The sequence below is a fragment of the Methylobacterium sp. WSM2598 genome, assembly GCF_000379105.1.
Taxonomy (GTDB): domain Bacteria; phylum Pseudomonadota; class Alphaproteobacteria; order Rhizobiales; family Beijerinckiaceae; genus Methylobacterium.
Genome location: NZ_KB900609.1, coordinates 544,165 through 768,383, shown reverse-complemented (window position 1 = coordinate 768,383; position 224,219 = coordinate 544,165). Strand labels below are relative to the sequence as shown.

Below are 224,219 nucleotides of genomic sequence, written 5' to 3'. Positions count from 1 at the left end.
TCCCCGGCGATGATCGCCGCCGGGTCGCCGGGCGCGATGTAGAGCAGGCTGAACACGAACAGGGCGACGACGACCATCACCGGGATCGTCGCCAGGACCCGCCGTCCCGCATAGGCCAGCATGCGCGTCTCCGCGGGTTCACGCCGATTTCGACACGCCCCAGAAGAAGGGCAGGGGGCCCTTGGTGACGCCGCTCAGCGATGTCCGCCACGCCTGGTAGGTGAGGAAGAAGCCGGTCGGCACGTAGACCACGTAGTCGAGGGCGGCCTTGTTGAGGCGGCGCATGGCGGCCTTCTCGTCCCCCGGCGTCGCCGCCTCGAACCAGCCGGTGATCGCGGCCTCCACCGGCGGGCTGTCGGGCCAGCCGAACCACGCCTTGTCGCCGTTGGCCCGGATCGCCGTGTAGCCGACCGGGCTCAGGCAATCCGCCCCGGCATGCCAGGTGTGGAACATGCTCCAGCCGCCGTCCTTGGGCGGCGCCTTGGAGGCGCGGCGGGCGCCGACGGTGCCCCAGTCGGTCGCCACGAAGTCGACGTTCATGCCGAGCTTCTTGAGCAGGTCGGCGGTGACGTCGCCCTGCGCCTTGGTGATCGGCTGGTCCTGCGCCACCACGCAGGTCACCGGCTCGCCCTTGTAGCCGCTCTCGGCCAGGAGCTTCCTGGCCGCCGCGAGGTCGCCGCCGGGCTTGACCACCTCGCCGCCCTCCTCGTTGTAGAGCGGCGTCCCGGGCGTGAAGTAGCCGGGCAGCGGCTTCCACAGCGCGTCGTCGTCGCCGACGATCGCCCGCATGTAGTCCTCCTGGTTCATCGCCATCAGGACCGCGCGGCGCACCAGCTGGTTGTTGAAGGGCGGGTGCAGCGTGTTCATCCGGAACGAGCCGACGTTGCCGAGCGGGTCGGCGATGTCGACCTGGATGTTGCGGTTCTTCTTGAGCAGCGGGACGAGGTCGGCGATCGGGTTCTCCCACCAATCGACCTCGCCGTTCTGCAGGGCCGCCGAGGCGCTGGCCGGGTCCGGCATGATGATCCACTCGACCCGGTCGAAGGCGATCTGCTTGCCGCCCGCGAGCCAGGAGGCCGGCTCCTGGCGCGGGACGTAATCGGCGAAGCGCGTGAACACCGCCCGCGCCCCCGGCACCCACTCGTCGCGGGCGAAGCGCATCGGCCCGGAGCCGACATACTCGGTGATCTGCTTGAACGGGTCGGTCTGGGCGATGCGCTCGGGCATCACGAAGGAGCAGGGCGCGTTGTTCTTGGCGAGCGCCAGGAGCATCTTCGGGTAGGGCTTGGTCAGCACCCAGCGGAAGCTGCGGTCGTCGACCGCCGAGAGCTCCGCCTGGATCGCCCGGATCATCAGCCCCATCGGGTCGCGGGCCGACCAGCGCACGAGGCTCGCCACCGCGTCCCGCGCCCGCACCGGCTCGCCGTCGTGGAACTTCAGGCCCGGCCGCAGGGTGAAGGTCCAGGTCAGCCCGTCCGACGAGACGGTCTCGGATTCGACCATCTGGCGCTGGGGCCGCAGCTGCGCGTCGACCCCGTAGAGCGTGTCCCAGACCAGGGCCGCGGCGTTGCGCACCACGTACTGGGTCCCCCAGATCGGGTCGAAATTGGCGAGGTTCGCCTGCGGGACGAAGCGCAGGGTCTTGGCCGCGCCCTGGGCGAGGGCCGGGGCCGGGAAGGAGGGTCCGGCGGCGAGCGCGCCCGCGCCGGCCATTGCCTTCAGCAGCGATCTGCGATCCATGCGGGTCACCTCCCCTTCGGGGCGTCGGCTCGCGCCGCGCTCCGGCTGTCTCGGGCCTCCTCGGCAAGCAGAGCGCGTGCCAAGCTCAAGCGGGATGCCACCAGCGGCCCCCGACCACCACGCCCGCCGAGGTCAGGCGCCGGTCGCCGGCGAGGTGCTCGCCCGTGGTGTCGACGTAGTCGAAGCGGCCCTCGTCGAGCCGCAGGATCGTGGCGTCGCCGACCGATCCCGGCCGCAGGGAGCCGAGTTCGGGCCGCCGCAGGGCCGTCGCGGCGTTCACGGTCGTGGCGGCGATCACGTCCGGCAGGCTCATGCCGAGGCAGAGGAACTTCGACAGGGTCGTGGTCTGGTCGAAGACCGGGCCGTCGATGCAGAGGGTGTGGATGTCCGACGAGATCGTGTCGGGCGGGAATCCGTTCGCCAGCATGGCCCGGGCGGTCTTGAAGGCGAAGGAGCCCTTGCCGTGACCGATGTCGAAGAGCACGCCGCGGCGGCGCGCCGCCACCACGGCCTCGCGCACCCGGCCCTGGCCGGAGAGGGGCGCGTTCGGGAAGGGCCGGAAGGCGTGGGTCAGCACGTCGCCGGGGCGCAGGCGCTCGACCACCTCCTCGTAGCTCGGGGGCGGGTGATCGATATGCACCATCATGGGCATGCCGACCTCCTCGGCGACCTGGAGCGCCGCCTCGAAGGGCTGCAGGCCCGAGCGGCCGGAGGCGTGCAGCCCGACCCGGACCTTGATGCCGACGACGACGTCGCGGTTCGCCTCCGCGACCGCCGCCGCCTCGGCCGGGGCCATCAGGCGGATCTCCTCGCTCTCCCCGACCATGATACTCTTCGAGAAGGCGAAGATGCCCGCGAAGGACACGTGCAGGTAGGCGAGGATGCGGACCGGCGAGGGCTCGATCACGTGCTTGCGGAAGCCGAGGAAGTTGCCCGGGCCGGCGCTGCCGGTGTCCACCGCCGTGGTGACGCCGCTGTCGCGGGCGAACTGCGCCGCGTCGATGCCGAGCGAGGTGCCGCCCCAGTAGACGTGCGTGTGCAGGTCGATCAGGCCCGGGACGACGATGAGGCCGCGCAGGTCGCGGACGTCCGGGCAGCCGGTCGTGTCGATGCCCTCGCCCAGGGCGGCCACGCGGCCGCCCGCGAAGGCGACGCGGGTGACCCGGTCGATCCCGGCGGAGGGGTCGATGACGCGCGCGCCATCCAGGATCAGCTCATGAGCCATCAGACGAACTCGGTCGAACCCGCGCTCAAGCGAGCATGGCGGACCGCTCTTGTCCAGCTTATCCCTTCGCCGCGACGCGCGCTGTCCTCGGATGACGGCCCCGGATCGGGTCCGTGATCCGCCGAACCGGCTCAGGCGGGGCGCCGGATCAGGCGCGGGCGCCAGATCCCCAGCACCACGTTGGCGGTCGCGACGGCGAGCAGCACCAGGAGCGTGCCGCGCTCCGGGCCGAGGGACTGGGCGAGGGTCGCGGGATCGATCTCGCCGGCGAGGGCGCGGGCGCTGCGCCGCGCCTCCTCCTGCATCGGCCCCTGCACGCCGACGAAGCCGTACTCGAAGAGCAGGATGCCGGTGGCGAGCTTGACCCAGGCCCAGCCGGCGGCGTGGAAGCCCCGGTGCGCCGCGATGGCGAGGAGGCCCGCGACCAGCGTCACCGCCAGCGAGGGCAGGAAGATCCAGGTCGAGACGGCCGCCATCGCCTCGCGCATCAGCGCGTAGCCGGCGAGCGAGCGCGGCGAGGGCGCGACACTCATCATCGCGACGAGGCAGGCCATCGCGCCCATCAGGCCGATCGAGCCCATCGTGTGCAGGAATTTCAGGAAGCGTCGCATCCGTCGCGTCCCCGGGACCTCGCTCGCGCGGGAGAGTATCCCACCTCGCCGCCGCCGGGGAACCGGGGCTTGCGCGCGATCCCCGCGCCGCGCCAGGGAGGAGGCCGCGCAGCGCACGACCGGAGCGGCCCGCGATGAGCATCGACACGGTGGCGGATCTCCTCCTCGCGGCCCGCGGCGGCGCGCGGGTTCCCTGGCGGGCGGTCGCCCCGGCCGATCCGGCCGGCGCCTACGCCGTCCAGGACGCGGTCGCCGCCCGGCTCGGTCCCGTCGGCGGCTGGAAGGTCGGCGCGGCGAATCCGGAGGCGGTGCCGAACGCCGCGCCGTGCCCGGCCGCTTGCCTGCGCGGGAGCGGGGCCGTGCTCGACGGGCCGGAGTGGCGCCTGCGGGGCATCGAGGCGGAGGTCGGGCTGCGGCTCGGGCGCGACCTCGACGGCGCGGCCCCGCGGGCCGAACTGGCGGCGGCGGTGGAGGCGGTCCTGCCGGTGATCGAGGTCGTGGAGACGCGCCTCGACGGCTGGGGGGAGGCCGACCCGCTCGCGCGGCTCGCCGATCTCCAGAGCCACGGCGCGCTGATCCTCGGCCCGCCCTCCCGCCTCGATCCGGCGGCGCTCGACCTGCGCACCGTCGCGGCGGACCTCAGCGTCGACGGCCGGGCGGTGGCCGCGACGCGGGGCGGCAACCCGGCGGAGGATGTCTGGCGGCTGCTGGCCTGGCTCGCCGACCACGCCGCCGCGCGCGGGCGCCCGCTGCGCGCCGGGCAGGTCGTCACCACCGGCTCCTGCACCGGGATGCTGTTCTGCGCGCAGGGGACGCGGGTGGCGGCCGAACTCGCCGGGATCGGCGCGGTGGCGATGCGCTTCTGACGCCGCGGCTCCCGGCCCCGCGGCTCACCCGGCGTCCGCCTCCCCGAGATAGCGCTGCCGCAGGTGGCCCAGGAACGGCGCGCTGGAGAGCGGCTGGCCGGTCGCCGCCACGAGGAGGTCCTGCGTGTCGAGGAGGCTCGCCCGCTCGTGCACGTGGCGGCGCAGCCAGCCGACGAGGGGCGCGAAATCCCCCCGCGCGAGGCCGGGCCGGATCCCGGGTTCCGCCGCGCAGGCCGCCGCGAAGAGCTGCGCGGCCATCATCGCCCCGAGCGTGTAGGTCGGGAAATAGCCGAAGGAGCCGCCCGGCCAGTGGATGTCCTGCAGGCAGCCGAGGGCATCGTTCGGCACCGCGAGGCCGAGGAGGTCGCGCATTCCGGCGGCGAAGGCCTCGGGCAGGTCGGCGACCGCGAGGTCGCCCGCGATCATCGCGATCTCCAGCTCCGTCCGCAGCAGGATATGGGCCGGATAGGTGACCTCGTCGGCATCGACCCGGATGAGGCCGGGCGAGACCGCGGTCGCGAGGCGGGTCAGGTTCGCGGCGCTCCAGGCGGGCCCCTCGCCGGCGAAGTGCCGGCCGAGCAGGGGGGCGAGGAAGCTCAGGAATTCGGGCGAGCGGCCGGCCTGCATCTCGATGATCAGCGACTGGCTCTCGTGCAGGCTCATGCCGCGGGCCTGCCCGGCCGGCTGGCCCCGCCACGCCGCCGGTCGGCCCTGTTCGTAGAGCGCGTGCCCGGTCTCGTGCAGCACGCCCATCAGCGCCCGCATCACGTCGCGCTCGTCGTAGCGGGTGGTGATGCGCACGTCGTCGGCGGCGCCGCCGCAGAACGGGTGCAGGCTGACGTCGAGGCGCCCGCGCCGGAAGTCGAAGCCCGCGGCCCCCATCAGCGCGAGCCCCACCGCCCGCTGGGTCTCCACCGGGAAGGGGCCCGGGAGCGGCAGCGCGGGCGGGGCCGCCGCCTGGCGCGCGCGGACGGCCTCGATCAGCCCCGGCAGGACGGCGCGCAACTCGGCGAAGAGCGGCTCGATCAGGCCGCGCCGCAGGCCCGGGTCGTAGGCGTCGAGGAGCGCGTCGTAGGGCGAGAGGCCGAGGGCCGCGCCCTTGGCCGCGCCGATCTCGCGCTGGAGCCGCAGCACCTCGGCGAGGTGGGGCGCGAGCAGGGCGAAATCCGACCGCGCCCGCGCCTCCCGCCACACCATCTCGGCCCGCATCACCGCGCGGGCATTGGCCTCCACGAGGTCGCGCGGGACCGCCGCGGCGTGCCGGCGCACCCGGCGCATCTCGCGCAGGTTGGCCCGCGCACCGGGGTCGAGGGGCTCCTCCTCGGCCCGGGCGAGCTCCTCGTCGAGGGCCGGGGCGGTCAGGAGGTCGTGGATCAGCCCCTGCAGGGCGGCGAGCTGGTCGGCGCGGCCCTCCGCGGCCCCGTCCGGCATCTGGGTGCGGGAATCCCAGTCGAGGATGCCCGCGGCGCCCTCCAGCGCCGCGATCCGCCCGAAACCCTCCGCGAGGGAGCGATATGCGTCCATGCCCCGATCGATCCCCTGGCTGCCGACCCGCCGCGGGTCCGGCTCGCCGACCCGCCCCGCCCTGGCTATCATCCCGGCGGCGGCGCGGCGACCCGGTCGGGCCCGGCCGCGACGCGGAGCGAGACCATGGAGGATCCCACCGGCCCGGCCCTCGATCTGGCGCGCCGCCTCGAGCGCGCCTGCCTCGATCACGGCCGCAAGGCCCTCGACCTGCACAAGGCCGCCGCCTCGGCCGCCCAGGCCCGGGACCTCTACGCGGCGCAGCAGGCCTACCGGACCGCCCAGGATTCCCTGAGGCTCGCCCAGGAGACCGTCGCGGAGGTGCTGGCCGCCGTCTCGGATTTCCTGAAGCCCCGGGGGAAGGACCGCGATCCGGCGCGGTGAGGCCTGCCGGATCGCCGTAACCGGCGTGCCGGTCCGGCGAAGACGGGGCGACGGGGCGGCCCCGCGGGGCGGGCGCCGTCCGAGGAGGCGTGATGGCGAGCGCGACCGAGCCGAGCGACGAGGCGCTGCTGCCGCGCCTGCGGGCGCGGGACGAGGCGGCCTTCCGGCTGCTGGTGCGGCGCCACCACGTCCGCCTCGTCGCGGTGGCGCGCGGGGCGGGGCTGCCGCCGGAGGCGGCCGAGGAAGTGGTGCAGGAATCCTGGATCGCCGCGATGCGCAACCTCGACGGCTTCGAGGAGCGCTCCGCCCTGCGCACGTGGCTCACCGGCATCGTGGTGAACCTCGCCCGCAAGGCGGCCCGGGCCCGGCGGCGCACGGCCACCTTCTCGGACCTCGCGCCCGCCGACGCGGAGGAGGACGGGTTCGACGCCGACGCCTTCCTGGCCGACGGGCACTGGCGCCAGCCGCCCTGGCACTGGTCGGAGGTCGATCTGGAGCGGGCGCTGGCGGGGCGGCAGGTCTGGGCCGCGGTCGAGGCGGCGATCGCCGCGCTGCCGCCGCTCCAGGCCTCGGTGCTGCGCCTGCGCGACGTCGAGGGCTTCGGGGCGCGGGAGACCGAGGGCCTGCTCGGCCTCAGCGAGGCGCGCCAGCGGGTGCTGCTCGACCGGGCGCGGTGGCGCGTGCGCGCCACCTTCGAGCGCCTGACCCGCGAGGCGCCCCTGCGCAGTGCCTCGTGACCGGGACAGGGGGATGCCGATGATGCGATGCCGCGAGGTGGCGGAGCGGGCCGGGGCGGTGCTCGACCGTGAGGCGGACCTGCCGACCCGGCTGCGGGTGCGGCTGCACCTCGCCGCCTGCGCGCCCTGCCGCCGCTTCCTCGCGCAGATGCGGGCCGCCCGCGCCCTGCTGCGCGGCGCCGCGCCGCCGCCCCTCGACCCGGCCCGGGAGGAGGCCCTCGTCGCGCGGGTCCTGGGTGGGGAGCCCCGCGGCGACGAGGGCGCCTGACGCCCCGGGGCCGGTCAGGGCGCCGCGCCGCGCCACGCCGCCGCCACCGCTTCCAGGCTGGTCGCGGGCAGGTCCCGGCGGATCGCCGCCGGGCTGCGCGAGAAGCGCGGCGCGGGGGCCGGCTGCATCACCCCGTCGACCTCCAGGTAGGTCCCGCGGGCCGCGAGGTGCGGGTGGGACGGCGCCTCGCTCAGGGTGAGGACGGGGGCGAGGCAGGAATCGGTGTCCTCCAGCAGGCGGCACCACGCGTCGCGGGTCCGGGTGAGGAACAGGGCCTCGAGCCGGCGGTGCAGGGCCGCGCCGTCGCGGTCGTCGAAGGCGGGATCGTCCTCCAGCCCGACCCGGCGCCGGAACTCGGCGAAGAAGTGCGGCTCCAGCGCCGCGAGGGCGACGAAGCGCCCATCCGCGCAGGCGTAGGTCCGGTAATAGGCCGCGCCGCCGTCGAGCAGGTTGGCTTCCCGCGCCTGCCTGCCGAGGCCCTGGGCCGCGAAGTCGCTCGCCATCGCCATCAGCGAGGCGGCGCCGTCGCAGATGGCGCAATCCACCACCTGCCCGTGCCCCGTCCGCCGGGCCGAGAGGATCCCGGCCAGGATCCCCATCGCGAGGTAGAGCGCGCCGCCGCCGAAATCGCCGACGAGGTTGAGGGGCGGCACCGGGTGGCTCTCCGGCCCGATCGCCGCGAGGGCCCCGGTCACCGCGATGTAGGTGAGGTCGTGCCCGGCGCGGGCCGCGAGCGGCCCCTCCTGGCCCCAGCCGGTCATCCGCCCGTAGACGAGCCGCGGGTTGCGGGCGAGGACCACCTCCGGCCCGAGGCCGAGCCGCTCCATCACGCCCGTGCGAAAGCCCTCGATCAGCGCGTCGGCCTCGTCGAGGCAGGCGAGCACGCGGGCGCGGTCGCCCGGCGCCTTGAGGTCCGCCGTGACGCAGCGGCGCGAGCGGGTCAGCACGTGGCGGGAATAGGGATCGGCCCCGCCGGGCCGGTCGACGCGCAGGATGTCGGCGCCGAGATCGGCGAGCAGCATGGCCGCGAAGGGGCCGGGGCCGATCCCGGCGAACTCGACGAGGCGCAGCCCCGCGAGGGGCCCGGTCGCGGCGGGCGGGGCGGGCGGGGTCATGGCGCGGCAAAGCTCCCTGCGGCGCTCCCCGGCGGCGCCGGGCCGGTTCGGCGGGGGAGCGGGGTGTCCGGCGGCCCGGGCCCGCCGGCCTTCCGGGCCGGCGCCCGCATGCTACAGGATCGGGCCTGAGCGAGGGCAAGGATTGGTTCGCGCCCTCGCCGCCGGGAGGCCGCCGATGCTGTCAGACGACCAGATCCTCATCCGCGACACGGCCCGCAGCTTCGCGCAGGCGCGCCTGAAACCCTTCGCGGCCGAGTGGGACCGGGACTCCCGGTTCCCGCGCGAGGCCGTCGCTTCCCTGGGCGAACTCGGCTTCCTGGGCATGCTGGTGCCGGAGGCCTACGGGGGCTCGGCCGTGGACCACGTCTCCTACGCGCTCGCGATCGAGGAGATCGCGGCGGGGGACGGGGCGGTCTCGACCATCATGAGCGTCCACAATTCGGTGGCCTGCGTGCCGATCCTGCGCTTCGGCACCGAGGCGCAGAAGGAGCGCTTCCTGGTGCCGCTGGCGCGGGGCGCGCAGCTCGGCGCCTTCTGCCTGACCGAGCCGGGGGCCGGGTCGGACGCGGGCGCCGTCACGGCGCGGGCGCGGCGCGTCGGCAACCGCTACGTCCTCTCGGGCACCAAGCAGTTCATCACCTCGGGGCGCAGCGCCGACCTCGCCATCGTCTTCGCGGTGACCGATCCGGAGGCCGGCAAGAGGGGCATCTCGGCCTTCATCGTCCCGACCGCCACCCCGGGCTACCGCGTCGCCCGGATCGAGCACAAGCTCGGGCAGCGCGCCTCGGACACCGCCCAGATCGTGTTCGAGGACATGGAGCTGACGCCCGACCTGCTGCTCGGGCAGGAGGGGGAGGGGCTGCGGATCGCCCTCTCCAACCTGGAGGGCGGGCGAATCGGCATCGCCGCCCAGGCGGTCGGCATGGCCCGGGCCGCCTTCGAGGCGGCCCTCGCCTACGCGGGCGAGCGGGAGACCTTCGGGCAGAAGCTCACCGCCCACCAGGCGGTGGCCTTCCGCCTCGCCGACATGGCCACGCGGATCGAGGCGGCGCGGCTCCTCGTGCACAATGCCGCGCGGCTGCGCGATGCCGGGCAGCCCTGCCTGAAGGAGGCCGCGATGGCCAAGCTCTTCGCCTCCGAGATGGCCGAGGCCGTGTGCTCGGACGCGATCCAGATCCACGGCGGCTACGGCTACCTGGCGGATTATCCCGTCGAGCGCATCTACCGGGACGTGCGCGTCTGCCAGATCTACGAGGGCACCAGCGACGTGCAGCGCATCGTGATCAGCCGGGCGCTGACGGGCTGAGCGGCGGCAGCACCGAGGCCGGGCGATTCGCCCCGACCGGCACCGGGATGGCGCGGTCCCGGATCCGGTTCGGGCGCGGTCCGAGGTATGGGTCCGATCCGGCGGCGTGACCCCTCCCGCGCGGCGGGCGCGGGGCCCTGCGCGACCCGAGCCACCCCGAAGAGGCGCCGCGCGCCCAGGATGATCCTGGCAGAGCGCCGCGGCCAGGGCGCTTGTGATCGACGAGAGAGTGCCGCGGAAGCGATGAGGTCGGGCTGTCCGCCCCGACTGACCCTGCTGAGAAGCAGGACCGACTGCCCGCTTCAAGGTCGATCGCCCCGCATTAATTTCATATGAACCATATTTCCGCTTTGCCGCGGGATCGCAGCGGTCATGCAAACGGGTGCGGGAACGGGACAGAACGGTCGAGCCGACCCGAAACCACTTGTTATCCTTAACGGCATTTTAACCCCGCGTGCGACAAAGATCGTCCCGCGACGACCGGGGCAGGCCGCCGCCGCCTCCCGCCGCACAGGCGGCGGCCGGCAGCAGGGCCCGGAAGACCCGACACGATTCGATCCTTCGCCAGCGCGAGCGGCCCGGAGCGGGGCGCTCCAGGAGGGCAACCTTGACGAGCCTGCTGACCAACTCCGCCGCGATGACGGCGTTGACCACGCTGAAGTCGATCAACGCGAACCTCGACACCACGAGCAACCGGGTGTCGACGGGCCAGCGCGTCTCGGCCGCGGCCGACAACGCCGCCTACTGGTCGATCGCGACCGCGGTGCGCTCCGACAACGCCTCGCTCGGCGCCGTGAAGGACTCGCTCGGCCTGGGGGCCTCCGCGGTGGGGACGGCCTATAACGGCATCAACAGCATCATCTCGGACCTGCAGAACATCCGGGCCAAGCTGCAGACCGCCCTCCAGGGCGGGACCGATCGCAGCAAGGTGCAGACCGAGATCTCCGCCATCCAGAACAAGATGAAGGCCACGGCCGACTCGTCCGTGTCGAACGGAGTGAACTGGCTGTCGGTGGATTCCTCGGCCACGAACGCGCGGTTTCGTCCGGTGGAGAGCGTGGTGGCGGGCTTCGCGCGCAATGCCGCCGGCACCGTCTCGTTCTCGACCATCGACGTCAACGTGAACGCGATCAAGCTCTACGACGTCAACGCGACCAGCATCACCTCGGCGGCGACCCAGGCGCAGTTCACGGCAGGCCAGTCGCTCACCGGGACGCCGCTCTTCACGAACGGGACGGCCGACTTCTCGGGCACGAACGAGGTCAACTTCACCCTCCAGATCGACCGGCTCGGCACCGCGGGTGGGGCGGCCGGAACGGCCGCGGGCGCCTATGGCGGCAAGGTGAACATCGTCCTGAACAATTCGACGCTGATAACGGCGGCAAACGATCGCTCGAAGGTCACGACGGACGAATTCCTGAGAGCCATCAACAACGTCATCGGCGCGAGCACGTTGCCCCAGACGGGAGCCGGCGGCTCCGCGGTGGCGATCACGACGGGCGGGCTGAAGGGCCTGATCACCGCCGCCCTCGATTCCTCGGGCCGGCTGGTCTTCCGCACCACGGATACCGGCGCGACCCTGACCGCCACCCTGACCGTCGGGACCGCCACGGCGGGCAACACGCTGAAGGATTTCGGCTTCGGCACGACGGCGGGGCTCGCCGCCACCGGCAAGGGCACGGATGCGGGAACCACCACGGCCCGCGGCATCATCGACACGAGCGTCGGCAGCTACGATGCCTCCTTCGGCGGCGGCAGCTACTCGATCGCCAATTTCGACATTTCGAAGCTGGTCGGGACGGCCGGCGACAGCAACCTCAAGGACATTATCGCGGCCGTCGACAAGGCCCTGGCGGCGGTCACCGATGCCGGCACCAAGCTCGGCGCGGGCAAGAACCAGATCGAAGGCCAGACGAGCTTCGTTGACTCGCTCATGAAGGCGAACACCGCCACGATCGGCACCCTGGTCGACGCCGACATCGAGGAGGAATCGACGAAGCTGAAGGCGCTGCAGACGCAGCAGCAACTCGCCGTCCAGGCGCTCAGCATCGCGAATTCCTCAGGGCAAGCCCTGCTCACCCTGTTCCGCTAAGCTCCATTTCGCCGGCCGGTGCCGAAGCGGTCACCGGTTCGGCCCCCGACGATGCGGAGACGGGACGCACGGGCGGACTGGTCCGAGGCCATTCCGTTCGGGACGACATCGCCCCGCAGCCCCGATCCCGCCCCGCACCGCCGGCGGTGTCCGCGCGTCGGGGCGCTCCTGCCGGGCCGCGGCCTTGCGCCGGCGCGATGGCAATCAGGGGGAGCGGGAAGCGCAGGCGGTCCGTCCGCGTCGCGCGCAGACGGCAGGATCACGGCCGTCCGTGCCGCAGCGGAGGGCGCCCCCTTCGGAGGGCCTTCGCATCGACAATCTTCAGGACAATCCGGGCGGCATTTCGGCTCGCCCTCCTCATCGACCTTGCCACCAATGCCCTACGCTTCGGTAAGGAAGTTGGTGGAGCTGAGGGGATTCGAACCCCTGACCTCCGCAGTGCGATTGCGGCGCTCTCCCATCTGAGCTACAGCCCCGGCGAGGCGGGGGCCTTGTAGGCCGGCCCGCTTCACCCTGTCAATTCCCTTCCCGCTCCGAACCGCACGCCGTGCCTTCTCGGGCGACGAGGACCTACGGACCGCGCATGCGCTCGCTTCTCTGGCTCATCGACAACGTCATCACGCTCTACGTCTATCTCCTGATCGCGAGCGCGGTCCTGAGCTGGCTCGTCGCCTTCAACGTCGTGAACGTCCGCAACCCCATCGTCTCCCAGATCGAGGATTTCCTGTTCCGGGTGACCGATCCGGCGCTGCGGCCGATCCGGCGCATCCTGCCGAATCTCGGCGGGATCGACATCTCGCCGATCATCCTCGTCCTGCTCCTGTTCTTCCTGCGCAACCTGATGTTCGAACTCTTCGCGACGCTGGCCTGACATGACCCGGCCCTGGCGCCTCCTGACGGACGGGCTCGAAGTGCGGGTGCGGGCGACCCCGCGGGGCGGCCGCGACGCCGTCGAGGGGATCGAGACCCGCGCGGACGGCCTGCCGATCCTCAAGGTCCGGGTGCGCGCAGCCCCCGAGGACGGGGCCGCCAACGCGGCGATCCGCGCCGTCCTCGCGGAGGCGCTCGGCTGCCCCGCCCGCGCCGTCACCCTGGCGGCGGGCGCCACCGCGCGGGTGAAGCTCTTCCGCGTGGCCGGCGACGGCCAGGCCCTGGCTGCCCGCATCGGCGCCCTGCTCGGGCCCTGACGAAAGGCGTATCGCACCGCGCCGCGCCGCGGTGCGACAAGGCGCCGAGCTCCGCACGCTCCTCCGAGGGACGACGATGAAGACGAATCCGGGCCGGTTCTTCGAGGATTTCCGCCTCGGCGAGACCATCCGCCACGCCACGCCCCGCACCGTGACCACCGGCGACGTGGCGCTCTACACCGCCCTCTACGGGCCGCGCTTCGCGGTGCAATCCTCGGACGCCTTCGCGCGGGCCTTCGGCTACGAGCGGGCGCCCCTCGACGACCTGCTCGTGTTCCACGTCGTCTTCGGCAAGACGGTCCCGGACATCTCCCTCAACGCGCTCGCCAATCTCGGCTACGCGGAGGGCCGCTTCCTGCGGCCGGTCTATCCGGGCGAGACCCTGTCCTCGGTCTCGGAGGTGATCGGCCTCAAGGAGAGTTCGAACCGCCAGACCGGCGTGGTCTACGTGCGCTCGACGGGCTACGACGCGGGCGGGGCGCCCGTCCTGACCTATTGCCGCTGGGTGCTGGTGCGCAAGCGCGACCCCGCCGCGGCGATCGCCGAGGAGGCGGTGCCGACGCTCGCCAAGGCGGTCGAGGCCGCCGACCTGGCCGCCTCCCTGCCGCCCTTCGATCCGGCCGCCTACGACACGGTTCTGGCGGGCAGCCCGCACCGCTTCGGCGACTACGCCCCGGGCGAGCGCATCGACCACGTCGACGGCATGACCGTCGAGGAGGCCGAGCACCAGATCGCCACCCGCCTCTACCAGAACACCGCCAAGGTCCATTTCGACGCGCACGCCGTGAAGGAGACGCGGTTCGGGCGGCGGCTGATCTATGGCGGCCACGTCATCTCGCTGGCGCGGGCGCTCAGCTTCAACGGGCTGGCCAACGCGTTCTCGATCGTGGGGATCAATGCGGGCCGCCACGTGGCGCCGCTCTTCGCGGGCGACACCGTCTACGCCTGGAGCGAGGTGCTCGCCGCCGCCGACCTGCCGGGCCGCAGCGACGTCGGGGCCCTGCGCCTGCGCACGGTCGCGGCCAAGAACCAGCCCTGCGGCGCCCATCCGGACCGCGCCGGGGACGGGTACGACCCCGCGGTCATCCTCGACCTCGACTATTGGGCGCTGATGCCGAAGTGAGCGGCGGGGGCCTCAGGCGTCGCCGCTCCCGGCCGTGAAGCGCCGGAAGGCGTCGAGGGTCTCGCGGCTGACATGGTGCTCGATGCCCTCGGCGTCGCAGCGCGCCACGTCCGGGCTCACCCCGAGGGCCAGCAGGAAGGCCTCCACGACCCGGTGGCGCTCGCGCGATTCCGTCGCGAGCGCCCGGCCCGCCTCGGTCAGGAAGACGCCCCGGTAGGGGCGCTGCTGCACCAGCCCGTCCTCGGCGAGGCGCTTGAGCATCTTGGCGACGGTCGGCTGCGCCACGCCGAGGCGCGCCGCGATGTCCACCTGCCGGGCCTCGCCCGTATCCCCGATCAGGTCGGCGATCAGCTCGACGTAATCCTCCACCAGTTCGAGCCGGCGCGCCTCGCGCACCTGCCGGAAGCCGGCCGAATGCCGCTCGGCGTCGACGAGGCCGGTCTCATCCTGGGGGTCGCGCGCCGGAGGGCCGTCCGCCGCGTCGTCGTGGGGCAGGTGCTGCATGGGTCGGGACGATCCACCTCGGGGTCGGCTGCGCGTCGCGCGCCCTTCTTAGACGAGGGGGCGGCGGGTGTGCAGGGGGACGAGTCCGCGGCCGGGAACAAGTGGAGCGCGGCCGCTCCGGCGGAGCCGCCGCATATGCAACGATTTTCCTATTGTGTGGCCGGCAGCGCCCATTGCATCAGCAGCGCAACCGGGAGATGCGCGAAGTCGATGGGCGAGACCGTTCGCGAGACGCTGGCGAAGCTGGCGGGCCTCGACCGCGAGGTCGTGGCGATCGCGTGGCTGTCCCTGCGGGTGAGCCTCTCGGCGGTGCTGATCGGGGCGGGGCTCGGCATCCCGCTCGGGGCTCTGGCGGCCGTGGCGCGGTTTCCGGGCCGGGACGCGCTCGTGAGCCTGCTCAACGCCCTCATGGGCCTGCCGCCCGTCATCATCGGACTCCTCCTCTACCTCCTGCTGTCGCGCTCGGGGCCGCTCGGCCCGCTGGGCCTGCTCTTCACCCCCGCCGCCATGATCGCGGCGCAGACCGTCCTGGTCACGCCGCTGGTCGCCGCCCTGGCGCGCCAGATCCTCGCCGACGCGGAGGCGCAGCTCGGCGAGCAGCTGCGCTCGCTCGGGCTCGGCCCGTTCCGGCGCGCGGCGGCGCTCGTGCACGACGCGCGCTTCTCCCTGGTCACCGTGGTGCTGGCGGCCTTCGGCCGCGCCATCTCGGAGGTGGGGGCCGTGCTCGTGGTCGGCGGCAACATCGCGGGTCAGACCCGCACCATGACGACGGCGATCTCCCTCGAGACGCAGAAGGGGGACCTGCCCCTCGCCCTCGCCCTCGGCCTCGTGCTGATCGGCCTCGTGGTCGCCCTCAATGCCGCCGCCGCCCTGCTGCGCGGCTACGCGGCGCGGGCCTACGGATGAGCCCGGCCCTGCCGATCCTCCTCGACGGCCTGTCGTTCCGCGCCGGGGGGCGCACCATCCTCGACCGCGTCAGCCTGCGCATCGAGGAGCCGGGCATCACCGCGCTGATCGGGCCGAACGGGGCGGGCAAGAGCGTGCTGCTGCGCCTCCTCGACGGGCTTCTGCCCCTGAGCGCCGGCGCGGTGCGGATCGGGCCGGGCGGGGCACCCGCCCGGCGCGCCTTCGTGTTCCAGCGGCCCGGCCTCGTGCGGGCGAGCGCCGGGCACAACATCCGCCTCGCCCTCGCGGCGGCCGGCTGGCGCCGGGCCGAGGCGCGGGCGCGCTGCCGCGCGGCCCTCGCCCTGGTCGGGCTCGCGGACCGGGCGCGGGATCCGGCGACGCGGCTCTCGGGGGGCGAGCAGCAGCGCCTCGCCCTGGCCCGCGCCTGGGCGGTGGCGCCGGACCTCCTGCTCCTCGACGAGCCCACCGCCAACCTCGACCCGGCCGCGGCCGAGCGGGTCGAGCAGGTGGTCGCCGGGATGGCGCGGGAGGGCGTGAAGGTGCTCCTCGTCTCGCACCATCTCGGGCAGGTGGCGCGGCTCGCCCGCGACGTCGTGGTCCTGTCGGGCGGGCGGGTGGCGGAGCACGGCCCGGTCTCGCAAGTCCTCACCCATCCCCGCGCGCCCGAGACCCGGGCCTACCTCGCCGGAGAATTGCCGTGGACCGCCTTCGCCGCCTGTTCTGCCTGACTCTTGCCGCCTGGCTCGCCGCCGCGCCGGCGCGCGCCGGGGAGAGCATCACGGTCGCCTCGACGACCTCGACCGAGCAGTCGGGCCTGTTCGACCACCTGCTGCCGCGCTTCACCGAGGCGACCGGAATCGGCGTGCGGGTGGTCGCCCTCGGCACCGGTCAGGCCCTCGACGTCGGCCGCCGCGGCGACGCGGACGTGGTCTTCGTTCACGATCAGCCCGCCGAGGAGGCCTTCGTGCGCGACGGCTTCGGCGTGGAGCGCTTCCCCGTGATGTACAACGACTTCGTGGTGATCGGGCCGAGGGACGACCCGGCGGGGATCGCCGGGCGGGACGTCGCCCAGGCCTTCCGCAAGATCGCCGCCGCGAGGGCGCCCTTCGTCTCGCGCGGGGACCGCTCGGGCACGCACGCCGCGGAGCTCAGGATGTGGCGGGAGGCCGGGCTCGACCTCGGCGCGGTGCGGGGCGAGTGGTACAAGGAGATCGGCCAGGGCATGGGCCCGGCGCTCAACGCCGCCGCCGCGACCAACGCCTACCTGCTCGCCGACCGCGGCACCTGGCTCGCCTTCAAGAACCGCCAGGACCTCAAGGTCCTGGTCGAGGGCGACCCGCGCCTGTTCAACCAGTACGGCGTGATCCTGGTCAATCCGGCCAAGCACCCGCACGTGAAGGCGCGCGCGGGTCAGGCCTTCATCGACTGGCTGGTCTCCCCCGCCGGGCAGGGCGTGATCGCGGGCTACCGGATCGGCGGCGAGCCGCTCTTCGTCCCCAATGCCGGGACGTGACGCGCCGGCTTGCTGGCGCGCGGCGCGCGGTGCATGGACGCGCTCCCGGGGATCCGCGGCGGAGACGACGTCAGTGCCTGCTTCGAGCCTGTGGCGCCGCGCGCGCGCCCTCCTCGGCCCCCGCGGTGCCGGCGAGGAGGCCTTCGACCCGGACTTCTACGCCCGCCGCTACCTCGACGCGCGGGCGCTGTCGCCCGAGGAGCGGGCGCGGCACTTCGCGGTGACCGGGCGCCGGGAGGGACGCGCGCCCAACGCGGAGGTCTTCCTGCACCGGCTCGCCGCGCATTACGGCCCGCCCGAGCCCGATTTCGACCTCGCCTTCTACCGCCGACAGCCCGACCTCGCGGAGGTCTTCGCGCGGGATTGGGAGTTCCTCGCCCATTACCTGGAGCGCGGGCGCGGGGAAGGGCGACCGCGCAACGTGGCTGACCACCTCGCGCGGCTCGAACGGGCGCACGGCCCGCTCGGGCCGCATTTCGAGATCGACGCCTACCGGCGCAACGAGGATCTGGCGCTGCTGTTCGACGACGAGTGGCAGTTCGTCGCCCATTTCCTGCAATGGGGCCGCGCGGAGGGGCGCTTCTTCCGCCACGCGCAATTCGCGCTCTGCGACGCGGCCCGCGAGGCGCGGGTGGCGGGCCGCTTCGAGGAGGCGATCGGGCACGCCCGCGCCCTGGTCGCCGAGCTGCCGCGCAACCGCGAGGCGGCGTCCCTGCTGGTCCACCTCCTCACCGTGACCGGACGCGAGCGGGAGGCGCAGGCGGCCCTCGCCGAGGCCGGGCTCGCCCCCGCGGAGGGCGCCGCGCTGCGGGCGCTCGGGGCCTATCTGCGGCGGGTCTCGCGGGAGCAGGCCCTCGCCCTCGTCGACGGGCTGCCGGGCCGCTTCACCTACCTGGAGCCCGGCGGAGTGGCGGAGCGCATCCTCGCCGCCAAGGCGGCGCGGCGCCCCTTCGCGCTGCTCCGCCTCGGCGATGGGGAGGGGTGCCTCCTGCGCGTCGACGCGGCCGACGAGGCCGCCTTCGCGCCGCTCTACGCGGCCAACCGCGAGACCTTCGCCCGGATCTGGTTCGGCGACGGGTTCGACGCGGCGGGGAGCGGCTTCTCGACCCTGGCCGCGGGCCTGTCCGAGGCGGCCGCCGAGGCCGACATCCTCGGCGTGCCCTACCGGGCCTGGATCGAGCACGAGTACCGGATCGTGACCCCGTCGGGCGTCCCGGGCGTCACCAACGTCCTGCGCTGGCTCGACGCCCGCGCCGCCGCTGGCCTGCCCGTGCCCCCGCTCTGCCAGCAGACGATCCACGTGGCCCTCGGCCAGGGCGACTTCTTCCGCGACCTCCTCGCGGGGGAGGCGGAGGTCGGGCTGATCGCCTGCTTCCCGGACCTGCCGGAGGCGATCCGGCGCCGCTTCGGGGTCGGGGCGGTCGAGTTCCACAAAATCCCGGGCGAGCAGATGTCGCGCCGCCTGATCGGCGAGCAGGCGGCCGGGGGCGCGCATTACCCCGACGTGTTCGAGGCGGTGACCGCCCGGCTCTCGCGCCCCCTCGACGGCCGGATCTTCCTGGTGGCGGGCGGGCTGCTGGGGAAGTTCTACGCCCTCACGATCCGCCGGCACGGCGGCATCGCCATCGATATCGGGTCGCTCGCGGATGTCTGGATGCAGAAGGTCACGCGGCCGGGCTACGAGCATCTCGCCGGACTCGCCCTGACCGAGACCTGATCCGGCGCGCCGTCACCGCGCCGCGGCCGCGCCGCGCGGCGGCGCGGGCCGGACCGGCCCTCAGACGGCGATTCGATCCTCGTCGTCGGTCGGCTCGCGCAGCACGTAGCCGCGGCCCCACACCGTCTCGATGTAGTTCTTGCCCTGGCTGGCATTGGCCAGCTTCTTGCGCAGCTTGCAGATGAAGACGTCGATGATCTTCAGCTCGGGCTCGTCCATGCCGCCGTAGAGGTGGTTGAGGAACATCTCCTTGGTGAGGGTCGTGCCCTTCCGCAGCGAGAGGAGTTCCAGCATCTGGTACTCCTTGCCGGTCAGGTGGACCCGGGCGCCCGAGACCTCGACGGTCTTCTGATCGAGATTGACGATCAGGTCGCCCGTGGTGATCACCGACTGGGCGTGCCCCTTCGACCGCCGCACGATCGCGTGGATCCGCGCGACGAGCTCGTCCTTGTGGAAGGGCTTCGTCAGGTAGTCGTCCGCGCCGAAGCCCAGACCCTTCACCTTGTCCTCGATCCCGGCCATGCCCGACAGGATCAGGATCGGCGTCTTCACCTTGGCGACGCGCAGCGACCGCAGCACCTCGTAGCCCGACATGTCGGGCAGGTTCAGATCGAGGAGGATGATGTCGTAGTCGTACAGCTTGCCGAGGTCGACGCCCTCCTCGCCGAGATCTGTCGTATAGGTGTTGAAGTTCTCGGACTTGAGCATCAACTCGATGCTCTGCGCCGTGGCGCTGTCATCCTCGATCAGAAGTACGCGCATCTCAGTCCCCAAGCCCTGGCCCATGAGGGTGAGGCAAACACCCGCCGCCCATCCGCCACCGGCCCGTGGCGGATGCCCGTCTGCATTCGACTCGCGACGCTATGCCCAAAGCGTTAACAAAGCCTGATTCCGTCCCGCAAGCGCCTCGAATCCGCCAAGCCCGGCAATCCGTTGCACGTTGTCGTTCCGTTCCGGCCCGCCACCGCCCGCGAGCCCTGTCGGTCCGCCCTGGGGCCGGGCTAACCGGCTCCAGGGATTCGCATTCATCCCTTTTGTGACTTCCGCGACACGCCCTCGGATTTCCGCCCTCGGGCTGCCGCTCGTCCGTTACCGCGCAGTGTTAAGGAGACGGGTAAATGGAAGGTTGATGGTGTCCCCGCGCCCGCGCCCATCCACAGAGCGTGGAACGGGTGCGGCGAGGCACGGTCGCCCCTTGTTCCACAAATTGCCGGGGGCGTCGAAAGGTTTCTGGGACGGGGCGAGGGGACGGGGCGAGGGTGCGATGGGGCAGGAAGGCGGGGGGGCGGGGCGGCTCGCGGCGGCCCGGGCGGCGCTCGACGGGGTCGAGACCCTGGAGGTGTTCGGCCGGGTCGTGGCGATCCGCGGGCTCCTCGTGGAGGTGGCCGGCCCGGTCGCGGCGATGCGGCTCGGTGGGCGGCTCGACATCGCCGTGGAGGGGCGCGGCGGCGAGGGCAGCGTGCCCTGCGAGATCATCGGCTTCTCGGGGTCCCACGCCCTGGCGATGCCGTTCGGGTCGCTCCAGGGCGTGCGCCGGGGCTGCCCGGCCCGGGTGGGCGCCGAGGAGGCGGGGGCGATCCGGCCGTCCCCGGCCTGGCTCGGGCGGGTGGTCGACGCGCTCGGGCGGCCCGTCGACGGGCGCGGGCCGCTGCCGCCGGGACCGCTCCCCTATCCGCTCCGCGCCGACCCGCCGCCCGCCCACGCGCGGGCCCGGGTCGGGCCGCCCCTCGACCTCGGGGTGCGCTGCATCAACACCTTCCTGACCATGTGCGTGGGCCAGCGGATGGGCATCTTCGCCGGCTCGGGCGTGGGCAAGTCGGTGCTGCTCTCGATGCTCGCCCGGGCCGCCGCCTGCGACGTGGCGGTGATCGGCCTCGTCGGCGAGCGCGGCCGCGAGGTGCAGGAATTCCTGCAGGACGATCTCGGCCCCGAGGGCCTCGCCCGCTCCGTGGTGGTGGTGGCGACCTCCGACGAGCCGGCGCTGATGCGCCGCAACGCCGCCTACGTCACCCTCGCGCTCGCCGAGTCTTTTCGCGACGCGGGCGCGCAGGTGCTCTGCATGATCGACTCGGTCACCCGCTTCGCCATGGCGCAGCGGGACGTGGGCCTCGCGGCCGGCGAGCCGCCCACCGCCAAGGGCTACACGCCGACCGTGTTCAGCGAGCTGCCGCGCCTGCTGGAGCGGGCGGGGCCCGGCACCGGGGCGGGCTCCATCTCCGGCCTGTTCACGGTGCTGGTCGAGGGCGACGACCACAACGAGCCCGTCGCCGACGCGGTGCGCGGCATCCTCGACGGCCACATCGTGATGGAGCGGCGGATCGCCGAGGGCGGGCGCTACCCGGCGATCAACGTGCTGCGCTCGGTCTCCCGCACCATGCCGCGCGCCTGCGACCCGGCCTTCCTGCCGACGGTGCAGCGCGCGCGCCGGCTCCTCTCCACCTACGCCGACATGGAGGAACTGATCCGCCTCGGCGCCTACCGGCCGGGCTCCTCGCCCGACGTCGACGAGGCGATCGGCCTGATGCCCGACCTGGAGGCTTTTATGAGGCAGGGTAAGGAAGAAGCAACCTCCCTGGGGGAAGGATACCAGCGCCTGGCGGCGATCGTCGGCGGGCCCTGAGCCGGACCGCCGCAGCCGACGCCCTGAGCCGGGATCGCATCCCGGGCCTCGCGGCGCGTGCGCCGCGCCGCGCTCGGGCGAGAGCGAGGGTGGGGACACCGCCCGACGGCGTGGAGTGGGAGCACGATGAAATCGCGGGATACGCTCATCCGGTTGCGACGCTTCCAGGTGGACGAGAAGCGCCGCCGCGTCACCCAGATCGAGTCGATGATCGCCGATTTCGCCCGGATGGCGGCGGAACTCGACCGTGAGGTCGCGCAGGAGGAGCAGCGCGCCGGGATCACCGACCCGGCCCATTTCGCCTACCCGACCTACGCGCGGGCGGCGGCTCAGCGGCGCGACAACATCCGGCGCTCCGCCAGCGACCTCGACGCGCAGCTCGCCGAGGCCAAGGCGGCCCTGGCGGAAGCCTTCGAGGAGCTGAAGAAGGTCGAGATCCTCGACGACCGCGAGCGCTCGGCCGAGCGGGCCGCGGACGCGGCGCGCGAGCAGTCGGATCTCGACGCGATCGGGCTCGGCCGCGCCCGGGCCTGAGCCGCGGGCGGGATGTGCCGGTCGTTGCCCGGACGGCGCCTCTGCGGAGCTGGCGTCCCCGGCAGCGACAGACGATCAGCGTGTCATCCGCTGTCCGGACGATCACGTCCGGACAGCGTCTGCCAAGCCCGCGCGGCGCTTGAGCGAAGCCCCAATCCGCCATCCCGAAGGGATCAAGCGGATTTGGTATGACGAGCCCGCGCGGCGCTTGAGCGACGCCGACATCCGCATTGCCGAAATGGGAGATGGCGAAGCGATCCGTCGAATGTCGGATCAGGCCAGCACCGGCACGTGCGGCGCTGCCTCGCGCGGGAGGTGGCCCGAGAGGCGCGGGTCCGGCACCACCTCGATCGCGCGGGCGAACGGCGTGAACCCGCTCGCTTGATAGAACCCGATCGCGGAGGGGTGGTCGAAGGTGCAGGTGTGCACCCAGACCCGGGAGACCGGTCGCGCCCAGGCGCGGCGCAGGGCCTCTCCCATCAGCTGCCGCCCGATCCCGCGCCCCACCGCCTCGGGAACCAGACCCAGGAAGGCGATCTCGACCTCGCCCTCGACCCGCGCGTCGAGTTCGACGAGGCCGATGTCGTGGCCGTCCCGCGTGAGCGCGAGCGCCTCGACCGCTGGGTCGGTCAGGATGGCGGCGAGCGCGGCGTCCGCCATCCGCCGCCGGCTGAACCAGAGCCAGGGCGTGCCGATCCGCGCGAACAGGGCGCGGTAGCGGGGGAGGTCCGCACCGAGCGCCGCCAGCGGCAGTTCCGGCGCGTCCGGCAGGGGAGGGCGGTTGCGCATCTCGAGCGAGGTCACGACCGCCGCCACGTGCGTCGCCGGGATGGGGGTGAGCCCGTCGCAGTTCAAAGGCGTCATGGCCGGCCCCCTACCGCAGGGTGAGGCGCCGCCGCAAGCCCCGCCCAAAGCCCCGCACAAGCCGCCGAGGGCACCTCATGCGGGCTGGCAGCGTTTGCAGCGGGCACGCGCCGCGTTAGATCCGCCGGCGGGCGGTGCGGGAGCGGGGCGATGACGCAGGACAACGGGACCGGGGTCCACCGCTTCCCCGTCGCGGCCGGCCCGGAGGGGCCGACCGTGTCCGACATGATGGCCCGCCCGGACGGCCCGGCCCTCGAATGGGTGGAGGCGCGCCCCCTCGGCCAGCCCCGCGGCGCGCCGCTGCTTTTCGTGCACGGGGCCTTCGGGGGCGCCTGGATCTGGCAGGAGATCTTCCTGCCGCACCTCGCCCGGCGCGGGCGGCGGGCGCTGGCCTTCAGCCTGCGCGGCCACGGCCGCAGCCAGGGCGCCCGCCAGCTGAAGAAGGCCTCCCTCGCCGACTACCTGTACGACCTGCGCGCCGCGATCGCCCGCTGCGGCGAGCCCCCGATCCTGGTCGGCCACTCCCTCGGCGCCCTGCTCGCCCAGCGCCTGATCGGGCAGGTGCCCCTGCGCGGGCTCGTGCTGCTCGCGCCCCTGCCGCCGGACGGCCTCGCCCTCGTGGGCGCCCGCATCGCCCTCACGGATCCGGGCTTCTGGGTCGAGGCCCTGGCGGGCGCCCTGCTGCCCGGCCGCGGGCCGGCGGTGGCGCTCTCCCGCCACTGGCTGTTCTCGGAGGGCCTCTCCTTCGAGCGCGCCCGCGCCTACGCGGCCCGGATGTCGGCGGAGAGCCCGGTGGCGCTGGCCGAGGCGCATTGGCCGGCCCCGACCGTCCCGGCCGCCCTGATGGGACTGCCGGCCCTGGTGGTCGGCGGCGCCCGCGACCGCATGATCTGGCCGGCGACGACCTGGCGCACGGCGCTCTACCACGGCGCGCAGCACCGGACCGTGCCGGACATCGCCCATTTCCTGCAGCTCGATTACGGCGCCGAGGGCGTCGCCCGCCTCCTCATCGACTGGGCGGACGAGCGCGGCCTGTGAGGGGTCGCGGTGGCACGAAACCGTCATGATCGCGTGAAAGGAGGGCGCCCGGCCGCGATGCGCCTCCTTGCGGCCAGGACGGCGCTCGGGCATCAAGCGCCCCGACCCGGGAGTGCGACGGACATCGCCATGAAGAAGATTCGTGAGTTCATTTGGCCGGCGATCGGCCTCGCGGCCGTCGTGGTCTCGATCTACCTGCTCTGGCACCAGTTGAAGGGGCTCTCGATCGCCGATGTCGAGGCGAGCCTCAAGGCGATCCCGCCGCACCGCTACGCGCTCGCCGCCGCCTCGACGCTGATGGCCTACATGGCCCTGGCCTGGTACGACCGGATCGCGCTGATCCACCTCGGCGTGAAGGGCATCTCCTGGCTCTTCGTCTCGCTGTGCTCCTTCACCACCTACGCGCTGTCGCACAATATCGGCGCCTCGGTCTTCTCGGGCGCCCTCGTGCGCTACCGGGCCTACACGTCGAAGGGGCTCACGGCCGCGCAGGTCGCGGTGCTGGTGGCCCTGTGCTCCTTCACCTTCGGCCTCGGCACGATGCTGCTCGGCGGCCTCGTCCTGACCCTGCAGCCGGACCTGCTGACCCGCCTCACCGGCATGCTCCCCGGGGTGATGACCAACCCCGCCACCGCCCGCATCCTCGGCGCCGGCCTGCTCGGCGTGGTCGGGCTCTACGTCGTGGGCTCGATCCTGCACCTCAAGCCGCTGACGATCCGCAGCTTCAAGCTCGAATACCCCCGCCCGAACGTGATGGTGCGCCAGCTCATCGCGGCGCCGCTGGAGCTGATCGGCGCGGCCGGCATCATCTACTTCGCCCTGCCGGAGGCCGGGAATCCGGGCTTCCTCGTCGTGCTGGCGGTGTTCCTGGCCTCGTTCTCGGCCGCCCTGGTCTCGCACGCGCCGGGCGGGCTCGGGGTGTTCGAACTCGTCTTCATCACGGCGATGCCGGACCTGCCGAAGGTCGAGGTGCTCGCCGCGGTGCTGATCTTCCGCCTGTTCTACCTGCTCCTGCCCTTCGCCATGGCGATCGTGGTGGTGCTGCTGTTCGAGCGCGGCCGCCTCGCCGCCGCGATCCGCGGCAAGGCCGAGCTGCCCCCCGGCGCCCCGGCCGCGCCGGTCGACGGTCCCGGCCTCAAGCCGGACCTCCCGGCCTCGCCGCCGATCCGCAAGGTCGGCTGACCCGCGATGGGCCGCGCGCGGCTGCGCCGGGCGCGGCTCGGCTTGGCGGCCCTGCTCGGCCTCCCGGGCGGGGGCTACTTCATCCCCTACCGGCACGCCGCGGCGCGGGCGGCGCAGGAGGGCTACCCGGCCCTGGAGCCGCTGTTCCGGGAGGCCGAGCCGGATTTCCGCGCGCACCTCGCCGAGATCGCCGCCCGGGCCGGGGATCTGCGGCGCGTCGCCGAGGGCGGCCCCGGGCTCCTCGGGCCGCGCCCGCCCCGCCTGACCCAGGACTGGTTCCCGCGCCTCGACGCCGCCGCCGCCTACGCGATGGTGCGGCGGGCGCGGCCGCGGCGGATCGTCGAGGTCGGTTCCGGGCACTCGACCCGCTTCCTCGCGCAGGCCGTGGCCGATGGCGGGATGCCGACCGCGCTCACCTGCATCGACCCGCGCCCGCGCGCGCCGCTGCCGGCCCTGCCCGGCCTGCGGCACGAGGCGCGGCTGTTCGGCCCGCGCGACGGCGAGGCCCTGGCCTCGCTCGCGCCCGGGGACCTGCTCTTCATCGATTCGAGCCACGTGGCGATGCCGGGCAGCGACGTCGACCGGCTCCTCCTCGACGCGCTGCCGCGCCTCGCCCCGGGCGTGCTCGTCCACCTGCACGACGTCTTCCTGCCCGACGCCTACCCGCCCGAATGGGCGTGGCGCGGCTACAACGAGCAGGTCGTGGTGGGCGCGCTGATCCAGGGCGGCGCCTTCGCCCTCGCCTTCGCCAGCCGCTACGTGGCGACGCGCACGGATTGGCTCGCCGGCAGCCCTCTGGCGGGCCTGCCCCTCCCGCCGGGCGCCTTCGAGACCAGCCTCTGGCTGCGCAAGCGCTGAGGCGCCCTCGGGCGGGATCCGGTCGCCTCGCCCGCGGATCCCGCTCCGGGTTCTCGATCCCGCCGCATCGTCTGCGACGGGCCGGCGGCCCCGTCGCCGGGCGATCCGCGCAGCAGAATTGCACGGGGCAATCCTGCTTGGGTCTCTTGGTGTCGCATCGCGTTTCGCTGACGCGGTGCTTCGGTTCGCCGCCGAAAAGGTGACCACGTCGGCACCGGCCGGTCCCGGCCGGAACGATGCTTAGACGACGTGGTCCGGGGCGAGCGCGCAGGCCGGGCCGCCCGCGATCTCCACCTGCAGCGTCGCGTGCGCGATGCCGAAGCGCTCCCGCAGCACCTGCCCGCACTCGGCCAGGAAATGGTTGCCCGGGTGCCCGGCCGGCATCACCAGGTGGGCGGTGAGCGCCGTCTCGGTGGTGCTCATCGACCAGACGTGCAGGTCGTGGACCTCGGCGACGCCCGGCCGCTCGGCGAGGCAGCGGCGCACGGCGACGGGGTCGATGCCCGGCGGCACCGCCGCGAGCGACATGGTCACGCTGTCGCGCAGCAGGCCCCAGGTGCCCGCGACGATCACCGCCACGATCACGAGACTCACCAGCGGGTCGATCCAGGTCCAGCCGGTGAGCACGATCGCGAGCCCCGCCAGGACGACCCCCGCCGAGACCGCCGCATCCGCCACCATGTGCAGGTAGGCGCCGCGGATGTTGAGGTCGCCCTTGCGCCCGGAGGCGAACAGCCAGGCGGTGAAGCCGTTGATGGCGATTCCGATCAGCGCGACGGTGATCACCGTGCCGCCGGCCACGGGGGGCGGGTCGGCGAAGCGCAGGATCGCCTCCCAGGCGATGGCCCCGACCGCCACCAGCAGGAACACGGCGTTGAACAGCGCGGCGAGGATCGAGCTGCCGCGCAGGCCGTAGGTGAAGCGCGCGGAGGGCGCGCGCCGCGCCAGCACCGCCGCCGCCCAGGCGATCAGGAGGCCGAGCACGTCCGAGAGATTGTGGCCCGCATCCGCCAGCAGCGCCACGGAGTCGCTCAGGACGCCGAACACCGCCTCGACCAGCACGAAGCCGGTGTTGAGGGCGACGCCGATCGCGAAGGCGCGGCCGAACTCGGCCGGGGCGTGGACGTGCCCATGGCCGTGATGATGGCCGTGATCGTGGTGGTGGTGCGCGTGGTCGTGTCCCATGGCACCGACATAGGCGATCACGCTGGGTCAGGCGAGCCTGGTCGGGCGGGCGGACAGGGTGTCGGCGCGGCCTGCGCATCGCGGCGCCGTCAGGCGGGCGGTGATTCCGCCCAGGAAGCGGGCCGCGATCCCAGCGGCCTCGCCGGCCGGTCCCAGCGCACCGGCGTTCCGGCGATCGAGACCGGGGGGCTCGCGCGCCGCGCCGGCCCCCAGCCGGTCGCCTCGACGGCCGCCTCCGCGATGTCCGTCGCGACGTCGGTCTGTGTCGCGCCCTCGGAGCCGGGCGGGGCGGCCTCGCCTTGAACCGCCGCCAGCAGCGCCGCGGTCCGGGCGAGGGAGAGCCGCGCCGAGAGGCCCCGCCCGTCCGTCAGGCGATGGCGCAGGGCCCTGAGCACGGCCGCCGCCGCCAGGTAGCCGGTGGCGTGGTCCAGGGCCTGGACGGGCAGAGGCACCGGGACGCCGGCCCCGCGCCAGCGCATCCCCGCCTCGGCGATCCCGGAGGACATCTGGACGAGGCTGTCGAAGCCGCGCCGGGCGCGCCAGGGTCCCGACCAGCCATAGGCGTCGAGCGAGACGTCGATCAGGCCCGGCCGGAGGGAGCGGCGCGCGGCCTCCCCGTAGCCGAGGGCGTCCAGCGCCCCCGGCCGGTAGCCGTGCACGAGGACGTCCGCCCCGGCGAGCAGGCGCTCGAAGGTCTCGCGGTCGCGCGGCGCCCGGAGATCCAGGCGGGCGCAGCTCTTGCCGAGGGTGACCTCCGGGGCGACCGCCTCCTCCTCCCAATCCGGCGGGTCGATGCGCAGGACATCGGCGCCGAACCCGGCCAGGAAGCGCGTCGCCACCGGCCCGGCCAGGATGCGGGTCAGGTCGAGGATCCTCAGCCCGGCCAGCGGCCGGCCGGGGCTCGGCCGCCAGGCCGAGGGGGAGGTCTCCGCGGGCGCGAACGCCACCAGCGGCTCGGCGGCGACGGCGCACCCCTGCGGATGGCGGGCCCACTCGGCGGCGGACCGCATCGCCGCCGCGCATCCGCCGGCCGCGACCACCGCCTCCTCGAGCGCGGCGGCCTCCCAGCGCGACGCCGCGGCGGCGACGGAGGGTCGGTCGGCCCCGCATCCCAGAACGGACAGCGCGGCGGCCCGGTGGCGCGGCGCGTTGGTGTGGAGCCGGATCCAGCCGTCGCGCGACGCATAATCGCCGGCGACGGGATCCCAGGCCGGCGGCAGGGTCCAGCCGATCGGCAGCAGGGATCGCGCGAACCAGAGCGCCGAGAGCGGGCGGGAGACGCGGATGGCGGGCGCTGTGGCGGTGGCGGCCAGTTCGGCGACGGCGAGCGCGGCCGTCCCGATCGCGGCCGCGGCGAGGGCCGCGACCGGGAAGGCGGAGGGCAGGAGCGCGGTCCCCTCGAAGCGGAGCGGCCCCGCGCGGCTTTCGGCGAGGCCGATGGCGGGCAGGATCCGGGCGAGGATCGGCGCCTCGCCCGACCGGCCGTCATCGCCCACGGGCGGGGCGCCGCGCATCCGCTCCGACATGGTGCAGTCTCCTTGACGTGAGAGCCGCCAGCCTCTCGGCTGTGCCGCGGAGGATCAATCTTGATCGACACGATCAACATGCGGGAATGGATCGACCGCGACGCGGCGCTGCACGCGCTCGGCATCAAGCCCCAGACGCTCTACGCCTATGTCAGCCGCGGCCGCATCGGGATGTGCCCCGATCCGGGCGATCCGCGGCGCAGCCTCTATCGGGCCGACGACGTCGCGGCCCTGAGGGCCCGGCATATCCGGGGCCGCAAGCTCGCCGACATCGCCGCCGGCGCCCTCGCCTGGGGCGAGCCCTCGCTGGCCACCAGCATCTCGACCGTGCACCAGGGCACGCTCCTCTATCGCGGCGTGGGCGCGGTCGATTGGGCGCGGGCGGCCACCCTCGAGGACACGGCCGCGCTCCTCTGGCAGGGCGATCGGGAGATCCGCTTCCCCGCGCCGCGGGTGCGGCCGCGCGAGCCGTTCTCGGCGCTGGCCGCGCTCGCGGCGTCGGGCCGGGCAACGCTCGGGCTCGGCGGGAATGGCCTGCGCGGCGACGCCGCGACCGCGATCGGCCATCTCGCCGCGAGCCTCGGCGCCGCGCGGGGCGACGCGCCGGTGCACCGCCGCCTCGCCGAGGCCTGGTCCCTCGGCGAGAGCGAGGGCGAGCGGATCAGGCTCGCGCTGATCCTCCTGGCCGAACACGAACTCAACGCCTCCACCTTCGCGGTGCGCGTCGCGGCCTCGACGGGCGCTTCCGTCGCCGCCGGGCTGCTCGCCGGCCTCTGCGCGCTCTCGGGACCCCGCCATGGCGGGGCCGGCATGGCCCTGGCGGCCCTGATGGGGGATGCCCGCCGCTGCGGCGCCGGCGAGGCGGTCGCCGCGTGGCTGGCCCGCGGCCGGGCGCTCCCCGGTTTCGGCCATCCGCTCTACCCGGCCGGCGATCCGCGCGCGAGGGCGCTGCTGGCGGAGCTCGCGCCGGACGAGACGGCGCGCGCCCTGCAGGAGGCGGCCTTCGCCGAGACGGGGGACCTGCCCAACGTCGATTTCGCGCTCGCCTGCCTGGCCGAGGCGTTGCGGCTGCCGGGCGACGCGCCTCTGTCCCTGTTCCTGCTCGGCCGCAGCGTCGGCTGGAGCGCCCACTTCATCGAGCAATCCGCCGAGGGCGGCCTCATCCGCCCGCGCGCCCGCTACCGCGGGCCGGGGCCGCGATCGGGCCCGGCCGGGCCCTGACGGTGGTCGCGGGCCGGTTCATCCGCCATCCGGTTGATGGCTTCGCCATCTCCGATTTCGGCCATGCGGATGTCGGCGTCGCTCAGGCGCCGTGCTCAGGCGCCGCGCAGGCTTGTGATCCGGGATCCGCTTCGATCAAGCGGATCCCGTCTCAGACCGACCCCACCGTCTTGAGCCTCGCCCGTGGGTGGATCTCCGCCTGGCTCATCACCGGCGTCTCGCGCCGGAAGCGCTCGATGATCGAGCGCACGAAGGGGCGGGCCTGGACCGAGGTGACCAGCACCGGCATCTCGCCCATCCGCGCCGCCTCCTCGAAGCGGTCGCGCACGGTCGTCACGAATTCCGACAGGCGCGAGGGCTGCATCGCGAGGTGACGCTCGTCGCCCTGGCCGACGATCGCGTCGAGGAAGGCGCTCTCCCAGGCCGGCGACAGGGTGATGATCGGCAGCACCCCGCCCGGGCCCTGGTACTGGGCGCAGATCTGCCGGCCGAGCCGGGCGCGGACGTGCTCGACGATGTCGCGCGGGTTCTTCACGTGGCCCGCCACCTCGGCGATCCCCTCCACGATCGTGCCGAGGTCGCGGATCGAGACCCGCTCGGCCAGGAGGTACTGGAGCACCCGCTGGATGCCGGTCGTGGCGATCTGGCTCGGGACGATCTCCTTGAGGAGTTCGGTGTGCTCCTTGGGCAATTCCCGCAGCAGCTTCTGCACCTCGACGTGGTTGAGGAGTTCGGAGACGTGGGCCTTGATCACCTCGGTGAGGTGGGTCGAGACGACCGTGGCGGCATCCACCACGGTGTAGCCGCGCAGCTGGGCCTGGTCGCGCAGCGAGGCGTCGATCCAGGTAGCCGGGAGCCCGAAGGTCGGCTCCAGCAGGTGCTGGCCGGGCAGCTGCACCTGGCCGCCCATCGGGTCCATCGCCATGAACTGGCCCGGGAAGACCTGGCCCGTGCCCGCCTCGATCTCCTTGACCCGGACGATGTAGGTGTTCGCGTCGAGCTGGACGTTGTCGAGGATGCGCACGGAGGGCATCACGAAGCCGAGCTCCGCCGCGAGCTGCCGGCGCAGGGCCTTGATCTGCTCGGTGAGCCGGTCCTGGCCGCCCGGGCCGTTGACCAGGGCGAGGAGCGCGTAGCCCATCTCGAGCTTCAGGTCGTCGAGGCGGAGCAGGTCCGCGACCGTCTCCTCCTTGGGCTGCGCCGCGCCGGCGCCGGGCGCGCCGCCCGCCGCCGGCGCCTCCGTGTCGACCGGCTTGGGCATCCGCGCGATCCGGCGCGCGAGGTAGGCGGCCCCGCCCGCGAGGAAGAGGAAGGGCAGCATCGGGATGCCGGGCAGGAGGGCGATCAGCAGCATCACCGCCGCCGACATCCCGAGCGCCTTGGGGTAATTGGCGATCTGGCGCCCGAGCGCCCGGTCCGCGGCCCCCCGCACGCCCGCCTTCGAGACCAGCAGGCCCGCCGCCGTCGAGACGATCAGGGCCGGCACCTGACTGACCAGCCCGTCCCCGACCGTCAGCAGCGTGTAGGATTGCGCCGCGGCGCCGAAGCCCATCCCCTGCTGCATCGTCCCGATGATGATGCCGCCCACCACGTTGATGAAGGTGATGAGCAGGGCCGCGACCGCGTCCCCGCGCACGAATTTCGAGGCGCCGTCCATGGCGCCGAAGAAGGCGCTCTCCTCCTCCAGCGCCTGCCGCCGGGCGCGCGCCGTCTTCTCGTCGATGAGCCCGGCCGAGAGGTCGGCGTCGATCGCCATCTGCTTGCCCGGCATGGCGTCGAGGCTGAAGCGCGCCGCCACCTCGGCGATGCGGCCCGAGCCCTTCGTGATCACCACGAAGTTCACGATGATCAGGATCGCGAAGACGATGATCCCGATCAGGAAGTTGCCCCCCATCACGAAGTGCCCGAAGGCCTCGATCACCTGGCCCGCCGCCGCCGTGCCCTCGTGCCCGTGGCCGAGGATGAGCCGGGTCGAGGCGAGGTTGAGCGCCAGCCGCAGCATCGTGGCGATCAGCAGGACGGTCGGGAAGACCGTGAATTCCAGCGGGTTCTCGATGAAGAGCCCGGTCATCAGGATCAGCACGGACAGGATGATCGACACGGCGAGGAGCAGGTCGAGCAGCAGCGCCGGCAGCGGGAAGATCAGCACCACCAGGATGCCCATCACCGCGATGGCGAGGACGAGGTCGCTGCGCCGCGTCAGGCCGACGAGGTCCGCGCGCGTCGGCAGCGCGAAGGCGCGCAGCGCATCGAGCCCCGTCGCCTTCGCGTCGCTCATCCCGGATTCCGCCCCGCCCTCACCCGGCAAGATCTGCCGGGTGCATGGTGAAGGATCCGTTAAGACACCCGCCCGGCCCGGCCGTTCCCGCGGCGCAGCGCCGTCGCTCTCATCACCGGTTGTTGGCCGGCTGCTCTTCGCGGCAGCGCAGCAAGGCAAGTGACATGCCCCGCTGTGCCGCAGCAAAAAACAAGCACAGGACCGGAACCGTGACGGTCAAGTTCGATCAATCCGGGAAGAACGACGTGGTGGCCCTGCGCCACCTCGGCGATTTTGCGGAACCAAGCGGCGGCATAACGATTGAGACGGTAACCCAAACCGACACGTCGAGGAGATCATGCGCACCACCCTGATCACCGTCGCGACCCTGAGCCTGCTCGGGGCCGGGATCGCGCAGGCCCAGACGACCGTGACCGGCGAGCCGGCGCGGGATGCCAAGCCCAGCACGCAGTCGCAGGGCCAGGAGGCCGTCACCCGGCCGAACACCGACACGGTCGACAAGGGCAATCCCGGCACCACCGGCACGCTCACCAACGCCAAGCTCGAGCCCGGTGCCAACAGCTTCACCGAGGGCCAGGCTCGCAGCCGCCTCGAGAAGTCCGGCTTCACCGAGATCAAGGACCTGAAGAAGGACGACCAGGGCATCTGGCGCGGCCACGCGATGCAGTCCGGCAAGTCCGTCCAGGTCGGGCTCGACTTCAAGGGCAACGTCGCCGCCAACCCGTGACCGCTGCCCGCGACGCACAGGATTCCTCTCACGAAGGAGCGCCCGATGGCGACCCGCACAATCTCGGCCCTGTTCGATTCCTACGATGACGCCGCCGCCGCCGTGCGGAAGGTGGAGGCGGCCGGCGTGCCGCATTCCGACGTCAGCATCGTCGCCAACAACGAGGGCGACCGCTATTCCGGCCACGCGACCGCGCACGACACCGCCCACAAGACCTCGGACGGGGCGGGGGCGGGCGCGAGCGTCGGCACGGTGCTCGGCGGCGGCGCCGGGCTCCTCGCCGGCCTCGGCCTCCTCGCCATTCCGGGCGTGGGCCCGGTCGTCGCGGCGGGCTGGCTGGTCGCGACCCTGACCGGCGCCGGCGTCGGCGCGGCGGCGGGCGGCCTCCTCGGCTCGCTCACCGGGGCCGGCCTGAGCGAGGACGAGGCCCACGCCTACGCGGAGGGCGTGCGCCGGGGCGGCACCCTGGTGACGGTGCGGGCGGACGACGCCACCGCCGACCGGGTGACGAGCCTGCTCAAGGAGCACGGCTCCGTCGACATGGACCAGCGCATGCAGGGCTGGCGCAGCGAGGGCTGGACCGGCCGCCACGACGCCACCGGCTCCTACAGCAACCCCGCCACGGTGGCGGGCGGCGAGGTCGGCAGCACGGCGATCGGGGCCGCGGGCTCGACCACGACCGGCCTCGGCACCGGCGCCCCGCTCCCGACGAGCGGCGTGCCCTACGGGGCCGGCCCGACCCCGGCCGGTCAGGCCATGGACGCGGCGGTCGAGCGCGACACCCTCGCGGGCACCACGCGCGAGCGCCACGCCGCGATCGAGGACGAGCTCCCCCCGGTCCGCCGCCCGGTCGAGACCGACCGGCGCTGACGCGATCCGGCGTCCGGACGCTCGGTCGGGACGCCGGACCACCGCGCGGCGCGACCGAGCGGATGACGGGTGATACCACCGGGCATTTCCAATGACCGGTGGTGCTGCGCTCGAATTTTCGCCAAGCCTTTGGCTTGAAATCGAAAATTCGAGATGGATCAACGGCTCGATGCGTCAGCATCCTGAGCCGTTGGTATGACGCGCAGCTTGGCTGACGGCCCGGCCGGGGGATGCCCCGGCCGGGCCTTCTTCGTGGGCGGTCGGCCGGGTCCCGGCGGCCTGCGCCGCGAAAGCTGCTCGGCCCGCGGCGCGGGCGGCCTTGCCGGACGACCCCGCACTCCCCCCGTCGAACGATCCTCCCGGGTGCCCGGTGCGCCGATCGCCCCGCGAACCGAGTCCCGGGTTGAGGCCGCCGCGTCGCTAGGCGTGGCCGAGGGCGGGGGCGTAGACTGCGCCATCGTTGGCAGTTCCGACTCCGTAGGCGCCGACGGCTGAGAGACCCTGTGTGCTCCCGCTTACGTCAGGCAGGAGCCCACCATGCGCACGCCACGCGCGGACGCCTCCAGACTCGTCCGGCAAACGGAAGCGAGCATCGCGCGGTCGCGCCAGGTGCTGGCGCAGTCCTACGCGATCCTCAGGCGCGCGAACCTGGTGCTGAACTCGCTTCGTCACGGTCGCGGCACGCGCTCCGCGCCGGGGGACGACGGGCCCGCCGAGGCGGGCGCGCGGGAAGTCACCGCCGCGAATCCCGACGATCCGGCCGGCAACGCCGGCACGTCCGGCGCGCGCAGCCCGGACGGCGGGGATGCGCGGCCGCTCGCGGGGCACCCCGTCGCGCCCCGCCGCTGAGCCGGGGCGGCCAGCGGTGCGGCGGCGGCAATTCTGCGGGACCAGGATCGTGAGAGGGATCGCTGCGGGCGATCCCGCGCGGGGCGAGGGTGTCGGCGAAGGGTGTCGGCTGCGGGCGTCCCAGGCCTCCGCGGTGAGCGCGTCGGCAGTCGGGGCGGCGGTGACGGCGGGGCTCGGGGTCGCGGCCCTCGCCCGGCCCGTGGCGCCCTCAGGCGCGCCCGAGGTCGGGGCCGAGGTCGGGCTGCCGCCACTGCCGCCCTCGGAGGTGATGCTGCACGCGCGCGACCAGGGCGCGCGCGCCGCGGGCGCCCTCAGGCTGATCGCCGGGGCCTTCCGGGCGGCGCCGGGCTGAGGGGCGCCGGAAGAGGAGGCGGCCGATCACGGTGCCGAGCCTTCGGCAGAACAGGGCCGCGGCGAGGAACCACGCGGCGGCGAGCCAGAGGGACTGGAGCAGCGTGAGCGCCGCCGCGCCGAGCACCAGGGCGCCGCGGCCGAGGAGGGCGAGGGCCCCGCGGGCGCGGGTGCCGAGCCGTTCCGAGAGCCGGCCCGCCCGGCGCAGGTCGTCCGCGCTCTCGGCGAGGGAGAGGGCCTGCAGGGTGCCGCGGGTACCGACCCGCCGCTGCAGGGCCGCCGCCTCCTCGCCGAGCCCGCGCAGGCGGCGCAGGGCGGCGGGGCGCAGGGCCCCGCCGAGCGTCGCCCGGGCGCCCGCGAGATCGAGGCGCGCGAGGGCGGCGAAACTGCCCCGGAGCGCGCCCGCATCGACCAAGCCCTCGGTGGCGCGGGCGAGGATTCCCTGCAGCGGCTTCGACAGGCGCCCGGTCCGGGTCGCGAGCTTGAGGGTGGTGGTGCCCGCATGGGCCGGCACGCCCGCCCCGGCGGCGAGCCCGAACGAGGCGACGGTGGCGCCCGTGAGGGTGAGGCCGACCGCCGAGAGGCCGAGCAGCATCGGGTCGTAGGCTTCCCGGCGCAGGAGCTTGCCGCCCTCGCTCCAGAGGTCGCGCAGGTCGCCGTAACCGACGAGGTCGCCCGCGAGCGCCCCGGCGAGGCCCGGCACGCCCTCGCCCTGGCCGGTGGCGAAGCCGCGCGCCGCCTCCGCGACGGCCCGCGCCGCCGCGCTTTCCTCAAGGGCCGCCACCGCCGCCCGGCGCGCCGGCGCCACCGCCGCGCCCTCGTGCTCCGCCACCGCGACGAGGCTGCGGGCGAGGTCCGGATCGCCCGCCGCCAGGGCGGCATCGATCTCCCGGCCGAGGCGCTCCGGCGTCGCGGCCTCGCGCAGCCGCAGGGCCGCGAGCGCCCCCGGGTCGTCGGCCGCCTCGCGCAGCTGCCAGGCCGCCCCGGCCCGCGGCAGCAGCGCCGGCGCCGCGGCCGCGAGGAGGCAGGCGGCGCCCGCGAGCAGCAGCGCGCCGGCCGCGCGGCGCGGCCGCGCCGGGCGGGGAGGCGGGGGGAGGGCGCAGGAGGGCATGCGAGCGGGATCCTTCTCGGCGAGAGATAGGAGCGCCCCCGCGCGCCCGCACGTGGCGGCCCCGCCACGCGGCCCGCTTTCCCGGGGGGCCCGGCCACGGGGCGGCCCACCTTTACCGGCGCTTAACCATGGCGCCCGCCCTATGCGGCCATGCCGCACGACGCTTCGCCCCCGCCTTCCCCCTACGATCCGCTGGCGGATGCGCGCGCGCTGCATGCCCGCATCGAGGCCCTGCGCCACGCCATGCGCCTGCAGATCCGCGCGCTGGACGGCCTGGAGCGCCGCCTGACGCCCCTGCGCCCCGAGGGACGGCAGGGCGCGGCGCGGCTTCGCGACCTCAAGGCGCTCGGGATGCTGTAGCCTCCGCGGCGGCACCCCGCCGGGCCGTGCCGAGGTCTGCGGGTTTGCCCGCCCCGATCGTGTCCCCTGGTGGGTGTCGTGCGCGACCGCCCGCGGCGGCTGCCGCGAGGGGCGAACCCCGCAGCTCCTGCTCGCGAACGGTCCTGGGGCCGCGGCGTCTCGCGCGCGCGGTCCTGTCGCGGAAGGACGGACTCCGCGGCCCTCCGGCAACGCGGTGAGGAACGGATAACCTTGGCGGGAGGACGCCCGGGACGGCCCGCGGGTCCGCGCGTTGAGCAAGGGAGCCGAAGGCGGGGAGCAGCGCATGCAGGACCGGTGCGGCCCGACCCCGGTGACGATCCGGCTCGGCGATCGGACGATCACCGCGAGCGTGCGGGCCGTGGGCGGGACCCTCGATCTGCCCCTCTGGCCCGACGGCCCGCCCCGCCGCCTGCGCCAGATCGTGCTCGATCTCGGCGCGGCGGGCGCGCCGGTGGAACTCTGGCTCGACGAAGCGGCGGCCGCCGGCCTCAGCGGGGGGCCATCACGGTCCTGAGCACCTCCAGGATATCGTCGCCGCGGCAGGGCCGGGCGACGAATTGCGCGTCCTCGGGCATCCGGTCCGGATCGGGCTTGGCGCGGCCCGACACGATCACGGTCGGCAGGCCGGGGCGCAGCTGGGAGGCCGTGCGGGCGAGGTCGAATCCGTCGGTCTTGCCCGACAATTCCACGTCCGTGATGAGGGCGACGATGTCGGGACGGCTCTCGAGCAGGGAGAGCGCCCGCTCCGCCGAGGCCGATTGGAGGGCCTCGAAACCCGCCGCCTCCAGGACGTCGCTCAGGTCCATGATGGTGAGTGCCTCGTCCTCCACCACCAGCACGACGGGCCGCTCGCCCGGCACGGTCTCGTTCTCGGTCCCCACGGTCACCATCCTCCGCGCTCGGCCCATCCGGCCGGTACGCCCGGTGGGCGATCCATGCGGAGGGCGTGTTGATCTGCGCCGACCGCCGGTCCACCGCCTGATGCGCCGACCGATGATCGAAACGAGGGACGGCACGCCCCGGTTGCAGGCCGCCCCGGGCCGGCGCCGCAGCGCCCGGCCGCGCCGCCCCGACGCGGTGGGGCGACACCCCTAAGGTTGGCCGGCTAGGCGTGGATGTCCAGCCCGGGCGGGTCCGCGGCCGGTGCGGCCGGCGCCGGGCCGTGGCCGCGCGGCCACAGCCTGCGCGGCCCGGGCAGGGGTTCGCAGGGTGCGCCCGCTTGCGCGGAGGCCCGCACCCCGCTAGAGGACGGCGTCCCGCCACCACGGCCCCGCGCCGCGGCGGCCCGGGTCGGAGAGGTGGCCGAGTGGTTGAAGGCGCACGCCTGGAACGCGTGTATACGGGCAACCGTATCGAGGGTTCGAATCCCTCTCTCTCCGCCAGTTCATCTTAAATCACTGTCGCGCATCGATTTATCCGCGCTTTCGCCGGCTCGCCTGCCGACATCATGTCGCTTTGGACTTAGCCTAGGTGAGGTCCGCAAGGCGTCCTGCGGAGTGCCTGTGCGGCGTCGAGGGCGGTGGCTGGTGGGCCCTGGGGGTTCCCCCACCTCCGGGCGGCATCCGGTCGGTCCCCTCTCGTGGGGTCGCTCGATACCATTCGTGAGGCTGCCGCGCGGGAGCGGAGCCGGGTCGCGCCGGCGCGGCTCCGGGCGGGGATCGGCTTCGGCGGCGACGTGCTCCCGCGATCGGGAGCGGTCCAGAAGGCCGCGAACCGCCGGTCGATTGTCCAGCGCCGGCCGTCGAGACCTGCCGCTTCGGGGTCGGATGCGCCACCCTCGCGCCCGCTGGCGCGGGCCAAGCAGGGACGGTCCTGATGCCGCTGCCCGATGCCGGCCCGTTGCCCTGTGGTCACGCGGGCGTCAGGATGATACTTGCAGCGCCGTATCGAGGTGGCGCCCACGGAGGACCGTCCGCGCCAAGGGCTCCCCGGATCCGAGAGGGTCGGCCCAGGCGGGTGAGGCGCAGCGCGACCGGCTGTGACGAGTTCGCTCGGTCCTGCGCGAACATGAAGGAGCGTTTTGGCCAATGTGACCGACCCGTCGATGCACGATCTCGGCACCGATCAGGTTGGGGCACCGGTGATGCCTCCCGCAACTTGGCTCAGCCGGGATCCGGCGCACGGAGCTGATCGCGCCGATGCGAATGCCGACCGAAACGTCGCGGAGATTCGTTACAGAAGTGCATTCGGCTAGTGAAAATAAGCAAGCTTGATGTCCGATCGCGGGACTGTCCTAGGTGATTGAATCAGCTCCTGCGTGATCAAGAAGCGCGAGCGAGCTGCCGTAATGCGTATTTCGAGTTCGCCGTGGTCCTGCGACCGGCAGACATCCACGTTGTGGAGTCATGATGCAAGGCTGTGCTGGAAGGTAGCAGAAAATGCTGTGGAGACGCAAAAAGAAGACTAGATCTGGTGTCATTGCCTCGATTGGCGGGTTCGATCAGACATATTACAGGCTCAAGAATCCTGATGTGGCTGCGTCCGGCGTTGATTTGCTGGATCATTTTCTCAATCACGGATGGAAGGAGGGCCGGGATCCGTCCCGCCACTTCAGCGTGAGCGGATATTTGCAGGCCAACCCGGATGTCGCTGCCGCGAACATCAATCCGCTGGTGCACTTTTGGGCATTCGGCCTGGCGGAGGGGCGGTCAGGATGGCAGGTCGCCGAGGCCGCCACGGCCTTCCAGGAGGGGAGATACAAGGACGCCCTGTCGGCCTCGAACCGCATCGCGGAAACCTCTCCGGGTTTGCCGGGAGCATATTACTGGGGCTCGTTGGCAGGGATCTACGACGGCGATTTTCGCGGTGTCTGCGATCTCGGAATGCGGGCGATCAAGAATGGCATCGCTGAACCCCTCGTGCTCACGGCGCTGGGAACCGCGTTCTGGCGCCTCGATCTTCCGGACTTTGCGCTGATCGCGCACGAACGCGCTTTCAAGCTCGACCCGGGGAGTTCTCACGTTCGCCTCGGCCTGGCGCGCGCCTGCATCCGCATGGGCGATCTCCAGCGCGCCATCGACGTGGCGGGGCCGATGGGCGACCATCTCGCGCCGGATCGGTCGACCTCCTTCGAGCTGACCACCGCAGAAGAGTTGGCATTGAGTAACCTGACTTGGCCGTTCGGTATCTACCAAGCCGGGATATCGGCTTTTCGAAGGGAGGACTGGGACACGGCCGTCCACCATTTCTCAAGAGCTTTCCACTTGTTTCTCACCCAGCAGAACGTCAATATGATTGATATCTGCGGTGAATATTATTGCAACGCTAAAATATGCTCGGAAAACAAGTCGGGGCTGCGCGCCATTTCGGATGCCGCGTCGCCTTTCCTGCCGGACGCGCGATGGCCCAAAGTGTACGCCGGCGCGCAGGATCTGCTGGAAGGGCGAACGGACGACGGGCTGCGCAAGATCGTCGAAGCCCAGCCCTTACCCCCGCGGGAACTCGGTGATCTTCTCGGCCTGAATTCGCTTCTGCTGCCCGAGGCCGTGACGCTCTCGCGCCGCGAGCGCTCGCCTCGCCTCTCGTCGGGGGCCGTCTCGGACTTTCGCGCGGCGCAAGCGCGGGTCGGATCCGGCCGCGCGATCCTCGCCGCCTGTGATGGAACCTACTTTTCCAAACTGTCCAATCTGTACGTGGGCTCACTCAACATTGTTGCGCCTGGATCGCATCTGCATTTTCACATCATGAATCCGCTGGACAGCACGGAGGCGCTGATCGGCCACTTGCGCACTCGCTATCGTGACGTCGAAATAAGTTTTTCTCGCGAAAACATAGATAAGTCAGACAAGAATTTGAAAGCGATCTACGCGACGCGGAGATTCGAAGTCGCTTTCGAGCTCATCCAAAAGCTCAGTGTGAATCTGCTCGTGACGGATGTCGATATATCTTTCGAATCTCCTGTCGCAGATTTCATTTCGAAACTGCGAGGCTCGGATGTCGGATTGATGTTCGAGGGACGTGTACTGCCTTGGTTCAGCAATCCAGCCACCATCGCATTCTTCTCGAATACGCCATCATCCTTGAAGTTCCTGTCCTACGTCAATAGCTACGTGGCCTTGGCGTTCGCATCGCTGCGTGATACGAACATCTGGTTTGTGGACCAAAATGCGCTGTATGTCTCTCGCCAGATCATGGGATCATCCCTTCAGATTGCCAATCTGAATTCGATCGAACCCGGCATTTTCGGCTGCTATACGACTGAGGGGCGCGATCTCTATACTGAGAGGCGATCGCGCGAGCTTGGCTTGTCGGATCCGGAGGGAGCTCCCGAGACCGTCACGGCCGCCGCCCGTGCCGGTGGCGGCAGGCTCTGACGGCCGCGAGGAGGGAGGCGCGAGTGTCGCCACCCGCGTGGCGAGCGGTGTCGAGGGGCGCGCTTCGCCCTCGGCCGCCCCCGTGAGCCGGTGCCGTCCGTCACCTCGCCCAGGACCTCCGCGGGCGCGTCACGCCGCGCTCTCGCCCGCCGCGGGCGGTCGCGGATCGGCCTCCGATCGCTCCAGGATCGCCACCGATGTCGGTTCGAACACGTAGAGACACGTCTCGGACCACGCGTCACGGACGCTGACCTGAGCTCCGCGACTGCGCGCGGCGCTCTCGAAGCTCTCGTCGGTATGGACGGCGACCACGCGATCGTACTGCGCGCACAGCGCGGTCACGTCCACGGGCGAGGGCGCGTCGCGCGGCACGCTCACGACGCAGAGCGATGCGGCACCGCCGAGTCCGCAACCCGGTTCCGTCGCGCGCATCGTCGCCACGACCGCGTCACCGGTTCCGGACGGGTACGTGATCTCCGCGCCGTCGCTGCGCAGAAGTTGTCTTCCGACGTGAATGCCGAGTCGTCTCGCCGCGTCGAGCTCACAGCCCGTGCAGACCACCCTCGTCCTCGTCCCGGGCGAGCCCGCGACCGCTTCCTGCTCGAGCACGAAGTCCGTCCGGCCGCCACAGCGTATGCAGTGACCGGTCAGCGCCGCCGCCCGCGCGGCTTCCGCGAGCCGCGCCTCCGCCGACGCCCTGACGGTCCTGACGGCATCGGGCAGGTTCGGCCGGTCGCCCCGCGGGGTGAGGTGAAGATGAGGGGAAGCCGCGTGCTTCGGGCGATTCTCGAAAATCTCCAGCAGCGTGTGCTCGTTGCGACCGGAAGCGCCTGACCAGTTGAACCCGTATTGCAGGGAGGAGTAGTATCGATGCCCATTCTTGTAAATGAGAGAGCGATATTGAGCCAGTAGTTCTCCAATCACTCCGAAAGAGTGAATGTTGAACTCATGGCTGTGTCGAGAAAATACGGCCTCATCCTCAATAATATTCCCGCTGAAGTGAAAAAAGCGAAGTGGGAAGCCATTGACGCTCCAAGTTCCGTCCGTCCTCGATAATCTTCTCTGGCTCAAGTTCCAGTAGGCAACATTGTATCCGACATGGCGAAGGATGAAGGTGTTGTCGATCATCGCGGGAAGAAGGTCTGCCCACTTCTGGTCCACGAAGCGGCCGCGCGGCAGGTCGATGCTGCAATCCGATTCGAGGCGGCGCGACCACCAGGAGACGACGCGTCGAACCTGCGGGGTATCGGCAAAACAGCAGAATCCGAGATTGTAGATCCCGTACAGCAGGAACATGCCGTCATTCATGTCGGCGAACTCGGCCGGTTCCGTGATGTGCGGCGTCAGAACACAGGCGGCGCCCTCGTCGAGGCATGATCGCAACTCGTCCAAGGGAGAGAGCACCATGATGTCGGGGTCGAGATAGACGACGCGACTGCCGGGATGCCTGTCAAATAAATAGAGGAACATGAAAGGTTTTAGAGAAGTATTGAGCTCCGTAATGTTGTAATTTTGTTTCATCTTCTCCAAATTCGGCACACCAAGTTGGTCGATGTATATAATTTCGAAGTCATACATGCCGGCATCGACGGAGTCCTCGCGGTCACAAAGCAGGAGGTAGAAGGTCGCATCTTTCTCGTGCGCCAGGATCGTCTCGCGCAGCGTGAGAGCGTATCCCATGAAATTGGCTGAACATACTGTGAAGAATATCATCGGCGGTCTCTCTACGCCCGAGCCCCGTGGGCGGGCAGGACTGGGTGCCGAACCGTGCCGGCGCTGACGGGGACGAGACGTGCCTCGGATCGCGGCGCTTCCGGGGAGGGGGCGGCGCATCCCTGCCCCGCGAGGACCGGTCCGGCCGCGGTCGCGCCATCGGCGGACATCCCGGCCGGTCGGGAGCGGCCGACACAGCTCGCCGCCCCGTCGCCGCGACCGCCCGCCGGCCCGGCCGTGGCCGGGCCGTGCGGACCACGCCCGCCCGTCACGGCTGCGCTCTCAAGGCCACGCCCGCGCTGCCGAGGATCCTCCCCATGATCTCCGCTCCGCGGCTCACGTCGTGAACCTCGGCCGCGCGACGGTAGCCCGAGGCGGAGATGTGCTCCCACAGGCCGCGGTCCCGGTGCAAGCGGCAGACCGCCTCGGCGAATTCCTCGGGGCTGTCCGAGACCATGACGTCCCTCCCCGCGACCAGGTCCATGCCCTCGGCGGCGACCGAGGTCGCCACGGTCGGCACCCCGTGGATCAGGCTGGACACGATCTTGCCCTTGGCCCCGGCTCCGTAGCGCAGGGGGGCCACCATCACCCGAAGTCCCTCCAGTCGCTCGCCGATGTCCTCGACGTACCCGACATACACGACGTTCCTGTCGCGCCGCAGCCTGAAGCGCGGCGGCAGATCCGATCCCAGGACGTAGAGCTTGATGGCCTCGTCGCGCCCGCTCACCAGCGGCCAGATCTCGTCGAGGAGAAACAGGAGCGCGTCCACGTTCGGCGTGTGGCCGAACCCGCCGATGAAGCCGACCCCGTCGCGGGCGTCGAAACCCGCCCGGGGCTCCGCGAGGTCGCGCAGGAGCGGAACGACGTGAACGTTGGCCCCCGGAACGTTCTCGCGCAGGAGCCTCGCCTCCAGGGAGGACACCACGATGGTGGCGTCGCACATCCGGCTCAGATAGTATTCCCGCTCCCGCGTCCACTGGCTGCGGTTGAGCGACACCCGGTCATCGTTCAGCAGCGCCTCGCGCTGCTCGCGCACGTGGTGCAGATCTACGGTATTGAAGATGATCTTCGCGCTTTGAGACGATTTCCTCGCAAACTTATAATAATTGCCGCCGCAATGAACTCTCGATAGGAAGAACACGTCAAAATTCTTGCCGCATCTAGCCAGAAAATCTTCGACCGACTTATACTTGTAGTAGTCGACGCCGTCGACGCCGATGTCCTCTATCTGGCGCCGATAGCAATTGTCGTCTTGGAATTCGGCGGAGGCAATGAACGTGATGCGAAATCCCATGTTCAAGAAAATACGAAGGAAATTGAATGCGTCCAGTGAACCGGAATCCCGATTGGGCCTGGGGTATACGCCGTCGATCACCAGCAGCTTCGGGCCGTTCCCGGCCCGGGTCGACGCAGGTCCCGGCCTTGCCGTTCGGCCGGAGAGGTTCTCATCCGTGCCCATATAGTGCTCCAACGCAGCGATGTTCGAATCCAGCGGGAGCGAATGGCTATCGATGTAAGATGCAAGGTCGAATAGAGGGTTCGGATTGTAACGGCTATCCTCGTTGCGGGTGAGAAAATGGGCGAGCGGATGGAGGCCGGCCGCGGCGGCATCGGGGTAGGACGCGTCGTACCAAGCGGTATCGAAGAGCGGATGCGGCTTCAGACCGTGCTCGACCCCGTGTCGGATGTAGTGGACGAGCGGGTTGACATCCGCGGTACGCACGTGCGGGTAGGAATCGAGGTACCAGTGCGGCCTGAACAGCGGGTTGGGCATGCGCCCTTCCCGGGAGCCGTGATCCACGTAGTGCCGGATCGGATCGGCACCCGAGGCGCTCACGTCCGGATAGGTTCTGCGATACCAATCGACGTCGAACATTCCCGGGCAGGATGCAATGGTCTCGTAATCGCTCGCGGTCGAGGCTTCGGAGCGACGCTCTTTCCTGGCGAGATGGTTGGTTAATTTAGCAATATTTCTGAGAATATTCTTGGATTTCCGCATTGTGATCGATGCTCGCGATACGTGTAGGGCGCCCGCTTCATGAACGGCGCCGATTCCCGGCAATCCCACGGGCTGCCGGGATCCGACTCGGCCGGAGCCGACACGGCATTAGCAAATTCGTGAGCTTTCGGAAGCATGCCCGGATGCTCGCGCGGTCGCCGCGGGGCGCGGCGGCAAACCGCGACCTGCCGGGGCCGGACCGGCGGCATCTCTCCGGACGCGGTGGAACGGCCCGCACTGCCGGCGGGTCCGACCCGCGGCGCGATGCCGCCCGCGCGTCCGCCTCGCGCCGCCGCGGCTCGGCGCCCGCCCGGTCCACCGCGTCCGGCGCGGCGGTCCGATCGCGATCCGGGAACTTGCATCCCGGCAGGTGGGGCATTAAGGGCATGCCGGAATCCTGTGGAAATTTCATCAATGGATCCTTACCGCGTCGGGCCTGATCGTAAGGCTCTGGAGGAGCTATTCTTTTTCAGTCCGCTTCCCCCTTCACGGAACGGCATTGCCGATTACGCGACGCGTGTCTTGGCGGAGCTTTCGTCCCACTACGACGTGACGGCGTTCAGCGACTCACTATTTTCCGAGGTCCCGCCGGGCGTGACGCTGGCCGATGAGGCTTGCGCGTTCCAGTATCTCCGGCCCGGCGCCAAGAATGTGTACCAGATCGGCAACAATCCCGGACACGTCTTCGTGTTACGTGCTGCGCTGCGCCATCCTGGCGTGGTCGTATTGCATGATCCGCGCCTTCTTTATCTGTATCAGACGGCAGGAACCTCGACTCAGGATCTCTACGATCTGATGGCCGCATCGAATCCGCGCGCCGCGGAGCTGGTTCGCGCGGCGCGCGTCGATGGTCGTGGGCCGACCCGGGCCGATCACGTCCTGTTCGACGCCCTGGCGGATGTTGTGAGGGCGTCCCGCGCCGTCGTGGTGCATTCCGACTACGCCCGCCAGCTGATCCGCAAGCAGCACGGGGACGTCGCCGACAAGGTCGTGGTCATCCCGCACTTCGCGTACCCGCCCGTGACGCTCGCGCGGGCGGCGGCGCGCGCGGCCATGAACGTCGCCGCGGACGCCTTCGTGGTGATCACGGCGGGCTTCGTCCATCGACGCAAGCGCTACGAGTGGCTGATCGAGGGCCTTGACCAAGCCTTGCAAACCATCCGGCAGCCGGTGGTCTGGATCCAGGCCGGCGAGTTGCGGGAGGAGGAGGTGCCCCTCGCGGAGCTGCTGGACCGCCACCCGGCGGTCAAGGCGGTCTCGCGGGTCACGGGCTACCTGTCCGAGAGCGACCTCGACACCGCCGTCGCTGCCGCCGACGTTCTGGTGAACCTGCGCTTTCCATCGGAGGGCGAGAGTTCGGGATCGCTGGCGCGGGCGTTCGGGAACGGCACCTGCTGCCTCGTCTCCGATACGGCCGCGTTCCGGGAGATCCCGGACGATGTCGCGATCAGGATCCCGACGGTCGATGCGCCGCGGGCGATCGCGGCGGCACTGGACGCGCTCGCGGCCGCTCCCGCCCTCCGCGACGCCTTCGGCGCACGGGCCGCGCGCTACGCCGCGACGGAGCTGTCGATGAGCCGCTACGGCGAACGGTTCCGAGGCGTCCTCGACAGGCTCGACGCGTTCCCGGTGACGGCAGCGGCCCCCGCCGGGGCGGCGCTGCCCACGCTCCGCCTGCCGCCCGATCCCGCCTCGGCGCGCGCGCGCCTCGAGGCGCAGCTCGCCGCCCACCCGGCGGGCGTGAGCGTCGAGATCGGCCCGATCCAGGCCCTCGTCGACGCGCGCGCGATCCTGGCATCCGTTCTGCCGGGAGGCGCCGAGGCGCGGCACGTGCGGGTCGTGCCGGTCTCGGCGGACGGCCCGGCCGACGAGGCGTCCTATCAACTCCGGCTTCGCGTCTCCCGCCAAGCCGTGTCGCGCACCCAAGCCGTCTCGCGCACCCAAGCCGTCCCGCGCCCCCCGGCGACGGCCTGATCGACGCGCATCCCGGTCCCACCCGCATCGAGGCTGACGTGGCTTCCCTTCGCAGCATCCTGTCGGTCGTTCGAGCCTTTCGGTCGGCGGACGCCCGGAGCCTGATTGAGTCGGGCCTGTTCGACGCCGCATGGTACCGGAAGCGCTACCCGGCTGCCCGCCGCGGCCTCGTCTCGCACTACCTCGCCTCCGGGGCCGCGGAAGGTCACTGGCCCAACCCGCTGTTCGATCCCGTCTGGTACGCGACGGCCTACCCGGAGGCGGTGGCGGACGGGACCTTGCCGATCCTCTCCTATCTCCGGGACGGGCTCGCGACCGACCGGCGGCCCAACCCGGTCTTCGACACAAGGTGGTACCTGGAGCGCTACCCGGACGTCCGCGACTACCGGTTCCACCCCCTCGTGCACTACCTGAGGCACGGCGTCGAGGACGGCCGGGATCCGAGCCCCGACTTCAGCACGCTCTGGTACCTGGAGCAGAATCCGGACGTGCGGAATGCCGGTGAGCACCCGCTGGTCCACTACCTGCACTTCGGGATGCACGAGGGGCGCGCTCCGCGCCCGGCCTCCCCGGGAGACCGGGCGGCCGTCCACCGGACCGAGCCCCTCACCCGCCTCGAAGCGATGGTCCGGCGGGCGCAGGCCGGGGAGACGGAGCCCGCGGACCGGGCCGATCCCGTCTTCCGCTCCCTCGCCGAGGCGGTCGCGGCGATCAGGCTGCGCGATCCGGACGCCCGCTTCGTCGACGCCACCTATCCGGATCATGTCCTGCCCGGCCTCGTGCCCGATGCCGTGCTGGCCGGCCCGGCGGCCTTGCTGGCGCAGGAGGGTCCGTTGGGGTTCTACGCCGCGTTCCGCCAGCAGGGCGGTCGCCAGCCGATCTTCGTCGGCGGCCTGCCGCGCCGGCCGCCTCCCCACGAATGGGTCTATGTCGGCGCCTGCGACGCGCTGCCCCCCCGCCTCGGGCCGGCCCTCGCCGCGCGATCGTTCCTGGTCCGGGACGAGCCCGACCGGATCGCGCAGGTCGCCGCGCGCGCCCCGGCCGAGATCGATTCGCTCGATCTCGGTCCGCCCGATGCCGAGGGCCTCGGGGTCGCCGCGCTGCTCGCGCCGGGGCGGCGCGCGGCCTTGACCGAGCCGGTCGGCACGGCCGAGTTGCCGAACCTGGACCGCATCCTGCTCCTGCCGGATCACGCGGTCTCGACCCCGGGCGAGGTCGAGACCGCCGGCGATTTTTCCTGGATCTGGTGCGGGCCGGACCGCATCCAGCGGTTCGCGCTCGGGCGGCGGCCCTTTCCCCGTACGACGATCGGGATCGCGTTCAGGGCCGCCGATGTGGGGATCGGGTCGCGGTGCCGCGACCTGCTGCGCTTCCAGGTCAATGGCCGCACGGTCGAGGCCGTCGTGGCGGTGTCGGGTCGGGACGGGGCGGCCCTGATCGCCGTCCCGCCGGCCGGGCCGGCCGGGCCGCTGACCCTCTCGATCGGCTGCCGGGACGGCGTGCGGGCCCCGGGAGACCCCCGCCGGCTCACGGTGCACGTCACCGCCATCACCCTCACGCCGGCCCGTCCGGAGACGGCATCGCAGGAGATCGCAGCCCGATGAGCCGCCCCACCTCCGTCGGAGCCGGCCCCCGCATCCTCGTCGTCTCCCCCATGGCGTCCCATCCCGCGAACCAGGGCAATTCGCTCCGGCTCCTGGCGTTCAACCGGGAGCTGATGAGGCGCGGCAGCCGCATCGACCTCGTCTATTACGGCATGGAGGGGCTGACGCCGGAGAGCGAGGCCGCCATGCGGGCCGCCTGGAACGACTTCATCTTCGTTCCGAGCCGGCCGCTCGGACGTCCGTCCTACGCCACGCACTGGGGCATCGACGACTGGTGCTCCGACGCGCTCTGCGAGGCCGTGGAGCGCCTCACCGCCGAGCGCCGCTACGACGCGGTCGTGGTGAACTACAGCTGGATGTCCCGCGTGCTGGAGTTCTGCGACGGCCCGGTGAAGGTCCTCGACACGCACGACGTGTTCGCGGGCCGCCGCGACAAGATGGTCGAGGCCGGCCTCGACCCGCGCTGGTTCTTCACCTCGGTGGCGCAGGAGCGCGAGGCCTTCGCGCGGGCGGACATCGTGATCGGCATCCAGGAGGCCGAGAGCGGCCTGATCGCCGAGCATTGCGCCGGCCGGGTGCTCACGGTCGGGCACCCCCTCGATCTCGACTTCCTGCTCGAGGAGGCGGGGACCGAGCGCCCGCTGCCATTCGGCTACTTCGCGAGCGGCAACCCCTGGAACAAGCGCTCCGCCCTGGCCCTCGACGCGGCGCTGGCGACCCGTCCGTTCCGCAACTGGGCCATCGCCGGCACGATCTGCGACAGCCGGCTGCGCCTGAGGACTGCACCGCTCGAACTCGGTCGGGTCGCGCATCCGCGCGAGTTCTACGACCACGTGGACTGCGTCGTGAACCCGATGATCGGCGGCACGGGGCTCAAGATCAAGACGATCGAGGCGCTGTCCCATGGCCGGTCGGTCATCGGCACCACGGCCGCGTTCGAAGGGCTGCGGCCCGCCCACCCGTTCCACCGCTTCGCCTCGGCGGAGGCGCTGGCGGAGGGCATGCAGGATCTCGCGAGGGATCCCGCACTCCGGGACGAGGTGGCCCGTGCGAGCCGGACCCTCGCCGTGGCCTATGCGGGCGCGGTCGCCGCCCAGTTCGACATGTTGATCGCTTCCATCGAGGACCTCGCCCATGATCGCCGAAGCCAGCGCCACGAAGAGCTCGCCTGAGCCCCGCCCGGCGGTTCCCGCGCATGCCGGGCGCGATGCCGGGGATGCCGCGGCCTTTCCGTTCGGCCGGGCGCGCGTCCTGCCCGGCCACATCGTCCTGATCGCCGAAACCGAGGCGCGCCTGCACGGCCCTCTGCTGGCCCTCGTCGAGGGCATCGAGATCGGCCGCAGCCGGCCGCTGGATCGCTGCGCCGCGGGTGACGAGGTCTCGATTCCGATCCGGCGCTTCCCGTTCGTCCCGCTCCCGTGCGAGGTCCGCTTCTCCGGCGAGGACGGCCTCGATGCGGCGGCGCCGATCGCGCTCGCCTCGGAGGCCGAGGCGGTGCGGCTCGCGGGCCCCGGCGAGGTGACGTGCGACGATCTGCGGATCGAGAACGGGATCGTGACCGGGACGCTCACCAACGCGGTCAACGGGCTCGCGGTCCCGGTGCTGGTCGGGCAGATCAACGGCGTGTTCCGGCAAGTCCAGGTTGGGCCGCTGCGCATGCGGGACGAGGGCGGCAGCACCTGCCGGCTCTCGCTGGCGCTCGAGGCCGGCGACCTCACCGAGACCGGCGCGACCATTCGCGTTCACGCGCTGCCGAACCTCGCACCGATCGCCCAGATCGGCTTCTCACGCGCCGACAAGGATGCTCTGGCGGAGGCCGTGACGCGCCTGGAGGCGAAGGTGGCGCAGCTCGCCATGAGGGCGCGCATCGACGCGGCGGGCGCTCAGCGCGTCCTCGAGGAGGCCGTCGCGCGCCAGCAGACGCGCCTCGACGCGATGACGGAGTACTTCGCGGCCCTCGTCTACGACCGAGGGGCGGGGGTCCCGGACGATCAGGCGGCCGCGGCCGAGGTCGACCGCGTCCTCAAGGCCTTCTACGAGACCGTGCGACGGCCCGACGACGGGCGGGCCGTATCCTCCGCCCGGAACATGGTCCGCCTCGCGCCGACGGACCCGAGCTTCGGCGACGACTGGCACGCGCCGGAATACTTCGACGGCGTCTCCTTCCGCTGGATGCCGGTCGCCGCCACGATCCTCAATCCGGCCGCGGATCGGCGCGCGACGGGGTTCCTCGTCAGCGTGTTCTCCTATCTCGGCGAGGTGCCGCCCGACGTTTTCGTCTCGCTCGACGGTGGGGAGCCGGTCCGCGGCGAGAGGATCGGCCTGGTCGACGGGCAGTCCTACACGGTCCGGATTATCCTGCCCTCGCCGCAGCATTTCGGGGTTGCGCGCCTGATCTCCAGCCAGGCGAGGCGGCCGAGCGAGCTCGACCCGACCTCCCACGATCGGCGCATCCTGTCGTTCAGCGTGACCGGAATCAGGCTGCTGCTCGAGCCCGACGAGTGAGGCCGGGCGCTGACGGCGGCACCGTCGAATTCCACGCCCAGGTCACCGGCGACGACGCTCCTGCCGAGACGAGACGCCGGACGACGCTCTCGGGTGCAGGCCCCGGCACCGGGCGGCGGTCACGGCCGAGGATGCCGGCGGTGAGGACGTCGGGGCGAAGTGATCCGCTGTCCGGACGCTCACGTCCGTTCAGCGGATGACAAGCCCGCGCGGCGCCTGAGCGAAGCCCCAATCCGCATTGCGACGCAATCCGTCGGATCACGAGCCCGCGCGGCGCTTGAGCGAAGCCGACCTCCGCATGGCCGAAATGGGAGATGGCGAAGCAATCCGTCGGATGTCGGATGACCCGCCTCGACGCTCCGGCGCGGGCCCGCCGCATGTCGCGCCAGCCCGCGCATCCGGACGCGGCCCGCGACGATGACGCCCGCACTCTGCGCCTGTCGATTGCCTCACTGCCAGTCCGGTCGTGTCATCCAGAACCGCGTTCGCTGCGCCGAGCCGTCAGGTTGGCTGGTAGTCAACCTTCATGAACGGAATTGGAACTCGCCCGAGAAACTCACATATGTCCCGCCCAACCGATGGACTTCCGAGATCCGTCATCAGCAACTGGCCAGTCCCGCGAAAGAACTCATACACCTCAGCCGCATGCTGCTCCATCACGGCTTTCAAGCTTCCGTCGCTGACGTCGGAAATCTTCTGCGGGAGATCGTGCAAGTAGCGGGTATAGACCACTTTCTCATACGGATCGAAGTCTCGACTGCCGATGTGCCGCCGGACCGACCGAATCCAGTCTTCAGCCGGCCGGTGTAACACGATGAATTGCGAGGATGGAAACCGTCTCGCCAGAACATCGTAGATTCCGCAGATTGGCACGTCGCTGACGGCATCATGTTCATACAGGACTTTATTCAAGCTGTAGGAAACGTGCCACCTGTCCGCTTCACGGCCTCGGATCTCTTCCTCAAGATCGATGCCATCGTAAAACTTAGGCCAGTGGATCGATTTCAGCCCGAGATCACACAGCAACCTATGGACACTTTGAGTTCCGCAACGGTGGAGACTCGCCACGAACACTTTTCTGCTCCGCAAGAGCTCAGTCATGGTGCTCCGCTATCGTCTCCTGAACGGCGCGCCGCCTGCCGTCATCCGTACCGTGCGCACCCCATTGGGGTTTATTTCTCATAGAGACACAGAATATAACGGAGACCCATGAAATCAAGCGGAATCTCAAAGTGCTGCGAATGGATCGTCAGCACGGCCGCGATACGTCGGCCTCCGGATTTGATTTGGACCGCTTTACCGAGCGAAAATAAAATGCCGAGCTTCGCGAATTCTCGTCGATTTCTAGATCGACGACCGATCAACGCCGGCACCCCACAGAGGATCCCAGCGAAGGGGCTCGGATCCTCGGAGATTGAAGGGCGCGGCCAAGGGCATGCCCTTCCATCGTGAGTCCGGTCGCTCAACCGGCCTCGCGCATCAGGGTGCCGATGCGCGCCAGCCTGAAGCTGGTCGCGATCACGGCGGCCCGGACGTGCGCCGCCGCGGGCTCAGGCCGCGGCCGTGCGCGGTCCCGGGCCGGCGGGACGGGCTGGCGGCGCGGGCGGCCGCACGATCCGAGAGGCTGAGGCGCCGACCCGTGTGCGGATCGGGGTGCGGCCATGGGCGGGCGGCGTGCGCGGCGCCGGAGCCGCGGCGCCCTCGGCTCGACCCCCGAAGACGATCCCGACGTCGCCTCCGGCGACGAGCCCGCGCCTCCACCACCGACTCGTCGCGGCGGCAGTGGCGAGCGCGACGCGGCGTCTCGGCGGTCGCCAGGAGGGTGCGCCCCGCGGTGCGGTGCGGGAGGTGTCGTCGCACCGCATCCCATTCTCATCCAGTCTCCCGCGCAACTCGGCCGCCGGCACCGGGGCCCGTGACAGGTCGGGAACCTCCTGCTATGACGGTCCGAGGTATAACGCCGACACGCGTGTGCTCTCTTGCCAAAACTGAAACCTGCTCATTTGCTTACGAAATACGTTGAGGAGAGCGGGCCACGCGAGAGATGATGCGAGTTGGTATATTAATCATCTGGGAGATGCCGTCTTGAAATTTGTTCGTGCAACAATCTTATCCGATGATCCCCTCATCATATTCACGGGAGGCTCGGGTGATGCGCCGGTTTCCGGATCGTCGCTCCTGGCGGAGCCTCTGCGTGATCGGAAAGTAACGTTTCTAATCTTGACCTTATGGTCGGCCGAGAGCAACGATCATGCCGACAACTTGATGAATTTCGTAAAGAAATATGAGGCCGATTATCCAAATCACGAATATATCGTTTTTTGCAATACACAAGCTGAAGTCGAAAATCTTGCGCGCCGGGGCGTGCGGGCTTATTTTGGACAGCAGAACTCTTTCATCGATCCGAATGTTTATAAACCGATCGATGGCATCCCGAAAGATCTACAGGCAGTCTATACGGCACAGCTTCACCCGTTCAAGAGACATGCTCTCTGCGCCGACCTCGACTCCGTAGGCCTCGTGTATCACTCGTTCGGAGAAGAAACGCGTGCGTACTACTCGGAGCTGAAGCAGCAGATTCCGGGCGCTCGCTTCATGAATGAAGAGCTGACGAGCCCGCCGCACGGGAATCTCTCGGCGCCGGAAGTCGTCACCATCATGAATCGGGCGCATGTGGGACTCTGCCTCTCCGCCGAGGAGGGCGGCATGCATGCCAGCGTCGAGTATCTGCTCACCGGCCTGCCGGTCGTCTCGACGCCGTCCAAGGGCGGGCGCGATTTCTTCTTCGACAACAGCTTCGTCGAGATCGTGGATCCGACGCCGGCCGACGTTGCGAGGGGGGTGAGAGAGATCATCGGGCGGGCGCCGCCGGCGCAAGAGATCCGCAACCGGACGATCGACCTCCAGCGCAAGCAGATCGCTCTGTTTCAGGATTACCTGGACGGCTTGGTCAAGCAGAATGGTGGCTCCGGGTACGATCGGTCGCTGTGGAACGCGCGCTATCGGGACAAGCTTCTCGGTTGGGAAACGCTCGACGAAGTGTTGAAGCGTATTCCGGCCTAGCGCCGCAGGCGTGCCAGCGCGCCGAGCTCGTGTAATCCGGGCGCCGGGACGACCCGAGCTTCCGCTCTTCGCGAGGGGGCGTGCGGCATGCGTTGCGACGTCCCGGCCCCGCGCCGCTCTGATTGCCTCGTCCGGAATGCGGCGGATTGCCGGATCGACAGCAATGCGCGCTCTCCCTGACCGGCGGCGCGCACGGATGCGACATCGGCTCTGCGCATCCGCGCCGCGCACCCGTCTTGCCCGCAGGAGATCGAATTGGCCACGCGGCACCCGCCGGCCCTATCCGTCCTGCACGGCGCGAAAGTCTGGTTCGCACTCTCCGGACCGTGCCGCAATCGCACTTAGCTGTTTGGGATCGCCCCGTTTCTGTGGACGGTTCGTGGGCTTGGCGGACCAGGGTCTCGGTTACGGGCTGTGGGTGATGCCCCTGTTCGGAGACGCTGGGTGAGCGGTCGCCCAGGGCGGAGTGGTGCCGCACCGGGTTGGCGAAGCCCTTCAGGTCGCTGAAGAGGGCCGTGCGGGCCTCTGGCCGGGAGCGGAAGCGCCGGCGGGCGAGCAGTTCGCATTCCAAGCTCGAGAAGACGCTTTCGGCCTTGGCGTTGTCGTGAGCATCTCCGACCGAGCCCATCGAGGGCCGCACGCCCGCCTCGCGGCAGCGGCCGCCGAAGGCCAGCGAAGTATAGAGCGGACGACCGATCCAGGCGTAGTCCCCGGCCTTCGAGACGCCCCGCACGCGCGCCATGGCGGCGATCGGGAAGCGCGCCTGGTTCTTGCTCATGAACCGGAAGATCCCGACGGCAGAGCCCCGGTCTCGCGCGCAAACCAGGCTGTCGCGCGAGAGAGGATGTCGCGCTCCAGCCTCAGTTGCCGGTTCTCCCGCCGCAGCCGCAGCACCTCCTCGCGCTCCGTCACCGACAGCGCAGCCTCAGCGGCAGGGGGCTTCGCCTCTCGACGTCCTTCCTGCCGGTCGGCCTCGGCCGCCCGGTTGCGGATGGCCTGGGCCGACGGCTCGAACTCGCGGGCGAGGTCGGTCGGAGCGCGCCCGGCGCGCACCAACTCGACCATCTGGCGGCGGAGCTTCACCGGGTACGGGGGACGGGGTCTCGGCATGGCAAAAACACCTCACGCGAAAGCGTTCTCGGTGTCCACCAATCCGGCGCAATCCCAATCCACTAATCAGCCGAAAACCGTATGAGGGGTAGGGCTTGCGAGAGGCGTGCATGCACCGTCATCTGGCTATTCCATCCCCCACAGGTCCATAACAGCCTGTAGCGCGCTATAGCGCGCCCGAGAGATAGCCTTGCTCCCGGCCTGCCAACGCGATACCGCTACGCCTGTCCCGTAGTGGCTCCGCATCCGTCTGATCGAGAGTGACCGGAGAATTGCGCGCGTGCAGGATCTGGATTGGTCTACCTTCGAGGTGATGCTCGCCGACGCGAGGCTGTCGGGCGACGGGCGCCGCTGGTTGTCCCAATCCGATCGCCGCGCCGACGCCGGCATCCGCGCGCACGTCGTCCGATCCGGCCGGCCCTCGCCAATCCCGCCGCCGAGCCTGCGCGGCGTCGCGGTGCTGACCCAGATCCGGCGGTTGCTCGGCGCGGCTTCCCCGACCTCGCGGTCCTCGCCGCGGGCGCCCCGCGCGGCCTGGGGGAGGCGGGGACGTCGTGGGGGTGAGCCGGAGCCGGCCGGGGACGCCGTCGGCCTGCCCGGAAGAGGCTGCGCCCAGCGGCGTGGGATCTCGCGCGAGCCGCCGGCGCCGTGCGGCGGACCCCTCGTCGAGTCCAATGACGGTCAGTACGTCCTACGCCTTGCGAAGTCTGACAATGTGCCGTACCTTGGGTAAAATTTCCTATCCGATTGAATCGACAGGGCAACACTTAAATTGAGGAGCGCATAATTTATGAGGGCGCAGGAAACACAAGAATTACGGTTCGAGAATGACGCAAGTTTCGAGATCGTAAGCGAAGCTCCCCGCGACGTTAGAATTAGAGCCAGCGATCAGCTCGACAAGAGTAACGGTTTGCATTTTCGTGAGTGGACCCGACCGGCAGGTGATTGCTTTCGCTGGTCGGGGGCGCGGGATAGCGTCCGGCTTCCAATCCGCATCGAGCGCGGCGCCGGCGTCGACATCGACGTGGAAGTCATGGGCACGGCGTGCAATCCGGCCCAAGCGCGGCTGCGGGCCGACGGCATCGATGTCCCGACGCCGGACGGTTCGGCGGCCGAAGGCTACTTCCACCTGAGAGCGTCCCTCCCCCCGGTCGTCGGCCAGTCGCTCATCCTGGAGATCTCCTCGGCGACGAGGCCGGAGAGTCAGGAACCCGGCGGGCGGAATCTCGGTCTCGCCATACTGTCCGTCAGGGTCGTATCCAAAGATATCGCGCATGGCTAATCCCGCTACACTGTCCGACCGACAAAAATCGACCGTCGGTGACGAGGCGATGCAACGCCTCAGTCAAGTCGAAGCTCGGCAAACAGAGCTCGAATCCGCGCTCGAGAAGAATCTGGGCGCCGTCGACGCGGCCGTCAGAGCGGCGTTCGATGCGGCGACGACCGCCTCTCTGATGGCGAACTGGAGCTTCGATGCGAGGATGCCGAACACGCTGAGCGGCAATCTCTCGCTCCCGGAGCGCGACGCGTCCGGTCGCTGGGTGAGATGGCTCCTGGGGATGCCCCGGCTGGAATGGACGGTGCAGGTCACGCCGAACCGCCAGTACGACTTGACGGTCGTCGTCCCGAAGTTCGTGTCCAGGCGGGCTTACGACGGCCTGTATGTCCGCGCCAATGGTGAAGATCTGCCATGGCTGTCCTGGGACGGCGCCGTTCGCGGGACCATCGTCGGCGCGGGGCAGGACGGTGTGTTGAAACTGGCCTTGGCCGTGCCCGAGACGGAAGAGGCAGATGCTCCCTTCGCTGTGGCTTCGATCAACCTCAAGGTACGGTGATCCGTGTCCGACAATGCCCGCCTCACCGTTGCGATCTGCACTTTCGACCGCTACGATCTGTTGAACAGGACGGTTTCGACGCTGTTGGAGCGGGACCGCATCGACGGGCACCAGGCCGAGCTTCTGATCGTCGACAACACCCCGCTGGCGCGACGCCGGCCCATCGCGTTGCCCGAGGGCCGCGGCAGCCGCGTGACCTTCTGCGACGAGACCGGCCTCTCCCATGCGCGCAATCTCGCGATCGACGAGGCGAACGGCGAGATCATCGCCTTTCTCGACGACGACGCCCTGGTCTGCTCCGGCTGGACAACGCAACTGCTGAAGGCATTCGATGCCCATCCGGATGCATTGATCGTCGGCGGCCGCGTCGTTCCCCTCTACGAGAACGCCGATCGTCTGCCGGAGTGGTACGATGACCGCTTGGCGTCGCACCTGTCGTGCATCGACTGGTCGGACACGGGACGCTTTTTGAACGAGAACGAGTGGGTGGTCGGAGCGAACCTCGCCATCCGCAAGGACGTCTTCCGGCAATATGGCAGGTTCGACCCTTCGCTCGGGCGGCGTGGCACCGCGTCGCTGCTGAGCAACGAGGAGACCGCCCTGCTCGACCGCGTCGGAAGGCACCGAACCTTCTACTGCCCGGAAGCTTGCGTCGAACACATCATCGCCGCCGACCGCCTGACTCCGGAACATTTCCGCCGCCGCGTCTTCTGGCAAGCGATCTCCGACGTGGTCTCCGGCTCGTGCTGGATGACCCTCGATCTGGCCTACGAGCGTTACAAGACCAGGATGGTGCTTGCTCCGCCACAGTATCGGAATATCAAGGCCCTGTCATATTTGCCCCGCACGTCGGCGGAATTCGTTGTTCAACTTGAGTCGATATACGCCATGGCGATGATTGCGAGCGCCGGCTTCAAGCAGGGAGAGGATGCATGACGGTGCCGGCGACCTCGCCCAATCGCTTCGGCCAGACCGTCCTCTTCATTACACCATTCGCATCGCATCCGGCGAATTCCGGTCAGCGGCGGCGCGTCTTCCAAATCGCATCGCTGCTCAAACGGGCAGGCTTTCGGATCACGTTTGTTCTCTATGCCTTCGAACTCCCCTGGTATTGGTATTTCGATCAGATTTCCTACCAAGAGATGGTCAACACCTGGGGTGAGGTGCATATCTATCCCACATCCAAACAAGTCGGTCTCCCTCCTCAGGACGGAAACTTTCATTCGCTCGACGAATGGTGGGATCCTGCATTCGAAAAGTTCTTAGAGCGTCTGAATGAAATCAAAACATTCGACGTCACCGTGGTCACCAATGTTTGGATGACAAAGGCTTTCTATTCAGCGTTTAATTCGTTCAAGATCCTCGATACGCTGGATGTATTCTCGAAGCGTCAACAGATAGCGAATCGCACGGGGATTGCACCGGAGTTCTTCTGGACGGATGAACGGAACGAGATGTTCGGATGGAGCCGGGCCGATCTGGTGGTCACGGTCACGGACGAGGAAAAATCGTATTTCGGCGATAAAATCACCGTTCCAGTCCATAACATACCGATTGTTCTGGCCGAAGCGGCGGCAAAAAAGACGCGGCGGTCATATATCCATGACGACAGGGTCGTCTTCGGCGTGCTGAGCAGCGCCCAAGTCTACACGGTGATCGGGTTGAACGCCGTGCTCCAGGAGCTGGAGCTGCAAGTCGAAGAAGATTTTTCGCCGGTCGATCTGATCATCGGCGGCACGATATCGGATCATGTGAAGACCAATTTGCCCGTGCAGCGTCTTGGCGAGGTGGCCTCCGAAGAGGAGTTCCTCGGCCGCGTCGATTTCATTATCGCGCCCCAATTCGATGGAACCGGTTTCAAGGTGAAAGTCGCGGATGCGATGCTCGCGGGCATTCCGGTCCTCGCCGCGGAGCATTCGAGTATCGGAACGGGTCTCCCGGACAGTTTCGTCTTCTCCTCTCCCAAGACGCTCGCGCGCGCCATGTCGCGGATCGCGCTCGACCGGCCCCCGCTGTCACGCTTCCTCGACGCGGTCGAGGCGGCCGCAGCGAATCTCGTCGCCGCACGCGAGCGCTCCGAAGCGGAGCTCATTGCGTCGATCGAGAGGGCGTGCGGACTCCTGGTGCTCGATGTCCGGGGTCTGTCGGCGGAGGAGCACTGGCCGATCCTTGCCTCCTACGTGAGCTGGTCCCGCATCCTGTCGGATCGGATGAGGGTCTTCTTCCTCGTCGATGACAACCTGAAACGCATCATCGGGCGCCTGCGCAATCGTTGGTACGAGATTGTCGGCGAGGCCGACCTTCCAGATCTGAAAACCAGCGGGAAGATGGTCGTCGCGCTCGGGCCATTGCGGGCCAATGATCTATCGAGGTCGGTGCGCGACGGTCGTTGGGATTGGTTGCTCGGCGAGCAGGTGGTCTCCGATCCCGGAGACGACGCAGTGTCGCAACTCCCCTTCCTGCATTCCGACATCGACTGGCTTCCGGGTGTCATGACCATGATACGCGGGCGCGGTGATCTGGCGGCTACCGACAAAGCCCGCGAGAGGATCGCGGGGCCGAGTGTCGCGCGCGTGACCGTGGTCGAAAACAGCGAACTTGCGCGGGCTCTGCCGCGTGCGGGTCGTTCAAGCGACGTCATCATCGCACTCTCGGATCGAGGGATGTTCAACAACCTGATCGCGGAACTGCTTTGCGGTGGGCGGGATTCGGGGCCCGAACTCGCTTGGATCGGCCGGGCCGGAGCGCCCGCCGAAAGGCTGCTTCACGAGATTGCATCCCGCTGCTCCCTGAAGTTCACGGGCTCGACCATCTGCGGGCGAAGCTCCTATGACGATGTCGAGAAGTACGCCCGGGCGCTCTTATCCGGCGTCGCGATGCCTCTAGAGCGGCACCCGATCACGTTGCAATCGGGTGCCGCTCTCGATCTTTGATCCTGCCGCATTGTCCGCGACGAACCGGCATCCACTTCGTCGGAAAATGCTCTAGACCGCGCGGCGTGACGCCGTCGTAAGACATTTGGTGAGCCGCGGCGGGGCCGTCGCCGATGCGCACGGCTCGCGCCGAAGCTGAACGTCGCCCGGCCATCTCGTCGGATCCTGGCGGGATGGTGCGGTGCTGGCGACCTGCCGGCGAGCGGCCAGTTCCGTCCGGGCTGCGGCTGCGGCGCGCGGGCTGATCCGCGGCTCGCCACCCTCCTCCGCGCCCTCTCGATCCGGCAGCCGCCGGGCAGGGTGCGATGCCAGTTAGTCTTGCAGCCTGAGGGCAAGGCAGTATCCATCCGGTCAGAACCGCGGCGCGTTGGGGTTGCGGCGTGTTAAGCTGGACTCATGCAGATCGATGAGGAGCGGATCGACGAGGCGGTGCTCGGCCTCCCGTGGCTGACGCTCCACGATGAGCGCCGGGCCTGGAAGGGATTCGACTGGCAGGTCCTCGATCGGCTGCACCGCAAAGGGCTGATCGCAGACCCAGTCGGACGAGCCAAGTCCGTGGTGCTCACGGATGAAGGGCTTCGCCGATCCCGGGCGTTGTTTCACGCCTTGTTCACGCGCGCGACCTGATCGCTGGATCCCGCGCTCAGGCGACCTGAGCCGAACTGGCCATCGCGGGACCGCGGGCTTTCCAGGCCCGGGGCATGGGTGCGGCGAGGGCACGTGAGGGGTGGTCGTTGATCCGCGCCAAGACGTCGGCCAGCCAAGCTCGCGGATCGACGTCGTTCAGGCGCACCGGGATGACGAGGCGGTCCCGGTGGTGTTCGACGACGCGCTCGAAGCGGCATTCGGGGATGGCGAAGGGGATGGGCATGCCACCCACGATGGGGTGGGCGGGGCAGGCCATCACCGGGCCGAGTCAATCCACCGGCGTCCACGCAAAGTGATCCTGGTGGCTTACAAGGGCTGAGCCGGGCTCGCAGGGGCGGCCCCACGCCGCCACGGCCACAGGGGCGCACCGGGCGGCCGATGAGCGAACGGATGGCGCAGGGTCGCACGCGGCAGTTTCCGGTATACCTTGGCGGTCGACGCGACAGTGCGGCGGAGCCGAATGTGCAGCCGGCGCCGTACCAGGAGCGGTCGCAGATCCTTCAGGATCTCGTCGCCGACCGCGAGGGTATCACGGAGGTCCCGGGCCAGCTCGGCCGCGAAGCTGGCCCCGGACACGGCCGGAAAGTCCTGCACTTGGCGGAGGCTCAGGGCGGCCAAGTCCCCCTGCAGCATCTGCAGCCGCGTGTAGAAGTAGGAGATCTTGCGGGGGAGCGGGGCTTCCAGCCGATCAAGGCAGCCCGCATAGGCCTGATAGACCGCCGCCGGGATCGGGGGCAGCGTCGGCACGGCGACGCGGGGCACCGTGGCCGCCACATGCTCCAGACGAGCCAGAACGTCGTGGGTCTCGATCGCCCGCAGCACGGCAACAATCTCGCCGACCAGGGCAGATGCCAGGTTGCGCTGCCGGTGCCGGCGCTCGCGACGCCAAGCATACGCCAAGCTTACGCCGAGCACGACCAACGCGGTCAGGACCGCAACATCGAGGGTATGCATCGGGCCGCCTCCGCGGCTGACGTCATGAGTTTGATCATAGCACGGTTCTGCTCGCCTGCATGAACAGTTGACGCTGTCAGGGCCGGTTTTTAGAGTGGCGGTCTGGGGGTGGAGTTCCCCATAACCGCCCACCCGGGCCGATGACTCCTACCGCGTGACGACATGCGGTGGGGGTGCGCCCGCAGACCCGCCGTCGGCGGGTTTTTTCATGCCGTCGCGCATCCGCTTGAGCACCGGCCGAAGGCCGGAGGAGGCGTGTGATGGCGGATGTCTGGCTGGAGCCCGCGGTGTGGCTGGGGCTCGCGCTACTCGCCGCGATCATTGCGCTGCGCGTGACGATCTCGGTGGCCCTGGTCAAGATGATGGTAGGGGCCGTGGCCGGCAACACCATCGGCCTGCACCTCACCGACTGGGTCAACTTCCTGGCCGGCTTCGGCGCAATCCTGCTGACCTTCCTGGCCGGCACGGAGATTGACGCGTAGGTGGTGCGTAAGCACGCCGGGGCCAGCCTCAGCATCGGCGTGTGGGGATTGGGATTGCCCCGTCTCTGTGGACGGTTATGGGGCTTGGCTGACCGGGGTCTCATGTGCGGGGTTTGGGCGGTGCTCCTTCTCGTAGGTGAGGGGTGATCGGTAGCCCAGGGCGGAGTGTCGCCGCACCGGGTTGTAGAAGCCTTCGAGGTCGCTGAAGAGGGCCATGCGAGCCTCTGGCCGGGAGTGGAAGCGCCGGCGGGCGAGGAGCTCGCATTCCAGGGTTGAGAAGAAGCTCTCGGCCATGGCGTTGTCGTAAGCATCACCGACCGAGCCCATCGAGGGCCGCACCCCTGCCTCGCGGCAGCGGCTGCCAAAGGCCAGCGAAGTCTAGTGGGTGGATTCAAGTGGTCGTCGCAACGGCTTGGCGGAGGGCGGTTGTGATGGCAGGTCGGCGGCGTTCGGATCGGGCACTTCGCGAGAAGCTGCGGTCACCGGGTCGTCCCGGGGTCGGTCTGCGCGAGACGCGGCGGGGGTTCTGGGCGTTCCTCGCGCAGGGTCTCTCCAGCGAGGTCGCAGCGATGAAGCTCGGGATCTCGCCACCGGTCGGCTCGCGGTGGTTCCGGACAGCAGGCGGAATGGCACCTTCCCACCTGTCACCATCATCCAAGTCGCCTTCTGCGCGCTACCTGTCGTTGGCTGAGCGGGAGGAGATCGCGATCCTACAAGCGCAAGGTCACGGGGTCCGGGACGTCGCTCGGCGTCTGGGACGGGCGGCGTCGACCATCTCGCGGGAATTGCGCCGCAATGCGGCGACCCGCAGTGGCGGCCTGGACTATCGCGCCACGACCGCGCAGTGGCACGCTGAACGCGCGGCACGCCGGCCCAAGCCAGCAAAACTGGCGGGGAACGCAGCGCTGCGGACGTACGTGCAGGAGCGGCTCGCCGGAACTGTCGCGACACCGGGCGGGAGCGCTCTGCCTGGCCCTAGCGTTGCCTGGAAGGGACGGCGGCACGGGCGACGCCAGAGCCGGCGATGGGGTCGATCCTGGAGTCCGCAGCAGATCGCCGAGCGCCTACGGCTCGACTTTCCGGGCGATACGACGATGCGCATCAGTCACGAGGCGATCTATCAGGCGCTCTACATCCAGGGCCGGGGCGGGCTGAAGCGTGAGCTGACCGCGTGTCTTCGCACAGGACGGGCTTTGCGTGTGCCGCGGGCCCGCAGCCTGGGCCGAGGCAGGTCGTTCGTCACCCCCGAGGTGCTCATCAGCGAGCGTCCGCCCGAGGTGGAGGACCGCGCGGTGCCGGGGCACTGGGAAGGAGATCTGATCCTGGGTCTGAAGAGTTCGGCGATCGGGACCCTGGTCGAGCGCACGACGCGCTTTACGATGCTGCTGCATCTTCCGCCGATGGACGGCCATGGGGNGACACCGCGTGCGAAGAACGGCCCGGCGCTGGCGGGGCACGGGGCCCAGGCGGTGCGCGAGGCGATCGCCGGCACGATCGCGCGCTTGCCCGAGCAGCTGCGGCGCTCGTTGACCTGGGACCAGGGTACCGAGATGGCCGAGCACGCGCGCTTGCGGATCGACGCGGGTCTGCAGGTCTACTTCTGCGATCCACGCTCACCCTGGCAGCGGGGGACGAACGAGAATACGAACGGGTTACTGCGACCGTACTTCCCGAAAGGAACGGATCTGAGCGCCCACAGCGCGAACGATCTTGCTGCTGTGGCCGCAGCCCTCAACAGCAGACCGCGCAAGACGCTGAACTGGAAGACGCCGGCAGAGGCGCTCGACGCTGTGCTGGCTGCCGTGCAAGATGGTGTTGCGACGACCGCTTGAACCCAAGGGCGCGGCCGCGCTCCTTCGTCTACGATCTCCTGCGGCGCACCCGCGCCCTGCGCGGAATCGCGGCGCTGGTCGGCGCCGCGGCGGCGCTCCTCGGCAGCGTGATCCGGGCAGCCGCGCCGTTCCGGCGCGCCTCGTCCCTTCTTCCCGCGACGCGCAAGCTTCGCCTGGCCAAGCCTCTTCTGGCCAAGCCTCTTCTGGCCAAGCCTCTTCTGGCGACGCTCGCCGACCGGGCGTGGCTCGTCGCGGTCGTCGCGCTCGCCGCCTCCGCGCTCTGGATCGCGGCGGACTTCGTGAGGGCGACGCTCGGCCTCGGCGACCTCGTCGAGGCCGTCGCACTCGGCGCCCTGACGCTGCTGCGGGTCGTCGTGCTGATCGCCGTCGCCTCGGTCATCTGGGTCCCGATCGGGGTGTGGATCGGCCTGCGCCCGGCCGTCGCCGAGGCGACCCAGCCGCTCGCGCAGTTCCTCGCCGCCTTCCCGGCCAACATCCTGTTCCCCTTCGCGGTGGTCGCCATCGTGGCGACGGGCGCCGATCCGAACATCTGGCTCTCGCCCCTGATGGTGCTCGGGACGCAATGGTACATCCTGTTCAACGTGGTGGCGGGGGCGAGCGCGTTCCCGACCGACCTGCGCGAGGCCGCGACCCTGTACCGGATGCGCTCCTGGCAATGGTGGCGCGACGCGATCCTGCCGGGGATCTTCCCCTACTACGTGACCGGCGCGCTCACCGCCTCCGGCGGGTCGTGGAACGCCAGCATCGTGGCCGAGGTGGCGAGCTGGGGCGACACCAAGCTCAAGACCGCCGGGCTCGGCGCCTACATCGCCCAGGCGACGGATGCGGGCGACTACCCGCGCGTCGTCCTCGGCGTGGCGGTGATGAGCCTGTTCGTCGTCGTCTTCAACCGCCTCGTCTGGCGCCCCCTCTACGCCTACGGGGAGCGCCGCTTCCGGCTCGCCTGATCGCGGCCGCGGATGGCCCGCGCGGCGCTTGAGCGACGCCGACATCCGCATGGCGACGCAATCCGTCGGATTTCTTATCAATCCGAAAGGTCTCCAGCATGGACGCCCACACCCCGGTTCCCCGCCCGCGCAGCTCCGACGCGCCGCTCGTCTCCGTCGCGGGCGTCCAGCACCATTACCGCAAGGGCAATGCGTCCGACCTGCTGGTTCTCGACGAAGTCAACGTCGACCTGCGGGCGGGCGAGATCGTCTCCCTGCTCGGCCGCTCGGGATCGGGCAAGTCGACCCTGCTGCGCATCATCGCCGGCTTGATGCCGCCGAGCCGGGGACGGGCGCTGATCAACGGCCGGCCGGTGACCGGTCCGGCCCCCAAGGTCGCCATGGTCTTCCAGTCCTTCGCGCTGTTTCCCTGGCTGACCGTGCTGCAGAACGTGGAGGTCGGCCTCGAGGCGCAGGGCGTGGCGCCGGCCGAGCGGCGCAAGCGCGCGCTCGCGGCGATCGACCTGATCGGCCTCGACGGGTTCGAGAGCGCCTATCCGAAGGAATTGTCCGGCGGCATGCGCCAGCGGGTCGGGCTGGCGCGCGCCCTCGTCGTCCATCCCGAGATCCTGCTGATGGACGAGCCCTTCTCGGCCCTCGACGTGCTCACGGCCGAGACCCTGCGCACCGATCTGCTCGACCTCTGGATCGAGGCCCGCATCCCGACCCGCTCGATCCTGCTCGTGACGCACAACATCGAGGAGGCCGTCCTGATGAGCGACCGCATCCTGGTCTTCTCGTCGAATCCCGGCCGGGTGGTGGGGGATATCCGGGTCGACCTCCCGCAGCCGCGCAACCGCCTCGATCCGGCCTTCCGGGCGCTGGTGGACGACATCTACGCCCGCATGACCATGCGCCCGCCCCAGCCGGCCGGGCCGGGCGGGCACGGCAAGCCCGAAGGGTTCCCGGGCACCGGCATCGGCATGGTCCTGCCGCGCGTCTCGACCAACCTGCTGGCGGGCCTGATCGAGGCGGTGGCCGGCGAGCCCTACCAGGGCACGGCCGACCTGCCGGCGCTCGCGAGCACGCTGCAACTCGAAGTCGACGAGCTCTTCCCGATCGCCGAGACCCTGCAACTGCTGCGCTTCGCCGAGCTGGAGGGCGGCGACATCACGCTGACACCGGCGGGGCGCCGCTTCGCGGAGAGCGCCGTCGACGAGCGCAAGCAGCTCTTCGCCCAGCACCTGATCGCGTACGTGCCGCTGGCCGCCCATGTCCGGCGCGTGCTCGACGACCGAGCCTCCCATGCGGCCCCGCGCCGCCGGTTCCAGGACGAGCTGGAGGATCACATGTCGGCCCAGTACGCGCAGCAGACCCTGCAGGCCGTGATCTCCTGGGGGCGCTACGCCGAGGCCTTCGCGTATCACGAGGCGAGCGACACGTTCAGCCTGGAGGATCCCGCGTGATCCGACATCCGAGGGATTGCGTCGCCATCTCCCATTTCGGCCATGTGGATATCGGCGTCGCTCAGGCGCCGCGCGGGCTTGGCAGACGCTGTCCGGACGTGATCGTCCGGACAGCGGATGAGGCCCCTCGCTCACCGGTGCTCCCGGTCCCCCGGCCCAGGTCCACCGGCGCGAGCTGCGCGATCTTCCGATCGTCGCGGCCGAGATCCTCGACCTCGATCGCGGGCGGGCGGAAATTCTGCCGGGCGCGGGCGGTCCCGGCGAGCAGCACCTCCGCGGCGAGGGCGAGCATGAGCTTGTGCCGGCGCGGCATCGCCCGGCGCCGGGCCGGGGCCAGGACGATGCGGGGCAGGGCCTCGCGGATCGGGTGGGGACGGGCGACCCCCGCGGCCCGGACCGGGATGATCGCCGCGGCCGGGACGCGCTCGCGCGGGGAGGGGATGGCGGGGGGCCGGTTGGCGGGCCGGTCCCGGCGCGGCCCGCCCACCGCCTCGATCGCCCCGTGCGGCACCCGCCGGCGCCCCTCGGGGTCCGGGAAGCGGCCCGCCGCCGGCGGGAGGGGCCCGCGCAGCGGCTCGACGCGGCCGTCGAGGTCGATCGCCTGCCAAGCCCCGGGGCCGGCGGCACCGACCAGGAGCGACGTCGCGAGGGAGTAGCGGGACAAGGGCGGCCTCGATGCGCTGAGGATTAATGCCGGGTTAACGCCCCGCGCCCGCCCCCGCCACGGTAACCTTCCGTTAACGTTAAGATCCGCCCGATCAGGCGATGGTGACGGCCGTGCCCTTGTGCGGCACGACGACCTGGACGCCGCTGCCGTCGAGGGCCGCCACGAAGGCGTCGGCCGAGGGCGCGATGATCGGGAAGGAGCCGTAATGGCAGGGGATCACCGCCCGCGGCGCGAAGAACTTGCGCACCGCCAGGGCCGCCGTCTCGGCCCCCATGGTGAAGCGGTCGCCGATCGGGACGATCAGCACGTCCGGCCGGTAGATCTCCTGGATCAGGGCCATGTCGCCGAAGATGTCGGTGTCGCCCATGTGGTAGACCGTCGGCTCGCCCGGCGCCCGCACGACGACGCCGTTCGGCAGGCCGAGCGGCACGGTGACGCCCGCCTCGCTCATCCCGGCCGAGTGGTCGGCGCGCACCAGCGTGACCTTGAATCCGCCCTGGTCGGTGGTGCCGCCGGTGTTCATCGGGTCGAAATTGGTCAGGCCCTTGGAGCCGAGCCACATGCAGAGGTCGTAATTGGTCACAACCTTGGCGCCGGTCTCGGCCGCCACCGCCAGGGTGTCGCCGACATGGTCGCCGTGGCCGTGGGTGATCAGGATGTGGGTCGCGCCCTCGACCGCCCTGGCGCGGGCCGCGTCGCCGCCCTCGAAGGCCGGGTTGCCGGTGAAGAAGGGATCGATCAGGACGTGGCTCTCGCCGAAATCGAGGCGGAAGGCCGAGTGGCCGAACCAGGTGATGCGCATGAGGAGGACTCCCGGATGAACGCCCCCTACTTAAAGCCCAGGCCGCGGCCGTGAACCGGGAGAGTGTCGCGGCCTTCGCGGAATCCTCGCGGGAGGCGGGGAGGCGGCTGCTCGGCCTCGACCTCGGCACGAAGACGATCGGGCTCGCCCTCTCGGATGTGGGCCGGCGCATCGCCTCGCCGCTGGAGACGATCCGGCGGGTGAAGTTCACGCCCGATGCCCGGCGCCTGGCCGCGATCGCGGCCGAGCACGGCGTCGGTGGGCTGGTGGTCGGGCACCCCCTCAACATGGACGGCAGCGAGGGCCCACGGGCCCAGTCGACCCGGGCCTTCGTGCGCAACCTCGCGCCGATCCTGCCGCTGCCGGTGCTGCTCTTCGACGAGCGGCTGTCGACGGCGGCGGTCACCCGCACCCTCCTGGAGGCCGACGCGTCGCGGGCGCGGCGGGGGGAACTCGTGGACAAGCTCGCCGCCGCCTACATCCTGCAGGGCTGCCTCGACGTGCTCGCCGGGCTGGAGCCGGAGGAGCCGGACGGGGTGATGATCCCGCCGGAGTGATGCCGACGGTCACCGAGAGATGACCGCCGGCACCGGGTGCCTCAGCGCAGCGACACGCTCCCGCCCCCGTGCCGGGTGACCAGCCCGTCGAGTTCGAGTTCGAGCAGCAGGCCCTGGACGCTGCGCGCCGACAGGCCGGCCTGCCGGCCCAGCGCGTCGACCGCCACCGGCGAGGGGCCGAGCAGGGCGAGCAGCCGGGCGCGGTCGTCGGGCGGAGGCGGCTCCTCCGCCTCCTCGTACAGGCCCTCGGGCGCGGCCGGCTCGGGGTCCTGGGCGAAGAAATCCGTCTCGTCCCAGTAGAGGGCGGGCTCGGCCGCGCGCTCGCCGTCCTCGGCGCCGCCGGGCGGCCGCCCGCCCGCCACCAGCGGCATCAGCACGGACAGGACGTGGTCCGGGTCGCCGCACAGGGTCGCGCCCTGGCGGATGAGGTCGTTGGTGCCCTCCGCGCGCGGGTCGAGGGGCGAGCCCGGCACCGCGAAGACCTCGCGGCCCTGCTCCAGGGCGAAGCGCGCGGTGATGAGCGAGCCCGAGCGGCGGGCGGCCTCCACCACCACCGTGCCGAGGCACAGCCCCGAGATGATGCGGTTGCGGCGCGGGAAGTCGCGCCCGCGCGGCTCCCAGCCGAGGGGCATCTCGGCCACGATCGCCCCGCCCTGGGCCAGGATGCGGGCGGCGAGCGCCTCGTGCTCGGCCGGGTAGATGCGGTCCTGGCCGCCGGCCAGCACGGCGGCGGTGCCGGTCGCCAGGGACGCCGCGTGGGCGCGGGCGTCGATGCCGCGGGCGAGGCCCGAGACGACGCAGAAGCCCGCCGCCCCGAAGGCCTGCGCGAGGCGCTCGGCGAAGGTCATCCCGGCCGCCGAGGCGTTGCGGGATCCGACCACGGCGATGCAGGGGCGGGCCAGGACCGCGGCCTCGCCGCGAAGAGTGATGAGGGGAGGGGCGTCGTCGGTGGCCCGCAGCGGCGCCGGGTAGGCCTCCTCGCCGAGGGCGACGAAGCGCACGCCGAGCTTCGCGGCGGCGGCGACCTCGCGCTCGGCCTCCGCCCGGCTGGGGATCCGGATCGGCTTCCGGCGCGCGCGGGCGAGGTCCGGCAGCGCCTCCAGGGCGGCGCCCGCCCCGCCGAAGCGGTTCACGAGGCCGCGGAAGGTGCGCGGCCCGATCCCCTCCGCGCGGATCAGGCGCAGCCAGTCGAGGCGCTGAGCGTCCGTGAGTTGCAACGACGGCTCCCCTGCGGCAGGGCAGGGGATCGTCTCAGCCCTTCTGCCCGATCCGCCCCTCCGTGCCCGCCATGAGGCGGCGGATATTGGGGGCGTGCTTCCACCATAGCAGCAGGGCGAGCCCCACGAACAGGAGCGCGACGCGGTTCTGGCCCATCGCCCAGAGCATCAGCGGGGTGGTGGCGCTCGCCGCGAGCGCCGAGGCCGAGGAGTAGCGCAGCAGGAATGCGAGGCCGAGCCAGATCACCGCGAAGCCGAGGACGGCCAGGGGCGCGAGCGCGAGGAGCACGCCGATGAAGGTCGCCACGCCCTTGCCGCCCTTGAAGCCGAGCCAGACCGGGAAGAGGTGGCCGAGGAAGGCGCCGAGCCCCGCCGCCAGGGCGGCGTCCGGCCCGAACAGCCCGGCGGCGACCAGCACCGCGGCGGTGCCCTTGAGGGCGTCTCCCACGAGCGTGGCGGCGGCGAGCCCCTTGCGGCCGGTGCGCAGGACGTTGGTGGCGCCGATATTGCCCGAGCCGATCGCCCGCACGTCGCCGAGCCCGGCGAGGCGGGTGAGGATGAGCCCGAAGGGGATCGCGCCGAACAGGTAGCCGAGCCCGAGGGCGGCGAGGAGCGGCCAGAGCGGGACCCCCATCACGCGGCCGCCGCGTGCCGGTAGGCGACCGCGCCGCCGACCAGGGTGAGCAGGGCGCGCCCCTGCAGCCGCGCCTCGTCGAAGGGCGAGTTCTTGGAGCGCGACTTCAGCTGCCGCTTGTCGAGCCGGTAGGGCTCGTCGGGGTCGAACAGGACGAGGTCGGCCGGGGCGCCCTTGGCCAGGGATCCGCCGTCGCGGCCGAGGACCCGCGCGGGCTCGCGCGCCAGGGCGGCGAGGAGGCGCGGGAGCGCGACGTCGCCCGCGTGGACGAGGCGCAGGGCGGCCGCCAGCAGGGTCTCGATCCCGAGCGCCCCGTCCGCCGCCTCCGCGAAGGGCAGGCGCTTCGTCTCCACGTCCTGCGGGTTGTGGTCGGAGACGATCACGTCGATGACCCCCTCGTTCAGGGCCTCCACCACCGCTCTGCGGTCCTCCTCGGTGCGCAGGGGCGGGGAGAGCTTGCAGAAGGTGCGGTAGTGGCCGATGTCGTTCTCGTTGAGGACGAGGTTGTTGATCGAGACGCCGCAGGTGACCGGCAGGCCCGCCTCCTTGGCCCTGCGCACGATCTCGACCGAATCGGCGCAGGAGATCATGGCCGCGTGATAGCGGGCCCGGGTCAGGCGCACGAGGCGCAGGTCGCGCTCCAGCAGGATCGTCTCGGCCTCGCGCGGAATGCCGTGCAGGCCGAGCCGCGAGGCCATCTCGCCCTCGTTCATCACCCCGTCGCCGACGAGGTCCGGCTCCTCGACGTGCTGCATCAGCAGGGCGCCGAAATCCCGCGCGTAGGTGAGGGCGCGGCGCATCACCTGCGCGTTCGTCACCGCCCGCAGACCGTCCGTGAAGGCGACGGCGCCGGCCTCGCCGAGGAGCCCGAACTCGGTCATCTCGCGCCCGGCGAGGTGCTTGGTGATCGCGGCGGCGGGCAGGACGTTCACGCTCGCGGTGTCGCGGGCGCGGCGCAGCACGAAGTCGACGATGGCGGGCTCGTCGATCACCGGGTTGGTGTCGGGCATGCAGACCAGGGTGGTGACCCCGCCGGCGGCGGCGGCGGCGCTGGCGCTGGCGAGGGTCTCCCGGTGCTCGGCGCCGGGCTCGCCCACGAAGGCGCGCAGGTCGGTGAGGCCGGGGGCGAGGACGTGGCCGCCGCCGTCGATCACCTCCGCGCCCTCCGGCGCGGCCGGGACGGCGCCCCGCTGGACGTCCGCGATGCGGCCGTCGCGGATCAGGACGGCGCCGGGCTCCTCGCGTCCGGCGACCGGATCGAGGAGGCGGGCATTGGTGATGACGAGTGTCATGGGTCGGACAGCTCCGCTGCGGGCGCGCGCACGGCGGCGAGGAGGGCGTCGAGAGCGAGCCGGATGCTCCCGAGAGCCAGATCGGTGGGGACGGGGAGCGCGGTGGGGCCTCGGTGTCTCGGCCGGGATTCCCGCTCGGCACGCCGCACGGCGACCTCCATCCATCCGCGCAAGGGCACCCCCTCTCCCGGCTCACCGGGTTCGCCGCCCTTCCCCTCCGGCGCGGGAGGGGCGGGGCCGCCGATACCGAAGGTTCACCCCTCAACCCCTGTCAAGCGTTCGGCAGATGCGTCGCCAGCGCCTCCAGCACCGCCATCCGCACCGCCACGCCCATCTCCACCTGTTCACGGATCAGCGACTGCGCCCCGTCCGCCACGTCGGAGGCGATCTCGACGCCCCGGTTCATCGGGCCGGGATGCATCACCAGCGCGTCGGGCGCGGCGAGGCTCAGCTTCTCGCCGTCGAGGCCGAAATAGCGGAAATACTCCTTCACCGAGGGCACGAAGGAGCCGTTCATGCGCTCGCGCTGCAGGCGCAGCATCATCACGATGTCGGCGCCCGCGAGGCCCCGGCGCATGTCGGTGAAGACCTCGACGCCCATCCGGGCGATGCCGGGCGGCAGCAGCGTCGAGGGGCCGATCACCCGCACCCGGGCGCCCAGGGCCTGCAGCAGGATGATGTTCGAGCGCGCGACCCGCGAGTGCAGGACGTCGCCGCAGATCGCCACCCGCAGCCCCTCGATCCGGCCCTTGTTGCGCCGGATGGTCAGCGCGTCGAGGAGCGCCTGGGTCGGGTGCTCGTGGGCGCCGTCGCCGGCATTGACCACCGCGCAATCGACCTTGCGGGCGAGGAGGTGCACCGCGCCGGCCTGATGGTGGCGCACCACGATGATGTCCGGCCGCATCGCGTTCAGGGTCGCGGCGGTGTCGATCAGCGTCTCGCCCTTCTTCACCGAGGAGGAGGCGACCGACATGTTCATCACGTCCGCCCCGAGCCGCTTGCCGGCGAGCTCGAAGGAGGATTGCGTGCGCGTCGAGGGCTCGAAGAACAGGTTGATCTGGGTGCGCCCGCGCAGGGTCGCGCGCTTCTTCTCGACCTGCCGGCTGATCTCGACCGCCTCATCGGCCCGATCGAGCAGCGCGACGATGTCGAGCGGGCTCAGCCCCTCGATGCCGAGCAGGTGACGGTGCGGGAATCCCGGGCGGGTCGGCGGCGTGCTCATGCTGGCCCTGGCCTATAGGAGCAGGGCGGAAGCGCCGCAAGCAGGGCAGGCCCGCCCTTCCGGGCATTTGACAATGGCCGCACCTTCACCCACTTCTCGGGCCCGAGGCGCCTCCCCCGAGCGCCGGCGTCCGCCACATCGAGAAAGACCGCAGCGGTCTGCTTGGGAAGAGGCAAGCCGTTCATGAAAGTCGTCGTCGTCGAGTCGCCCGCGAAGGCCAAGACGATCAACAAGTATCTCGGCCACGACTACGAGGTCCTGGCCTCGTTCGGGCACGTGCGCGACCTGCCGGCGAAGGACGGCTCGGTCGATCCCGAGCAGGACTTCAAGATGCTCTGGGAGCTGGAGGAGCGCGGCGCCAAGCGGGTCTCCGAGATCGCCCGGGCGGTCAAGGGCGCCGACACGCTGATCCTCGCCACCGACCCGGACCGCGAGGGCGAGGCGATCTCCTGGCACGTGCTGGAGGCGCTGCAGGCCAAGCGGGTGCTGAAGGACGTGGCGGTCGAGCGCGTCACCTTCAACGCCATCACCAAGGACGCGGTGCAGACCGCGATGGCCAACCCGCGCCAGATCGACCAGGCGCTGGTGGACGCCTACCTGGCCCGGCGGGCCCTCGACTACCTCGTCGGCTTCAACCTCTCGCCGGTCCTGTGGCGCAAGCTGCCCGGCGCGCGCTCGGCCGGCCGGGTGCAGTCGGTGGCGTTGCGGCTCGTCTGCGACCGCGAGGCGGAGATCGAGGCGTTCAAGCCGCGGGAATACTGGTCGCTGGTGGCGACGCTGGCGACCGCCAAGGGCGCCACGTTCGAGGCCCGGCTCGTCGGGGCCGACGGCAAGCGCATCCAGCGCCTCGACGTCGGCACCGCCGAGGAGGCGGAGGCGTTCCGGCGCGACCTCGAACTCGCCACCTTCGCGGTCGCGAGCGTCGAGTCGAAGCCCGCCAAGCGGCACCCGCAGCCGCCCTTCACCACCTCGACCCTGCAGCAGGAAGCCTCCCGCAAGCTCGGCCTCGCCCCGGCCCAGACCATGCGCATCGCGCAGCGGCTCTACGAGGGCGTCGAGATCGGCGGCGAGACGGTCGGCCTCATCACCTACATGCGGACCGACGGCGTCGACATGGCGCCCGAGGCGATCCGCGACGCGCGCCGTGTCATCGGCGCCGAGTTCGGCGACGCCTACCTGCCGGGGGCCCCGCGCAGCTACAGCGTGAAGGCCAAGAACGCGCAGGAGGCCCACGAGGCCGTGCGCCCGACCGATCTCGGCCGGCTGCCCAAGGAGGTCGCCCGCTTCCTCGAACCCGAGCAGGCCAAGCTCTACGAGCTGATCTGGATCCGCACCATCGCGAGCCAGATGGAATCGGCGGAGCTCGAACGCACCGTCGTCGAGATCGCCGCCCAGGTCGGGCCGCGCCGCCTCGACCTGCGGGCGACCGGGCAGGTGGTGCGGTTCGACGGCTTCCTCACCCTCTACCAGGAGGGCAAGGACGACGAGGAGGACGAGGAATCCCGCCGCCTGCCGCCGATGCAGGCGGGCGATCCGCTGCGGCGCGAGCGCGTCGCCGCGACCCAGCACTTCACCGAGCCGCCGCCGCGCTACTCCGAGGCGAGCCTCGTCAAGCGGATGGAGGAGCTCGGCATCGGCCGTCCCTCCACCTACGCGGCCGTGCTGCAGGTGCTGCGCGACCGGGAATACGTCCGCCTCGACAAGAAGCGCCTCGTGCCGGAGGACAAGGGCCGCCTCGTCACCGGCTTCCTGGAGAGCTTCTTCCAGCGCTACGTCGAGTACGACTTCACCGCCGACCTGGAGGAGCAGCTCGACCGGATCTCGAACGCCGAGATCGACTGGCGCGAGGTGCTGCGCGACTTCTGGCGCGACTTCTCCGCGGCGCTGGCCGGGACCAAGGAGCTGCGCACCGCCGAGGTGCTGGAGGCGCTCAACCAACTGCTCGGCCCCCACATCTTCCCGCCGCGGGCGGACGGCGCGAATCCCCGCGCCTGCCCGAACTGCGCGGGCGGCACGCTCTCGCTCAAGCTCGGCAAGTTCGGTGCCTTCGTGGGCTGCTCGAACTACCCGGAATGCAAGTACACGCGGCAGCTCTCGGCCGCCGGCCTCGACGGGGACGGGGAGGGAAGCGCCGGCGAGGGCGGCCAGCCCGGCGTGCGGGTGCTCGGCGAGGATCCGGCGACGGGCCTGCCGGTGACGCTGCGCGACGGCCGCTTCGGTCCCTTCGTGCAGCTCGGCGAGGCCTCGGCCGAGAAGGGGGCCGAGAAGCCCAAGCGCTCGTCCCTGCCACGGGGCCTGACGCCCGCGGACGTGACCCTGGAGACCGCTCTCAAGCTCCTCGCCCTGCCGCGGGAAGTGGCCCGGCACCCCGAGAGCGGCGAGCCGATCCTGGTCAATCTCGGCCGCTTCGGCCCCTACGTCCAGCACGGCAAGACCTACGCCAATCTCGGCAAGGACGACGACCTGCTGGAGATCGGCGCGAACCGGGCGATCGACCTCATCGTCGCCAAGGAGCAGGGTGGGGGACGGCCGGCGGCCGATCCGGGCCGGGTTCTCGGCAACGACCCGGAGGGGCGCGCCGTCACGGTCAAGGCCGGCCGCTACGGCCCCTACGTCACGGATGGCGAGGTCAACGCGACCCTGCCGAAGGGGGCCGACAAGCAGGCTCTCACCCTCGAGGAGGCGCTGCGCCTGATCGCGGCCCGCCGCGAGGCGGGCGGCGGCACCAAGAAGAAGACGTCCGGCCGGGCCCGCGCGGCGCGCAAGACGGAGGCGAAGCCGGCCGCCAAGGCCAAGGCGGAGAAGGCCGCGAAGCCGGCCGCCGCGGGCAAGAGCGCGTCGGCGGCCAAGAGCGCGTCGGCGGCCAAGAGCGCGTCGGCGGCCAAGAGCGCGTCGGCGGGCAAGAGCGCAACGGCGCCCGAGAAGGCGCCCGCGCGCAAGAAGGCGGCGGCCGCCGAGTAGCGCGCGCTCAGAGCGCCCAGGCGAGGGTGGCGGCGAAGACCACCGCGAAGGCCGCTCCCGTCGCCGTGGCGGCGAAGCGGTGCGCGGAGGCGTGGGTCGCCACGGCGGCCTCGTCGAGGTAGCCGAAGGCCTGTCCGGCCGCGCGCTCGGCGCGCGCGAGGGCGATGTGGTGCGCGTGGCGGGTGGCGGCCGTCATCGGGGGCGACTCCTCGACAGAACGGGGACAGCGTAGCCGTAACGCGTTGACGCCTTCTTTGTTCCAGCCCGGGAGGGACGGGTGAAGCAATCTTAACGTAACCTGTTTACCACCTGGGGCCGGCTGGGGGCGCCGCGCGCTCCCGCCCCACCCCGGATCCGCCTTTGGACCCTTTCTGTTTCCGGTTTGTTCCGGTATAGGGAGAGGATGAGTGCGATTGCTGCCAGAGCCGTCCCCCCGTCGCGAGGCCGCCGCGTGAGCGATCCTGCGCGCGATCTGTTCGCTCCGGGCGCCAAGCCGGCGCCCGGCGACCCCGAATCCGGCGCGAAGCGCCCGCGCCCCGTGGCGGTGCCATCCCCCGCCGCGGAGGCCGGCTACGACGCCTCGGCGATCGAGGTGCTGGAGGGGCTGGAGCCGGTGCGGCGCCGGCCGGGCATGTATATCGGCGGCACCGACGAGAAGGCGCTCCACCACCTCTTCGCCGAGGTGATCGACAACTCGATGGACGAGGCGGTGGCCGGGCACGCCACCTTCATCGAGGTGGAGCTGGAGGAGGGCGGCATCCTCAGCGTCACCGACAACGGTCGCGGGATCCCGGTCGACCCGCACCCGAAATTCCCGGGCAGGTCGGCCCTCGAAGTGATCATGACCACCCTGCACGCGGGCGGCAAGTTCGATTCCAAGGTCTACGAGACCTCGGGCGGCCTGCACGGCGTCGGCGTCTCGGTGGTGAACGCGCTCTCCGACCGGCTGGAGGTCGAGGTCGCCCGCAACCAGACCCTCTACCGCCAGCACTTCTCGCGCGGGGTCCCGCAGGGCGAGCTGGAGCAGGTCGGCCGGGTGCAGAACCGGCGCGGCACGAAGGTGCGCTTCCATCCCGACCCGCAGATCTTCGGGGCGCTCGCCTTCGACCCGCGCCGCCTGTTCAAGATGGCGCGCTCGAAGGCCTACCTGTTCGGCGGGGTCGAGATCCGCTGGCGCTGCGCGCCCGCCCTGGTGGAGGGCATCGAGGGCGTTCCGGCCGAGGCGGTGCACCGTTTCCCGGCGGGCCTGCGCGACTACCTCGCCCAGGAGATCGACGGCAAGGAGCTCGTCACCGACGCGCTCTTCACCGGCAAGATCACGAGGCCGGGCAGCCACGGCTCCCTCGAATGGGCGGTGGCGTGGCTCACCCACGACGACGGGTTCTCCTCCTCCTACTGCAACACGGTGCCGACGCCGGAGGGCGGCACGCACGAGAGCGGGCTGCGCATCGCGCTGCTGCGGGCCCTGCGCGACCACGCCGAGCGGGTCGGGCAGGTCAAGCGCGTGCAGGCGGTGACGACCGACGACGTGATGGCGACCTGCGCGTCGATGCTGTCGGTGTTCATCCGCGAGCCCGAGTTCCAGGGCCAGACCAAGGACAAGCTCGCGACGCTCGAAGCCTCGCGCATCGTCGAGGCGGCGGTGCGCGACGCGTTCGACCACTGGCTCGCGGCGTCGCCGACGCAGGCCAACAAGCTCCTCGACTGGGTGATCGACCGCGCCGAGGAGCGGCTGCGCCGCCGCCAGGAGAAGGAGGTCGCCCGCAAGACCGCGACCCGCAAGCTGCGCCTGCCGGGCAAGCTCGCCGATTGCTCGAAGGCCGGGGCGGCCGGCTCGGAGATCTTCATCGTCGAGGGCGACTCGGCCGGCGGCTCGGCCAAGCAGGCCCGCGACCGCGCCAGCCAGGCGGTGCTGCCCCTGCGCGGCAAGATCCTCAACGTCGCCTCGGCGAGCCGCGACAAGCTCGGGGCGAACCAGCTCCTCTCCGACCTGACCCAGGCGCTCGGCTGCGGCACCGGCTCGCATTACCGGGACGACGACCTTCGCTACGAGAAGGTCATCATCATGACGGACGCCGACGTCGACGGCGCCCACATCGCCTCGCTGCTGATCACCTTCTTCTACCGGCAGATGCCGAAGCTGATCGAGAAGGGGCACCTCTACCTCGCGGTGCCGCCGCTCTACCGGCTGAGCCAGGGCGCGAAGACCGCCTACGCGCGCGACGACCGCCACAAGGAGCAGTTGATCAAGACCGTGTTCAAGAACGGCAAGGTCGAGATCGGGCGCTTCAAGGGCCTGGGCGAGATGATGCCGGGGCAGCTCAAGGAGACCACCATGGACCCGTCGAAGCGCACGCTGCTGCGGGTCGAGGTGCTGGACGAGGCGCGGGAGGCGACGGGCGACGCGGTCGAGCGCCTGATGGGCAACAAGCCCGAGGCCCGCTTCGCCTTCATCTCCGAGCGGGCGGTCTTCGCGGACAAGGCGGAACTCGACATCTGATCGGGGGCCCCGCGACGGCTGCGGGGCGTCCCGGCGCGGCCGCGGGCCCGGGCGAACGGCCCTGTCGTGGGCCGGGCCGGCAGGACGGAAGCGGCGGAGATGGGGCCTCGGTGTCGGTGAGCCGCGCGCCTTGCCGTGGGCTCGCGCCCCGGGCGCCGCTTCCACCCGTCATCCGCGTGTCGCCGCTACGCGCCGGACCGGACGAGTTCCGGGGCGATCCTCGCGGCACGTCTCATCGGCGGCGGCATGCCTCCCTCCGATCGTGCCTCCGGCCACCGCGTCGGGCGTCGGAGCAGGGGCAGCGTGATCCCGCGGCGACGGCAGGTCAAGGGAGATTCGCCGCGCCATCGGCTGCTACACTCCCGGGCGCGGACGGCTCGACCCGCCCGCCGCCAGACGAGGAGGAGACGCCGATGACAGGTTCCGAGATCCGGGTCGCGACCTTCGCGGGGCCTGGCGCCGCGCCGGAGATCCGCACCGTGCCCTGGCCCGCCGTGCCCCGGAAGGCCGCCCTCATCAAGATCGGCGCCTGCGGCGTCTGCGGCACCGACCAGCACATCCTGAAGGGCCACTGGCCCAAGCCCCTGCCCTGGCCCTTCACCCTCGGCCACGAGATCGGCGGCGTCATCGTCGAGAAGGGCGAGGACTTCACCGCCGATTTCATGGAGAAGCCGCTGCAGGTCGGCTCCAAGGTGATGATCCCGCCGCTGATGCCCTGCGGCCACTGCTACTACTGCGTCCACTATCCGGAGCAGGCCAACAAGTGCCTGACGCCGGTCTATTACGGGCGCTACCTGGGCTTCGACAAGGCGCCGCACCTGTGGGGCGGCTTCGCCGAGTACGTCTACGTCGACCTCGACATGCTGCCCGGGACCAAGGTCTACAAGCTGCCGGACGACATGAACCTGCGGCTCGGGGCGCTCGCCGAGCCGCTGACCTCCTGCATCCGGGCCTTCAACCGGGCCGTCCGGGCGGGCGGCTTCAAGTGGGGCGACACGGTCGTGATTCAGGGATCGGGTCCGATCGGCATCCTGGCGGTGGCCGCCGCCCAGGAGATGGGGGCGGGCCGGGTGATCTGCGTGGGCGCGCCCGAGGAGCCGCGCCTCGCCCTCGCCCGCCGCTTCGGGGCCGAGGCGACGGTGGACATCACGGAGATCCGCACGCCGCAGGAGCGCATCGCGCGCGTGCGCGAGATCGTCGGCGGGTTCGGGGCGGACCTCGTGATGGATTGCTCGGGCCATCCCTCGGCCGGGCCGGAGGGGATCGAGTTCCTGCGCGACGGCGGCACCTACGTGGAGATGGGCCAGTTCACGGATGCGGGCGCGATCGAGACCTCGTGGCACCGGATCTGCGCCAAGGACCTGACCGTGCTGGGCTCCTGGGCCTTCACGGGCAACGACTTGCCCCTCGGCGTGGACATGCTCTATCGGGCGCGGGCGAAGTACCCGTGGCTGGAGATGCAGACGCTCTACCCCTTCACCCGGGAGGGCGTGAGCGCCGCCGTCGCCGACGCCATGGCGATGCGGACCGTCAAGTCCACGATCGTGCCCTTCCCCGATCTCGTGGCCTGACGGGCCGGACGGCGCACGGGCCGAACGGGCGCCGCCGACCGGCGGCTCCGACCGTACTCATGAGGAGCACCCCTTGTATCGTGGACTGATCGCCCTTCTGGCCCTGACGATGCCGGCGCTGGCGCAGCCGAGACTCGACCCGTCCGGGACCTGGCTGACGGCGGGCGGCGACGCCCATATCCGGATCACGCGCTGCGGCCAGGGCTATTGCAGCACCGTCGCCAAGGTGCTGACCGGCGAGGCGAAGGACGTGCACAACCCCGATCCGGCCCTGCGCGCGCGCAGCATGGTCGGCGTCGCCCTGTCGACCGACATGCGCCCGACCGGCGAGGGCTGGGAGGGCTCGCTCTACAATTTCCGCGACGGGAAGACCTATACCGGCAAGCTCGCCGTGAAGGGCCCGAACGCGCTCGAACTCGCCGGCTGCGTGCTCGGCGGGCTGATCTGCAAGCGCCAGATCTGGTCGCGGGTCAATTGACGCGGAACCCGCGCGGGGCCTTCCCGTCCCGCGCGGCCGCCGCTCCGCAGCGGCGGACGGGCCGCAGCCGGCAGCATCATTCGGCATGACTTGCGAAAGAAACCATCCGCAATTGGCCGCACCATCGCTGCATGTTCGGGACCGAATTCGAGGCGACGTGCCACAACAGGATCTCGAAGATCGTTCGCGATGATGTGAATATGTCATTGTGCCCCTTGGTCAAGCATTCGTTAAGATTTGCAGATTAGACGAAGGCATCGTCCTTCCGGCTGTCGATTCGAGCACGACCATGTTCAAGCGTCGTTCCGCAAACGATGAGCTTATCGCGATCTTGGGGCGCTACGCCGGGGTCGGGCTGTGGGATGCCGTCCTGCACGAGGGCGATCCGATGCACCCGAAATCGCGCTGGACCTGGTCCGAGCAGTTCCGGCGCCTGCTCGGCTACGCGTCGCGGGAGGAATTCCCGGACATGGTGACGTCCTGGTCCGAGCGCCTGCATCCGGAGGATGCCGCGCGCACCTTCGCGGTGTTCAAGGCCGCCCTGGCGAATGTCCGGGACAAGGGCAGCTACGACGTGACCTATCGCCTGAGGATGCGCGACGGCTCCTATCGCTGGTTCCGCGCCACGGGCGGCGTCGCGCACGGGCCGGACGGGACGCCGCTGCGCGCCTGCGGGTCGCTCGTGGACATCCACGCAGGCGTCGTGGCGGAGGGCGAGCGGGGCCGCCGGGTCGAGGCGCTGCTCGGGGAGTTCGACCGCGACGCCGTCGCCATGCTGGAGGCCTTCGCGCGCTCCGCCTCGGCGATGGAGGAGACCGCGCACGCGATGACCTCCATCGCCGACCGCGTCCGCACCGGGTCGGGCCACGTCGCGACCGCCTCCGGCGAGACCTCGGCCGGCGTCGAGAGGGTCGCCGAGGCGACCGAGGAGATCGCCGCGACGATCCGCCAACTCTCCGAGCGGGCGGCGCACGCCTCGGATCTCTCGACCTCGGTGGCCGAGAAGGCGGCCCGGACGGACGGCATGGTCCAGGACCTGTCCCGCGCCGCCGACCGGATCGGGGCCGTGGTCGGCATGATCGCGGCGCTCGCCCACCAGACCAACCTGCTGGCGCTCAACGCCGCGATCGAGGCGGCCCGCGCCGGGAGCGCGGGGCGCGGCTTCGCGGTCGTCGCGGCCGAGGTCAAGGAACTCGCCGGCGAGACCGCCAAGGCCACCGACCAGATCGCCGCCCAGATCGCGGAAATCCGCGAGGCGACGGGCACGACCGTCCGGGCGATCGGCGAGATCGGGCGGTCCATCACCGAACTGCGCGACACCAATCTCGACATGGTGCGGGCCATGCGTCAGCAGGGTGCCGTCACCTCCGACGTCGCGCAGACCCTCGCGCGGACCGCCTCGGGCTCCCGGCTGGTCTCGGAGAACATCGTCGCGGTGCGGGAGGTCGCCGAGGAGGCCGGCCGCACGGCGGACGCGGTCCTCGGCTCGGCCCGCGGGCTGGCGCGGTACTCGGGCGAACTCGGCGACCGGCTCCGCGGCTTCCTGACGGCGGTCCGCGCGGCCTGACCCTGCGTCAGAGCTCTCCCGGTCCGGCGGCGCGGCCGGACCGGGCGGCCATCCGGGCGACCCGCGCCTGCCACAGGCAGAGGAGCGGGGTGACGAGGAGCTCCATCCCGAGGGCCGCCAGCATCACGAGCGAGGGCACCCCGGTCAGCCACAGGCCGAGGAGGCGCCCCAGCCCCCCGAGCACCACCACCAGGGTCAGGAACCGGAACAGCCGCGTCCTCTGCTCGATCTCCGGAACGGTCGACCAGAACAGCAGCCCGATGCCGAGGAGGAGGCCCGAGAGGTAGCGGAAATGGCTGTCGACCGACACGGCGACGCGCTCGCCGCCGATGCCGCCGGCGCCGAACACCACGCCGTAGAGGCCCCCCGCCACCGGGACCAGGGCGGCCAGCGCCACCACCCGCTGGAGCAGGCGCCGTTCCTTGTCCATGGCCTCGCCCCTCCCGCGCGTGCGACACACGCCCGTGTATCAGGGTCGCACGGTCCCGGGCGATCCCCTCCCGGTGAGCTCCCGCAGGAGAGTCAGCTGATGCGCACACCCGAGATGTCCGCACCCGAGATGCCCGCCCTGGCCATCCGCGTCGCCGTCCCGGACGATCTCGAGGCGATCGTCCGCCTGCACGAGGCCGACGCGGTCGGCGGGCACGGGGATGCCTGGACGCCGGAGAACCGGCCCGCCTACGCGGCCGCCCTCGCGGCGATCGCGGCGAGTCCCGATTGCGACCTCTACGTGGTGCTGGAGGACGGGGAGGTGGTCGGGAGCTTCCAGCTCTCCTTCCGGCAGGGGATCACGAGCCGCGGCGCCCGCCAGGCCGTGCTCGAGAGCGTCCAGGTCCGCGCCGACCGGCGCTCGCGGGGCGTCGGCGCCCGGATGGTGGAGGAGGCCGAGCGGCTCGCCCGCGCCGGCGGGGCGACCTCGCTGCAGCTCACCTCCAACAAGCGCCGGGTCGACGCGCACCGCTTCTACGAGCGCCTCGGCTACGCCCGCAGCCACGAGGGCTTCCGCAAGCCGCTCTGATCCGGGATCCGGTTGATCACAGCGGATCCCGGATCACCAGCCCGCGCGGCGCGTGAACGAAGCCCGCATCCGCCATCCCGAGGGGATCTGGCGGATTGGGTCTGAGCCGGCCTTCAGGCCTTCTGCTCCTTGAGGCGCTTCACGCATTTGCTGAAGTATTTCGGCCAGGTCGGGCCCTGCGCGGCCTTGTCGGCGGTGGACAAAGCCCGCCACTCGGCGCCGCACTTCTTCTGCCGCTCGCGGGCTGCCATGCCCTTCACGGTCGGCTCGGCCCTCTCCTGGGCGCGTGCCGGGAGGGGCGGCGCCAGCACTGCGGCGACGAGGGCTGCGAGGACGAGGCGGGAGCGCATGGAAGACCTCCGGTCGCCCCGCTGACGCTGGGGCAGGTTGCCGGCCCATCACTGCCACAGGCGTTCCCTCCGGCAAGGTGCCGCGCCCCGTCCGGTCCGCGACCGCGCCGAAAAAGTCCTTTGCGTCGCATTTTCGCCGCAGCCTCGCGCGCCCGAGCGACGTTTTCGCTTCACAGGCGCGGGCGCTCTCTGGTTAAGCTCGCCCGGCGAGAGACCCGATCCACGCCCGCGCGAGGGGACCGTCTGCATGTCGGCCGTCACGACTCCGCCGATCGACCTCTACTACTGGACGACGCCGAACGGCTGGAAAGCCTCGATCATGCTGGAGGAGTGCGGGCTGCCGTACCGCATGATCCCGGTGAACATCGGCAAGGGGGCGCAGCGCGCGCCCGAGTTTCTCAGCGTTTCGCCGAACGGCAAGATCCCGGTGATCGTCGATCACGACGGGCCCGGGTCCGCGCCGATCACGATCTACGAGTCGAACGCCATCCTGCAATACCTCGCCCGCAAGACCGGCCAGTTCTACCCGGAAGCCGAGCGGGAGCGTATCGCGGTCGATATCTGGCTGTTCTGGCAGGCGGCGAATTTCGGCCCGGTCCTCGGCCAGACTCACCATTTCCGCATCTACGCGCCGGAGAAGATCCCCTACGCCATCGAGCGCTACACCGCCGAGGCGGCCCGGCTCTACCGGGTCCTCGACGCGCAGCTCGCGGCGCACGCCTTCGTGGCGGGCGATGCCTACACGATCGCCGACATCGCGGTCGTCACCTGGGCGAAGCTCTGGGAACGCCAGGGCCTCGACATCGCGGATTACCCGCATGTCGGCCGCTGGCTCGACGCCGTGAAGGCGCGCCCGGCGGTCCTGCGCGGCTTCAAGCTCCGGGCCGAGCCGGAGAATGCCGCCGCGCCCGCCTGAGGCGCGGCGGCCCCGCGGCCCGGGTCAGGGCGTGACGGTTGGGTCAGGGCGTGACGGTTGGGTCAGGGCGTGACGGTCTTGGGCTTCGCGGCCGGCTTGGCGGGGGCGGCCTGCGCCACCTCGTCCGGGGCCTTGGTCCAGGTCTGCGAGCCGCACAGCACCTTGAGCAGGCAGCCCGAGATCGAGAGTTCCGAGGCGCTCTCGCGGGCGATCGTCACCTCGTAGAACTTGCCCTCCTCGGCGTTGTAGATCTGCCCCTTGTAGCCGGCCTCGTCGGGCTTGAGCCCCTCCATCAGCTGCAGGCCGATCACCGGCCGCTGCCGCTTCTTGGGATCGGGGTTCTTGATGTCGGTGCGCGGCTGGCCCTGGTCGTTGAGCGGGACCTTCAGCCAGACGACCGTGCCGCAGGCTTGGCTGCCGGCCGGGCCGCAGCGCTCGATCTTGATCTTCGCCCGGCCATCCTCCGTCAGCCACGTGCCGGAGGGATCGGTCCCCGCCTGCGCGGCGGTGCCGGCGAGGAGCAGGAACGCGGTGAGGGCGGGGGTCCGGACTGAACGCATGGACGAATCTCCCTTGCTCCGTCTCCGGGCCGCGCGGGCCCGCTCGGCGGATCATCACGTCGGGGCCCGGCGGCGGCCCGCCGGGCGTGGCCCAAAGGCCGCGATGGCCTCTAAAAACGCGGGGTTTCTGGCGTTTTTTCGACCACGTTGCGGCCGAGTCGCAGCAGCGCCGGCCCGGCTCGGCTTGAGGGCGAGTCGGCGCGCCGCTATAAGCCCGGCGCCGCGGGCGGCATCCGGCCGCTCCGCCCAGCCTTCCCTCCGACGGATCCTCCGATGGCCATCGAGCGCACCTTCTCCATCCTGAAGCCGGACGCCACCGCCCGGAATCTCACCGGCGCGATCAACGCGGTGATCGAGGAGGCGGGCCTGCGCATCGTCGCCCAGCGCCGCATCCGCATGTCGGAGGCCCAGGCCAAGACCTTCTACGAGGTCCATGCCGAGCGCCCGTTCTACGGCGAGCTCGTCTCCTTCATGACCTCGGGACCCGTCGTCGTGCAGGTGCTGGAGGGCGACAACGCCGTCGCCAAGTACCGCGAGGTGATGGGCGCCACCAACCCGGCCCAGGCGGCCGAGGGCACGATCCGCAAGCGCTTCGCCGTCTCGGTCGGCGAGAACTCGGTGCACGGCTCGGACAGCGCCGAGAACGCCGCGATCGAGATCGCGCAGTTCTTCACCGAAGCCGACATCGTCGGCTGAGATCCGCCGCGCGGGCCGGTCGGACGCGTCCCCGGGCGCCCGACCGGCCGGCGGTCCCACATCGGGTGCGCGCGGCCGGGGATCCCTCCCGGGCGGGCGCCCGCGGCACGGAGGCGGAGCGGTGACGGCGCAGGCGCGGATCGAGCGGCGGGCCTCCACCTGCCCGCATGATTGTCCCTCGGTCTGCGCCCTCGACGTCGAGGTGATCGACGGGGCCGCGATCGGGCGCGTGCGCGGCGCCGCGCGCCACTCCTACACGGCGGGCGTCGTCTGCGCGAAGGTCGCCCGCTACGCCGAGCGCGTCCATCACCCGGACCGGCTGACCCGGCCGATGATCCGGACCGGGCCCAAAGGGTCGGGGTCGTTCGCCCCGATCTCCTGGGACGAGGCCCTCGACCGCACCGCCGAGGCTTTCCTCGGGGCCGAGGCCGCGCACGGGCCGGAGGCCGTGTGGCCCTACTACTACGCGGGGACGATGGGGCTGGTAATGCGCGACGGCATCAACCGCCTGCGCCACGCCAAGGGCTATTCGGGCCAGCACTCGACCATCTGCACGACGCTCGCCTGGTCCGGCTTCGTGGCGGGCACGGGGCGGCTCGCCGGCTCGGACCCGCGCGAGATGGCCGAGAGCGACTGCATCGTGATCTGGGGCACCAACCCGGTGCACACCCAGGTCAACGTGATGACCCACGTCCAGGCGGCGCGCCGGAACCGCGGCGCGACGCTCGTGGTGGTCGACATCTACGACAACCCGACCATGCGGCAGGCCGACATGGCGCTGCTCGTGCGGCCGGGCACGGACGCGGCGCTGGCCTGCGCGGTCATGCACGTGCTGTTCCGCGACGGCCACGCCGACCGCGACTACCTCGCCCGGTACACCGACTGCCCCGCCGCGCTGGAGGCGCATCTGCGCCCGCGCGGCCCGGACTGGGCGGCGGCGATCACCGGCCTCACGGTGGCCGAGATCGAGGCCTTCGCGCGGCTCGTCGGCGCGACGAAGCGCAGCTTCTTCCGGCTCGGCTACGGCTTCTCGCGCAGCCGCAACGGGGCCGTCTCCATGCACGCGGCCCTCAGCATCCCGGCGGTGACGGGGGCGTGGCAGCATCCGGGCGGCGGCGCCTTCCACTCGAACAGCGGCGTCTACGGCCTCGACAAGACCCTGATCGAGGGGCTCGACGCCCGCGACCCGCGGGTCCGCGTGCTCGACCAGTCCCAGATCGGCCGGGTCCTGTGCGGCGACGCCGAGGCCCTGCGCGGCGGTCCTCCGGTGACCGCGCTCCTCGTGCAGAACACCAACCCGGTCTCGGTCGCGCCCGAGCAGGAGGCGGTGAAGCGGGGCTTCGCCCGCGACGACCTCTTCGTCTGCGTGCACGAGCAGTTCCTGACCGAGACGGCCCGGATGGCCGACATCGTGCTGCCCGCGACCATGTTCCTGGAGCACGACGACCTCTACACCAGCGGCGGCCACCAGCACATCCAGCTCGGCCCCCGGCTGATCGCGCCGCCCGAGGGCTGCCGCTCGAACCACGAGGTGGTGGCGGCGCTGGCCGCGCGGGTCGGCGCCGCGCATCCGGGCTTCGCCCTGAGCCCGCGCGACCTCATCGACGCGACGCTGCGCGCCTCCGGCCGGGGCAGCCTCGCCGAACTCGAGGCGGCGGGCGGCATCCTCGACGCGCAGCCCCCCTTCGCCCGCGCCCATTACCTCGACGGGTTCGGCCATCCGGACGGCCGCTTCCGCTTCCGGCCGGACTGGGGCGCCGTGCCGATCGGCCATGACGGGCCGCGGGGCCCGGCGGCGGACCTGCCGGCCCTGCCCGACCACTGGGAGGCGCCGCTCAGGACGGCGACGCCGGCCCATCCGTTCCGGCTGGCCACGAGCCCGGCGCGCAACTTCCTGAACTCGACCTTCACGGAGACGCCGACCTCGCGCGCCAAGGAGCGCCATCCGACCGTGATGATCCATCCCGAGGACGCGGCCGCGCACGGGATCGGGGAGGGGACCTGGGTGCGGCTCTCGAACGAGCTCGGCGCGGTGACCCTGCGGGCGACGCTGTGTCCGGGGCTGCGGCGCGGCGTGCTGATCGCGGAATCGATCTGGCCGAACGACGCCTATCCGGACGGGCGCGGCATCAACACGCTCACGGGCGCCGACGCGCCGGCGCCCTTCGGCGGCGCGGCCTTCCACGACAACCACGTGGCGATCGCCCCCGTGGCGGGGTGAGGGCGCCCGCGGCCCGTCCGCGCGGCGGGGTCCGCCGGGAGCGGTCGGTGCGGGGCGGGCGCCCCTTTTCCGGCCGGTGTGGCGCCCGGGTCCTTGCACGGCAGGGATGATTCGGAGTCCAACGGTCAAGCTTTCGTTGACCGGATCACCACCATGCGCCTCCGCATCGCCCTCGCCGCCGGCCTCCTGGCCCTCGGCGCCTCCGCCGCCCTCGCGGGCGGCACCGCCGCTCCCCTCGAAGCCTACCAGCCCGATCCGGCTCTGCGCACGGCGCCCAAGACCGAGCTGGAGAGCCGCGTGCGCAACGCCTGCGCGGTCGTGCAGGCCCGCCTGCAGAACGCGGCCGAGACCGCGCTGGAGCGGCCCTGCGGCTGCTACGCCAGGGCCACGCTGCGCGCCCTCGACCCGGCCGAGCTCGAAGCCTACCGGAGTACGGGCTACTTCAACGAATCCGCCCGGGCCAAGGCGCTGAGCGCCCTCGACAGCTGCAAGCTGCCCCGCCCGATCTGATCCGGGATCCGCTTGATCGCAGCGGATCCCGGATCCCAAGCCTGCGCGGCGCCTGAGCGAAGCCCAAATCCGCCATCCCGAAGGGATCAAGCGGATTTGGTATGACACGTCCGCGCGGCGCCTGAGCGAAGCCGGCATCCGCATGGCCGAAATGGGAGATGCGAAGCCATCAACCGGATGGCGGATGACACCCCGCCTCGACCGGACCGTCGATCCTGAGCCCCTCTCCCGCCCCGCGGGGGAGGGGTTTTCGTTGCGACGGGGGCGATTCCGGCTTGCGCCGCGCTGTGAACGCACATAAAGATATCTTTATGTTTCGCTCGGAGCCGAGAGAACGCCGCCGATGATCCAGCCGCTCGCCTTCTCCGACGCTCTCGGCGTGCTGCGCGCCGCCGCGGAAGAGACGCGGCTGCGCATCATCGCGCTCCTGCGCGAGGGGGAGCTGACGGTCTCGGACCTCACCGACATCCTCGGCCAGTCGCAGCCGCGCATCTCGCGCCACCTCAAGCTGATGGTGGAGGCCGGGCTGGTCGAGCGGCACCGGGAGGGTGCCTGGGCCTTCTTCCGGCTGGTCGAGGGTGTTTCGGCCATGGTCGAGCCGCTGCTCGCCGCCGCGGACAGGACCCGGCCGCCGCTCTCCGAGGACCGCGCCCGCCTCGACGCCGTGCGGGCGCAGCGCGCCGAGGCGGCCCAGAGCTTCTTCGCCCGGCTCGCGCCGCAATGGGACAAGGTGCGCTCCCTCCACGTGCCCGAGGCGACGGTCGAGGCCGCGGTGCTCGACGTGCTCGGCCCGCGGCCGATCGGCAGCCTCCTCGACCTCGGCACCGGGACGGGGCGGATGCTCGCGCTGCTCGCGCCGCGGGCGACCCGCGCGACCGGGCTCGACGCCAACCACGCGATGCTGTCGGTCGCCCGCGCGAACCTGGAGCGGCAGGGCCTGGCGCGGGTCGACCTGCGCCAGGGCGACATCCACGCGCCGCCCTTCAGCCGCGGCAGCTTCGACCTCGTGCTGATCCACCAGGTGCTGCACTACCTGGACGACCCGGCCCGCGCCCTGCGCGAGGCGGCCCGCCTCGTCGCCCCGGGCGGCCGGCTCCTGGTGGTGGATTTCGCCCCCCACGACCTCGAATTCCTGCGCGAGACGCAGGCCCATCGCCGCCTCGGCTTCGCGGCCGAGCAGGTCGCGCACTGGCTCACCGAGGCGTCGCTCGACGACGTCACCCTGCGCGAATTGCCGCCGAGCAGCGAGGCGGGCCACCGCCTCACCGTCACGCTCTGGCTCGCCCACAACCCCGCGGCGGCGATCCCCACCCGCGAGGTCGCCTGATGGTTCCCCCGACCCTCACCCCCACGCGGCCCGTGCGCGGCACGGTGTGCGTCCACCCATTCGCCTGAGAGAACCGAGGTCTCCGATGGTCTCCACCGCCTTCCGTCCGAGCCGCGAGAGCCGCCGCCCCATCCGGGTCTCCTTCGAGTTCTTCCCGCCCAAGACGACCGAGATGGAGGAGACCCTGTGGTCCTCCATCGAGCGCCTCGCGCCGCTGCAGCCCAACTTCGTCTCGGTGACCTACGGGGCCGGCGGCTCGACCCGCGAGCGCACCCACAATACGGTCGCGCGGCTGGTGCGCGAGACCAGCCTGAAGCCCGCCGCCCACCTGACCTGCGTGGCCGCCACGCAGGAGGAGGTGGACGAGGTCGTGCGCTCCTACTGGGACGCGGGCGTGCGCCACATCGTGGCCCTGCGCGGGGATCCGGCCGAGGGCGTCGGCACGGCCTATCGCGCGCATCCGGGCGGCTATGCCCGCTCCTGCGACCTCGTCGCCGGCATCAAGCGCATCGGTGACTTCCAGGTCTCGGTCTCGGCCTATCCGGAGCGCCACCCGGAGGCGCCCTCCCTCGACGCCGACATCGACGCGCTCAAGGCCAAGGTCGACAACGGCGCCGACCGCGCCATCACCCAGTTCTTCTTCGATAACGACCTCTTCTTCCGCTACCTCGACCGGGTGCAGGCGCGCGGGATCGACATTCCGATCATCCCGGGCATCCTGCCGGTGCAGAACTTCAAGCAGGCCGCGAGCTTCGCCAAGCGCACCGGCGCCTCGGTGCCGGAATGGCTGGCCGCGCGCTTCGAGGGCCTCGAGGACGATGTCGGCACCCGCAAGCTGGTGGCGGCGGCGGTGGCGGCCGAGCAGGTGCTCGACCTCGTCGACCGCGGCGTCACGGACTTCCACTTCTACACGATGAACCGCGCCGACCTCGTCTACGCGATCTGCCACCTGCTCGGCCTGCGCGCCCTGCCGAGCGCGCCGGTCGCCGAGAAGGCGGCGGCGTGAGCGGGTCCCGGCCGGGCACTCGGCCGGGGCCGCCCCGCACGACGCGGCCGCGCCGCCCAGGGCGCGGGGCCGGCGCGGCCGGGGCGCCAATCGAGGCGATCGAGGCGCCGCGCGCCGCGCGCACGGCCCCGGTCGCCGCGCCTGACCCCATCCTTCCCAGCGGGCCGGCCTCGCGCCGGTCCAGATTCCGGACCCTTGCCCGATGACCGATCTCCGCCCCGCCGACGGCGCCAACGTCCTCGCCACCCTGCGCAAGCGCGCCGCCGAGAGGATCCTCGTCCTCGACGGCGCCATGGGGACCATGATCCAGCGCCTCAAGCTCGGCGAGGCGGATTTCCGCGGCAAGCGCTTCCTCGACCACGCGCACGATCAGAGGGGCAACAACGACCTTCTGATCCTGACCCAGCCCGAGGCGATCCGGCAGATCCACCTCGACTACTTCCTGGCCGGCGCGGACGTGGTCGAGACCAACACCTTCTCGGGCACCGCGATCGCCCAGGCCGATTACGGCATGGAGGCGATCGTCCGCGAACTCAACCGCGAGGGCGCGCGGCTCGCCCGCGAGGCGGCGGTCGAGGCCGAGCGCCGCGACGGGCGGCGCCGCTTCGTGGCCGGGGCGATCGGTCCGACGAACCGCACGCTCTCGATCTCGCCCGACGTGAACAATCCGGGCTACCGCTCCGTCACGTTCGACCAGGTCCGCGACGCCTACGCCGAGCAGGTGCGCGGGCTGATCGAGGGCGGCTCGGACCTCGTCCTGATCGAGACGATCTTCGACACGCTGAACGCCAAGGCGGCGATCGCGGCGACCTGGCAGGTCTTCGGCGAGATGGGCGTGCGCCTGCCGATCATGATCTCGGGCACGATCACCGACCTGTCGGGCCGCACGCTCTCGGGCCAGACCCCGAGCGCCTTCTGGCACTCGCTGCGCCACGCCGAGCCGCTGACCTTCGGGCTCAACTGCGCGCTCGGCGCCCGCGAGATGCGCGCCCACATCAGCGAACTCTCCCGGGTCTGCGACACGCTGGTCTGCGCCTACCCGAATGCCGGCCTGCCGAACGAGTTCGGCCTCTACGACGAGAGCCCGGAGGCGATGGGCGCCCTCGTCGGCGAGTTCGCGGGAAGCGGCCTCGTCAACATGGTGGGCGGCTGCTGCGGCACGACGCCGGACCACATCCGCGCCATCGCCGAGGCGGTGGCCGGCAAGGCGCCCCGGCGCGTGCCGGAGGTGCCGCGGCTGATGCGGCTCTCGGGCCTCGAACCCTTCACGCTGACGAAGGAGATCCCCTTCGTGAACGTCGGCGAGCGCACGAACGTCACCGGCTCGGCCAAGTTCCGCAAGCTCGTCACCAGCGGCGACTACGCGGCCGCCCTCGACGTCGCCCGCGACCAGGTCGCGGCCGGCGCTCAGGTCATCGACGTCAACATGGACGAGGGCCTGCTCGATTCGCGCGCCGCGATGGTCGAGTTCCTGAACCTGGTCGCGGCCGAGCCCGACATCGCCCGCGTGCCCGTGATGGTCGATTCCTCGAAGTTCGAGGTGATCGAGGCCGGCCTGAAATGCATTCAGGGCAAGCCGATCGTGAACTCGATCTCGCTCAAGGAGGGCAAGGAGAAGTTCCTCACCGAGGCGCGGATCTGCCGCGCCTACGGCGCCGCCGTGGTGGTGATGGCCTTCGACGAGCAGGGCCAGGCCGACACGCTGGAGCGCAAGGTGGCGATCTGCACCCGCGCCTACCGGATCCTGACCGAGGAGGTCGGCTTCCCGCCCGAGGACATCATCTTCGACCCGAACATCTTCGCGGTCGCGACCGGCATCGAGGAGCATGACGGCTACGGCGTCGCCTTCATCGAGGCGGCCCGGCAGATCCGCGAGACCCTGCCCCACGCCCATATCTCGGGCGGGGTCTCGAACCTCTCCTTCGCGTTCCGCGGCAACGAGCCGGTGCGCGAGGCCATGCACGCGGTGTTCCTCTATCACGCCATCCGCGCCGGCATGGACATGGGCATCGTCAATGCGGGCCAGCTCGCGGTCTACGACGAGCTCGACCCGGAGCTGCGCGACCTCTGCGAGGACGTCGTCCTCAACCGCCGCCCCGACGCGACCGAGCGCCTCCTCGAGCAGGCGGCGAAGTTCAAGGGCGGCGGCGCCCAGCTGCGCACGGCCGACCTCGCTTGGCGCGAGGCGCCGGTCGAGAAGCGGCTGGAGCACGCCCTCGTCAACGGCATCACCGAGTACATCGAGGCCGACACCGAGGAGGCGCGCCGCACCGCGACCCGCCCCCTCGACGTGATCGAGGGCCCGCTGATGGCCGGCATGAACGTGGTCGGCGACCTCTTCGGCTCCGGCAAGATGTTCCTGCCCCAGGTGGTGAAGTCGGCCCGCGTCATGAAGCAGGCCGTCGCCTACCTGATGCCCTTCATGGAGGAGGAGAAGCGGGCGAATGGCGGCACCGGGCGCCAGGCCGCCGGCAAGGTGCTGATGGCCACCGTGAAGGGCGACGTCCACGACATCGGCAAGAACATCGTCGGGGTCGTGCTCGCCTGCAACAACTACGAGATCATCGATCTCGGGGTGATGGTGCCGGCGGCCAAGATCCTCGACACGGCCCGCAAGGAGAAGGTCGACATCGTCGGCCTCTCGGGCCTGATCACGCCCTCGCTCGACGAGATGGTCCACGTCGCCTCCGAGATGGAGCGCGAGGGGTTCGAGGTGCCGCTGCTGATCGGCGGGGCCACGACGAGCCGCGTGCACACGGCGGTGAAGATCCACCCGGCCTACGCCAAGGGCCAGGCGGTCTACGTGACCGACGCGAGCCGCGCGGTCGGCGTGGTCTCGAGCCTGCTCTCGCCCGAGACGAAGGCCGCGACGATCGAGGGCGTGCGGGCGGAGTACAAGCGCGTCGCCGAGGCGCATGCCAGGTCCGAGGCCGACAAGCAGCGCCTGCCGCTGGCCAAGGCCCGCGCCAACCCGTTCCGGGCCGAGTTCTCGACCTATCGCCCGGCGAAGCCCAGCTTCACGGGCACCCGCGTCTTCCGCTCCTACGACGTGGCCGAGCTCGTCCCCTACATCGACTGGACGCCCTTCCTGCAGACCTATGAGTTCAAGGGCCGCTTCCCGGCGCTCCTGGACGACCCGGTCCAGGGCCCGGCGGCGCGCGCCCTGTTCGACGACGCGCAGGCGATGCTGGCGCGGATCGTCGAGGAGCGCTGGTTCAACCCGAAGGCGGTGATCGGCTTCTGGCCGGCGAACGCGGTCGGCGACGACATCCGCCTGTTCACGGGCGAGAGCCGCACCGACAGGCTCGCCACCTTCCACGGCCTGCGCCAGCAGCTCTCGAAGCGCGACGGGCGCCCCAATACCTGCCTGTCGGACTTCGTCGCCCCGCTCGACTCCGGCGTTCCGGACTATGTCGGCGGCTTCGTGGTCACGGCGGGTCTGGAGGAGGTGCGCATCGCCGAGCGCTTCGAGCGGCAGAACGACGATTACCGCTCGATCCTGGTCAAGGCCCTCGCCGACCGCATCGCCGAGGCCTTCGCCGAGCGGATGCACGAGCGGGTGCGCAAGGAGTTCTGGGGCTACGCGGCCGACGAGACTTTCGCGCCCGCCGACCTCGTCTCGGAGGAGTACCAGGGCATCCGCCCCGCGCCGGGCTACCCGGCCCAGCCCGACCACACCGAGAAGGCGACGCTGTTCGACCTCCTCCAGGCCGAGCCGCGGATCGGCGTGAAGCTCACCGAATCCTACGCCATGTGGCCGGGCTCCTCGGTCTCGGGCCTCTACCTCGCGCATCCCGGGGCGCATTACTTCGGGGTCGCCAAGGTCGAGCGCGACCAGGTCGAGGATTACGCCGCCCGCAAGGGCATGGACGTGGCCGAGGTGGAGCGCTGGCTCGGGCCGATCCTCAACTACGACCCGCGGCGGCACCTCGCGGCGGCGGAGTAATCCGCCGGGCGGCGGCTCATTCCGCCGCGGGGCGGAATGAGCCGCGGCGTGTCGCGCGGCGGAGCTTGACCGATCGCCTCGCCCCGGCCCAAAGCTGGGGCGGGCGCGGGTGCGGAAGGTTGGCGATGCGGACAGGTCTGTGGGTGGTCGCGAGCCTCGCCGTCCTCGCCTCTTCCGGCTGCGTGGAATTCGGCTACGTCTCGCAGACCTACGCGAGCCTGAGGCCGCAGGTCGTGACGATCGGCTGCAACGACCCCTACGAGGTGTTCGACGAGCGGCAGACGCGCCGGATGCTGATCGTCTCGAACGGCCTGCGCGAGGTCGCCGGTTGCGGCCTCGACGGGGCCGACCCGGCCCTGACGCGCCGCAAGCGCTTCAGGGACGCGGCCGTGACCTACCTGAGCGAGACGGACCGCGAGACCTGCCGGATCACCGCCGAGACGGTGTTCGACGACCTGCGCACCGAGTTCGCCTATGCCTGCGCGGAGCCGGTCGAGAAGCCGGGCACCAAGGTGAGGCGGCTTCCGGGGCGGACCTGAGGAGACACGCGCGGTGGGACGGCGCTGACACCCCGGCGCACGCGCGGGGCGCCTCAGCCCTGGCCGGTCGGCTTCGGATGCGGGAAGGTGCGCTCGGCCGCGTCGCCCGCCGCGGCCAGCAGCGCCCGGGCGAAGCGCCGCGCCTCGCCCCGATCCAGCGCGATCACCGCCGTCACCGGCTCGCCGCCGAGTTCGGACAGGCCGAACTCAACCTGCACGCCCGCTTCCGTCGGCGTCACCCGCAGGGTCCAGTCGCGTTCGCTCATCACGGCGCATTCCAGGACGGGACGCTCCCGCCGCGAATCAGCCTATAGACCATTTTCCGCCGCCCGCGACCTGTCCGACTGCGCAGGGGCGGTTGACCCGCGCCCGCCGCGCGTGGTGGGTGCCCCCCGTCAGGCGGGGCGCCCTCCGTCCCGCGCGCAGGATGAAGCGATGAGCGAGATTCTCTTCCGCACCGGGGAGGCCACCGTGCTGGCCGCCGAGGGCCAGTTCACCGACGCCATGCCGGAGGTGCTGATCGGATCGGTGCGCGGCCCGGTCGGGACCGCCTTCGCGTCGATGATGGGGCAGGTCCAGGGCCACACCCGGATGTTCGTGGTGCGCGACCTCAACCAGCTCGTCCGCCCGGCCACCATGATGACCACCAAGGCGACGATCCAATCCGCCGACTACGTCGAGCTCCTCGGCGGCGTGGTCCAGGCCGCCACCGGCGACGCCATCGTCGATTGCGTGATCGAGGGCATCCTGCCGAAGCAGGGCCTGGACGAGCTGTGCATGATCATCATGATCTGGCTCGATCCGCGCTGCGCCGACGATGCGAATCTCGACCGCAAGGACCTCTACCGGACCAATTACGAGGCGACGAAGCTCGCGATCGCCCGCGCCCTCAAGGGCGAACCGACGATCGAGGAACTGATCGCCAACCGGAAGACCGTGAAGCACTACGCCCTGGAGGACGTGATCGACTACGAGGCGTGACCGCGCGATCACGCAGGGCGGGAACGCTGTGTCCGGCCGAGCGTGGCGGTTGACCCCCCGGCGGCCGCGCCCCAAGGTGCGCGCCGCCTGCAGGGCCGACTCTCCGGCCCATCGCGCCGACCGAGGCATCCGATGCGTCTCCGCCGTGCCGTCCTGGTCCTGTCCACGCTCGTCCTGATCGGATCGGGGCCGGCCTTCGCCCAGGGCGAGGCCGCCCCTGCCCCCGCCGCGCCGAAACCCGAGGCGCCGCGGGGACCGGCCCGAAAGCCCGCCTCCTCGGCGATCCAGATCTGGGACGCGCGGATCGAGGGCGGCGACCTGCGCATCTCCGGCAATGTCGGCAAGGCGGGCGTGACCGTCTCGCTCGACGACGAGGTCGCGGTCCAGAGCGACCGGCGCGGCCGCTTCGCGATCAAGGTCCCGTACGTTCCGCAGACCTGCGTGGCGACCCTGACGGCGGGCGAGGAGTCGCGCGAGGTCGCGGTGGCGAATTGCGCCCCGCAGGGCCAGCCCGGCCCCGCCGGCCAGCCCGGGCCGACCGGCCCGCAGGGCGTGGCCGGCCTGCCCGGCCCGAAGGGCGACCCGGGGCCGCAGGGACCGGCGGGTCCCAAGGGGGAGCCCGGGCCCAAGGGTGAGCCCGGGCCCAAGGGTGAGCCCGGACCCAAGGGGGAGCCGGGCCCGCGCGGAGAGGCCGGACCTCAGGGCGCGCCGGGGCCCAAGGGCGAAGCTGGATCAAGGGGCGAACCCGGACCAAGGGGCGAACCTGGCCCGAAGGGAGAGGCGGGGCTGCCTGGCGCGCCCGGCCCGAAGGGCGAGGCCGGTCCGCGCGGACCGCAGGGCGAGCGCGGACCCCCGGGCGCGCCCGGCGCGGCGGCCCCCGTCGCCGCGGCGACGGCGCTGCCGATGCGGGTCCTGCGCAGTGAGACCTGCGCCACCGGCTCCTGCGAACTCGCCTGCGAGGGCGGCGAGACGCTGCTCTCGGCCTATTGCGTGCGGGCCGGCGCGCCGACCTTCACGCGGCGGGAGGGCGGGCAGGCCGCGGCCTTCTGCCCGTCCGAGAGCGCCGGCATCGTCGCGGTCTGCGCAAAGCTCTGAGACGACATCCGACGGATTGCTTCGCCTTGCGGATGTCGGCGTCGCTCAGGCGCCGCGCGGGCTTGTGACGCTGTCCGGACGCGATCGTCCGGACAGCCCATGAGCCGGATCAGCGGCGCGCCAGCCAGGCCAGAACGCCCTCGGCGGCGGCCCGGCCGGTGGCGAAGCTCGCCTGCAGCAGGTAGCCGCCGGTCGGCGCCTCCCAGTCGAGCATCTCGCCCGCCAGGAAGGTCCCCGGCCGGCCCGTCAGCATGAAGCGCGCGTCGATCGCCCCGAGGGCGACGCCGCCCGCCGACGAGATCGCCCGGGTCAGGGGCTGGAGCCCGGTCAGGGTCAGCGGCGCGGCCTTGACCAGCCGGGCGAGCGCGTCGGGCGCGGCCGGCAGGTCGCGGCCGGCGGCCTCCCGCAGCAGGCCCGCCGCGACCGGGCTCAGCGACGCCGCCTTGCGCAGGGTCGTGGCGCGCGACTGCCCGGGGCGGGCGGAGGCGAGCCTGCGGGCGAGGAGGTCGGCCTCGAGGTCCGGCCGCAGGTCGACGGTGAGGCGCGCGGCGCCCGTCGCCAGGATCGCCTCGCGCAGCGCGCGCGACAGCGCGTAGACCGCGCCGCCCTCGATCCCCTCCGCGGTGATGACGGCCTCGCCGCGCACCCGCTGCCCGCCCGCGCTCAGCGCGATCCGCTTGAGCGGCGCGCCGGCGAAGCGGGACGCGAAGGGCTCCGACCATTCCACCCGGAACCCCGCATTGGCCGGGCGCAGCGGCGCGACCGGGATGCCGGCCTCCCGCAGCAGCGGCACCCAGCTCCCGTCCGAGCCGAGGCGCGGCCAGCTCCCGCCGCCGAGGGCGAGCAGCGTCGCGTCGGCGGCGAGGATGGCCTCGCCCTCGGGCCCGGCGAGACGCAGCCCGCCATGCGGGGCGAAGCCGATCCAGCGCGTGCGCGTGCGCAGCGCGACGCCCGAAGCCGCGAGCCGCGCGAGCCAGGCCCGCAGCAGCGGCGAGGCCTTGAAGGCGGTCGGGAAGACGCGCCCGCTCGATCCCACGAAGGTCGGCTGGCCGAGTTCCTCGCACCACGCCCGGAGGGCGTCGGGCGGGAAGGCGCGGATCGCCGCCGCGACCGCGCCGCCGGCCGGGTGGTAGCGGGCGAGGAACTCCTCCAGCGGTTCGCTGTGGGTGAGGTTGAGCCCCCCGCGCCCGGCGATCAGGAGCTTGCGGGCGGGCGAGGGCATCCGCTCGATCACCGTCACGGCGCACCCCGCCCGCGCCAGGGTCTCTGCCGCGAACAGGCCCGCCGGCCCCGCCCCGATCACCGCCACGCGCGCATCCGTCATGGCCGGACCAGAGCGCCGCCGCGGCGCCCTCTGTCAACCGCCCGCCCTTGATCCGCCGGCCCGCGCGACTTAAGTGCAAAGCATCGGCTGCGGGCCCCTCTGGCGAGCCGCGCTTCTGAGCGCCTCGTGATGTCGGAGCCGATGCTTTCTCCCGTAAGCATCCATGGTCCCGCGCATGGTCGAACTCCTCTCCGTCGCATGGCTCGGCAAGCCGATCTGGATGTGGCTCCTGTTCCACGCCGTGATCGTGCTGCTCCTCGCCTTCGATCTCGGCCTGCTGCACCGTGACAGCAACCGCGAGATCGGTGTGAAGGAGAGCTTGCTGCTCACCGCCTTCTATCTCAGCCTCGGTTTGCTCTTCGGCGGCTGGATCTGGTGGTATCTTGGGCCACAGGCGGGGCAGGAATACATCGCCGGATTGGTCGTCGAGAAATCGCTCTCGATGGACAACGTTTTCGTCATCGCGGTGATCTTCGGGTTCCTGGGCATCCCGCGGGTCGCGCAGCACCGGGTCCTGCTCTGGGGCATCCTGGCGGCGGTGCTGCTGCGCGGTCTGATGATCGGGCTGGGCGCGGCGCTGGTGCACGAGGCGGAGTGGGTGCTGACCTTCTTCGCGGCGTTCCTGATCTACGCGGGCGCCCGCATGCTGTTCTCGGGGGCCGAGGAGGACGACGAGGGCGAGACGGCGAACCGCTTCGCCGCCTTCATGCGCCGCCGCTTCCGGGTGACGCCGGACCTGCACGGCCACCGCTTCACGGTGCGCCTGCCCGACCCGAAGACCGGCCGGATGGTGCGCTGGTTCACGCCGCTGGCCCTGGCCCTGGTCCTGGTCAACGGCGCCGACGTGATCTTCGCGGTCGACAGCGTCCCGGCGATCTTCGCCATCACCACCGACACCTACGTGGTCTATACCTCGAACATCTTCGCGATCCTGGGCCTGCGCGCGCTCTACTTCGCGCTCGCCGCGATGGTCGACCGCTTCGCCTATCTGAAGACGGCGCTGGCGCTGATCCTGATCTTCATCGGCACGAAGATCGTGGTGGCCGACACCTTCGGCTGGATCGACATCGAGCCCTGGGTGTCGCTGGTCGTGACCGTGTCCCTGCTGGCCGTCGGGATCGCCTACAGCCTGTGGCGCACCCGCGAGGCGCCCCATCCGATCGTCGAGGAGCCGGTCGAGCGGCGGGCGGTGCGGGGGTAGCGTGAGGCCCCGGCGAGGTCCGGCGGCCGCGATTGGTCCGGACGTCCGCTGACCGGCTGCGCCGACCCGGTCAGGCCGGGGGCGCCGCCACGGGATCCCGGATCACACGCCTGCGCGGCGCCTGAGCGAAGCCCAAATCCGCCATCCCGAAGGGATCAAGCGGATCACCAGCCCGCGCGGCGCCTGAGCGAAGCCCAAATCCGCCATCCCGAAGGGATCAAGCGGATCACCAGCCCGCGCGGCGCCTGAGCGAAGCCCAAATCCGCCATCCCGAAGGGATCAAGCGGATTTGGTATGATGCGGTTCCCGCCCGATCCGGTTCTCGATCGACGGGGTCCGCCTTGCCGGACGGCGATGCCGACCCGACCAAGCGAGGCCCCTCCGGTGCCGGGACCCGCTCGCGCGACGCGGATCCCGTCTCGGCTGCCCTGGCCGCCTACTCGGCGGCCTCGCGGAAGGCCTCGACCTTCCCGCCGAGGATCGCCTGCGCCACCGCCGCACCGCCCGCGCGGTGCGGGATGCCGGCCGCCGCGAGGCCCATCTCGACGCCCGCGAGGGCGCCCGCGATCGTCAGGTCGTTGAAGTCGCCGATGTGGCCGATCCGGAATACCCGGTCCGCGAGCGGGCCGAGGCCGCTGCCGAGCGCCATGTTGAACCGCTCCAGCACCAGCGCCCGGAACGCGTCCGCCGAGTGGCCCTCCGGCATCCGCACCGTGGTCACGGTCGGCGAGGCCTGGGCCGGCACGGCGCACTGGGTCTCGAAACCCCAGTGCCGCACGGCGGCGCGGGTCGCCGCGGCGGCCCGGGCGTGCCGCGCGAAGACCGCGTCGAGGCCCTCGGCGTGCAGCGTCTCGATCGCGACCTTGAGCCCGTACAGGAGGTTGATCGCGGGGGTCTGCGGGAAGTAGCCGGTGCGGTTGGCCGCCAGCATGTCCTCCCAATCCCAGTAGGCGCGCGGCAGCGTCGCCTGCCGCGAGGCGGCGAGCGCCTTGTCCGAGACCGCGTTGAAGGCGAGGCCCGGCGGCAGCATCAGCCCCTTCTGCGAGCCGCCCACCGTGACGTCGACGCCCCAGGCGTCGTGGCGGTAATCGGTCGAGCCGAGCGACGAGATCGTGTCGACCATCAGCAGGGCCGGGTGGCCGGTGCGGTCGAGGGCGGCGCGCACGCCCTGCACGTCCGAGAGCGTGCCCGTGGCGGTCTCGTTGTGCACGATGCAGACCGCCTTGATCCCGTGCTGCCGATCCTCGGCGAGGTGCGCCTCGATCGCCGCGACGTCGACGCCCGAGCGCCAGTCGCCCCGGATGAATTCGGGCTTGAGGGAGAGCTTGCGGGCCATCCGCTCCCACAGCGCGGCGAAGTGGCCGGTCTCGTACATGAGCACGCGGTCGCCGGCCTGGAGCGTGTTGACCAGGGCCGATTCCCAGCCGCCGGTGCCCGAGGCGGCGTAGATCAGGACCGGGTTCTCGGTCTTGAAGATCGTCTTGATGCCCGCCAGCACCTCGCGCCCGAGCTGCCCGAACTCGGCGCTCCGGTGGTCGATGACGGGCCTGGCGGTCGCGGCCAGGATCGGCAGCGGCACGTTGGTCGGCCCCGGGATCTGAAGGAAGTGGCGGCCGGGCTGGTGGGACATGGGCGTTCCTCGGTGCGCGATCCCGCGCCTCGCGGGACGGGTCCGGCGGCCTCTGTGCGCGAATTGCGGCCGGAGGGGAGGGAGGGCTGACGGTGCCACGAGGACGACCGGCGGCCCCTACGGGCATGCGTCACCGCGCCCCGATCATCGCCGCGCGTTCTGACAAAGGATTAGGCAGCAAACAAGTGCAGTCTGAGCAATGGCCGCGCAGCGTGGCGGCCCGCGCTGAAATGGCGCGGGGAAGGGGCCGCTTGCCCCGGCAGGGCGCCGTCAGCCGGGCCGGGCCGCGAGCAGGTCCCGCAGCGTCGTGATCGTGGAGGAATCCGCCACCCCGTCGACCCGCTCGGGCCGGAAGTGGCGCTGGAAGGCCTCCACCACCGCCCGCATGCCGGAGTCGAAGCGCCCGGTCACCGGCTGGTCGTAGCCGTAGAGGGCGAACATCGCCTGCAGCGCCTCGATGGGCTGACCGGCATCGCCCTCGGCGAAGAAGCGCCCGTCGCGGATCGGCACCGGCGGGACGAAGTGGCCGATCCCCTCCCGGTGCAGGCGCGCCCACGGGAAGGTCTCGCCGGGATCCTGCTTGCGGGCCGGCGCCACGTCCGAGTGGCCGAGGACGCGGTCGGCGCGGATCGGCCAGCGGGCGAGGATGTCGCGCGAGAGGGCGATGACGGCCGCGACCTGCGCCTCCGGGTAGGGCGGCAGCCCGCCCGCGTGGCCCGGATGGGCGATCTCGACGCCGATCGAGCGGGAATTGACGTCGCGCTCGCCCTCCCAGGCGGCCTCGCCCGCGTGCCACGCCCGGCGCCCCTCGGGCACCATCTGCACCACGCGCCCGTCCTCGAACACGAAGTAGTGGCAGGACACTTCGGACAGGGGATTGGCGAGGCGCAGCAGCGCCTCGCCCGCGTCCGGCATCCCCGTGTAGTGGAGGAGCAGCATGTCGACGGGGCGGCGCCGCTCGCCGTGGCTGGGGGAGGGCACGACCTTCGTGGCGACGGGGCTCTCGGGAGACGGCTTCATCGGCGGATCCGGTCAGAGCCCGCGCTCGGCGGCGATGCGGTCCCAGGCGGCGTTGATCGCCGCGAGGCGGCGGGTGGCGATGGCGACCGCCGCCGGCGGCAGGCCGCGGGCCACGGCCCGGTCGGGATGGTTCTCGGCGACGAGCGCCCGGTAGCGCGCCTTCAGCTCGGGATCCGGCAGGCCGCGCGCGACCCCGAGCGCCTCGTAGGGATCGTCCGCCAGCCGCACGTGGCGGGCGGCGAGGCAGGCGAAGCGGGCCTCGTCGAGGCCGAAGATCTCGGCCACCGCGCGCAGGTACTGCGCCTCCTTCTCGTGGAGCGCCCCGTCCGCCTTGGCGATGTGGAACAGGCCGTCGAGCACGTCCTCCAGCAGGCGCGGCTCCTCGCGGAAGGCCTCGGCGATCTGCTGGGCGTAGGCCTCGAAGCCGGCGGTGGTCCCCTTGGCGAGATCGAACAGCCGGGTCACGCCGGCCCGCTCCGCCTCGGGCACGCGCACCACCTCGGCGAAGGCCGCCACCTCGGCCGGGCTCACGACCCCGTCGGATTTCGCCATCTTGGCGGCGAGCGCGACGAGGCCGGTGGTGAACACGACCTCCCGCGGCGTCGGGCCGAACAGCGACCCCTCGCGGTCGAGCAGGAAATGCCCGGCCACGGCGCCGAGGAGCGCGCCGAGCGGGCCGCCCACGGCGAGGCCGAGGCCGGCGCCGCCGATCTTTCCCCAGAGCGCGTGGCTCATCGCGGCGGGAGGCCGGGGCGCCGCGGCGCGGCCGGCCGCTGGAACGGCGGAATCGTCATGGGGTCGTCTTGTAGGGCCGAAAGCGGGCCGGCGGAACCGGGCAACCCGCCTCAGGCGAGGGTCGCGAGGCGCGGGCCGGAGCGCCGCGCCTCGCCGCCGCATCAGCGGCAGTAGATGTTGCCGTAGGGGTCGCGGTAGGTCCCGTAGGGGCATTGCGGCGCCGTGGCCGCGCCCACGATCGCGCCGCCGGCCGCGCCGACGAGGCCGCCCGCGACGGCGCCGCTCGCCCGGCCCGTCGCCGCCGCGCCGATCGCCGCGCCGGTCAGGCCGCCGAGGGCCGCACCGCCCGCGGCGCGGTCGCCCGGGGTGTTGCAGGCGCCGAGCGACAGCGCCATGGCGCCCGCCAGCGAGGCGGCAATGAACTTCTTCATGACGTGATTCCCTTGTGCAATTCGCGGTCTTGCGACGGATCAAGCGCCGGTCGCCGCTCTCCACAGCCTAGCTGCCCGGGCTCTGAACACCAGATGAGCGCGGCCGTTTGCGCTCCGCGGGCCCGGCGAAATCGGCCGGGCGCGGCATCCGGGCCACGCCCGGTGCCGGACCGGCCCCGCAAATCGTGTGACACCGGTCGCCACGATGCGTAGAGGAGGGGCGTCGAACGCCGTCCGCGAGGGTCCCGCATGCTGCGCGCCACCACCATCGTCCGCAAGCCCGCCGTCCGGCCGGATGCCGTGGCGGACACCATCACCCTCGACCACGCCGCCCGCCTCCGGCGCGAGGGCGCGTTCACGGCCGAGAAGGGGCTCGCCTTCCGGCTCGACCTCGCCCGCGCGGCGGGGCTGGAGGACGGCGACGCCCTGCGCCTGGAGGATGGCCGGCTGGTGCGGATCGCCGCCGCCGCCGAGAGCCTGCTGGAGGTGCGTGCCGAGAACCCGCTGCGCCTGACCCGGCTCGCCTGGCAGCTCGGCAGCAACCACGTCGCCCTCGAAGTCACCGCCGAGGCGCTCTACGTGAAGGCCGACCCGGTCGTCGCGGATCTGGTCCGCGGGCAGGGCTGCCTCGCGAGCGCCGTCGAGCGCCCGTTCCGCCCCGAGCGCGAGGTCGTGGCGCACGACCACAGCCAGTGCGGCCACGATCACTCCCACGACCACCATCACCACGAACCGCATGCCCAGGATCACCACGGGCAAGAGCATCACGGGCAAGAGCATCACGGGCAAGAGCATCAGGGGCAAGCGCATCAGGGGCAAGCGCATCACGGGCACGACCACCATCGTCACGACCACGGGCATGACCACGGGCACGCGCACCACCACGACCACGGCCACTCCCACGGGCACTGACCGGCAGGACGGAATGCCGGCCGGGTTGCCGCGCCCGCCCGGGGGATTGATGCCCTCCTGGCGCTTCAGCGTCGCGCCGATGATGGATTGGACGGACCGGCATTGCCGGGCCTTCCACCGCACCCTGACGCGGCACGCCCGGCTCTACACCGAGATGGTCACGACCGGGGCCGTGCTGCACGGGCCGCGCGAGCGCCTGATCGGGTTCGATCCCGCGGAGCAGCCGGTGGCGATCCAGCTCGGCGGCTCCGACCCGGCCGACCTCGCCGCCGCGGCGCGCATCGCCGAGGCGGAGGGCTACGCCGAGGTCAACCTCAATGTCGGCTGCCCCTCGGACCGCGTCCAGGACGGGCGCTTCGGCGCCTGCCTGATGCGCGAGCCGGACCTGGTGGGGGAGTGCGTCGCCGCCATGAAGGCGGCGGTGGCGGTCCCCGTCACGGTGAAGTGCCGCATCGGCGTCGACGACCAGGACCCGGAGGCCGCCCTCGACGCCCTCGCCCGGAGCGTCGCGCGGGCGGGGGTCGACGGGCTCGTCGTGCACGCCCGCAAGGCCTGGCTGCAGGGGCTCTCGCCGAAGGAGAACCGGGACGTGCCGCCCCTCGACTACGGGCGGGTCCACCGGCTGAAGGCGGCGCATCCCGACCTGCCGGTCGCGATCAACGGGGGGCTGCGCAGCCTCGACGAGGCGCGGGCCCAGCTCGCCCACGTGGACGGGGCGATGCTCGGCCGCGCCGCCTACGCGGAGCCCGCCCTGCTGCTCGCGGTCGATCCGGTGCTGTTCGGGGCGCCGGCCCCGGTCGCCGACCCGTTCGAGGCGGTGGAGGCCTTCCTGCCCTACCTGTCGGCCCGGCTCGCCGAGGGCGTGCGCCTCCACGCGATCACCCGGCACATGCTCGGGCTGTTCAACGGCCGCCCCGGCGCCCGGGCCTTCCGGCGCCACCTCTCGACCGAGGGCATGCGGGCGAGCGCCGGGACCGACGTCCTGCGCGACGCGGTGGCCCGGGTCGGCCGGCGGGCGGCCGAGGCGGCCTGACCCGGGGCTCCCGCCTCATACGCCATCCGGTTGATTGCTTCGCCATCTCGCATTTCGGCCATGCGGATGTCGGCTTCGCTCAGGCGCCGCGCAGGCTTGGGATACGGGATCCGCTTCGATCAAGCGGATCCCGTATCAGCCGGGCCGGGCGCCGCGCAGGATCAGCCGGCTGCCGCGCACCTCGTAGGAGGCGAGGCGCTCCAGGAAGGTCATGCCGAGGAGGTTGAGGCCGAGGGTCCCGGGCCGCGTCACCAGGGCGGGCACCCGCTCCTCGCGGATCGGCCCGACCGCGAGGCTGTCGAGGATGACCGGGGCGGCGGCGGCGCGGCCGTTCGCGGTCTGGACCATCACGACGAACGCCTCCGGCCGGGGATGCAGGCCGAGCGCGGCCGCGCTCTCGGCGGTGAGGACCACCGCGCTCGCCCCGGTGTCGAAGGCGAAGACCTGCTCGCGGCCATTCGCCCGCGCCCTCAGGGTGAAGCCGCCATCGGCGCGCCGCGCGATCACCACCTCCCCGCCCGGCGTCACCACCGGCTCGCCCGCCGCCAGCTCGCCGAAGACCCGGAAGGCGAAGTCCCGGGCCTGGTCGCGCCACGCGTAGAGCCCGGCCGCGCCGGCGCCCAGGCAGAGCCAGACCAGGAGGGCGCCCAGACCCTCCCCGATCCCGATCCGGAACTGCCGGACGATGCCGCTCAGGATCACCAGGAGCGCCGCCGCGGCGCCGAGCCCGGTCGCGACCTCCGGCGGGCTCCACCCGCCGATGTCGCCCCGCGCCAGGGCCGCGACGCCGGCCCCCGCGGCGAGGAGGAGCAGGGCGACACCGGCGGCGCCCGGCATGTCAGGCGGGGGAGGGGGCGGGCCGCCGGAGGTCGCGACCGGGCTCGGCGCCGCGGCGGCCGGGCAGCAGCGCCATGATGCGCTTGCGCTCGGGCTCGGAGAGGGAGCCCCAGGCCGCGATCTCGTCGCGGGTGCGGCCGCAGCCCTCGCAGAGGCCGGTGCCAGGGTCGAGGACGCAGACGCGGGTGCAGGGCGTGGAGGGAGGCGGCATCGAGGGATCGGATCAGCGGGGAATCGCGATCAGCAGGGCGAGCAGGGCGGCGATCTCGGCCACCTGCTGGCTCGCGCCGATCACGTCGCCGGTCTGGCCGCCGATCAGCCGCTCCGCCATGCGGCTCATCGTCCAGGCCGAGAGGGCGGCGAGGAGCCCCGCGAGCGCGAGCCCGCTCGCCGGCAGGCCGAGCGCCCAGGCTCCGACGAGGAGCGCGCCGCAGAGCGCCCAGGCGACGGCGCAGGTGGCGCCCGTGGGCTGCCCGACCGCCTGGGCGGCCCCGTCCGGCCGGGCCGGGGGCAGCGCGAACAGGGGCCAGAGCGACGCCGTGCGCGACAGGGCCGCGGCGGCGGGCAGGACCAGGGCCGCGCGCCACCCGATCCGGTCGGCGAGGGTGGCGAGCGCGCCGATGCGCAGGGCGTAGGCGAGGATCAGGGCCGCGGCCCCGTAGGTGCCGATGCGGCTGTCGCGCATGATGTCGAGCCGCCGCACCGCGTCCGCCCCGCCGCCGAAACCGTCCGCGAGGTCGGCGAGCCCGTCCTCGTGCAGCGCGCCGGTCGCCAGGGTGAGCGCGAGCGCCGCGAGCGTGCCGGCGATGAAGGGGCCGAGCCCGAGGCCGAGCCCGCCGAGCAGCGCCACCGCGCTCGGCAGGGCGATCAGCATTCCGGCGATCGGCAGCATCCGCGGCGCGGTGCGGAAGTCCGGGGCCGCGTGGCCGTCCGCCTCGCCCGGGAGGGCCGGGACCGGAAGCCGGCTGTAGAAGCGCAGGCAGGCGGCGAGGTCGAGGAGCGGCGGCCAGGGGCCCGTCTCGGGTGGCGGCTCGAACTCGTCGTCCGCCTCGTGCATGGCGGACCCTTCGGCCCGCAACCCCGCGCCCTCGGCCATCGCGCTCGCGTCCTTCGCGTCCAGGGACCCATTATACCGCAGATGCGCGCCCCGCGTCTGCGGAGAAAGCGGGGACCGCGCGCTCCCGCCGGCCAGCGCACCACGCGCCGGAGCGGCCGCCGGTTCGGCGGCAAGAATCATGCGGGACCAAGACCCTAAGCGGAATCCCGGCGAGCAAGTCCGCTTAGCCTTCGCGGCGCCCTCTGGTAAGAGGCCCGGATCGTCCCGCCGGAGTTCGCCGATGAATGCCCCGCCCCCCGATGCCAGCCCCTTCGCGGATATCCGCCAGCTCCTCGCCGGCATGCCGGGTCCCGACGAGGAGGCGGCGCGGGCCGTCGCGGCCCGGCAGGCGGAGCTGACCAAGCCCGCCGGCAGCCTCGGGCGCCTCGAGACCCTGGTGGCGTGGCTCGCCGCCTGGCAGGGCAAGCCGATGCCGAGCCTCGACCGACCGCTCGTCTGCGTCTTCGCCGGCAGCCACGGCGTCGCCGCCCGCGGCGTCTCGGCCTATCCGTCCGCGGTCAACCGGCAGATGCTCGACAATTTCGCCGCCGGGGGCGCGGCGATCAACCAGATCTGCGCGACCTACGGGCTCGGCTTCAAGGTCTTCGACCTCGCCCTCGACCTGCCGACCGGCGACATCGCCGAGGCCGAGGCGATGACCGAGAAGGCCTGCGTGGCCACGATGGCGTTCGGGATGGAGGCGGTGGCGGCCGGCACCGACGGGCTCGCGCTCGGCGAGATGGGGATCGGCAACACCACGGTCGCGGCCGCGATCTACGCGGCCCTCTACGGCGGCGAGCCCGCCGGCTGGGTGGGGCACGGCACCGGGGTGGACGCGGCGGGCCACGCCCGCAAGGTGGCGGCGGTGGAGGCGGCCCTCGCCCGCCACGCCGGCCATCTCGACGATCCGCTGCAGGTGCTGGCGCGTCTCGGCGGGCGCGAGGTGGCGGCGATCGCCGGGGCGATCCTGGCGGCGCGGCTGCAGCGCGTGCCGGTGGTGCTCGACGGCTACGTGGCCTGCGCGGCCGCCGCGGTGCTGCACGCCCTCGATTCCCGGGCCCTCGACCATTGCGTGGCGGGCCACCGCTCGGCCGAGGGGGCGCACGGCGCGGTGCTGGAGCGGCTCGGCCTCGACCCGCTCCTGGCCCTGGGCCTGCGGCTCGGCGAGGGCTCGGGGGCGGCCCTGGCCCTCGGGCTGCTCAAGGCGGCGCTCGCCTGCCACCGGGACATGGCGACCTTCGCGCAGGCCGGCGTCGCCGGGCCCGGCGCCTGACGCTCAGGCGGGGAGCGCCAGCGGGTCCTCGCACAGGCGGACCGCGCCCGGGCGGCGGCCGGTCTCGGCGCCGGCGAAGTGCAGCGCGTCCGCGCGGCTGCGGAAGATGCCGCCCGCGCGCCCGCGGGTCTCCACCGCCAGCCAGCGGCCCTCGCGGTCCTGGCCGACGAGGAAGCGGACGGGTTCCGGGCGGGGCGACCGCGCCTCAGTGCCGCAATCGGACATCGTCCCCCCTCCGCCGTGGTCGCGCGTCCCGGATCGGCACCGCGCCGCGGGCCTCGATGCCGCCCCATCAGGTTTCGGGCCGTCGTCCTCGAAAGGCCGACCGGCAGGCGCTATGGATGATCGTCGTTCCGCGCCGGGGACGTCTCGGTCGGGCGGGATCTCGGGAGGATGGGATGGTCCGCGCGCGGCACCGGGTGAGGGGAGCCGGCCTCGCGGGCCGGGTGGCCGTCGCGGCGGCGGCCTGGCACGCCGGCATGGCCGTCGCCGCCGCCGAGCCGCGCCCGGGGCTCCCCGTCGCGGCCTTCGAGGAGGCGGTGCGCGAGAGCCTCGCCGGGCACGGCGACCGGATGGGCTACGCCCTCACCCGCTGCCCGCTGACGCCCCGCTTCGCGCCGGCCGGCGAGACCTACCTGGGCCGCGCCTTCTCGCAGCGCGCCGACACGGTCATCGTCCTGGTCGCGGTGGAGAAGGGGCAGGTCGCCTCCTGGACGGAGTTCGATCTGCCCGGCCTGCAGGGATGGATCACCCACGCGGCGACGCGCTGCCGGGGGGCGACCCTCACGGTCGGGCGCGGCGCCGCCGCGCAGCGCTACCGCTGGGACGGGCGCGGCTTCGTCGCGCGGCGCTGACCGGCGCGCTCACCGGAACAGGTTGGTGCGCGCCAGTTCCACGATCTCGTCCCCGCGCCCGCTGATGACCGCCCGCGCGAGGTAGATCCCGAACCCCTTGGCCCGCTCCATCGTGGTCTTGGGCGGCGGCGCCAGCTCCTGGCGGTTGGTGACCACGTCGACCAGCGCGGGCCCGTCATGGGCGAGGGCCCTCCTCAGCGCGGTCTCGACCTCGGCCGGGTCCTCCACGCGCAGGCCCAGCACCCCGGCCGCCTCGGCCATGCGGGCGAAGTCCGGATTCCTGAGCTCGGTGCCCGCGTCGAGGCAGCCCGAGGCCTTCATCTCCATCTCGACGAAGCCGAGGGTGCCGTTGTTGCGCACCACCACCTCCACGGGCAGCCCCGCCTGCGTGAGGGTGAGGAAGTTGCCCACCAGCATGGCGAAGCCGCCGTCGCCGGAGAAGGAGATCACCGGCCGGTCCGGAAAGGCGGCCTGGGCGCCGATCGCCCACCGGGGGACGGGGCTTGAGCCAGCGCGGCGCGGTCGGGACCTCGATCGATTCGAGCGCCACGTCGCCCGGGATGATCACCACCGGGACGCCGCGCTTGGCGATGGCCTCGCGGATCGCGATGTCGCGGGTGCGGCCGATCTGCGCGACGGTGGCGACCGGACTGACCTAGTGCGCGCATTCCGCGAAGAGCTTCTCCGGGCTCGTTTCCTGGAAGGAGCCCGAGCCGATCGCGGCGCTCGGGATATGCGCGGCGATCGCCAGCACGGGCACCCGCGAGCGCTGACAATCGGACAGGCCGTTGATGAGGTGCAGGTTGCCGGGCCCGCAGCTCCCCGCGCAGACGGCGAGGTCCCCGGTGAGGTGCGCCTCGGCACCGGCCGCGAAGGCCGCCACCTCCTCGTGGCGGACGTGGACCCAGTCGATGGTGCGCTTGCGGCGCAGCGCGTCCGTCAGGCCGTTCAGCGGATCGCCGACGACGCCGTAGATCCGGCGCACGCCCACCGCGTGCAGCGTGTCGGCGATGAGATCCGCAACGATCTGGGGGCCATGTCGCGCCTCCTGCGAGGATGCCGCGCCGCGCCCGTGCGGCGGGCCTCTGACGCGCCGCACCGACGAGGCAGGGTGGCGAGCGTGCCTCGCGGCAGATGGATTCCGTCAGGTCAGGAGGCGGTCGCGCCGGCGCAGGGCCGGAAACAGGCGGCCCCACAGGCCGGCGACCAGCACCGTCGCGACTCCGCCGGCCACGACCGCCGGCACCGCCCCGACCAGGGCCGCGAGCGTGCCGGACTCGAACTCGCCGAGTTCGTTCGAGGCGCCGATGAAGACGGTGTTGACGGCCGCCACCCGGCCGCGCATCGCGTCCGGCGTCTCGCCTTGGACGAGGCTCTGGCGGACGTAGACGCTGACCATGTCGGCCGCCCCCGTGACGAAGAGGCAGGCCATGGAGAGGGGCAGGGAGGTCGAGAGGCCGAAGCCCACCGTGGCGACCCCGAAGACCGCGACGGCGAGGAGGAGCCGCTGCCCCGCCCGGCGCGCGAGCGGCCGGTGGGCCAGAACGACCGCCATCGCCACTCCGCCCGCCGCCGGCATGCTGCGCAGGAGGCCGAGGCCGAGCGGCCCGACCCGCAGCACCTCCTGGGCGTAGATCGGCAGCAGCGCGGTGGCCCCGCCGAGGAGCACGGCGACGAGGTCGAGGGTGATCGCGCCCAGCACCACCGGCTGGGACCGGATGTAGGTGAGCCCCGCGAGCAGCGTCGCCCAGGAGACCGGCCCGCGCCCGGCCGCGGCGGGCCGAGGCCGGATGCCGCCCACGGCGACCGCGGCGACCGCGAAGCAGGCGGCGGAGAGCCCGAACACCACCGAGGGGCCGAGCGCGTAGAGGAGGCCGCCGAGGGCGGGGCCGGACACGGACGCGCTCTGCCAGATCGAGGAGTTCCACGCGATGGCGGCGCCGAACTGCTCGCGCGGCACCAGCGTCGGCATCAGGGCCTGCGTCGCCGGGTTGGCGAAGGCCCGGGCGCCGCCCGTCAGCACCATCAGGGCGTAGACCGGCCAGACCGGGGGATGCCGGGACAGGGCGAGGGCCAGCAGGCCGGCCGCCGAGGAGGCGATGAGCGCGTAGGCGAGGGCGGCGATGCGGCGCCGGTCATAGGTGTCGGCCACGTGGCCCGTCACCAGCGCCCCGAGGATCGCCGGCGCGAAGCTCGCGAGCCCGACGAGGCCGAGCGCGAGCGCGCTGCGGGTCAGGTCGTAGACGAACCAGCCCACGGCCACCGCCTGCATCTGGTAGGCGAGGCCCGTCAGGAACCGGGCGAGGCCGAACAGGCGGAAGTCGGAATTGTGGAGCAGGGGACGGGGAGGATGCGCGGAGGATGGGAGGGACGCGGACATTGCTGCCCTCAGCCATGGTCCGGCTCCCGTCCTCGTGGCAAGAGGCGTCTGCCGAAGATGGCGGGCCCGACCCGAGGATGGCGGCGCGCAGGACGATGTGACGCTCCGACCCCGGACGGGATCCGTGAAAGCTCTCGGCGGCACCCGACCGGGCGCGCGTCCGGCCATCCCGACCAAACGGCACCTGAGCTGTGTCGCCGCCACGCGATTGATGACTGCCCGCGGCATGGAACTTGATCCAATGGCCACCAGCATCGCCGGCTCCGCCTGGCTATACAAGCAATCCCTCGACGATCCCGGCCGGATCGTCAAACTCGATTCGAGCGGGAAAATCCTCGGGCGGGATCATTCGCTCGAGTGCAATTGGCTCTATGTTGACGGACGATTAGTGTTCCGTGACTTTTCCGGGCATGACGTGGCGGTTTTTCCGCAACCGCTGTTCTTCGATGCCCCGCGCCGGCTGACGGGGTGGTCGGCCTCGTGCGCGGACGCGCCACGCTGGCTGCTGCGCCTCGACGACCTCGTCCCGCTGCAATCCGGCTCCGCCTACGACCTCGCCGCGGAGGTGCGGGAAGTGGCGCACGCCGTCGCGTTCACCTGCCCGGGCCCGGCGTACGGCGACGGCGGTGCCGCGCCGACCGGATACACGGCCGGCAAGTACAACATGCTGACCTTGCGGGACGTCGATCTGCTCACGACGCACGGGGCGATCGAGAAGGCCGGCGTGGTCGCCGAAGAATCTCTGTTCCACTTTCCATTCCACCTCGAGGATCGCTTCATTCGCTTCCCGGACGGAACATTCGCGTGCAATGCGGGCAATCCGCAGCTCTCGATCGCGCGGGCGCGCTACGCCTGCGCGGGGATCAACGAGAATTACTATCATTGGATGATGTTCTTCGTGGGCAAGATCTGCCTGCATGGCGAGACCCGGGCGTCCGGCGAAGGGGCGGTCGTCCTGGTTCCCGAGTATCGGAACGACGTGCAGAGGCGGACCGCGGAGCTGGTGGCGAAGGCCTACGGCTTGAACTTGGTTCAGCTCCGGCGCTGCGACCGCGTGCGGGTCGACGAGTTGCTGCTCCCGCATCAGCACGGCTCCTACGGGATCGATCCCCATCCCGTCGTCCTCAGGGCCTTCGCGCTGATCAAGGCGGCCCAGGCCTCCGCCGCGCCCGGCGCCGGCCGCAGGCTCTACATCTCGCGGGCCGACTCGCATTACCGGCGGCTCGAGAACGAGCGAGAGATCGAGACGCTCCTGGCCGGTCGCGGCTTCGACGTCGTCAGACTGGCTGACAGGACCCTCGAACAGCAGATCTCATTGCTTGCGACGGCCGAAGTGGTGGTGTCCCCCCATGGGGCCGGCCTCACCAATCTTGGTTATTGCGAGCCCGGAACCAAGGTCTTGGAATTCCACAGCCCGCAATACCTAAACTGGTGCATGCGCAATTTGTCGATCGCGGCCGGCCTGAGATACGGCTTCCTGATGGGCGAGGCCACCGAGGGCGACCGCTACCGGGTCGCGGTCGCGGCCGTCGACGCGGCCGTGACGGCGATGCTCGCGGCCTGACCGGGGGCGGCCCCGTGGCTGGTGGGCGGTGACGGGCTCGAACCGCCGACCCTCTCGGTGTAAACGAGATGCTCTACCAACTGAGCTAACCGCCCCGGGCCGCATGGTTAAGGGCAGCAAACCGGGAGCGCAAGGCCCGGGACCCGGGGCGGGGGCCGGCCGGATTTCCGTGCCCGGCGGCTTGACACGCTTCGGCCCGCCTCATACACCGCCGCCATCGCAGCACAGCGATGCGCCGCGCGGACGTAGCTCAGTCGGTTAGAGTGCCGGCCTGTCACGCCGGAGGTCGCGGGTTCGAGCCCCGTCGTCCGCGCCATCTTCCCCTGATGGGTGGTCATCGCACTGCGCCTGGCACGCGGGCGTAGCTCAGTTGGTTAGAGTGCCGGCCTGTCACGCCGGAGGTCGCGGGTTCGAGCCCCGTCGCCCGCGCCAACCACAATTGCAAGCTCAAGGCAAGGATCGCGCCGCAGAGTCAGCCGGGATCGCTGGGACCCCGGGGGACGAGATGTCGTGGTGGAATGCCGGAGTGAGCCGCCGATTCGCCGTCATGCTGGCGGCGGCCGTCGCGGGCTTCGTGGGTCTGGCGGCCTGCGCGCTGACCAGCTACCGGGACGGCCTGATCGCCGAGCGCGTCGCCAAGCTGCGCGCGGTCTCCGACGTCGCGATGGCCGCCGCCGCCAGCCTGGAGAGGGAGGTGCAGGCCGGCCGCCTGTCGCGCGAGGCGGCGCTCGCGGCCTTCCGGGCCCGCGTCAACGCCATGCGGTACGACGGCGACAATTACGTGGCGGTCTACGGCTATGACGGGGTCGCGCAGGTGATCCCCATCAAGCCCGAATGGGTCGGCAAGGACATGAGCGGGCTCAAGGACGCCTCCGGCATGCTCCTCGTCCAGGCGATCACGCGGATCGCGCGGTCCGGCAAGCCGGGCGAGCTGCGCTACCACTTCGTGCGGCCGGGCAGCGAGGTGCAATCGCCCAAGCTGAGCTACATCCAGGGCTTCGATCCCTGGAAGGTCGCGATCTTCACGGGCGTGCACGTCGACGACATCGAGGAGGCGTTCCGGCGCCAGGCGCTCTGGCTCGGGCTGATCGCGGGCGCGGCGCTCCTCGGCGTCGGCGCCCTCGGCCTCGTCGGGTGGCGCTCGATCGCCGGGGGCCTCGCGGCCCTGACGCAGGCCACCGCCGCGCTCGCCGCCGGGCGCTACGACGGGACGATCCCCGGCACCGCCCGCCGGGACGAGATCGGCCTCATCGCCCGGGGCATCGACAGCTTCCGGATCGCCCTGGCCGAGCGCGAGGCCCTGGCGGCGGCGCAGGATGCCGGACAGGCGCAGCTGCGCCGCGTCGCGCAGCTCGGCGCCGACACCCGCGCCTTCGAGAGCGCGGTCTCGGCGGTGCTGGCCCAGGTGGACGCCTCGGCCCGGGATCTGGAGGCGACCGCGAAGGCGATGTCCGACGCCGCCGCGCGCACGGCCGGGCGGGCGGCCGCGGCGGCCGGCTCCGCCGCGACCGCCGCGCGGGAGGTCGCCGGCGTCGCGACGGCGGCCGAGCGGCTCGGCGCCTCGATCACGGCGATCGGCGGCGAGGTGCGCGGGGCGGCCCGGCTCGCCGAGGACGCGGTGACGGAATCCGACCGCACCGCCGAGGTGATGCGGGCCCTCGACGGCGCCGCGGCGCGGATCGGCGACGTCGTGGCGGTGATCGCGGGCGTCGCCGGGCAGACGAACCTGCTGGCGCTGAACGCCACGATCGAGGCGGCCCGGGCCGGGGAGGCGGGCCGCGGCTTCGCGGTCGTCGCCGCCGAGGTCAAGCAGCTCGCCAACCAGACGGACCGGGCGACCCGGGAGATCTCGTCCCAGATCGCGTCGATCCAGGACGCCGCCCGCCAGGCGGTCGGCGCCATGACGGGCATCGCCGCGCGGGTGCAGGACATCAGCGGCGTCTCGGGCCGGGTCTCCTCGGCCGTGGAGGGCCAGGCCGGGGCGACCCAGACGATCCTGCACAGCATCGCCCAGGCCGCCGCCGGCACCGGGGCCGTGAGCGAGGCCATCGCCGGGCTCGCCCAGGACGCCGACACGACCGGGGACGCCTCCGGCCGCGTGCTGGGCGCGGCCGGCACGCTGCTGCGGCACTCGGACAGCATCGGCGCCGAGGTGCGGCGCTTCCTGGCGACGCTGCAGGCCGCCTGATCGGGCGATCCCGAAATGTCCACAATTGACCGACAGGGGCTCGGCCCCGACCTTCGCCGCCCGGACCCCGCCAGGATGCCGACCGCGTTTCGACCGACGTTGCCCCGCCGCCGCGCCGCCGGGCCCGCCACCCAGCCCGCGCTTCGGGCCGGAGCGCTCCTGGCCGGACTCGGCCTCCTCCTGGCGGGGTGCAGCGGCGGGCCGCTGCTGCCGGCGCCGGACCTGCCGACGAATCAGGTCATCCTCGACGAGGCCGCGGCGGCCGCGGCGATCTCCCGCTACCGGGCGAGCCACGGGCTCGGTCCGGTGGTGGTCGATCCCTCGCTGATCCGCGCCGCCTCCCTGCAGGCCGAGGCCAATGCGCGGGCGGGACTCCTCTCCCACGAGATCGCCGGCAGCTTCGACAGCCGGCTGAAGCGGGCCGGCCTCGGGGGACGCTACGCGGCCGAGAACCTCAGCGCCGGCTCGGAGACCTTCGACGCCGTGCTGCGCCGCTGGCAGGCCTCGCCCGAGCACAACCGCAACATGCTGATGCCGCAGGTGCGACGGATCGGCGTCGCCCGGGTCGACGCGCCCGGGAGCCGCTACAAGCGGTTCTGGGCGCTCATCCTGTCGGATTCCTGATCGGCCCGGCCCGGCGGCGCCGATCCGTCGCGGCGGCCGGAAACGGCCCGGAAGGGCCGCGGCCTGCGACGAAACTCACCATCCGCGGGGCGCTTTCCCCGGTTGTGGGCGGCCTCGGCCGGATTATCTAAGACCCTGACGTTCGCGGTTTGTGCGGTGCGAACGCCCCTTGTTTCGGCATACCCGCTCGTTTAAGCCTCGCGGCGATCTCCGGGCCTTGGAACCGTTCCGAATGGCGGGCCGACCGGCCGGGCGGCGCGCGGCTCCGCGCTGCCCCTGAACGAGCAACGAGGGTTCTCGATGAACGGCCTCCTCACGGATTACCTGCCGCTCGTGATCTTCATCGGCGTGTCGCTGGTGATCGCGCTCGCCCTGCTCGTGGCGCCCTTCCTGGTCGCCTACAACAGCCCGGACCCGGAGAAGCTCTCGGCCTACGAGTGCGGGTTCAACGCCTTCGACGACGCGCGCATGAAGTTCGACGTGCGCTTCTACCTCGTCGCCATCCTGTTCATCATCTTCGACCTGGAGGTCGCCTTCCTGTTTCCCTGGGCGATCACCTTCGGGGATCTCGGCTGGTTCGGCTTCTGGTCGATGATGATCTTCCTCGGCGTGCTCACCGTCGGGTTCATCTACGAGTGGCGCAAGGGCGCCCTCGAATGGGACTGAGCCGACCGATCCCCGCCGCCTCCTGAGAGACCCCCGCTCCATGGCCCTCGACACTCCCCTCTCCCGCGCCCCGGCCATCGCCCCCGAGCCCAAGGGCATCTTCGACCCGGCGACCGGCCTGCCGATCGGCGCCACCGACCCGACCTTCCTGTCGATCAACGACGAACTCGCCGACCGCGGCTTCCTGCTCACCACGGCGGACGACCTCATCACCTGGGCCCGCACCGGCTCGCTGATGTGGATGACCTTCGGGCTCGCCTGCTGCGCGGTCGAGATGATGCAGATGTCGATGCCGCGCTACGACGCCGAGCGCTTCGGCTTCGCCCCGCGCGCCTCGCCGCGCCAGTCGGACGTGATGATCGTCGCCGGCACCCTCACCAACAAGATGGCGCCCGCGCTGCGCAAGGTCTACGACCAGATGCCGGAGCCGCGCTACGTCATCTCGATGGGTTCCTGCGCCAATGGCGGCGGCTACTACCATTACTCCTACTCGGTGGTGCGCGGCTGCGACCGCGTGGTGCCGGTGGACATCTACGTGCCCGGCTGTCCCCCGAGCGCCGAGGCGCTGCTCTACGGGGTGCTGCTGCTGCAGAAGAAGATCCGCCGGACCGGCACGATCGAGCGCTGAGGGGCCGCGATGACGAACGGCATCACCATCCTGCCCCATACCGAGACCGAGCACGGGACCGGGGCGCTGCAGGCGCTGAGCGACCGCCTCGCCGAGACCCTCGGCGGCGCCGTCGTTCAGCGCGCCATCGCCTTCGACGAGCTGACGCTCGTGGTCGAGCCGTCCGAGATCGTGCGGGTGCTGACGCACCTGCGCGACGACCCGGCCTGCGGCTTCCGCTCCTTCATCGACATCTGCGGGGCGGATTACCCGGGCCGGGAGAAGCGCTTCGACGTCGTCTACCACCTGCTCTCGCTGCGCCACAACCGGCGCATCCGCGTGAAGGTGCAGACCGACGAGGCGACGCCGGTCCCCTCCGTGATCACCGTCTTCCCGGCGGCGAACTGGTACGAGCGCGAGACCTACGACCTCTACGGGATCCTGTTCTCGGGCCATCCGGACCTGCGCCGCCTGCTGACCGATTACGGCTTCGAGGGGCATCCCCTGCGCAAGGACTTCCCGCTCACCGGATTCGTCGAGGTCCGCTACGACCAGGACGAGGGCCGGGTGGTCTACGAGCCCGTGAAGCTCTCGCAGGAATTCCGCCAGTTCGACTTCCTGTCCCCCTGGGAGGGCACCGACTACGTGCTTCCGGGAGACGAGAAGGCGAAGCCGTGAGGGGAAGGCCGATGACCGCGTTCCCGCACTCGCCACCCGCCGCGCGCCACCCGCTCCCACGCAGCGCCGCCCAGGGCGCCGGACGCTCCGCATGACCGAACACAGCATCCGGAATTTCTCGATCAATTTCGGGCCGCAGCATCCGGCGGCGCACGGCGTGCTGCGCCTCGTGCTGGAGCTCGACGGCGAGATCGTCGAGCGGGTCGATCCGCATATCGGGCTGCTCCATCGGGGTACCGAGAAGCTGATCGAGGTCAAGACCTACCTGCAGGCCACGCCCTATTTCGACCGGCTCGACTACGTCGCGCCGATGAACCAGGAGCACGCCTTCTGCCTCGCGGTCGAGAAGCTGCTCGGCATCGAGGTGCCGCGGCGGGCCAAGCTGATCCGCACCCTGTTCTGCGAGATCGGGCGGCTGCTCTCGCATCTCCTCAACGTGACGACGCAGGCGATGGATGTCGGCGCGCTCACGCCCCCGCTCTGGGGCTTCGAGGAGCGCGAGAAGCTGATGATCTTCTATGAGCGCGCGAGCGGGGCGCGGCTCCACGCCAATTACTTCCGGCCGGGGGGCGTCCACCAGGACCTGCCGCCGGGGCTGATCGACGACATCGAGGCCTTCTGCGACCCCTTCCTGCAGGTGGTCGACGACCTCGACGCGCTGGTCATCGGCAACCGCATCTTCAAGCAGCGCAACGTCGACATCGGCATCGTGACGGTCGACGCGGCGATGGCCTGGGGCTTCTCGGGCGTGATGCTGCGCGGCTCCGGGATCCCGTGGGACCTGCGCAGGGCGCAGCCCTACGAGGCCTACGAGGAGATGGAGTTCGACGTCCCGGTGGGGAAGAACGGCGACACCTACGATCGCCAGGTCATCCGCATGGAGGAGATGCGCCAATCCGTGCGCATCATGAAGCAGTGCCTCGCCAAGCTGCGCGCGCCGGACGGGCAGGGGCCCGTGACCACGCAGGACGGCAAGGTGGCGCCGCCCTCCCGGCGCGAGATGAAGCGCTCGATGGAGGCGCTCATCCACCACTTCAAGCTCTACACCGAGGGCTTCCACGTCCCGGCCGGCGAGGTCTACGCCGCCGTCGAGGCGCCCAAGGGCGAGTTCGGCGTCTACCTGGTGGCGGACGGCACCAACAAGCCCTACCGCTGCAAGATCCGCGCGCCGGGCTTCGCCCACCTGCAGGCGATGGACTGGATGTGCCGCGGCCACATGCTGGCGGACGTGTCCTGCATCCTCGGCACCCTGGACATCGTGTTCGGGGAGGTGGACCGGTGAGGCAGGCGACGACCGGCGAAGAGAACTGAACCGATGGCAAACCGCAGACTGGCGCCCGCCGAACAGCAGCCCGCCGCATTCGCGTTCACGCCCGAGAACGCGCGCTGGGCCGAGGCACAGATCGCCAAATATCCTGAGGGCCGGCAGGCCTCGGCCGTGATCCCCCTGCTCTGGCGCGCCCAGGAGCAGAATGGCGGCTGGCTGCCGCAGAAGGCGATCGAGGCCGTCGCCGACGAACTCGGGATGCCGCACATCCGCGTGCTCGAGGTCGCGACCTTCTACACCATGTTCGCGCTCGAGCCGGTCGGGCGCTACTGGATTCAGGTCTGCGGCACCGTGCCCTGCGACGTCTGCGGGGCGAAGGAGCTGAAGCACTACCTGCACGACCGTCTCGGCCCCGCCGGCCATGTCAGCCCGGACGGCAATTTCTCCTGGCTCGAAGTCGAGTGCCTCGGCGCCTGCTGCAACGCGCCGATGGTGCAGATCAACCAGGACTATTATGAGGACCTGACGCCCGAGATCCTCGGCCGGCTGATGGACGACCTCGCGGCCGGGCGGCCGGTCAAGGCCGGCTCGCAGGCCGGGCGGACCTCCTCCGAGCCGAAGGGCGCCGCGACGACGCTCACCGACGAGACCCTGTTCGACGGCTCCCGCATCGGCGCGTGGCGCCGGCGCTTCGAGGAGGAGGGGCTGCACGAGGCCGGCGCCGACACCCAGGCGCTCGCCGCCAGGGAGGCGGCCAATCCGAAGCCGGCGCGGCCCGATGCCGGCCGCCCGATCGGGAGCCCGGCCGCGCAGACGCCCGCCCAGCGCGCCGCGGACGGCAAGGCGCCGGTCGAGCCCGCCGAGGCGAAGGGCCAGTCGGCGCCCGAGCGCGCGACCGTCGCGGCGCCGCGCTCCGGGCCCGAGGTCCAGCCCGCCCCGCAGAGCGGGCGCTCCTACACCGAGACCCCCTCGAAGCCCGAGGAGGGCCGCCCGGTCGCCGAGACCAAGGGCTCGACCCCGGTCAGCGGCGCCGAGCCGATGGCCGCGCCCGCCCGCACGGACGGCTCGCAGGCCAAGCCCGTCGGGGTCGACCCGGCCGACAGGGGCCCGCCCGGCCCCGGCTCCAAGGATTCCGGCGCCAAGGATTCCGGCGCCAAGGGGGCGGGCCCCGCGGGCAAGACCAAGCCCTCCTCGAACCGGTAGGACGACGCCATGCTCTCCGACCAGGATCGGATCTTCACGAACCTCTACGGGTTCCACTCCCCGGGCCTCGACGCCGCGCGCCGGCGCGGCGCCTGGGACGGCACCAAATTCCTGCTCGAGCAGGGCCGCGACTGGATCATCGACGAGATGAAGAAGTCGGGCCTGCGCGGGCGCGGCGGGGCCGGCTTCTCGACCGGCCTCAAATGGTCGTTCATGCCCAAGAAGTCGGACGGCCGTCCGCACTACCTGGTGGTGAACGCCGACGAATCCGAGCCCGGCACCTGCAAGGACCGGGAAATTATGCGGCACGACCCGCATCTCCTGATCGAGGGCTGCCTGCTCGCCTCCTTCGCGATGGGGGCGCATGCCGCCTATATCTACATCCGCGGCGAGTACGTGGCCGAGAAGCACGCCCTGCAGCGGGCGGTGGACGAGGCCTACGAGGCCCGGCTGATCGGGCCGGACAACGTCCACGGCTACCCGTTCGACCTCTACGTCCACCACGGCGCGGGCGCCTATATCTGCGGCGAGGAGACGGCGCTCCTGGAGAGCCTGGAGGGCAAGAAGGGGATGCCGCGGCTGAAGCCGCCCTTCCCGGCCAATATGGGCCTCTACGGCTGCCCGACCACGGTCAACAACGTCGAGTCGATCGCGGTGGCGGGTGCCATCCTGCGCCGGGGCGCGGCGTGGTTCTCCGGCATCGGCCGGCCGAACAACACCGGCACCAAGCTCTTCTGCGTCTCGGGCCACGTCAACCGGCCCTGCAACGTCGAGGAGGCGCTGGGGATCCCGTTCCGCGAGCTGATCGACCGCCATTGCGGCGGCATCCGCGGCGGCTGGGACAACCTCCTGGCGGTGATCCCGGGCGGCTCCTCGGTGCCGCTGGTCCCGGCCGCGCAGATCGCCGACGCGCCGATGGACTTCGACACGCTGCGCGGCCTCGGCTCGGGCCTCGGCACCGCGGCGGTGATCGTGCTCGACAAGACGACCGACATCGTCGCCGCCATCGCCCGCATCTCGTACTTCTACAAACACGAATCCTGCGGCCAGTGCACGCCCTGCCGGGAGGGCACCGGCTGGATGTGGCGCGTCATGCTGCGCATGGCCGAGGGCCGGGCGCAGAAGCGCGAGATCGACATGCTGCTCGACGTCACCAAGCAGATCGAGGGCCACACGATCTGCGCGCTCGGCGACGCGGCGGCCTGGCCGATCCAGGGCCTCATCCGCCACTTCCGACCCGAGATCGAGAAGCGCATCGACCGCTACAGCGCCAACCCGCACAGCGACCCCGTGCCGATGGCCGCGGAGTGAGCGGCGCGCGCGGCGAACGCCTGGAGACACCACAGTGACCAAGATCGTCGTCGACGGCACCGAGGTCGATGTCCCGCCGGACTACACGCTGCTGCAGGCCTGCGAGGCGGCCGGCGCGGAGATCCCGCGCTTCTGCTTCCACGAGCGGCTGTCGATCGCCGGCAATTGCCGCATGTGCCTCGTCGAGCTGAAGGGCGCGCCGAAGCCGGTGGCCTCCTGCGCCTGGGGCGTGCGCGACTGCCGGCCGGGCCCGAACGGCGAGCCGCCGCAGGTCCTGACCAAGTCGCCGCTGACCAAGAAGGCGCGCGAGGGGGTGATGGAGTTCCTCCTCATCAACCACCCGCTCGACTGCCCGATCTGCGACCAGGGCGGCCATTGCGACCTGCAGGACCAGGCGATGGCCTACGGGGTCGATTCGACCCGCTACGGCGAGAACAAGCGCGCGGTCGAGGACAAGTACATCGGCCCGCTCGTGCGCACGGCGATGAACCGCTGCATCCACTGCACCCGCTGCGTGCGCTTCCTGGCGGAAGTGGCGGGGGTGCCGGATCTCGGCGCCATCGGGCGCGGCGAGGATATGGAGATCACCTCCTACCTCGAACAGGCCATGGCCTCCGAGCTGCAGGGCAACGTCGCCGACCTCTGCCCGGTCGGGGCCCTCGTGCACAAGCCGCAATCCTACAACGTGCGGCCCTGGGAATTGTCCAAGACCGAGTCGGTCGACGTGATGGACGCGGTCGGCTGCGCGATCCGGGTCGATACCCGCGGCCGCGAGGTGATGCAGATCGAGCCCCGGGTGAACGAGGCCATCAACGAGGAGTGGATCTCCGACAAGACCCGCCACGTGGTGGACGGGCTGCGGCTCCAGCGCCTCGACCGGCCCTACATCCGCGAGAACGGGCGCCTGCGCCCGGCGGGCTGGGCCGAGGCCTTCGCGACGATCGCGGCCAAGCTCAAGGGCGCCGACCCCGCGCGCGTCGGCGCGATCGTGGGCGACCTCGCCTCGGTGGAGGAGACCTACGCGCTCAAGCGCCTGATGACGGCGCTCAATGTGCGCAACCTCGATTGCCGCCAGGACGGCGCGCCGTTCGATCCGGCCTGGGGCCGGGCCGCCTACACGTTCAACCCCACCATCGCGGGGATCGAGCAGGCGGACGCGGTGCTGCTCGTCGGGGCCAATCCGCGCCTCGAAGGCTCGCTCCTCAACGTGCGGCTGCGCAAGCGCTGGCGCATGGCGCCGCTGCCGGTCGGGCTGATCGGCGAGCCCACCGACCTGACCTACCCGCACACCTATCTGGGCGCCGGCCCGGAGACGCTGGCGGAGCTCGCGGCCGGGCGGCACAGCTTCGCGGAGGTGCTGGGCAAGGCCGAGCGCCCGCTCGTCATCGTCGGGATCGGGGCGCTCGCCCGCCCGGACGGGCGCGCCATCCTGGCGGCGGCCGCCTCCTACGCGCGGAGCATCGGCGCCGTGACGGAGGGCTGGACCGGCTTCGGGGTGCTGCAGGTCGCGGCGGCGCGCGTCGGCGCCCTCGATCTCGGCGTCGTGCCGGGGGAGGGCGGGCTCGACTTCGCCGCGATGACGGCGCCGGGCGCCCTCGACGTGCTCTACAACCTCGGCGCCGATGAGGTGGAGGTCGCCCCGGGCGCCTTCGTGATCTACCAGGGCACGCACGGGGATCGCGGCGCCCACCGGGCCGACGTGATCCTGCCGGGGGCCGCCTACACGGAGAAGTCGGGGACCTACGTGAACACGGAGGGCCGTCCGCAACTCGCCAACCGCTCCGGGTTCCCGCCGGGCGACGCGCGCGAGGATTGGGCGATCCTGCGCGCCCTGTCGGAGCCGCTCGGCCAGCGCCTGCCCTTCGACTCGCTGGCGCAGCTGCGCCGCGCCCTCTACGCCGACCACCCGCACCTCGCGGCGCTGGATTCGGTCGCCGGGCAGGACGCCGGCGCGGCGCTCGCGAGCCTCGCGGCCCTCGGCGGCGAGCCGGGCCGGGAGCCGTTCCGCAGCCCGATCCTCGACTTCTACCTCACCAACCCGATCGCCCGCGCCTCCCGGGTGCTGGCGGAATGCTCGGGGCTCGCCCGCGAGCGCGTGCTCCAGGCCGCCGAGTAGGACCGCGATAGGACCACCCCATGAGCGTCACCGACATCCTGCTGACGGTCGGCCTCGTCGCGCTGAAGAGCGTGGTGCTGCTGGTCGCGCTCCTCGTCTTCATCGCCTACGCGCTCCTCGCCGACCGGAAGATCTGGGCGGCGGTGCAGCTGCGGCGCGGCCCGAACGTGGTCGGCCCCTGGGGCCTGTTCCAGTCCTTCGCCGACCTGCTGAAGTTCGTGATCAAGGAGCCGGTCATCCCGGCGGGCGCCAACAAGGCGCTCTACCTGCTGGCGCCGTTCGGCTTCGCGACCCTGGCGCTCTCGGCCTGGGCGGTGATCCCGCTGGCGGATAACTGGGCGATCGCCGACATCAACGTCGGCATCATCTACATCTTCGCGATCTCGTCGCTCGGCGTCTACGGCGTGATCATGGGCGGCTGGGCCTCGAACTCGAAATACGCCTTCCTGGGCGCGCTCCGCTCGGCCGCCCAGATGGTGTCCTACGAGGTGTCGCTCGGCTTCGTGATCATCACCGTGCTGATGTGCGCGGGCTCCCTCAACCTCTCGCAGATCGTCCGCGCGCAGGACACCGCGCTCGGGATCTTCGGCTGGTACTGGCTCTGGCTGTTCCCGATGTTCGCGGTGTTCTTCGTGTCGGCGCTGGCCGAGACGAACCGCCCGCCCTTCGACCTGCCGGAGGCCGAATCGGAGCTCGTGGCGGGCTACATGGTCGAGTATTCCTCGACCCCGTACCTGCTGTTCATGCTCGGCGAGTACGTGGCGATCATCACCATGTGCGCGCTCGGCACGATCCTGTTCATGGGCGGCTGGCTCTCGCCGATCCCCTTCGCGCCGTTCACCTGGGTGCCGGGCGTGATCTGGTTCACCCTGAAGGCGAGCTTCCTGTTCTTCCTGATCGCCATGGTCAAGGCGATGGTCCCCCGCTACCGCTACGACCAGCTCATGCGGCTCGGCTGGAAGGTCTTCCTCCCGCTCTCGCTCATCATGGTCTTCGTCGTCGCCTTCGTCCTGAAAGTGACCGGCCTCGCGCCGGTCTCCTGAACCCCGCATTGGAGATTGAGCGATGAGGCTCGATCAGGTCGCCCGCAGCCTGCTGCTGAAGGAGTTCGTGTCGGGGTTCGCCCTCGCCATGCGCTACCTGTTCAAGCCGAAGGCGACGATCAACTACCCCTTCGAGATGGGCCACCGCTCGCCGCGCTTCCGCGGCGAGCACGCGCTGCGCCGGTACCCCAACGGCGAGGAGCGCTGCATCGCCTGCAAGCTCTGCGAGGCGGTCTGCCCGGCCCAGGCCATCACCATCGAGGCCGGGCCGCGCCGCAATGACGGCACCCGCCGCACCACCCGCTACGACATCGACATGGTGAAGTGCATCTATTGCGGCATGTGCCAGGAGGCCTGCCCGGTGGACGCCATCGTCGAGGGCCCGAACTTCGAGTTCTCGGTCGAGACCCGCGAGGAGCTGCTCTACGACAAGCAGCGGCTGCTCGCGAACGGCGACCGCTGGGAGCGCGAGATCGCGCGCAACATCGCCGCGGACGCACCCTATCGCTGAGGCGAGCGACGGGCCGACGCGGCGCCCGCCGAGGCTCCGGAGGGTCGTCCCGCCCGCCATTCGCCGCGCGACGCCGACCATTCGCCTCCGCGGCGGGCTTTCCCGTTGTGCGCCGCGGGAGCGGGATCTATAGACGGGCCGCCGGGGAACCGGGGGTCGCTCATCGGCACCAGGCAGGAGACCGCCGCGAGGCGGCGTGAGTTCACCGCATGACCGCAGCCGCCGCCTTCTTCTACCTCTTCGCCGCGATCACGGTCGCCTCGGGCCTCGTGGTGATCGCCGCCCGCAACCCGGTCACCTCGGTCCTGTTCCTGATCCTCGCCTTCGTGAACGCGGCCGGCCTGTTCGTGCTGATGGGCGCCGAGTTCCTGGCGATGATCCTGGTGGTCGTCTACGTCGGCGCGGTGGCGGTGCTGTTCCTCTTCGTGGTGATGATGCTCGACGTGGACTTCGCCGAGCTGCGCCAGGGCTTCCAGGACTACCTGCCGGTCGGCGCGCTGATCGGCGCCGTGTTCCTGATCGAGCTCCTGCTGGTGGTCGGCTCCTGGGCAATCGATCCGGGTCTCGTCCACGCGCCCCTCGCGGTGGCGCCCGGCGGCGAGCAGATCACCAACACGCAGGCGCTCGGCCTGGTTCTCTACACCAACTACTTCTTCTTCTTCCAGATTGCCGGCCTGATCCTGCTCGTCGCGATGATCGGCGCGATCGTGCTGACGCTGCGCGACCGGCCCGGCGTGAAGCGCCAGGACATCGCGGTGCAGAACGCGCGCACCCAGGCCCTGGCGGTCGAGCTGCGCAAGGTGCCGACGCGCCAGGGCGTCGAGGTGTGACGGCGGGACCGGGCACGGTCCGGCCCCCCTCTCCCGCGCCGGGAAGGGGCGCCGCGCCGCCGCGACGGCACGCTGATTCGAGACGGCCGCAGCCCGGCCGAGAGGCAGACAGATGATCGGTTTGAGCCATTACCTCACGGTCGCGGCGATCCTGTTCACGCTCGGCGTGCTCGGCATCTTCATCAACCGCAAGAACGTGATCGTGATCCTGATGTGCGTCGAGCTGATCCTGCTCGCCGTGAACATCAACCTCGTCGCGTTCTCGACCCACCTGGGCGACATCGTCGGGCAGGTCTTCGCCCTGTTCGTGCTGACGGTGGCGGCCGCCGAGGCGGCGATCGGCCTCGCGATCCTGGTGGTGTTCTTCCGCAACCGCGGCTCGATCGCGGTCGAGGACGTCAACATGATGAAGGGCTGAGGACTCCCCCGCCCCCACTGAACCCCGAGCCGTAGCCCCGAGGCCGGACCCCGAGCATGTACCACGCGATCGTCTTCCTGCCCCTCATCGGCTCCCTCATCGCCGGCCTGTTCGGCCGCCGGATCGGGGCCAAGGCGAGCGAGGTCGTCACCACCTCGATCCTGTTTTTCGCCGCGCTCCTGTCCTGGGTGGCCTTCTTCGAAGTCACGGCCGGGGAGGGGCACGGGGCGACCCGGATCCAGGTCGCGCATTGGTTCTCGGCCGGCGACCTCGTCGTCGACTGGGCGTTCCGGGCCGACACGCTCACCGTGGTGATGCTGGTCGTCGTCACCAGCGTGTCGTCGCTCGTGCACCTCTATTCCATGGGCTACATGGAGGAGGATCCGCACCGGCCGCGCTTCTTCGCCTACCTGTCGCTGTTCACCTTCGCCATGCTGATGCTGGTGACGGCCGACAACCTCGTGCAGATGTTCTTCGGCTGGGAGGGCGTCGGCCTCGCCTCCTACCTGCTGATCGGGTTCTGGTACGAGAAGCCCTCGGCCAACGCCGCCGCGATGAAGGCCTTCATCGTCAACCGGGTCGGCGATTTCGGCTTCTCCCTCGGCATCTTCCTGGTCTTCGTGCTGTTCGGCTCGGTCGCCTTCGACGGGATCTTCCCGCGCGTCGCCGAGGTGAAGGATGCGGGCTTCCACTTCCTCGGCACCGACTGGAACGCGCTCACGCTCGCCTGCCTGCTGCTGTTCATGGGCGCGATGGGCAAGTCGGCGCAGTTCCTGCTGCATACCTGGCTGCCCGACGCCATGGAGGGCCCGACCCCGGTCTCGGCCCTGATCCACGCCGCCACCATGGTGACGGCCGGCGTGTTCATGGTGGCGCGGCTCTCGCCCCTCTTCGAGGCGGCGCCGGCGGCGCTCACCGTCGTCACCGTGATCGGCGGCATCACGGCCTTCTTCGCCGCGACGGTCGGCCTGGTCCAGAACGACATCAAGCGGGTCATCGCCTACTCGACCTGCTCGCAGCTCGGCTACATGTTCGTGGCGCTCGGGGTCGGCGCCTACGCGGCCGGCATGTTCCACCTCTTCACCCACGCCTTCTTCAAGGCGCTGCTGTTCCTCGGCGCCGGCTCGGTCATCCACGCGATGCACCACGAGCAGGACATGCGGAACATGGGCGCCCTGCGCCGCTACATCCCCTTCACCAGCCTGATGATGACGATCGGGACGCTGGCGCTGATCGGCTTCCCGTTCACGGCCGGCTACTACTCGAAGGACGCGATCATCGAGGCGGCCTACATGTCGACCCGGCCGGGCCACGTGCTGGCCTTCCTGGCGACGGTGGTCGCGGCCTTCTTCACCTCGTTCTATTCCTGGCGCCTGTACTTCCTCACCTTCGAGGGACCGGCCCGCTGGCAGCACGCCCACGCGGACGCCCACCACGGCGGCGCCCGCGGCGATGCCCACCACGCGGTCGCCGCCCACACGCAGGAGGCGGATGGGGCGCCGGGCCACCACGAGGGCGTCGCCCACGACGACAAGGGCCACGACGTCGAGCCCGTCTCGCACTCGGACCTTGAGCATCACGGCGACCACCACGCCCACGTGCCGCACGAGAGCCCGCGGGTGATGACGATCCCGCTCGCCCTGCTGGCCCTCGGCGCGGTCTTCGCCGGCCTGGTGTTCAAGAACCGCTTCATCGGCGAGGGCATGGACGAGTTCTGGAAGGGCGCCCTCGCGCATTCCCCCGACAACCACATCATGCACGCGATCCACGAGGCCCCGGCCTGGGTCTCGGCCTCGCCCTTCGTGATGCTGGTGCTCGGCTTCCTGCTCGCCTACTGGATGTATCTGCGCCGGCCGGAACTGCCGAACCAGCTCGCCGAGAGCCAGCCGCTGCTGTACCGCTTCCTGCTCAACAAGTGGTACTTCGACGAGATCTACGACCGGATCTTCGTGCGCCCGGCGAAGGGCTTCGGCGAGTTCCTGTGGAAGGTCGGCGACGGCGCGATCATCGACGGGCTCGGGCCGAACGGCATCGCGGCCCGGGTGGTCGACGTGACCCGCGGCGTCGTGCGCCTGCAGACCGGCTACGTCTACCACTACGCCTTCGTGATGCTCGTCGGCGTCGCCGCCCTGGTGAGCTGGTACCTCCTGAACGGCGTCGGCGCCCATTGATGACCGCCCGCCTCCTCCCCATCGACCGGAGACGCGTCTGATGTTCGGCCTCGGGATCCTCTCCGGCCTCCTCATCCTGCCCCTCGTCGGCGCCGCCTTCATCCTCACCCTGCAGGGCGACGAGGAGGGGGTGCAGCGCAACGCCCGCTGGGCGGCGCTCGCCGCCACGGTGGCGACCTTCCTGCTCTCCCTGGTCGCCTGGGGGCGCTACGATTCCTCGACCGCGGCCTTCCAGCTCGTCGAGAGCCACGCTTGGCTGACCGAGTCGATCCGCTTCAAGCTCGGCGTCGACGGCTTCTCGATGCCGCTCCTGCTCCTCACCACCTTCCTGATGCCCTTCTGCATCGCGGCCTCCTGGCACGCGATCGGGCATCGGGTGAAGGAGTACTTCGTCGCCTTCCTGGTGCTCGAGACCACGATGATCGGCGTGTTCTGCGCGCTGGACCTCGTGCTGTTCTACCTGTTCTTCGAGGCCGGCCTGATCCCGATGTTCCTGATCATCGGTATCTGGGGCGGCAAGCGCCGGATCTACGCCTCGTTCAAGTTCTTCCTGTACACGCTGCTCGGCTCGGTGCTGATGCTGCTGGCGATCCTGGCCATGTACTGGCAGGCCGGCACCACCGACATCCCGACCCTGCTGCAGCACCGGTTCCCGACCGGGTTGCAGACCTGGCTGTGGCTGGCCTTCTTCGCCTCGTTCGCGGTGAAGATGCCGATGTGGCCGGTCCATACCTGGCTCCCCGACGCCCACGTCGAGGCGCCGACCGCCGGCTCGGTGATCCTGGCGGGCATCCTCCTGAAGATGGGCGGCTACGGCTTCATCCGGGTCTCGCTGCCGATGTTCCCGGACGCCTCGCACCTGTTCGCGCCGCTGGTCTTCGCGCTCTCGATCGTCGCCATCATCTACACCTCGCTGGTCGCGCTGGTGCAGACCGACATCAAGAAGCTCATCGCCTACTCGTCGGTGGCGCATATGGGCTTCGTCACCCTCGGCCTGTTCACGATGACCGAGCAGGGCATCCAGGGCGCGCTGTTCCTGATGATCTCGCACGGCATCGTGTCGGGCGCGCTCTTCCTGTGCGTCGGCGTCATCTACGACCGGATGCACACCCGCGAGATCGCCGCCTATGGCGGGCTCGTGAACCGGATGCCGCTCTACGCGGTGGCCATGATGGTCTTCACCATGGCGAATGTCGGCCTGCCCGGCACCTCGGGCTTCGTCGGCGAGTTCCTGTCGATGCTCGGCGCCTTCCGGGCCAACCCGATGGTGTCGTTCTTCTCCGTCTTCGGCATCATCCTGTCGGCGGCCTACGCGCTCTGGCTGTTCGCCCGGGTGATCTACGGCAAGCTCGACAAGCCGAGCCTGCGGGACATCGCCGACCTCGACCGGCGCGAGATGGCGATCCTCGCCCCGCTGGTGGTGCTGACGATCTACTACGGCTTCCACCCGAGCCCGATCCTCGACACCTTCGCCCCCTCCACCGAGGCCCTGATGCAGGGCCTGCGGGCCGCCCTCTCCTCGACCCAGACCGCCGCCGCGGCGCTCCCGGTCGCGCATTAGAGATCCCCGATGAACGCCGCCCAGATCGTCATGCCGTCCCTCGGGCCGGCCCTGCCGGAGCTGATCCTCGCGCTCGGCGCCCTGGCGCTGATCCTCTACGGCGCCTTCCGGGGCGAGCGCTCCGCGGAGGGCGTCACGGTCGGCGCCATCATCGTGCTGATCGTCGCGCTGTTCAGCGTCCTGACCCAGCCCTTCGCCGCCAAGGTCACCACCTTCAACGGCTCCTTCGTGGTCGATCCCTTCGCCCGGGTGATGAAGTCGCTGACCCTGATCGGCTCCCTCGCCGCCCTGCTGCTGGCCCAGGACCTGTTCAACCGCGCGCGCATCGCCCGCTTCGAGTACCCGATCCTGATCGTGCTGTCGTCGATCGGGATGCTGATCATGGCCTCGGCCAACGACCTGATCGGCCTCTATCTCGGCCTGGAACTGCAATCGCTCGCCGCCTACGTCATCGCCTCCTTCCACCGCGACGACGTGCGCTCGACCGAGGCCGGCCTGAAGTACTTCGTCCTCGGGGCGCTGTCCTCCGGCATGCTGCTCTACGGCGCCTCGCTGGTCTACGGCTTCACCGGGAGCGTGTCCTTCCCGGGCATCGTCACCGCCCTGCGCGAGACCCAGGTCAATCTCGGCCTCGTGCTCGGCATCGTCTTCGTGGCGGCCGGCGTGGCCTTCAAGCTCGCGGCGGTGCCGTTCCACATGTGGACGCCCGACGTCTACGAGGGCGCGCCGACCCCGGTCACGGCCTTCTTCGCCTCGGCGCCCAAGATGGCCGCCATGGCGATGACCGTGCGGGTCTTCGTGGGCGCCTTCCCGGGCGTGGTCGAGGAGTGGCGCCAGATCATGGTGTTCATCGCGATCGCGTCGATGCTGCTGGGCTCCTTCGCCGCCATCGGCCAGCGCAACCTCAAGCGCCTGATGGCCTATTCCTCCATCGGCAATGTCGGCTACGCGCTGATCGGGCTCGCCGCCGGCACCGAGGAGGGCGTGCGCGGCGTCGTCATCTACATGGCGATCTACCTCGCCATGACGCTCGGCGCCTTCGCGATCATCCTGGCGCTGCGGCGCGGCAACCGGATGTTCGACACGATCGACGACCTGTCGGGCCTGTCGCGCACCCATCCCTGGCTGGCCTTCTGCCTCGCCATGATGATGTTCTCGCTCGCCGGCATCCCGCCGCTGGCCGGCTTCTTCGCCAAGTTCTACGTCTTCGCGGCGGCCATCAAGGCGGGGCTGGTCACGCTGGCGGTGATCGGCGTGGTGACCAGCGTGGTCGGGGCCTACTACTACCTGCGCATCGTCAAGGTGATGTACTTCGACGAGCCGCAGGAATCCTACGAGCCGATGGCCCCGGGCCTGCGGATCGTGCTCGCCGCGTCGAGCGTGGTGGTGATCCTGTTCTGGATCGTCCCGGCCCCGCTGGTGGCGGCGGCCGGGACGGCCGCCCGCTCCCTGTTCTGACGCGACCGCATGGCGTTCTCCCTCGACCCCGCGGCGGAGGCCGCGGGGTACCGTCTCGAAGCGCACGACACCCTCGGCTCGACGAGCACGCAGGCCATGGCGCGCGCCCGCGAGGGCGCCGCGGGGCCGCTCTGGGTGGCGGCGCGCCGCCAGACCGAGGGCAGGGGGCGCCGCGGCCGCACCTGGACCTCGCCGGAGGGCAACCTCGCGGCGAGCCTGTACTGGCCGGTGCCGCCCGGCCTCGCGCCCGAGGAGGTCGCGACCCTCGCCTTCGTGGCCGGGCTGAGCCTGCAGGGGGCGCTGGTCCTCGCCGGCGGGCCGGCCCGGGAGGGCTCCCCCCCGCTCCGCCTCAAATGGCCGAACGACGTGCTCGCCGGGAGCGCCAAGCTCGCCGGCATCCTGCTCGAGATGGAGTCGCTTCCGCGGGGCGCCGCGCTGGTGGTCGGTTTCGGCGTCAACGTGGCTGCCGCGCCCGAGGGACTGCCCTATCTGGCCACCTCGCTCGCCGCGATCGGGCGGCCCGCCGAGGCCGAGGGCCTGCTGCGGCAGCTCACGGGAACCTGGCTGCGCTGGCTCCGGATATGGGATGAGGGCCGCGGCTTCCCGGCGATCCGCGAGGCGTGGCTCGCGCGCGCCGCGGGGCTGGAGGGGCCGGCGCTGGTTCGGGCGGGATCGGAACGGCTGTCCGGAACGTTCGAGACGATCGATTCGCGCGGGAGGCTGGTCCTGCGCCTGCCCGACGGGGCGCGCCGCACGGTCACGGCCGGCGAGGTGCATTTCGGTTCGGCCGCGACGGCGGCGTGAGGCGGGGGCCGGGACGGCGCCGGACGGGCGACGACGGCCGCGGGAGCGAGACTGGACGGGGCGCCCGGCGCCGCCGTCCCCGGCCGCCTGGGTGCGGCCGCAACGGACATGACGGCGCCGTGACCGTGACGGCAGTGAGCCGTTTTTCGAGGAGGGCCGCGACGGCGGCCCATGAGGTGTTGTGTGTCCATGACGACGAAGGGAGATGAACTCGTCTTCGTGCCGCTCGGCGGCGTCGGCGAGATCGGGATGAATGCGGCCCTGTACGGCTACGGCCCGCCCAATTCCCGCAAGTGGATCATGGTCGATTGCGGCATGGGCTTCGCGAGCGAGGAGCACATGCCCGGCGTCGACCTGATGTACCCGGACCTGAGCTTCATCGAGAAGCAGCGCGAGAACCTGCTCGGCATCCTGATCACCCACGGCCACGAGGACCATATCGGGGCGCTGGTCGAACTCTGGCCGCGGCTGAAGGTGCCGGTCTACGCGACGCGGTTCACGAAGAGCCTGATCGAGACCCGCCGGCTCAGCGAGCCCGGGGCGCCGAAGATCGACCTGCGCGAGATCCAGGTGCACGAGCGCCACCGCTTCGGCCCGTTCGAGATCGAGTACATCCCGGTCGCCCACTCGATCCCCGAGGCGAACGCGCTGGCCATCCGCACCGCCCAGGGTCTCGTCCTGCATACCGGCGACTGGAAGCTCGACGACGGGCCCGTCGCCGGCAACGTGACCTCCGAGGAGGCGTTCACGCAACTCGGCGAGGAGGGCGTGCTCGCCCTGATCTGCGATTCCACCAACGTGACCCGGGAGGGCCGCTCGCCGAGCGAGACCGAGGTGGCGGCCCAGCTCGCCGAGCTGATCCGCAACGCGCCGCACCGGGTCGCGGTGACCACCTTCGCGTCGAACGTCGCCCGCATCCGCGCCGTCGCCGAGGCCGCCAAGGCCTGCGGCCGCGAGGTGGTGGCGGTCGGCCGCGCCATGGACCGGGTCATCGACGTCGCCCGGGAATGCGGCTACCTCGACGGGCTCGACGAGTTCCGCGAGCCCGAGGCCTACGGCTACCTGCCGCGCGAGAAGATCGTCGCCCTGCTCACCGGCTCGCAGGGCGAGCCGCGGGCGGCGCTGGCGCGCGTCTCCCGCGAGGAGCACCCGGAGATCGCCCTCTCGCCGGGCGACCGGGTCATCTTCTCCTCGCGGGCGATTCCGGGCAACGAGCGCTCGATCGGCGCGATCATCAACGACCTGATCGATGCCGGGGTCGAGGTGATCACCGACCGCACGGAGCTCGTCCACGTCTCGGGTCATCCGCGCCGGGACGAACTCGCCGCCATGTATCGCTGGACCAAGCCGCGCATCGCGGTGCCGGTCCACGGCGAGCCCCTGCACCTCGCCGAGCACGCGACCTTCGCCCGCAAGCAGGGCGTGGAGCAGGTGGTGAAGGCCCGCAACGGCACCCTGATCCGCCTCGCCCCGGGCGAGCCCGAGATCATCGACCACGTCACCCGCGGGCGCCTCTACAAGGACGGCATGGTGCTGATCGGCGAGAGCGACCGCGCCCTGCCGGAGCGGCGCAAGCTCTCCTTCACGGGCATCATCTCGGTCGCGCTGGCCGTCGACCAGCACGGGGAGATGAAGGGCGAGCCGGCCATCGACCTGATGGGCCTGCCGACCTACGGCCGCAAGGGCGAGGCGATCATCGACCTCGTCGAGGAGGTGGTCGAGCGCACCTTCGACGGCCTGTCGCGCCAGAAGCGGCGCGATTCCGAGGCGGTCGAGAACGCCATCGACCGGGCCATCCGGGCCGCCGTCAACGAGGTCTGGGGCAAGAAGCCCGCCTGCCACGTTCAGGTGGTCGAGATCTGACGGTCGCGCGAGCTCGGGGCGGGGCGAACCCCGCCCCTTCCGATCCGACGAAAGACCGGGTTGGCGCGCCGTGACCGCGTGTCAAACGAAAGGCGCCACTCGGGAGAGGAGCCAGGGACCATGATCGGCCGGTTGAATCACGTCGCCATCGCGGTGAAGGACCTCGACGCCGCCGCGAAGGTCTACCGCGACACGCTCGGCGCGGCGCTGTCGCCGCCCCTCGCGCAGCCGGAGCACGGCGTCACGGTCATCTTCGTCGAGTTGCCCAACAGCAAGATCGAGCTGCTCGAACCGCTCGGGGCCGACTCGCCGATCGCCGCCTTCCTGGAGCGCAACCCGGGCGGCGGCATCCACCACGTCTGCTACGAGGTCGACGATATCCTGGCGGCCCGGGACCGGCTGAAGGGCGAGGGGGCCCGCATCCTCGGCAGCGGCGAGCCGCGCATCGGCGCGCATGGCAAGCCGGTGCTGTTCCTGCACCCGAAGGACTTCCTCGGGACGCTGGTCGAGCTGGAGCAGGCCTGAGGCGTGCTGGAGACGATCCTCGACCGCGCCACCGCCTCGATCCCGCGGGCGCTCCTCGCCTGTGCCCTGGCGATGCTCCCCGCCCTGCTCGTCGCGACGGGGCCGTTCCGGCTCACCTGGTTCGGGGCGCTCGCCCTCTACTTCGTGGTCTGGTGGACGCTGCTCTTCTGCGTCCTGCCCTTCCGCGCCCGGGACGACGGGTCGCAGCCCTACGTGCCGGGCCAGGACCCGGGCGCGCCGCCGCTCCCGCAGATGCGGCGCAAGGCGCTGTGGACCACTCTGCTCTCGGACGTTGTGTTCCTGGCCGCCGTCGCGGCCTTCCCGCTCGCCGGGCTGTGATCCCGGCCGGCTCCGGGGAGCCGGCCAACCGTTACCGTCGCGCCCTTCCGCAGCGGCAGAGCCCGCACGCTTCGGCGAACCCCGCGCTCATTTGATGATGCGACGATCGGGACCTGAGAAATAAAAAAGCAAGGCTCGGGAGCCTTGCTTGATAAGCTTCTGGACGTTCTCGTCAGCCACGATCTTGGTCTTTCACCCCATCGGGTGTTTCGGCTGACTATTCCTCCCGAGACTCGGACCTTGCGTGCCGGCGTTCAGCACCGTCTGGGGTGCCTCGCACGGGCGGTTATAGGAAGAAGAGTTCGCATTGTCACGCCTTTCGAGGGCGCGTGTTGCGTTTTTTTGCATGGGGGCAGGCGATGCCTGCTCCGGCGGGGCCGCAGCCGCTCCGACAAGTTCTATTCCGGTGGTCAGGATCGCAACGGTTGCATCGCGCGCGCCCCGAGGGGGACGACGCGCCGCTTGTGTTTTGGCGGAGCAGTGTGTTGTGTGCCCGGGCGAGTCGGGCCGGTGCGGCCCGGCGCGCGCCCTCGTGCCCGCCCAAGGTCCCGCATGCGTCTCAGCCGCTACTTCCTGCCCATCCTGCGCGAGACTCCGAAGGAAGCGGAGATCGTCTCGCACCGGCTGATGCTCCGCGCCGGCATGATCCGGCAGGAGGCCGCGGGGATCTACGCGTGGCTGCCCCTCGGCCTGCGCGTGCTCAACCGCGTGGTGGAGGTGATCCGGGCCGAGCAGGACCGCAGCGGCGCGATCGAACTCCTGATGCCGACGATCCAGTCGGCCGAGCTGTGGCGCGAATCGGGCCGCTACGAGGCCTACGGCAAGGAGATGCTGCGCATCCGCGACCGGCACGAGCGCGAGATGCTGTTCGGCCCGACCAACGAGGAGATGATCACCGCGATCTTCCGCTCGGCGGTGCGCTCCTACAAGGACCTGCCGAAGAGCCTCTACCATATTCAGTGGAAGTTCCGGGACGAGGTCCGGCCCCGCTTCGGCACGATGCGGTCGCGGGAGTTCCTGATGAAGGACGCCTATTCCTTCGACCTCGACGAGGCGGGGGCGCGGCACGCCTACAACAAGATGTTCGTGGCCTACCTGCGCACCTTCGCGCGGCTCGGCCTCAAGGCGATCCCGATGCGGGCCGAGACCGGGCCGATCGGCGGCAACCTGAGCCACGAATTCATCATCCTGGCCCAGACGGGCGAGAGCGAGGTCTATTGCGACCGCGCCTACCTGGACTTCCCGATCCCGCCCGGCTCGACGGATTTCGACGACGTCGCGGCCCTGCAGGCGACGGTCGACCACTGGACCTCGCGCTACGCGGCGACCTCCGAGATGCACGAGCCGGAGCGCTTCGCGGCGGTGCCGGAGGAGGCCCGGATGGCGGCGCGCGGCATCGAGGTCGGCCACATCTTCTATTTCGGTACCAAGTATTCCGAGCCGATGGGCGCGCGCGTGACCGGGCCGGACGGGCAGGAGCGGCCCGTGCACATGGGCTCCTACGGCATCGGCCCGAGCCGGCTGGTGGCGGCGATCATCGAGGCGAGCCACGACGAGGCCGGCATCGTCTGGCCGGACGCGGTCGCGCCCTTCGATGTCGGGCTCCTCAACCTGAAGACCGGAGATTCCGCCACCGACGCGGCCTGCGCGCGGATCCAGGAGCAGCTGGAGGCGGCGGGCCTGAGCGTCCTCTACGACGACCGCGACGAGCGCCCGGGCGCCAAATTCGCCACCGCCGACCTGATCGGCCTGCCCTGGCAGGTGATCGTCGGGCCGAAGGGGCTGGCCGAGGGGCAGGTCGAGCTGAAGCGGCGCGCCACGGGCGAGCGCGAGACCGTGGCGCCCGACGCGCTCGCCGCGCGGCTGCGCCGGGGCGCGGCCGGTTGATGGCGCCGGCGGCGCGGTCCCGGCGCCGGAGCGCGGGGCGGCCATGCTGACGGTGCTGGAGCGCCTGCGGCGCCGGCTGCCGATCCTCGGCGGGGCCGGCGCCGGCACCCCGCCCTTCGCGCCCTTCGAGTGGGTGATCGCCGGCCGCTACCTGCGCACCCGGCGCAAGGAGGGGTTCGTCTCGGCCATCGCCCTGTTCTCGTTCCTCGGCATCATGCTGGGCGTCGCCACGCTGATCATCGTCCTCTCGGTGATGAGCGGCTTCCGCAAGGAGCTGCTGTCGAAGATCGTCGGCATCAACGGGCACGTCTTCGTGGCGCCGATCGACAAGCCGCTCACCGACTACGCCGACCTGTCGGAGCGGCTCTCGAAGGTGGCCGGCGTCACCCTCGCCCTGCCGATGGTCGAGGGCCAAGCCTTCGCCTCCTCGGCCTATGGCGGCTCGGGGGTGCTGGTGCGCGGCGTGCGGGCCTCGGACCTCGCGCAGATCAGGGCCGTGTCGGGCAACCTGCGCGGCGGCACCCTCGAGAATTTCGACGCCGCCGGCGGCGTCGCGATCGGCCGGCGCCTCGCCGACGCGCTCGGGCTCCAGGTCGGCGACACGATCACGCTGGCGACGCCGAAGGGGGCGACGACGCCCTTCGGGACCGCGCCGCGCATCAAGGGCTACGCCGTCTCGGCGATCTTCGAGGTCGGCATGTCGGAATTCGACGCGACCTTCGTGTACATGCCGCTCACCGAGGCGCAGGCCTTCTTCAACCGGGACGGCGACGTGACGGTGATCGAGGTCTTCCTCGACAACGCCGACGCGGTCGGCGAGGTGCGCTCGGCCCTCGACCTCGCCGCCGAGCGCCCGGTCGTGCTCACCGATTGGCGCCAGCGCAACCGCACCTTCTTCTCGGCGCTCGAAGTCGAGCGCAACGTGATGTTCATCATCCTCACCCTGATCGTGCTGGTGGCGGCGCTCAACATCGTGTCGAGCCTGATCATGCTGGTGAAGGACAAGTCGAGCGACATCGCGATCCTGCGCACCATGGGGGCGACGCGGGGCACGATCATGCGGGTGTTCCTGATCACCGGCGCCTCGATCGGGGTGCTCGGCACGCTGGTGGGCTGCCTGCTCGGCCTCGTCTTCGCGGCCAACATCACGGCGATCCAGCGCACGCTGCTGCCGGGGGTCTGGGACCCGACCGTGCGCTTCCTCTCGGAGATCCCCTCGGAGATCAACCCGAGCGAGGTGGCGGCGGTGGTGCTGATGTCGCTGGTCCTGTCGCTCCTCGCCACGCTCTATCCGTCGTGGCGGGCCGCGCGGCTCGACCCCGTCCAGGCGCTGCGCTACGGCTGAGGCGCGGCGGCCGCGCCTGGCCGCCTGAGGTGTTCGCGTTGATGCTGTCCGTGCCCGCTGCCCGTTCCGTTCCGCCCGCGCGCCGCGCGCCGCCCTGCGGGGCCTGATCCATCATGGACGAGTCCCACGCCCCGCAGCCGGTCCCGGCGCTGTTCCTGTCGCGGGTCGAGCGCCGCTACGCGCAGGCCGAGGGCAGCCTCGCCATCCTGCGCGGCGCCGACCTGGCGATCTGGCCGGGCGAGATCGTCGCGCTGGTGGCGCCCTCGGGCACCGGCAAGTCGACGCTGCTGCACGTCGCCGGCCTGCTGGAGCGGCCGGACGGCGGCGAGGTCTATATCGGCGGCCAGCCGAGCGCCCGCATGGACGACGCCGCCCGCACCCGGATGCGGCGCGAGGAGATGGGCTTCGTCTACCAGGCCCACCACCTGCTGCCGGAATTCTCGGCGCTGGAGAACGTGGTGCTGCCCCAGCTCATCCGCGGCCTGAGCGCCCGGGAGGCGCGCTCGCGGGCGGCCGAGCTGCTCTCCTTCCTGGGGCTGAAGCACCGGCTCGGTCACCGGCCCGCGGAATTGTCCGGGGGCGAGCAGCAGCGGGTGGCGATCGCCCGCGCGGTGGCGAACGGCCCGCGCCTGCTGCTGGCCGACGAGCCGACCGGCAACCTCGACCCGCAGACGGCGGCCCACGTCTTCGCGGTGCTGGTCTCGCTGGTGCGCGCCTCGGGCGTCGCGGCGCTGATCGCGACCCACAATTTCGACCTCGCCGCCCGGATGGACCGGCGCGTCACGATCCAGGACGGCCTCGTCGTGCAGGCGGAGTGATCCGGAATCCGACGGATCGCTCCGCGAGGCGGATGTCGGCTGCGCTCAAGCCCCGCCGGGGCGTGCCCGCTACCGGAACGTCTTGCGCGGGTCGAACGCGTCGCGCACGGCCTCGCCGGCGAAGATCAGCAGGCTCAGCATCAGGGCGATCACCGCGAAGCCGGTGAGCCCGAGCCAGGGCGCCTGCAGGTTCGCCTTGCCCTGGGCCAGCAATTCGCCCAGCGACGGCGAGCCCGGCGGCAGGCCGAAGCCCAGGAAATCCAGGGAGGTGAGCGTGGAGATCGAGCCGTTCAGCACGAAGGGCAGGAAGGTCAGCGTCGCCACCATGGCGTTCGGCAGCAGGTGCCGGAACATGATGCGGGCATTGGACAGGCCGAGCGCCCGCGCCGCCCGCACGTACTCGAAGTTGCGCGCCCGCAGGAACTCCGCCCGCACCACCCCGACCAGCGAGACCCAGGAGAACAGCAGCAGGATCCCGAGCAGCACGAAGAAGCTCGGCGTGATGATCGACGAGATGATGATCAGCAGGTAGAGCGACGGGATCGCCGTCCAGATCTCGATCACGCGCTGGAACACGAGGTCGATCCAGCCGCCGAAATAGCCCTGCACCGCGCCGGCGAGCACGCCGACGACCGAGGAGATGATCGACAGGACGAGCCCGAACAGGACCGAGATGCGGAAACCGTAGATCAGGCGGGCGACGACGTCGCGGCCCTGGTCGTCGGTCCCGAGCCAGTTCCACTCGAGGTCCCGGCAGCCCTGCCCGCCGGCCTTCTCGGCGACGGTCCGGCACTGCGCGTCGGTGAGGAGCCAGGTCGGCGGGGCCGGGGCCGGGACCGGCAGGTCGAGGTTGTGGGTGTCGTAGGAGAAGCGGACCGCCGGCCACAGGGCCCAGCCGTTCTCGGCGATCTCCTTGCGGATCACCGGGTCGCGGTAGTCGGTGCGGGCCAGGAACCCGCCGAACTTCTCCTCCGGGTAATCGACGAAGATCGGCGTCAGCAGCTCGCCCTTGTAGAAGATCAGGATCGGCTTGTCGTTGGCGATGAAATCCGCGAACAGGCTGACGACGAACAGCACGCAGAAGATCGCGAACGACCAGGAGCCGCGCCGGTTCGCGCGGAAATTGGCGAGCCGGCGCTGGTTCAGGGGCGAGAGCCGCCGCGTGCCGGTCTCCGGCAGCAGCGGCAGCGGCAGCGGCGCCGCCGCCGGGGAGGCGAGGGGCACCGCGTCGCGTTCGGCCGGGCGGGGACGCTCGTTCATGCCGGCTTCCCCGCGCGGGTCAGTCGAGGCGCGTCGCCGTGCCCTCGATCGTGGACGGGCGCAGGCCGCCGGACCGCTCCAGGTGGCGGCGCAGCAGGCGCACGTTGCGGATATTGGCCTTGAAGGCCGCGTCGAAGAGGTCGCCGACCAGCGGCACCACGCCGACCACCCCGTCGAAGGCCACGTTCGCGGCCATCCGGGCGATCAGCCAGCGCGGCACGCCCAGGCGGCGCGCCTCCCAGATGATGTAGGAGGAGATCGCCGTGGTGATCGCGTCGCCGACCACCGGCACGAGGCCGATCAGCGCGTCGACGCCGACCCGCCGGTTGATCCCCGGGATCAGGAAGGCCGAGTCGAGGAGGTGCGCCAGCACTTCCAGCCGCGCCAGCACCTGCTCGGCATCGACGGCCTGGGCGCGGGCGGGCCGGAACGGGGGGAATTGCGCGGAGAAGCGACCGCCGGCCGTCTGCGTGAAGTCCATCGCGGGGCTCCGAGGCGAGTGCGGGATGTTCATGATCCCGCATGTGGCCCCGGCCCCGCGGCGGAACAAGGAGGGCCCGCATCAGGCGGCCCCGCGCAGCCCGGCGAGGCGCTCCAGGGCGGCGTCGAGCGTGTCGTCCCGCTTGGCGAAGCAGAACCGCACCACGTGGCGCACCGGGTCCTCGGCGTAGAAGGCGCTCACCGGGATCGCCGCGACCCCGTGCCGCCGCACCAGCCGCTCGCAGAAGGCGACGTCGTCGCTCTCCCCGAGCGGCGCGATGTCGATGTTCAGGAAGTAGGTGCCCGCCGCCGGCAGCACGGTGAAGCCGAGGTCGCGCAGCCCCGCCGCGAAGCGGTCCCGCGAGCGGGCGAGCCCCGCCCGCATCCCCTCGAAATAGGCCTCGTCCTTGCCGAGCCCGTAGGCCACCGCCTCCTGGAGGTTCGGCGGCGTGGTGAAGGTGAGGAACTGGTGCGCCTTGGCGAGCACGCGCATCAGCGGCGGGGCGGCCAGGACGAAGCCGACCTTCCAGCCGGTGAGCGAGAAGATCTTGCCCGCCGAGCCGATCTTCACCGTGCGCTCGCGCATGCCCGGCAGCGCCATTAGCGGGCGGTGGCGGCGCCCGTCGAACACCACGTGCTCCCAGACCTCGTCGCAGAGGGCCACCGCGTCGTGGCGCCGGCAGAAGGAAGCGAGGAGCGCGAGATCCGCCTCGCCGAAGATCGTCGCGGTCGGGTTGAGCGGGTTGTTGAGCAGCACCACCCGGGTGCGCGGCGAGAAGGCGGCGGCGAGCGCCGCCTCGTCCAGTGAGAAGTGCGGCGGCGTCAGCCGCACGATGCGTGGCACGCCGCCCGCCCGCCGCACCAGCGGCAGGTAGGCGTCGTACATCGGCGCGAACAGCACGACCTCGTCGCCGGGCTCGATCAGCGCCATCAGCGCGCCCGCCAGCGCCTCGGTGGCGCCGGAAGTGATCATCACCTCGCCGGCCGGATCGACGCTCAGCCCCTGCCAGCGGGCGTAATGCGCCGCCACCGCCTCGCGCAGCCCCGGCAGGCCCATCATCGGCGGGTACTGGTTCCAGCCCGAGACCACCGCCTCGGCGGCGCGGCGCCGGACGTCCTCCGGCCCCGGATCGTCGGGGAAGCCCTGGCCGAGATTGACCGCCCCGGTCTCGCGGGCGAGCGCGGACATGACCTCGAACACCGTGGTCGGCAGGTCGGCGAAGATCGGATTCATGCCCGGAGAATCGGTGCCATCGCGCGAGCGGGGAAAGGTAGGATCTCGCTAGCACGCGCGTGCCGCGTGCGAAACCGCACATCGGCCGCACCCTGTGAACTGACGAAAGTTGACAATCATCACCCGTCCGATAGGGTGTGGACATGCGGCCGGGCTGGCCGCGGTTGCAGTACCGGGCTCCGCCCCCTCACCCGGTGCAGCGACCTTCGGCCGGCCCGGCCGTACCTTTTTCGGCCTGCCCGCTTGCGGCGCGCGCCGGGCTTGGGCATCACGGCCCGCCGAACTCCGCGCCGAGCCCCGCACCGCATCCGCCCGATGTCCGTCCGCACCTGCCTCCTCCTCGGCTGCCTCGCGGCGCTGCTCGGCCTCGGCCTGCGGCTCGGCCTGCCGGTGCGCCCGGTCGACGAGGCCTACCGGGCGACCGTGCGCGACGTCCTGGCGCAGCGCCGCCTCGTCGTCGAGCAGGGCCTGCGCTGAGCCGCGCGGGCGGTCCCGCGCGCCGGCCCGAGGGGCCGCGTTCAGCAATCATGGCGCAACATCGCGGCCGTACTGGCGTCTCATTGCCGTGGCGGATGACCAGGGTGATGGCGTGACGCAGCGGCGGGGTGCGGGCGGCGCCCTATACCGCCGGGACGGGACAGATCACGGGGGCGACGGGCGGGGGTGCCGTCCGGTGGGTTGAGAGGCAGCGGGTCGACGCCATGAACGAATTGTCTCCCATCCGCACCGACGACGCCGTCGAGGCGGGGTCGCGGCGGCGTCGGCGCTGGCCGTTCTGGCTCCTGGTGCTGCTCGCCCTCGCGGGGGGCGGGGTCTGGGCCTTCCGCGACTCCCTGCCGAACGGGTTCCAGTTCCAGGTGAAGCAGGCGGCCAAGCCCGAGATGGGCCGGCGCGGCGGCCGGCGCTTCGCGGGCGGGGACGGGCCCCAGGCGGTCGGCGTCGCCACCGTGGTCACCGGCGAGATGCCGGTGGTGCTCTCCGGCCTCGGCACGGTGACGCCGCTCGCCACCGTCACGGTGCGCTCCCAGGTCAGCGGCTACCTCACCAGGATCGGCTTCCGCGAGGGGCAGCACGTCAGGGAAGGCGATTTCCTGGCCCAGATCGACGTGCGGCCCTACGAGGCGCTGCTCGCCCAGTACCAGGGCCAGCTCCAGCGCGACCAGGCGCTGCTGCAGAACGCGCGCCTCGACCTCACCCGCTACCAGACCCTGAACCGCCAGGATTCGATCTCCAAGCAGAACGTCGACACCCAGGCCGCCACGGTGAAGCAGTACGAGGGCGTCGTGGCCTCGGACCAGGCGCAGATCGACCAGCAGAAGCTGAACATCCAGTACGGGCGCATCACCGCGCCGGTCGACGGCCGGGTCGGCCTGCGGCAGATCGACCAGGGCAACTACGTCACGGCGGCCTCGACCAGCATCGTGGTGGTGACTCAGCTGCAGCCCATCTCGGTGCTGTTCACCCTGCCGGAGGACGTGCTGGCCCGGGTGATGGCCCGCCTGCGCGGCGGCGCGAAGTTGCCGGTGCGCATCTTCGACCGCAGCGACACGGCGGAGATCGCCAGCGGCATGCTCGACACGGTCGACAACCAGATCGACGTGACCACCGGCACCGTCAAGCTGCGGGCGCTGTTCCCGAACGCGGACGACCGGCTGTTCCCGAACCAGTTCGTGAACGCCAAGCTCCTGGTCGACACGGTGCGGGACGCGCCGGTGATCCCGGCGGCGGCGGTGCTGCGGGGCACGCCTGGCACCTTCGTGTACCTGCTCGGCGAGGACGGCAAGGTCTCGGTGCGGCCGATCACGGTCGGCGAGACGGACGGCAATCGGACCGTGGTGACGTCCGGGCTGAAGCCCGGCGACCAAGTGGTGGTCGACGGGACGGACCGCCTGCGCGACGGGGCCGAGGTGAAGGTGGCGGCGCGCGCCGCGCCCGAGGCGAGGGCGGGCGGGGCGGAGCCGGCGGCCAGGCCGGCCGCGGAGCCGGCCGCGGGCGAGGCGCGCCCCCGCGCCGAGGCCGAGGCGCCGCCGGCCGAGGGCGAGCGCCCGCACCGGCGGCGGCGGCCGCCGACGCCGTGAGGCGCGCCGCGTGAACCCCTCCCGCCTCTTCATCCTGCGCCCGGTCGCCACCACGCTCCTGATGCTGGCGATCCTGCTCACCGGGCTCCTGTCCTACCTGAACCTGCCGCTCTCGGCCCTGCCCTCCGTCGATTACCCGACGATCCAGGTCCAGACCTTCTACCCGGGCGCCAGCCCCGAGGTGATGACCTCGGCCGTGACCGCCCCGCTCGAGCGGCAGTTCGGGCAGCTCGCCAACCTCAACCAGATGACCTCGCAATCCTCCGCGGGCGCCTCGGTCATCACGCTCCAGTTCAACCTCGACCTCTCCCTCGACATCGCCACCCAGGAGGTGCAGGCCGCGATCAACGCGGCCGGCAACCTGCTGCCGAGCGACCTGCCGGCCCCGCCCGTCTACGCCAAGGTGAACCCGGCCGACGCGCCGATCCTCACCCTCGCGCTCACCTCCAAGACCCTCGCGCTCACCCAGGTTCGCGACCTCGCCGAGACGCGCCTCGCCCAGAAGATCTCGCAGGTGGCCGGGGTCGGGCTCGTCACCATGGCGGGCGGGCAGCGCCCCGCCGTGCGGGTGCGCTTCAATTCCCGGGCGCTCGCCGCCTACGGCCTCAACATCGACGACCTGCGCACCACGATCGCCAACCTCAACGTCAACACGCCCAAGGGCACGATCGACGGGCCGGCCCAGTCCTTCGCCATCAACGCCAACGACCAGATCCGCGACCCCGCCGTCTACCGGGACGCGATCATCGCCTACCGCAACGGCGCCCCCGTGACGCTCTCGGCCGTCGCCGACGTGGTCGAGGGGCCGGAGAACACCAAGCTCGGCGCCTGGATGGACACGACGCCCGCCATCATCCTCAACATCCAGCGCCAGCCCGGGGCCAACGTCATCGCGGTGGTGGACCGCATCAAGGCGCTGCTGCCGCAGCTCCAGGCGACCCTGCCGGCCGCGATCCAGGTCACCCCGCTCACCGACCGCACGGTGACGATCCGCGCCTCCGTGCACGACGTGCAGATGGAGCTGCTGCTCGCCATCGCGCTCGTCGTGCTGGTGATCTTCCTGTTCCTGCGCTCGCTGCCCGCGACCCTGATCCCGAGCCTGTCGGTCCCGCTCTCCCTGGTCGGGGCGCTCGCGGTCATGGACCTGTGGGGCTTCTCCCTCGACAACCTCTCGCTGATGGCCCTCACCATCGCCACCGGCTTCGTGGTCGACGACGCCATCGTGGTGATCGAGAACATCGCCCGCCACGTGGAGGAGGGCGCCTCGCCCTTCGAGGCGGCCCTCAAGGGCTCGGAGGAGATCGGGTTCACCATCATCTCGCTGACCGTGTCGCTGCTGGCGGTGCTGATCCCGCTCCTGTTCATGGGCGAGGTGGTGGGGCGGCTCTTCCACGAATTCGCGATCACGCTCGCGGCGACCATCGTCATCTCGGGCATCGTCTCGCTCACCCTGGTGCCGATGCTCTGCGCCCGGCTGCTGCGCCACGCGCCGCCGCGGGCGCGGCGCGAGGGCCGCCTCGCGCGGGCCGGGCGCTGGACCATGGAGGCGGGGATCGGCCTCTACGGGCGCACCCTGCGCGGCGTGCTCAACCACCAGGGGCTCACCCTCGTGGTGGCGCTCGGCACCCTCATCCTCACTTTCCACCTCTACGTCGTCATCCCGAAGGGCTTCTTCCCGGTCCAGGATACGGGCCTGATCCAGGGCATCTCGCAGGCCGACCAGACCGTGTCCTTCGCGGCCATGGCCGAGCGCCAGCAGCGCCTCGCCGAGGCGATCCTGAAGGATCCGGACGTGGTCAGCGTCTCCTCCTTCATCGGGGTCGACGGCCAGAACGTGACCCTCAATTCGGGCCGCTTCCTCATCAACCTGCGCCCCCGCGAGGCGCGGGCGGAGCACGCGGGCGCCATCATCCGGCGGATCGCGGCGCGCACCGCCGAGGTTCCGGGCACCACCCTCTACATGCAGCCGGTGCAGGACCTCACCATCGACACGGCGGTGAGCCCCACCCAGTACCAGTTCATCCTGGAGAATCCGGACCTCAACGCCTTCGAGGCCTGGGTGCCGCGCTTCGTCGAGCGGCTGCGGCGCATCCCGGACCTCGCCGACGTGGCGAGCGACCGGCAGGCGAACGGGCTCGCCGCCCACATCACCATCGACCGCGCCACCGCGGGCCGCTACGGCATCACGCCGGCCTCGGTCGACAACGCCCTCTACGACGCCTTCGGGCAGCGCATCATCTCGACCATCTTCACCCAGTCGAACCAGTACCGGGTGATCCTCGAGGCCGATCCCGACCTGCACCGCACGCTCGCCTCCCTCAACCGGATCTACCTGCCCTCCTCGACGGCGCAGAACGGTCAGGTGCCGCTCTCGGCGATCGCGACCGTGACCGAGAAGCGGGCCCCGCTGCTGATCAGCCATCTCGGCCAGTTCCCGGCGACCACGATCTCGTTCAACCTCGCCCCCGGCGCCTCGCTCGGCCCGGCCGTGGCGGCGATCGAGGCGGCGCGGGCCGAGATCGGCCTGCCGGACAGCTTCCAGCTGGTCTTCCAGGGCTCGGCGCTGGCCTTCCAGTCCTCGCTCAAGAACACGCTGTTCCTGGTGCTCGCCGCCATCGTCACGGTCTACATCGTGCTCGGCGTGCTCTACGAGAGCTTCATCCACCCGATCACCATCCTGTCGACCCTGCCCTCGGCCGGGATCGGGGCGCTCGCCGGGCTGATGCTGTTCGGGCTCGACCTCGACATCATCGGCATCATCGGCATCGTGCTGTTGATCGGCATCGTGAAGAAGAACGCCATCATGATGATCGACTTCGCGCTCCAGGCGGAGCGCGAGGAGGGGAAGAGCCCGCGCGACGCGATCTACGAGGCCTGCCTGCTGCGCTTCCGGCCGATCATGATGACGACCTTCGCGGCCCTGTTCGCGGCGGTGCCGATGATCTTCGGCAGCGGCACGGGGGCGGAGCTGCGCCAGCCCCTGGGCATCTCGATCGCGGGCGGGCTGATCGTGAGCCAGGTGCTCACGCTCTACACCACGCCGGTGATCTACCTCGCCTTCGACCGCCTCGCCCGCCGCCTGGGCGGCCGGCGCCGGGGCGGGCTCGCCCCGGGCGGGGCGGTGCCGTGACGGCGCGCCGCGCCCTCGCGGCCGCCCTTCGGGCGGCCATCGTCCGGGCTTCAAGCTCTCGGGCTTCAAGCTCCCGGGCGTCCCGCCCGCCGGCGGGGCGCCTCCGGCGCGGTGCGGGTCGGCGCGTGACGGGGAGCGGCGCCCCGTGAACCTGTCCCGCCCCTTCATCCTGCGCCCGGTCGCGACGACGCTGCTCAGCATCGGCGTGCTGCTCGCCGGGCTGTTCGCCTTCCTGCGCCTGCCGGTGGCGCCGCTGCCGCAGGTCGATTTCCCGACCATCCTGGTCCAGGCGCAGATGGCCGGCGCCAGCCCGGAGACCATGGCGGCGACCGTCGCGGCCCCCCTGGAGCGCCGCCTCGGCCAGATCGCCGACGTCGACCAGATGACCTCGACGAGCTCGACCGGGCAGACCCGGATCGTGCTCCAGTTCTCCCTCGACCGCGACATCAACGGGGCCGCCCGCGACGTCCAGGCGGCGATCAACGCGGCCCGGGCCGACCTGCCGACGGCGCTCCGCCAGAACCCGACCTACCGCAAGTTCAACCCCGCCGACGCGCCGATCCTGATCGTCGGCCTCACCTCGAAGACCCTGAACCCGTCCAGCCTCTACGACAGCGCCGCCACGGTGGTGCAGCAGAAGCTGTCCCAGCTCGAGGGAATCGGCAATGTCGACGCGAGCGGCTCCTCGCTGCCCGCGGTGCGGGTGGAACTCGAGCCGGGCGCGCTCTTCCACTACGGGATCGGGCTCGAGGGCATCCGGGCCGCGATCGCGAGCGCCAACGCCAACTCGCCGAAGGGCGCGATCGAGACCGTCACCCGCCGCTACCAGCTCTACGCCAACGACCAGGGCCGGGTCGCGGCCGATTACCAGGACATCGTCGTCGCCTACCGCAACGGCGCGGCCGTGCGCCTGCGCGACGTGGGCGAGGTCGTCGACGGGGTCGAGGACCGGCGCAACCTCGGCCTCGTCAACGGCCGGCCCGGCGTGCTGCTCATCGTCTACAAGCAGCCGGGCGGCAACGTCGTCGAGACGGTCGACCGGCTCAAGGCGGCGCTGCCGCAGATCAAGGCGGCGCTGCCGGGCGACATCGACCTCGTCGTCACCGGGGACCGCAGCCTCACCATCCGGGCCTCCCTGCGCGAGGCCGAGCGCACCCTGATGATCTCGGTCGGGCTCGTGATCCTGGTGGTGTTCGTGTTCCTGCGCTCCGCCCGCGCGACCCTGATCCCGGCCGTCGCCGTGCCGGTCTCCCTCGTCGGCACCTTCGCGGCGATGTACCTGTGCAACTACAGCCTCGACAACATCTCGCTGATGGCGCTGATCATCGCGGCCGGCTTCGTGGTCGACGACGCCATCGTGGTGCTGGAGAACATCCAGCGCCACATCGAGGAGGGCAGGCCGCGGCTGGAGGCGGCCCTGCTCGGCGCCCGGGAGGTCGGCTTCACGGTCCTGTCGATGAGCCTGTCGCTCGTCGCGGTCTTCATGCCGATCCTGCTGATGGGCGGGCTGATCGGCCGCTTCTTCCAGGAATTCGCCGTGGTCCTGTCCCTGGCGATCCTGATCTCCCTCGTCCTGTCGCTCACCACGACGCCGATGATGTGCGCCCGGCTCCTGCGCCCGGAGCCGCACGGGCGGCGCCCGAACCTCCTGGCGCGGGGGCTGGAGGCCGGGTTCGACTGGGTCTTGCGCGGCTACGGGCGCAGCCTCGGCTTCGCCCTGCGCCACGGCGCCCTCGTCATGCTGGTCATGGTCGGGGCGATCGCGCTCAATGTCTGGCTGTTCGTGATCGTGCCGAAGGGCTTCTTCCCGCAGCAGGATGCGGGCCAGATGATCGGCGGCATCCAGGCCGACCAGCGCATCTCCTTCCAGGCGATGAGCGCCAAGCTCAAGCAGGCGACCGACATCGTGCAGGCCGATCCGGCGGTGGAGAGCGTCGTCGGCTTCACCGGCGGGCGCGGCACCAACTCGGCCAACGTCTTCGTCGGGCTGAAGCCCCTCGGCACCCGCGACCCGATCGCCCAGGTCATGGGGCGCCTGCGCCCCAAGCTCGCCGCCATCCCGGGCGCCCGGCTCTACCTGTTCCCGCGCCAGGACTTCATGGTCGGCGGCCGGCAATCCTTCTCGCAGTTCCAGTACACCCTGCAGGGCGATGCCGGCGAGGAGCTCTACGCCTGGGCCCCGAAGCTGGTCGAATTGCTGCAGAAGGACCCGATCTTCACGGACGTCACCTCCGACCAGCAGCAGGGCGGGCTGGAGAGCCGGCTCGTCGTCGACCGGGCGACCGCCTACCGCTACGGCCTGACGCCCGACCTGATCGACAACACCCTCTACGACGCGTTCGGCCAGCGCCAGGTCTCGACCATCTACAACGCGCTCAACCAGTACCGGGTGGTGATGGAGATCGCGCCCCGCTACCTCGGCAACCCGGAGACGCTGAAGCAGATCTACGTCTCGACCTCGGGCGCGCGGGCGCGGGGCTCGGCCTCGACCAACGCCGTGGCCGGCACCGTGCAGAGCGCCCAGATCGCCGCGGGCGACGCGAGCGCCGCCGCCGCCGCGGTCGCGACCGACTCGGCCCGCAACGCCGCCACCAACGCCATCGCGGGCAAGGCCGGCGCCTCCTCGGCCGCCGCCGTGAGCAGCGCCAAGGAGACGATGGTGCCGCTCTCGGCCTTCTCGCGCTTCGAGAGCGGCACCGCCCCGGTCCAGGTCAGCCACCAGGGCCTGTTCGTGGCGACCACGCTCTCGTTCAACCTCGCGCCGGGCAGGACGCTCGGCGACGCGACGGCGGCGATCGAGGCGCACATGCGCGCGCTGCGCATGCCGGCGACCATCCACGGCGAGTTCGCGGGCGCGGCCAAGAGCTTCCAGGCCTCCTCGTCGCGCCAGCCGCTGCTGATCCTGGCGGCCCTGCTCACCGTCTACGCGGTGCTCGGCATCCTCTACGAGAGCTTCGTCCACCCGATCACCATCCTGTCGACCCTGCCCTCGGCCGGGATCGGGGCGATTCTCGCCCTGATGCTGACGGGGGAGGAGTTCGGGGTGATCGCCCTGATCGCGATCTTCCTGCTGATCGGCATCGTCAAGAAGAACGCCATCATGATGATCGACTTCGCCCTCGACGCGCAGCGCTCCCGCGGCGTCGATCCGCGCGAGGCGATCACCCAGGCCTGCCTCTTGCGCTTCCGTCCGATCCTGATGACAACGCTCGCGGCGCTGCTCGGCGCGCTGCCGTTGATCCTCGACGGCGGCGAGGGCTCCGAACTGCGCCGTCCGCTCGGCATCGCCATCGTGGGCGGCCTCATCGTGAGCCAGGTCCTGACCCTCTACACGACCCCCGTCGTCTACCTCGTCCTCGACCGGCTGCGGCTGCGCGTGACGCGCCGCCCCTCCGGCCCGACGCCGCTGCCCGCGCCCGCCGAATGAGCGCCCTGCCCGCACGAATCGGGGCGGCGATCCTGCCGCCGCTGCTGCTCGGCGGCTGCCTCGTCGGGCCCGACTACGCGCGCCCGTCGGTCGAGACGCCGCTCGCCTACAAGGAGGGCGGGGCGCCCGCCACCGCCATGCCGGGCCGCCACTGGCGCCCGGCCCGGCCCCGCGACGAGGCGGATCGCGGCGATTGGTGGCGCGTCTACCGCGACCCGGCCCTCGACCGGATGATCCGCCTCATCGACGTCGACAACCAGTCGCTCCGCAACGCGGTCGCCGCCTACCGGCAGGCCCGGGCGCTGGTCCAGGAGGCGCGGGCGCAGCTCTTCCCCACGGTGCTCGGCGCACCCGGCATCAGCCGGTCGCGCAGCGCCGGGATCGAGCGCACGACCCTGACGCTGCAGGGCTCGGCGAGCTGGGAGCTCGACCTGTTCGGGCGCGTGCGGCGCCAGATCGAGAGCGACGTCGCCGCCGCCCAGGCGAGCGCCGCCGACATCGCCGCGGTGCGCCTCGCCACCCAGGCGGAACTCGCCAGCACCTATTTCCAGCTGCGCTACCAGGAATCGCTGCAGCGGCTCCTCGACCAGACGGTGCAGGCCTACCAGCGCTCGCTCGCCATCGCCGAGAACCAGTACGCCGCCGGAGTGGCGGCCCGCTCCGACGTGATCACCGCCCAGACGCAGCTCCAGACCACCCAGGCCCAGGCCATCGCGGTGGGGTTGCAGCGGGCGATCTTCGAGCACGCCATCGCGACGCTGATCGGCAGGCCGCCCTCCGAGGTGTCGCTGGCGCGGGCTCGCCTCGCCGCGGCGCCGCCGAGCGTGCCGGTGAGCCTGCCCTCCGACCTCCTGGAGCGGCGCCCGGACGTCGCCGCGGCCGAGCGCGCGGTGCAGAGGCAGAGCGAGCAGATCGGCGTCGCCGTGGCGGCCTTCTACCCGACCGTCACGCTCTCGGCCAATGGCGGCATCGCGGGGGACCCGGCCCGCAACTTCTTCTCGGCCGCCAACACCTTCTGGTCGGTGGCGGCGAACGGCTCGCAGGTGCTGTTCGACGGCGGCGCCCGCGGCGCCGCCCTGCAGGCGGCCCGGGCCGCCTACGACGCCAACGTCGCGACCTACCGGCAGACCGTGCTCACCGCCTTCCAGGAGGTCGAGAACGGCCTGTCCGGCCAGCGCATCCTGGCCCGCCAGGCCGCCGCCCAGAACGTCGCCGTGGAGAGTTCCCGCCGGGCGGTCGAGATCGCCCTCAACGAGTACCGGGCCGGCACCCAGAACTACACGACGGTGGTGACCGCGCAGGCCCTGGCGCTCAGCAACGAGGTCACGGCGCTGCAGATCCTGCTCAACCGTTTCACCAACTCGGTCTCGCTGATCCGGGCGCTCGGCGGCGGCTGGGACATCCGGGCGCTCCCGAGCGGCGACGAGCTGAAGGGCTTCCGCACGCTGCCGATCGATACCGGGCAGGCGCTGCGCCCCGACGAGTAGCGCTTCCTCATCCCGGCCATCAGGGCCGATGACCGTCGCCGTCACTCGACCAGCCGCACGTCCCGGTCGACCTTGTTCGTGGTCGTGCAGGTCACGGAGTAGACGAAATCCTGGTAGTTGAAATCGCCGCCATCCTCCCAGTACTGCGTCGAGCCGCCGGGGTCGTAGCATTTGCCCTGGATCCTGATCCACTGGGACGAATTCGAACTGTCTGAGTAGTAGACGGACGGGTTGACGTGCAGGCCGCGATAGCTCGGGTCCTTGTAGACGACCATCTTGAAGCCGTACGTCTTGTAGTTGCTGACCGGCTGAGTGAAGGTCTGTGGAGGCGGCGGATTGTAGGATTTTGTGGCGGTTCCCCCGGCAGGATAGTTGTAATCATATTGCAGGACTAGGCTCTCGCTGAGGAGATTGCCGTTGCCGTCGCGCGTGAAGAAGTAGATGTCCTTGTCGAATGCGCCCTGCGCGGACAGAACCTTGAAGGTGATGGTGGAGATCTTGAGGGTCGTGGTTCCCTTCGCGGTGGACCTGAACGAGAGGTCGAGCGACCGCACTCCGATGATCGAGACGACGGTGGTCCTCATCGTGGCGGTCGCCTCGGCGGTGACAGTCCCGTCGGGATTCTGGGTGAAGGTCAGGCGCGTGATCGTCAGCGGGTCGCTTCCGGGCGCGGCGCCGTCGAGCGCGTAGGCGAAGCTGGCGCTGGTCTTGAAGGCTTGGCGGCCGAAATCCGCGTCGAAGCTGGTGTTGCCGACCACCGCCATGACCGCGCCGTCGAGGGCGGCCTGGACCTTGCCGCGGTAGGCCAGGGCCCTCTGCAGATCGATGCCGCACCCGACCGCCAGCAGCACGGCCGGCATCATCCCGGCGAACATGATCCCGATCGTGCCTCGCGCATCGCTGCGCCAGCCGGGCACGGCGCGCCGGACACGCGCGGGGGACACCTCGATCATGCCGAATTCCTCACGTCAGACGCAGAGTTCGTGGTCGCACACGGCCTCGATGCGCCCCGAGAATGAGATTAAAAGCTTGATCGATCCTTGATGGGCTGTCAGAGTCTCCGCCTTATCGGGAGTCTGATGCCGTCCTCATCGGCGAGTACAAGCAGAATGACCGTGGATAAAGCGGGCGTGCGTCGGCGGTCGAACCGAAGTCTAAGAGACTATATCGTAGACTCTGCGTCATCGATCGGCCGTTCGGATGGTCGACGCGATCACGGAGGGACGGCGCGGCGGCCGCGGGCGCGACGGGATCGCAGCGGGCCTCAATCGGGGAGGCGTGCCCAGCGATCGGATCGCGTCCGCCCGCGCGCAGCGGCCGACGAGGGGCCGTGCGTTCCCGTCGGGCCGGGCGTGCGATGCCGTTGTCCGGCGATCCGTTCGGCCCCTTGGTGGCACCCACCCCTCCCTCGTGCCGAGAGGGCGTGAGGACCATTACCGTGCGGCCTCACGATCCTGGGCTTCGCTCAGGCGCCGGCGGGCTCGTGATCCGATGGGTCCCTTGCGGATGGCGGATGTGGGCTCCGGGCAAGGGCCGCGCGGGCGCGTGATCCGGGATCCGCTTCGATCGACCGGATCCCGGATCAGCCCTCGTCCAGTTCCAGCACCGCGAGGTCGTCGTGGTGGAGCAGGAGCACGTCGGTCGCCGCGGCGAGCTTGCGGGCGGCCGGGGTGAAGCCCGCATTCGAGACCACCGCCGCCCAGTCGGCGCTCCAGTAGCTGCGCGCCGCCACCACCTCCTGCACGGCGGCGTTGCCGACCGGCTTCGTGTAGCGCTTGCACTGCAGGACGAGGCGCACGCCGCGCTGCTCGGCGATCACGTCGGCGCCCTGGTCGCCCGAGGCGCGCGTCGCGCGCGCGGCCCAACCGGCGCGCTCCAGCAGCGCGGCGCAGTAGCGCTCGTAGGCGATCCCGTCGTCGGGCAGCTCCTCCTCGGGCCCGGCCGGCGCCAGCGAGGCCGCCTCCACGATCGCCACGAGGTCGGCGCGGCGCTCGGGGATCAGGTCGGCGTAGCCCTCCGCCTCCAGCCGCGGCACCAGGGTGCGGGCGATGTAGTAGGCGCGCTCGCGCTCCCACCCGTCGAGGATCAGGTTGTCGTAGGCGTCGAGGTAGCTCTCCTGGCGGCGGCGGAGGGCGAGCACCTCCCGGTGCCGGGCGACGAGGGCGCGCGCGCGTCGCCGGAAGCGGCGCCCGCGGCCGAGGCGGCGGACCAGGATGACCGCGAGCGCGAGGCCGCCCGCCGCCAGCGCCGCCCGCCCGATCCACAGGCTCGCGAGGGTGCCGGCCACCACGGGCCAGAAGGCGAGATCGGCGATGCTGCGCGGCGCGGCCATGCGGGCTCCTCGGGCGGGAATCTGGCCGGGCGGGGCTGCGGGCGCCCTAAACCGGCGCGGATCCGGGCGGCCATCCACAGGCGTCTTTCGCCCGGGACCGATCAGCGCAAGGGCGGTGGGCTCCCTTGCGCGGCTTCCGGCCATTTCCGATGCTCGCCGCTCCGGCCCCGCGACTCCGCGCCCGGCCGAGGGAGCCCCCGATGCGGCGATCGAGCCTCGCCTGTCTCGCCCTGCTCCTGTGCTGCGCCGTCGGGCGCAGCGCGGAGGCGCCGGTCGAGGTCGACGTCGCCCTCGTCCTCGCCGTCGACGTCTCGCTCTCGATGACGGCGGAGGAGCAGCTGGTCCAGCGCAGCGGCTACGTGGAGGCCTTCCGCTCGGCGGTGGTGCAGAGGGCGGTCGGCCTCGGCCAGATCGGGCGCATCGCGGTGACCTACGTGGAATGGGCCGGCGTCGGCAACCAGCGCGTCGTGGTGCCCTGGACGCTGATCGGCTCGCCCGAGGAGGCCGCCTCCTTCGCCGAGCGCCTCGCCCAGAGCCCGCCGCGCCGCTCGACCTGGACCTCGATCGCCAGCGCCATCGACTTCTCGGTCGGGCTGTTGTCGCATGGCGGCTTCGCGCCGCTGCGGCGGGTGATCGACGTGTCGGGCGACGGGCCCAACAACCAGGGGCGGCCCGTGACCCGCGCCCGCGACGACGCGGTCGACAGGGGCATCACCATCAACGGCCTGCCGCTGATGATCCGCGAGCCGTCCGGCCCCTGGGACATCAAGGACCTCGACCTCTACTACCGCGACTGCGTGATCGGCGGCCCGGGCAGCTTCATGATCCCGGTGCGGGAGCGCGAGCAATTCGCCGAGGCGATCCGCGTGAAGATCGTGCGCGAGGTCGCCGAGCGGGGCGCCGCCGCGCCCCTCCGGCGGACCCAGGCCGCCTCGCCGACGAACTGCCTCGTCGGCGATCGGCCGAGCCCTGACTGGGATTAACGTCTTAGCTGGGCCGCGGCGGCGGAGCGGGTCAGGCGCCGTCGCGCCGGCCGCCCCCCGTGCGCCGCCGCTGCTGGCCGAGACCCATGGTCTTCGCCAGTTCGGACCGCGCCGCCGCATAGTTCGGCGCCACCATCGGATAATCCGGAGCAAGGTTCCACCGCGCCCGGTACTCCTCCGGCGTCAGACCATATCGGCTGCGCAGATGGCGCTTCAGTGACTTGAACTTCTTCCCATCCTCGAGACAGATGAGATAGTCCGGGGTGATCGACTTCTTGATCGGCACGGCCGGGGTCAGAGGTTCGGGCTTTTCTTCTGCCGGATCCTTGCCGAGACGCCCGAGCGTCTCGTGAACCGAGGCGATCAGCGCCGGCAAATCCGCCATTGGCACCGAGTTCTTGCTCACGAACGCCGACACAATGTCGGCGGCCAATTCGATGTAGTCCGTCGACGCCTCACTCTCACTCATCCTGCCGATCCCCTGTACCGGATGCAACGCGCTCAGACACAGACGTTCCCCACATAACGTGCGCTTGCGTCAGGGATGGTCTGTCTCTTCCAGATCAACCGACTATTGCGTCCGCCGCGTTCACGCAAGAGGGTACTAGAACGACTCCCATAGTATTCCCAGCTTAGGCTGCGCGCGCGCATCAGCGTGGCCATGTCGCAACGTATGTAAGTCGCCCGATTCTGTCGTCGCCACCTCAGCTGAGCCGATCTAGCCAAGGTCGGGCGTCATCGGCGGAAGGGCGGACCATTTTAGGATGGCCGCGCTCCGCGCCGCGGTCCCTCCGTGCCATTGTGCGGGATCGCCGCGGCCGGCGGGCGAGCGATCGCGGCATGTGTGGAAAAAAACCTATACACCGGTCCCGACGAACCAGAATGTAGTCTTTCACATAAGTTATTGCGGTCGGCCCGGAACTTCCAGTCGCCGCGGCGTCGCGCCCGGATCCGGCCACGACGCGCCGGCCCGGCGTCGTCCGGCGCGGCGCCGAGCACAGGGGTTGAACTTGGGGCGGGGGCCGGTCGCGGGCGCACCGCGCCCCGCGGGCGCGCCGAAGCTTGGCCTCATCTTCGGCGCGCCGGGCGCCGGCGGCCGGGCCGTGCTCCGCGCCGCTGCCGCGCGGCCGCCGTGAATCAGCGGGCGGCCCGCATCCGTCCCGCCGCGCCGGATCCCGCGGCGGCCGCCTCGGGGAGCGCGTCGCGGGCGAGGGAGGCCACGGCCAGGGTCTGGTCCCGCCCGCGCAGGGTGTGCCGCCCGAGCGGCGTCGCGCGCACGCCCGGCGGCAGGTGGGGCAGCAGGTCGAGGAGATCGGCCGAGATCAGGACGGGCGCGTCCAGGGTGCGGCAAAGGGTCTCGATCCGCGCGGTCACGTTCACGGCGTCACCGAAATACGCGATCTTGTGCCGGTCGACCCCGACCTCGGCGGTGACCACCGAGCCGCCGTGCAGGGCGGCGCGCACCTCCGGCACGACGCCGAACCGCTCGCGCCACGCGGCCGAGTCCCGCGTCAGCGCTTCCCGAATCGCGAACACGCAGGCCACGCAGCGCGCATCCTGCAGGCCGCGGGCCATCGGCCAGGTGATCATCGCCATGTCGCCGATGAAGTCGTCCGTCGAGCCCTGGTAGCGGCGGACGGGTTCGGCGACGGCCGCGAAGACGGCCGACAGGTACGCCTGCGCCTTCAGGTCGCCGCGGGTCTCCGCGTAGGCGGTGGACCCGACCACGTCGACGAACAGGAAGATGCGCTCCTCCTCGACCGGCCGGTGGTAGCGCCCGATCATCAGGTTGACGAAGACCTCGGCGCCGATCAGGTCGCGCATGCGGACCACGAAGACGAGCAGGGCCGACACCGCGAGGGCGTAGACGAGGGCGCGGGGTGAGGGGATGACGGCGTCGACGAAGCGGTCGCGGCTGAGCCCCGTGCCCCACACGAGCAGGCCGCCGAGCCCGTGCCCGAGAGCGATCATCCCCACATAGGCCAGTTCGGCGAGGGGCACGTAGAGGAGGGTGGGCAGCTGCCGGCAGCGGGCCTGGAGGCGCGGCACCAGCAGGCCGCGCTCCAGGAGGAGGCCGCACACGCCGATGCAGAAGCCGTAGACCGCGGCGACGACCGGGATGCCGTTGCTGAAGAGCGCGTCGTACACGAGCCCCGCGCCGGTGCTGAGCGCCAGCATGGCGACCCAGAACCAGACGTGGTGCGGGATCAGGCCGGGGGAGGCCTGGGACGGACGGCGTCGAGCCGTCGCGGCCGGGGTGTCGAGCGGAGCGGCGCGGGTCACCCGTGGGGTCTCCCTGAGACGGGGCGTGCGCCCATCCCCTGCCAGCGGATTGGGGCTGTTTTCGGAAGGTCACCCCCTCCGGGCCCCGCCCGCTCTGGAACCGTTGAGCCTAAGGCGACGTTTGAGCGGTCGAACAACCTTGACCCAGGAGCATCCCATGCGCATCCGCAGCCTCTGCCTCGCGCTCGCCACCGCCCTCGCGGCGGGCCCGGCCCTCGCCGAGGACGTCACGATCATCCGCCGCGACCCGCCCCCGGTCGAGCGCTCGACCGTGATCGAGAAGCGCTCGGTCGAGAGCACCGGGTCGGTCGGCGGCTGCGAGACCAAGACCGTCCGCAAGGAGAACGAGTTCGGAGACTCGAAGACGGTGCGCAGCGAGCGCTGCGACTGAGGCGGACGGGGCGCCGGGCTCACGCCCGCGCCCACTCTCCCGAGCGGGGCGCCGGCTTACTTCAGGAGCCGCGCGAGCGCCTTGCCGGCCGGGGTGGCGAGTTCCTTGGCGTCGAGCGTGCCGTCAGTGTCCGGGTCCGCCGCCTTGAAGCGCGCCTCGACCAGGGCGAGGTACTCGTCCTTCGTGAGGGTGCCGTCATTGTCCGGGTCCGCCGCCTTCAGCTCCTTGCGGCTCAGCCGGCCCTTCAGCTCCTTGGCGTCGACCGTGCCGTCATTGTCCTTCTCGGCCGCCTCGAAGACCTTGGTGGCGGCCGCCTTGGCTTCGGTCAGGTCGATCGTGCCGTCCGAATCCGTGTCGACCGCCGTGATCGTGCGGTTTCCCGCCTTCGGCTTGGCCTCGGCCGCCCCGCAGGCCAGCAGCGGCGATACGGCCAGCAGACCCGCGAGCAGCACGGTCCGGTACGAAGACATCCTCATCGTCGCCTCTCTCGTCCCATCGGGCGGGTGACCGCGCTTCCCCGGCGTCGGATCGGGCTCCGCCCGACGTCACAAATAGGTCCGCCGCGCTGCGGTGCAACCGGTCTTCCGTCACGGCGAGGGCCGCTCCGCCAGCACCTTGTCGACCCGGCGGCCATCCATGTCGACCACCTCGAAGCGCCAGCCCTCGCGCTCGAACGTGTCGCCGGCGGTCGGGATGCGGCCGAGTTCGGAGATCACGTAGCCGGCGAGGGTCGAGTACTCGTCGGTGTCGGGAGCTTGGCTGAAACCGAGGCGCTCGAAGGCCTCCACGGCCGGCATCATCCCGTCGATCAGGAGCGAGCCGTCCTGGCGCTCGACCACCATCGGCTCCTCGTCCTCGGCGTCCGGAATGTCGCCCGCGATCGCCTCCAGCAGGTCGGTCTGCGTCACGATCCCTTCGAGATTGCCGTACTCGTCGACGACGATCGCCATCCGGACCGGCTTGGCCTTGAAGGTCTCCAGCACCCGCAGGATCGGCATCGCCTCGTGGACGACGATCGGCTCGCGGACCAGCCCGGCAATGTCCGGCTCGGCGCCGTCCAGGATCTGGTTGAGGATGTCCTGCTTGCGCAGCACGCCGACGATCTCGTGGATCTCGCCGCGGCTCGCCACCAGGGCCTCGTGGCGGCACGCGCGGACCGAGTCGAGGATCGCCTCCCGCGGCTCCTCGACATCGACCCAATCGACCTCGTGCCGCGGGGTCATGATGTCCCTGATGCGGCGCTCGCCGATCCCGAAGATCCTCGCCACCGCCTCCTGCTGCGCCTCCTGGATCAGCCCGGCCTCCTGGCTCGCCGCCACCAGCAGGGTCAGTTCGGCGGGCGAGTGCAGCGAATCCTCGCCCGTGCCCGGCTGCAGGCCGCACAGGCGCAGCACGCCGTTGCCGAGCCCGTTCAGGAAGGCGATGGCCGGCCGGAACAGGATCAGGAACAGGCGCAGGGGGCGCACCACCACCAGGGCGGTGCGCTCGCTGCGCTGGAGGGCGAGGCTCTTGGGCGCCAGTTCGCCGAGCACGATGTGGAGGGCCGTGATCACCACGAAGGCGATCGCGACCGCGATCGCGTGGGCGCTCGCGATGCCGAGGGGGGAGGGCAGCCACGCCAGCAGCGGCTCGATCAGGTGGGCCAGGGCCGGCTCGCCGACCCAGCCGAGGGCGAGCGACGAGATGGTGATGCCGAGTTGCGTCGCCGCGAGATGCGCGTCGAGGTGATCGGTCGCGCGCTGCAGGGCGGCGGCATTGGCCCTCCGCTCCGCCACGAGTTCCTGAACCCGGCTGCGCCGCACCGCCACCAGGGCGAATTCGGCCGCGACGAAGAACCCGTTCGCGAAGACGAGGAACACGACGGCGAACAGGCCGAGGCCGGTTCCCCAAGCGCTGTCGGAAAAAATCACCGCCTCCCGTGGCGTGGCGCAACGACACCTCGGCAGGTGGTCGCAGGCCCCGTCATACCGTGACTGCACCCACCGGGCTACGGCCCGCGGGACGGCGGGCTCACAGCACGACCTGGTCGTTGAAGGTCTCGGGCCGGAACGGCAGCTTGAACGCGACCGCGATGCCGCCGTCGAGGTGGCGCACCACCGTGGCGAAGCGCTTGCCGACCGTGACGGTGGCGCCCACGGCCGGGCGGGCCGCCATCGCCACGGCGGCGCCCGACATCGAGAGGTCGATCAGGGTGCCGGGCAGGAGCGCGCCGTCCGGCAGCTTCACCTCAACGGCCTTGGTCACCGGCACGATGCGCGCGTCGCTGCGCTGGTCGATGCGGCCGTTCGCCCGCGCCGCCAGCCAGTCGAGCCGGGCCGCGATCCGGGCGCGGCGCTCGGGCGACACCTCGATCGCGACGACGAAGCCGGTGGGCGTCAGGGACCGGATCACGCCCGTGATCGCCCCGATCGTGTCGAGGTAGATGGTGACCGGATCGCCGAGGAGCCCCGGCACGGCGGCGAGCAGGTCGGCCTCCGCCGGCGAGAGGCTCCGCGTCTCGCAGGCATGCTCGTCGCCGTTCGGCAGAAGGTAGCGGCCCGCGATCCGCAGGAGCACGGGCGCCGGTCCGGCCCGGCGGGAATCCGGTGAGCTGACCCGTTCTGACGTCTGCACCATGACACCCCGCCCGGTCCGAAGCGCCTCCCCGGACATCGACCCGCCGGCCGCCACGCCGGCAGCACCGGCCGGTCGCGGCCCGCCCCGACTCCGCGCGGTCACTCTGCCCGCCCGACGTTGCGAATTGGTTGTTGCGATCGCCGACTCGCGAGGCGGGCGCGCCGCCGACCGCTCTCCGTCCATGCCCCAAGGGCGAACTCTCTCCCGGGATCCGCCCGCGCGCCCCTGCGGCGGTCGCGGCGGCGGCCCCGGCGATCCGGCCCGCATAAAGGATGTTCATCTTTGCCATGTTTCTTGCAGGACGCTGGGGAACGTGGAGAGAACCGGACGATGCTCGACGTGGCGACATTGCTGGCCGTCGCGACGTGCCTCTGTTTCATCGTCGGCCTGCTGTTCCTCCTGTCCTGGCGCCAAGCGCCCCGGACCCGGGCGCTCGCGATCTGGGGCGTCGGGCATCTGCTCGCGGCGGTTGCATCGATCCTCCTCGCGGGGCAGGGCACGCTGCCCGACCTGGTCTCCATCGGCCTCGCGAACGCGCTGATGCTGGGCGCCTTCGGCCTGATGTGGAGCGGCGCGCGCAGCTTCGAGGGGCGCCGAACGCCCCTCGCCGCCCTGGCGGCCGCCCCCGCTCTCTGGTGCGCGGCCTGCGCGGTCCCGGCTTTCCTGGCGAGTTCCTCGGGGCGGGTGATGCTCGTCGCGGCCCTCGCGGCGGTGCCGTGCGGCCTCACCGCGCGCGAGATCTGGCGCGGGCGCGGGGAGCCGCTCGTCTCCCGCCTCCCGGCGGCCGCCCTGACGGCGAGCGAGGCGCTCCTCTTCGTGGTCCGGATCCCGCTCACCGCCCTGCGGCCGCCGAGCGAGCCCTATCCCCTCACGCTCCCGGGGATGGGCGCCCTGGTCCTGCTGGGCCTGCTCTACACGGTGGCGCTCGCCTTCCTGTTCCTGGCCCTGGCCAAGGAGCGGCTCGAATGGCAGCAGCGGCTCAGCGCGCTCACCGATCCGCTCACCGGGGCGCTCAACCGGCGCGGCCTGGAGCAGGCCGCCGCCTGCGTGCTGGCGGGCGGGCCGGCGACGCTCCTCCTCCTCGATCTCGATCACTTCAAGCGCGTGAACGACACCTAGGGGCACGGGGTCGGGGACGAGGTGCTCGTCGCCTGCGCTGCCGCGATGCCGGGGTGTCTCCCGCCGCGGGCGGTGATCGGGCGCCTGGGCGGCGAGGAATTCGCCTGCCTGCTGCCGGACGGGGAGGGGGCGGGGGAGATCGCCGAAGCGATCCGGCGGGCCGTGGCGGCGCTGCGCCTGGAGCGCGCGCCGGACCTGCACGTGACGGCGAGCATCGGCGCCGCGCGGGGCGGTTCGGAGCTTCAATGCCTGATCGCCAGGGCCGATCGGGCGCTCTACCGCGCAAAGCGCGGCGGTCGCAACCGCGTTGCCTGGGATCCCGACCGCGTCGGGCCGCCTCCCGATCTCGACCTCGCGTCGTGATCCGACATCCGACGGGTTGCGTCGCCATGCGGAGTTCGGCTTCGCTGAAGCGCCGCGCGGGCGAGGGAGCCTGGCCGGCGCGCCTGCGGCCGGGGCCGATGCACCGCGGCATCGTTGCCGCGAAAACCACTGGCCCGCGCCCCGGATCGCTCGGAAATGCGGCCGGAGCCGTTGTCTCGGCGGCGGGATTGTATTGTTGATATCCTGCACGCAAGGATACTCGCCTGCCGATGGTGCTCGATGCCGCGACGCTGATGCTCGTGACGATGTTCGTCACGCTGATCGTCGGCCTGCTGTTCCTGCTGTCGTGGCGGCAGGCGCGGCAGACCCGGGCCCTGGCGATCTGGGGCTTCGCGCATCTCCTCGGGGCCGCGGGCTCGGCGCTGATCTCCGGGCGCGGCCTGATCCCGGACGCGCTGTCGGTCGGGCTCGCCAACGCCATCATGCTGGGCGCCTACGCGCTGATCTGGAGCGGCGCCCGCAGCTTCGAAGGGCGCGGGACCTCCCCGGCCGCGCTCCTCGCCGCGCCGCTCCTCTGGCTGGCCGCCTGCGCGGTACCTGATTTCTACGCCTCGATGACCGCGCGGATCGTCGGCGCCTCCGGCGCCGCCGCCCTGCTCTGCGGCCTGACCGCGTGGGAGATCTGGCGAGGGCGGGACGAGCCGCTGGTCTCGCGCGCGCCCGCCGCCGCGGTGGTGGGGAGCGAGGCGCTGCTCTACGCCGTGCGCATCCCGGCCACCCTGACCTTCCCGGTCCCCGCCGGGAACCCGCTGGTCAGCCCCTGGGTGGCGGTGCTCTGCTTCGCGGCCCTGCTCTACACGGTGGCGATCGCCTTCCTGTTCATGGCGCTGGCCAAGGAGCGGCTCGAATGGGAGCAGCGGCTGAGCGCCCTCTCCGACCCGCTCACCGGCGTTTGCAACCGCCGCGGCCTGGAGGTGCGGGCCGCCTCCCTCCTGGCGAGCGGGCGGGCGACGCTGCTGCTGTTCGACCTCGACCACTTCAAGCGCGTGAACGACACCTACGGGCACGCGATCGGCGACGCGGTGCTGGTCGGCTTCTGCGCCGCCGCCCAGGCGCTGCTGCCGCCCCAGGCGGTGCTGGCGCGGCTCGGCGGCGAGGAATTCGCCTGCCTGCTCCCCGCCGACGCCGCGGCCGGCCCGATCGCCGAGACGATCCGGCGGGCGGTCGCGGCGCTGCGGCCGGATTGCGAGCCGGGCCTGCGCATCACGGTGAGCGTCGGCGCTGCCCGGGGCGGCACCAGCCTGGAGCGGCTGCTCGCGCGGGCGGACGCGGCGCTCTACGAGGCCAAGCGCCTCGGCCGCGACCGCGTGGTCTGGGCCGCGGGCGCCCGGCGGGGAGACCGCGCGCTCAGCGCGGCCTCGTGAGCTCGGCGAGGGCCGCCTCCTCCTCCGGCGACAGGAAGGCCGGCCGCGCGGGCCGGCGGCGCCGGGCGCGCAGCCACAGGCCGAGCCCGCCGAGGGCGAGCACCGCCGGGGGCGTGAGCCAGAGCACGGCCGTGTGCCACGCCAGGACGGGCCGCAGCAGCACGAATTCCCCGTAGCGCCGCACGACGTAGTCGACCACGGCCTGATCGTCGTCGCCCTGGCGCAGGCGCTCGCGCACGATCAGCCGCAGGTCGCGGGCGAGCGGCGCGTCGGAATCGTCGATCGACTGGTTCTGGCAGACGAGGCAGCGCAGGCCCGCCGAGATGTCGCGCGCCCGCGCCTCGAGCTGCGGGTCGGCCATCACCTCGTTCGGCTGCACCGCCCGGGCGGCGGGGGCGAGGGCGAGGAGCAGCAGGAGGGCGACGGGGAGGAGACGCGGCATCGGCCTACTCCGCCGGAACCGGCGCGGACTCGGCGGGCACCCGGCGCTGGGCAGGGGCGCCGATCCGGAAGCGCCGGTCGGTGAGGGAGAGCCCGCCGCCGAGCGCCATCACCACGGCGCCGAGCCAGATCAGCAGCACCAGCGGCTTGTAGTAGAGGCGGATGCCGAGCGCGCCGTCCGCCTGGCTCTCGCCGACGCTCGCGTAGACCTGGCTCACCCCGATCGTCAGCAGGCTCGCCTCGCTCACCGCCATGTTGCGGGCGCCGAAGAAGCGCTTGCCGGGGTCCAGCGTGCCGACGAGCGCGCCGTCCGGTCCCCGGATCGCGAGCTGGGCCACGGTCTCGGTGTAGTTCGGCCCGGTGCGCGGCACGATCCCGCTCAGGGTCGCCGTGTAGGGGCCGGCCGTGAGCTGACCGCCCCGCGGCACCGTGGCGAGCGCCTCGACGCTCCAGGCCTGGGCGGCGATGCCGATCACCGTGAGGCCGACGCCCGCATGCGCCATCGCGGTGCCCCAGGCCGAGCGCGGCAGGCCGGCGGCGCGGCGCAGCGACAGGCCGAGGGAGCGCCCCTTGGCGCGGGTCGCGATCTCCATGGCGGCGCCGACCACCAGGTAGGCGCCGAGACCGATGCCGAGCGGCGCCGCCGCGGGCCCGCCGCGCCGCAGGGCGATCATCCCGAGCGTCGCCGCGATCCCGGCACCGACGCCGATCAGCAGGCGCTGCGCCGCCGCCCCGAGGTCGCCCCGCTTCCAGGCCAGGGTCTGCCCGAAGGGGACGAGCAGGAGGAGGGGCACCGCGAGCGGCAGGAAGGTGAGGTTGAAGAACGGCGCCCCCACGGAGATCTTCTCGCCGGTCAGGGATTCGAGGACCAGCGGGTAGAGGGTGCCGACCAGCACCGTGGCGCAGGCCGCCGACAGGAAGAGGTTGTTGAGGACGAGCGCCCCCTCGCGGGAGATCGGCGCGAAGATCCCGCCCTGGCGCAGCAGCGGCGCCCGCCACGCGAACAGCGCCAGCGAGCCGCCGATGAACAGGACCAGGATGGCGAGGATGAAGGTGCCGCGCGCCGGGTCGGTCGCGAAGGTGTGGACCGAGGTGAGCACGCCCGAGCGCACCAGGAACGTGCCGAGCAGCGAGAGCGAGAAGGTCAGGATGGCGAGCAGCACCGTCCAGACCTTGAGCGCGTCGCGCTTCTCCATCACGACGGTGGAGTGGATCAGCGCGGTCCCGGCGAGCCAGGGCATCAGCGAGGCGTTCTCGACCGGGTCCCAGAACCACCAGCCGCCCCAGCCGAGCTCGTAATAGGCCCAGTACGAGCCCATCGCGATGCCGACCGTGAGGAAGCACCATGCCAGGAGCGTCCAGGGCCGCACCGCCCGGGCCCAGACCGCGTCGATGCGCCCCTCGAGGAGCGCCGCGATCGCGAAGGCGAAGGTGATCGAGAACCCGACATAGCCGAGGTAGAGGAGCGGCGGGTGGATCGCGAGGCCCGGATCCTGGAGGATCGGGTTGAGGTCGCGTCCCTCGGCCGGGGCGGGGTCGAGCCGCGCGAAGGGGTTCGACGTCGTCAGGATGAAGAGCAGGAACACGAAGGTGACCGTGGCCTGCACGCCCAGCGTGTTGGCCCGCAGGGCCGCCGGAACCGAATCGCGCGCGAGCGCCACGATCGCCCCGAACAGCGCCAGGATCAGCACCCAGAGGAGCATCGAGCCCTCGTGGTTCCCCCAGACGCCGGAGATCTTGTAGACGAGCGGCTTGAGCGAGTGGGAATTCTCGAACACGTTGAGGACCGAGAAGTCCGAGCGCACATGCGCCAGCGTGAGGGCGGCGAACGCGAAGGCGATGCAGGCGAAGGTCGCGAGCGCGGCCGGAACGGCGACGCTGCGCAGGATTGGGTCGCGGGCGCGGGCGGCCCAGGCCGGCATCACCGCCTGGGCGAGCGAGAGGGCGAGCGCGAGCGCCAGCGCGTAGTGACCAGCCTCGATCAGCAAGGGCCTCGCCTCATTCGTATCCCGGGCCGCATCCCGGCCCCCGCCGCCTTGTAGTCCGCTTGCGCGCGCCCGCCGCCACGATGTTTCGCCGCACGGACAACCCGCCGCCATCCGCCCGGGCGGCGCTCAGGGCGCGCGCGCCTCGCCGCTCGCCGTGCGCGGCGGAGCCGGCGCCGGATGGCCGGCGCCCTCCTGCCAGCGGCCCGACTTCTTGAGCGCGTCCGCGACCTCGCGCGGCATGTAGGTCTCGTCGTGCTTGGCCAGCACCGTGTCGGCGCGGAACACGCCGCCCGGCTCCATCGCCCCCTCCGCCACCACGCCCTGACCCTCGCGGAACAGGTCCGGCAGCAGGCCCCGGTAGCGCACCGGCAGGCGGGCGGCGTTGTCGGTGACCGCGAAGGTGACCTGGCCGTCGGGCCCGCGCACGACCGAGCCCGCCTCGACGAGGCCGCCGAGGCGGAAGCGCACGCCCGGCGCCACGGCCTCGCGGGCGATCTCGCTCGGGGAGCGGAAGAACACGATGGTGCCGCTCATCGCCCAGAGCACCAGCCCCAGCGCCACCGCGAGCACCGCCCCGCAAGTGCCGATGAAGACGAGCCGACGCTGCTTGCGGGTCACGGGCGGGCCTCCGGCGGCTCTCCGGTACGACGGATCGGCATCATCCGGAGCTTCTCCCGGCTCGTTCTCATGCGCGCCACTCTAGAGCATTCGAAAGGTGACGGAAATCCGCGGCGTCAGGGCGCCGCGAGGCCGAGTTCGCGCGCCACCGCCTCGACCGGGCCGGCCTCTCCGCCGAGCGCCGCGCGGGCGCGGGCGAGGGCCTCGGCCGCCCTGTCGCGCTCGCCCATCACCCCGTAGGAGCGCACGAGACGCGCCCATTCCTCGGGGCTGCCGCCCTGCGCGGCGAGGCGGCGGTCGAGCCCCGCCACCATGCCGCGGATCGCGCCGCGCTGCTCCTCGGACAGGCCGGGTCCGGCCTCGCCCGGCGGCGTCCCGCCGCTCCCGGGCAGGGCAGGCTTCGCCCCGCCCTCGGGCTTCGCCTCGCCCTCGGGCCTCGCCCCGCCCTCGGGCCTGGGCCCGCCCGCGGGCGGCGTGCCGCCGAGGCGCTGGATGCTCTCGCGCAACAGAGGCATCCAGGGCGCGTCGGCCGGGGAGGCCTCGGCCAGCGCCGCGTAGCGCGAGAGGGCGAGCGCGCGGTCCCCGTCCTGCTCGGCCGCCCGCGCGAGGTAGAAGCGCGGCTTGACCCCGCTCGGATCCGCCGCGAGCGAGCGCTCGAAGGCGCCGCGCGCCTGGCCCGACACCATGCCGTCCGCCGAGGCGACCAGCGCCTCCCCGTAATCGGCGAGGCGGGTCCCGCTGTCGCCGAGCAGGCGTAGGGCCGATTCGTAGGCCCTCACGGCGTCCTCGGTGCGGCCGAGGCGGAGATAGACCGGGGCCAGGACCTCCCAGCCGCGGCCGTCCTCCGGGTGCTTCGCGAGGTGAGTCTCGATCTGCGCGATGCCGGACGCCAGATCGCGGGTGGCCGAGTCGCGGGTGGCCGAGTCGCGGGTGGCCGAGTCGCGGCCGGCCGGGTCGCGGGCGGAGTCGCGCGCCGCGGCGAGACGCTCAGCCTGGGGCTGCGAGGGCAGGCTCGGCGCGCCGTAGAGGCCGTAGACGATCAGGGCCACCAGGGGCACGGTCGAGAGGGCGAAGGCCGAGGCCGCGCGGCGGTGCCGCAGGGCCGGCTCGCCCACCCGCGGCGCGTCCGCGGTGCCGAGCGTGCGGCTCGCCCGCAGCAGCCGCCGCGCCGCCTCCGCGCGGGCCGCCTCGGCCTCGCCGGGGCCGATGAGCCCGCGGGCCCGGTCGCGCTCGATGTCGCGGAGCTGGTCCTCGTAGAAGCCGGTCTCGGTGGCGAGGAGGGATTCGGCTCCCGCCTCCGGCAGGGCCGGGTTCGGGCGGCGCGACAGCGGCCAGAGCAGCGCGAGCACCGCCGCCCCGGTCATTGCTGCGAAGAGGAACCAGATCGCCGTCATGTCGATCGTCTAGCCGCCGGAACCGCCGGACACGATCGGACGGCGCGGCGACACGTCGTCACGCGATGAGGAGAGCCCCGCGCGGCGCAGGGCTGCCCTGTCGGGTCCTCAACGCTGCATTGCGCAACGCGTGCTGCATTGCAACGTTGGAGCCGCGAAGCCCCGGTCCCCTGCCGGACCCTCGTTCCTCGGAGCCGGCCAAGCCGCATGCCCCCCACCTTCCCCGATCCCGCCCGCCCCGCGGCGGCAGATCCGCGCGCGCGCCGTCCCGGTCTCGCGCTCCTGGCGCTCGCCACGGGAGGCTTCGCGATCGGCACGACCGAATTCGCCGCGATGAGCCTCGTCCCGGACTTCGCCCCGGATCTCGGCATCGACGCGCCGACCGCCGGCCACGTGATCAGCGCCTACGCGCTCGGCGTGGTGGTGGGGGCACCGGTCATCGCCGTGCTGGCGGCCCGGATCGCGCGGCGCACGCTCCTGATCGGCCTGATGCTGCTCTTCGCGCTCGGCAACGGCCTCTCGGCCCTGGCGCCGGGCTACCCCAGCATGCTGGCTTGCCGCTTCCTGGCCGGCCTCCCGCACGGCGCCTATTTCGGCGTTGCTGCCCTGGTCGCCGCCTCCCTGGTCGCGCCCGCCCGCCGCGCGCAGGTGGTGGCGCGCGTGCTCGCCGGGCTCACGGTCGCCACCATCGTGGGCGTGCCGCTCGCGAACCTCGTCGGCCTCTGGATCGGTTGGCGCTGGAGCTTCGCCCTCGTGGCCGGGCTCGCCCTCCTCACCGCGCTCCTGGTGCGGCTCCTCGCGCCGCTCGGCCCGGCCGCCCCCGGCGCGAGCGCCCTGCGGGAGCTCGGGGCGCTGCGGCGGGGCCAGGTCTGGCTCACCCTCGCCACCGGGGCGATCGGCTTCGGCGGGCTGTTCGCGGTCTACACCTATCTCGCCTCGACGCTGCTCGGCGTCGCGCGGGCCGCGCCCGGGACGGTGCCGGTGCTGCTCGGCCTGTTCGGGCTCGGCCTCACCATCGGCAACCTCGTCTGCGCCTGGGCCGCCGACCGGTTCCAGATGCCGGCCGCGGGGGCCACGCTGGTCTGGAGCGCGGCGGCGCTCGCCCTCTACCCGGCCGCGACCGCGAGCCTGTGGACACTGGCCCCGGTGGTGTTCCTGATCGGCTGCGGCGGCGGGCTCTCGACCATCCTGCAGACCCGCCTGATGGACGTGGCGCAGGACGCGCAGACGCTGGCGGCGGCGCTCAACCACTCGGCCTTCAACGTCGCCAACGCGCTCGGCCCCTGGCTCGCGGGCTTGGTGCTGGCGCGGGGCTTCGGCCTGCCGGCGACCGGCCATGTCGGCGCGGCGCTCGCGCTCGGCGGGCTGGCGATCTGGGCCGTCTCGCTCGCGGCCGAGCGCGGGGAGGCGCGCGGCCTCCAGGCCGCGGAGTAGCGCGGCCGGGCTTCGCGCAAGCCGCCTGTCCGCGTCGCGCGCCGGCCGGTTGCGCGGCGAGATCGCCGCCCCGGCGCGCTCCCTCGCGCCGCGACACCGGTCGGATCATGGTGGCGCGTTCAGCGTCGGTGCGGCGAGGACGCCGCGCCCGGCTCGATGCGCCCGAGCGCCAGGTCACGCTGCGGCGCGACCCCGACGTGATCGACCGCTCCCGGGTGAGCGGCCCCGGCCGGCAGGTGCGGATCAACGCCATCCCGCGTGAGGCGCTGGCGCGCGGTTGAGGCGCCGGGGCCGGCGCCGGGACCACTGCGACGCGGCGGCGCGCGACGGCTCCGGCCCCGCGCTCAGGCCTTGGGGCTCGCATCCCCCGGGATCTCGACCACCGCCCGCAGACCCCCGAGGCTCGCCGCTTCGAGGCGCAGCCGTCCGCGGTAGAGCGTGGCGAGGTCGGCGACGATCGAGAGGCCGAGCCCCGAGCCCGGCTTGGTCTCGTCGAGCCGCCGGCCGCGCTTGAGCACCGCGACGCGGGCCTCGGGCGGCAGGCCCGGCCCGTCATCCTCGACGGTGACGATCAGGTGCGGGTACTCGCCCTGGCCGATCACCTCCGCGCGGATCGCCACCCGGCCCGCCGCCCATTTCGAGGCGTTGTCGACAAGGTTGCCGATCATCTCCTCCAGATCCTGCCGCTCGCCCCGGAAGCGCAGGCCCGGGGTGATCGCGGCGTCGAAGGCCAGGGTCTTGTCCCGGTAGATCTTGCCGAAGGTGCGGATCAGCGCCGCCACGACCGGTTCCACGTCCGTGAAGGTGCCGAGCGTGCCGGCGAGCGCGGCCGCGCGGGCGCGGTCGAGGTGGTAGTTGACTTGGTCGCGCATGATCGCGGCCTGCTCGCGGATCTTGCCGGCGAGCTCGCTCGACGCGTCCACCGCCTCGGCCTCGTTCACGATGATGCTCAGCGGGGTCTTGAGGGCGTGGGCGAGGTTGCCGACCTGGGTCCGCGCCCGCTCCAGGATCTCGCGGTTCGTCTCGATCAGCAGGTTCACCTCGCCGGCGAGCGGGGCGATGTCGTGCGGGTAATCGCCCGAGATCCGGTCGGCCTCGCCGCGGCGGATGGCGCCGAGCGCCGCGCGCAGCTTGGTGAGCGGGGCGAGACCGAATCGGATCTGCAGCAGGGTCGTGAGGCCGAGCGACAGGCCGAGCATCGAGAAGGTGGTGACCAGCGCCATGCTGAAGCGGCGCATGTCGGACTCGATCTCGTCCGAGGGGCCGGCGACCCGCACGACGTAGCGGCCCTCCTCGCCGAGATCGACCGTGCGCTCGATGATCCGCAGCGGCCGCTCGTCCTGGGCGCGGCCGTAGCCCTTGCGCAATTGCCCGGCGCCGGCCTCGCCCACCGCGTTGTCCGGGGGCGGCAGCGGCACCCCGACCAGGGAGCGCGAGGTGCGGATGTCGCGCGGCTTCGCGTTCGGGCGGCCGACCTGCCAGTACCAGCCGGAGAGCGGCAGGTCGAAGCGCGGATCCCCGAGCGTGCCGAGCGCCCTTCCCTCGCTGTCGCCGGGCGAGACGAGGTTGGTGGCGAGGTCGTTCGCGTAGACGATGAGGCGGCTGTCGAAGGCGCGCTCCGTCGTCTCGCGGTAGAGGGTCGACAGGATGAGGCCCGCGATCAGCAGGATCAGGGCGCTCGACAGCAGCGCCGAGACCGCGAGGCGCACCGCGATCGAGCGCCGCCGCCACGGGCGCCAGGCCGGCGCGCGGGCCGGGGCGGCCTCGGTCTCCGGGCCGACGCTGCCGGCGACGCCGCGGGCGGGCGCGTTCATGCGCCGCTCGCGCCGGACCCGCCGCCCGGATCGATCAGGTAGCCGAGGCCGCGCACGGTCTGGATCAGGTCGACGGCGAGCTTCTTGCGCAGCCGCCCGACGAAGACCTCGATGGTGTTCGAGTCGCGGTCGAAATCCTGGTCGTAGAGGTGCTCGGTGAGCTCCGCCCGCGACACCACCCGGCCGGTATGGTGCATGAGGTAGGAGAGCAGCCGGTACTCGTGCGAGGTGAGCTTGACCGGGCTGCCGTTCACGAAGACCCGGCCCGAGCGGGTGTCGAGGGTGACCGGCCCGGCGCTGATCTGGCTCGACGCGTGGCCGGCCGCCCGGCGCAGGATCGCCCGCACCCGCGCGAGCAGCTCCTCCATGTGGAAGGGCTTGGTGACGTAGTCGTCGGCCCCGGCGTCGAAGCCGTTGACCTTGTCGCTCCAGCGGTCGCGGGCGGTCAGGATGATGACGGGGGTCTTCACCTGGGCCCGGCGCCAGCCCGACAGCACCGTCACGCCGTCCTGCTTGGGCAGGCCCATGTCGAGGATGATGCAGTCGTAGGGCTCGGTCTCGCCCAGATAGGCGCCCTCCTCGCCGTCGAAGGCCTTGTCCACCGCGTAGCCCGCCTGTTCCAGGGCGGTCACCACCTGCCGGTTGAGATCCCGGTCATCCTCGACGATGAGCAGACGCACGGCAGGCCTCGCTGCGCTTCACCACACTCGGCTCCGGACGCGGCGTCCGGGGCCTCACCACTGGCCGGCCACTTGACCCGACCGGGCATCCACCACGACGTGCACGAACTGCCCGTCCCGGCGCAAGGCCGTGAGCATGTAGACCAGCGCCTCGTTGCGGCGGCAGAGATTGGCGCGCACGATGTCGGCCCGCGGCACCGCCGCCTGCGCGGCCCGGATCGCCGCCACCGGCTCGACGACGCGCTTCTCCGCCACGGCCTCGCGCAGGTCCCCGGGCGACAGGCAGGTCTGCCCCGCCTGCGACAGCCGGGTCGTCTGCGTCGGCGCCGCCACGGTCCCGGTCTCCGCCCTGTCCTGGGCGAGCGCGTACCAGCCCATCGCTCCGATGAGCCCGGCAGCCCCCAGGGCCGAGATGGCAACCGCGTGTCGCATGGCCGAACCATCTCGCCGAGGCACTGAATGCGGCCTGAATGGCGGGGCGTCGGCCCGCCACGCCGCGGCCGGCCGTGCCGAGGCGCACCGAGGGATCCGTCAAGGTTAGCGATTGGTTAAGCGCTCGGGCCGAGCTTGGCCGGGATCGGCGGGGGAGGGGGCATGGCGGAGACGGGGAACGGGTCCGGGCGCGGGGCCGTCCGGCGGTGGGCCGCGGCCCTCGCCTGCGCGGTGCTGGCGGTGCCGGCTGCCCGCGCGCAGGAGGGCGAGGCGCCGCTCTTCCTGCGCATCCGCCCGCAGAGCGAGATCGGCGCGGGCGGGTCGGCCGACGCGCAGGCGCAGGCCGCGGCGGCGCGGGCCGCCTTCGAGGCGCGCATCACCGCGCGGGCCAACCGCGCGATCGCCTCGGTCTGCACCGGATGCCTCGTCCCCGACGCGGTCGTGGCGGGCGTGTTCGCCACGGGACCGAACTGACGAGCCCCCTCGCGGCGGGAACGGCCGCAACCGGCTGTGGACGACCGGGCCCGCGACGGTGCAGAGGCGGGGTCCGGACCTTCCCGCAGCCCGTCGGCGCCCCGCCATGCCCTCAGCGACGCTCCTTTCCCTCCTCGCGGCGGCCGGCCGGCTCGCCGCCCTGGCGCCGGCCGCGGCGGCCGGCCGGCTCGCCGCCCTGGCGCCGGCCGCAGTGGCCGGCCGGCTCGCCGCCCTGGCGCCGGCCGCAGTGGCCGGCTGGCTCGCCGCCCTGGCACCGGCCGCGGCGGTGATCGGCGGGCGGGACGATCCCGGCGGCCCGCTCGCGGGCTCGGCCGTGATGGTGCTCTCCTCCCGCGGCGGCGTCTGCAGCGGCGTCGTGCTCGCCCCGACCGTGGTTCTCACGGCCGGCCATTGCGCCGCGCCCGGCGCGGAGCACCGGGTGCATTTCCGCGACGGCGCGGGCGAGCCCGTGCTGCTGCCGCTCGCCGAGGCGGCGGTGCATCCCGGCTTCGACCCGGGCGCCGTCGCGGGGCGCCGCCGCTCGATCGACCTCGCGCTCCTGCGCCTGCCCGCCCCGCTGCCCGCCCGCTTCGCCCCGGCGCCGCTCTCCGCCGCCCCGCCCCGGGCCGGGGCCGCCCTCACCCTCGGCGGCTACGGCCTCGCCCGTCCGCGCGATCCGCGCAGCAGCGGCACCTACCGGGTCGCGGCGCTGCCGGCCGTCGAACCGCACGGGCCGAGCCGGATCCTGGTCTGGCTGCGGGCGGCGGACGGGGTCGCGGGCGCCTGCGAGGGCGATTCCGGCGGACCGATCACCGCCGCGGACCGCGTCGTCGCGGTCACGACCTGGACCAGCGGTCCGGGAGGTTGCGGCGGTTTCTCCCAGGGCGTGCTTCTCGGGCCACAGCGCGCCTGGATCGACGGGATCCTGTCGCGCTGGAGCGTCGTCGCGCGCTGGGAATGACCGGTTCTCGCCCGGTACACGGGAAGGCGGACGCTTCGACTTCGCGGTCGGACGCCTCACGATCCTGTTTACGCTGCGCGCGGATTGTTTCGGAACCGGAAGCCGGCGGCGAGACTTCCCTTGTCGAGCGTGGCCGGAGGCCTCACAGTTCACCACATGCGCTTCGTCTCGACCCGATTCCTGTCCGTCCTGGCCGCCGCGGCCGCGAGCCTTCCCGCCCTGTTCGGCGCAGGTGGAGCCGGGGCCGTCGTCCTCGGCGAGATCGAGCGCGACCCCAACGGCTTGCGCGGCTCGGTCGTGCGCATCGAGAGCACCACGGGCGAGATGTGCTCCGGCTCCCTGATCGACCAGGATCTGGTGCTGACCGCCGCGCATTGCGTCATGCATCGGGCGGGCTACTGGGTCGTCGTGACCGACCGCGGCTTCCGCCAGCGGCGCCTGCGCGCGGTCGCGGCGGCGATGCATCCCGATTTCGTGTCCGGGACCACGCCCGAGGATCAGCCGGGCACCGATCTCGCCATCCTCAAGCTCAGCGAGCGGCTCGGGCCGGACTTCCAGCCCCTGACGCTGCGGGGCGGCGGCGGGATCTCGGCCGGGGATCCGGTCTCCATCGCGGGCTACGGGGTCGTGGCCGAGAACCGGCGCGGCACCGCCCGGGTCCTGCGCCAGGCCCGGCTCGTGTCCCTCGGCGACCTCCAGGTCGCCAACACCGTGACCGTGGTGGCGGATCGCCGCAGCCTCGCCGAGACGGCGGGGGCCGGCGCCTGCCTGGGGGATTCCGGCGGCCCGATCCTCAAGGGCAGCGCGGGCAGCTACCAGCTGGTCGGGGTGGTGAGCTGGTCGAGCGGCGCCGCCCAGCAGGGCCGCGTGCGCACGGCCTGCGGGGGCTTCACCGCCGTGACCCCGATCGCCCGGCACACCGACTGGATCTCGGCCCGCGCCGCGGACCTCTCGCGCTACCAGCCGGGCGACGAGGCGGCGACCCGCAGCCTGCGCGGCAACCCGGCCGACTGGACGGGCGGCCGCTGAGCGGTCCTACCCGAGCTTGACGGTGCGGCGACCGGGCTCCTATCCGGGCCCCGATCCGGAGGAGTCCCGATGACCAATGCCGTGCTGCTCGTGGCCCGCCTCTGCGTGGTGGCCCTGTTCCTCTGGTCCGGTTTCGGGAAGCTCATGAACCCGGGCGGCGTGACCGCCGCGATCGCCGGCAAGGGCCTGCCGGCGCCCCAGATCCTCGCCTACCTCACCATCGCGGCCGAACTCGGCCTCGGCGCGTTGATCGCGCTCGGCCTCTACGCCCGCGCGGCGGCCGTCGCGCTCGCCGCCTTCACCGTGCTGACGGTCGTGTTCTTCCACAATTTCTGGGCCATGACTGGAGAAGCCGTGCGCACCAATCAGATTCAGGCCCTGAAAAATCTCTCGATCATCGGGGCGCTGTTGATGATCGCCGCAGTCGGTCCGGGGCGCCTCGCGGTCAACCAGCGTTAACGCCTGTTACACGCACGGAACGGCGGGGAGGCCGGCACGTTGACCGCGCTCCGAAGGAGACAACCGGCAGAGCGGGCAAAACGGACATGGCCGCAGACACATCGTCGACCGGGGCGGCCGACCCGCTTGCCGCCGTGAGCCCGGCCTTCCGCCTCTTCGCGGAGGGAGCGGCGCTCCCGATCTGGCGCACCGACCCGCAGGCGCGCTGCATCTACGTCAATCCGGCCTGGCTCGCCTTCCGGGGCCGCGAGGCGGCGGAGGAGCTCGGCCACGGCTGGCGGGACGGCGTGCACCCGGAGGATCGCGGCGCCCACGACGACCTGATCTCGGCGGCCCACACGGACCGCACCAGCTTCACCTCCGAGTACCGCCTGCGCCGCCACGACGGCGACTTCCGCTGGATGCTCGGCCAGGGCACGCCGCTCTTCGAGGAGGGCACCTTCCAGGGCTATTGCGGAACCTGCTTCGACATCACCGACCGGCGCCGGGCCGAGGAGCACGCCGCCCACGCCGCGGCCGAGAAGGAGGCGCTGCTGGCGGAAGTCTACCACCGCGTGCGCAACAACCTTCAGGTGATGGTGAGCCTGATCGGCCTCTACGGCCGCGCGGCGCCGCAGCCGTGCCGGCCGGCCTTCGACGCGCTGGGGCAGCGGGTGCGGGCGATCGCGCTGGTCCAGCAGCACCTGCACGAGGCGCCGGCCATCGCCAGCATCGATCTCGCCGAGTACCTGCAGCGGCTCGGCCGCGGCCTCGCGCAGCTGCGCCGGGCAGGGCGGATCGTGGTCGAGGTGGCGGCGGAGCGCTCGGCCCTGCTCCAGCCGCGCACCGCCAACGCGCTGGGCATGATCCTGGCCGAGGTGGTGGCGGAGGGCCTCGACGCGACGCCCGAGAGCGCGACCTGCTTCACCTCGGTGCTGATCCCCGACGCCCCGCCCGGCGAGCCGGTCCGGGTCCGGGTGATCTCGGGCGGGATCGGCAACGGCGCGGTCACCGTCGCGCCGCCGAAGCTCGGCCCGCGGCTGATCGCGGCCTATGCCGGGCAGGCGGAGATCGTGGCGTCCGGCGAGGCGACCGCCGAGGCGCCCCTCGAATTGCTGCTGCCGGTGCCCGCGTGACGTCCGGGTGGCGTGGCCGGCCGCTCGTCCCTATATCCCGGCCATCGACCCGGAACCCTTCCCGCCATGCTGCCGCCCATCGCCGAGATCGTGGACAATTTCGCGTTCCTGGAGGAGTGGGAGGACCGCCACCAGTACCTGATGGAACTCGGCCGCAAGCTGCCGCCGATGCCCGCCGAGGCGCGGAGCGACGCCAACAAGGTGCGGGGCTGCGTCAGCCAGGTCTGGCTCGAGACCCTGGTCGATCGATCGGACGGCACGCCCCGCCTGCATTTCCTGGGCGATTCGGACGCGCACATCACCAAGGGCGTGGTCGCCGTGCTGATCGCCTTCTTCGACGGCCGCACGGCGGCGGACGCCGCGCGGGCGGACGCGCTCGGCCTGTTCCAGCAGCTCGGCCTCTCCGAGCACCTGACCGCGCAGCGCTCCAACGGCGCGCGCGCCATGATGGAGCGCATCCGCTCCGACGCGGCGCGGCTGGCGGCCTGATCCCGCTCGCGCGAAGGCAGCCGTTTCCGCCAGGAAGCGGGCGAGCCGTCCGGGCATGCGGTCGCACGGCTTGCACCGGCGCGCCTCCGGCGGCACATGGCACTGGTTGATTCTGGCACCGGTTGACTCTGGCACCGATGGCCTCCGGCACCGATTGCCTCTCACGCGGTAATGTCCATGACTTCGTCCCTTCGGCCGAGCTTGCCTTCCCCGACGGCGCCCGCGCGGCCCCACAGCTTCACCGTTCACGGGCGCACCGTCGAGGACCCCTATGCCTGGCTGAAGGCGGCGAATTGGCGGGAGGTGCTCAAGGATCCGGCGGCCCTGCCGGCGGAGATCCGGACCTACCTGGAGGCGGAGAATGCCTACGCGGAGGCGGCGCTCGGCCCGACCGCGTCCCTGCGCAAGACCCTCGTCGCCGAGATGCGCGCGCGGATCCGCGAGGATGAGAGCAGCGTCCCCAACGTCGACGGTCCCTTCGCCTACTACACCCGTCACCGGGAGGGGGGGCAGCATCCCCTGGTCTGCCGCCGTCCCGCCGCCGGGATCGAGGCGGTGCCGGTCGAGCGCCTCGCGGGCGAGGGCGAGGAGATCCTGATCGACGGCGACCGCGAGGGCGAGGGCCACGCCTTCTTCGATCTGTCGAGCGTGGCCCATTCGGACGACCATCGCCTGCTGGCCTGGAGCGCCGACACCAAGGGATCCGAACTCTACACGATCCGGGTGCGCGACCTCGCCTCCGGCCGGGACCGCGAGGACGCCGTCCTGGCGACGACCGGGGAGGCGGTCTGGAGCGCGGACGGCGCGGCCTTCTGGTACGTCGCCGTCGACGAGAACCACCGGCCGGCCAAGGTGATGCTGCACCGGCTCGGCACCCCCCAGGTCGACGACGAGACGGTCTACGAGGAGCCCGATTCCGGCTTCTTCGTCGGCATCGAGGAGACCCAGTCCGGCGCCTTCCTGGCCATCACGGCCAACGACCATGAGACCTCCGAGGTCCACCTGATCGACAGGGCGCGGCCGGGCACCTTCTACCGGACCGTCGCGCCGCGGACCGACAAGCTGATCTACTCGGTGGAGCACCGCGGCGACGAGCTCTTCATCCGCACCAACGCGGACGGGGCGGAGGATTTCAAGATCGTGGTGGCGCCGCTCGCCGATCCGGGCCGGGCAAACTGGCGCGACCTCATCCCGCACCGCCCGGGCGTGATGATCCGCTTCCTGCACGTGCTGGCGCGGCACCTCGTGCGGCTGGAACTGGAGAATGCGCGGCCGCGGCTGATCGTCCGGGACGCGGCCGGCGACGAGCACGCGGTGGCCTTCGAGGAGGAGGCCTACTCGCTCGGCCTGCTGCCGGGCCTGGCCTTCGACACCGACGAGGCGCGCTTCGTCTACTCGTCCCTGACCACGCCGGCGGAGATCTACGATTACGACCTCTCGACCCGCACCCGGCGCCTGCGCAAGCGCCAGGAGGTGCCGAGCGGCCACGACCCGGCGCGCTACGTGACCCGCCGCCTGTTCGCGACCGCGCCGGACGGGGAGCGCGTGCCGATCTCGCTGTTCCACCGCCGCGACTGCCCGCTCGACGGCACGGCGCCGCTCCTCCTCTACGGCTACGGCTCCTACGGCTCGCTGATGTCGGCGAGCTTCCGCACCAACCCGCTCTCGCTCGTCGACCGCGGCTTCGTCTACGCCATCGCGCATGTCCGCGGCGGCACCGAGAAGGGCTGGCGCTGGTACCTCGACGGCAAGCGCGAGAAGAAGCCGAACACCTTCTCGGATTTCGTCGCCTGCGCCGGCGCGCTGATCGAGGCCCGCTACACCTCGGCCGGCAGGATCGTCGCCCATGGCGGCAGCGCGGGCGGGATGCTGATGGGGGCGGTGGCCAACCTCGCGCCCGAGCTCTTCGCCGGCATCGTGGCGGACGTGCCCTTCGTGGACGTGCTCAACACGATGCTCGACGGCGACCTGCCGCTGACCCCGCCGGAATGGCCCGAATGGGGCAATCCGGGCGCGGACCCGAAGGCCTTCGAGACCATCCTGTCCTACTCGCCCTACGACAACCTGCGGGCCGCCGCCTATCCGGCGATCCTGGCGCTGGGGGGCCTGACGGATCCCCGGGTGACCTATTGGGAGCCCGCGAAATGGGTGGCGCGCCTGCGCGCCACCATGACCGGGGGCGGTCCGGTCCTGCTGCGCATCAACATGGAGGCGGGGCACGGGGGCGCGGCCGGGCGCTTCGACCGGCTGGAAGAGGTGGCGCTGATCTACGCCTTCGCGCTCGCCGTGGCCGGCAAGGCGGGGGAGGCCGCCTGATCCGCTGTCCGGACGCTCACGTCCGGACAGCGTCTGCCAAGCCCGCGCGGCGGGTGAGCGAAGCCCCAATCCGCCATCCCGAAAGGAGCGAGCGGATGTGGGATGACAAGCCCGCGCAGCGCTTGAGCGACGCCGGCATCCGCATGGCCAAGCAATTCGTCGGATGTCGTATGAACCGCCTCAGGGCAGCGCGACCCCGAAGGCCTCGCGGTAGCCGCGCCGGCCTTCGGGCGTGATCAGCAGGGCCCGCGACCCGGCCTCGCGCCGGATCCAGCCCTGATCGAGGCCGTGCGCGCAGAGGGCGGCGCCGAGGCGCCCTGCGAGGTGCGGCCGCCGCTCGCTCCAGTCGAGGCAGGGGCGGCACAGGGGGGCACCGCGCGCGCGGCCGGGCGCCGGGAGGGCGACGCCGAGGGCCGTGAGCCGGGCCAGCCCGGTCGGCGTGACGAGCCCCGCCTCCTCCGCGATCTCGATCCAGCCCGCCGCGGCCAGGGCCTCGGCGAGCGCGACGCCGAGCCGCCCGGCGATGTGGTCGTAGCAGGTGCGGGCGAGGCGCAGGCGCGCGTCGCGCGGTCCGGTGGGGGGCCCGGGGGCGGCCTCCCCGGCGACCTGCATCAGGCCCTCGATCAGGCGCGCGACGGCCGGACCGGCGAGGCGGTGGTAGCGGTGGCGGCCCTGGCGGGCGACGGCGAGGAGGCCGGCCTGGGTCAGCTGCGCGAGGTGGCCGCTCGCGGTCTGGGGCGTGATCCCGGCGACCCCGGCGAGTTCGCCCGCCGTGAGCGCGCGCCCGTCCATGAGCGCCTGCATCATCGCCGCCCGGGCGGGATCGCCGATCAGGGCGCCGAGCTGCGCGATCGTGGCGGTGGTGACCATCCGGAAGCCCTCCTGCCCGAGAGGTAGCACGGGAGGACGCGCCACGCTTCGGCCGCGGCCGCAGCATCGGGCGCGGGCCGGCGGCAGGGTGAGGCCAGGAGCCAGCCCGCTATGAGCCAGCCCGCCGTGATCCAGCCCGACAGGACCCACCCCGCGCCGCTCGCTGCTCCGTTGCGCGCGCGGCTGCGCGCGCTCCTCGTGCTCTGCCTGCGGCACCACCGCACCCGCTGGGAGCTGCGCGACCTGAGCCCGCACCTCCTGGCGGATATCGGCCTCGACGAGGATCGACGGCGGGCGGAATGCGCGAAGCCGTTCTGGCGCGGTTGAGCGGGCAGCCGGAGCGGAGAGGGCGCGGTCAGTACGGGCAGGCGAGACCGGCGGTCATGGCCCGGGACCGTTGGTTCCGTTCGCGAATCGCCGCCGAGCCCTGGGCTTGGTGCCGACGAGTCGTAAGGGCCGACGGCCCGACGCGTCCGCATGCTGGGCCGCCGGTGTGACCCCGCCCGTCACGGCGCGGTCCCGTGCTCGCCCCCGGACCGGCATGAGCCATGCCGGGCGTCGCGCGCGAGGACGCGGCGAGCCCCGCTTCGGCGGCCGGAGCGGCGCGGCTGATCGGCCTCGGCGGCGAGGGGGCGGGGATCAGTTGCCCTCGCCCTCCTCCTCGCTCTCGCCCTCGCCCTCGATGTGCTCGACCGAGACGACGCGCTCGTCCTTGGCGGTGTTGAACACCGTCACGCCCTGGGAGGCCCGCCCGACGATGCGGATGTCGTCCACCGGCACGCGGATGAGCTGGCCGCCATTGGTCACCAGCATGATCTGATCGCTCGTCTCGACCGGGAAGGAGGCGACGAGGTGGCCGTTGCGGGTGTTCACCTCCATGGCCTTGATGCCTTTGCCGCCGCGCCCGGAGATCCGGTACTCGAAGGAGGAGGTGCGCTTGCCGAAGCCGCGCTCTGAGAGGGTCAGCACGAACTGCTCCGCCGCCCCCATGGCGATGTAGCGCTCCTGATCGAGGTCGATCGAGGCCGCGGTCTCCTCGCCGTCCGCCTCCGGCGTCGCGGGCAGCTCGATCGCCTCGCCGGTCGCCCGGCGGTCGGCGTTGGCCCGGCGCAGATAGGCCTGCCGCTCCTCGGGCGTGGCCTCGAAGTGGCGCAGGATCGTCATGGAGATCACCCGGTCGCCGCTGCCGAGGTTGATGCCGCGCACGCCGGTCGAGTCGCGGCCCTTGAACACCCGCACGTCGGTGACCGGGAAGCGGATGCACTGCCCCGCCGCCGTCGTCAGCAGGACGTCGTCGGCCACGGTGCAGATCTCGACATGGACGATGTGGTCGCCCTCGTCGAGCTTCATGGCGATCTTGCCGTTGCGGTTGACCTGCACGAAGTCGGACAGCTTGTTGCGCCGGACGTGGCCGCTCGCCGTCGCGAACATGACGTCGAGCGTTTCCCAGGACGCCTCGTCCTCCGGCAGCGGCATGATCGTGGTGATCCGCTCGCCCGACGTGTCGAGGGGCAGGATGTTGACGAGCGCCTTGCCGCGGGCGTTCGGGGCCGCGAGCGGCAGCCGCCAGACCTTCTCCTTGTAGGCCTGTCCCTGCGAGGAGAAGAACAGCACCGGGGTGTGGGTGTTGGCGACGAAGAGCCGGGTGACGAAATCCTCGTCGCGGGTCGTCATGCCGGAGCGGCCCTTGCCGCCGCGCCGCTGCGCCCGGTAGGTCGAGAGCGGCACCCGCTTGATGTAGCCGGCGTGCGACACGGTCACGACCATGTCCTCGCGCTGGATCAGGTCCTCGTCCTCGACGGTCGAGTCCCAGTCCTGGATCTCGGTCCTGCGCGGGGTCGCGAACTCGGCCCGCACCTCCGCGAGTTCGGCCTTGACGATGCCGAGGATGCGCGCGCGCGAGCGCAGGATGTCGAGGTAGTCGGCGATCTCGTCGGCGAGCTGCTTCAGCTCGTCCCCGACCTCGTCGCGGCCGAGCGCCGTCAGGCGCTGCAGGCGCAGGTCCAGGATGGCGCGGGCCTGCGCGTCGGACAGCCGGTAGGTGCCGTCATCGGCGACGCGGTGGCGCGGATCGTCCACGAGGGCGATCAGCGGCGCGATGTCGACGGCCGGCCAGTCGCGGGCCATCAGCGCCTCGCGGGCGCTGTTCGGATCCGGCGAGGTGCGGATCAGCCGGATGACCTCGTCGATGTTGGCGACCGCGATGGCGAGGCCGCACAGGACGTGGGCGCGCTCGCGCGCCTTCCTCAGCAGGAACTTGGTGCGCCGGGAGACGACCTCCTCGCGGAAGTCGATGAAGGCCTGGATCAGGTCCTTGAGGTTGAGGAGCTCAGGGCGGCCGCCGTTCAGCGCCACCATGTTGCAGCCGAAGGAGGTCTGCAGCGGCGTGTACCGGTAGAGCTGGTTGAGGACGACGTCCGCCATCGCGTCGCGCTTGAGTTCGACCACGATGCGCATGCCGTCGCGGTCGGATTCGTCGCGCAGATCCGACACGCCCTCGATGCGCTTGTCGCGCACGAGCTCGGCGATCTTCTCCACCAGGGAGGCCTTGTTCACCTGATAGGGGATCTCGGTGAAGACCAGCGCCTCGCGCTCCTTGCGGATCTCCTCCACGTGCGACTTGGCGCGCATGATCACCGAGCCGCGGCCGGTCATGTAGGCGGCGCGGGTGCCGGCGCGGCCGAGGATCTGGCCGCCGGTCGGGAAGTCGGGACCCGGGATGATCTCGTTCAGGCCCTCGATGGTGAGGGCGGGATCGTCGATCAGCGCGATGCAGCCTTCGATCACCTCGCCGAGATTGTGCGGCGGGATGTTGGTCGCCATGCCGACCGCGATGCCGCCGGCGCCGTTGACGAGGAGGTTCGGGAAGCGGGCGGGCAGCACCGCCGGCTCGTCCTTCGACTCGTCGTAGTTCGGGTTGAAGTCGACCGTGTTCTTGTCGATGTCCTCGAGCAGCGCCATGGCGGGCTTGGCGAGGCGCGATTCCGTGTAGCGCATCGCCGCCGGCGGATCGCCGTCGATCGAGCCGAAATTGCCCTGGCCATCGACCAGCATCAGCCGCATGGCGAAATCCTGCGCCATGCGGACCAGCGCGTCGTAGATCGACTGGTCGCCGTGTGGGTGATACTGACCCATCACGTCGCCGACGATGCGCGCCGACTTGACGTACTTGCGGTCCGGCAGGTAGCCGTTCTCGTACATCGAGTAGAGGATGCGCCGGTGGACGGGCTTGAGGCCGTCGCGCGCGTCCGGCAGCGCCCGGCTCACGATCACGCTCATCGCGTAATCGAGGTAGGAGCGGCGCATCTCGTCGGTGATGGAAACGGGCTTGATGTCGCTGGCGGGCGGGGGAGCGCCAGTCTCGTCTTTCTCTGCCAAGGTCACACTCTCGCGGGGGCCGACGGGGCCACGGGGAAACTAGCCGATTTCGGGTGCCGCCGCCAGCAGCGCGGCAGTGGCCGGAATGGATGCGCCAGCAATGATTTAGATGGGGTTTCCGGGTCCCCCGCGCAACCCGGATCCGGCCGCTGCGCGCCCCGCCGGACGCGACGGCCCGGACCGACGGATCCGGGTCGTGGTCGTGGCCGCGCCGCGATGGGCCGCGACGCCGCGTGGCCGAGATCCCGGAGCCGCGCCCGATCCGGTTGCGATCGGGCGCGGCTCCAAGTCATTGAGCTTGGTCAGTAATCTTGGTCAGCGATCCCGCAATCTTGGTCAGCGATCCCGCCGCATCGTCCTCGACGAACCGGCATCCCCTTCGTCGCACATGCGCTAGAACGGGATGTCGTCGTCCAGGTCGTCGTAGCGCTTCTGGCCGCCGCCCGCCGGGGCCGGCCGGCGCTCGCCGCCCGAGGAGCGGCCGCCGCCGCCGAAATCGCCGCCGCGGCTGATCTGACCGCCGCCCATGTCGTCGGCCGCGCCCATCTCGCCGCCGCCGCGCCCGTCGAGGATCGTCAGCTCGCCCCGGAAACGCTGCAGCACCACCTCGGTCGTGTACTTCTCGACGCCGGACTGGTCCTGCCACTTGCGGGTCTGGAGCTGCCCCTCGACGTAGACCTTGGAGCCCTTGCGCAGGTACTGCTCGGCCACGCGGGCCAGATTCTCGTTGTAGATCACGACCGAGTGCCACTCGGTCTTCTCCTTGCGCTCCCCGGACTGCTTGTCCTTCCAGGATTCCGAGGTCGCGAGCCGGAGATTCACCACCGGGTCGCCGGAGGCGAGGCGGCGCACCTCGGGGTCGCGCCCGAGATTGCCCACCAGGATCACCTTGTTCACGCTGCCCGCCATCACGCTCTCCTTGCCGTCCATCTCTCTCGGGCTGCCGCGCCCGGCCCTGGGCCGCGCACCGTCCGCGGGACGGCGCGAGGGTGGGCCGAACGGATCCGCACCGGCAAGGCCGACGGGCCGCCTGTGCCCGGAACACACAGCCGGTGGGATCGCTCTTGTTCTATATTTGTTCGGCGTTTCGGGCAAGGGGGCGCGCCCTCGCCGGCCGGAGAACGACCCCCAAAGAAAAAAGGCCACACGCGCGGTGTGGCCCAAGTCTAGGGAGGAAACGCCCAAAGAGGGCAGCAGAACGACGACGCCATCGCCGTGCTGCGACGCCAAATATAGGCTCGCGCCATTGCTCGGGGCAAGTGCCTCGAAGGTCTCGTCAAGGGATTGGTGGCAGCTGATGCAGAGAAGCCACGCGCTGTGCTGAACGGCCGGTTGACGCCGGCCGCGGACGAGGGCCGATCAGGCCGGCGACGTGCCGCAGAGGAGCCCGCGCTGCCCGGCGGAGGATCGGGGTGGCCGCCGGATCCGGAGGCGGCGCACCCCGTTCTCGTTGCGGAGCCGGCCGCCGTGGAGGAACCCGTGCTGACAGACCTGCCTGAGGTGACGACGCGGGCGATCCGGGTCCGCGGGACGGTGCTGCACCTCGCCGAGGCCGGGCCGCCGGACGGGCCGCTCACGCTGCTGCTGCACGGATTCCCGGAATTCTGGTACGGCTGGCGCCACCAGATCGGCCCGCTCGCCGCCGCGGGCCTGCGGGTGGTCGCGCCCGACCAGCGCGGCTACGGGGCGAGCGGCAAGCCGAAGGATCTCGGAGCCTATCACCTGGACGAGCTGGCGGCGGACGTGATCGGCCTCGCCGACGCGTTCGCGCGGGACAGGATCCGGCTCGTCGGTCACGATTGGGGAGGCGTCGTGGCGTGGCAATGCGCGGCCCGGTACGCCGAGCGGGTCGAGCGCGCCGCGATCCTCAATGCGCCGCACCCGGACGTGTTCTTCGGCTATGTCGGGCGCCATCCGACCCAGATCCTGCGCAGCAGCTACATGGGCCTGTTCCAGCTGCCCTGGCTGCCCGAGGCGCTGCTGCGCGCGGGCGATTTCGCGCTGCTGCGCCGCGCGCTGGCGGGATCGAGCCGCCCCGGGACCTTCGACGCGGCCGCGCTCGATCGCTACGCCCGGGCTTGGAGCGAGCCCGGAGCCCTCACCGGCATGCTCAACTGGTACCGCGGGCTGCGCCTGCCCCGGCGCCCGCTCCCGGATCCCGTCCGACCGCCGGTTCTGATCCTGTGGGGCGAGCGGGACACCGCGCTCGAAGCGGGGCTCGCCGAGGCCAGCCTCGCGCGCTGCGCCGCGGGGGAGATCCGGCGCTTTCCGGAGGCCACGCACTGGGTCCAGCACGAGGAAGCGGCGGAGGTGAACCGCGCCCTCCTGGCCTTCCTGACCGGCGCCGCCGCGACCGCGTGAGCCTGTGGCGGGAAAGCGTCACCCGCCGGCGCACGTACGCGCCTGGGTTGACCGGCCCGACTCCCCTCGGCCATCCCGGCGCTTCCGCGCCGCCCGGCGGCGCTCCCGCGGAGGAGGGGACGATGACGCCTCGCATCCTGGCGCCGCTCTGCGGCGCCGCCCTGCTGGCCCTGGCCGGCACCATGCCCGGCCACGCCGCCAGCCTGCTCGACAGCGGGCCGCTCGCCGATTTCCTGACGGTCTTCCGCCAGCAGGCGGTGCCCCGCCAGACCATCGGCTGGAACAGCCCCTACAAGCCCGGCACGGTCGTGGTCTCGACCAGCCAGCGGCGGCTCTACTACATCCTGCCGAACCAGGAGGCGATCCAGTACGGCGTCGGCGTGGGCCGCGACGGGTTCTCCTGGTCGGGCACCAAGACCGTGACGATGAAGAAGGAATGGCCGGCCTGGCGCCCGCCCGAGCAGATGCTCAGGCGCCGCCCGGACCTTCCGCGCTACATGGCCGGCGGCATGGACAACCCGCTCGGCGCCCGGGCGCTGTATCTCGGCTCGTCGCTCTACCGCATCCACGGCTCGAACGAGCCCGAGACGATCGGGGCGGCGGTGTCCTCGGGATGCATCCGCATGACGAACCGGGACGTCATCGACCTCTACGGCCGGGTGAAGGTCGGCACGAAGGTGGTGGTGCTGCCGTAGGGACGGGGCGCGTCCCGCGGGCGTGTCGCCGAGCGGCCGCGGGGATCCCGCCCGGTGCCCTCCGGAGCGACTTCGCAGGCGGGGTGCCTCGCGGCGGGCACCCGAAGCGACGGGCCCGGCCGGGCGACCGCCCCGCGACCCGCGCGCATCGCGACCAACCCCCATGCGGAACGGGCCGCCCTCCCGGTGGAGAACGGCCCGTCGCACGCTCGCTGATCCGCCCGTCTCCGAAGAGCGTGACGGATCGGATTGTCAGTTGAGGACGACGACCCTGGAGCCGACCTTGACGCGCTCGTAGAGGTCGGTGACGTCGTCGTTGGTCATGCGGATGCACCCGGAGGAGACCGCCTGGCCGATCGTGTCGGGCTCGTTCGAGCCGTGGATGCGGTAGAGCGTGCCGCCGATGTACATGGCGCGGGCGCCGAGCGGGTTGTCGATGCCGCCGGCCATGTAGCGCGGCAGGTCGGGGCGGCGGGCCAGCATCTCCTTCGGGGGCGTCCAGGACGGCCACTCCTTCTTGGCGACGATCGTCTTCGTGCCCGACCAGGTGAAGCCCGGGCGGCCGACGCCGACCCCGTAGCGGATCGCCATGCCGTCGCCGAGCACGTAGTAGAGGCGGCGCTCGGCCGTCGAGACCACGACCGTGCCCGGAGCGTAGCGGCCGTCGAAGGGCACGAGCTCCCGCGGGATCGGGGCGACCTGCGCCTGGTCGGTGCTCCCGGCGGCCTGCCCCCGTCCGTAGGGAGCGGCGGAGAAGGGCGCCCCGTAGGGCCGGCTCGCGTAGTACTCCTCGCCGGGATTGACATCGAACGGGTCGTAGGGGGCCGCCTTGACCGGGGCCGAGGCGAGCACGCAGGCACCGAGGACGCCCGCGAGGGCGGAGGCGAAGATCTTCATGAGCGGGAGCCTTACCTCAGCAGTTACCTTTGCAGTTAAGAATGTTCGACGGCGACTTCGGTTCCCGGGAAAAGCCGCGCTTCGTGCTGTGGTGAACCGCTGAGCCGTCGCTGTGCGGGTTTCTGCTTGGCCCGGGCCGGCGGATGCTGCGGTGCGCCGGCGCACCTTGGCCGTTGGCGGGGCGGCGTCTGGGCTTCGTCTTTCCGGCTTGGCCGTGAGGGGGACGCGTCGCTCCGCGACGGGCCGGGGCGGAGCGCGTCGCGCCCGTGCCTGCCGCCCGGCGACGTCGCAAGCTCGGCGTTTGATGCAGACACCACCTGCGCGGCACGCATGGATGCGCCGATCGGCGCGACCGCGTCCCCGCCGCGCGCGGGGTCGTCGCGTCCGCCCCGCGGCGGGCGGCGCGAGGATCGCGGAGGTGTGCAGGCTCGCCCGGCGGTCCGCGCAGCCGCGCGGCCGCGTCGGGCCCCGGGGGGATCGCGATCGGCCCTGCCGTCGGGGGAGAGGCCCGCTCCGCGCCCTCAGTTCGGGCCGCGAGCCCGGGCCTCGAAGGCTTCCGCCATGGTATCGTCGGCGCGGCCCAGCGATTCGAGGTGCTCGGCCCGGCGCGTCTGCGCGGCGCGGTCCTCGCCCTGGCTCATGTCGGCCGTCACGCGCGCCCGGGCGGCCTCGCGCCGGTGACGCTCCGCCTGCTCGCGGAAGAACGCCGCCTGCTGCCCGGCGGTGTCGGCGTACTCGCGTGCGTAGGAATCCGAATCGTCCTTCGCGGCCATCGCGCTCCTCATCTGCCTCTGCGCGGCATCCTCCCGTCCGCCCCGCCGGCTAATGCGCAGGCGTGGCGGGTCCGGCCCTCGGCCGGACGAGGGGAGGTTAGGGCAGCCGGGAGGCGGGTCAAACGGGTCCGTTCAGGGGGTCTGCGCGGCCGCGTAGGCCATCACGCCCATCAGCGCGCCGACGTCCCGGTAGCGGTCGCCGCGGGTCGTCATCATCGCCTCGAACTTGTCGTGCACCTGCGCCACCGTCAGGCTGCGGGCCTTCCGGCGCCCGACCCGCTCGTAGAAGATCGGCTTGTTGGCCTTGGCGGGCTTCGGCAGCAGGGCGGCGGCCTCCGCCTTCGGCTCCTCGACGACCTTCGCCATGAAGCGCTCGGCGTCGTCGGGTCCGAGGAAGTGCGCGAGGTAGGTCTCGCCCACCGAGAGCGAGCGGCCGATGCGGGCGGCGATCCGGGTGCTGTCGCGCTTGAGCATCTCCCCGGCCAGCAGGGCCGAGAGGGCCGGGTCCCGGCGCATGTCGAGGATGCGGGCCTTCTCGGCCGCATCCGCCACCGTGTTGTCCTCGGCGATCAGCGACGCCTCGCGGGCGAGGCCGTGCTGGGCGCCGAACTCGCGCATCACCTGGAGCCAGGTGCGCTCGATGAACTGGTAGAGGCCGGTCGCCGAGGAGGTGCGGGCCTGGACCTCGGTGGCGAAGCTCGACTCCTTGTCGGCGATCGCCATCAGCAGGACCGGATCCATGCCGACCCTGTAGGCGGCCTTGACGATGGTCTGGACGATGTGGCGGCGCACCCGCATCGGCCCGAAGGCCAGCACCTCGTTCGGGTCGCCGCCCGTCGTCGCCGAGAGCAGGTCGTCGTAGGAGACCCGGTCGACGCCGTCCGCCCCGAGCGCGGTGTCGAGGTCGTGCACCGGCATGCTGATCGGCGCCTCCTTGGGCGCGGCCTGCAGGCGGGGCTTGGGCATCACCTTGGGCATCACCAGGAGGTCGGCCATCAGGGCGACCGGCGGGCCGGCCGAACTCACGAGGTCCGGACCGTAGCGGTGCAGGAGCGACCCCAGCCCCGCCGCCAGGCAGGCGGCGGTGAGGATGGTGCGGGCCAGGACCGGAACGCCGCCCGGGGCGGCCCGGCCGCCGACCACCAGCGCGTCCCGCGGACCGGCGGGGGCCCAGCGGACGACCTGGGCCGACGGTCCGATCGCGCGATGCGTCATGAAGGGTCATCCCCGAGCTGGGCCGAATGTGTCCGGCGCGTTTCGGCCAGGAAGCCGGGGAGTTGTGGCGATAAGACGGCGCCGCTCGCGCCGCCGTGATCTTGTGCGGGACAAGGCTTTGCCGATGGAGCCGCGACTCGCCCGGCGCCGAACGGCCAAGCTTAACTTGGAGCAAGCCGGGAAAGCTTGGCCAGGGGCGTGCTGCGCCGCGGCACAGGGGCGGCGCGGCTCAGCGCGAGACCGGCTGCTGCTGCGGAGCGGCGCGGTCGCGCTTGTTGGCCTGGTGGCGGCCGATGGCGCACCCGGCCGCCGCGCCCGCCAGGGTGTGGCCGCCCGCGTAATGCCCGGCGACCCCGCCGGCGATCGCGCCCTTGATGCAACCCTTCGCCTCGGCGGCACCGCTCGCGGCCGCGAGGCCGGCCGCGACGGACGCGGCGATCAGGATCTGTCTCATCGCTTCTCCTCCGGAAACCCGCGCGGTCGCGGCCACCCGACCCGGGCGGCCGCCGCAACCGTGGCGGGTGAGAGGAGGAACCCGGATCCCGGCGCCCGGTTCCCGGGAGCGGCGCCCGACGCCAGGGGAAGCGCAGTCCAGGCGGCGCCGCGGGCGCCGGGTCAGAGTTTCACCACGAGCTTCCCGAAGTTGCGGCCCTTCAGGAGGCCGATGAAGGCCTCGGGCGCCTGTTCGAGACCTTCCACGATGTCCTCCCGGTAGCGGATCCGCCCGTCGCGGAGCCATTCGGCGACGTCGCGCAGGAAGGCGGGCTCCTGGTCGGCGAAGTCCCAGACGATGAAGCCCCGGAAGGTGAGGCGCTTGCTCAAGGTGGCGCGCATCAGCGCCGGCACCCGGTCCGGGCCGGGAGGGAGCTCGGTCATGTTGTAGTTCGCCACCAGGCCGCAGACCGGGATCCGGGCGAAATCGTTGAGGAGCGGCAGCACCGCGTCGAAGACGGCGCCGCCGACATTCTCGAAATAGACGTCGATCCCGTTCGGGCAGGCCGCCGCCAGCGCCCCCGGCAGGTCGGCGCTGCGGTGGTCGACCGCGGCGTCGAAGCCGAGCTCCTCGGTGAGGTGGCGGCACTTGTCGGGGCCGCCCGCGATCCCGACCGCCCGCGCGCCCTTCAGCTTGGCGATCTGACCGACCAGGGAGCCCACCGGCCCGGTCGCGGCCGCCACCACGACCGTCTCGCCGGGCTTGGGAGCGCCGATGGTGAGCAGGCCCGTGTAGGCGGTCATCCCCGGCATGCCGAGGATCCCGAGCGCGGTGGTGACCGGGGCGACCGCGGGATCGAGCTTGCGCAGGCCTCTCCCATCCGAGACCGCGAAATCCTGCCAGCCGCCATAGGCCAGCACCGTGTCGCCGGCCGCGAAGCCGGGATTGTGGGAGGCCACCACCTCCGCGACCGTGCCGCCGACCATGACCTCGTTGATCTCGACCGGCTTGGCGTAGGATTTCGCCGCGCTCATCCGGCCGCGCATGTAGGGATCGAGGGACAGGTAGCGGTTGCGCAGCAGCACCTCGCCCTCCCGCGGGACCGGCACGGCGCCCCGTTCGAGCCGGAAATGCGCCGGGTTCGGCTCGCCGTGCGGGCGGGCGGCGAGGACGATGCGGCGGTTGAGGTCTGACATGGGGGTCTCCCTGGCATGGCCGCCGGCGGGCGCGGCGTGCGCGACGCCCCGGACTTGGTGCCCGGGCGGCTTCGGGTCAACGCCACGCTTGCCCGGGGCGGGCCGAGGGCGCGGCCGGCGCGCCCGCCGCCTCCCCTGGCCCCCGGGGCGCCCGGATCTATTTCCGCGCCGAGCCCCTCGCCGGACCGTTCCGATGATCCTGACCACGCTCCTGCCGGCCGCGCTCGCCGCCGCCGCGCTCGCGCCGACGCCCGCCGCCGGCTCACCCCTGGACCGCTACCGCTGGAAGGCGCGCCTGCTCGTGGTCGCCGCAACCCCGGACGACCCGCGCGTCGCGGCGCAGCGGCGCGTCCTCGCGCGGCACGAGGCCGGGGCGGCGGAGCGGAACCTCGTCCTCGTCGAGGCGGTCGGTGCGGGTCCGCAGGCAGCGGCGATCCGGCGGGCGCTCGCCCTGCCGGCGCAGGAGTTTCGCGCCGTGCTGGTGGGCAAGGACGGCACCGCCAAGCTCAGGGCCGCCGCGCCGATCCCCGCCGAGACGCTCTTCGCCACCATCGACGCCATGCCGATGCGCCGCGACGAGGCCGGCCGGCGCTGAGGCGGGGCCGCCCGAGGACGGCCCCGCTGTGACGGCCCCGCTGTCGCGGTCAGTAATCGCAGCGGGTCACCAGGACGCGCCGGTAGCCGTAGGGCGTCCAGCGCACCCGAGGCACTTGGTAACAGCCGCCGTAATCGTCGTAGCCGTAGCCGTAATAGCTCGCCGGGTAGTAGCCCCCGTAATAGTACGGGTAGGCCGAGGCGGCCGCGAGGCCGAGTCCGAGGCCGAGGCCCAGGCCGGCGGCGCCGTAGCCGTAGCCCCGGCGGTAACCGTAGCCGCGGTAGCCGTAGCCGCGATAGCCGTAGCCCCCGTAGCCGAACCGGGCGCCGCGGAAGCCGTAGCCGCCGCCGAAGGCCGGCCGTCCGAGACCGGCGCCGAAGCCCGCATTCCGGGAGCCGCCCCCGAAGCCGGCGCCGCGGAACCCGCCTCCCGCGAACCCGCCGCGGAACCCGCCCCCGCCGAGGCCGCCGCGGAATCCGCCCCCGCCGAGGCCGCCGCGGAAGCCGCCGCCACCGCCGTGGAAGCCGCCGCCGCCGAAGCCGCCGCGCGCCTCCGCCATCGTCGGGGCCAGCATAAGCGCGCCCACCAGGGCTGCCGACGCCACCATCACGCGTGTCATGTCGTCATCTCCGAATTGCGACCTGTCCCAAAAGGAAACGCGGCTGCGAGGGTTTCGGTCCCCGCTGCACAGGAAGGTGATCGCGTGCTACCGAGCGGCCCGGCGAGGCGAACGCGAGGGCCGGACATGCTTGGTTGGGGCGGGGCGAGGGCGTGGACCGCGGGGGCGCTGCTGCTCTGGGCCGTCGCGGCGCGCGCGGCCGAGCCCTGCGTGCCGGTCAGCCACGAGGGCGAGCGCTTCGTCGCCTGCACGGTGGACCTGCGCAGGAGCCGGATCAAGCTGTTCTGGCGCGGCGCCGACGGGCAGCCCTACGCCTCCCTCGGCCGCCTCGCCGCCGCGCAGGGCAAGGGGCTCAGCTTCGCGATGAATGCCGGCATGTACGATGCCGGTCTCGCGCCGGTCGGCCTCTACGTGGAGGAGGGGCGCGAGCTCAAAGCCGCCAACACGGCGAACGGCCCCGGCAATTTCCACCTCAAGCCGAACGGCGTCTTCTACGTCAGCGGCGACCGGGCCGGCGTGCTGGAGACCGGCCGCTACCTGCGCGCCCGCGTGCGGGCCGAGTACGCGACCCAGTCCGGGCCGATGCTGGTGCTCGCCGGCCGCATCCACCCGAAGATCTCGACGAACGGTCCCTCGCTGAAGATCCGCAACGGCGTCGGGGTGAGGCCCGACGGGCACGTCGCCGTCTTCGCCATCTCGGAGGCGCCGGTCACCTTCGGGGCCTTCGCCCGGCTGTTCCGCGACGCGCTCGGCTGCCCGAACGCGCTCTTCCTCGACGGCAGCGTGTCGAGCCTCTACGCGCCCGCGCTCAACCGCCAGGACCTGAGCCGCCCCCTCGGGCCGCTTATCGGCGCGGTCCCGCGCTGAGGCCCATTTCCTTCCCGCGGCCGATGGTCTACCTGACGCCGCGATGAACCGCACCGCGCTCTATGCCGGGTCCTTCGATCCGGTGACCAACGGCCACGTGGACGTGATCCGGCAGGCCTGCCGGCTGGTCCCGCGGCTCGTCATCGCCATCGGGGTTCATCCGGGCAAGACGCCCCTGTTCGGCGCCGAGGAGCGGGCGGAGCTGCTGCGGGAGATCTGCGCGCCCCTCGCCGCCGCGGAGGGCGCGGCGCTCGACGTGGTCACCTTCGACGATCTCGCGGTCTCGGCGGCGCGGCGGGTCGGGGCGAGCCTGTTCATCCGCGGCCTGCGCGACGGGACCGACCTCGACTACGAGATGCAGCTCGCGGGGATGAACGGCGCCATGGCCCCGGAGGTGCAGACGGTCTTCCTGCCGGCCTCGACCGGCGTGCGCCCGATCACCGCCACGCTGGTGCGCCAGATCGCCGCGATGGGGGGCGACGTGCGGCCCTTCGTGCCCGATCTCGTGGCCGAGCGCCTGCGCGCCCGCTTCGCCAAGCCGTGATTTTCTAAGCCTTGATCCGCCAAGCCTTGATTCGCCAAGCCTTGTTTCGCAAAGCCCTGGGCCGATCCCGGCCGCATTCCCCAGCTGAAGGAGATTTCCCGATGATCCGCTGGCTCGTCGCCCTGGCGTTCACCGTCGCGGCATCCTTCGGCGCCGCCGCGGCGCCGGACGCCAACACGGTCTACCTCGACACCAAGGACGGCCGCATCACCATCCAGCTGCGGCCCGAACTCGCGCCCAAGCACGCGCAGCAGATCAAGACGCTGGTCCGGCAGGGCTTCTACAACGGCGTGCCGTTCCACCGGGTGATCGACGGGTTCATGGCCCAGACCGGCGACCCGACCGGCACCGGCACCGGCAAGTCGAAGCTGCCCGACCTGCCGGCCGAATTCACGCCGACGCCGTTCAAGCGCGGCACGGTCGGCATGGCCCGCTCGCAGGACCCGAACTCCGCCAACTCGCAGTTCTTCATCTGCTTCGACGAGGCGCCCTTCCTCAACAACCAGTACACGGTGGTGGGCACCGTCACCGCCGGCATGGACGTGGTCGACAAGATCAAGAAGGGCGCGAAGTCCGCCAACGGCCAAGTGCAGAACCCCGACAAGATCGTCCGGATGACGCTGGCCCAGGATGGTCAGTAGCGGGCCCGGACCGGCGGGGCTGATCGCCGCGGCGGCGGCGCTCGCCCTGGCGGCCGGCCCGGCCGCCGCCCAGTTCGAGGACGACGAGGCCCCGCTGCTGCCCTCGCTGCCCACGACCCTGCGGGCGACGGTGCGGGTGCCGGTCGACCGCGCCGCCCTGGTCTCTCCCGCCAACACGCTGGTCCAGCTCTACCCGGCGCTGGCCGCCTGCTGGGACCCGCCGCCCGGCCTCGGGCGCGGCCAGGTCACCCTGCGGCTGAGCCTCACCCGCGACGGGCGCCTCGCAGGCGTGCCGCGCGTGACCTTCGCCAGCCTGCCGCCCGAGCGGCGCCGGCCGCTCGTCGAGGCGGCGCAGCGGGCGGTCCGGGCCTGCACCCCGGTCGCCCTCACGGCGGCCCTGGGCGGGGCCGTCGCGGGCCGCCCCATCGCCCTGCGTTTCGTGTATTCCGGAGAAAAGGAGACCCGGCATGAGTGACCAGAACACCCTCGTGATGGAGACGACCAAGGGCCGCGTCGTCATCCAGCTGCGCCCCGACCTCGCCCCCAACCACGTCGAGCGGATCCGTACCCTGGCGGAGCAGGGCTTCTACGACGGCGTGCCGTTCCACCGGGTGATCGACGGGTTCATGGCCCAGACCGGCGACCCGACCGGCACCGGCACCGGCGGCTCGGACCTGCCCGACCTCAAGGCCGAATTCAACGCCGAGCCGCACGTGCGCGGCACCTGCTCGATGGCCCGCACCAGCTTCCCGCACTCGGCGAATTCGCAGTTCTTCATCTGCTTCGCGGACGCGCCCTTCCTCAACCGCCAGTACACTGTCTGGGGCAAGGTGACCGAGGGCATGGAGGTGGTCGACCAGATCAAGCGCGGCGAGCCCGTGCGCGACCCGGACAAGATCGTCTCGATGCGGGTGAAGCAGGCCGCCTGAGCGGCACTCCGCGCCGCCTGAGCGGCGATCCGGCGCCGGTCCCGCAGGGGTCGGCGGCCACCCCGCGCCCTGGACGATGCCGCGCAGGGCCGTCCGGATGGGCGCCCGCCCCGGGCGCCCCGCGGGTCACTGCAGCGTCGGCTCGCTCCCCGATCCCCGCACGAGTTCCATCTCGGTCACGGCGATCAGCACCTCGGCGCGGGTCTTCAGGTCCGGCGCCTCAAGCATCGCCTGCTTCTCGCGCGGGCCGAACGGGCTCATCATGCAGAGCGCGTTGACCAGCGCCTCGTTGGGCGCCTCCTCGATCCCTGCCCAGTCGACCTTGAGGTCGTTGGCCTCCACGAAATCCTTGAGCGCCCGCAGCACGCCCGCTCGGTCGACCCGCTCCTCGCCCGCCCGCGCGTGGAAATCCGCCGTGAAGGGATCGAAGCTCACCCGGCAGAGCCGGTAGGGCGTGGTCGTCGCCATCTCCTCCTCGACCCGGAACCGGGCGATGCCGGTGAGCGAGATCAGGTAGCGGCCGTCGCCGGTCTCGGCGAACTGCGTGATCCGCCCGGCGCAGCCGACGCGGTAGAGCTTCGGGGCGAGGGGCTGCTCGCTCGCGTCGACGTCGGGCTGGATCATCCCGATCACCCGGTCGGAGCGCAGCGCGTCGTCCACCATGGCGAGGTAGCGCGGCTCGAAGATGTTGAGCGGCATCTGGCCGCGGGGCAGCAGCAGCGCCCCCGGAAGCGGAAAGACCGGGATCACGGTCGGGCAATCGCCGGGACCCTTGTACGCCACGTTCATGCTCATCGCGCCGCCCCCGCCCCTGTCCGCGGCCGGCCCCCGGGGCGCGTGGCGCCCCGGCCGGCCTGTCACTTACGAGAACATCAGCGACGACAGCTTGCGCCGGCCCCGGATGGTCATCGGGTCCATCGGGCCCCAGGCCTCGAAGAACTGCAGCAGCTGCTTGCGCGCGGCGTCCTCGTTCCAGCCCCGGTCGCGCCGCACGATCTCGATCAGGTGGTTGACCGCATCCTCCTGGCGGCCCCGAGCATTGAGCCCGAGCGCCAGATCGAAACGCGCCTGGTGGTCGGACGGCTCCGACTCCACCTGCCGCTGCAGCGCGCCGAGATCGCCCAGGGAGGCGGCCTGCTCGGCGAGGTCGATGGCGGCGCGCACGCTGGCCACCGCGGCGCTCTTGGCCGCCTCCGGCGGGGCCGCGTCGAGGAACTGGCGCGCACCCTCGACGTCGCCGCGGTCGAGGACGAGCTTGGCCAGGGCCGCGATCGCGCCCGCGTGGCCGGGCTCCTGCGCCAGGACGGCGCTGTAGATCTCGGCGGCCGCGTCGGAATCGCCCTCCTGGGCCACGGCCTCCGCCTCGGCCATCAGGGCCTCGACGTCGGTCGGCCCGAGCGGGCCGACGAGGCGCTCGATGAAGGCCTTCACCTGGCCCTCGGGCAGGGCGCCCATGAAGCCGTCGACCGGCTGGCCGCGCTGGAAGGCGATCACGGCCGGGATCGACTGGATGCCGAGCTGGCCGGCGATCTGCGGGTGCTCGTCGATGTTCATCTTGACGAGCTTCACCTTGCCGCCGGCATTCTTGACCGCCTTCTCGAGGATCGGCGTCAGCTGCTTGCAGGGGCCGCACCAGGGCGCCCAGAAGTCGACCAGCACGGGCTGCCGCAGGGACTCCTGCATGACGTCCTGGCGGAAGGCGTTGGTGGTGGTGTCCTTGATCAGGGCGTCCGCGGGCGCTTGGCCGGCCGCGGGGGTGTCGGTGAGCATGAAGACCTCGGGGAAACGACGGGCGTTTCGACGGTTCCGGATAGTCCGGTGGAGTGTGACCGCCAAGACATGGGGTCGCACCGCCAGCCTGACTAGTGCGCCGGCACCACCGCCGCCAAGCAAAATCCTGCGGCGAAATCCTGCGGCGAAATCCTGCGGCGACTCCCTGCGGGGGCCGGCCCCGGGCGCCTCGCCGCGAGGCTTGCCTGTCCGGTCCCGCCCGCGTAGGCGCGGGGCACCATGCGCGCGCTGATCGACCTTCTCCGCGTGATGCGGCCGCCGGAGCGGCGGCGCATCACCCTGCTCGCCCTCGGCCTCGCCGCGGCGGGCCTGCTGGAGATCGCCGGGGTCGCCTCGGTCGTGCCCTTCCTCACCCTGGTCGGCGATCCCGGCGCGGCCTCACGCCAGCCCGTGGTGGCGGCCCTGCGCGCGACGCTCGGTCTCACCGACGACCGCGCCTTCCTGATGGCGACCGGGCTCTCGGCGCTCGGCGCGATCCTCACCGTCAGCGTCGTGAATGCGGGCCTCACCTACGCGCAGCTCCTGTTCGCGCACCTCACCGGCTACGGCCTCGCCCGGCGCCTGCTCGCCCGCTACGTCACCCGCGACCGGCTCTTCTTCGCCCGCACCAACAGCGCCGAACTCGCCAAGAACGTGCTCAGCGAGACCGACCGGCTCGTGATCGGGGTGCTGACGCCGGGCTTCGTCATCGCCTCGCGGGCGGTCTCGGCCGGGGCGGTCGCGCTCTTCCTCCTCCTTTACGCGCCGGCGCTGGCGCTGATCCTGGGGGCCGGGTTCGGCAGCCTCTACGTCGGGCTCTACCTGCTCGTGCGCGCGCGCCTCGCCCGGATCGGCGCCCGGGCCACGGCCGACAACGAGACGCGCTTCCGCGTCGTGCAGGAGACCTTCGGGGCCCTGACGGAACTCTCGCTCTACGGCCGGGTCGGGTCGTTCACGGCCCGCTTCGACGCGCCCGCCCGGGCCTATGCGCGCGCCAGCGCGGCGAGCCTCGTGACCGGGCAGCTGCCGCGCTACGTCATCGAGGCGCTCGCCTTCGGCGGGGTCATCGTGGTGGTGCTCTACGCCCTGGCGCGCGGGCTCGACACGGCCGCGCTCCTCCCGCTCCTCGGCCTGTTCGCCTTCGCGGGCTACCGGATGCTCCCGGCCTTCCAGAACATCTTCAACTCCCTGGCGCAGCTGCGCTTCTACCTGCCGGCACTGGGCCGGATCGTGGACGAGCTCGCCCGCGAGCACCCGCTGCCGCCCCGGCCCGCCGAGCGCCTGCCCTTCCGCGAGGCGATCCGCTTCGAGGGCGTCTCCTTCGCGTACGAGCCCGGGCGGCCGGTGCTGCGCGGTCTCGACCTCGCCATCGCGGCCCACACCACCGTCGGGCTCGTCGGGCGCACCGGCTCGGGCAAGTCGACCCTGGTCGGGCTGCTCCTCGGCCTCGTCGTCCCGGGCGAGGGCGCGATCCGGATCGACGGCGTTCCCCTCGACGCGGCGCGCCTGCCCGCGTGGCAGAACCGGATCGGCTACGTGCCGCAGGACGTGTTCCTGATCGACGGCACCGTCGCCGAGAACATCGCCCTCGGCGTCGCCGCGCCCGATCCCGCCGCGATCGCGCGGGCCGCGCGCCTCGCGGGGCTCGACCCGGTCGTCGCCGCCCTGCCGGCGGGCTTCGAGACCGCCGTCGGCGAGCGCGGCGCGCGCCTGTCGGGGGGGCAGCGCCAGCGCATCGGCATCGCCCGCGCGCTCTACCACGACCCGGACGTGATCGTGTTCGACGAGGCGACCTCCGCCCTCGACGGCGAGACCGAGGCCGCCGTGATGGCCGCCATCGCGGCTCTGGCGGGCACCCGCACCATCGTGATGGTCGCCCACCGCCTCACCAGCCTCGCCCGCGCGGACGTGATCCACGTGCTCGAGGACGGCCGCGTCGCCGAGTCCGGCCCGCCCGAGACGGTGCTGCCGCGGCTCGGGCGCCTCGAACCGGCGTGATCGCCTCGCGGGCGCCAATTTCACAGTTGAAAAATGTATAACCTCTTATATCTCGACGTCAGCTCGGATTTAGGCTAGGCGTGAGGCGGAGCCGGCTCAGGGAGCCGCTGCGTCATCTTCGCCGCCCAGGAGATATCCACATGGCCGACGCCGCCATCACCGCCTCGGATACGGGCCGCGCGCCCGGCCACGGCCGCGTCTTCGGGTCGATCACCGAGACCATCGGCAACACCCCGCTCGTGCGGCTGAACCGGCTGCCCAGGGAGCGCGGCGTCGAGGCCGAGATCCTGCTGAAGCTCGAATTCTTCAACCCGATCGCCTCCGTGAAGGACCGCATCGGCGTGAACATGATCGACGCGCTCGAAGCCTCGGGCGACCTGAAGCCCGGCGGCACCCTGGTCGAGCCGACCTCCGGCAATACCGGCATCGCGCTCGCCTTCGTGGCGGCGGCCCGCGGCTACCGGCTGATCCTGGTCATGCCCGAGACGATGTCGCTGGAGCGCCGCAAGATGCTGGCCTTCCTCGGCGCCGAACTGGTGCTCACCCCCGGCCCGCAGGGCATGAAGGGTGCGGTCGCCAAGGCCGAGGAACTCCTCAGGGAGATCCCGGGCTCGGTGATGCCCCAGCAGTTCAACAACCCGGCCAATCCCGAGATCCACCGCAAGACCACCGCGGAGGAGATCTGGAACGACACGCAGGGCCGGCTCGACGTCTTCGTATCGGGCGTCGGCACCGGCGGCACCATCACGGGGGTCGGACAGGTGCTGAAGCCGCGGCTGCCGCAGCTGCGGCTGGTCGCGGTCGAGCCGGAGGATTCCCCGGTGCTCTCGGGCGGCAATCCCGGCCCGCACAAGATCCAGGGCATCGGCGCCGGCTTCGTGCCGAACGTGCTCGACCGCGACGTCATCGACGAGGTGGTGACGGTGTCGAACCAGACCGCCTTCGAGACCGCCCGCCTGCTCGGCCGGCTGGAAGGCATTCCGGGCGGCATCTCGACGGGCGCCAACGTGGCGGCGGCCCTGGAGATCGGCGCCCGGCCCGAGAATCGGGGCAAGCGCATCGTCACCGTCGCCTGCTCCTTCGCCGAGCGCTACATCTCCTCGGCGCTGTTCGACGGGATCTGACCGCGGAGCGGTCCGGCCTCCCGCGCCCGCGGGCGGCCGGCCGCCTCATCCGACATCCGGTTGATCGCTTCGCGATGTGGATGTCGGCTTCGCTCAGGCGCCGCGCGGGCTTGGCATACGACATCCGACGAATTGCTTCGCAATGCGGATGTCGGCTTCGCTCAGGCGCCGCGCGGGCTTGGCATACGACATCCGGTTGATCGCTTCGCCATCTCGCATTTCGGCGATGCGGATGTCGGCTTCGCTCAGGCGCCGCGCTCAGGCGCCGCGCGGGCTCGTGAGCCGGGACCCGCTTCGATCGAGCGGATCCCGGATCAGGCGACCAATTCGGGCTTGCCGGCCGTGCAATCCGGCACCGAGCGCCGGAACAGGGCCGCGCAGCGCGATTCCCGGTGCACGCTCAGGATCGAGGCCCGGTCGATATCCGGGTTCTCGGCCAGGATCCGGCGCACATCCTCGACGAGCTGCCCGTAGCGCGCCGGATCGTAGCCGCTCTCCAGCGGGCTCACGGCGATGTAGGCCTCGACGACCAGAACCTTCTCGGCCGTCTCCCGCGTGACCTCCGCGGCGATCCAGGCGGATTTCACGAGGCGGTTCGGCATGACCATGGCATACCTCCAGGATCGGGAGCCGCTCTCCCGGCGGCTTGTCTCCGCCCGAGACTGCGACAGGACGCGGCGGGATGAAAGAGGGTGGGCCGGGTTTCGCCCCGTTTCGCTCCGTCACCGGGCCCGGCGGAAGGCCGAATCCTCGTGAATGCGGATCGCGCCGGGCAACTTCGCGCCGCGCCGCCTGTTGAACCCGGATCGCGACACCAGCCGCAGGAGCCGAGCATGGGGCCGGGCATGACGAGGACCGACGGAACGGACCGGGACTTCGACCGCGAGTCGGATCGCGCCGGCGCGGCGGGCCGGGACCGCCAGCCGCCGCGCGGGCGCCCGGAGGGGGCCGGACGCCCGGCCGACGCTCCGCCGCCCGCGGCGAAAGAGGCGATCGCGCGGGCCACCGCCGCCCTCGGCGACGAGGAGGACGGCCGATGAGCGACGAGACCCGGGAGCAGGCCCGTCCGGCGCGCACCGACCGGCCGGTGACGGCCGAGGATTTGAAGGGCGTGGCGGCGGTGCCGCAGGACGGCAAGGGAGCGGAGAACCGCTCGGGTGCCGACGCGTCCGACCGGCAGGGCGACGAGACCGATCCCGGCACCGGCTGACGTCTCGACGGCGGCGCGCCCGCACCCCATCTTGGCCCGGTTCCGCGGGGCGTCTCGGCCTCGCCCGACCAGGAGAGCGCGATGGCGACGCGGGGGTTCACGGGCCGGCGCCCGTCACGGCCTGTCGAGGAGCGGCTGCCGCCCGGGCAGTACCTGACCGAGGATTTCCCGGTCCTGCAGCTCGGCCCGACCCCCCGCATTGCGCTGCGGGATTGGCGCTTCACCCTCTGGCAGGGCCCCAGGCCGCTGAAGAGCTGGACCTGGGAGGAGTTCCAGACCCTGCCGCGCAGCGGATGGCGCGGGGACATCCATTGCGTGACGAAGTGGTCGAAGTTCGACACGGGCTGGGAGGGAGTTCGCGTCGACGACCTGCTGACGGCGGCCGGGATCGCGGCCCCGACCGCCTTCGTGCTCGCCGAGGGCTACGACGACTACACCACCAACGTCCCCTTCGCCGATCTCGCGGGCGACCGGGCGATGGTGGCGACCCACTACGACGGCGCGCCGATCGCGCCCGACCACGGCGGCCCGGCCCGGCTCCTGGTGCCGCACCTGTACTTCTGGAAGAGCGCCAAGTGGGTGAAGGGCCTGCGCTTCACCCCGAAGGACGAGGCCGGGTTCTGGGAGCTGCGCGGCTACCACATGTACGGCGACCCCTGGCGCGAGCAGCGCTTCTCGGACGATTGAGGTGGTCCTCGCCTGGCAGGAGGCGGTGATCACCGGCATCGCCGCCGAGACGCCGCGGGTGAAGCGCTTCACGCTGCGGCCCGACCGACCCTTCGCCTTCCGGGCCGGCCAGCACGTGGACGTGCGCCTGACCGCCCCCGACGGCTACCAGGCGCAGCGCAGCTACTCGATCGCCTCCGCGCCGGGCTCCGACGCCTTCGACCTGATGATCGAGCGCCTCGACGCCGGCGAGGTCTCGACCTTCTTCGCGGACGTGGCGGAGGCCGGCGACCGGATCGAGCTGCGCGGGCCGATCGGCGCCTTCGCCTGGGGGGCGGGGGAGGGCGGACCCCTCCTGCTGGTCGGGGGCGGCTCGGGCGTGGTGCCGCTCCTGTCGATGCTGCGCCACCGCGCCGCGGCCGCGCCGGGCGTGCCCGCGCTCCTCGTCTACTCGGCGCGCACGCCCGACGAGGTCATCGCCCGCGAGGAATTGCTGCGGCGGGACGCGGACGAGCCGCATTTTCAGCTGATGCTGACCCTTACCCGCGTGCCCGGAGGGCGGCGCCTGGACGCGGCGCGCGTGGCGGAGGCGCTGGCCCGCCTCGGCCCGCCCGCGCACGCCTTCGTGTGCGGCGGCAACCCGTTCGTGAGCGCCGCGAGCGACCTCCTGATCGATGCGGGCGTCGCGCGCGGCCTCATCCGCACGGAGCGGTTCGGGGGCTGAGGCGATGGTCCCGCCGCGGCGGCTCGGCCGCGCTTGACCGGCGGCGGCATCCGCGCCACGGCGGGCGCCTCGCAAGCCCCGGAGACCGCCCCGATGAGCCCGGAGACGAATCACGACCTCGTCGCGCGCCTCGCCGCCCGCCTCGGCCCGGCCGGGCTCCTCACGGCGGAGAGCGACGTCGCGCCCTACGCCGTCGATTGGCGCCGGCTCTTTCCCGGGCGCCCGGCCTGCGTCGCCCGCCCGGCCTCGACCGGGGAGGTCGCCGAGGTCGTGCGGCTGTGCCGCGAGGCCGGCGCGGCGATCGTGCCCCAGGGCGGCAATACCGGGCTCGCGGGCGGTGCCGCGCCGGATCGGTCCGGCACGCAGGTCGTGCTCTCCCTCGGCCGCATGGCGGCGATCCGGGCGGTCGATCCGGTCGGGCTGACCCTCACGGCCGAGGCCGGCTGCGTGCTCAGGACCGCGCAGGACGCCGCCGCCGCGGTGAACCGCGTCCTGCCGATCAGCTTCGCGGCCGAGGGCTCGGCCATGGTCGGGGGCGTCGTCGCCACCAATGCGGGCGGGCTCAACGTCGTGCGCCACGGCATGACCCGCGCCAACGTGCTGGGGCTCGAAGTCGTGCTCGCCGACGGCAGCGTCGTCGCGGGCCTGCGCGCCCTGCGCAAGGACAATGCCGGCTACGACTGGAAGCAGCTCTTCGTCGGCTCGGAGGGCACGCTCGGCGTGATCACCGCCGCGGTGCTGCGGCTCTCCGCGCGCCCGCGCCACGTGGCGACGGCGCTCCTCGCCGTGCCGGATCCCGAGGCGGCGCTTCGCCTCTTCACCCTCGCCCAGGACGAACTCGGCGAGGCCATCCAGGCCTTCGAGCTGATCTCCGGCCTCTCCCTCGCCCTGGTCGCCCGCCACGGCGGCCCGCGCAACCCGCTCGGCCCGAGCCCCTGGTACGTCCTCGTCGAGGCCGCCTCCTCGCTTCCCGCCCTGCGCGAGGCGGCCGAGGCCGTGCTCGGCGCGGCGCTGGAGCAGGGTGACGCGCAGGACGGCGTGCTGGCCGAGTCGGGCCAGCAGGCGGCCGGGCTGTGGGCCCTGCGCGAGGGCATCACCGAGGCCGAGGCGAAGGAGGGGCGGGGCGTCAAGCACGACGTCTCGGTGCCGATCGCCGCCATCCCGGCCTTCCTGGCCGCGGCGGACCGGGCCCTCGCGGACAAGCTGCCCGGCGCGCGGCCCAACGCCTTCGGCCACATGGGCGACGGCAACATCCATTACAACGTGCTGGCGACGGCCGACCAAGCGGGCGAGGCGGTCAACGCCGTCGTCCACGACGTGGTCGAGGCCTTCGGCGGCAGCATCTCGGCCGAGCACGGCATCGGCCAGTACCGGGCGGCGGAACTGGTCCGGCGCCGCACCCCGGAGGAGATCGCCCTCGCGCGCCGGATCAAGGCCGCCCTGGACCCGGAGGGCCTGCTCAACCCGGGCAAGGTGCTGCCCCTCTGAAGGGCGGCGCGACTCGGGGGAGAGGGAGACCGCCCGACGCGACGCCCGGACCGGGGGTCAGTTCACCGGCTGCTCGTCGAGGCGGAACGCGAAGGTCGCGCTGTACTCGTCGCGGTCGGCGAGGTCGGGCGTCGCCGAGGGGCTGACGCTGTGGCGCGCCGTGATCAGCTGCGCCCCCGCCTTGCGGATCGGCACCGTCGCCACGCCCTCCGCGTCCGTGAGGACGCGCGGCGCCTGCGCCGGGTCGAGGTCGGCGCTGCCCTCGCCGTAATTCACCACCGCCCCGGCGAGGGGCTCGGAGCGGAACAGCACGCGCACCCGGATCGCCCCGGCGGTGGCGGCCGGCACTTCGAGCGGCACGATCTCCAGCGTGTGGCCCACGACCTTCGACCAGGGGGCGGCGGGGCCGAGGGCGGCCTTGGCGAAGCGCACGGCCCAGCGGCTGTCCCGGGCGTCCGGGACGAGGCGGCGGCTGGTGTTGCGGCCGCTCCCGTCCATGAGCGTCACCCAGTAGCCGCTGTCGTAGGTCGCGGCGAGGAGCGTGCGGGCGGCCTTGGTCGGCAGGGCGGCCACGAGCGCGGGCGGCACCTCCGGCGGGCTCGGCGTCAGGGGCGCCACCAGGCTGACGGTCTGGTCGGGCGTGATCGCCTGCAGGTCGATCACCTTGGGCTTGGCCGGGGCCAAGCGCTGCCGCGGAGAGCCGAAATTCACCCGGACCTGCGGCCCCGCCTCCGGCGTGCTCAGGGTCAGCCACAGGTCGTGCGCGCGGGCCGGCGCGGTGAGCACCGCCAGGGCCGCCACCGCCACCGCCACCGGCCGCGGGCTGCGGAAAGGAAACATCGGCCGCTCTGCCTCCTGGCGTGTGGGGAGAACCGCTCACACGTGGGGTTCGCGAACGCGAGGTCAAGCGGGAGCGCGCCGTCCGGGAGGGGCGCGGACGGCCTCCGACGCGGCTTTCAGGCGCGGCGCCCCCCGGGCTGCGCCGCCCCGAGGCCCGCGCCCGCAAGTCGCGACCGAGCGCCCTTTCATGAACGATACCACATCCGCGCCGGTCGCATCTTGCCGAAACTGTGCAGACACTTTCGCCTCGTGCGGAATCGCACCTCACGGGCGCATAGCGGCCGTGCTGTGCCCGCGAGGTCTTGCCGAGCAGCCCAGAAAGATACCAGAGTTCCGCCCGGCCGATTGGGGATGATCGGTCTTTCTCCAGGTCGATGCTTCGGCCCCCCCGCCTCGGGGGAGCGCCCCCGCACGCCTGGGCCGCAGCCGCCGGGGGGCACCGTCATGCCGCTGTCGCAGGGCGAATTCTCTGATCTGGTCGGCCGCATCTACGATTGCGGGCGCGATCCGGAGCTCTGGCCGGACACGCTCGCGCGGCTCGTCGAGGCGCTCGGCGCCGTGGCAGGCTGGATCGGCGTGCACGATGCCGAGACCGGAACCGGGCGGCTCGCCGTCGATGTCGGGCTGTCGCCGGATCACCGCTCCCTCTACGCGGAGCGCTTCGCCGGCCTCTCCCCGCTCGCCCTGGGCACGTGGTTCACGCAGGTCGGCGACGTGGTCGGCCTCTCGGAGCTCATCGACCGGGACGCGTTCCGCGGCACGCATTTCTACCGGGAATGGTGCCGGCCGCAGCAGGTCGAGGACCTGATCGCCGGCGTGCTGACCAAGGCCTCGGGGGGATGCGGCAGCCTGTCGGCCTCCTTCGACCGGCCGGTCTCGCTGGAGGCGCGGGAGCTGATGACGCTCCTGCTGCCGCACGTGCGCCGGGCCGTCGAGACGGGCCAGCTCCTCGCCGAGCAGAGCGGCGAGGCGGAGGGCCTGTCCTCGGCCATGGACGCGCTCAGCCTGGGCGTGTTCCTGCTCGACGCGGCGGGCCGGGTGCTGCGCGCGAACGCCGCCGCCGAGGCGATCCTGCGCCAGGGCGACGCCCTGCGGCGCCTGCCGGCGGGCACGCTGGCCACGGCGGAGCCCTGGTCGCAGGGGGCGCTCGAGGGGGCCCTCGCGGCCTGCCGCGACGACGACCGCACCCGCTGCCGCGCGGCGCTGCCGTTCCCCTCGCGCCGCGGGTCCAGGCCGCGGGGCGGCCTCGTCGGGCAGATCGTCCCGGTCCGCGGCGCGGCCTGCGGGTCCCGGGCGGGGCGGGGGGGCGAGGGGGAACGCCAGCCGGTGGCGGCCCTGTTCGTGCAGGATCCCGACGCGGCCGTGTCGATTCCGAGCGAGGCGCTGGAGCGCCTCTACGGGCTGACCCAGGGCGAATTGCGGGTGCTGCGGGGCCTGATGCAGGACATGACCCTGAGCGAGATCGCCGAGGCCTACGGCATCGGCGTGGCGACGGTGCGCACGCACCTCGCGCGCCTGTTCGACAAGACCGGGACCCGCCGGCAGGCCGAGCTGCTGCGGGCGGTGATGGCCGCCGCCCCGGCTTTGCGCCCCGCCGAGGCGCGCCCCGGCCCGGCCGGGCGCCTCGCCGCGACCGCGTGAGCCCGGGACGCTGACGCACCGGGCCGGTGACGCTCTCGCATGGTCGACACGCGCCAAGGGCTCGACGGCCCTTCGTGAACCGAACCGGCGGTCACGCCTCGTCACCGCCGGTCTGGCGAAGGCCGGTCACCTACCCACTCCGCTTGATCCCTTCGGGACGGCGGTTGGGGGCGTCGCTCACGCGCCGCGCGGGCGCGTGAGACGGGATCCGCCTGGATAGGATCAGCCATCGGAGGCCCGCGCCGCCTCCAGCGCCAGCCTCACCAGCCGCTGGCGGGCGGGGGCGTCGGAGGGGCAGCCCTCGGCGAGCCACGCCGCCCGCGCCGCGGCCAGCGCCCGCCCGAGCCCCGGTCCCGGGGCGGCCCCGCCGGCCACGAGCTGCGCCCCCGTCACCGGGAAAAGCGGCACCGCGATGCGGCCCGCCGCGAGGGAGGCGAGCAGCTCCCGTGCCTCCTCGTTGAGGATGGGGCGGGGCTCGCCCGCGAGGATCATCGTCGCGTCGATGATTGCCGGAAGGCCGTGCCGGGCGACCTGCCGGCGGAGCGCGGCGGCGTCGATCGCCTCCGTCGCCCCGTGCAGCGCCGCGAGGGCGGCCGCGGCGCCCGCGAGCCGCGCGTGCTCGGCCTTGGAGAGCCGCAGCCCCTCGCGCAGCCGGTCGGCATCCGCCTCCGACTGCACCGCCAGGGCGGCGAGCCGGCGCACCGGGTCGGGCGGGTCGTCGCGGGAGCGCAGCCGCGCGAGGCGGCCGAGATCGCCGATCCCGCCGAGGAGCCGCTGCAGCAGCCCGGTCGCGGACATGACCGCGACCACCTCGGGCGCGCCCGGCGCCGCGACGAGCTTCAGCATCTCGACCCGGACCCTCTCCCGGGACAGGGTGGCGAGGCCGTCGCGCGCGGCGATCGCGGCGGCGAGGCCGGCGGGATCGAGGGGACCGCGCCCGTAGCGGGCGTGGAAGCGGAAGAAGCGCAGGATCCGGAGGTAATCCTCGCGGATGCGCTGGGCCGGATCGCCGATGAAGCGCACCCGCCCGGCCGCGAGGTCGGGCAGGCCGCCGACGGGGTCGTGCAGGTGCCCGCCCGCATCCGCGAACAGCGCGTTGATGGTGAAGTCGCGCCGCGCCGCGTCCCGGCCGAAATCCCGGCCGTAGCGCACCACCGCGTGGCGGCCGTCCGTCTCCACATCCTCGCGCAGGGTCGTGACCTCGAAGGGCTCGCCGTGGGCCACCACCGTGACGGTGCCGTGGCTGATCCCGGTCGGGACCGGCTTCAGCCCCGACGCGGCGGCGCGCCGCATCACCGTCTCGGGCAGGAGCGTCGTGGCGAGGTCCACATCCGCCACGGCGCGGCCGAGCAGCGCGTCCCGCACCGCCCCGCCGACGAGGCGGGTCTCCTCGCCGGGCAGGGCGAGGGCGTCCAGCACCTTGCGCAGGGGGGCGCGGGCCAGCAGGGCCGCGAGGCCGCCCGCGTCGCGCAGGCTCATCGGAACTGTCCGGGCACGACCCGGCCGTTCTCGATGTGGGTCGGGACGAAGCCGTGCCCGTGCCGCTCGGCGAACAGGCCCGCCGCCAGGAGCGAGCCCACCACGAGGACCGCGCCCGCCAGCGCGAGCCGCAGGGCGTGGTCGCTCCAGTGGAGCCAGACCAGCGGGCTGCGCCGGCTGAGCACGAGGTAGATCCCGAACAGCGCGAAGGGCAGGAAGAACAGGATCAGGTCGTCGGCAACGGCGCGGATCATCGCGGGGCAGCCTGGCCGGGGCCGGAAGGAGCGGCCGCCGGCGCCCCGGCGAGCCGGTCGGAGAAGTTGCGCAGGATGCCGGCCGTCACGCCCCAGATGTAGCGCTCGCCGAACGGGATCGCGTAGTAGCGCCGCTGGCGCCCGCGCCATTCGCGGCTGTGCAGGGCGTGGTTGGCGAGGTCCATCAGGAAGGCGAGCGGCACCTCGAAGGCCTCCGCCACCTCGTTCGGGTTGAGGCTGAGCGGCGCGGCCGGATCGACCAGGCCGACGACCGGCGTCACCAGGAAGCCGGTGCCCGACAGGTAGGCGTCGAGGTAGCCGAGCGGGCGCACGAAGCCGCGCAGCAGGCCGATCTCCTCCTCGGCCTCGCGCAGGGCCGCCGCCAGCGGGGAGGGGTCGGCCGGGTCGATCTTGCCGCCCGGGAAGGCGATCTGCCCGGAATGGTCGCGCAGGTGGGCCGCGCGCTGCGTGAACAGGACGGTGACGCCCTCCGGCCGGGCCAGGACCGGCACCAGCACGGCGGCGGCCCTCGGCGGGCGCGCGAGCGCGGCCGTCAGCACGTCGGGCTCGACGTCGTGGTCGCCGCGCGGGTTCGAGGTCGGCTCGAGGGGGCCGGGCGGCTCGGCCCGCAGCCCCGCCGCGGCCCGCGCCAGGAAGAGCTCGACCGCGGAGGGATGCGGCGCGGGGGAGGCGCTCACGACAGCTCCGCGGACGGCAGGATCGGGTGGAAGCGCCCGCCCGCCGCGAGGCCGAACCAGCGCGCGCCCTCGACCTCGCGCTCCTCGCAGAGATCGACGAGGTCGTAGACGAGGGCGCGGGTCACCAGCGCCCAGAGCCCGTGGCGGACGTGGATGTAGGGCTTGAGGCCGCCCTCGGCGTCGCGCTCGAAGCGCATTCCGTGCGCCTCGTCGAGCGGCACGAGGTCGTCGAGGTTGGTGCGGAAGGCGAGGCGGCGCGCCTCGCCCTCGCCCTCCACGGCCATCTCGACGGCCAGGAAGGGCGCGTCCTCGACCTCGATCCCGACCCGCTCGACCGGGGTGACGAGCACGATCCGCCCGTCCGGGTCCCGCCGCAGGATCGAGGCGAAGAGGCGCACCAGGGCCGGCCGCGCGATCGGGCTGCCGTTGTAGTGCCAGGTGCCGTCCGCGGCGATCCGCATCGGGATCTCGCCGCAATAGGCCGGATTCCAGCGCTCGACCGGGGGCGGCCCGCGCCGGCCCGCCTCCGGCCCGAGGGCGGCGGCGAGGCGCGCGAGCGGGCCCGGCGAGGGGGATTCCGGTGAGGCGGGGCCGGACGAAGTCTGCGTCATGCGCTGAAGATAGGCGAGGCGCGACGGTTTTGAACGTCCTCAGCTGGCCGGATCGGGCCGCCGCCGCAGGATCTTCCACACGCCCGTGCAGGTCGCCGCGACCCGGCCCCGGCTCGTCACGTCGCCGCGCAGGAAGACCAGGGTGCCGGTGCGCTGGACGACCTGCGGCACCAGCGTCGCCACCTCGCCGATGCGCAGGGCCGCGATGAACTGCATCTCGAACTGCACGGTGACGCAGTTCGCGCCCTCGGCCGCCGCCATCGCGGTTACGCCGAGCGCCCGGTCCGCGAAGGTCATCAGCATCCCGCCCTGCACGACCCCGATCAGGTTGGCGTGCTTGGGCTCGGCCCGGAACGCGTAGGAGGCCGGCCCCTCGCCCTCGCGCACGAAGATCGGGCCGACGAGGTCGACGAAGCCGGGATCCGTGAAGGGATGCCAGCCCTGGGAGGGGTCGAGGTCGCTCATGGCGAGGGCTTACCCGAGCCGGCGCGCCTCCCGCAACGCCGCCCCGCCCGGCGCCCTGCCCTGCGTCGTCTCGCCGACCTTGCCTCCGGCAGGGCAGGGTTCCAAACTCCACGGTCTGGTGCGGATCGGGGCGGATCCGGGAACCACCGCGAGCAGAGGATCCCCCATGACCCACGGCAGCGCGCCGGCCCCCGCGACCTCCCTCGACGACGGCATCGTCGCCGCCGCGGAAGCCTGCCTCGCTTCGGTCGGACGCGCCCGCGACGCGATCCACCAGGTGATCTTCGGCCAGGAGCAGGTCGTGGACCTCGCCCTGGTGACCATCCTGGCCGGCGGCCACGGGCTCCTCGTCGGTCTCCCGGGCCTCGCCAAGACCAAGCTCGTCGAGACCCTCGGCACCGTGCTCGGGCTCGACGCCCGCCGGGTCCAGTTCACCCCGGACCTGATGCCCTCCGACATTCTCGGCACCGAGATCCTCGACGAGGACCAGGACCGCCACCGCTCCTTCCGCTTCGTGCGCGGCCCGATCTTCAGCCAATTGCTGATGGCCGACGAGATCAACCGCGCGAGCCCGCGCACCCAGTCGGCCCTGCTGCAGGCGATGCAGGAGCACTTCGTCTCGGTGGCGGGCGAGCGGCACGAATTGCCGCGCCCCTTCCACGTCCTCGCGACCCAGAACCCGATCGAGCAGGAGGGCACCTACCCGCTGCCCGAGGCGCAGCTCGACCGCTTCCTCCTGGAGATCGACGTCGGCTACCCGGACCGGGCGGCGGAGCGGCGCATCCTGATCGAGACGACCGGCGCCGAGGAGCACCGGCCGCAGGCGGTGATGACCACGGACGCGCTCATCGCCGCGCAGCGCCTCGTGCGGCGCCTGCCGGTGGGCGACCGGGTGGTCGACGCGATCCTCGACCTCGTCCGCGCCGCCCGGCCGGAGGGCGGCGACGCCGCGGTGGCGCCCAAGCTCCTCTGGGGGCCGGGGCCGCGGGCGAGCCAGGCCCTGATGCTGGCGGTGCGCGCCCGCGCCCTGATCGAGGGCCGCGTCGCGCCCTCCGTGGAGGACGTGGCGGCCCTGGCCGAGCCGGTGCTCAAGCACCGCATGGCGCTCACCTTCTCGGCCCGCGCGGACGGCGAGACGATCCCCGGCCTGATCGGCCGGCTCGCCTCGCGCCTCTAGGGCGCGGCATGCCCTCGACCCGCGTCCTCGACGCGACGCAGCGCGCCCCCGGGCGGCGCGAGACCGAGGGCGCCCTCGCCCTCGCCCAGCGGATGCCGCGCCTGATCCTCGAGGCGCGGCGGGTGGCCTCGACCCTGGCGCACGGGCTGCACGGGCGGCGGCGGGCCGGGCCCGGCGAGAGCTTCTGGCAGTTCCGCCCCTTCGTAGCGGGCGAGGCGGCCGGCCGCATCGACTGGCGCCGCTCCGCCCGGGACGGGCGCCTCTACGTCCGCGAGCGCGAGTGGGAGGCGGCCCACACGGTCTGGATCTGGGTCGATCGCTCGGCCTCGATGGGCTTCGCCTCCAGCCTGGCCCAGGCCCCGAAGGTCGAGCGCGCCCTCGTGCTCGGCCTCGCCCTGGCGGATTCCTTCGTGGAGGCGGGCGAGCGGGTGGGGCTGCTCGGCCTCGCCCGGCCGCAGGCCTCGCGCGCGATCGTGGAGCGCGTCGCCGAGGCCCTGGCCGCCGATGCGGGCGGGCTCGACGAGGACCTGCCGCCGCGCGCGCCCGTCGCCCGCTTCGACGAGGTGGTGCTGATCGGCGACTTCCTGAGCCCGCCCGAGGAGCTGCGCGCCACGGTGGCGGGCATCGCCGGCGCGGGCGGGCGCGGGCACCTCGTCGCCGTCGTGGATCCGGTGGAGGAGACCTTCCCGTTCGCGGGCGAGGCCGAGCTGCACGACCTGGAGGCCGGGATCTCCCTGCGGGTCGGCGACGCCGCGGCCTGGGGCGAGGCCTACCGGGCGCGGATCCGGGCCCACCGGGACGCGCTGGCCGAGATCGCCCGCGGTCACGGCTGGACCTTCAGCCTCCACCGCACCGACCGTCCGGCGAGCGAGGCGGCGCTGCGCGTGCTGACGCTCGTGGCGGCGCGCGGCGCCGGTTGAGGAGGCGGACCGGATGTTCGGACTTCCCCTGACCTTCGCCGCGCCGCTCGCCCTGGCGGCCCTGCTCGCCCTGCCGGCCCTCTGGTACCTGCTGCGGGTGACGCCGCCGCGGCCGCGGCGGATCGACTTCCCGCCGCTGCGCATCCTGGCCGACCTGCTGCCCGAGCGGGAGACCCCCGCCCGCACGCCGCCCTGGCTGATGATCCTGCGCCTCCTCGCGGCGGCCTGCCTGATCCTCGCGGTGGCGGGGCCGGTCTGGAACCCGGCCGCCCCGGCGGTCGGCGACGGGCGCGCGCCCCTCGTCCTCGTCCTCGACAACGGCGCCACCGCCGCGCAGGATTGGCGCGACCGGGTGCGGGTCGCGGGCGAGGAGGTCGAGGCCGCCGCCCGGGCCGGGCGGCCGGTGGCGCTGCTCGCCACGGCGGCGGCGCCCGCCGGCCTGGAGGCGACCGGCCCCGGCCCGGCGCTGGAGCGCCTGCGCGCGGTCAAGCCCCAGCCCCACCTCGCGGCGCGGGACGCGCACCTGCCCGCCCTGACGGGGTTCCTCGAGCGCAATCCCGGCAGCGCCGTGGTCTGGATCAGCGACGGGGTCGCCGGGGTCGACGAGGGCCGCTTCCCGGCCGGCCTCGCGGAGGCGGCCTCCCGCACCGGCGCCGCCGTCACGGTGCTGAAGGGCGACCGCGCCCCGGCCCTGGCGCTCGCCGGGCCGGAGGGGAGCGGCGGGCGGATCGGCGTCCGGGTGCTGCGCGCCGAGCCGAACGGCCGCGACTCCGGCACCGTGCGGGCCCTCGACGCCAAGGGCCTGCCGCTCGCCGAGGGGGCCTTCGCCTTCGCGTCGGGCGCCACCGAGGCGGAGACCGGCTTCGACCTGCCGGTCGAGATCCGCAACGCCATCGCGCGCTTCGAGGTCGCGGGCGAGCGCTCGGCCGCCGCCGTGACCCTCGCGGACGAGCGCGGGCGCCGCCGGCGGGTCGGCCTCGTCTTCGGCGGAACCAGCGACCAGGCCCAGCCCCTGCTGTCCCCGGTCTACTACCTGTCGCGCGCGCTCTCGCCCTTCGCGGACGTGCAGGAGCCGCGGGGCGGCAAGGGCGTGGCGGAAGCGATCGGGCAGATGCTCGATGCGCAGGTCTCGGTGCTGATGCTCGCCGATGTCGGCGCCCTCGACCCGGCCACGCAGGAGCGCGTCGCGGGCTTCGTCGACAAGGGCGGGCTCCTCCTGCGCTTCGCGGGGCCGCGCCTCGCGGCGGGCAGCGACGACCTCGTGCCGGTGCGCCTGCGCCGCGGCGGCCGCGTGCTCGGCGGCGCCCTCTCCTGGGACAGCCCCAAGACCCTGGCTCCCTTCCTGCCCGAGAGCCCCTTCGCGGGATTGCGGGCCCCGGCCGATATCGGGGTGCGGCGGCAGATCCTCGCCGAGCCGGACGGCGACCTCGCCCGCCGGACCTGGGCGTCGCTGCAGGACGGCACGCCGATCGTGACCGCGGCGAAGCGCGGGGAGGGGCTGATGGTTCTCGTCCACGTCACGGCCGACACGACCTGGTCGAACCTGCCGCTCTCGGGCCTCTTCGTCGACATGCTGCGCCGGACGGTGGCGCTCGCCGGCTCCGCGCCGCCGCCCGACGGCGGCGCCCAGGCGGGACCGCCGCCGGTCCTGGCGCCGCGCCTCGCCCTCGACGGCTTCGGCGCCCTCGCCCCGCCCCCCGCCACCGCGCGGGCGATCCCCGCCACCTACACCGACCGGGCCAGCGCGGAGCACCCGCCCGGCTTCTACGGGCCGCTCGACGGCGGCCTCGCGGTGAACGCCCTCCGGCCCGACGACCGGCTGCACGCCCTCGACTTCGCCCCGCTCGGGGCGGCGCGGTTCGGCGGCCTGTCGGAGGCGGCGCGGCGCGACCTGCGCGGGCCGCTCTTCCTGCTCGGGCTGCTGCTCCTCGTCCTCGACACGCTGGCCACGCTGTGGCTCGGCGGGTTCCTCGGCCTGATGGCGGCCCGGCTGCGCCGGCCCGCCGCGGCGGCGCTGCTGCTGCCGGCCCTCCTCGCGGGCCTCCCGGGCGCGCCCGATCCCGCCCGGGCGGCAGAGCCGGCCGCGAACCGGCCGAACGGCATCGAATCCGCCCTCGTCACCCGCATCGGCTACGTGCTGACCGGCGACGCCACCGTGGACGAGACCAGCCGGGCGGGCCTGACCGGCCTCACCCAGATGCTGGCGAGCCGCACGGCCCTCGAACCCGGCGAGCCCGCCGGCATCGACCCGGCGCGGGACGAACTCGCCTTCTATCCGCTGATCTACTGGCCGGTCGTGCCGAGCCGCCCGCAGCCGGGCGAGCAGGCGATCCGGCGCATCGACGCCTTCATGAAGAACGGCGGCACCGTGATCTTCGACACGCGCGACGCCATGATGGCGCGCTCCGGCGGCCCGCCCACCGCCGAGGCGCTCTATCTCCAGCGCATGCTCTCGACCCTCGAAGTGCCCGAACTGGAGCCGGTGCCGCGCGACCACGTGCTCACCAAGGCCTTCTACCTCGTGGATTCCTTCCCGGGCCGCTACGCCAACGGCCAGACCTGGGTCGAGGCGCTGCCGCCGGCCGGCGACGGGGCCGAGCGGCGGCCGGCCCGCGCGGGCGACGGCGTCTCGCCGATCGTCATCACCGGCAACGACCTCGCCTCCGCCTGGGCGGTGGGGCGCCGGGGCGAGGCGCTCTATCCGGTGGTGGGGGGCGACCCGCGCCAGCGCGAGATGGCGTTCCGGGGCGGGGTCAACCTCGTGATGTACGCCCTCACGGGCAACTACAAGGCCGACCAGGTGCATGTCCCGGCCCTGCTGGAGCGGCTCGGCCAGTGAGGGCGGGCGCGATCGGGGCGGCCGGGCCGGGTGCCCGCCCGCGCGCCCGCGGCCGGGCCGGCGGAGCTGAGGACCATCGATGCTGAGCCTGAGTGTCTCGCCCCTCGTTCCGACCGCGCTCCTGTGGGGGCTTGCCGCCGCGGTGGGTCTGCTCGGCCTCGTGGCGTTCGTGGCCCGCGGCCCGGTGGCGCTCCTGCGCGTCCTGGTCCTCGGCCTTCTGCTCGCGGCCCTCGCCAACCCCTCCCTGGTCCAGGAGGACCGCGAGCCGGTCAAGGACGTGGCCGCGGTGGTGATCGACCGCTCGGGCTCGCAGATGCTCGGCGGCCGCCCGGCCATGACCGAGCAGGTCCGGGCCGAGCTGCAGCGGCGCTTCGGCGGCCTCGCGGAGATCGAGCCCCGCTTCATCGAGGTGCCGGAGGTCGGCACCGACGAGGGCACCAAGCTCTTCACCGCCCTCTCCAACGCCCTCGCGGACGTGCCGCCCGACCGGCTCGCCGGGATCGTCATGGTCACGGACGGGGTCGTGCACGACATCCCGGCCAGTGCCGCCGCCCTCGGCGTCAAGGCGCCCCTGCACGTCCTCGTCACCGGCCATCCGGACGAGCGCGACCGCCAGATCCGCCTGATCGAGGCCCCGCGCTTCGGCATCGTCGGGCGCGAGCAGACGATCCGCGCCGAGGTGATGGAGCGCGGCGGCACCGGCTCGGCCACCGTCACGGTGCGCCGGGACGGGCAGGAGGTGGTTCGCCAGACGGTGCGCACCGACCGGCCCTTCAGCCTGACCCTGCGCATCGAGCATGGCGGTCCCAACGTCGTCGAGATCGAGGCGGAGGCGCTGCCGGGCGAGCTCACCACCGCCAACAACCGCGCCGTGCTGCCGATCGAGGGCATCCGCGAGAAGCTGCGGGTGCTCCTCGTCTCCGGCGAGCCCCACGCCGGCGAGCGCACATGGCGCAACCTCCTCAAGTCCGACGCCAACGTCGACCTCGTCCACTTCACCATCCTGCGCCCGCCGGAGAAGCAGGACGGCACCCCGATCTCCGAACTCTCCCTGATCGCCTTCCCAACCCGCGAGCTGTTCCAGCAGAAGATCAAGGATTTCGACCTCATCATCTTCGACCGGTACGCCAACCAGAGCGTGCTGCCGTCGAGCTACTTCGACAACATCGTCCGCTACGTGCGCGAGGGCGGGGCGCTGCTGATCGCGGCGGGGCCGGAATTCGCCTCGGCCGCGAGCCTCGCGCGCACCCGCCTGGCGGCGATCCTGCCCGGCGAGCCGAACGGCCGCGTGGTCGAGCGGCCCTACAAGGCGGCCCTGACCGGCAGCGGCCAGCGCCACCCGGTCACCCGCGACCTGCCGGGCTCGGAGGCGAGTCCGCCGGCCTGGGGCGACTGGCTGCGGCTGATCGGGGCCGAGATGCGCCCCGGCATCACGGCGATCCTGGCGGGGGCCGAGTCCATGCCCCTGCTCGCCCTCTCGCGCGAGGAGAAGGGCCGGGTCGCGCTGCTCCTCTCCGACCACGCCTGGCTCTGGGCCCGGGGCTACCAGGAGGGCGGCCCGCATCTCGACCTGCTGCGCCGCCTCGGCCACTGGCTGATGAAGGAGCCGGCCCTGGAGGAGGAGGCGCTGCGCGCCGCCACGACCGGCCACGGCCGCGAGGTCCGGGTCGAGCGCCAGACCATGGCGGATTCGGCCGAGCCGGTGACCGTGACCGCGCCGAGCGGGGCCACCCGCACGCTGACCCTCGACCCCGACCGGCCCGGCCTGTTCGCGGCGACCTTCGAGGCGGGGGAACTCGGCCTGCACACCCTGCGGTCGGACAGCCTCGTCAGCTTCGTCAGCGTCGGCCCGGCCAATCCGCGCGAACTCGTCGACGTCTTCAGCGACACGGAGCGCCTGCGCCCGCTCGCCGAGGCGACCGGCGGCTCGGTCCGCCGCCTCGCGGAGGCGGGCGGCGGCGTCGTCGTGCCGCGGCTCCAGATCGCCCGCTCGGGCCGCCTCGCCGGGGCCGAGTGGATCGGCTTCCGGCCGAGCGACAGCGCGGTGGTGCGGGGCGTCTCGGTCTACCCGCTGGCGCTCGGCCTGGTGGCGCTGGCGCTGCTGGCGGCCGCGGTGCTGGCCATGTGGCTCGTCGAGGGACGGCGCGGGCGGGCGTGAGCCGGCACCGGCCGCGCGATCGGGGGCGAGCGGCGTTGCTTATCCGACATCCGACGGATCGCTTCGCCATCTCCCATTTCGGCAATGCGGATGTCGGCTTCGCTCAAGCGCCGCGCAGGCTCGTCAGACGCTGTCCGGACGTGATCGTCCGGAGAGCGGATCACGCCCCGCCGACGATCGCCCCCGACACCCCGTCGAGGGCGCCCTCGCGCAGTTCCAGCACCAGGAAGCGGGCCGGGTCGACCGGTCCCGGCAGGACCAGGCGCCGCGGCGGGACCGGCCGGAAGCCGAAGCGGGCGTAGTAGGGCGCGTCGCCCACGAGCAGCACCAGCCCGTGCCCGCCGGCCCGGGCGGCGTCGAGGGAGGCGTCCATCAGCCCGCCGCCGATGCCGCGGCCGCCGAAGGCCGGGTCGACCGTGAGGGGGCCGAGCACCAGGGCTGGCGCGCCGCCCGCCCGCGCGGGCGTGACCCGCACCGAGCCGACGAGGAGCGTCCCCACCAGGGCCGTGAAGGAGAGGGCGGGCAGGTGCGCCACCCCCTCGCGCAGGCGGTAGGCGGTGCGCGCGAAGCGGCCGGGGCCGAAGGCGCGCTCGTGCAGGCGGCCGATCGCGTCGCTGTCGCCCGCGCGCTCGGGGCGGATCACCAGGGGCAGGGAACTCACCGGACAACCTCGGGCAAGGGGAAACGGACGGGCGGCGTCACGGCCGAGATCGTCGCGCGTCCTGGCGCCGGGCTCCCATGTCGTGCTCCCCTGCGGCCCGGAGGCGGGCCCCTGCGGCCCGGCGGGCCCTTGCGGCCCGAAAGCGGGCCCGTGCGCCCCGCGAAGGGGCCGCCCGCCCGATAGCAGCGCCCGCGCTCCGGTGCAAACCCGCCCGCGGCATCCGCCTTGCTTGACGGGTTCGCGCAGGCGGCGGGCCGCGGACCTCCCCAAGGGGGCTCCCCAAGGGGGCTCCCCAAGGGGGCTCCCCAAGGGGGCTCCCCAAGGGGGCTCCCCAAGGGGGCTCCCCAAGGAGGCTCCCGAAGGGGGCTCCCGAAGGGGGCTTGCGGAAGCCGAACCTTCGCCGCTTGATGACGCCGCCTTGCCGGATCAACCACGGAACCGACCATGCCGACCTTCCCGTCCGCCCCCTCGCTCCGGCCGCACCTCGCCCGGGTGGCCCTTGCCCGGGTGGCCCTTGCCCGGGCGGCCCTTGCCCTGGCGGCCCTGGCCGTCGCGGCGCTCGGGACGCCGCGTCCCGCCGCCGCCGAGGATACGGTGCCGGCCGTGGTCCGCATCGCCACCGAGGGCGCCTACGCGCCCTACAATTTCACCAAGCCGGACGGCAGCCTCGACGGCTACGAGATCGAGCTCGCCCGCGAGATCTGCAAGCGCGCCAAGCTCACCTGCGAGTTCGTCGTGCAGGATTGGGACGGCGTGGTACCGGGCCTGCAGGCCAAGAAGTTCGACGCCATCATGTCGGGCATGACCATCACCGAGGCGCGCCAGAAGGTGATCGACTTCACGCGCCCCTACAGCGGCGACTTCTCGGGGCTCGCGGTCGACGCCGACGGTCCCCTGGCCAAGCTCCCGCTCGGCGACCAGAAGCTCAGCCTCGCCACCGACGAGGCGCAGGCCCAGAAGGCCATCGACGCCATCAAGCCGCTGCTCAAGGGCAAGACCATCGGGGCGCAGGTCTCGACCATCCACGCCAACTTCCTCGACAAATATCTGAAGGGCACCGTCGAGATCCGCGAGTACAAGACCACCGAGCAGCACGACCTCGACCTCGCGGCCGGGCGGATCGACGGGATCTTGGCCAACGACGCGGTGCTGCGCGCCACCGCCGAGAAGCCCGAATTCAAGGGCAGCATCGTGCTGGCCGGTCCGCGCTTCCGCGGCGGCATCCTGGGCCGCGGCGTGGCGATGGGCCTGCGCAAGGGCGAGGCGGCGCTCAAGGCCCGGCTCGACGAGGGCATCGGCGCGGTGATCGCCGACGGCACCCTGAAGACCCTCTCGATCAAGTGGTTCAAGGTCGACATGACCCCCTCCGAGTGACCGGGGGAGACCGGATCGGTGCAGAGTCTCGCGCTCCTCGGGCCGTCCGGCTGGGGCCCGGCCCTGCTGCTCGCGGCCGCGACCACGATCGCCCTCGCGCTGTGCGGCTTCCTCGTCGGGGCCGCGATCGGGGCGCTCGCGGCCTGCGCCAAGCTGGCGGGTCCGGCGCCGCTCGCGGGGCTCGCGGGCCTCTACACGACGATCCTGCGCGGCGTGCCGGACCTCCTCGTCATCTACCTCCTGTATTTCGGCGGCAGCGCCGCCCTCGGGTCGGTGGCGGGGCTGTTCGGCGCCACCGGCTTCGTCGGGTTGCCGCCCTTCGCGGTCGGCGTCGGCGCCCTCGGCATCATCTCGGGCGCCTACCAGGCCGAGGTGTTCCGCGGTGCCTACCTCGCCCTCGACCGCGGGCTGATCGAGGCGGCCCGGGCGGTCGGCATGTCGCCCGCGCTGCTGTTCCGGCGGGTGGTGGCGCCCCTCGTCGCCCGCACCGCGCTGCCGGGCCTCGGCAACGTCTGGCAGATCCTGCTGAAGGATTCGGCCCTGGTCTCGGTGACGGGCCTCGTGGAGCTGCTGCGCCAGGCCCAGGTCGGGGCCGGCTCGACCCGCCAGCCCTTCACCTTCTACCTCGCCGCCGGGGCGCTCTACCTCCTCATCACGAGCCTGTCCTCCTGGGGCTTCGCCCGGGCGGAGGCGCATGCGCGACGGGGCACGCCGTGATCGACCTCGCCTTCCTGCAGGCGACCCTCGTCGCCTTGTCGCGCGGCCTGCCGCTCACGCTCGGCCTCACCGCCGGGTCGCTCGCCTGCGGGGCGGTGCTGGCGCTGCTCGCGGCGGCGGCGCGCCTCTCCGGCATCGGGCCCCTGAGCCTCCTGTCCCGCGCCTACGTCTTCGTGTTCCGCGGCACGCCGCTCCTGGTGCAGCTCTTCCTGATCTATTACGGGCTCGGCCAGTTCCGGCAGGACCTGCAGGCCCTGAACCTGTGGTGGTTCTTCCGGGAGCCGTATTGGTGCGCGCTGTTCGCGCTCAGCCTCAACACCGGCGCCTACACGGCCGAGATCGTCCGGGGCGGGGTGCTGGCGGTGCCGCACGGGGCGCTCCTCGCCGGGCGCGCCTGCGGCATGTCGCGGCTGACGCTGCTGTCCCGCGTCACCCTGCCGCTGGCGGCGAGGCAGGCCCTGCCGGCCTACGGCAACGAGGTCATCCTGGTGGTCAAGTCGACGGCGCTCGCCTCCACCATCACCATCATGGAGGTGACCGGCATCGCCCAGAAGCTCATCGCCCAGAGCTTCCGGGCGCTGGAGATCTTCTGCTGCGCCGCCGCCTTCTACCTCGCCGCCGTGAGCGCGATCATCGCCCTCGTGCGCCTCGCCGAGGCGTGGCTCGCGCCCGACCTGCGCGCGCGGCCCGCCGCGCTGCCGCGCCCCGCCTGATCCGGAGAATTCCGTGCTCGCTCCCGCGCCTTCCCGTCCGGTGGCCGTCGCCGTCCAGGGGCTCTCCAAGCGCTTCGGCACCCTGGAGGTGCTGCGCGAGGTCTCGCTGTCGGCGCGGGAGGGGGAGGTGGTGGCGATCCTCGGCGCCTCGGGCTCCGGCAAGTCGACGCTCCTGCGCTGCATCAACCTGCTCGAACTGCCCGACGCGGGCGAGATCACGCTCGGCCGCGAGACCGTGGCGTGGCGCGCGCGCCGCGGCGGGCGGGTGCCGGCCGACCGCGCCCAGGTGGAGCGCATCCGCGCCCGGGCCGGGATGGTCTTCCAGAGCTTCAACCTCTGGCCGCACCGCACGGTGCTGGAGAACGTGATCGAGGCGCCGGTCCACGTCCAGCGGCGGTCCCGGTCGGAGTGCGTGGCCGAGGCCGAGGCGCTGCTCGCCAAGGTCGGCATCGCCGACAAGCGCGACCATTACCCGGCCCACCTCTCAGGGGGGCAGCAGCAGCGCGCCGCCATCGCCCGGGCGCTGGCGATGCACCCGCAGGTGCTGCTCTTCGACGAGCCGACCTCGGCCCTCGACCCGGAGCGGGTGGCCGAGGTGCTCCGGGTGATGCGGGGGCTGGCCGAGGAGGGGCGCACGATGCTGATCGTCACCCACGAGATGGCCTTCGCCCGGGAGGTCGCGCACCGGGTCGTGTTCCTGCACGAGGGCCGGATCGAGGAGGAGGGCGAGCCCGAAGCCCTGTTCGGCGCGCCACGCTCCGAGCGGCTCAGGCAGTTCCTGGCGCGGGGCGGGTAGGGGCGGCGGTGCCGCCGCCCGGCCGGACCGCCTACCAGCTCGGCAGCACCGCGCCCTTGAACGTCGTCTCGATGAAGGCCTTCACCTCCGGCGAGCGGTAGGACTCGACCAGGGCCTTGACCCAGGGCTTGTCCTTGTCGGCGCTGCGCACCGCGATCACGTTCACGTAGGGGCCCTTGGGCGCCTCGCGCAGGAGCGCGTCGCTCGGCTTGAGGCCGGCGGGCGTCGCGTAGTTGGTGTTCACCGCCGCCGCGTCGACGTCGTCGAGGGAGCGCGGCGTCTGGGCCGCGTCGACCTCGATGAAGCGCAGCTTCTTGGGGTTCTTCACGATGTCGGCGACGGTCGGCTTGAAGCCGACGCCCTCCCGCAGGGTGATCACCCCCTTGTCCTGGAGCAGCAGCAGCGAGCGCCCGCCATTGGTCGGGTCGTTCTGGATCGCGACCGTGCCGCCGTCCGGCACCGCGTCCCAGGACGTGTGCCGCTTCGAGTAGATCCCGAGCGGGAAGTTCACGGTGAGCGCCACGCTCTCGATCTGGTAGCCGCGATCGGCCTTCTGGTTGTCGAGGTAGGGCTGGTTCTGGAAGGAATTCGCCTCGATCTCGCCGGCCGAGAGGGCCTCGTTCGGGACCACGTAGTCCGAGAACTCCATCACCTGCAGGTCGAGGCCGTGCTTGGCGGCGACCGGCTTGACCGCCTCCAGGATCTGGGCGTGCGGGCCGGGCGTCGCCGCGACGCGGACGCGCTCGGCGGCGGCGGCGGGCAGGGCGGCGGCAGCGGCGGCGAGGGCCGCCGCCAGGGTGAGGACGCGCAACATCGTCTGGAATCTCCGGGGATTGAGGTCAGGCTTGGCGCAGGCGCTTGTTGAGGCGCCGCGCGAGGCGGTCGCCCACCGTCTGCACGGCCTGGACGAGGAGGATCAGCACCGCCACGACCGCGACCATCATCTCGGGCATGAAGCGCTGGTAGCCGTAGCGGATGCCGAGATCGCCGAGCCCGCCGCCGCCGACCGCCCCGACCATGGCCGAGAACCCGATCAGCGACACCACCGCCAGGGTCAGGCCGAGGACGATGCCGGGCAGCGCCTCGGGGATCAGCACCTTGAGGACGATCTGGAGCGGGCTCGCCCCGAAGGCGCGGGCGGCCTCGACGAGGCCCGCATCGACCTCGCGGATGGCGCCCTCGACCAGGCGGGCGATGAAGGGCGTCGCCGCGACGGTGAGCGGCACGGTCGCGGCACCGGTGCCGATCGAGGTGCCGGCGACGAGCCGCGTGAACGGGATGATCGCCACGACCAGGATGATGAAGGGCGTCGAGCGGGTGGCGTTCACCACGAGGCCGAGCCCGCGATTCGCCAGCGGCGCCGCGAAGAGCTCGCCCCGCCCGCTGGTGGCGAGGAAGACGCCGAGCGGCAGGCCGAACAGGGTGCCGAGGCCGGCGGCGACCGCCACCATCCGCAGGGTGTCGCCGGTGGCGACGAGGAGGAGGCGCAGGAGTTCAGGCGACATCGGGACGGCCGGAGGAGGACGGGGCGGAGGGCGGGATCGGCCAGGCCGAGGCGGGGAGGCTGCCCAGCACCTCGACGCCGAGCTGGCGCGCGGCGAGGAAGGCCTGCGCCCGGGCGGTGACGCCGGGCGCGGCGGAGACGCCGACCACCAGGGTGCCGAAGGGGCGCCCCGCGATCTCGTCCACCGTCCCGGAGAGGATGCAGGCCTCGACCCCGCCCTCGCGGGCGAGCTGCGCCAGGACCGGGTCGGTGGCGTGCGGCCCCCGGAAGGTGATGCGCAGGACGTTGGTCTCGCCCTGGCCCTCCGGGCGCAGCTGCGCCGCCAGGACCGGCGGCAGGGCGCGGCCGGTTTCCCGGTCGAGGAAGCTGCGGGTGATCGCCGCCCGCGGGCGGGTGAAGACCTCGAACACGTCGCCGCTCTCGGCGATGCGGCCGTTCTCCAGCACCGCGACCTCGTGCGCGATGGCCCGGATCACCGACATCTCGTGGGTGATGAGCAGGATGGTGAGGCCGAGATCCCGGTTGATCCGCCCGAGCAGGTCGAGGATCGCGCCCGTGGTCTCGGGGTCGAGGGCGGAGGTCGCCTCGTCCGAGAGCAGCACCTTGGGGTTGGTGGCGAGGGCGCGGGCGATGCCGACGCGCTGCTTCTGCCCCCCCGAGAGTTCGGCCGGGTAGCGGTCGCGCTGCTGCGTCAGCCCGACCAGGTCGAGGAGTTCGTCGACCCGGGCGCGGATCGCCGCGCGCTCCGCGCCGGCGATCTCCAGCGGGAAGGCGACGTTCTCGGCCGCGGTGCGCGAGGACAGGAGGTTGAAGTGCTGGAAGATCATCCCGATGCCGCGCCGCTCGCGCCGCAGGGCGGCCTCGGGCAGGCTCGAGATCTCGGCGCCGTCCACGACGACGCGGCCGCGGCTCGGCCGCTCCAGCCCGTTCACGAGGCGGATCAGCGTTGACTTGCCGGCGCCCGAGCGCCCGATCACGCCCAGCACCGCGCCGCGCCGCAGGCTGAGGTCGATCCCGTCGAGGGCCGCGACCGGGGCCGCGCCGCGCCGCGCCGGGTAGGTCTTGGCCACGCCGTCGAGCCGCACCAGGGCGTCGGGGCTGCCGAGCCGGTCCGCGAGGTCGGGGGGCGTCGGAACGCGGAAGGGCGCCGTCACGGCCGGGCTCCCGCTTGGTTGAGGATCGCGTGCTGCATCGTCGTCCGTCGGTGATCGTCGCCCGGA

206 protein-coding genes, 5 tRNA genes, 6 pseudogenes and 1 riboswitch (1 of these 218 running past the window's edge) are annotated in these 224,219 nt (G+C 72.2%); of the genes and pseudogenes, 132 read left to right on the top strand and 85 right to left on the bottom strand.

Annotated features, from left to right (window positions below):
- From MET2598_RS0103735 to MET2598_RS0103720, 4 genes are all read right to left on the bottom strand, one after another.
- Positions 1-122, bottom strand: partial view of an ABC transporter permease gene (locus MET2598_RS0103735; RefSeq protein ID WP_018259904.1) — the start only. Its footprint begins 820 nt before the window's first position; the window shows 122 of its 942 coding nt (coding positions 1-122); it begins with the start codon at positions 120-122; its stop codon lies off the left edge, out of view.
- Positions 123-138: 16 nt separating this feature from the next.
- Positions 139-1,740, bottom strand: coding sequence for an ABC transporter substrate-binding protein (locus tag MET2598_RS0103730; RefSeq protein ID WP_018259903.1), 1,602 nt, complete (start codon positions 1,738-1,740; stop codon positions 139-141).
- Positions 1,741-1,825: 85 nt separating this feature from the next.
- Positions 1,826-2,965 (bottom strand): amidohydrolase/deacetylase family metallohydrolase, encoded by a 1,140-nt coding sequence (locus MET2598_RS0103725; RefSeq protein WP_018259902.1) that lies wholly within the window; start codon positions 2,963-2,965, stop codon positions 1,826-1,828.
- A 131-nt stretch (positions 2,966-3,096) separates the two neighbouring features.
- A complete protein-coding gene (locus MET2598_RS0103720) occupies positions 3,097-3,576 on the bottom strand; it encodes a hypothetical protein (protein ID WP_018259901.1) in 480 nt (159 codons plus the stop codon).
- A gap of 134 nt (positions 3,577-3,710) precedes the next feature.
- On the opposite strand from MET2598_RS0103720, the gene MET2598_RS0103715 reads away from it, so the two are divergent.
- Positions 3,711-4,442 carry a 2-keto-4-pentenoate hydratase gene (locus tag MET2598_RS0103715; RefSeq protein ID WP_018259900.1) on the top strand — a complete coding sequence of 244 codons (732 nt, stop codon included), beginning with the start codon at positions 3,711-3,713 and terminating at the stop codon, positions 4,440-4,442.
- A gap of 24 nt (positions 4,443-4,466) precedes the next feature.
- Here the strand turns inward: MET2598_RS0103715 and MET2598_RS0103710 are convergent, their stop codons facing one another.
- The gene (locus tag MET2598_RS0103710) at positions 4,467-5,966 is read right to left on the bottom strand and encodes a carboxypeptidase M32 (protein ID WP_012333693.1); all 1,500 of its coding nucleotides are present in this window, start codon (positions 5,964-5,966) and stop codon (positions 4,467-4,469) included.
- A 126-nt stretch (positions 5,967-6,092) separates the two neighbouring features.
- On the opposite strand from MET2598_RS0103710, the gene MET2598_RS0103705 reads away from it, so the two are divergent.
- The 3 genes from MET2598_RS0103705 to MET2598_RS0103695 all read left to right on the top strand — a co-directional run bounded on the left by MET2598_RS0103705 (position 6,093) and on the right by MET2598_RS0103695 (position 7,355).
- On the top strand, positions 6,093-6,350 hold the full coding sequence (locus tag MET2598_RS0103705) for a hypothetical protein (RefSeq protein ID WP_018259899.1): 258 nt from the start codon (positions 6,093-6,095) through the stop codon (positions 6,348-6,350).
- Between the two features lie 92 nt (positions 6,351-6,442).
- Complete coding sequence (locus MET2598_RS0103700) at positions 6,443-7,087, top strand: RNA polymerase sigma factor (protein WP_012333695.1); 645 nt, start codon at positions 6,443-6,445, stop codon at positions 7,085-7,087.
- Between the two features lie 13 nt (positions 7,088-7,100).
- Positions 7,101-7,355 (top strand): zf-HC2 domain-containing protein, encoded by a 255-nt coding sequence (locus MET2598_RS0103695; RefSeq protein ID WP_012333696.1) that lies wholly within the window; start codon positions 7,101-7,103, stop codon positions 7,353-7,355.
- A gap of 14 nt (positions 7,356-7,369) precedes the next feature.
- Here the strand turns inward: MET2598_RS0103695 and MET2598_RS0103690 are convergent, their stop codons facing one another.
- Complete coding sequence (locus tag MET2598_RS0103690; protein WP_018259898.1) at positions 7,370-8,470, bottom strand: CaiB/BaiF CoA transferase family protein; 1,101 nt, start codon at positions 8,468-8,470, stop codon at positions 7,370-7,372.
- A gap of 175 nt (positions 8,471-8,645) precedes the next feature.
- On the opposite strand from MET2598_RS0103690, the gene MET2598_RS0103685 reads away from it, so the two are divergent.
- Together MET2598_RS0103685 and MET2598_RS0103680 are read left to right on the top strand one after the other, a co-directional pair.
- The gene (locus MET2598_RS0103685) at positions 8,646-9,776 is read left to right on the top strand and encodes an acyl-CoA dehydrogenase family protein (protein ID WP_018259897.1); all 1,131 of its coding nucleotides are present in this window, start codon (positions 8,646-8,648) and stop codon (positions 9,774-9,776) included.
- A gap of 607 nt (positions 9,777-10,383) precedes the next feature.
- On the top strand, positions 10,384-11,868 hold the full coding sequence (locus MET2598_RS0103680; RefSeq protein ID WP_018259896.1) for a flagellin N-terminal helical domain-containing protein: 1,485 nt from the start codon (positions 10,384-10,386) through the stop codon (positions 11,866-11,868).
- Positions 11,869-12,268: 400 nt separating this feature from the next.
- Here the strand turns inward: MET2598_RS0103680 and MET2598_RS0103675 are convergent.
- Positions 12,269-12,344, bottom strand: a tRNA-Ala gene (locus MET2598_RS0103675).
- 107 nt (positions 12,345-12,451) lie between these two features.
- On the opposite strand from MET2598_RS0103675, the gene MET2598_RS0103670 reads away from it, so the two are divergent.
- The 3 genes from MET2598_RS0103670 to MET2598_RS0103660 all read left to right on the top strand — a co-directional run bounded on the left by MET2598_RS0103670 (position 12,452) and on the right by MET2598_RS0103660 (position 14,178).
- Entirely contained in the window at positions 12,452-12,739 is a 288-nt protein-coding gene (locus tag MET2598_RS0103670; RefSeq protein WP_012333700.1) for a YggT family protein, read from the top strand.
- Between the two features lies 1 nt (position 12,740).
- Positions 12,741-13,055 carry a DUF167 family protein gene (locus MET2598_RS0103665; RefSeq protein ID WP_018259895.1) on the top strand — a complete coding sequence of 105 codons (315 nt, stop codon included), beginning with the start codon at positions 12,741-12,743 and terminating at the stop codon, positions 13,053-13,055.
- Positions 13,056-13,131: 76 nt separating this feature from the next.
- Positions 13,132-14,178, top strand: a complete 1,047-nt coding sequence (locus MET2598_RS0103660; RefSeq protein ID WP_012333702.1) for a MaoC family dehydratase — start codon at positions 13,132-13,134, stop codon at positions 14,176-14,178.
- Positions 14,179-14,190: 12 nt separating this feature from the next.
- Here the strand turns inward: MET2598_RS0103660 and mntR are convergent, their stop codons facing one another.
- Positions 14,191-14,682, bottom strand: coding sequence for a manganese-binding transcriptional regulator MntR (gene mntR / locus MET2598_RS0103655; protein ID WP_018259894.1), 492 nt, complete (start codon positions 14,680-14,682; stop codon positions 14,191-14,193).
- Positions 14,683-14,892: 210 nt separating this feature from the next.
- Between mntR and MET2598_RS0103650 the strand changes: the two genes are divergently transcribed.
- The 4 genes from MET2598_RS0103650 (at position 14,893) to MET2598_RS38065 (ending at position 18,818) form a co-directional block, all read left to right on the top strand.
- Entirely contained in the window at positions 14,893-15,588 is a 696-nt protein-coding gene (locus tag MET2598_RS0103650; protein ID WP_018259893.1) for an ABC transporter permease, read from the top strand.
- Positions 15,585-16,316: an ATP-binding cassette domain-containing protein gene (locus MET2598_RS0103645; RefSeq protein WP_012333705.1), complete on the top strand. Its 732-nt coding sequence runs from the start codon at positions 15,585-15,587 to the stop codon at positions 16,314-16,316. Before MET2598_RS0103650 ends, MET2598_RS0103645 begins: the two co-directional genes overlap by 4 nt.
- Entirely contained in the window at positions 16,286-17,101 is an 816-nt protein-coding gene (locus MET2598_RS0103640; protein WP_018259892.1) for a substrate-binding domain-containing protein, read from the top strand. Before MET2598_RS0103645 ends, MET2598_RS0103640 begins: the two co-directional genes overlap by 31 nt.
- A gap of 73 nt (positions 17,102-17,174) precedes the next feature.
- Positions 17,175-18,818: a tetratricopeptide repeat protein gene (locus tag MET2598_RS38065; protein WP_051086501.1), complete on the top strand. Its 1,644-nt coding sequence runs from the start codon at positions 17,175-17,177 to the stop codon at positions 18,816-18,818.
- Between the two features lie 60 nt (positions 18,819-18,878).
- Here MET2598_RS38065 and ctrA read toward each other — a convergent pair whose 3' ends face one another.
- Positions 18,879-19,580: a response regulator transcription factor CtrA gene (gene ctrA / locus MET2598_RS0103630; RefSeq protein WP_012333708.1), complete on the bottom strand. Its 702-nt coding sequence runs from the start codon at positions 19,578-19,580 to the stop codon at positions 18,879-18,881.
- A gap of 502 nt (positions 19,581-20,082) precedes the next feature.
- On the opposite strand from ctrA, the gene fliI reads away from it, so the two are divergent.
- Together fliI and fliJ are read left to right on the top strand one after the other, a co-directional pair.
- Positions 20,083-21,438 (top strand): flagellar protein export ATPase FliI, encoded by a 1,356-nt coding sequence (gene fliI, locus MET2598_RS0103625; protein WP_018259890.1) that lies wholly within the window; start codon positions 20,083-20,085, stop codon positions 21,436-21,438.
- Between the two features lie 126 nt (positions 21,439-21,564).
- Positions 21,565-21,972, top strand: coding sequence for a flagellar export protein FliJ (gene fliJ / locus MET2598_RS0103620; RefSeq protein WP_012333710.1), 408 nt, complete (start codon positions 21,565-21,567; stop codon positions 21,970-21,972).
- Positions 21,973-22,245: 273 nt separating this feature from the next.
- Here the strand turns inward: fliJ and MET2598_RS0103615 are convergent, their stop codons facing one another.
- Positions 22,246-22,836: a GNAT family N-acetyltransferase gene (locus tag MET2598_RS0103615; RefSeq protein WP_198292998.1), complete on the bottom strand. Its 591-nt coding sequence runs from the start codon at positions 22,834-22,836 to the stop codon at positions 22,246-22,248.
- 150 nt (positions 22,837-22,986) lie between these two features.
- Between MET2598_RS0103615 and MET2598_RS0103610 the strand changes: the two genes are divergently transcribed.
- The 3 genes from MET2598_RS0103610 to MET2598_RS0103600 all read left to right on the top strand — a co-directional run bounded on the left by MET2598_RS0103610 (position 22,987) and on the right by MET2598_RS0103600 (position 25,914).
- Positions 22,987-23,874 (top strand): alpha/beta hydrolase, encoded by an 888-nt coding sequence (locus tag MET2598_RS0103610; RefSeq protein ID WP_018259889.1) that lies wholly within the window; start codon positions 22,987-22,989, stop codon positions 23,872-23,874.
- Between the two features lie 129 nt (positions 23,875-24,003).
- A complete protein-coding gene (locus tag MET2598_RS0103605; RefSeq protein WP_018259888.1) occupies positions 24,004-25,056 on the top strand; it encodes a lysylphosphatidylglycerol synthase domain-containing protein in 1,053 nt (350 codons plus the stop codon).
- Positions 25,057-25,062: 6 nt separating this feature from the next.
- A complete protein-coding gene (locus MET2598_RS0103600) occupies positions 25,063-25,914 on the top strand; it encodes a class I SAM-dependent methyltransferase (protein ID WP_012333714.1) in 852 nt (283 codons plus the stop codon).
- Between the two features lie 240 nt (positions 25,915-26,154).
- On the opposite strand, the gene MET2598_RS0103595 is transcribed toward MET2598_RS0103600, so the two are convergent.
- Both MET2598_RS0103595 and MET2598_RS0103590 read right to left on the bottom strand, forming a co-directional pair.
- On the bottom strand, positions 26,155-27,099 hold the full coding sequence (locus tag MET2598_RS0103595) for a cation diffusion facilitator family transporter (protein ID WP_012333715.1): 945 nt from the start codon (positions 27,097-27,099) through the stop codon (positions 26,155-26,157).
- A gap of 89 nt (positions 27,100-27,188) precedes the next feature.
- Complete coding sequence (locus MET2598_RS0103590; protein WP_018259887.1) at positions 27,189-28,625, bottom strand: CoA transferase; 1,437 nt, start codon at positions 28,623-28,625, stop codon at positions 27,189-27,191.
- A gap of 60 nt (positions 28,626-28,685) precedes the next feature.
- Here MET2598_RS0103590 and MET2598_RS0103585 point away from each other — a divergent pair, with 60 nt between their 5' ends.
- Positions 28,686-29,846: a citrate synthase gene (locus MET2598_RS0103585; protein ID WP_018259886.1), complete on the top strand. Its 1,161-nt coding sequence runs from the start codon at positions 28,686-28,688 to the stop codon at positions 29,844-29,846.
- 151 nt (positions 29,847-29,997) lie between these two features.
- Here the strand turns inward: MET2598_RS0103585 and flhA are convergent, their stop codons facing one another.
- Complete coding sequence (flhA, locus tag MET2598_RS0103580) at positions 29,998-32,124, bottom strand: flagellar biosynthesis protein FlhA (RefSeq protein WP_018259885.1); 2,127 nt, start codon at positions 32,122-32,124, stop codon at positions 29,998-30,000.
- Between the two features lie 337 nt (positions 32,125-32,461).
- On the opposite strand from flhA, the gene MET2598_RS0103575 reads away from it, so the two are divergent.
- The 3 genes from MET2598_RS0103575 (at position 32,462) to MET2598_RS0103565 (ending at position 34,570) form a co-directional block, all read left to right on the top strand.
- Positions 32,462-32,851: a hypothetical protein gene (locus MET2598_RS0103575; RefSeq protein ID WP_012333719.1), complete on the top strand. Its 390-nt coding sequence runs from the start codon at positions 32,462-32,464 to the stop codon at positions 32,849-32,851.
- Positions 32,852-32,896: 45 nt separating this feature from the next.
- Positions 32,897-33,721 carry a hypothetical protein gene (locus MET2598_RS43660; protein ID WP_012333720.1) on the top strand — a complete coding sequence of 275 codons (825 nt, stop codon included), beginning with the start codon at positions 32,897-32,899 and terminating at the stop codon, positions 33,719-33,721.
- Between the two features lie 537 nt (positions 33,722-34,258).
- Entirely contained in the window at positions 34,259-34,570 is a 312-nt protein-coding gene (locus MET2598_RS0103565; protein WP_018259884.1) for a hypothetical protein, read from the top strand.
- A 208-nt stretch (positions 34,571-34,778) separates the two neighbouring features.
- On the opposite strand, the gene MET2598_RS0103560 is transcribed toward MET2598_RS0103565, so the two are convergent.
- Positions 34,779-36,032, bottom strand: coding sequence for a hypothetical protein (locus MET2598_RS0103560; RefSeq protein ID WP_026190488.1), 1,254 nt, complete (start codon positions 36,030-36,032; stop codon positions 34,779-34,781).
- Positions 36,033-36,182: 150 nt separating this feature from the next.
- Between MET2598_RS0103560 and MET2598_RS0103555 the strand changes: the two genes are divergently transcribed.
- Complete coding sequence (locus MET2598_RS0103555; protein ID WP_018259883.1) at positions 36,183-36,392, top strand: hypothetical protein; 210 nt, start codon at positions 36,183-36,185, stop codon at positions 36,390-36,392.
- Between the two features lie 304 nt (positions 36,393-36,696).
- Positions 36,697-36,927 carry a hypothetical protein gene (locus MET2598_RS0103550; RefSeq protein WP_018259882.1) on the top strand — a complete coding sequence of 77 codons (231 nt, stop codon included), beginning with the start codon at positions 36,697-36,699 and terminating at the stop codon, positions 36,925-36,927.
- On the opposite strand, the gene MET2598_RS0103545 is transcribed toward MET2598_RS0103550, so the two are convergent.
- Positions 36,902-37,303 (bottom strand): response regulator, encoded by a 402-nt coding sequence (locus tag MET2598_RS0103545; protein ID WP_012333725.1) that lies wholly within the window; start codon positions 37,301-37,303, stop codon positions 36,902-36,904. The two genes, MET2598_RS0103550 and MET2598_RS0103545, sit on opposite strands and share 26 nt — an antisense overlap.
- A 402-nt stretch (positions 37,304-37,705) precedes the next feature.
- On the opposite strand from MET2598_RS0103545, the gene MET2598_RS0103540 reads away from it, so the two are divergent.
- A tRNA-Ser gene (locus MET2598_RS0103540) sits at positions 37,706-37,795 on the top strand.
- Between the two features lie 996 nt (positions 37,796-38,791).
- A complete protein-coding gene (locus MET2598_RS0103535; protein WP_026190486.1) occupies positions 38,792-40,726 on the top strand; it encodes a tetratricopeptide repeat protein in 1,935 nt (644 codons plus the stop codon).
- A 129-nt stretch (positions 40,727-40,855) separates the two neighbouring features.
- Here MET2598_RS0103535 and MET2598_RS0103530 read toward each other — a convergent pair whose 3' ends face one another.
- Positions 40,856-42,439: a hypothetical protein gene (locus MET2598_RS0103530; protein WP_026190485.1), complete on the bottom strand. Its 1,584-nt coding sequence runs from the start codon at positions 42,437-42,439 to the stop codon at positions 40,856-40,858.
- A gap of 268 nt (positions 42,440-42,707) precedes the next feature.
- The gene (locus MET2598_RS0103525) at positions 42,708-44,438 is read right to left on the bottom strand and encodes a glycosyltransferase (protein ID WP_236728658.1); all 1,731 of its coding nucleotides are present in this window, start codon (positions 44,436-44,438) and stop codon (positions 42,708-42,710) included.
- Between the two features lie 264 nt (positions 44,439-44,702).
- On the opposite strand from MET2598_RS0103525, the gene MET2598_RS38545 reads away from it, so the two are divergent.
- Genes MET2598_RS38545 through MET2598_RS0103500 form a run of 4 tightly spaced genes read left to right on the top strand, consistent with a single transcriptional unit; the run spans position 44,703 to position 50,521 of the window.
- On the top strand, positions 44,703-46,412 hold the full coding sequence (locus MET2598_RS38545) for a glycosyltransferase (protein ID WP_157182077.1): 1,710 nt from the start codon (positions 44,703-44,705) through the stop codon (positions 46,410-46,412).
- A gap of 38 nt (positions 46,413-46,450) precedes the next feature.
- Positions 46,451-48,016 carry a hypothetical protein gene (locus MET2598_RS0103510; RefSeq protein WP_012333749.1) on the top strand — a complete coding sequence of 522 codons (1,566 nt, stop codon included), beginning with the start codon at positions 46,451-46,453 and terminating at the stop codon, positions 48,014-48,016.
- Positions 48,013-49,188, top strand: coding sequence for a glycosyltransferase (locus MET2598_RS0103505; protein WP_018259876.1), 1,176 nt, complete (start codon positions 48,013-48,015; stop codon positions 49,186-49,188). Before MET2598_RS0103510 ends, MET2598_RS0103505 begins: the two co-directional genes overlap by 4 nt.
- Positions 49,151-50,521 (top strand): hypothetical protein, encoded by a 1,371-nt coding sequence (locus MET2598_RS0103500; protein WP_018259875.1) that lies wholly within the window; start codon positions 49,151-49,153, stop codon positions 50,519-50,521. The genes MET2598_RS0103505 and MET2598_RS0103500 overlap by 38 nt, the downstream gene beginning before the upstream one ends.
- A 501-nt stretch (positions 50,522-51,022) precedes the next feature.
- On the opposite strand, the gene MET2598_RS40675 is transcribed toward MET2598_RS0103500, so the two are convergent.
- The gene (locus tag MET2598_RS40675) at positions 51,023-51,622 is read right to left on the bottom strand and encodes a sulfotransferase (RefSeq protein WP_157182076.1); all 600 of its coding nucleotides are present in this window, start codon (positions 51,620-51,622) and stop codon (positions 51,023-51,025) included.
- Between the two features lie 984 nt (positions 51,623-52,606).
- Between MET2598_RS40675 and MET2598_RS40670 the strand changes: the two genes are divergently transcribed.
- On the top strand, positions 52,607-53,584 hold the full coding sequence (locus tag MET2598_RS40670) for a glycosyltransferase (protein ID WP_012333753.1): 978 nt from the start codon (positions 52,607-52,609) through the stop codon (positions 53,582-53,584).
- 421 nt (positions 53,585-54,005) lie between these two features.
- Here MET2598_RS40670 and MET2598_RS43655 read toward each other — a convergent pair.
- Together MET2598_RS43655 and MET2598_RS43650 are read right to left on the bottom strand one after the other, a co-directional pair.
- Positions 54,006-54,266 (bottom strand): annotated as a pseudogene (locus MET2598_RS43655) (integrase core domain-containing protein); the annotation flags it as partial.
- A gap of 92 nt (positions 54,267-54,358) precedes the next feature.
- Positions 54,359-54,649, bottom strand: a complete 291-nt coding sequence (locus tag MET2598_RS43650) for a hypothetical protein (protein ID WP_415926890.1) — start codon at positions 54,647-54,649, stop codon at positions 54,359-54,361.
- A gap of 835 nt (positions 54,650-55,484) precedes the next feature.
- Between MET2598_RS43650 and MET2598_RS0103475 the strand changes: the two genes are divergently transcribed.
- The 5 genes from MET2598_RS0103475 (at position 55,485) to MET2598_RS0103455 (ending at position 60,089) form a co-directional block, all read left to right on the top strand.
- Entirely contained in the window at positions 55,485-55,976 is a 492-nt protein-coding gene (locus MET2598_RS0103475; protein ID WP_012333756.1) for a hypothetical protein, read from the top strand.
- Positions 55,969-56,529, top strand: a complete 561-nt coding sequence (locus tag MET2598_RS0103470; RefSeq protein WP_236728657.1) for a hypothetical protein — start codon at positions 55,969-55,971, stop codon at positions 56,527-56,529. The genes MET2598_RS0103475 and MET2598_RS0103470 overlap by 8 nt, the downstream gene beginning before the upstream one ends.
- A gap of 3 nt (positions 56,530-56,532) precedes the next feature.
- Positions 56,533-57,465, top strand: a complete 933-nt coding sequence (locus tag MET2598_RS0103465) for a glycosyltransferase family 2 protein (RefSeq protein ID WP_018259871.1) — start codon at positions 56,533-56,535, stop codon at positions 57,463-57,465.
- A complete protein-coding gene (locus MET2598_RS0103460) occupies positions 57,462-59,462 on the top strand; it encodes a glycosyltransferase (RefSeq protein WP_018259870.1) in 2,001 nt (666 codons plus the stop codon). The genes MET2598_RS0103465 and MET2598_RS0103460 overlap by 4 nt, the downstream gene beginning before the upstream one ends.
- A 396-nt stretch (positions 59,463-59,858) precedes the next feature.
- Positions 59,859-60,089, top strand: a complete 231-nt coding sequence (locus MET2598_RS0103455; protein WP_012333760.1) for a DUF6429 family protein — start codon at positions 59,859-59,861, stop codon at positions 60,087-60,089.
- Between the two features lie 16 nt (positions 60,090-60,105).
- Here the strand turns inward: MET2598_RS0103455 and MET2598_RS42585 are convergent.
- Positions 60,106-60,267 (bottom strand): annotated as a pseudogene (locus MET2598_RS42585) (transposase domain-containing protein); the annotation flags it as partial.
- A 149-nt stretch (positions 60,268-60,416) separates the two neighbouring features.
- Positions 60,417-61,064 (bottom strand): hypothetical protein, encoded by a 648-nt coding sequence (locus tag MET2598_RS0103445; RefSeq protein ID WP_012333762.1) that lies wholly within the window; start codon positions 61,062-61,064, stop codon positions 60,417-60,419.
- Positions 61,065-61,159: 95 nt separating this feature from the next.
- Positions 61,160-61,221, top strand: a riboswitch (Fluoride riboswitch).
- Positions 61,222-61,324: 103 nt separating this feature from the next.
- Here MET2598_RS0103445 and MET2598_RS0103440 point away from each other — a divergent pair.
- Positions 61,325-61,546 (top strand): hypothetical protein, encoded by a 222-nt coding sequence (locus tag MET2598_RS0103440; RefSeq protein WP_012333763.1) that lies wholly within the window; start codon positions 61,325-61,327, stop codon positions 61,544-61,546.
- 75 nt (positions 61,547-61,621) lie between these two features.
- Here MET2598_RS0103440 and MET2598_RS0103435 read toward each other — a convergent pair.
- Positions 61,622-61,924: pseudogene (locus MET2598_RS0103435) on the bottom strand (transposase); the annotation flags it as partial.
- Between the two features lie 53 nt (positions 61,925-61,977).
- Here MET2598_RS0103435 and MET2598_RS0103430 point away from each other — a divergent pair.
- From MET2598_RS0103430 to MET2598_RS0103420, 3 genes and pseudogenes are all read left to right on the top strand, one after another.
- Positions 61,978-63,378, top strand: coding sequence for an IS30-like element ISMtsp4 family transposase (locus MET2598_RS0103430; RefSeq protein ID WP_026190483.1), 1,401 nt, complete (start codon positions 61,978-61,980; stop codon positions 63,376-63,378).
- Between the two features lie 11 nt (positions 63,379-63,389).
- A pseudogene (locus tag MET2598_RS35870) lies at positions 63,390-64,346 on the top strand (ABC transporter permease subunit); the annotation flags it as partial.
- A gap of 98 nt (positions 64,347-64,444) precedes the next feature.
- Positions 64,445-65,791, top strand: coding sequence for an ABC transporter ATP-binding protein (locus MET2598_RS0103420; protein ID WP_018259866.1), 1,347 nt, complete (start codon positions 64,445-64,447; stop codon positions 65,789-65,791).
- A 61-nt stretch (positions 65,792-65,852) separates the two neighbouring features.
- Here MET2598_RS0103420 and MET2598_RS0103415 read toward each other — a convergent pair whose 3' ends face one another.
- Both MET2598_RS0103415 and MET2598_RS0103410 read right to left on the bottom strand, forming a co-directional pair.
- Entirely contained in the window at positions 65,853-66,455 is a 603-nt protein-coding gene (locus MET2598_RS0103415) for a hypothetical protein (protein WP_012334074.1), read from the bottom strand.
- Positions 66,456-66,549: 94 nt separating this feature from the next.
- Entirely contained in the window at positions 66,550-67,260 is a 711-nt protein-coding gene (locus tag MET2598_RS0103410; RefSeq protein ID WP_018259865.1) for a metal-dependent hydrolase, read from the bottom strand.
- A gap of 50 nt (positions 67,261-67,310) precedes the next feature.
- On the opposite strand from MET2598_RS0103410, the gene ruvX reads away from it, so the two are divergent.
- A complete protein-coding gene (gene ruvX / locus MET2598_RS0103405; protein ID WP_018259864.1) occupies positions 67,311-67,817 on the top strand; it encodes a Holliday junction resolvase RuvX in 507 nt (168 codons plus the stop codon).
- Between the two features lie 41 nt (positions 67,818-67,858).
- Here the strand turns inward: ruvX and dprA are convergent, their stop codons facing one another.
- From dprA to MET2598_RS0103380, 4 genes are all read right to left on the bottom strand, one after another.
- Complete coding sequence (dprA, locus tag MET2598_RS0103400; protein WP_018259863.1) at positions 67,859-69,034, bottom strand: DNA-processing protein DprA; 1,176 nt, start codon at positions 69,032-69,034, stop codon at positions 67,859-67,861.
- Between the two features lie 34 nt (positions 69,035-69,068).
- Positions 69,069-69,668 (bottom strand): glycerol-3-phosphate 1-O-acyltransferase PlsY, encoded by a 600-nt coding sequence (plsY, locus tag MET2598_RS0103395; protein ID WP_012334078.1) that lies wholly within the window; start codon positions 69,666-69,668, stop codon positions 69,069-69,071.
- Complete coding sequence (locus MET2598_RS0103390) at positions 69,668-70,960, bottom strand: dihydroorotase (RefSeq protein WP_012334079.1); 1,293 nt, start codon at positions 70,958-70,960, stop codon at positions 69,668-69,670. Before MET2598_RS0103390 ends, plsY begins: the two co-directional genes overlap by 1 nt.
- 271 nt (positions 70,961-71,231) lie before the next feature.
- On the bottom strand, positions 71,232-72,182 hold the full coding sequence (locus MET2598_RS0103380; protein ID WP_012334081.1) for an aspartate carbamoyltransferase catalytic subunit: 951 nt from the start codon (positions 72,180-72,182) through the stop codon (positions 71,232-71,234).
- A 183-nt stretch (positions 72,183-72,365) separates the two neighbouring features.
- Between MET2598_RS0103380 and topA the strand changes: the two genes are divergently transcribed.
- Positions 72,366-75,143: a type I DNA topoisomerase gene (gene topA / locus MET2598_RS0103375; RefSeq protein ID WP_018259862.1), complete on the top strand. Its 2,778-nt coding sequence runs from the start codon at positions 72,366-72,368 to the stop codon at positions 75,141-75,143.
- 7 nt (positions 75,144-75,150) lie between these two features.
- Here topA and MET2598_RS0103370 read toward each other — a convergent pair whose 3' ends face one another.
- Positions 75,151-75,339 (bottom strand): hypothetical protein, encoded by a 189-nt coding sequence (locus MET2598_RS0103370; RefSeq protein ID WP_012334083.1) that lies wholly within the window; start codon positions 75,337-75,339, stop codon positions 75,151-75,153.
- 255 nt (positions 75,340-75,594) lie between these two features.
- Here MET2598_RS0103370 and parE point away from each other — a divergent pair, with 255 nt between their 5' ends.
- From parE to MET2598_RS0103350, 4 genes are all read left to right on the top strand, one after another.
- Positions 75,595-77,643, top strand: coding sequence for a DNA topoisomerase IV subunit B (gene parE / locus MET2598_RS0103365; RefSeq protein ID WP_018259861.1), 2,049 nt, complete (start codon positions 75,595-75,597; stop codon positions 77,641-77,643).
- A gap of 413 nt (positions 77,644-78,056) precedes the next feature.
- On the top strand, positions 78,057-79,214 hold the full coding sequence (locus tag MET2598_RS0103360) for a zinc-binding dehydrogenase (protein ID WP_012334085.1): 1,158 nt from the start codon (positions 78,057-78,059) through the stop codon (positions 79,212-79,214).
- A 73-nt stretch (positions 79,215-79,287) separates the two neighbouring features.
- Positions 79,288-79,692, top strand: coding sequence for a DUF2147 domain-containing protein (locus tag MET2598_RS0103355; RefSeq protein WP_012334086.1), 405 nt, complete (start codon positions 79,288-79,290; stop codon positions 79,690-79,692).
- Positions 79,693-80,023: 331 nt separating this feature from the next.
- The gene (locus MET2598_RS0103350; protein WP_018259860.1) at positions 80,024-81,259 is read left to right on the top strand and encodes a methyl-accepting chemotaxis protein; all 1,236 of its coding nucleotides are present in this window, start codon (positions 80,024-80,026) and stop codon (positions 81,257-81,259) included.
- Between the two features lie 7 nt (positions 81,260-81,266).
- On the opposite strand, the gene MET2598_RS0103345 is transcribed toward MET2598_RS0103350, so the two are convergent.
- Positions 81,267-81,689 (bottom strand): DUF4345 family protein, encoded by a 423-nt coding sequence (locus MET2598_RS0103345; protein WP_012334088.1) that lies wholly within the window; start codon positions 81,687-81,689, stop codon positions 81,267-81,269.
- A 99-nt stretch (positions 81,690-81,788) separates the two neighbouring features.
- Here MET2598_RS0103345 and MET2598_RS0103340 point away from each other — a divergent pair, with 99 nt between their 5' ends.
- Complete coding sequence (locus MET2598_RS0103340; protein WP_018259859.1) at positions 81,789-82,277, top strand: GNAT family N-acetyltransferase; 489 nt, start codon at positions 81,789-81,791, stop codon at positions 82,275-82,277.
- A gap of 113 nt (positions 82,278-82,390) precedes the next feature.
- Here MET2598_RS0103340 and MET2598_RS0103335 read toward each other — a convergent pair whose 3' ends face one another.
- Positions 82,391-82,627, bottom strand: coding sequence for a hypothetical protein (locus MET2598_RS0103335; protein ID WP_012334090.1), 237 nt, complete (start codon positions 82,625-82,627; stop codon positions 82,391-82,393).
- A gap of 247 nt (positions 82,628-82,874) precedes the next feature.
- On the opposite strand from MET2598_RS0103335, the gene MET2598_RS0103330 reads away from it, so the two are divergent.
- On the top strand, positions 82,875-83,543 hold the full coding sequence (locus tag MET2598_RS0103330) for a glutathione S-transferase N-terminal domain-containing protein (protein WP_012334091.1): 669 nt from the start codon (positions 82,875-82,877) through the stop codon (positions 83,541-83,543).
- A 62-nt stretch (positions 83,544-83,605) separates the two neighbouring features.
- Here MET2598_RS0103330 and MET2598_RS0103325 read toward each other — a convergent pair whose 3' ends face one another.
- A complete protein-coding gene (locus MET2598_RS0103325; protein WP_012334092.1) occupies positions 83,606-84,103 on the bottom strand; it encodes a DUF2147 domain-containing protein in 498 nt (165 codons plus the stop codon).
- Positions 84,104-84,376: 273 nt separating this feature from the next.
- On the opposite strand from MET2598_RS0103325, the gene ndk reads away from it, so the two are divergent.
- The 7 genes from ndk (at position 84,377) to MET2598_RS0103290 (ending at position 94,348) form a co-directional block, all read left to right on the top strand.
- Entirely contained in the window at positions 84,377-84,799 is a 423-nt protein-coding gene (gene ndk / locus MET2598_RS0103320; protein WP_012334093.1) for a nucleoside-diphosphate kinase, read from the top strand.
- A gap of 121 nt (positions 84,800-84,920) precedes the next feature.
- Complete coding sequence (locus tag MET2598_RS0103315; protein ID WP_018259858.1) at positions 84,921-87,020, top strand: molybdopterin oxidoreductase family protein; 2,100 nt, start codon at positions 84,921-84,923, stop codon at positions 87,018-87,020.
- A gap of 153 nt (positions 87,021-87,173) precedes the next feature.
- Positions 87,174-87,530 (top strand): hypothetical protein, encoded by a 357-nt coding sequence (locus tag MET2598_RS0103310; RefSeq protein ID WP_012334095.1) that lies wholly within the window; start codon positions 87,174-87,176, stop codon positions 87,528-87,530.
- Positions 87,531-87,873: 343 nt separating this feature from the next.
- The gene (locus MET2598_RS0103305) at positions 87,874-88,857 is read left to right on the top strand and encodes an ArsR/SmtB family transcription factor (protein WP_012334096.1); all 984 of its coding nucleotides are present in this window, start codon (positions 87,874-87,876) and stop codon (positions 88,855-88,857) included.
- 85 nt (positions 88,858-88,942) lie between these two features.
- Entirely contained in the window at positions 88,943-89,863 is a 921-nt protein-coding gene (gene metF / locus MET2598_RS0103300) for a methylenetetrahydrofolate reductase [NAD(P)H] (RefSeq protein ID WP_012334097.1), read from the top strand.
- A 202-nt stretch (positions 89,864-90,065) separates the two neighbouring features.
- Positions 90,066-93,809, top strand: coding sequence for a methionine synthase (metH, locus tag MET2598_RS0103295; protein ID WP_018259857.1), 3,744 nt, complete (start codon positions 90,066-90,068; stop codon positions 93,807-93,809).
- A gap of 125 nt (positions 93,810-93,934) precedes the next feature.
- Complete coding sequence (locus tag MET2598_RS0103290; RefSeq protein ID WP_198292997.1) at positions 93,935-94,348, top strand: hypothetical protein; 414 nt, start codon at positions 93,935-93,937, stop codon at positions 94,346-94,348.
- A gap of 53 nt (positions 94,349-94,401) precedes the next feature.
- On the opposite strand, the gene MET2598_RS0103285 is transcribed toward MET2598_RS0103290, so the two are convergent.
- Positions 94,402-94,614 carry a hypothetical protein gene (locus tag MET2598_RS0103285; protein ID WP_012334100.1) on the bottom strand — a complete coding sequence of 71 codons (213 nt, stop codon included), beginning with the start codon at positions 94,612-94,614 and terminating at the stop codon, positions 94,402-94,404.
- Positions 94,615-94,783: 169 nt separating this feature from the next.
- On the opposite strand from MET2598_RS0103285, the gene fae reads away from it, so the two are divergent.
- Together fae and MET2598_RS0103275 are read left to right on the top strand one after the other, a co-directional pair.
- Positions 94,784-95,329 carry a formaldehyde-activating enzyme gene (gene fae, locus MET2598_RS0103280; protein ID WP_012334101.1) on the top strand — a complete coding sequence of 182 codons (546 nt, stop codon included), beginning with the start codon at positions 94,784-94,786 and terminating at the stop codon, positions 95,327-95,329.
- Positions 95,330-95,461: 132 nt separating this feature from the next.
- On the top strand, positions 95,462-96,424 hold the full coding sequence (locus tag MET2598_RS0103275) for a collagen-like protein (RefSeq protein WP_018259856.1): 963 nt from the start codon (positions 95,462-95,464) through the stop codon (positions 96,422-96,424).
- A gap of 109 nt (positions 96,425-96,533) precedes the next feature.
- Here the strand turns inward: MET2598_RS0103275 and MET2598_RS0103270 are convergent, their stop codons facing one another.
- On the bottom strand, positions 96,534-97,748 hold the full coding sequence (locus tag MET2598_RS0103270; RefSeq protein WP_026190480.1) for an NAD(P)/FAD-dependent oxidoreductase: 1,215 nt from the start codon (positions 97,746-97,748) through the stop codon (positions 96,534-96,536).
- A gap of 175 nt (positions 97,749-97,923) precedes the next feature.
- On the opposite strand from MET2598_RS0103270, the gene MET2598_RS0103265 reads away from it, so the two are divergent.
- Entirely contained in the window at positions 97,924-98,949 is a 1,026-nt protein-coding gene (locus MET2598_RS0103265) for a TerC family protein (protein ID WP_036270669.1), read from the top strand.
- 436 nt (positions 98,950-99,385) lie between these two features.
- Here MET2598_RS0103265 and MET2598_RS0103260 read toward each other — a convergent pair whose 3' ends face one another.
- The 4 genes from MET2598_RS0103260 to MET2598_RS0103245 form a co-directional block, all read right to left on the bottom strand.
- Entirely contained in the window at positions 99,386-100,579 is a 1,194-nt protein-coding gene (locus MET2598_RS0103260; RefSeq protein ID WP_018259853.1) for a pyridoxal-phosphate-dependent aminotransferase family protein, read from the bottom strand.
- Between the two features lie 270 nt (positions 100,580-100,849).
- Positions 100,850-101,599 (bottom strand): N-acetylmuramoyl-L-alanine amidase, encoded by a 750-nt coding sequence (locus tag MET2598_RS0103255; protein ID WP_012334106.1) that lies wholly within the window; start codon positions 101,597-101,599, stop codon positions 100,850-100,852.
- Positions 101,600-101,611: 12 nt separating this feature from the next.
- Positions 101,612-102,334: a J domain-containing protein gene (locus tag MET2598_RS0103250; RefSeq protein WP_018259852.1), complete on the bottom strand. Its 723-nt coding sequence runs from the start codon at positions 102,332-102,334 to the stop codon at positions 101,612-101,614.
- Between the two features lie 161 nt (positions 102,335-102,495).
- Entirely contained in the window at positions 102,496-102,765 is a 270-nt protein-coding gene (locus MET2598_RS0103245) for a hypothetical protein (protein ID WP_012334108.1), read from the bottom strand.
- 249 nt (positions 102,766-103,014) lie between these two features.
- Between MET2598_RS0103245 and MET2598_RS0103240 the strand changes: the two genes are divergently transcribed.
- Complete coding sequence (locus MET2598_RS0103240; protein ID WP_018259851.1) at positions 103,015-103,677, top strand: urease accessory protein UreE; 663 nt, start codon at positions 103,015-103,017, stop codon at positions 103,675-103,677.
- A gap of 49 nt (positions 103,678-103,726) precedes the next feature.
- Entirely contained in the window at positions 103,727-104,710 is a 984-nt protein-coding gene (gene dusA / locus MET2598_RS0103235; protein ID WP_012334110.1) for a tRNA dihydrouridine(20/20a) synthase DusA, read from the top strand.
- A 135-nt stretch (positions 104,711-104,845) separates the two neighbouring features.
- Here the strand turns inward: dusA and MET2598_RS0103230 are convergent, their stop codons facing one another.
- From MET2598_RS0103230 to MET2598_RS0103220, 3 genes are read right to left on the bottom strand one after another with little or no spacing between them, the layout of a single operon-like run.
- Entirely contained in the window at positions 104,846-105,547 is a 702-nt protein-coding gene (locus MET2598_RS0103230; protein ID WP_012334111.1) for a retropepsin-like aspartic protease family protein, read from the bottom strand.
- A gap of 1 nt (position 105,548) precedes the next feature.
- Positions 105,549-105,758, bottom strand: coding sequence for a DUF1289 domain-containing protein (locus MET2598_RS0103225; protein WP_018259850.1), 210 nt, complete (start codon positions 105,756-105,758; stop codon positions 105,549-105,551).
- Positions 105,759-105,770: 12 nt separating this feature from the next.
- Positions 105,771-106,643, bottom strand: a complete 873-nt coding sequence (locus MET2598_RS0103220) for an adenosylcobinamide-GDP ribazoletransferase (protein ID WP_012334113.1) — start codon at positions 106,641-106,643, stop codon at positions 105,771-105,773.
- Positions 106,644-106,884: 241 nt separating this feature from the next.
- On the opposite strand from MET2598_RS0103220, the gene cobT reads away from it, so the two are divergent.
- Positions 106,885-107,916: a nicotinate-nucleotide--dimethylbenzimidazole phosphoribosyltransferase gene (gene cobT, locus MET2598_RS0103215; RefSeq protein ID WP_018259848.1), complete on the top strand. Its 1,032-nt coding sequence runs from the start codon at positions 106,885-106,887 to the stop codon at positions 107,914-107,916.
- Between the two features lie 3 nt (positions 107,917-107,919).
- On the opposite strand, the gene MET2598_RS0103210 is transcribed toward cobT, so the two are convergent.
- Entirely contained in the window at positions 107,920-108,141 is a 222-nt protein-coding gene (locus tag MET2598_RS0103210) for a hypothetical protein (protein WP_012334115.1), read from the bottom strand.
- A gap of 173 nt (positions 108,142-108,314) precedes the next feature.
- On the opposite strand from MET2598_RS0103210, the gene MET2598_RS0103205 reads away from it, so the two are divergent.
- Positions 108,315-108,770, top strand: a complete 456-nt coding sequence (locus MET2598_RS0103205) for a hypothetical protein (protein WP_012334116.1) — start codon at positions 108,315-108,317, stop codon at positions 108,768-108,770.
- Positions 108,771-108,779: 9 nt separating this feature from the next.
- Here the strand turns inward: MET2598_RS0103205 and MET2598_RS38525 are convergent.
- Together MET2598_RS38525 and MET2598_RS0103185 are read right to left on the bottom strand one after the other, a co-directional pair.
- Positions 108,780-109,797: pseudogene (locus MET2598_RS38525) on the bottom strand (thiamine pyrophosphate-binding protein).
- Between the two features lie 117 nt (positions 109,798-109,914).
- Positions 109,915-111,150, bottom strand: a complete 1,236-nt coding sequence (locus MET2598_RS0103185) for an MFS transporter (protein WP_018259844.1) — start codon at positions 111,148-111,150, stop codon at positions 109,915-109,917.
- A gap of 124 nt (positions 111,151-111,274) precedes the next feature.
- Here MET2598_RS0103185 and MET2598_RS0103180 point away from each other — a divergent pair, with 124 nt between their 5' ends.
- Positions 111,275-112,714, top strand: coding sequence for a glycosyltransferase family 61 protein (locus MET2598_RS0103180; protein ID WP_236728656.1), 1,440 nt, complete (start codon positions 111,275-111,277; stop codon positions 112,712-112,714).
- Positions 112,715-112,733: 19 nt separating this feature from the next.
- On the opposite strand, the gene MET2598_RS0103175 is transcribed toward MET2598_RS0103180, so the two are convergent.
- Positions 112,734-112,809, bottom strand: a tRNA-Val gene (locus tag MET2598_RS0103175).
- 144 nt (positions 112,810-112,953) lie between these two features.
- On the opposite strand from MET2598_RS0103175, the gene MET2598_RS0103170 reads away from it, so the two are divergent.
- From MET2598_RS0103170 to MET2598_RS0103050, 25 genes are all read left to right on the top strand, one after another.
- Positions 112,954-113,030: transfer RNA gene (locus tag MET2598_RS0103170), tRNA-Asp, on the top strand.
- Between the two features lie 39 nt (positions 113,031-113,069).
- A tRNA-Asp gene (locus MET2598_RS0103165) sits at positions 113,070-113,146 on the top strand.
- 94 nt (positions 113,147-113,240) lie between these two features.
- Positions 113,241-114,902, top strand: coding sequence for a methyl-accepting chemotaxis protein (locus MET2598_RS0103160; protein WP_026190478.1), 1,662 nt, complete (start codon positions 113,241-113,243; stop codon positions 114,900-114,902).
- A 75-nt stretch (positions 114,903-114,977) separates the two neighbouring features.
- Positions 114,978-115,526, top strand: a complete 549-nt coding sequence (locus MET2598_RS0103155; RefSeq protein ID WP_012334120.1) for a CAP domain-containing protein — start codon at positions 114,978-114,980, stop codon at positions 115,524-115,526.
- Positions 115,527-115,826: 300 nt separating this feature from the next.
- Positions 115,827-116,192, top strand: a complete 366-nt coding sequence (locus MET2598_RS0103150; protein WP_018259840.1) for an NADH-quinone oxidoreductase subunit A — start codon at positions 115,827-115,829, stop codon at positions 116,190-116,192.
- Positions 116,193-116,232: 40 nt separating this feature from the next.
- Positions 116,233-116,820 carry a NuoB/complex I 20 kDa subunit family protein gene (locus tag MET2598_RS0103145; RefSeq protein ID WP_018259839.1) on the top strand — a complete coding sequence of 196 codons (588 nt, stop codon included), beginning with the start codon at positions 116,233-116,235 and terminating at the stop codon, positions 116,818-116,820.
- 9 nt (positions 116,821-116,829) lie between these two features.
- Positions 116,830-117,477 (top strand): NADH-quinone oxidoreductase subunit C, encoded by a 648-nt coding sequence (locus MET2598_RS0103140; RefSeq protein ID WP_018259838.1) that lies wholly within the window; start codon positions 116,830-116,832, stop codon positions 117,475-117,477.
- Positions 117,478-117,568: 91 nt separating this feature from the next.
- Positions 117,569-118,759, top strand: coding sequence for an NADH-quinone oxidoreductase subunit D (locus MET2598_RS0103135; RefSeq protein WP_012334124.1), 1,191 nt, complete (start codon positions 117,569-117,571; stop codon positions 118,757-118,759).
- A gap of 33 nt (positions 118,760-118,792) precedes the next feature.
- A complete protein-coding gene (gene nuoE, locus MET2598_RS0103130) occupies positions 118,793-119,947 on the top strand; it encodes an NADH-quinone oxidoreductase subunit NuoE (RefSeq protein WP_018259837.1) in 1,155 nt (384 codons plus the stop codon).
- 9 nt (positions 119,948-119,956) lie between these two features.
- Positions 119,957-121,258 carry an NADH-quinone oxidoreductase subunit NuoF gene (nuoF, locus tag MET2598_RS0103125; RefSeq protein ID WP_012334126.1) on the top strand — a complete coding sequence of 434 codons (1,302 nt, stop codon included), beginning with the start codon at positions 119,957-119,959 and terminating at the stop codon, positions 121,256-121,258.
- Positions 121,259-121,292: 34 nt separating this feature from the next.
- On the top strand, positions 121,293-123,374 hold the full coding sequence (nuoG, locus tag MET2598_RS0103120) for an NADH-quinone oxidoreductase subunit NuoG (protein ID WP_018259836.1): 2,082 nt from the start codon (positions 121,293-121,295) through the stop codon (positions 123,372-123,374).
- Positions 123,375-123,394: 20 nt separating this feature from the next.
- Positions 123,395-124,417 carry an NADH-quinone oxidoreductase subunit NuoH gene (nuoH, locus tag MET2598_RS0103115; RefSeq protein ID WP_012334128.1) on the top strand — a complete coding sequence of 341 codons (1,023 nt, stop codon included), beginning with the start codon at positions 123,395-123,397 and terminating at the stop codon, positions 124,415-124,417.
- Positions 124,418-124,439: 22 nt separating this feature from the next.
- A complete protein-coding gene (nuoI, locus tag MET2598_RS0103110; protein WP_012334129.1) occupies positions 124,440-124,928 on the top strand; it encodes an NADH-quinone oxidoreductase subunit NuoI in 489 nt (162 codons plus the stop codon).
- A gap of 209 nt (positions 124,929-125,137) precedes the next feature.
- Positions 125,138-125,758, top strand: a complete 621-nt coding sequence (locus MET2598_RS0103105) for an NADH-quinone oxidoreductase subunit J (RefSeq protein ID WP_012334130.1) — start codon at positions 125,138-125,140, stop codon at positions 125,756-125,758.
- 112 nt (positions 125,759-125,870) lie between these two features.
- Entirely contained in the window at positions 125,871-126,176 is a 306-nt protein-coding gene (gene nuoK, locus MET2598_RS0103100) for an NADH-quinone oxidoreductase subunit NuoK (RefSeq protein WP_012334131.1), read from the top strand.
- A 56-nt stretch (positions 126,177-126,232) separates the two neighbouring features.
- Positions 126,233-128,347, top strand: coding sequence for an NADH-quinone oxidoreductase subunit L (gene nuoL / locus MET2598_RS0103095; RefSeq protein ID WP_018259835.1), 2,115 nt, complete (start codon positions 126,233-126,235; stop codon positions 128,345-128,347).
- A 40-nt stretch (positions 128,348-128,387) separates the two neighbouring features.
- On the top strand, positions 128,388-129,908 hold the full coding sequence (locus MET2598_RS0103090) for an NADH-quinone oxidoreductase subunit M (protein WP_012334133.1): 1,521 nt from the start codon (positions 128,388-128,390) through the stop codon (positions 129,906-129,908).
- 9 nt (positions 129,909-129,917) lie between these two features.
- Positions 129,918-131,366, top strand: a complete 1,449-nt coding sequence (gene nuoN, locus MET2598_RS0103085; RefSeq protein WP_018259834.1) for an NADH-quinone oxidoreductase subunit NuoN — start codon at positions 129,918-129,920, stop codon at positions 131,364-131,366.
- Positions 131,367-131,375: 9 nt separating this feature from the next.
- A complete protein-coding gene (locus MET2598_RS0103080; RefSeq protein WP_018259833.1) occupies positions 131,376-132,170 on the top strand; it encodes a biotin--[acetyl-CoA-carboxylase] ligase in 795 nt (264 codons plus the stop codon).
- A 189-nt stretch (positions 132,171-132,359) separates the two neighbouring features.
- On the top strand, positions 132,360-134,033 hold the full coding sequence (locus tag MET2598_RS0103075) for a ribonuclease J (protein ID WP_012334136.1): 1,674 nt from the start codon (positions 132,360-132,362) through the stop codon (positions 134,031-134,033).
- A 120-nt stretch (positions 134,034-134,153) separates the two neighbouring features.
- Positions 134,154-134,558: a methylmalonyl-CoA epimerase gene (gene mce / locus MET2598_RS0103070; RefSeq protein ID WP_012334137.1), complete on the top strand. Its 405-nt coding sequence runs from the start codon at positions 134,154-134,156 to the stop codon at positions 134,556-134,558.
- Positions 134,559-134,561: 3 nt separating this feature from the next.
- The gene (locus MET2598_RS0103065) at positions 134,562-134,897 is read left to right on the top strand and encodes a DUF1467 family protein (RefSeq protein ID WP_012334138.1); all 336 of its coding nucleotides are present in this window, start codon (positions 134,562-134,564) and stop codon (positions 134,895-134,897) included.
- Positions 134,898-135,449: 552 nt separating this feature from the next.
- Positions 135,450-136,784, top strand: coding sequence for a proline--tRNA ligase (proS, locus tag MET2598_RS0103060; protein WP_018259832.1), 1,335 nt, complete (start codon positions 135,450-135,452; stop codon positions 136,782-136,784).
- Between the two features lie 43 nt (positions 136,785-136,827).
- Entirely contained in the window at positions 136,828-138,129 is a 1,302-nt protein-coding gene (locus MET2598_RS0103055; protein ID WP_012334140.1) for a lipoprotein-releasing ABC transporter permease subunit, read from the top strand.
- A 113-nt stretch (positions 138,130-138,242) separates the two neighbouring features.
- Complete coding sequence (locus MET2598_RS0103050) at positions 138,243-138,947, top strand: ABC transporter ATP-binding protein (protein WP_018259831.1); 705 nt, start codon at positions 138,243-138,245, stop codon at positions 138,945-138,947.
- Between the two features lie 69 nt (positions 138,948-139,016).
- Here MET2598_RS0103050 and MET2598_RS0103045 read toward each other — a convergent pair whose 3' ends face one another.
- The 3 genes from MET2598_RS0103045 to MET2598_RS0103035 form a co-directional block, all read right to left on the bottom strand.
- Complete coding sequence (locus MET2598_RS0103045) at positions 139,017-140,207, bottom strand: ABC transporter permease (RefSeq protein ID WP_012334142.1); 1,191 nt, start codon at positions 140,205-140,207, stop codon at positions 139,017-139,019.
- Positions 140,208-140,226: 19 nt separating this feature from the next.
- Entirely contained in the window at positions 140,227-140,688 is a 462-nt protein-coding gene (locus tag MET2598_RS0103040) for a DUF4112 domain-containing protein (protein WP_012334143.1), read from the bottom strand.
- Positions 140,689-140,769: 81 nt separating this feature from the next.
- On the bottom strand, positions 140,770-141,921 hold the full coding sequence (locus tag MET2598_RS0103035; protein ID WP_012334144.1) for an aminotransferase: 1,152 nt from the start codon (positions 141,919-141,921) through the stop codon (positions 140,770-140,772).
- Between the two features lie 315 nt (positions 141,922-142,236).
- On the opposite strand from MET2598_RS0103035, the gene MET2598_RS42015 reads away from it, so the two are divergent.
- The 5 genes from MET2598_RS42015 (at position 142,237) to MET2598_RS0103010 (ending at position 152,043) form a co-directional block, all read left to right on the top strand.
- A complete protein-coding gene (locus MET2598_RS42015) occupies positions 142,237-142,398 on the top strand; it encodes a hypothetical protein (protein ID WP_012334145.1) in 162 nt (53 codons plus the stop codon).
- Between the two features lie 224 nt (positions 142,399-142,622).
- Positions 142,623-143,999, top strand: coding sequence for an MdtA/MuxA family multidrug efflux RND transporter periplasmic adaptor subunit (locus MET2598_RS0103025; RefSeq protein ID WP_012334146.1), 1,377 nt, complete (start codon positions 142,623-142,625; stop codon positions 143,997-143,999).
- 10 nt (positions 144,000-144,009) lie between these two features.
- Entirely contained in the window at positions 144,010-147,129 is a 3,120-nt protein-coding gene (locus MET2598_RS0103020) for a multidrug efflux RND transporter permease subunit (RefSeq protein WP_012334147.1), read from the top strand.
- A gap of 145 nt (positions 147,130-147,274) precedes the next feature.
- A complete protein-coding gene (locus MET2598_RS0103015) occupies positions 147,275-150,556 on the top strand; it encodes an efflux RND transporter permease subunit (protein WP_012334148.1) in 3,282 nt (1,093 codons plus the stop codon).
- On the top strand, positions 150,553-152,043 hold the full coding sequence (locus tag MET2598_RS0103010; protein WP_012334149.1) for an efflux transporter outer membrane subunit: 1,491 nt from the start codon (positions 150,553-150,555) through the stop codon (positions 152,041-152,043). The genes MET2598_RS0103015 and MET2598_RS0103010 overlap by 4 nt, the downstream gene beginning before the upstream one ends.
- Before the next feature lie 41 nt (positions 152,044-152,084).
- Here MET2598_RS0103010 and MET2598_RS0103005 read toward each other — a convergent pair whose 3' ends face one another.
- The gene (locus MET2598_RS0103005) at positions 152,085-152,996 is read right to left on the bottom strand and encodes a TadE/TadG family type IV pilus assembly protein (RefSeq protein WP_018259830.1); all 912 of its coding nucleotides are present in this window, start codon (positions 152,994-152,996) and stop codon (positions 152,085-152,087) included.
- A 629-nt stretch (positions 152,997-153,625) separates the two neighbouring features.
- Entirely contained in the window at positions 153,626-154,375 is a 750-nt protein-coding gene (locus tag MET2598_RS0103000) for a restriction endonuclease (protein WP_012334151.1), read from the bottom strand.
- A 200-nt stretch (positions 154,376-154,575) separates the two neighbouring features.
- Between MET2598_RS0103000 and MET2598_RS0102995 the strand changes: the two genes are divergently transcribed.
- The gene (locus tag MET2598_RS0102995; RefSeq protein ID WP_012334152.1) at positions 154,576-155,358 is read left to right on the top strand and encodes a DUF1194 domain-containing protein; all 783 of its coding nucleotides are present in this window, start codon (positions 154,576-154,578) and stop codon (positions 155,356-155,358) included.
- Between the two features lie 31 nt (positions 155,359-155,389).
- Here MET2598_RS0102995 and MET2598_RS0102990 read toward each other — a convergent pair whose 3' ends face one another.
- Positions 155,390-155,827 carry a MucR family transcriptional regulator gene (locus MET2598_RS0102990; RefSeq protein WP_012334153.1) on the bottom strand — a complete coding sequence of 146 codons (438 nt, stop codon included), beginning with the start codon at positions 155,825-155,827 and terminating at the stop codon, positions 155,390-155,392.
- 668 nt (positions 155,828-156,495) lie between these two features.
- Positions 156,496-157,569 carry an adenylate/guanylate cyclase domain-containing protein gene (locus tag MET2598_RS0102985; RefSeq protein ID WP_026190476.1) on the bottom strand — a complete coding sequence of 358 codons (1,074 nt, stop codon included), beginning with the start codon at positions 157,567-157,569 and terminating at the stop codon, positions 156,496-156,498.
- 229 nt (positions 157,570-157,798) lie between these two features.
- Between MET2598_RS0102985 and MET2598_RS0102980 the strand changes: the two genes are divergently transcribed.
- Positions 157,799-158,032 carry a hypothetical protein gene (locus tag MET2598_RS0102980; RefSeq protein WP_012334155.1) on the top strand — a complete coding sequence of 78 codons (234 nt, stop codon included), beginning with the start codon at positions 157,799-157,801 and terminating at the stop codon, positions 158,030-158,032.
- A gap of 56 nt (positions 158,033-158,088) precedes the next feature.
- Here the strand turns inward: MET2598_RS0102980 and MET2598_RS0102975 are convergent, their stop codons facing one another.
- The 3 genes from MET2598_RS0102975 to MET2598_RS0102965 form a co-directional block, all read right to left on the bottom strand.
- Positions 158,089-158,508 carry an EF-hand domain-containing protein gene (locus MET2598_RS0102975; protein ID WP_026190475.1) on the bottom strand — a complete coding sequence of 140 codons (420 nt, stop codon included), beginning with the start codon at positions 158,506-158,508 and terminating at the stop codon, positions 158,089-158,091.
- Positions 158,509-158,619: 111 nt separating this feature from the next.
- Entirely contained in the window at positions 158,620-159,942 is a 1,323-nt protein-coding gene (locus tag MET2598_RS0102970; RefSeq protein WP_012334157.1) for a hemolysin family protein, read from the bottom strand.
- Between the two features lie 100 nt (positions 159,943-160,042).
- Positions 160,043-160,588, bottom strand: coding sequence for a PilZ domain-containing protein (locus MET2598_RS0102965; protein ID WP_018259828.1), 546 nt, complete (start codon positions 160,586-160,588; stop codon positions 160,043-160,045).
- Positions 160,589-160,978: 390 nt separating this feature from the next.
- Here MET2598_RS0102965 and MET2598_RS35865 point away from each other — a divergent pair, with 390 nt between their 5' ends.
- From MET2598_RS35865 to MET2598_RS0102955, 3 genes and pseudogenes are all read left to right on the top strand, one after another.
- Complete coding sequence (locus MET2598_RS35865) at positions 160,979-161,767, top strand: diguanylate cyclase (protein ID WP_018259827.1); 789 nt, start codon at positions 160,979-160,981, stop codon at positions 161,765-161,767.
- A 12-nt stretch (positions 161,768-161,779) separates the two neighbouring features.
- A pseudogene (locus MET2598_RS42580) lies at positions 161,780-162,130 on the top strand (GGDEF domain-containing protein); the annotation flags it as partial.
- 230 nt (positions 162,131-162,360) lie between these two features.
- Positions 162,361-163,515 carry a GGDEF domain-containing protein gene (locus tag MET2598_RS0102955; RefSeq protein ID WP_012334160.1) on the top strand — a complete coding sequence of 385 codons (1,155 nt, stop codon included), beginning with the start codon at positions 162,361-162,363 and terminating at the stop codon, positions 163,513-163,515.
- Here the strand turns inward: MET2598_RS0102955 and MET2598_RS0102950 are convergent.
- From MET2598_RS0102950 to ccmI, 4 genes are all read right to left on the bottom strand, one after another.
- Positions 163,499-163,957, bottom strand: coding sequence for a cytochrome c-type biogenesis protein (locus MET2598_RS0102950; RefSeq protein ID WP_018259825.1), 459 nt, complete (start codon positions 163,955-163,957; stop codon positions 163,499-163,501). The genes MET2598_RS0102955 and MET2598_RS0102950 overlap by 17 nt on opposite strands.
- 4 nt (positions 163,958-163,961) lie before the next feature.
- The gene (locus MET2598_RS0102945; RefSeq protein WP_012334162.1) at positions 163,962-165,944 is read right to left on the bottom strand and encodes a heme lyase CcmF/NrfE family subunit; all 1,983 of its coding nucleotides are present in this window, start codon (positions 165,942-165,944) and stop codon (positions 163,962-163,964) included.
- Positions 165,945-166,070: 126 nt separating this feature from the next.
- Positions 166,071-166,562 carry a cytochrome c maturation protein CcmE gene (ccmE, locus tag MET2598_RS0102940; RefSeq protein WP_018259824.1) on the bottom strand — a complete coding sequence of 164 codons (492 nt, stop codon included), beginning with the start codon at positions 166,560-166,562 and terminating at the stop codon, positions 166,071-166,073.
- A gap of 116 nt (positions 166,563-166,678) precedes the next feature.
- Positions 166,679-167,956, bottom strand: coding sequence for a c-type cytochrome biogenesis protein CcmI (gene ccmI / locus MET2598_RS0102935; RefSeq protein WP_018259823.1), 1,278 nt, complete (start codon positions 167,954-167,956; stop codon positions 166,679-166,681).
- A gap of 207 nt (positions 167,957-168,163) precedes the next feature.
- On the opposite strand from ccmI, the gene MET2598_RS0102930 reads away from it, so the two are divergent.
- Positions 168,164-169,390, top strand: coding sequence for an MFS transporter (locus MET2598_RS0102930; protein ID WP_018259822.1), 1,227 nt, complete (start codon positions 168,164-168,166; stop codon positions 169,388-169,390).
- Positions 169,391-169,518: 128 nt separating this feature from the next.
- Positions 169,519-169,671 (top strand): BrnA antitoxin family protein, encoded by a 153-nt coding sequence (locus MET2598_RS40650; RefSeq protein ID WP_018259821.1) that lies wholly within the window; start codon positions 169,519-169,521, stop codon positions 169,669-169,671.
- Positions 169,672-169,734: 63 nt separating this feature from the next.
- Here MET2598_RS40650 and MET2598_RS0102920 read toward each other — a convergent pair whose 3' ends face one another.
- Genes MET2598_RS0102920 through MET2598_RS0102910 form a run of 3 tightly spaced genes read right to left on the bottom strand, consistent with a single transcriptional unit; the run spans position 169,735 to position 172,316 of the window.
- Positions 169,735-171,204, bottom strand: a complete 1,470-nt coding sequence (locus tag MET2598_RS0102920) for a sensor histidine kinase (RefSeq protein WP_018259820.1) — start codon at positions 171,202-171,204, stop codon at positions 169,735-169,737.
- A complete protein-coding gene (locus tag MET2598_RS0102915; RefSeq protein ID WP_012334167.1) occupies positions 171,201-171,884 on the bottom strand; it encodes a response regulator transcription factor in 684 nt (227 codons plus the stop codon). Before MET2598_RS0102915 ends, MET2598_RS0102920 begins: the two co-directional genes overlap by 4 nt.
- Positions 171,885-171,938: 54 nt before the next feature.
- Positions 171,939-172,316, bottom strand: coding sequence for a PepSY domain-containing protein (locus MET2598_RS0102910; protein WP_026190474.1), 378 nt, complete (start codon positions 172,314-172,316; stop codon positions 171,939-171,941).
- 162 nt (positions 172,317-172,478) lie between these two features.
- On the opposite strand from MET2598_RS0102910, the gene MET2598_RS0102905 reads away from it, so the two are divergent.
- The 7 genes from MET2598_RS0102905 to MET2598_RS0102875 all read left to right on the top strand — a co-directional run bounded on the left by MET2598_RS0102905 (position 172,479) and on the right by MET2598_RS0102875 (position 179,159).
- Positions 172,479-172,790 (top strand): hypothetical protein, encoded by a 312-nt coding sequence (locus MET2598_RS0102905; RefSeq protein ID WP_012334168.1) that lies wholly within the window; start codon positions 172,479-172,481, stop codon positions 172,788-172,790.
- 106 nt (positions 172,791-172,896) lie between these two features.
- Positions 172,897-173,751, top strand: a complete 855-nt coding sequence (locus MET2598_RS0102900) for a trypsin-like serine protease (RefSeq protein ID WP_018259818.1) — start codon at positions 172,897-172,899, stop codon at positions 173,749-173,751.
- A gap of 156 nt (positions 173,752-173,907) precedes the next feature.
- Positions 173,908-174,780: a S1 family peptidase gene (locus tag MET2598_RS0102895; protein ID WP_012334170.1), complete on the top strand. Its 873-nt coding sequence runs from the start codon at positions 173,908-173,910 to the stop codon at positions 174,778-174,780.
- Between the two features lie 69 nt (positions 174,781-174,849).
- The gene (locus tag MET2598_RS0102890) at positions 174,850-175,239 is read left to right on the top strand and encodes a DoxX family protein (protein WP_012334171.1); all 390 of its coding nucleotides are present in this window, start codon (positions 174,850-174,852) and stop codon (positions 175,237-175,239) included.
- An 86-nt stretch (positions 175,240-175,325) separates the two neighbouring features.
- Positions 175,326-176,354 (top strand): PAS domain S-box protein, encoded by a 1,029-nt coding sequence (locus MET2598_RS0102885; RefSeq protein WP_018259817.1) that lies wholly within the window; start codon positions 175,326-175,328, stop codon positions 176,352-176,354.
- Positions 176,355-176,420: 66 nt separating this feature from the next.
- Complete coding sequence (locus MET2598_RS0102880) at positions 176,421-176,843, top strand: SufE family protein (protein ID WP_018259816.1); 423 nt, start codon at positions 176,421-176,423, stop codon at positions 176,841-176,843.
- A gap of 171 nt (positions 176,844-177,014) precedes the next feature.
- A complete protein-coding gene (locus MET2598_RS0102875; RefSeq protein WP_012334174.1) occupies positions 177,015-179,159 on the top strand; it encodes a S9 family peptidase in 2,145 nt (714 codons plus the stop codon).
- A gap of 180 nt (positions 179,160-179,339) precedes the next feature.
- Here the strand turns inward: MET2598_RS0102875 and MET2598_RS0102870 are convergent, their stop codons facing one another.
- Positions 179,340-180,029 (bottom strand): ArsR/SmtB family transcription factor, encoded by a 690-nt coding sequence (locus tag MET2598_RS0102870; RefSeq protein ID WP_018259814.1) that lies wholly within the window; start codon positions 180,027-180,029, stop codon positions 179,340-179,342.
- Between the two features lie 111 nt (positions 180,030-180,140).
- Here MET2598_RS0102870 and MET2598_RS0102865 point away from each other — a divergent pair, with 111 nt between their 5' ends.
- A complete protein-coding gene (locus MET2598_RS0102865) occupies positions 180,141-180,356 on the top strand; it encodes a DUF1127 domain-containing protein (protein WP_018259813.1) in 216 nt (71 codons plus the stop codon).
- Positions 180,357-180,668: 312 nt separating this feature from the next.
- Here the strand turns inward: MET2598_RS0102865 and gyrA are convergent, their stop codons facing one another.
- Positions 180,669-183,407 carry a DNA gyrase subunit A gene (gene gyrA, locus MET2598_RS0102860; protein WP_026190472.1) on the bottom strand — a complete coding sequence of 913 codons (2,739 nt, stop codon included), beginning with the start codon at positions 183,405-183,407 and terminating at the stop codon, positions 180,669-180,671.
- Positions 183,408-183,800: 393 nt separating this feature from the next.
- On the bottom strand, positions 183,801-184,316 hold the full coding sequence (ssb, locus tag MET2598_RS0102855; protein ID WP_012334178.1) for a single-stranded DNA-binding protein: 516 nt from the start codon (positions 184,314-184,316) through the stop codon (positions 183,801-183,803).
- Between the two features lie 570 nt (positions 184,317-184,886).
- On the opposite strand from ssb, the gene MET2598_RS0102850 reads away from it, so the two are divergent.
- Together MET2598_RS0102850 and MET2598_RS0102845 are read left to right on the top strand one after the other, a co-directional pair.
- Entirely contained in the window at positions 184,887-185,768 is an 882-nt protein-coding gene (locus MET2598_RS0102850; protein WP_442918986.1) for an alpha/beta fold hydrolase, read from the top strand.
- A 122-nt stretch (positions 185,769-185,890) separates the two neighbouring features.
- A complete protein-coding gene (locus MET2598_RS0102845) occupies positions 185,891-186,463 on the top strand; it encodes a L,D-transpeptidase (protein ID WP_012334180.1) in 573 nt (190 codons plus the stop codon).
- Between the two features lie 252 nt (positions 186,464-186,715).
- On the opposite strand, the gene MET2598_RS0102840 is transcribed toward MET2598_RS0102845, so the two are convergent.
- From MET2598_RS0102840 to MET2598_RS0102820, 5 genes are all read right to left on the bottom strand, one after another.
- Positions 186,716-187,360, bottom strand: coding sequence for a L,D-transpeptidase (locus MET2598_RS0102840; RefSeq protein WP_012334181.1), 645 nt, complete (start codon positions 187,358-187,360; stop codon positions 186,716-186,718).
- A 521-nt stretch (positions 187,361-187,881) separates the two neighbouring features.
- On the bottom strand, positions 187,882-188,133 hold the full coding sequence (locus MET2598_RS0102835) for a hypothetical protein (RefSeq protein ID WP_012334182.1): 252 nt from the start codon (positions 188,131-188,133) through the stop codon (positions 187,882-187,884).
- 132 nt (positions 188,134-188,265) lie between these two features.
- On the bottom strand, positions 188,266-189,348 hold the full coding sequence (locus MET2598_RS0102830; protein WP_012334183.1) for a transglycosylase SLT domain-containing protein: 1,083 nt from the start codon (positions 189,346-189,348) through the stop codon (positions 188,266-188,268).
- 229 nt (positions 189,349-189,577) lie between these two features.
- Positions 189,578-189,802: a hypothetical protein gene (locus tag MET2598_RS0102825; protein WP_012334184.1), complete on the bottom strand. Its 225-nt coding sequence runs from the start codon at positions 189,800-189,802 to the stop codon at positions 189,578-189,580.
- A 161-nt stretch (positions 189,803-189,963) separates the two neighbouring features.
- Positions 189,964-190,977 (bottom strand): NADP-dependent oxidoreductase, encoded by a 1,014-nt coding sequence (locus MET2598_RS0102820; RefSeq protein WP_018259809.1) that lies wholly within the window; start codon positions 190,975-190,977, stop codon positions 189,964-189,966.
- Positions 190,978-191,170: 193 nt separating this feature from the next.
- On the opposite strand from MET2598_RS0102820, the gene MET2598_RS0102815 reads away from it, so the two are divergent.
- On the top strand, positions 191,171-191,572 hold the full coding sequence (locus tag MET2598_RS0102815; RefSeq protein ID WP_012334186.1) for a DUF4174 domain-containing protein: 402 nt from the start codon (positions 191,171-191,173) through the stop codon (positions 191,570-191,572).
- A gap of 49 nt (positions 191,573-191,621) precedes the next feature.
- Here MET2598_RS0102815 and MET2598_RS0102810 read toward each other — a convergent pair whose 3' ends face one another.
- A complete protein-coding gene (locus tag MET2598_RS0102810) occupies positions 191,622-192,191 on the bottom strand; it encodes a hypothetical protein (protein ID WP_018259808.1) in 570 nt (189 codons plus the stop codon).
- A gap of 126 nt (positions 192,192-192,317) precedes the next feature.
- Between MET2598_RS0102810 and MET2598_RS0102805 the strand changes: the two genes are divergently transcribed.
- The 5 genes from MET2598_RS0102805 to MET2598_RS0102785 all read left to right on the top strand — a co-directional run bounded on the left by MET2598_RS0102805 (position 192,318) and on the right by MET2598_RS0102785 (position 195,172).
- Positions 192,318-193,058 (top strand): phosphodiester glycosidase family protein, encoded by a 741-nt coding sequence (locus MET2598_RS0102805; RefSeq protein WP_018259807.1) that lies wholly within the window; start codon positions 192,318-192,320, stop codon positions 193,056-193,058.
- A gap of 43 nt (positions 193,059-193,101) precedes the next feature.
- On the top strand, positions 193,102-193,602 hold the full coding sequence (gene coaD / locus MET2598_RS0102800) for a pantetheine-phosphate adenylyltransferase (RefSeq protein WP_012334189.1): 501 nt from the start codon (positions 193,102-193,104) through the stop codon (positions 193,600-193,602).
- A 101-nt stretch (positions 193,603-193,703) separates the two neighbouring features.
- Positions 193,704-194,243, top strand: coding sequence for a peptidylprolyl isomerase (locus tag MET2598_RS0102795; protein WP_012334190.1), 540 nt, complete (start codon positions 193,704-193,706; stop codon positions 194,241-194,243).
- Positions 194,233-194,718: a hypothetical protein gene (locus MET2598_RS0102790; RefSeq protein WP_018259806.1), complete on the top strand. Its 486-nt coding sequence runs from the start codon at positions 194,233-194,235 to the stop codon at positions 194,716-194,718. The genes MET2598_RS0102795 and MET2598_RS0102790 overlap by 11 nt, the downstream gene beginning before the upstream one ends.
- A complete protein-coding gene (locus MET2598_RS0102785) occupies positions 194,711-195,172 on the top strand; it encodes a peptidylprolyl isomerase (protein WP_012334192.1) in 462 nt (153 codons plus the stop codon). Before MET2598_RS0102790 ends, MET2598_RS0102785 begins: the two co-directional genes overlap by 8 nt.
- A gap of 126 nt (positions 195,173-195,298) precedes the next feature.
- Here MET2598_RS0102785 and MET2598_RS0102780 read toward each other — a convergent pair whose 3' ends face one another.
- Positions 195,299-195,967 (bottom strand): LON peptidase substrate-binding domain-containing protein, encoded by a 669-nt coding sequence (locus MET2598_RS0102780; RefSeq protein WP_012334193.1) that lies wholly within the window; start codon positions 195,965-195,967, stop codon positions 195,299-195,301.
- A 66-nt stretch (positions 195,968-196,033) separates the two neighbouring features.
- Entirely contained in the window at positions 196,034-196,942 is a 909-nt protein-coding gene (gene trxA, locus MET2598_RS0102775; RefSeq protein ID WP_012334194.1) for a thioredoxin, read from the bottom strand.
- A gap of 240 nt (positions 196,943-197,182) precedes the next feature.
- Here trxA and MET2598_RS0102770 point away from each other — a divergent pair, with 240 nt between their 5' ends.
- Together MET2598_RS0102770 and cysK are read left to right on the top strand one after the other, a co-directional pair.
- The gene (locus tag MET2598_RS0102770) at positions 197,183-198,940 is read left to right on the top strand and encodes an ABC transporter ATP-binding protein (protein WP_018259805.1); all 1,758 of its coding nucleotides are present in this window, start codon (positions 197,183-197,185) and stop codon (positions 198,938-198,940) included.
- A gap of 140 nt (positions 198,941-199,080) precedes the next feature.
- A complete protein-coding gene (gene cysK, locus MET2598_RS0102765; protein ID WP_012334196.1) occupies positions 199,081-200,064 on the top strand; it encodes a cysteine synthase A in 984 nt (327 codons plus the stop codon).
- Between the two features lie 314 nt (positions 200,065-200,378).
- Here cysK and MET2598_RS0102760 read toward each other — a convergent pair whose 3' ends face one another.
- Positions 200,379-200,672: a hypothetical protein gene (locus MET2598_RS0102760; RefSeq protein WP_012334197.1), complete on the bottom strand. Its 294-nt coding sequence runs from the start codon at positions 200,670-200,672 to the stop codon at positions 200,379-200,381.
- 237 nt (positions 200,673-200,909) lie between these two features.
- Between MET2598_RS0102760 and MET2598_RS0102755 the strand changes: the two genes are divergently transcribed.
- The 5 genes from MET2598_RS0102755 (at position 200,910) to MET2598_RS0102735 (ending at position 204,152) form a co-directional block, all read left to right on the top strand.
- Positions 200,910-201,104: a hypothetical protein gene (locus tag MET2598_RS0102755; protein ID WP_236728655.1), complete on the top strand. Its 195-nt coding sequence runs from the start codon at positions 200,910-200,912 to the stop codon at positions 201,102-201,104.
- Positions 201,101-201,274, top strand: coding sequence for a hypothetical protein (locus MET2598_RS42010; protein WP_012334199.1), 174 nt, complete (start codon positions 201,101-201,103; stop codon positions 201,272-201,274). Before MET2598_RS0102755 ends, MET2598_RS42010 begins: the two co-directional genes overlap by 4 nt.
- An 81-nt stretch (positions 201,275-201,355) precedes the next feature.
- Positions 201,356-201,961: a sulfite oxidase-like oxidoreductase gene (locus MET2598_RS0102745; RefSeq protein ID WP_012334200.1), complete on the top strand. Its 606-nt coding sequence runs from the start codon at positions 201,356-201,358 to the stop codon at positions 201,959-201,961.
- A gap of 1 nt (position 201,962) precedes the next feature.
- Positions 201,963-202,664, top strand: a complete 702-nt coding sequence (locus tag MET2598_RS0102740) for an FAD-binding oxidoreductase (protein ID WP_012334201.1) — start codon at positions 201,963-201,965, stop codon at positions 202,662-202,664.
- A 93-nt stretch (positions 202,665-202,757) separates the two neighbouring features.
- A complete protein-coding gene (locus MET2598_RS0102735; RefSeq protein WP_026190469.1) occupies positions 202,758-204,152 on the top strand; it encodes an FAD-binding oxidoreductase in 1,395 nt (464 codons plus the stop codon).
- Positions 204,153-204,209: 57 nt separating this feature from the next.
- Here MET2598_RS0102735 and MET2598_RS0102730 read toward each other — a convergent pair whose 3' ends face one another.
- Positions 204,210-204,992 (bottom strand): DUF4198 domain-containing protein, encoded by a 783-nt coding sequence (locus tag MET2598_RS0102730; RefSeq protein WP_012334203.1) that lies wholly within the window; start codon positions 204,990-204,992, stop codon positions 204,210-204,212.
- 444 nt (positions 204,993-205,436) lie between these two features.
- Between MET2598_RS0102730 and MET2598_RS0102725 the strand changes: the two genes are divergently transcribed.
- Entirely contained in the window at positions 205,437-206,633 is a 1,197-nt protein-coding gene (locus MET2598_RS0102725; RefSeq protein WP_018259803.1) for a helix-turn-helix transcriptional regulator, read from the top strand.
- Positions 206,634-206,855: 222 nt separating this feature from the next.
- Here MET2598_RS0102725 and MET2598_RS0102720 read toward each other — a convergent pair whose 3' ends face one another.
- The 5 genes from MET2598_RS0102720 to MET2598_RS0102700 are packed head-to-tail and all read right to left on the bottom strand — an operon-like array spanning position 206,856 to position 210,140.
- Positions 206,856-208,112 carry a CCA tRNA nucleotidyltransferase gene (locus tag MET2598_RS0102720; RefSeq protein WP_018259802.1) on the bottom strand — a complete coding sequence of 419 codons (1,257 nt, stop codon included), beginning with the start codon at positions 208,110-208,112 and terminating at the stop codon, positions 206,856-206,858.
- A complete protein-coding gene (locus MET2598_RS0102715) occupies positions 208,109-208,366 on the bottom strand; it encodes a DUF6111 family protein (RefSeq protein ID WP_012334206.1) in 258 nt (85 codons plus the stop codon). Before MET2598_RS0102715 ends, MET2598_RS0102720 begins: the two co-directional genes overlap by 4 nt.
- Complete coding sequence (locus MET2598_RS0102710) at positions 208,363-209,064, bottom strand: CoA pyrophosphatase (protein WP_012334207.1); 702 nt, start codon at positions 209,062-209,064, stop codon at positions 208,363-208,365. The genes MET2598_RS0102715 and MET2598_RS0102710 overlap by 4 nt, the downstream gene beginning before the upstream one ends.
- Positions 209,061-209,675 (bottom strand): DUF1285 domain-containing protein, encoded by a 615-nt coding sequence (locus MET2598_RS0102705; protein WP_018259801.1) that lies wholly within the window; start codon positions 209,673-209,675, stop codon positions 209,061-209,063. The genes MET2598_RS0102710 and MET2598_RS0102705 overlap by 4 nt, the downstream gene beginning before the upstream one ends.
- A 39-nt stretch (positions 209,676-209,714) precedes the next feature.
- Complete coding sequence (locus MET2598_RS0102700) at positions 209,715-210,140, bottom strand: PaaI family thioesterase (protein ID WP_012334209.1); 426 nt, start codon at positions 210,138-210,140, stop codon at positions 209,715-209,717.
- 166 nt (positions 210,141-210,306) lie between these two features.
- On the opposite strand from MET2598_RS0102700, the gene MET2598_RS0102695 reads away from it, so the two are divergent.
- The 4 genes from MET2598_RS0102695 to MET2598_RS0102680 all read left to right on the top strand — a co-directional run bounded on the left by MET2598_RS0102695 (position 210,307) and on the right by MET2598_RS0102680 (position 217,234).
- Positions 210,307-211,317 (top strand): AAA family ATPase, encoded by a 1,011-nt coding sequence (locus tag MET2598_RS0102695; RefSeq protein ID WP_012334210.1) that lies wholly within the window; start codon positions 210,307-210,309, stop codon positions 211,315-211,317.
- 8 nt (positions 211,318-211,325) lie between these two features.
- Positions 211,326-212,237, top strand: coding sequence for a DUF58 domain-containing protein (locus tag MET2598_RS0102690; protein ID WP_018259800.1), 912 nt, complete (start codon positions 211,326-211,328; stop codon positions 212,235-212,237).
- A gap of 13 nt (positions 212,238-212,250) precedes the next feature.
- Positions 212,251-215,076, top strand: coding sequence for a DUF4159 domain-containing protein (locus MET2598_RS0102685; protein WP_012334212.1), 2,826 nt, complete (start codon positions 212,251-212,253; stop codon positions 215,074-215,076).
- A 79-nt stretch (positions 215,077-215,155) separates the two neighbouring features.
- A complete protein-coding gene (locus MET2598_RS0102680; RefSeq protein ID WP_018259799.1) occupies positions 215,156-217,234 on the top strand; it encodes a membrane protein in 2,079 nt (692 codons plus the stop codon).
- A 160-nt stretch (positions 217,235-217,394) separates the two neighbouring features.
- On the opposite strand, the gene MET2598_RS0102675 is transcribed toward MET2598_RS0102680, so the two are convergent.
- Positions 217,395-217,895: a GNAT family N-acetyltransferase gene (locus MET2598_RS0102675; RefSeq protein ID WP_012334214.1), complete on the bottom strand. Its 501-nt coding sequence runs from the start codon at positions 217,893-217,895 to the stop codon at positions 217,395-217,397.
- A 444-nt stretch (positions 217,896-218,339) separates the two neighbouring features.
- On the opposite strand from MET2598_RS0102675, the gene MET2598_RS0102670 reads away from it, so the two are divergent.
- The 4 genes from MET2598_RS0102670 to MET2598_RS0102655 are packed head-to-tail and all read left to right on the top strand — an operon-like array spanning position 218,340 to position 221,495.
- The gene (locus MET2598_RS0102670) at positions 218,340-219,269 is read left to right on the top strand and encodes a transporter substrate-binding domain-containing protein (RefSeq protein ID WP_018259798.1); all 930 of its coding nucleotides are present in this window, start codon (positions 218,340-218,342) and stop codon (positions 219,267-219,269) included.
- Between the two features lie 18 nt (positions 219,270-219,287).
- Entirely contained in the window at positions 219,288-219,986 is a 699-nt protein-coding gene (locus MET2598_RS0102665) for an ABC transporter permease (protein WP_012334216.1), read from the top strand.
- Positions 219,983-220,699 (top strand): ABC transporter permease, encoded by a 717-nt coding sequence (locus MET2598_RS0102660; RefSeq protein WP_018259797.1) that lies wholly within the window; start codon positions 219,983-219,985, stop codon positions 220,697-220,699. Before MET2598_RS0102665 ends, MET2598_RS0102660 begins: the two co-directional genes overlap by 4 nt.
- Positions 220,700-220,712: 13 nt before the next feature.
- On the top strand, positions 220,713-221,495 hold the full coding sequence (locus MET2598_RS0102655; protein WP_026190468.1) for an ABC transporter ATP-binding protein: 783 nt from the start codon (positions 220,713-220,715) through the stop codon (positions 221,493-221,495).
- Between the two features lie 31 nt (positions 221,496-221,526).
- Here the strand turns inward: MET2598_RS0102655 and MET2598_RS0102650 are convergent, their stop codons facing one another.
- The 3 genes from MET2598_RS0102650 to MET2598_RS0102640 are packed head-to-tail and all read right to left on the bottom strand — an operon-like array spanning position 221,527 to position 224,153.
- Positions 221,527-222,309: a MetQ/NlpA family ABC transporter substrate-binding protein gene (locus MET2598_RS0102650; protein WP_018259795.1), complete on the bottom strand. Its 783-nt coding sequence runs from the start codon at positions 222,307-222,309 to the stop codon at positions 221,527-221,529.
- Positions 222,310-222,334: 25 nt separating this feature from the next.
- Positions 222,335-223,000, bottom strand: a complete 666-nt coding sequence (locus tag MET2598_RS0102645) for a methionine ABC transporter permease (RefSeq protein WP_012334220.1) — start codon at positions 222,998-223,000, stop codon at positions 222,335-222,337.
- Positions 222,990-224,153 (bottom strand): methionine ABC transporter ATP-binding protein, encoded by a 1,164-nt coding sequence (locus tag MET2598_RS0102640; RefSeq protein WP_018259794.1) that lies wholly within the window; start codon positions 224,151-224,153, stop codon positions 222,990-222,992. Before MET2598_RS0102640 ends, MET2598_RS0102645 begins: the two co-directional genes overlap by 11 nt.
- Positions 224,154-224,219: the final 66 nt, after the last annotated feature.

Bases quoted from the DNA above. Each gene is read 5' to 3' on its own strand.
- MET2598_RS0103730 (WP_018259903.1), bottom strand. From the start codon at position 1,740: ATGGATCGCAGATCGCTGCTGAAGGCAATGGCCGGCGCGGGCGCGCTC.
- MET2598_RS0103725 (WP_018259902.1), bottom strand. From the start codon at position 2,965: ATGGCTCATGAGCTGATCCTGGATGGCGCGCGCGTCATCGACCCCTCC.
- MET2598_RS0103720 (WP_018259901.1), bottom strand. From the start codon at position 3,576: ATGCGACGCTTCCTGAAATTCCTGCACACGATGGGCTCGATCGGCCTG.
- MET2598_RS0103715 (WP_018259900.1), top strand. From the start codon at position 3,711: ATGAGCATCGACACGGTGGCGGATCTCCTCCTCGCGGCCCGCGGCGGC.
- MET2598_RS0103710 (WP_012333693.1), bottom strand. From the start codon at position 5,966: ATGGACGCATATCGCTCCCTCGCGGAGGGTTTCGGGCGGATCGCGGCG.
- MET2598_RS0103705 (WP_018259899.1), top strand. From the start codon at position 6,093: ATGGAGGATCCCACCGGCCCGGCCCTCGATCTGGCGCGCCGCCTCGAG.
- MET2598_RS0103700 (WP_012333695.1), top strand. From the start codon at position 6,443: ATGGCGAGCGCGACCGAGCCGAGCGACGAGGCGCTGCTGCCGCGCCTG.
- MET2598_RS0103695 (WP_012333696.1), top strand. From the start codon at position 7,101: ATGCCGATGATGCGATGCCGCGAGGTGGCGGAGCGGGCCGGGGCGGTG.
- MET2598_RS0103690 (WP_018259898.1), bottom strand. From the start codon at position 8,470: ATGACCCCGCCCGCCCCGCCCGCCGCGACCGGGCCCCTCGCGGGGCTG.
- MET2598_RS0103685 (WP_018259897.1), top strand. From the start codon at position 8,646: ATGCTGTCAGACGACCAGATCCTCATCCGCGACACGGCCCGCAGCTTC.
- MET2598_RS0103670 (WP_012333700.1), top strand. From the start codon at position 12,452: ATGCGCTCGCTTCTCTGGCTCATCGACAACGTCATCACGCTCTACGTC.
- MET2598_RS0103665 (WP_018259895.1), top strand. From the start codon at position 12,741: ATGACCCGGCCCTGGCGCCTCCTGACGGACGGGCTCGAAGTGCGGGTG.
- MET2598_RS0103660 (WP_012333702.1), top strand. From the start codon at position 13,132: ATGAAGACGAATCCGGGCCGGTTCTTCGAGGATTTCCGCCTCGGCGAG.
- mntR (WP_018259894.1), bottom strand. From the start codon at position 14,682: ATGCAGCACCTGCCCCACGACGACGCGGCGGACGGCCCTCCGGCGCGC.
- MET2598_RS0103650 (WP_018259893.1), top strand. From the start codon at position 14,893: ATGGGCGAGACCGTTCGCGAGACGCTGGCGAAGCTGGCGGGCCTCGAC.
- MET2598_RS0103645 (WP_012333705.1), top strand. From the start codon at position 15,585: ATGAGCCCGGCCCTGCCGATCCTCCTCGACGGCCTGTCGTTCCGCGCC.
- ctrA (WP_012333708.1), bottom strand. From the start codon at position 19,580: ATGCGCGTACTTCTGATCGAGGATGACAGCGCCACGGCGCAGAGCATC.
- fliI (WP_018259890.1), top strand. From the start codon at position 20,083: ATGGGGCAGGAAGGCGGGGGGGCGGGGCGGCTCGCGGCGGCCCGGGCG.
- fliJ (WP_012333710.1), top strand. From the start codon at position 21,565: ATGAAATCGCGGGATACGCTCATCCGGTTGCGACGCTTCCAGGTGGAC.
- MET2598_RS0103615 (WP_198292998.1), bottom strand. From the start codon at position 22,836: ATGACGCCTTTGAACTGCGACGGGCTCACCCCCATCCCGGCGACGCAC.
- MET2598_RS0103610 (WP_018259889.1), top strand. From the start codon at position 22,987: ATGACGCAGGACAACGGGACCGGGGTCCACCGCTTCCCCGTCGCGGCC.
- MET2598_RS0103605 (WP_018259888.1), top strand. From the start codon at position 24,004: ATGAAGAAGATTCGTGAGTTCATTTGGCCGGCGATCGGCCTCGCGGCC.
- MET2598_RS0103600 (WP_012333714.1), top strand. From the start codon at position 25,063: ATGGGCCGCGCGCGGCTGCGCCGGGCGCGGCTCGGCTTGGCGGCCCTG.
- MET2598_RS0103595 (WP_012333715.1), bottom strand. From the start codon at position 27,099: ATGGGACACGACCACGCGCACCACCACCACGATCACGGCCATCATCAC.
- MET2598_RS0103590 (WP_018259887.1), bottom strand. From the start codon at position 28,625: ATGTCGGAGCGGATGCGCGGCGCCCCGCCCGTGGGCGATGACGGCCGG.
- flhA (WP_018259885.1), bottom strand. From the start codon at position 32,124: ATGAGCGACGCGAAGGCGACGGGGCTCGATGCGCTGCGCGCCTTCGCG.
- MET2598_RS0103575 (WP_012333719.1), top strand. From the start codon at position 32,462: ATGCGCACCACCCTGATCACCGTCGCGACCCTGAGCCTGCTCGGGGCC.
- MET2598_RS43660 (WP_012333720.1), top strand. From the start codon at position 32,897: ATGGCGACCCGCACAATCTCGGCCCTGTTCGATTCCTACGATGACGCC.
- MET2598_RS0103565 (WP_018259884.1), top strand. From the start codon at position 34,259: ATGCGCACGCCACGCGCGGACGCCTCCAGACTCGTCCGGCAAACGGAA.
- MET2598_RS0103560 (WP_026190488.1), bottom strand. From the start codon at position 36,032: ATGCCCTCCTGCGCCCTCCCCCCGCCTCCCCGCCCGGCGCGGCCGCGC.
- MET2598_RS0103555 (WP_018259883.1), top strand. From the start codon at position 36,183: ATGCCGCACGACGCTTCGCCCCCGCCTTCCCCCTACGATCCGCTGGCG.
- MET2598_RS0103550 (WP_018259882.1), top strand. From the start codon at position 36,697: ATGCAGGACCGGTGCGGCCCGACCCCGGTGACGATCCGGCTCGGCGAT.
- MET2598_RS0103545 (WP_012333725.1), bottom strand. From the start codon at position 37,303: ATGGTGACCGTGGGGACCGAGAACGAGACCGTGCCGGGCGAGCGGCCC.
- MET2598_RS0103535 (WP_026190486.1), top strand. From the start codon at position 38,792: ATGCTGTGGAGACGCAAAAAGAAGACTAGATCTGGTGTCATTGCCTCG.
- MET2598_RS0103530 (WP_026190485.1), bottom strand. From the start codon at position 42,439: ATGATATTCTTCACAGTATGTTCAGCCAATTTCATGGGATACGCTCTC.
- MET2598_RS0103525 (WP_236728658.1), bottom strand. From the start codon at position 44,438: ATGCGGAAATCCAAGAATATTCTCAGAAATATTGCTAAATTAACCAAC.
- MET2598_RS38545 (WP_157182077.1), top strand. From the start codon at position 44,703: ATGCCGCCCGCGCGTCCGCCTCGCGCCGCCGCGGCTCGGCGCCCGCCC.
- MET2598_RS0103505 (WP_018259876.1), top strand. From the start codon at position 48,013: ATGAGCCGCCCCACCTCCGTCGGAGCCGGCCCCCGCATCCTCGTCGTC.
- MET2598_RS0103500 (WP_018259875.1), top strand. From the start codon at position 49,151: ATGATCGCCGAAGCCAGCGCCACGAAGAGCTCGCCTGAGCCCCGCCCG.
- MET2598_RS40675 (WP_157182076.1), bottom strand. From the start codon at position 51,622: ATGACTGAGCTCTTGCGGAGCAGAAAAGTGTTCGTGGCGAGTCTCCAC.
- MET2598_RS43650 (WP_415926890.1), bottom strand. From the start codon at position 54,649: ATGGTCGAGTTGGTGCGCGCCGGGCGCGCTCCGACCGACCTCGCCCGC.
- MET2598_RS0103475 (WP_012333756.1), top strand. From the start codon at position 55,485: ATGAGGGCGCAGGAAACACAAGAATTACGGTTCGAGAATGACGCAAGT.
- MET2598_RS0103470 (WP_236728657.1), top strand. From the start codon at position 55,969: ATGGCTAATCCCGCTACACTGTCCGACCGACAAAAATCGACCGTCGGT.
- MET2598_RS0103460 (WP_018259870.1), top strand. From the start codon at position 57,462: ATGACGGTGCCGGCGACCTCGCCCAATCGCTTCGGCCAGACCGTCCTC.
- MET2598_RS0103455 (WP_012333760.1), top strand. From the start codon at position 59,859: ATGCAGATCGATGAGGAGCGGATCGACGAGGCGGTGCTCGGCCTCCCG.
- MET2598_RS0103445 (WP_012333762.1), bottom strand. From the start codon at position 61,064: ATGCATACCCTCGATGTTGCGGTCCTGACCGCGTTGGTCGTGCTCGGC.
- MET2598_RS0103440 (WP_012333763.1), top strand. From the start codon at position 61,325: ATGGCGGATGTCTGGCTGGAGCCCGCGGTGTGGCTGGGGCTCGCGCTA.
- MET2598_RS0103420 (WP_018259866.1), top strand. From the start codon at position 64,445: ATGGACGCCCACACCCCGGTTCCCCGCCCGCGCAGCTCCGACGCGCCG.
- MET2598_RS0103410 (WP_018259865.1), bottom strand. From the start codon at position 67,260: ATGCGCATCACCTGGTTCGGCCACTCGGCCTTCCGCCTCGATTTCGGC.
- plsY (WP_012334078.1), bottom strand. From the start codon at position 69,668: ATGGGGGTCCCGCTCTGGCCGCTCCTCGCCGCCCTCGGGCTCGGCTAC.
- MET2598_RS0103390 (WP_012334079.1), bottom strand. From the start codon at position 70,960: ATGACACTCGTCATCACCAATGCCCGCCTCCTCGATCCGGTCGCCGGA.
- MET2598_RS0103380 (WP_012334081.1), bottom strand. From the start codon at position 72,182: ATGAGCACGCCGCCGACCCGCCCGGGATTCCCGCACCGTCACCTGCTC.
- topA (WP_018259862.1), top strand. From the start codon at position 72,366: ATGAAAGTCGTCGTCGTCGAGTCGCCCGCGAAGGCCAAGACGATCAAC.
- MET2598_RS0103370 (WP_012334083.1), bottom strand. From the start codon at position 75,339: ATGACGGCCGCCACCCGCCACGCGCACCACATCGCCCTCGCGCGCGCC.
- MET2598_RS0103360 (WP_012334085.1), top strand. From the start codon at position 78,057: ATGACAGGTTCCGAGATCCGGGTCGCGACCTTCGCGGGGCCTGGCGCC.
- MET2598_RS0103345 (WP_012334088.1), bottom strand. From the start codon at position 81,689: ATGGACAAGGAACGGCGCCTGCTCCAGCGGGTGGTGGCGCTGGCCGCC.
- MET2598_RS0103340 (WP_018259859.1), top strand. From the start codon at position 81,789: ATGCGCACACCCGAGATGTCCGCACCCGAGATGCCCGCCCTGGCCATC.
- MET2598_RS0103335 (WP_012334090.1), bottom strand. From the start codon at position 82,627: ATGCGCTCCCGCCTCGTCCTCGCAGCCCTCGTCGCCGCAGTGCTGGCG.
- MET2598_RS0103330 (WP_012334091.1), top strand. From the start codon at position 82,875: ATGTCGGCCGTCACGACTCCGCCGATCGACCTCTACTACTGGACGACG.
- MET2598_RS0103325 (WP_012334092.1), bottom strand. From the start codon at position 84,103: ATGCGTTCAGTCCGGACCCCCGCCCTCACCGCGTTCCTGCTCCTCGCC.
- ndk (WP_012334093.1), top strand. From the start codon at position 84,377: ATGGCCATCGAGCGCACCTTCTCCATCCTGAAGCCGGACGCCACCGCC.
- MET2598_RS0103310 (WP_012334095.1), top strand. From the start codon at position 87,174: ATGCGCCTCCGCATCGCCCTCGCCGCCGGCCTCCTGGCCCTCGGCGCC.
- MET2598_RS0103305 (WP_012334096.1), top strand. From the start codon at position 87,874: ATGATCCAGCCGCTCGCCTTCTCCGACGCTCTCGGCGTGCTGCGCGCC.
- metF (WP_012334097.1), top strand. From the start codon at position 88,943: ATGGTCTCCACCGCCTTCCGTCCGAGCCGCGAGAGCCGCCGCCCCATC.
- metH (WP_018259857.1), top strand. From the start codon at position 90,066: ATGACCGATCTCCGCCCCGCCGACGGCGCCAACGTCCTCGCCACCCTG.
- MET2598_RS0103290 (WP_198292997.1), top strand. From the start codon at position 93,935: ATGCGGACAGGTCTGTGGGTGGTCGCGAGCCTCGCCGTCCTCGCCTCT.
- MET2598_RS0103285 (WP_012334100.1), bottom strand. From the start codon at position 94,614: ATGAGCGAACGCGACTGGACCCTGCGGGTGACGCCGACGGAAGCGGGC.
- fae (WP_012334101.1), top strand. From the start codon at position 94,784: ATGAGCGAGATTCTCTTCCGCACCGGGGAGGCCACCGTGCTGGCCGCC.
- MET2598_RS0103275 (WP_018259856.1), top strand. From the start codon at position 95,462: ATGCGTCTCCGCCGTGCCGTCCTGGTCCTGTCCACGCTCGTCCTGATC.
- MET2598_RS0103270 (WP_026190480.1), bottom strand. From the start codon at position 97,748: ATGACGGATGCGCGCGTGGCGGTGATCGGGGCGGGGCCGGCGGGCCTG.
- MET2598_RS0103265 (WP_036270669.1), top strand. From the start codon at position 97,924: ATGGTCGAACTCCTCTCCGTCGCATGGCTCGGCAAGCCGATCTGGATG.
- MET2598_RS0103260 (WP_018259853.1), bottom strand. From the start codon at position 100,579: ATGTCCCACCAGCCCGGCCGCCACTTCCTTCAGATCCCGGGGCCGACC.
- MET2598_RS0103255 (WP_012334106.1), bottom strand. From the start codon at position 101,599: ATGAAGCCGTCTCCCGAGAGCCCCGTCGCCACGAAGGTCGTGCCCTCC.
- MET2598_RS0103250 (WP_018259852.1), bottom strand. From the start codon at position 102,334: ATGAGCCACGCGCTCTGGGGAAAGATCGGCGGCGCCGGCCTCGGCCTC.
- MET2598_RS0103245 (WP_012334108.1), bottom strand. From the start codon at position 102,765: ATGAAGAAGTTCATTGCCGCCTCGCTGGCGGGCGCCATGGCGCTGTCG.
- MET2598_RS0103240 (WP_018259851.1), top strand. From the start codon at position 103,015: ATGCTGCGCGCCACCACCATCGTCCGCAAGCCCGCCGTCCGGCCGGAT.
- dusA (WP_012334110.1), top strand. From the start codon at position 103,727: ATGCCCTCCTGGCGCTTCAGCGTCGCGCCGATGATGGATTGGACGGAC.
- MET2598_RS0103230 (WP_012334111.1), bottom strand. From the start codon at position 105,547: ATGCCGGGCGCCGCCGGTGTCGCCCTGCTCCTCCTCGCCGCGGGGGCC.
- MET2598_RS0103225 (WP_018259850.1), bottom strand. From the start codon at position 105,758: ATGCCGCCTCCCTCCACGCCCTGCACCCGCGTCTGCGTCCTCGACCCT.
- MET2598_RS0103220 (WP_012334113.1), bottom strand. From the start codon at position 106,643: ATGGCCGAGGGCGCGGGGTTGCGGGCCGAAGGGTCCGCCATGCACGAG.
- cobT (WP_018259848.1), top strand. From the start codon at position 106,885: ATGAATGCCCCGCCCCCCGATGCCAGCCCCTTCGCGGATATCCGCCAG.
- MET2598_RS0103210 (WP_012334115.1), bottom strand. From the start codon at position 108,141: ATGTCCGATTGCGGCACTGAGGCGCGGTCGCCCCGCCCGGAACCCGTC.
- MET2598_RS0103205 (WP_012334116.1), top strand. From the start codon at position 108,315: ATGGTCCGCGCGCGGCACCGGGTGAGGGGAGCCGGCCTCGCGGGCCGG.
- MET2598_RS0103185 (WP_018259844.1), bottom strand. From the start codon at position 111,150: ATGTCCGCGTCCCTCCCATCCTCCGCGCATCCTCCCCGTCCCCTGCTC.
- MET2598_RS0103155 (WP_012334120.1), top strand. From the start codon at position 114,978: ATGCCGACCGCGTTTCGACCGACGTTGCCCCGCCGCCGCGCCGCCGGG.
- MET2598_RS0103150 (WP_018259840.1), top strand. From the start codon at position 115,827: ATGAACGGCCTCCTCACGGATTACCTGCCGCTCGTGATCTTCATCGGC.
- MET2598_RS0103145 (WP_018259839.1), top strand. From the start codon at position 116,233: ATGGCCCTCGACACTCCCCTCTCCCGCGCCCCGGCCATCGCCCCCGAG.
- MET2598_RS0103140 (WP_018259838.1), top strand. From the start codon at position 116,830: ATGACGAACGGCATCACCATCCTGCCCCATACCGAGACCGAGCACGGG.
- MET2598_RS0103135 (WP_012334124.1), top strand. From the start codon at position 117,569: ATGACCGAACACAGCATCCGGAATTTCTCGATCAATTTCGGGCCGCAG.
- nuoE (WP_018259837.1), top strand. From the start codon at position 118,793: ATGGCAAACCGCAGACTGGCGCCCGCCGAACAGCAGCCCGCCGCATTC.
- nuoF (WP_012334126.1), top strand. From the start codon at position 119,957: ATGCTCTCCGACCAGGATCGGATCTTCACGAACCTCTACGGGTTCCAC.
- nuoH (WP_012334128.1), top strand. From the start codon at position 123,395: ATGAGCGTCACCGACATCCTGCTGACGGTCGGCCTCGTCGCGCTGAAG.
- nuoI (WP_012334129.1), top strand. From the start codon at position 124,440: ATGAGGCTCGATCAGGTCGCCCGCAGCCTGCTGCTGAAGGAGTTCGTG.
- MET2598_RS0103105 (WP_012334130.1), top strand. From the start codon at position 125,138: ATGACCGCAGCCGCCGCCTTCTTCTACCTCTTCGCCGCGATCACGGTC.
- nuoK (WP_012334131.1), top strand. From the start codon at position 125,871: ATGATCGGTTTGAGCCATTACCTCACGGTCGCGGCGATCCTGTTCACG.
- nuoL (WP_018259835.1), top strand. From the start codon at position 126,233: ATGTACCACGCGATCGTCTTCCTGCCCCTCATCGGCTCCCTCATCGCC.
- MET2598_RS0103090 (WP_012334133.1), top strand. From the start codon at position 128,388: ATGTTCGGCCTCGGGATCCTCTCCGGCCTCCTCATCCTGCCCCTCGTC.
- nuoN (WP_018259834.1), top strand. From the start codon at position 129,918: ATGAACGCCGCCCAGATCGTCATGCCGTCCCTCGGGCCGGCCCTGCCG.
- MET2598_RS0103080 (WP_018259833.1), top strand. From the start codon at position 131,376: ATGGCGTTCTCCCTCGACCCCGCGGCGGAGGCCGCGGGGTACCGTCTC.
- MET2598_RS0103075 (WP_012334136.1), top strand. From the start codon at position 132,360: ATGACGACGAAGGGAGATGAACTCGTCTTCGTGCCGCTCGGCGGCGTC.
- mce (WP_012334137.1), top strand. From the start codon at position 134,154: ATGATCGGCCGGTTGAATCACGTCGCCATCGCGGTGAAGGACCTCGAC.
- proS (WP_018259832.1), top strand. From the start codon at position 135,450: ATGCGTCTCAGCCGCTACTTCCTGCCCATCCTGCGCGAGACTCCGAAG.
- MET2598_RS0103055 (WP_012334140.1), top strand. From the start codon at position 136,828: ATGCTGACGGTGCTGGAGCGCCTGCGGCGCCGGCTGCCGATCCTCGGC.
- MET2598_RS0103050 (WP_018259831.1), top strand. From the start codon at position 138,243: ATGGACGAGTCCCACGCCCCGCAGCCGGTCCCGGCGCTGTTCCTGTCG.
- MET2598_RS0103045 (WP_012334142.1), bottom strand. From the start codon at position 140,207: ATGAACGAGCGTCCCCGCCCGGCCGAACGCGACGCGGTGCCCCTCGCC.
- MET2598_RS0103040 (WP_012334143.1), bottom strand. From the start codon at position 140,688: ATGGACTTCACGCAGACGGCCGGCGGTCGCTTCTCCGCGCAATTCCCC.
- MET2598_RS0103035 (WP_012334144.1), bottom strand. From the start codon at position 141,921: ATGAATCCGATCTTCGCCGACCTGCCGACCACGGTGTTCGAGGTCATG.
- MET2598_RS42015 (WP_012334145.1), top strand. From the start codon at position 142,237: ATGTCCGTCCGCACCTGCCTCCTCCTCGGCTGCCTCGCGGCGCTGCTC.
- MET2598_RS0103025 (WP_012334146.1), top strand. From the start codon at position 142,623: ATGAACGAATTGTCTCCCATCCGCACCGACGACGCCGTCGAGGCGGGG.
- MET2598_RS0103010 (WP_012334149.1), top strand. From the start codon at position 150,553: ATGAGCGCCCTGCCCGCACGAATCGGGGCGGCGATCCTGCCGCCGCTG.
- MET2598_RS0103005 (WP_018259830.1), bottom strand. From the start codon at position 152,996: ATGATCGAGGTGTCCCCCGCGCGTGTCCGGCGCGCCGTGCCCGGCTGG.
- MET2598_RS0103000 (WP_012334151.1), bottom strand. From the start codon at position 154,375: ATGGCCGCGCCGCGCAGCATCGCCGATCTCGCCTTCTGGCCCGTGGTG.
- MET2598_RS0102995 (WP_012334152.1), top strand. From the start codon at position 154,576: ATGCGGCGATCGAGCCTCGCCTGTCTCGCCCTGCTCCTGTGCTGCGCC.
- MET2598_RS0102990 (WP_012334153.1), bottom strand. From the start codon at position 155,827: ATGAGTGAGAGTGAGGCGTCGACGGACTACATCGAATTGGCCGCCGAC.
- MET2598_RS0102980 (WP_012334155.1), top strand. From the start codon at position 157,799: ATGCGCATCCGCAGCCTCTGCCTCGCGCTCGCCACCGCCCTCGCGGCG.
- MET2598_RS0102975 (WP_026190475.1), bottom strand. From the start codon at position 158,508: ATGAGGATGTCTTCGTACCGGACCGTGCTGCTCGCGGGTCTGCTGGCC.
- MET2598_RS35865 (WP_018259827.1), top strand. From the start codon at position 160,979: ATGCTCGACGTGGCGACATTGCTGGCCGTCGCGACGTGCCTCTGTTTC.
- MET2598_RS0102955 (WP_012334160.1), top strand. From the start codon at position 162,361: ATGGTGCTCGATGCCGCGACGCTGATGCTCGTGACGATGTTCGTCACG.
- MET2598_RS0102950 (WP_018259825.1), bottom strand. From the start codon at position 163,957: ATGCCGCGTCTCCTCCCCGTCGCCCTCCTGCTGCTCCTCGCCCTCGCC.
- ccmI (WP_018259823.1), bottom strand. From the start codon at position 167,956: ATGACGGCGATCTGGTTCCTCTTCGCAGCAATGACCGGGGCGGCGGTG.
- MET2598_RS0102930 (WP_018259822.1), top strand. From the start codon at position 168,164: ATGCCCCCCACCTTCCCCGATCCCGCCCGCCCCGCGGCGGCAGATCCG.
- MET2598_RS0102920 (WP_018259820.1), bottom strand. From the start codon at position 171,204: ATGAACGCGCCCGCCCGCGGCGTCGCCGGCAGCGTCGGCCCGGAGACC.
- MET2598_RS0102910 (WP_026190474.1), bottom strand. From the start codon at position 172,316: ATGCGACACGCGGTTGCCATCTCGGCCCTGGGGGCTGCCGGGCTCATC.
- MET2598_RS0102905 (WP_012334168.1), top strand. From the start codon at position 172,479: ATGGCGGAGACGGGGAACGGGTCCGGGCGCGGGGCCGTCCGGCGGTGG.
- MET2598_RS0102900 (WP_018259818.1), top strand. From the start codon at position 172,897: ATGCCCTCAGCGACGCTCCTTTCCCTCCTCGCGGCGGCCGGCCGGCTC.
- MET2598_RS0102895 (WP_012334170.1), top strand. From the start codon at position 173,908: ATGCGCTTCGTCTCGACCCGATTCCTGTCCGTCCTGGCCGCCGCGGCC.
- MET2598_RS0102890 (WP_012334171.1), top strand. From the start codon at position 174,850: ATGACCAATGCCGTGCTGCTCGTGGCCCGCCTCTGCGTGGTGGCCCTG.
- MET2598_RS0102885 (WP_018259817.1), top strand. From the start codon at position 175,326: ATGGCCGCAGACACATCGTCGACCGGGGCGGCCGACCCGCTTGCCGCC.
- MET2598_RS0102880 (WP_018259816.1), top strand. From the start codon at position 176,421: ATGCTGCCGCCCATCGCCGAGATCGTGGACAATTTCGCGTTCCTGGAG.
- MET2598_RS0102875 (WP_012334174.1), top strand. From the start codon at position 177,015: ATGTCCATGACTTCGTCCCTTCGGCCGAGCTTGCCTTCCCCGACGGCG.
- MET2598_RS0102870 (WP_018259814.1), bottom strand. From the start codon at position 180,029: ATGGTCACCACCGCCACGATCGCGCAGCTCGGCGCCCTGATCGGCGAT.
- MET2598_RS0102865 (WP_018259813.1), top strand. From the start codon at position 180,141: ATGAGCCAGCCCGCCGTGATCCAGCCCGACAGGACCCACCCCGCGCCG.
- ssb (WP_012334178.1), bottom strand. From the start codon at position 184,316: ATGGCGGGCAGCGTGAACAAGGTGATCCTGGTGGGCAATCTCGGGCGC.
- MET2598_RS0102845 (WP_012334180.1), top strand. From the start codon at position 185,891: ATGACGCCTCGCATCCTGGCGCCGCTCTGCGGCGCCGCCCTGCTGGCC.
- MET2598_RS0102840 (WP_012334181.1), bottom strand. From the start codon at position 187,360: ATGAAGATCTTCGCCTCCGCCCTCGCGGGCGTCCTCGGTGCCTGCGTG.
- MET2598_RS0102835 (WP_012334182.1), bottom strand. From the start codon at position 188,133: ATGGCCGCGAAGGACGATTCGGATTCCTACGCACGCGAGTACGCCGAC.
- MET2598_RS0102830 (WP_012334183.1), bottom strand. From the start codon at position 189,348: ATGACGCATCGCGCGATCGGACCGTCGGCCCAGGTCGTCCGCTGGGCC.
- MET2598_RS0102825 (WP_012334184.1), bottom strand. From the start codon at position 189,802: ATGAGACAGATCCTGATCGCCGCGTCCGTCGCGGCCGGCCTCGCGGCC.
- MET2598_RS0102820 (WP_018259809.1), bottom strand. From the start codon at position 190,977: ATGTCAGACCTCAACCGCCGCATCGTCCTCGCCGCCCGCCCGCACGGC.
- MET2598_RS0102815 (WP_012334186.1), top strand. From the start codon at position 191,171: ATGATCCTGACCACGCTCCTGCCGGCCGCGCTCGCCGCCGCCGCGCTC.
- MET2598_RS0102810 (WP_018259808.1), bottom strand. From the start codon at position 192,191: ATGACACGCGTGATGGTGGCGTCGGCAGCCCTGGTGGGCGCGCTTATG.
- MET2598_RS0102805 (WP_018259807.1), top strand. From the start codon at position 192,318: ATGCTTGGTTGGGGCGGGGCGAGGGCGTGGACCGCGGGGGCGCTGCTG.
- coaD (WP_012334189.1), top strand. From the start codon at position 193,102: ATGAACCGCACCGCGCTCTATGCCGGGTCCTTCGATCCGGTGACCAAC.
- MET2598_RS0102795 (WP_012334190.1), top strand. From the start codon at position 193,704: ATGATCCGCTGGCTCGTCGCCCTGGCGTTCACCGTCGCGGCATCCTTC.
- MET2598_RS0102790 (WP_018259806.1), top strand. From the start codon at position 194,233: ATGGTCAGTAGCGGGCCCGGACCGGCGGGGCTGATCGCCGCGGCGGCG.
- MET2598_RS0102785 (WP_012334192.1), top strand. From the start codon at position 194,711: ATGAGTGACCAGAACACCCTCGTGATGGAGACGACCAAGGGCCGCGTC.
- MET2598_RS0102780 (WP_012334193.1), bottom strand. From the start codon at position 195,967: ATGAGCATGAACGTGGCGTACAAGGGTCCCGGCGATTGCCCGACCGTG.
- trxA (WP_012334194.1), bottom strand. From the start codon at position 196,942: ATGCTCACCGACACCCCCGCGGCCGGCCAAGCGCCCGCGGACGCCCTG.
- MET2598_RS0102770 (WP_018259805.1), top strand. From the start codon at position 197,183: ATGCGCGCGCTGATCGACCTTCTCCGCGTGATGCGGCCGCCGGAGCGG.
- cysK (WP_012334196.1), top strand. From the start codon at position 199,081: ATGGCCGACGCCGCCATCACCGCCTCGGATACGGGCCGCGCGCCCGGC.
- MET2598_RS0102760 (WP_012334197.1), bottom strand. From the start codon at position 200,672: ATGGTCATGCCGAACCGCCTCGTGAAATCCGCCTGGATCGCCGCGGAG.
- MET2598_RS0102755 (WP_236728655.1), top strand. From the start codon at position 200,910: ATGACGAGGACCGACGGAACGGACCGGGACTTCGACCGCGAGTCGGAT.
- MET2598_RS42010 (WP_012334199.1), top strand. From the start codon at position 201,101: ATGAGCGACGAGACCCGGGAGCAGGCCCGTCCGGCGCGCACCGACCGG.
- MET2598_RS0102745 (WP_012334200.1), top strand. From the start codon at position 201,356: ATGGCGACGCGGGGGTTCACGGGCCGGCGCCCGTCACGGCCTGTCGAG.
- MET2598_RS0102735 (WP_026190469.1), top strand. From the start codon at position 202,758: ATGAGCCCGGAGACGAATCACGACCTCGTCGCGCGCCTCGCCGCCCGC.
- MET2598_RS0102730 (WP_012334203.1), bottom strand. From the start codon at position 204,992: ATGTTTCCTTTCCGCAGCCCGCGGCCGGTGGCGGTGGCGGTGGCGGCC.
- MET2598_RS0102725 (WP_018259803.1), top strand. From the start codon at position 205,437: ATGCCGCTGTCGCAGGGCGAATTCTCTGATCTGGTCGGCCGCATCTAC.
- MET2598_RS0102720 (WP_018259802.1), bottom strand. From the start codon at position 208,112: ATGAGCCTGCGCGACGCGGGCGGCCTCGCGGCCCTGCTGGCCCGCGCC.
- MET2598_RS0102715 (WP_012334206.1), bottom strand. From the start codon at position 208,366: ATGATCCGCGCCGTTGCCGACGACCTGATCCTGTTCTTCCTGCCCTTC.
- MET2598_RS0102705 (WP_018259801.1), bottom strand. From the start codon at position 209,675: ATGACGCAGACTTCGTCCGGCCCCGCCTCACCGGAATCCCCCTCGCCG.
- MET2598_RS0102700 (WP_012334209.1), bottom strand. From the start codon at position 210,140: ATGAGCGACCTCGACCCCTCCCAGGGCTGGCATCCCTTCACGGATCCC.
- MET2598_RS0102695 (WP_012334210.1), top strand. From the start codon at position 210,307: ATGACCCACGGCAGCGCGCCGGCCCCCGCGACCTCCCTCGACGACGGC.
- MET2598_RS0102690 (WP_018259800.1), top strand. From the start codon at position 211,326: ATGCCCTCGACCCGCGTCCTCGACGCGACGCAGCGCGCCCCCGGGCGG.
- MET2598_RS0102685 (WP_012334212.1), top strand. From the start codon at position 212,251: ATGTTCGGACTTCCCCTGACCTTCGCCGCGCCGCTCGCCCTGGCGGCC.
- MET2598_RS0102680 (WP_018259799.1), top strand. From the start codon at position 215,156: ATGCTGAGCCTGAGTGTCTCGCCCCTCGTTCCGACCGCGCTCCTGTGG.
- MET2598_RS0102670 (WP_018259798.1), top strand. From the start codon at position 218,340: ATGCCGACCTTCCCGTCCGCCCCCTCGCTCCGGCCGCACCTCGCCCGG.
- MET2598_RS0102650 (WP_018259795.1), bottom strand. From the start codon at position 222,309: ATGTTGCGCGTCCTCACCCTGGCGGCGGCCCTCGCCGCCGCTGCCGCC.
- MET2598_RS0102645 (WP_012334220.1), bottom strand. From the start codon at position 223,000: ATGTCGCCTGAACTCCTGCGCCTCCTCCTCGTCGCCACCGGCGACACC.